The organism is Mesorhizobium sp. P2_B5, assembly GCF_056404775.1.
Map to the genome: position 1 here is coordinate 227,252 of NZ_JBFUDJ010000002.1, position 225,066 is coordinate 452,317.

213 protein-coding genes, 2 tRNA genes, 1 other RNA gene, 5 pseudogenes and 2 riboswitches (2 of these 223 only partly in view) are annotated in these 225,066 nt (G+C 62.1%); of the genes and pseudogenes, 92 read left to right on the top strand and 129 right to left on the bottom strand.

Annotation, left to right across the window (positions count from 1 at the left end; translation table 11 throughout):
* The 5 genes from AC1D1N_RS07615 to AC1D1N_RS07635 all read left to right on the top strand — a co-directional run.
* On the top strand, positions 1-265 hold the 3' end of the coding sequence (locus tag AC1D1N_RS07615; protein ID WP_477347614.1) for a sarcosine oxidase subunit beta. 995 nt of this gene lie to the left of the window's left edge; the window shows 265 of its 1,260 coding nt (coding positions 996-1,260); the start codon falls outside the window, past its left edge; the stop codon is at positions 263-265.
* Between the two features lie 10 nt (positions 266-275).
* Positions 276-572: a sarcosine oxidase subunit delta gene (locus AC1D1N_RS07620; protein WP_436260471.1), complete on the top strand. Its 297-nt coding sequence runs from the start codon at positions 276-278 to the stop codon at positions 570-572.
* Positions 569-3,565: a sarcosine oxidase subunit alpha gene (locus AC1D1N_RS07625; protein ID WP_477347616.1), complete on the top strand. Its 2,997-nt coding sequence runs from the start codon at positions 569-571 to the stop codon at positions 3,563-3,565. Before AC1D1N_RS07620 ends, AC1D1N_RS07625 begins: the two co-directional genes overlap by 4 nt.
* On the top strand, positions 3,558-4,160 hold the full coding sequence (locus AC1D1N_RS07630) for a sarcosine oxidase subunit gamma (protein ID WP_477347618.1): 603 nt from the start codon (positions 3,558-3,560) through the stop codon (positions 4,158-4,160). Before AC1D1N_RS07625 ends, AC1D1N_RS07630 begins: the two co-directional genes overlap by 8 nt.
* Before the next feature lie 158 nt (positions 4,161-4,318).
* Complete coding sequence (locus AC1D1N_RS07635) at positions 4,319-5,761, top strand: MFS transporter (protein WP_477347620.1); 1,443 nt, start codon at positions 4,319-4,321, stop codon at positions 5,759-5,761.
* A gap of 22 nt (positions 5,762-5,783) precedes the next feature.
* Here AC1D1N_RS07635 and AC1D1N_RS07640 read toward each other — a convergent pair whose 3' ends face one another.
* Together AC1D1N_RS07640 and AC1D1N_RS07645 are read right to left on the bottom strand one after the other, a co-directional pair.
* Positions 5,784-6,488: a nitroreductase gene (locus tag AC1D1N_RS07640; protein ID WP_112565214.1), complete on the bottom strand. Its 705-nt coding sequence runs from the start codon at positions 6,486-6,488 to the stop codon at positions 5,784-5,786.
* Positions 6,489-6,529: 41 nt separating this feature from the next.
* Positions 6,530-6,691, bottom strand: coding sequence for a hypothetical protein (locus tag AC1D1N_RS07645; protein ID WP_436260475.1), 162 nt, complete (start codon positions 6,689-6,691; stop codon positions 6,530-6,532).
* 80 nt (positions 6,692-6,771) lie between these two features.
* On the opposite strand from AC1D1N_RS07645, the gene AC1D1N_RS07650 reads away from it, so the two are divergent.
* The 5 genes from AC1D1N_RS07650 to AC1D1N_RS07670 are packed head-to-tail and all read left to right on the top strand — an operon-like array spanning position 6,772 to position 14,304.
* Positions 6,772-7,314 carry a helix-turn-helix domain-containing protein gene (locus AC1D1N_RS07650; RefSeq protein ID WP_477348825.1) on the top strand — a complete coding sequence of 181 codons (543 nt, stop codon included), beginning with the start codon at positions 6,772-6,774 and terminating at the stop codon, positions 7,312-7,314.
* Between the two features lie 15 nt (positions 7,315-7,329).
* Positions 7,330-9,783 carry a GcvT family protein gene (locus AC1D1N_RS07655; protein WP_477347622.1) on the top strand — a complete coding sequence of 818 codons (2,454 nt, stop codon included), beginning with the start codon at positions 7,330-7,332 and terminating at the stop codon, positions 9,781-9,783.
* The gene (locus tag AC1D1N_RS07660) at positions 9,780-10,679 is read left to right on the top strand and encodes a homocysteine S-methyltransferase family protein (RefSeq protein ID WP_477347624.1); all 900 of its coding nucleotides are present in this window, start codon (positions 9,780-9,782) and stop codon (positions 10,677-10,679) included. The genes AC1D1N_RS07655 and AC1D1N_RS07660 overlap by 4 nt, the downstream gene beginning before the upstream one ends.
* A complete protein-coding gene (locus AC1D1N_RS07665; RefSeq protein ID WP_477347626.1) occupies positions 10,679-11,860 on the top strand; it encodes a pyridoxal phosphate-dependent aminotransferase in 1,182 nt (393 codons plus the stop codon). Before AC1D1N_RS07660 ends, AC1D1N_RS07665 begins: the two co-directional genes overlap by 1 nt.
* Positions 11,857-14,304: a GcvT family protein gene (locus tag AC1D1N_RS07670; RefSeq protein ID WP_477347628.1), complete on the top strand. Its 2,448-nt coding sequence runs from the start codon at positions 11,857-11,859 to the stop codon at positions 14,302-14,304. The genes AC1D1N_RS07665 and AC1D1N_RS07670 overlap by 4 nt, the downstream gene beginning before the upstream one ends.
* 144 nt (positions 14,305-14,448) lie before the next feature.
* Here AC1D1N_RS07670 and AC1D1N_RS07675 read toward each other — a convergent pair whose 3' ends face one another.
* The 7 genes from AC1D1N_RS07675 to AC1D1N_RS07705 all read right to left on the bottom strand — a co-directional run bounded on the left by AC1D1N_RS07675 (position 14,449) and on the right by AC1D1N_RS07705 (position 21,457).
* The gene (locus tag AC1D1N_RS07675) at positions 14,449-15,036 is read right to left on the bottom strand and encodes an NAD(P)H-dependent oxidoreductase (protein ID WP_477347630.1); all 588 of its coding nucleotides are present in this window, start codon (positions 15,034-15,036) and stop codon (positions 14,449-14,451) included.
* The gene (locus tag AC1D1N_RS07680) at positions 15,036-15,617 is read right to left on the bottom strand and encodes an NAD(P)H-dependent oxidoreductase (RefSeq protein WP_477347632.1); all 582 of its coding nucleotides are present in this window, start codon (positions 15,615-15,617) and stop codon (positions 15,036-15,038) included. Before AC1D1N_RS07680 ends, AC1D1N_RS07675 begins: the two co-directional genes overlap by 1 nt.
* Before the next feature lie 226 nt (positions 15,618-15,843).
* Positions 15,844-17,247 (bottom strand): FAD-binding oxidoreductase, encoded by a 1,404-nt coding sequence (locus tag AC1D1N_RS07685; protein ID WP_477347634.1) that lies wholly within the window; start codon positions 17,245-17,247, stop codon positions 15,844-15,846.
* Positions 17,247-18,557: a cytosine deaminase gene (locus tag AC1D1N_RS07690; protein ID WP_477347636.1), complete on the bottom strand. Its 1,311-nt coding sequence runs from the start codon at positions 18,555-18,557 to the stop codon at positions 17,247-17,249. Before AC1D1N_RS07690 ends, AC1D1N_RS07685 begins: the two co-directional genes overlap by 1 nt.
* Before the next feature lie 229 nt (positions 18,558-18,786).
* A complete protein-coding gene (locus AC1D1N_RS07695; protein ID WP_436260483.1) occupies positions 18,787-19,638 on the bottom strand; it encodes an ABC transporter permease in 852 nt (283 codons plus the stop codon).
* Positions 19,625-20,434 (bottom strand): ABC transporter ATP-binding protein, encoded by an 810-nt coding sequence (locus AC1D1N_RS07700; RefSeq protein ID WP_477348827.1) that lies wholly within the window; start codon positions 20,432-20,434, stop codon positions 19,625-19,627. Before AC1D1N_RS07700 ends, AC1D1N_RS07695 begins: the two co-directional genes overlap by 14 nt.
* A gap of 18 nt (positions 20,435-20,452) precedes the next feature.
* Positions 20,453-21,457 (bottom strand): ABC transporter substrate-binding protein, encoded by a 1,005-nt coding sequence (locus AC1D1N_RS07705; protein WP_112565191.1) that lies wholly within the window; start codon positions 21,455-21,457, stop codon positions 20,453-20,455.
* Between the two features lie 253 nt (positions 21,458-21,710).
* Here AC1D1N_RS07705 and AC1D1N_RS07710 point away from each other — a divergent pair, with 253 nt between their 5' ends.
* Both AC1D1N_RS07710 and AC1D1N_RS07715 read left to right on the top strand, forming a co-directional pair.
* The gene (locus AC1D1N_RS07710) at positions 21,711-22,094 is read left to right on the top strand and encodes a RidA family protein (RefSeq protein ID WP_436260484.1); all 384 of its coding nucleotides are present in this window, start codon (positions 21,711-21,713) and stop codon (positions 22,092-22,094) included.
* A gap of 138 nt (positions 22,095-22,232) precedes the next feature.
* Entirely contained in the window at positions 22,233-23,036 is an 804-nt protein-coding gene (locus AC1D1N_RS07715) for a creatininase family protein (RefSeq protein ID WP_436260485.1), read from the top strand.
* A 3-nt stretch (positions 23,037-23,039) separates the two neighbouring features.
* On the opposite strand, the gene AC1D1N_RS07720 is transcribed toward AC1D1N_RS07715, so the two are convergent.
* Together AC1D1N_RS07720 and cobD are read right to left on the bottom strand one after the other, a co-directional pair.
* Complete coding sequence (locus tag AC1D1N_RS07720; protein ID WP_436260486.1) at positions 23,040-23,549, bottom strand: tyrosine phosphatase family protein; 510 nt, start codon at positions 23,547-23,549, stop codon at positions 23,040-23,042.
* Positions 23,546-24,601 carry a threonine-phosphate decarboxylase CobD gene (cobD, locus tag AC1D1N_RS07725; protein ID WP_477348829.1) on the bottom strand — a complete coding sequence of 352 codons (1,056 nt, stop codon included), beginning with the start codon at positions 24,599-24,601 and terminating at the stop codon, positions 23,546-23,548. Before cobD ends, AC1D1N_RS07720 begins: the two co-directional genes overlap by 4 nt.
* On the opposite strand from cobD, the gene cbiB reads away from it, so the two are divergent.
* Positions 24,600-25,577 carry an adenosylcobinamide-phosphate synthase CbiB gene (gene cbiB / locus AC1D1N_RS07730; protein ID WP_477347639.1) on the top strand — a complete coding sequence of 326 codons (978 nt, stop codon included), beginning with the start codon at positions 24,600-24,602 and terminating at the stop codon, positions 25,575-25,577. The two genes, cobD and cbiB, sit on opposite strands and share 2 nt — an antisense overlap.
* 162 nt (positions 25,578-25,739) lie before the next feature.
* Here cbiB and cobO read toward each other — a convergent pair whose 3' ends face one another.
* The 5 genes from cobO to AC1D1N_RS07755 form a co-directional block, all read right to left on the bottom strand.
* The gene (gene cobO, locus AC1D1N_RS07735; RefSeq protein WP_192257597.1) at positions 25,740-26,354 is read right to left on the bottom strand and encodes a cob(I)yrinic acid a,c-diamide adenosyltransferase; all 615 of its coding nucleotides are present in this window, start codon (positions 26,352-26,354) and stop codon (positions 25,740-25,742) included.
* Between the two features lies 1 nt (position 26,355).
* Complete coding sequence (gene cobU / locus AC1D1N_RS07740; protein WP_477347642.1) at positions 26,356-26,868, bottom strand: bifunctional adenosylcobinamide kinase/adenosylcobinamide-phosphate guanylyltransferase; 513 nt, start codon at positions 26,866-26,868, stop codon at positions 26,356-26,358.
* Positions 26,861-27,634, bottom strand: a complete 774-nt coding sequence (locus AC1D1N_RS07745; RefSeq protein ID WP_477347643.1) for a CbtA family protein — start codon at positions 27,632-27,634, stop codon at positions 26,861-26,863. Before AC1D1N_RS07745 ends, cobU begins: the two co-directional genes overlap by 8 nt.
* 15 nt (positions 27,635-27,649) lie before the next feature.
* Positions 27,650-27,829 carry a CbtB domain-containing protein gene (locus AC1D1N_RS07750; protein ID WP_112565177.1) on the bottom strand — a complete coding sequence of 60 codons (180 nt, stop codon included), beginning with the start codon at positions 27,827-27,829 and terminating at the stop codon, positions 27,650-27,652.
* A gap of 36 nt (positions 27,830-27,865) precedes the next feature.
* A riboswitch (cobalamin riboswitch) is annotated at positions 27,866-28,060 on the bottom strand.
* Positions 28,061-28,127: 67 nt separating this feature from the next.
* Positions 28,128-28,820: a gamma-glutamylcyclotransferase gene (locus AC1D1N_RS07755; RefSeq protein WP_477347645.1), complete on the bottom strand. Its 693-nt coding sequence runs from the start codon at positions 28,818-28,820 to the stop codon at positions 28,128-28,130.
* A 123-nt stretch (positions 28,821-28,943) separates the two neighbouring features.
* Here AC1D1N_RS07755 and AC1D1N_RS07760 point away from each other — a divergent pair, with 123 nt between their 5' ends.
* The gene (locus AC1D1N_RS07760; protein ID WP_477347647.1) at positions 28,944-30,107 is read left to right on the top strand and encodes an aromatic ring-hydroxylating oxygenase subunit alpha; all 1,164 of its coding nucleotides are present in this window, start codon (positions 28,944-28,946) and stop codon (positions 30,105-30,107) included.
* Here the strand turns inward: AC1D1N_RS07760 and AC1D1N_RS07765 are convergent, their stop codons facing one another.
* Positions 30,108-30,233 carry a hypothetical protein gene (locus AC1D1N_RS07765; protein WP_477347649.1) on the bottom strand — a complete coding sequence of 42 codons (126 nt, stop codon included), beginning with the start codon at positions 30,231-30,233 and terminating at the stop codon, positions 30,108-30,110.
* 148 nt (positions 30,234-30,381) lie between these two features.
* Here AC1D1N_RS07765 and AC1D1N_RS07770 point away from each other — a divergent pair, with 148 nt between their 5' ends.
* Both AC1D1N_RS07770 and AC1D1N_RS07775 read left to right on the top strand, forming a co-directional pair.
* Positions 30,382-31,383 carry an acetyltransferase domain-containing protein gene (locus AC1D1N_RS07770; protein WP_112565171.1) on the top strand — a complete coding sequence of 334 codons (1,002 nt, stop codon included), beginning with the start codon at positions 30,382-30,384 and terminating at the stop codon, positions 31,381-31,383.
* Complete coding sequence (locus AC1D1N_RS07775) at positions 31,380-31,874, top strand: methyltransferase family protein (RefSeq protein ID WP_112565169.1); 495 nt, start codon at positions 31,380-31,382, stop codon at positions 31,872-31,874. Before AC1D1N_RS07770 ends, AC1D1N_RS07775 begins: the two co-directional genes overlap by 4 nt.
* 285 nt (positions 31,875-32,159) lie before the next feature.
* Here AC1D1N_RS07775 and AC1D1N_RS07780 read toward each other — a convergent pair whose 3' ends face one another.
* Positions 32,160-32,546, bottom strand: coding sequence for a MerR family transcriptional regulator (locus AC1D1N_RS07780; protein ID WP_112565167.1), 387 nt, complete (start codon positions 32,544-32,546; stop codon positions 32,160-32,162).
* 143 nt (positions 32,547-32,689) lie between these two features.
* Positions 32,690-34,120 (bottom strand): magnesium transporter, encoded by a 1,431-nt coding sequence (gene mgtE, locus AC1D1N_RS07785; protein ID WP_112565165.1) that lies wholly within the window; start codon positions 34,118-34,120, stop codon positions 32,690-32,692.
* A gap of 438 nt (positions 34,121-34,558) precedes the next feature.
* Between mgtE and AC1D1N_RS07790 the strand changes: the two genes are divergently transcribed.
* The 6 genes and pseudogenes from AC1D1N_RS07790 to AC1D1N_RS07815 all read left to right on the top strand — a co-directional run.
* The gene (locus tag AC1D1N_RS07790) at positions 34,559-35,179 is read left to right on the top strand and encodes a LuxR C-terminal-related transcriptional regulator (RefSeq protein ID WP_477348831.1); all 621 of its coding nucleotides are present in this window, start codon (positions 34,559-34,561) and stop codon (positions 35,177-35,179) included.
* Between the two features lie 145 nt (positions 35,180-35,324).
* A complete protein-coding gene (locus AC1D1N_RS07795; protein WP_112565163.1) occupies positions 35,325-36,515 on the top strand; it encodes an aminotransferase class V-fold PLP-dependent enzyme in 1,191 nt (396 codons plus the stop codon).
* Positions 36,516-36,526: 11 nt separating this feature from the next.
* Complete coding sequence (locus tag AC1D1N_RS07800; RefSeq protein WP_477347652.1) at positions 36,527-37,492, top strand: HpcH/HpaI aldolase/citrate lyase family protein; 966 nt, start codon at positions 36,527-36,529, stop codon at positions 37,490-37,492.
* A 76-nt stretch (positions 37,493-37,568) separates the two neighbouring features.
* Positions 37,569-38,753, top strand: coding sequence for a malate--CoA ligase subunit beta (locus AC1D1N_RS07805; protein ID WP_112565159.1), 1,185 nt, complete (start codon positions 37,569-37,571; stop codon positions 38,751-38,753).
* 14 nt (positions 38,754-38,767) lie between these two features.
* Positions 38,768-39,667, top strand: coding sequence for a succinate--CoA ligase subunit alpha (sucD, locus tag AC1D1N_RS07810; protein WP_477347654.1), 900 nt, complete (start codon positions 38,768-38,770; stop codon positions 39,665-39,667).
* 86 nt (positions 39,668-39,753) lie between these two features.
* Positions 39,754-39,882: pseudogene (locus AC1D1N_RS07815) on the top strand (NAD(P)-dependent oxidoreductase); the annotation flags it as partial.
* 22 nt (positions 39,883-39,904) lie between these two features.
* Here the strand turns inward: AC1D1N_RS07815 and AC1D1N_RS07820 are convergent.
* On the bottom strand, positions 39,905-42,343 hold the full coding sequence (locus AC1D1N_RS07820; RefSeq protein ID WP_477347656.1) for a GcvT family protein: 2,439 nt from the start codon (positions 42,341-42,343) through the stop codon (positions 39,905-39,907).
* Between the two features lie 225 nt (positions 42,344-42,568).
* Complete coding sequence (locus AC1D1N_RS07825) at positions 42,569-43,501, bottom strand: TauD/TfdA dioxygenase family protein (RefSeq protein WP_477347658.1); 933 nt, start codon at positions 43,499-43,501, stop codon at positions 42,569-42,571.
* Between the two features lie 1,595 nt (positions 43,502-45,096).
* Here AC1D1N_RS07825 and AC1D1N_RS07830 point away from each other — a divergent pair.
* Entirely contained in the window at positions 45,097-45,504 is a 408-nt protein-coding gene (locus tag AC1D1N_RS07830; protein WP_477347660.1) for a hypothetical protein, read from the top strand.
* Between the two features lie 90 nt (positions 45,505-45,594).
* Positions 45,595-46,149: a hypothetical protein gene (locus tag AC1D1N_RS07835; protein WP_477347662.1), complete on the top strand. Its 555-nt coding sequence runs from the start codon at positions 45,595-45,597 to the stop codon at positions 46,147-46,149.
* A gap of 458 nt (positions 46,150-46,607) precedes the next feature.
* Here the strand turns inward: AC1D1N_RS07835 and AC1D1N_RS07840 are convergent, their stop codons facing one another.
* The 3 genes from AC1D1N_RS07840 to AC1D1N_RS07850 form a co-directional block, all read right to left on the bottom strand.
* A complete protein-coding gene (locus tag AC1D1N_RS07840; RefSeq protein WP_477347664.1) occupies positions 46,608-47,093 on the bottom strand; it encodes a hypothetical protein in 486 nt (161 codons plus the stop codon).
* A gap of 485 nt (positions 47,094-47,578) precedes the next feature.
* On the bottom strand, positions 47,579-48,379 hold the full coding sequence (locus AC1D1N_RS07845) for a class I SAM-dependent methyltransferase (RefSeq protein WP_477347665.1): 801 nt from the start codon (positions 48,377-48,379) through the stop codon (positions 47,579-47,581).
* A gap of 100 nt (positions 48,380-48,479) precedes the next feature.
* Positions 48,480-49,205, bottom strand: coding sequence for an SDR family NAD(P)-dependent oxidoreductase (locus AC1D1N_RS07850; protein ID WP_477305382.1), 726 nt, complete (start codon positions 49,203-49,205; stop codon positions 48,480-48,482).
* 222 nt (positions 49,206-49,427) lie between these two features.
* On the opposite strand from AC1D1N_RS07850, the gene AC1D1N_RS07855 reads away from it, so the two are divergent.
* Complete coding sequence (locus AC1D1N_RS07855; protein ID WP_477347666.1) at positions 49,428-50,108, top strand: recombinase family protein; 681 nt, start codon at positions 49,428-49,430, stop codon at positions 50,106-50,108.
* Positions 50,109-50,170: 62 nt separating this feature from the next.
* Here the strand turns inward: AC1D1N_RS07855 and AC1D1N_RS07860 are convergent, their stop codons facing one another.
* Positions 50,171-50,527, bottom strand: coding sequence for a hypothetical protein (locus tag AC1D1N_RS07860; protein WP_477347668.1), 357 nt, complete (start codon positions 50,525-50,527; stop codon positions 50,171-50,173).
* Positions 50,528-51,309: 782 nt separating this feature from the next.
* Here AC1D1N_RS07860 and AC1D1N_RS07865 point away from each other — a divergent pair.
* Together AC1D1N_RS07865 and AC1D1N_RS07870 are read left to right on the top strand one after the other, a co-directional pair.
* Positions 51,310-51,510, top strand: coding sequence for a hypothetical protein (locus tag AC1D1N_RS07865; protein ID WP_477347670.1), 201 nt, complete (start codon positions 51,310-51,312; stop codon positions 51,508-51,510).
* 688 nt (positions 51,511-52,198) lie between these two features.
* Entirely contained in the window at positions 52,199-53,158 is a 960-nt protein-coding gene (locus AC1D1N_RS07870) for an IS1595 family transposase (RefSeq protein ID WP_477347671.1), read from the top strand.
* 391 nt (positions 53,159-53,549) lie between these two features.
* Here AC1D1N_RS07870 and AC1D1N_RS07875 read toward each other — a convergent pair whose 3' ends face one another.
* A complete protein-coding gene (locus AC1D1N_RS07875; RefSeq protein WP_477347673.1) occupies positions 53,550-53,717 on the bottom strand; it encodes a hypothetical protein in 168 nt (55 codons plus the stop codon).
* Between AC1D1N_RS07875 and AC1D1N_RS07880 the strand changes: the two genes are divergently transcribed.
* Complete coding sequence (locus tag AC1D1N_RS07880) at positions 53,716-54,330, top strand: hypothetical protein (RefSeq protein WP_477347675.1); 615 nt, start codon at positions 53,716-53,718, stop codon at positions 54,328-54,330. The genes AC1D1N_RS07875 and AC1D1N_RS07880 overlap by 2 nt on opposite strands.
* A gap of 1,296 nt (positions 54,331-55,626) precedes the next feature.
* Here AC1D1N_RS07880 and AC1D1N_RS07885 read toward each other — a convergent pair.
* The 7 genes and pseudogenes from AC1D1N_RS07885 to AC1D1N_RS07915 all read right to left on the bottom strand — a co-directional run bounded on the left by AC1D1N_RS07885 (position 55,627) and on the right by AC1D1N_RS07915 (position 59,651).
* Positions 55,627-55,905, bottom strand: coding sequence for a hypothetical protein (locus AC1D1N_RS07885; RefSeq protein WP_477347677.1), 279 nt, complete (start codon positions 55,903-55,905; stop codon positions 55,627-55,629).
* Positions 55,902-56,122: pseudogene (locus tag AC1D1N_RS07890) on the bottom strand (DUF768 domain-containing protein). Before AC1D1N_RS07890 ends, AC1D1N_RS07885 begins: the two are co-directional and overlap by 4 nt.
* 217 nt (positions 56,123-56,339) lie before the next feature.
* A complete protein-coding gene (locus tag AC1D1N_RS07895) occupies positions 56,340-56,966 on the bottom strand; it encodes an MSMEG_1061 family FMN-dependent PPOX-type flavoprotein (protein ID WP_477347679.1) in 627 nt (208 codons plus the stop codon).
* 1,023 nt (positions 56,967-57,989) lie between these two features.
* A complete protein-coding gene (locus AC1D1N_RS07900; protein WP_477347681.1) occupies positions 57,990-58,184 on the bottom strand; it encodes a hypothetical protein in 195 nt (64 codons plus the stop codon).
* Between the two features lie 147 nt (positions 58,185-58,331).
* Positions 58,332-58,583: a hypothetical protein gene (locus AC1D1N_RS07905; protein ID WP_477347683.1), complete on the bottom strand. Its 252-nt coding sequence runs from the start codon at positions 58,581-58,583 to the stop codon at positions 58,332-58,334.
* 24 nt (positions 58,584-58,607) lie between these two features.
* Complete coding sequence (locus AC1D1N_RS07910) at positions 58,608-58,823, bottom strand: DUF768 domain-containing protein (RefSeq protein ID WP_477347685.1); 216 nt, start codon at positions 58,821-58,823, stop codon at positions 58,608-58,610.
* Positions 58,824-58,847: 24 nt separating this feature from the next.
* Entirely contained in the window at positions 58,848-59,651 is an 804-nt protein-coding gene (locus AC1D1N_RS07915) for an ATP-dependent DNA ligase (RefSeq protein ID WP_477348832.1), read from the bottom strand.
* A gap of 769 nt (positions 59,652-60,420) precedes the next feature.
* Between AC1D1N_RS07915 and AC1D1N_RS07920 the strand changes: the two genes are divergently transcribed.
* The 4 genes from AC1D1N_RS07920 (at position 60,421) to AC1D1N_RS07935 (ending at position 62,461) form a co-directional block, all read left to right on the top strand.
* Positions 60,421-60,669 carry a hypothetical protein gene (locus tag AC1D1N_RS07920; protein WP_477347687.1) on the top strand — a complete coding sequence of 83 codons (249 nt, stop codon included), beginning with the start codon at positions 60,421-60,423 and terminating at the stop codon, positions 60,667-60,669.
* A gap of 1 nt (position 60,670) precedes the next feature.
* Positions 60,671-60,922, top strand: a complete 252-nt coding sequence (locus AC1D1N_RS07925) for a hypothetical protein (RefSeq protein ID WP_477347689.1) — start codon at positions 60,671-60,673, stop codon at positions 60,920-60,922.
* A gap of 98 nt (positions 60,923-61,020) precedes the next feature.
* Positions 61,021-61,344, top strand: coding sequence for a helix-turn-helix domain-containing protein (locus tag AC1D1N_RS07930; protein ID WP_477347691.1), 324 nt, complete (start codon positions 61,021-61,023; stop codon positions 61,342-61,344).
* Positions 61,345-62,017: 673 nt separating this feature from the next.
* On the top strand, positions 62,018-62,461 hold the full coding sequence (locus tag AC1D1N_RS07935; RefSeq protein WP_477347693.1) for a Ros/MucR family transcriptional regulator: 444 nt from the start codon (positions 62,018-62,020) through the stop codon (positions 62,459-62,461).
* 500 nt (positions 62,462-62,961) lie between these two features.
* On the opposite strand, the gene AC1D1N_RS07940 is transcribed toward AC1D1N_RS07935, so the two are convergent.
* The 14 genes from AC1D1N_RS07940 to AC1D1N_RS08005 all read right to left on the bottom strand — a co-directional run bounded on the left by AC1D1N_RS07940 (position 62,962) and on the right by AC1D1N_RS08005 (position 77,742).
* Positions 62,962-63,459: an N-acetyltransferase family protein gene (locus AC1D1N_RS07940; RefSeq protein ID WP_477347695.1), complete on the bottom strand. Its 498-nt coding sequence runs from the start codon at positions 63,457-63,459 to the stop codon at positions 62,962-62,964.
* 72 nt (positions 63,460-63,531) lie between these two features.
* Positions 63,532-64,002: a GNAT family N-acetyltransferase gene (locus AC1D1N_RS07945; protein WP_477347697.1), complete on the bottom strand. Its 471-nt coding sequence runs from the start codon at positions 64,000-64,002 to the stop codon at positions 63,532-63,534.
* Between the two features lie 326 nt (positions 64,003-64,328).
* Positions 64,329-65,021: a class I SAM-dependent methyltransferase gene (locus AC1D1N_RS07950; RefSeq protein WP_477347699.1), complete on the bottom strand. Its 693-nt coding sequence runs from the start codon at positions 65,019-65,021 to the stop codon at positions 64,329-64,331.
* A 501-nt stretch (positions 65,022-65,522) separates the two neighbouring features.
* A complete protein-coding gene (locus AC1D1N_RS07955) occupies positions 65,523-66,545 on the bottom strand; it encodes an IS110 family RNA-guided transposase (protein WP_477345526.1) in 1,023 nt (340 codons plus the stop codon).
* 339 nt (positions 66,546-66,884) lie between these two features.
* Positions 66,885-67,964, bottom strand: a complete 1,080-nt coding sequence (locus AC1D1N_RS07960) for a Gfo/Idh/MocA family protein (RefSeq protein ID WP_477347701.1) — start codon at positions 67,962-67,964, stop codon at positions 66,885-66,887.
* A gap of 47 nt (positions 67,965-68,011) precedes the next feature.
* Positions 68,012-68,449: a DsrE family protein gene (locus AC1D1N_RS07965; RefSeq protein ID WP_477347703.1), complete on the bottom strand. Its 438-nt coding sequence runs from the start codon at positions 68,447-68,449 to the stop codon at positions 68,012-68,014.
* Between the two features lie 124 nt (positions 68,450-68,573).
* Entirely contained in the window at positions 68,574-69,539 is a 966-nt protein-coding gene (locus tag AC1D1N_RS07970) for an MBL fold metallo-hydrolase (RefSeq protein ID WP_477347705.1), read from the bottom strand.
* A gap of 95 nt (positions 69,540-69,634) precedes the next feature.
* Complete coding sequence (locus tag AC1D1N_RS07975) at positions 69,635-70,459, bottom strand: alpha/beta fold hydrolase (protein ID WP_477347707.1); 825 nt, start codon at positions 70,457-70,459, stop codon at positions 69,635-69,637.
* 247 nt (positions 70,460-70,706) lie between these two features.
* Positions 70,707-71,006: a tautomerase family protein gene (locus tag AC1D1N_RS07980; RefSeq protein WP_477347709.1), complete on the bottom strand. Its 300-nt coding sequence runs from the start codon at positions 71,004-71,006 to the stop codon at positions 70,707-70,709.
* 37 nt (positions 71,007-71,043) lie between these two features.
* Positions 71,044-72,021, bottom strand: coding sequence for a zinc-dependent alcohol dehydrogenase family protein (locus AC1D1N_RS07985; protein ID WP_477347711.1), 978 nt, complete (start codon positions 72,019-72,021; stop codon positions 71,044-71,046).
* A gap of 150 nt (positions 72,022-72,171) precedes the next feature.
* A complete protein-coding gene (locus AC1D1N_RS07990; RefSeq protein ID WP_477347713.1) occupies positions 72,172-75,039 on the bottom strand; it encodes an ATP-binding protein in 2,868 nt (955 codons plus the stop codon).
* 217 nt (positions 75,040-75,256) lie between these two features.
* Positions 75,257-76,225: an SDR family NAD(P)-dependent oxidoreductase gene (locus AC1D1N_RS07995; RefSeq protein WP_477347715.1), complete on the bottom strand. Its 969-nt coding sequence runs from the start codon at positions 76,223-76,225 to the stop codon at positions 75,257-75,259.
* A 340-nt stretch (positions 76,226-76,565) separates the two neighbouring features.
* Positions 76,566-77,015 (bottom strand): hypothetical protein, encoded by a 450-nt coding sequence (locus tag AC1D1N_RS08000; protein WP_477347717.1) that lies wholly within the window; start codon positions 77,013-77,015, stop codon positions 76,566-76,568.
* 160 nt (positions 77,016-77,175) lie between these two features.
* On the bottom strand, positions 77,176-77,742 hold the full coding sequence (locus AC1D1N_RS08005) for a recombinase family protein (RefSeq protein WP_477347719.1): 567 nt from the start codon (positions 77,740-77,742) through the stop codon (positions 77,176-77,178).
* Positions 77,743-78,549: 807 nt separating this feature from the next.
* Here AC1D1N_RS08005 and AC1D1N_RS08010 point away from each other — a divergent pair.
* The 8 genes from AC1D1N_RS08010 to AC1D1N_RS08045 all read left to right on the top strand — a co-directional run bounded on the left by AC1D1N_RS08010 (position 78,550) and on the right by AC1D1N_RS08045 (position 87,130).
* Positions 78,550-80,928 carry a PAS domain-containing sensor histidine kinase gene (locus AC1D1N_RS08010; protein ID WP_477347721.1) on the top strand — a complete coding sequence of 793 codons (2,379 nt, stop codon included), beginning with the start codon at positions 78,550-78,552 and terminating at the stop codon, positions 80,926-80,928.
* Positions 80,925-81,299 (top strand): response regulator transcription factor, encoded by a 375-nt coding sequence (locus AC1D1N_RS08015; protein ID WP_477347723.1) that lies wholly within the window; start codon positions 80,925-80,927, stop codon positions 81,297-81,299. The genes AC1D1N_RS08010 and AC1D1N_RS08015 overlap by 4 nt, the downstream gene beginning before the upstream one ends.
* Positions 81,300-81,542: 243 nt before the next feature.
* Entirely contained in the window at positions 81,543-82,169 is a 627-nt protein-coding gene (locus AC1D1N_RS08020) for a VOC family protein (protein ID WP_477347725.1), read from the top strand.
* 273 nt (positions 82,170-82,442) lie between these two features.
* Positions 82,443-83,768: an epoxide hydrolase family protein gene (locus AC1D1N_RS08025; protein WP_477347727.1), complete on the top strand. Its 1,326-nt coding sequence runs from the start codon at positions 82,443-82,445 to the stop codon at positions 83,766-83,768.
* Between the two features lie 70 nt (positions 83,769-83,838).
* Positions 83,839-84,249 (top strand): cupin domain-containing protein, encoded by a 411-nt coding sequence (locus tag AC1D1N_RS08030; protein ID WP_477347729.1) that lies wholly within the window; start codon positions 83,839-83,841, stop codon positions 84,247-84,249.
* Positions 84,250-84,289: 40 nt separating this feature from the next.
* A complete protein-coding gene (locus AC1D1N_RS08035; protein ID WP_477347731.1) occupies positions 84,290-85,405 on the top strand; it encodes a redoxin family protein in 1,116 nt (371 codons plus the stop codon).
* Between the two features lie 137 nt (positions 85,406-85,542).
* Positions 85,543-86,565, top strand: a complete 1,023-nt coding sequence (locus AC1D1N_RS08040; protein ID WP_477347733.1) for a nitrilase-related carbon-nitrogen hydrolase — start codon at positions 85,543-85,545, stop codon at positions 86,563-86,565.
* A gap of 298 nt (positions 86,566-86,863) precedes the next feature.
* A complete protein-coding gene (locus tag AC1D1N_RS08045) occupies positions 86,864-87,130 on the top strand; it encodes a DUF302 domain-containing protein (protein ID WP_477347735.1) in 267 nt (88 codons plus the stop codon).
* Between the two features lie 71 nt (positions 87,131-87,201).
* On the opposite strand, the gene AC1D1N_RS08050 is transcribed toward AC1D1N_RS08045, so the two are convergent.
* The gene (locus AC1D1N_RS08050; protein WP_477347737.1) at positions 87,202-88,257 is read right to left on the bottom strand and encodes an alpha/beta fold hydrolase; all 1,056 of its coding nucleotides are present in this window, start codon (positions 88,255-88,257) and stop codon (positions 87,202-87,204) included.
* A 524-nt stretch (positions 88,258-88,781) separates the two neighbouring features.
* On the opposite strand from AC1D1N_RS08050, the gene AC1D1N_RS08055 reads away from it, so the two are divergent.
* The 4 genes and pseudogenes from AC1D1N_RS08055 to AC1D1N_RS08070 all read left to right on the top strand — a co-directional run bounded on the left by AC1D1N_RS08055 (position 88,782) and on the right by AC1D1N_RS08070 (position 91,819).
* Positions 88,782-89,189, top strand: a complete 408-nt coding sequence (locus AC1D1N_RS08055; RefSeq protein WP_477347739.1) for a response regulator — start codon at positions 88,782-88,784, stop codon at positions 89,187-89,189.
* A 389-nt stretch (positions 89,190-89,578) separates the two neighbouring features.
* Positions 89,579-90,255: pseudogene (locus tag AC1D1N_RS08060) on the top strand (type 1 glutamine amidotransferase domain-containing protein).
* A 241-nt stretch (positions 90,256-90,496) separates the two neighbouring features.
* Positions 90,497-91,156 (top strand): response regulator transcription factor, encoded by a 660-nt coding sequence (locus AC1D1N_RS08065; RefSeq protein WP_477347741.1) that lies wholly within the window; start codon positions 90,497-90,499, stop codon positions 91,154-91,156.
* A gap of 408 nt (positions 91,157-91,564) precedes the next feature.
* Positions 91,565-91,819, top strand: coding sequence for a hypothetical protein (locus AC1D1N_RS08070; RefSeq protein ID WP_477347743.1), 255 nt, complete (start codon positions 91,565-91,567; stop codon positions 91,817-91,819).
* 19 nt (positions 91,820-91,838) lie between these two features.
* Here AC1D1N_RS08070 and AC1D1N_RS08075 read toward each other — a convergent pair whose 3' ends face one another.
* Both AC1D1N_RS08075 and AC1D1N_RS08080 read right to left on the bottom strand, forming a co-directional pair.
* Complete coding sequence (locus tag AC1D1N_RS08075; RefSeq protein ID WP_477347745.1) at positions 91,839-92,993, bottom strand: sugar ABC transporter substrate-binding protein; 1,155 nt, start codon at positions 92,991-92,993, stop codon at positions 91,839-91,841.
* A 92-nt stretch (positions 92,994-93,085) separates the two neighbouring features.
* Positions 93,086-94,441: a sensor histidine kinase gene (locus AC1D1N_RS08080; RefSeq protein ID WP_477347747.1), complete on the bottom strand. Its 1,356-nt coding sequence runs from the start codon at positions 94,439-94,441 to the stop codon at positions 93,086-93,088.
* A 561-nt stretch (positions 94,442-95,002) separates the two neighbouring features.
* On the opposite strand from AC1D1N_RS08080, the gene AC1D1N_RS08085 reads away from it, so the two are divergent.
* The gene (locus AC1D1N_RS08085) at positions 95,003-95,572 is read left to right on the top strand and encodes a recombinase family protein (protein ID WP_477347749.1); all 570 of its coding nucleotides are present in this window, start codon (positions 95,003-95,005) and stop codon (positions 95,570-95,572) included.
* 276 nt (positions 95,573-95,848) lie between these two features.
* Here AC1D1N_RS08085 and AC1D1N_RS08090 read toward each other — a convergent pair whose 3' ends face one another.
* Positions 95,849-97,171, bottom strand: coding sequence for an adenylate/guanylate cyclase domain-containing protein (locus AC1D1N_RS08090; RefSeq protein WP_477348834.1), 1,323 nt, complete (start codon positions 97,169-97,171; stop codon positions 95,849-95,851).
* 606 nt (positions 97,172-97,777) lie between these two features.
* On the opposite strand from AC1D1N_RS08090, the gene AC1D1N_RS08095 reads away from it, so the two are divergent.
* Positions 97,778-99,484: an adenylate/guanylate cyclase domain-containing protein gene (locus tag AC1D1N_RS08095; RefSeq protein WP_477347751.1), complete on the top strand. Its 1,707-nt coding sequence runs from the start codon at positions 97,778-97,780 to the stop codon at positions 99,482-99,484.
* 647 nt (positions 99,485-100,131) lie between these two features.
* A complete protein-coding gene (locus tag AC1D1N_RS08100) occupies positions 100,132-101,307 on the top strand; it encodes an MFS transporter (protein ID WP_477347753.1) in 1,176 nt (391 codons plus the stop codon).
* Positions 101,308-101,901: 594 nt separating this feature from the next.
* On the opposite strand, the gene AC1D1N_RS08105 is transcribed toward AC1D1N_RS08100, so the two are convergent.
* The 4 genes from AC1D1N_RS08105 to AC1D1N_RS08120 form a co-directional block, all read right to left on the bottom strand.
* The gene (locus AC1D1N_RS08105) at positions 101,902-102,390 is read right to left on the bottom strand and encodes a GNAT family N-acetyltransferase (RefSeq protein WP_477347756.1); all 489 of its coding nucleotides are present in this window, start codon (positions 102,388-102,390) and stop codon (positions 101,902-101,904) included.
* Positions 102,391-102,608: 218 nt separating this feature from the next.
* Positions 102,609-103,220, bottom strand: a complete 612-nt coding sequence (locus AC1D1N_RS08110; protein ID WP_477348836.1) for a DUF2062 domain-containing protein — start codon at positions 103,218-103,220, stop codon at positions 102,609-102,611.
* A gap of 1,438 nt (positions 103,221-104,658) precedes the next feature.
* The gene (locus AC1D1N_RS08115; RefSeq protein ID WP_477347758.1) at positions 104,659-104,901 is read right to left on the bottom strand and encodes a hypothetical protein; all 243 of its coding nucleotides are present in this window, start codon (positions 104,899-104,901) and stop codon (positions 104,659-104,661) included.
* 1,185 nt (positions 104,902-106,086) lie between these two features.
* A complete protein-coding gene (locus AC1D1N_RS08120; RefSeq protein WP_477347760.1) occupies positions 106,087-107,082 on the bottom strand; it encodes an NAD(P)H-dependent flavin oxidoreductase in 996 nt (331 codons plus the stop codon).
* Positions 107,083-108,503: 1,421 nt separating this feature from the next.
* On the opposite strand from AC1D1N_RS08120, the gene AC1D1N_RS08125 reads away from it, so the two are divergent.
* The 3 genes from AC1D1N_RS08125 to AC1D1N_RS08135 all read left to right on the top strand — a co-directional run bounded on the left by AC1D1N_RS08125 (position 108,504) and on the right by AC1D1N_RS08135 (position 111,012).
* Positions 108,504-108,695, top strand: a complete 192-nt coding sequence (locus AC1D1N_RS08125; protein ID WP_477347762.1) for a hypothetical protein — start codon at positions 108,504-108,506, stop codon at positions 108,693-108,695.
* A gap of 757 nt (positions 108,696-109,452) precedes the next feature.
* A complete protein-coding gene (locus tag AC1D1N_RS08130; RefSeq protein ID WP_477347764.1) occupies positions 109,453-109,683 on the top strand; it encodes a hypothetical protein in 231 nt (76 codons plus the stop codon).
* Positions 109,684-109,950: 267 nt separating this feature from the next.
* Positions 109,951-111,012, top strand: a complete 1,062-nt coding sequence (locus tag AC1D1N_RS08135; protein ID WP_477347766.1) for a tyrosine-type recombinase/integrase — start codon at positions 109,951-109,953, stop codon at positions 111,010-111,012.
* Between the two features lie 25 nt (positions 111,013-111,037).
* Here AC1D1N_RS08135 and AC1D1N_RS08140 read toward each other — a convergent pair.
* Positions 111,038-111,122, bottom strand: a tRNA-Leu gene (locus AC1D1N_RS08140).
* A gap of 337 nt (positions 111,123-111,459) precedes the next feature.
* Here AC1D1N_RS08140 and lipB point away from each other — a divergent pair.
* Positions 111,460-112,203: a lipoyl(octanoyl) transferase LipB gene (gene lipB, locus AC1D1N_RS08145; protein ID WP_352560147.1), complete on the top strand. Its 744-nt coding sequence runs from the start codon at positions 111,460-111,462 to the stop codon at positions 112,201-112,203.
* A gap of 18 nt (positions 112,204-112,221) precedes the next feature.
* On the opposite strand, the gene AC1D1N_RS08150 is transcribed toward lipB, so the two are convergent.
* From AC1D1N_RS08150 to mce, 6 genes are all read right to left on the bottom strand, one after another.
* On the bottom strand, positions 112,222-113,472 hold the full coding sequence (locus AC1D1N_RS08150) for a site-2 protease family protein (RefSeq protein ID WP_477347768.1): 1,251 nt from the start codon (positions 113,470-113,472) through the stop codon (positions 112,222-112,224).
* Positions 113,473-114,133: 661 nt separating this feature from the next.
* Positions 114,134-114,817, bottom strand: a complete 684-nt coding sequence (locus tag AC1D1N_RS08155) for an ABC transporter ATP-binding protein (RefSeq protein WP_112565145.1) — start codon at positions 114,815-114,817, stop codon at positions 114,134-114,136.
* Positions 114,814-116,130 carry a lipoprotein-releasing ABC transporter permease subunit gene (locus AC1D1N_RS08160; RefSeq protein WP_477347770.1) on the bottom strand — a complete coding sequence of 439 codons (1,317 nt, stop codon included), beginning with the start codon at positions 116,128-116,130 and terminating at the stop codon, positions 114,814-114,816. Before AC1D1N_RS08160 ends, AC1D1N_RS08155 begins: the two co-directional genes overlap by 4 nt.
* Positions 116,127-117,455, bottom strand: coding sequence for a proline--tRNA ligase (proS, locus tag AC1D1N_RS08165; RefSeq protein WP_477347772.1), 1,329 nt, complete (start codon positions 117,453-117,455; stop codon positions 116,127-116,129). Before proS ends, AC1D1N_RS08160 begins: the two co-directional genes overlap by 4 nt.
* Before the next feature lie 731 nt (positions 117,456-118,186).
* A complete protein-coding gene (locus tag AC1D1N_RS08170) occupies positions 118,187-118,471 on the bottom strand; it encodes a DUF1467 family protein (protein WP_477347774.1) in 285 nt (94 codons plus the stop codon).
* Complete coding sequence (mce, locus tag AC1D1N_RS08175; RefSeq protein WP_436260511.1) at positions 118,468-118,872, bottom strand: methylmalonyl-CoA epimerase; 405 nt, start codon at positions 118,870-118,872, stop codon at positions 118,468-118,470. The genes AC1D1N_RS08170 and mce overlap by 4 nt, the downstream gene beginning before the upstream one ends.
* Positions 118,873-119,005: 133 nt before the next feature.
* Between mce and AC1D1N_RS08180 the strand changes: the two genes are divergently transcribed.
* On the top strand, positions 119,006-119,848 hold the full coding sequence (locus tag AC1D1N_RS08180; protein ID WP_477347777.1) for an MBL fold metallo-hydrolase: 843 nt from the start codon (positions 119,006-119,008) through the stop codon (positions 119,846-119,848).
* A 21-nt stretch (positions 119,849-119,869) separates the two neighbouring features.
* On the opposite strand, the gene AC1D1N_RS08185 is transcribed toward AC1D1N_RS08180, so the two are convergent.
* From AC1D1N_RS08185 to AC1D1N_RS08270, 18 genes are all read right to left on the bottom strand, one after another.
* Positions 119,870-121,540 (bottom strand): ribonuclease J, encoded by a 1,671-nt coding sequence (locus tag AC1D1N_RS08185; RefSeq protein WP_352584105.1) that lies wholly within the window; start codon positions 121,538-121,540, stop codon positions 119,870-119,872.
* Positions 121,541-121,631: 91 nt separating this feature from the next.
* Positions 121,632-122,453: a biotin--[acetyl-CoA-carboxylase] ligase gene (locus tag AC1D1N_RS08190; protein WP_477347779.1), complete on the bottom strand. Its 822-nt coding sequence runs from the start codon at positions 122,451-122,453 to the stop codon at positions 121,632-121,634.
* Between the two features lie 5 nt (positions 122,454-122,458).
* Positions 122,459-123,895 (bottom strand): NADH-quinone oxidoreductase subunit NuoN, encoded by a 1,437-nt coding sequence (nuoN, locus tag AC1D1N_RS08195; protein ID WP_477347781.1) that lies wholly within the window; start codon positions 123,893-123,895, stop codon positions 122,459-122,461.
* Positions 123,896-123,913: 18 nt separating this feature from the next.
* Positions 123,914-125,419, bottom strand: coding sequence for an NADH-quinone oxidoreductase subunit M (locus tag AC1D1N_RS08200; RefSeq protein ID WP_112565126.1), 1,506 nt, complete (start codon positions 125,417-125,419; stop codon positions 123,914-123,916).
* Positions 125,419-127,392: an NADH-quinone oxidoreductase subunit L gene (nuoL, locus tag AC1D1N_RS08205; RefSeq protein WP_477347783.1), complete on the bottom strand. Its 1,974-nt coding sequence runs from the start codon at positions 127,390-127,392 to the stop codon at positions 125,419-125,421. Before nuoL ends, AC1D1N_RS08200 begins: the two co-directional genes overlap by 1 nt.
* A gap of 10 nt (positions 127,393-127,402) precedes the next feature.
* Positions 127,403-127,711, bottom strand: coding sequence for an NADH-quinone oxidoreductase subunit NuoK (gene nuoK, locus AC1D1N_RS08210; protein ID WP_023670810.1), 309 nt, complete (start codon positions 127,709-127,711; stop codon positions 127,403-127,405).
* Position 127,712: 1 nt separating this feature from the next.
* A complete protein-coding gene (locus tag AC1D1N_RS08215) occupies positions 127,713-128,333 on the bottom strand; it encodes an NADH-quinone oxidoreductase subunit J (RefSeq protein ID WP_352559278.1) in 621 nt (206 codons plus the stop codon).
* A 124-nt stretch (positions 128,334-128,457) separates the two neighbouring features.
* Positions 128,458-128,949, bottom strand: a complete 492-nt coding sequence (nuoI, locus tag AC1D1N_RS08220) for an NADH-quinone oxidoreductase subunit NuoI (RefSeq protein WP_181055889.1) — start codon at positions 128,947-128,949, stop codon at positions 128,458-128,460.
* Positions 128,949-129,992, bottom strand: coding sequence for an NADH-quinone oxidoreductase subunit NuoH (gene nuoH, locus AC1D1N_RS08225; RefSeq protein ID WP_352559276.1), 1,044 nt, complete (start codon positions 129,990-129,992; stop codon positions 128,949-128,951). The genes nuoI and nuoH overlap by 1 nt, the downstream gene beginning before the upstream one ends.
* A gap of 2 nt (positions 129,993-129,994) precedes the next feature.
* Positions 129,995-132,076 (bottom strand): NADH-quinone oxidoreductase subunit NuoG, encoded by a 2,082-nt coding sequence (nuoG, locus tag AC1D1N_RS08230; RefSeq protein ID WP_477347786.1) that lies wholly within the window; start codon positions 132,074-132,076, stop codon positions 129,995-129,997.
* Positions 132,076-132,357, bottom strand: coding sequence for a pentapeptide repeat-containing protein (locus AC1D1N_RS08235; RefSeq protein ID WP_477347788.1), 282 nt, complete (start codon positions 132,355-132,357; stop codon positions 132,076-132,078). The genes nuoG and AC1D1N_RS08235 overlap by 1 nt, the downstream gene beginning before the upstream one ends.
* Before the next feature lie 9 nt (positions 132,358-132,366).
* Positions 132,367-133,059, bottom strand: coding sequence for an NADH-ubiquinone dehydrogenase (locus tag AC1D1N_RS08240; protein ID WP_477347790.1), 693 nt, complete (start codon positions 133,057-133,059; stop codon positions 132,367-132,369).
* A 75-nt stretch (positions 133,060-133,134) separates the two neighbouring features.
* Complete coding sequence (gene nuoF, locus AC1D1N_RS08245) at positions 133,135-134,439, bottom strand: NADH-quinone oxidoreductase subunit NuoF (protein ID WP_477347792.1); 1,305 nt, start codon at positions 134,437-134,439, stop codon at positions 133,135-133,137.
* A 10-nt stretch (positions 134,440-134,449) separates the two neighbouring features.
* The gene (locus AC1D1N_RS08250; protein ID WP_477347794.1) at positions 134,450-135,736 is read right to left on the bottom strand and encodes an NADH-quinone oxidoreductase subunit E; all 1,287 of its coding nucleotides are present in this window, start codon (positions 135,734-135,736) and stop codon (positions 134,450-134,452) included.
* Entirely contained in the window at positions 135,737-136,927 is a 1,191-nt protein-coding gene (locus tag AC1D1N_RS08255) for an NADH-quinone oxidoreductase subunit D (protein ID WP_352559271.1), read from the bottom strand.
* A 9-nt stretch (positions 136,928-136,936) separates the two neighbouring features.
* Complete coding sequence (locus tag AC1D1N_RS08260; RefSeq protein ID WP_477347795.1) at positions 136,937-137,542, bottom strand: NADH-quinone oxidoreductase subunit C; 606 nt, start codon at positions 137,540-137,542, stop codon at positions 136,937-136,939.
* A gap of 4 nt (positions 137,543-137,546) precedes the next feature.
* Positions 137,547-138,128 (bottom strand): NuoB/complex I 20 kDa subunit family protein, encoded by a 582-nt coding sequence (locus tag AC1D1N_RS08265; RefSeq protein ID WP_023670824.1) that lies wholly within the window; start codon positions 138,126-138,128, stop codon positions 137,547-137,549.
* Positions 138,119-138,484, bottom strand: coding sequence for an NADH-quinone oxidoreductase subunit A (locus AC1D1N_RS08270; protein ID WP_477347797.1), 366 nt, complete (start codon positions 138,482-138,484; stop codon positions 138,119-138,121). The genes AC1D1N_RS08265 and AC1D1N_RS08270 overlap by 10 nt, the downstream gene beginning before the upstream one ends.
* Positions 138,485-138,818: 334 nt before the next feature.
* On the opposite strand from AC1D1N_RS08270, the gene AC1D1N_RS08275 reads away from it, so the two are divergent.
* From AC1D1N_RS08275 to AC1D1N_RS08310, 8 genes and pseudogenes are all read left to right on the top strand, one after another.
* Positions 138,819-140,018, top strand: a complete 1,200-nt coding sequence (locus AC1D1N_RS08275) for a winged helix-turn-helix domain-containing protein (RefSeq protein ID WP_477347799.1) — start codon at positions 138,819-138,821, stop codon at positions 140,016-140,018.
* 29 nt (positions 140,019-140,047) lie between these two features.
* A riboswitch (cobalamin riboswitch) is annotated at positions 140,048-140,250 on the top strand.
* A gap of 39 nt (positions 140,251-140,289) precedes the next feature.
* A complete protein-coding gene (locus AC1D1N_RS08280) occupies positions 140,290-140,715 on the top strand; it encodes a DUF1636 family protein (protein WP_192257660.1) in 426 nt (141 codons plus the stop codon).
* A 2-nt stretch (positions 140,716-140,717) separates the two neighbouring features.
* Entirely contained in the window at positions 140,718-141,770 is a 1,053-nt protein-coding gene (gene cobW, locus AC1D1N_RS08285) for a cobalamin biosynthesis protein CobW (RefSeq protein ID WP_477347801.1), read from the top strand.
* Between the two features lie 18 nt (positions 141,771-141,788).
* Complete coding sequence (gene cobN / locus AC1D1N_RS08290) at positions 141,789-145,391, top strand: cobaltochelatase subunit CobN (RefSeq protein WP_477347803.1); 3,603 nt, start codon at positions 141,789-141,791, stop codon at positions 145,389-145,391.
* Positions 145,388-146,740, top strand: a pseudogene (gene cobG / locus AC1D1N_RS08295) (precorrin-3B synthase); the annotation flags it as partial. The gene cobN and the pseudogene cobG, both read left to right, overlap by 4 nt.
* A 9-nt stretch (positions 146,741-146,749) precedes the next feature.
* Positions 146,750-147,382, top strand: coding sequence for a precorrin-8X methylmutase (locus tag AC1D1N_RS08300; protein ID WP_436262018.1), 633 nt, complete (start codon positions 146,750-146,752; stop codon positions 147,380-147,382).
* Positions 147,379-148,143, top strand: coding sequence for a precorrin-2 C(20)-methyltransferase (locus tag AC1D1N_RS08305; protein ID WP_477347805.1), 765 nt, complete (start codon positions 147,379-147,381; stop codon positions 148,141-148,143). The genes AC1D1N_RS08300 and AC1D1N_RS08305 overlap by 4 nt, the downstream gene beginning before the upstream one ends.
* On the top strand, positions 148,140-148,904 hold the full coding sequence (locus AC1D1N_RS08310; RefSeq protein ID WP_477347807.1) for a precorrin-3B C(17)-methyltransferase: 765 nt from the start codon (positions 148,140-148,142) through the stop codon (positions 148,902-148,904). Before AC1D1N_RS08305 ends, AC1D1N_RS08310 begins: the two co-directional genes overlap by 4 nt.
* Here AC1D1N_RS08310 and AC1D1N_RS08315 read toward each other — a convergent pair.
* Positions 148,868-149,626 carry a cobalt-precorrin-6A reductase gene (locus AC1D1N_RS08315; RefSeq protein WP_477347809.1) on the bottom strand — a complete coding sequence of 253 codons (759 nt, stop codon included), beginning with the start codon at positions 149,624-149,626 and terminating at the stop codon, positions 148,868-148,870. The two genes, AC1D1N_RS08310 and AC1D1N_RS08315, sit on opposite strands and share 37 nt — an antisense overlap.
* A gap of 155 nt (positions 149,627-149,781) precedes the next feature.
* On the opposite strand from AC1D1N_RS08315, the gene cbiE reads away from it, so the two are divergent.
* The 8 genes from cbiE to AC1D1N_RS08355 all read left to right on the top strand — a co-directional run bounded on the left by cbiE (position 149,782) and on the right by AC1D1N_RS08355 (position 156,702).
* Complete coding sequence (gene cbiE / locus AC1D1N_RS08320; protein WP_477347811.1) at positions 149,782-151,008, top strand: precorrin-6y C5,15-methyltransferase (decarboxylating) subunit CbiE; 1,227 nt, start codon at positions 149,782-149,784, stop codon at positions 151,006-151,008.
* On the top strand, positions 150,987-151,505 hold the full coding sequence (locus tag AC1D1N_RS08325; protein WP_477347813.1) for a cobalamin biosynthesis protein: 519 nt from the start codon (positions 150,987-150,989) through the stop codon (positions 151,503-151,505). The genes cbiE and AC1D1N_RS08325 overlap by 22 nt, the downstream gene beginning before the upstream one ends.
* Positions 151,502-152,266: a precorrin-4 C(11)-methyltransferase gene (cobM, locus tag AC1D1N_RS08330; RefSeq protein ID WP_477347815.1), complete on the top strand. Its 765-nt coding sequence runs from the start codon at positions 151,502-151,504 to the stop codon at positions 152,264-152,266. Before AC1D1N_RS08325 ends, cobM begins: the two co-directional genes overlap by 4 nt.
* Complete coding sequence (cobA, locus tag AC1D1N_RS08335) at positions 152,263-153,075, top strand: uroporphyrinogen-III C-methyltransferase (protein WP_477345093.1); 813 nt, start codon at positions 152,263-152,265, stop codon at positions 153,073-153,075. The genes cobM and cobA overlap by 4 nt, the downstream gene beginning before the upstream one ends.
* Complete coding sequence (locus AC1D1N_RS08340; RefSeq protein ID WP_477347817.1) at positions 153,072-154,385, top strand: cobyrinate a,c-diamide synthase; 1,314 nt, start codon at positions 153,072-153,074, stop codon at positions 154,383-154,385. The genes cobA and AC1D1N_RS08340 overlap by 4 nt, the downstream gene beginning before the upstream one ends.
* Complete coding sequence (gene cobS, locus AC1D1N_RS08345) at positions 154,382-155,149, top strand: adenosylcobinamide-GDP ribazoletransferase (protein WP_477347819.1); 768 nt, start codon at positions 154,382-154,384, stop codon at positions 155,147-155,149. Before AC1D1N_RS08340 ends, cobS begins: the two co-directional genes overlap by 4 nt.
* 24 nt (positions 155,150-155,173) lie before the next feature.
* On the top strand, positions 155,174-156,184 hold the full coding sequence (gene cobT / locus AC1D1N_RS08350) for a nicotinate-nucleotide--dimethylbenzimidazole phosphoribosyltransferase (RefSeq protein WP_477347821.1): 1,011 nt from the start codon (positions 155,174-155,176) through the stop codon (positions 156,182-156,184).
* Between the two features lie 245 nt (positions 156,185-156,429).
* Entirely contained in the window at positions 156,430-156,702 is a 273-nt protein-coding gene (locus AC1D1N_RS08355) for a hypothetical protein (RefSeq protein ID WP_436260533.1), read from the top strand.
* Between the two features lie 142 nt (positions 156,703-156,844).
* Here AC1D1N_RS08355 and AC1D1N_RS08360 read toward each other — a convergent pair whose 3' ends face one another.
* From AC1D1N_RS08360 to AC1D1N_RS08370, 3 genes are all read right to left on the bottom strand, one after another.
* Entirely contained in the window at positions 156,845-157,528 is a 684-nt protein-coding gene (locus AC1D1N_RS08360; protein WP_477347823.1) for an outer membrane protein, read from the bottom strand.
* 217 nt (positions 157,529-157,745) lie between these two features.
* Positions 157,746-157,821, bottom strand: a tRNA-Lys gene (locus AC1D1N_RS08365).
* Positions 157,822-157,928: 107 nt separating this feature from the next.
* Entirely contained in the window at positions 157,929-158,837 is a 909-nt protein-coding gene (locus tag AC1D1N_RS08370; RefSeq protein ID WP_436260535.1) for a PhzF family phenazine biosynthesis protein, read from the bottom strand.
* A gap of 112 nt (positions 158,838-158,949) precedes the next feature.
* Between AC1D1N_RS08370 and AC1D1N_RS08375 the strand changes: the two genes are divergently transcribed.
* The 4 genes from AC1D1N_RS08375 (at position 158,950) to AC1D1N_RS08390 (ending at position 162,509) form a co-directional block, all read left to right on the top strand.
* Positions 158,950-160,239 carry an efflux RND transporter periplasmic adaptor subunit gene (locus AC1D1N_RS08375; RefSeq protein ID WP_477347826.1) on the top strand — a complete coding sequence of 430 codons (1,290 nt, stop codon included), beginning with the start codon at positions 158,950-158,952 and terminating at the stop codon, positions 160,237-160,239.
* 4 nt (positions 160,240-160,243) lie between these two features.
* The gene (locus AC1D1N_RS08380) at positions 160,244-160,945 is read left to right on the top strand and encodes an ABC transporter ATP-binding protein (RefSeq protein WP_477347828.1); all 702 of its coding nucleotides are present in this window, start codon (positions 160,244-160,246) and stop codon (positions 160,943-160,945) included.
* A 2-nt stretch (positions 160,946-160,947) separates the two neighbouring features.
* On the top strand, positions 160,948-162,165 hold the full coding sequence (locus AC1D1N_RS08385; protein ID WP_112565069.1) for an ABC transporter permease: 1,218 nt from the start codon (positions 160,948-160,950) through the stop codon (positions 162,163-162,165).
* Between the two features lie 101 nt (positions 162,166-162,266).
* Positions 162,267-162,509 (top strand): hypothetical protein, encoded by a 243-nt coding sequence (locus tag AC1D1N_RS08390; RefSeq protein ID WP_477347830.1) that lies wholly within the window; start codon positions 162,267-162,269, stop codon positions 162,507-162,509.
* Positions 162,510-162,526: 17 nt separating this feature from the next.
* On the opposite strand, the gene AC1D1N_RS08395 is transcribed toward AC1D1N_RS08390, so the two are convergent.
* On the bottom strand, positions 162,527-163,003 hold the full coding sequence (locus AC1D1N_RS08395) for an Lrp/AsnC family transcriptional regulator (protein ID WP_477231440.1): 477 nt from the start codon (positions 163,001-163,003) through the stop codon (positions 162,527-162,529).
* A gap of 147 nt (positions 163,004-163,150) precedes the next feature.
* On the opposite strand from AC1D1N_RS08395, the gene AC1D1N_RS08400 reads away from it, so the two are divergent.
* Positions 163,151-164,254: a 1-aminocyclopropane-1-carboxylate deaminase gene (locus AC1D1N_RS08400; protein ID WP_477347832.1), complete on the top strand. Its 1,104-nt coding sequence runs from the start codon at positions 163,151-163,153 to the stop codon at positions 164,252-164,254.
* A 4-nt stretch (positions 164,255-164,258) separates the two neighbouring features.
* On the opposite strand, the gene AC1D1N_RS08405 is transcribed toward AC1D1N_RS08400, so the two are convergent.
* Together AC1D1N_RS08405 and AC1D1N_RS08410 are read right to left on the bottom strand one after the other, a co-directional pair.
* On the bottom strand, positions 164,259-164,984 hold the full coding sequence (locus AC1D1N_RS08405) for an NUDIX hydrolase (RefSeq protein WP_477347834.1): 726 nt from the start codon (positions 164,982-164,984) through the stop codon (positions 164,259-164,261).
* A gap of 14 nt (positions 164,985-164,998) precedes the next feature.
* The gene (locus tag AC1D1N_RS08410) at positions 164,999-166,111 is read right to left on the bottom strand and encodes an endonuclease/exonuclease/phosphatase family protein (protein ID WP_436260542.1); all 1,113 of its coding nucleotides are present in this window, start codon (positions 166,109-166,111) and stop codon (positions 164,999-165,001) included.
* 159 nt (positions 166,112-166,270) lie between these two features.
* Between AC1D1N_RS08410 and AC1D1N_RS08415 the strand changes: the two genes are divergently transcribed.
* Together AC1D1N_RS08415 and AC1D1N_RS08420 are read left to right on the top strand one after the other, a co-directional pair.
* On the top strand, positions 166,271-166,849 hold the full coding sequence (locus tag AC1D1N_RS08415) for a BA14K family protein (RefSeq protein ID WP_477347837.1): 579 nt from the start codon (positions 166,271-166,273) through the stop codon (positions 166,847-166,849).
* 171 nt (positions 166,850-167,020) lie between these two features.
* Positions 167,021-167,305 carry a PilZ domain-containing protein gene (locus AC1D1N_RS08420; RefSeq protein WP_112565056.1) on the top strand — a complete coding sequence of 95 codons (285 nt, stop codon included), beginning with the start codon at positions 167,021-167,023 and terminating at the stop codon, positions 167,303-167,305.
* Positions 167,306-167,387: 82 nt separating this feature from the next.
* Here the strand turns inward: AC1D1N_RS08420 and ilvC are convergent, their stop codons facing one another.
* Both ilvC and AC1D1N_RS08430 read right to left on the bottom strand, forming a co-directional pair.
* Positions 167,388-168,407: a ketol-acid reductoisomerase gene (ilvC, locus tag AC1D1N_RS08425; RefSeq protein ID WP_023757108.1), complete on the bottom strand. Its 1,020-nt coding sequence runs from the start codon at positions 168,405-168,407 to the stop codon at positions 167,388-167,390.
* Positions 168,408-168,426: 19 nt separating this feature from the next.
* Complete coding sequence (locus AC1D1N_RS08430; RefSeq protein WP_477348838.1) at positions 168,427-169,083, bottom strand: TetR/AcrR family transcriptional regulator; 657 nt, start codon at positions 169,081-169,083, stop codon at positions 168,427-168,429.
* A 155-nt stretch (positions 169,084-169,238) separates the two neighbouring features.
* Between AC1D1N_RS08430 and AC1D1N_RS08435 the strand changes: the two genes are divergently transcribed.
* The gene (locus AC1D1N_RS08435; RefSeq protein WP_477348840.1) at positions 169,239-169,670 is read left to right on the top strand and encodes an anthrone oxygenase family protein; all 432 of its coding nucleotides are present in this window, start codon (positions 169,239-169,241) and stop codon (positions 169,668-169,670) included.
* Positions 169,671-169,695: 25 nt separating this feature from the next.
* On the opposite strand, the gene AC1D1N_RS08440 is transcribed toward AC1D1N_RS08435, so the two are convergent.
* Positions 169,696-170,154 (bottom strand): MarR family winged helix-turn-helix transcriptional regulator, encoded by a 459-nt coding sequence (locus AC1D1N_RS08440; protein WP_477347839.1) that lies wholly within the window; start codon positions 170,152-170,154, stop codon positions 169,696-169,698.
* 99 nt (positions 170,155-170,253) lie between these two features.
* On the opposite strand from AC1D1N_RS08440, the gene AC1D1N_RS08445 reads away from it, so the two are divergent.
* Positions 170,254-170,559 carry a Rieske (2Fe-2S) protein gene (locus AC1D1N_RS08445; protein WP_477347841.1) on the top strand — a complete coding sequence of 102 codons (306 nt, stop codon included), beginning with the start codon at positions 170,254-170,256 and terminating at the stop codon, positions 170,557-170,559.
* A gap of 1 nt (position 170,560) precedes the next feature.
* Positions 170,561-171,301: a glutathione S-transferase family protein gene (locus AC1D1N_RS08450; protein ID WP_477347842.1), complete on the top strand. Its 741-nt coding sequence runs from the start codon at positions 170,561-170,563 to the stop codon at positions 171,299-171,301.
* Here the strand turns inward: AC1D1N_RS08450 and AC1D1N_RS08455 are convergent.
* Both AC1D1N_RS08455 and AC1D1N_RS08460 read right to left on the bottom strand, forming a co-directional pair.
* Positions 171,264-172,484: pseudogene (locus tag AC1D1N_RS08455) on the bottom strand (FAD-dependent oxidoreductase); the annotation flags it as partial. The gene AC1D1N_RS08450 and the pseudogene AC1D1N_RS08455 sit on opposite strands and share 38 nt — an antisense overlap.
* Before the next feature lie 75 nt (positions 172,485-172,559).
* Positions 172,560-172,967 (bottom strand): winged helix-turn-helix transcriptional regulator, encoded by a 408-nt coding sequence (locus tag AC1D1N_RS08460; RefSeq protein WP_436260547.1) that lies wholly within the window; start codon positions 172,965-172,967, stop codon positions 172,560-172,562.
* 136 nt (positions 172,968-173,103) lie between these two features.
* On the opposite strand from AC1D1N_RS08460, the gene AC1D1N_RS08465 reads away from it, so the two are divergent.
* Positions 173,104-173,997 carry an SDR family oxidoreductase gene (locus AC1D1N_RS08465; RefSeq protein ID WP_477347844.1) on the top strand — a complete coding sequence of 298 codons (894 nt, stop codon included), beginning with the start codon at positions 173,104-173,106 and terminating at the stop codon, positions 173,995-173,997.
* 56 nt (positions 173,998-174,053) lie between these two features.
* On the opposite strand, the gene AC1D1N_RS08470 is transcribed toward AC1D1N_RS08465, so the two are convergent.
* Together AC1D1N_RS08470 and AC1D1N_RS08475 are read right to left on the bottom strand one after the other, a co-directional pair.
* Positions 174,054-175,973 (bottom strand): potassium transporter Kup, encoded by a 1,920-nt coding sequence (locus AC1D1N_RS08470; RefSeq protein ID WP_477347846.1) that lies wholly within the window; start codon positions 175,971-175,973, stop codon positions 174,054-174,056.
* A 104-nt stretch (positions 175,974-176,077) separates the two neighbouring features.
* Entirely contained in the window at positions 176,078-176,818 is a 741-nt protein-coding gene (locus AC1D1N_RS08475) for a pyridoxine 5'-phosphate synthase (protein ID WP_477347848.1), read from the bottom strand.
* A 112-nt stretch (positions 176,819-176,930) separates the two neighbouring features.
* On the opposite strand from AC1D1N_RS08475, the gene AC1D1N_RS08480 reads away from it, so the two are divergent.
* The gene (locus AC1D1N_RS08480; protein WP_112565036.1) at positions 176,931-177,350 is read left to right on the top strand and encodes a SpoIIAA family protein; all 420 of its coding nucleotides are present in this window, start codon (positions 176,931-176,933) and stop codon (positions 177,348-177,350) included.
* Positions 177,351-177,356: 6 nt separating this feature from the next.
* Here AC1D1N_RS08480 and AC1D1N_RS08485 read toward each other — a convergent pair whose 3' ends face one another.
* From AC1D1N_RS08485 to tmpA, 13 genes are all read right to left on the bottom strand, one after another.
* The gene (locus AC1D1N_RS08485; protein WP_477347850.1) at positions 177,357-178,484 is read right to left on the bottom strand and encodes an ATP-dependent DNA helicase; all 1,128 of its coding nucleotides are present in this window, start codon (positions 178,482-178,484) and stop codon (positions 177,357-177,359) included.
* A 172-nt stretch (positions 178,485-178,656) separates the two neighbouring features.
* Positions 178,657-179,541: a translation factor GTPase family protein gene (locus AC1D1N_RS08490; protein ID WP_436260552.1), complete on the bottom strand. Its 885-nt coding sequence runs from the start codon at positions 179,539-179,541 to the stop codon at positions 178,657-178,659.
* A 119-nt stretch (positions 179,542-179,660) separates the two neighbouring features.
* Positions 179,661-180,005: a nitrile hydratase accessory protein gene (locus AC1D1N_RS08495; protein ID WP_477347852.1), complete on the bottom strand. Its 345-nt coding sequence runs from the start codon at positions 180,003-180,005 to the stop codon at positions 179,661-179,663.
* Complete coding sequence (gene nthB, locus AC1D1N_RS08500) at positions 179,992-180,651, bottom strand: nitrile hydratase subunit beta (RefSeq protein WP_477347854.1); 660 nt, start codon at positions 180,649-180,651, stop codon at positions 179,992-179,994. Before nthB ends, AC1D1N_RS08495 begins: the two co-directional genes overlap by 14 nt.
* Positions 180,648-181,253 (bottom strand): nitrile hydratase subunit alpha, encoded by a 606-nt coding sequence (nthA, locus tag AC1D1N_RS08505; RefSeq protein WP_477347856.1) that lies wholly within the window; start codon positions 181,251-181,253, stop codon positions 180,648-180,650. The genes nthB and nthA overlap by 4 nt, the downstream gene beginning before the upstream one ends.
* A gap of 64 nt (positions 181,254-181,317) precedes the next feature.
* Entirely contained in the window at positions 181,318-184,482 is a 3,165-nt protein-coding gene (locus AC1D1N_RS08510; RefSeq protein WP_477347858.1) for an efflux RND transporter permease subunit, read from the bottom strand.
* A complete protein-coding gene (locus AC1D1N_RS08515; protein WP_477347860.1) occupies positions 184,479-185,750 on the bottom strand; it encodes an efflux RND transporter periplasmic adaptor subunit in 1,272 nt (423 codons plus the stop codon). The genes AC1D1N_RS08510 and AC1D1N_RS08515 overlap by 4 nt, the downstream gene beginning before the upstream one ends.
* A 249-nt stretch (positions 185,751-185,999) precedes the next feature.
* Positions 186,000-186,596 (bottom strand): LysE family translocator, encoded by a 597-nt coding sequence (locus AC1D1N_RS08520; RefSeq protein ID WP_477347862.1) that lies wholly within the window; start codon positions 186,594-186,596, stop codon positions 186,000-186,002.
* Positions 186,597-186,925: 329 nt separating this feature from the next.
* The gene (gene ilvN, locus AC1D1N_RS08525) at positions 186,926-187,498 is read right to left on the bottom strand and encodes an acetolactate synthase small subunit (protein ID WP_379096145.1); all 573 of its coding nucleotides are present in this window, start codon (positions 187,496-187,498) and stop codon (positions 186,926-186,928) included.
* 139 nt (positions 187,499-187,637) lie between these two features.
* Complete coding sequence (locus tag AC1D1N_RS08530; RefSeq protein ID WP_477347864.1) at positions 187,638-189,419, bottom strand: acetolactate synthase 3 large subunit; 1,782 nt, start codon at positions 189,417-189,419, stop codon at positions 187,638-187,640.
* A 253-nt stretch (positions 189,420-189,672) separates the two neighbouring features.
* Complete coding sequence (locus AC1D1N_RS08535) at positions 189,673-190,830, bottom strand: PcfJ domain-containing protein (RefSeq protein ID WP_477347866.1); 1,158 nt, start codon at positions 190,828-190,830, stop codon at positions 189,673-189,675.
* 728 nt (positions 190,831-191,558) lie between these two features.
* A complete protein-coding gene (gene tmpB / locus AC1D1N_RS08540; RefSeq protein WP_477347868.1) occupies positions 191,559-192,143 on the bottom strand; it encodes a (R)-1-hydroxy-2-trimethylaminoethylphosphonate oxygenase in 585 nt (194 codons plus the stop codon).
* Positions 192,140-193,291, bottom strand: a complete 1,152-nt coding sequence (gene tmpA, locus AC1D1N_RS08545; protein WP_477347870.1) for a 2-trimethylaminoethylphosphonate dioxygenase — start codon at positions 193,289-193,291, stop codon at positions 192,140-192,142. Before tmpA ends, tmpB begins: the two co-directional genes overlap by 4 nt.
* A 120-nt stretch (positions 193,292-193,411) precedes the next feature.
* On the opposite strand from tmpA, the gene AC1D1N_RS08550 reads away from it, so the two are divergent.
* On the top strand, positions 193,412-194,302 hold the full coding sequence (locus AC1D1N_RS08550; protein WP_477347872.1) for a LysR family transcriptional regulator: 891 nt from the start codon (positions 193,412-193,414) through the stop codon (positions 194,300-194,302).
* Between the two features lie 139 nt (positions 194,303-194,441).
* Entirely contained in the window at positions 194,442-196,244 is a 1,803-nt protein-coding gene (locus AC1D1N_RS08555) for an NAD(P)-binding domain-containing protein (protein ID WP_477347874.1), read from the top strand.
* Here the strand turns inward: AC1D1N_RS08555 and AC1D1N_RS08560 are convergent.
* Genes AC1D1N_RS08560 through AC1D1N_RS08570 form a run of 3 tightly spaced genes read right to left on the bottom strand, consistent with a single transcriptional unit; the run spans position 196,241 to position 197,663 of the window.
* A complete protein-coding gene (locus AC1D1N_RS08560) occupies positions 196,241-196,768 on the bottom strand; it encodes a GNAT family N-acetyltransferase (RefSeq protein WP_477347876.1) in 528 nt (175 codons plus the stop codon). The two genes, AC1D1N_RS08555 and AC1D1N_RS08560, sit on opposite strands and share 4 nt — an antisense overlap.
* 15 nt (positions 196,769-196,783) lie before the next feature.
* Positions 196,784-197,092, bottom strand: coding sequence for a hypothetical protein (locus AC1D1N_RS08565; RefSeq protein WP_112560453.1), 309 nt, complete (start codon positions 197,090-197,092; stop codon positions 196,784-196,786).
* A 4-nt stretch (positions 197,093-197,096) separates the two neighbouring features.
* On the bottom strand, positions 197,097-197,663 hold the full coding sequence (locus tag AC1D1N_RS08570) for a helix-turn-helix domain-containing protein (protein WP_477347878.1): 567 nt from the start codon (positions 197,661-197,663) through the stop codon (positions 197,097-197,099).
* A 152-nt stretch (positions 197,664-197,815) separates the two neighbouring features.
* On the opposite strand from AC1D1N_RS08570, the gene AC1D1N_RS08575 reads away from it, so the two are divergent.
* A complete protein-coding gene (locus tag AC1D1N_RS08575) occupies positions 197,816-199,642 on the top strand; it encodes an ATP-binding protein (RefSeq protein WP_477347880.1) in 1,827 nt (608 codons plus the stop codon).
* 292 nt (positions 199,643-199,934) lie between these two features.
* Here the strand turns inward: AC1D1N_RS08575 and AC1D1N_RS08580 are convergent, their stop codons facing one another.
* Positions 199,935-200,726: a GGDEF domain-containing protein gene (locus AC1D1N_RS08580; protein WP_112560450.1), complete on the bottom strand. Its 792-nt coding sequence runs from the start codon at positions 200,724-200,726 to the stop codon at positions 199,935-199,937.
* 131 nt (positions 200,727-200,857) lie between these two features.
* Positions 200,858-201,826 carry a tRNA (adenosine(37)-N6)-dimethylallyltransferase MiaA gene (miaA, locus tag AC1D1N_RS08585; RefSeq protein WP_477347882.1) on the bottom strand — a complete coding sequence of 323 codons (969 nt, stop codon included), beginning with the start codon at positions 201,824-201,826 and terminating at the stop codon, positions 200,858-200,860.
* On the opposite strand from miaA, the gene serB reads away from it, so the two are divergent.
* Both serB and AC1D1N_RS08595 read left to right on the top strand, forming a co-directional pair.
* Complete coding sequence (gene serB, locus AC1D1N_RS08590) at positions 201,816-202,703, top strand: phosphoserine phosphatase SerB (RefSeq protein WP_477347884.1); 888 nt, start codon at positions 201,816-201,818, stop codon at positions 202,701-202,703. The two genes, miaA and serB, sit on opposite strands and share 11 nt — an antisense overlap.
* Positions 202,700-203,272 (top strand): GNAT family N-acetyltransferase, encoded by a 573-nt coding sequence (locus AC1D1N_RS08595; protein WP_477347886.1) that lies wholly within the window; start codon positions 202,700-202,702, stop codon positions 203,270-203,272. The genes serB and AC1D1N_RS08595 overlap by 4 nt, the downstream gene beginning before the upstream one ends.
* Before the next feature lie 46 nt (positions 203,273-203,318).
* On the opposite strand, the gene AC1D1N_RS08600 is transcribed toward AC1D1N_RS08595, so the two are convergent.
* The 7 genes from AC1D1N_RS08600 to AC1D1N_RS08630 all read right to left on the bottom strand — a co-directional run bounded on the left by AC1D1N_RS08600 (position 203,319) and on the right by AC1D1N_RS08630 (position 209,547).
* Complete coding sequence (locus AC1D1N_RS08600) at positions 203,319-204,836, bottom strand: DegQ family serine endoprotease (RefSeq protein ID WP_477347888.1); 1,518 nt, start codon at positions 204,834-204,836, stop codon at positions 203,319-203,321.
* Positions 204,837-204,979: 143 nt separating this feature from the next.
* A complete protein-coding gene (locus AC1D1N_RS08605) occupies positions 204,980-205,165 on the bottom strand; it encodes a DUF2065 domain-containing protein (RefSeq protein ID WP_112560446.1) in 186 nt (61 codons plus the stop codon).
* Positions 205,166-205,169: 4 nt separating this feature from the next.
* Complete coding sequence (hflC, locus tag AC1D1N_RS08610) at positions 205,170-206,114, bottom strand: protease modulator HflC (RefSeq protein WP_436260575.1); 945 nt, start codon at positions 206,112-206,114, stop codon at positions 205,170-205,172.
* The gene (hflK, locus tag AC1D1N_RS08615; RefSeq protein WP_142865338.1) at positions 206,114-207,232 is read right to left on the bottom strand and encodes an FtsH protease activity modulator HflK; all 1,119 of its coding nucleotides are present in this window, start codon (positions 207,230-207,232) and stop codon (positions 206,114-206,116) included. The genes hflC and hflK overlap by 1 nt, the downstream gene beginning before the upstream one ends.
* A gap of 157 nt (positions 207,233-207,389) precedes the next feature.
* Positions 207,390-208,001: a dimethylsulfonioproprionate lyase family protein gene (locus AC1D1N_RS08620; protein ID WP_477347890.1), complete on the bottom strand. Its 612-nt coding sequence runs from the start codon at positions 207,999-208,001 to the stop codon at positions 207,390-207,392.
* Entirely contained in the window at positions 207,998-208,528 is a 531-nt protein-coding gene (locus AC1D1N_RS08625) for a dihydrofolate reductase (RefSeq protein WP_477347892.1), read from the bottom strand. Before AC1D1N_RS08625 ends, AC1D1N_RS08620 begins: the two co-directional genes overlap by 4 nt.
* On the bottom strand, positions 208,528-209,547 hold the full coding sequence (locus AC1D1N_RS08630; RefSeq protein ID WP_477347894.1) for a DUF4424 domain-containing protein: 1,020 nt from the start codon (positions 209,545-209,547) through the stop codon (positions 208,528-208,530). The genes AC1D1N_RS08625 and AC1D1N_RS08630 overlap by 1 nt, the downstream gene beginning before the upstream one ends.
* A gap of 262 nt (positions 209,548-209,809) precedes the next feature.
* Here AC1D1N_RS08630 and cobF point away from each other — a divergent pair, with 262 nt between their 5' ends.
* On the top strand, positions 209,810-210,580 hold the full coding sequence (gene cobF, locus AC1D1N_RS08635; RefSeq protein WP_352583986.1) for a precorrin-6A synthase (deacetylating): 771 nt from the start codon (positions 209,810-209,812) through the stop codon (positions 210,578-210,580).
* Positions 210,581-210,622: 42 nt separating this feature from the next.
* On the opposite strand, the gene AC1D1N_RS08640 is transcribed toward cobF, so the two are convergent.
* The 4 genes from AC1D1N_RS08640 to modA all read right to left on the bottom strand — a co-directional run bounded on the left by AC1D1N_RS08640 (position 210,623) and on the right by modA (position 213,657).
* A complete protein-coding gene (locus tag AC1D1N_RS08640; RefSeq protein ID WP_203278662.1) occupies positions 210,623-210,964 on the bottom strand; it encodes a winged helix-turn-helix domain-containing protein in 342 nt (113 codons plus the stop codon).
* Between the two features lie 69 nt (positions 210,965-211,033).
* Positions 211,034-212,146 carry a molybdenum ABC transporter ATP-binding protein gene (modC, locus tag AC1D1N_RS08645; protein ID WP_477347897.1) on the bottom strand — a complete coding sequence of 371 codons (1,113 nt, stop codon included), beginning with the start codon at positions 212,144-212,146 and terminating at the stop codon, positions 211,034-211,036.
* Entirely contained in the window at positions 212,143-212,847 is a 705-nt protein-coding gene (gene modB, locus AC1D1N_RS08650; RefSeq protein WP_477347899.1) for a molybdate ABC transporter permease subunit, read from the bottom strand. The genes modC and modB overlap by 4 nt, the downstream gene beginning before the upstream one ends.
* Before the next feature lie 15 nt (positions 212,848-212,862).
* The gene (modA, locus tag AC1D1N_RS08655) at positions 212,863-213,657 is read right to left on the bottom strand and encodes a molybdate ABC transporter substrate-binding protein (RefSeq protein WP_477347900.1); all 795 of its coding nucleotides are present in this window, start codon (positions 213,655-213,657) and stop codon (positions 212,863-212,865) included.
* A 249-nt stretch (positions 213,658-213,906) separates the two neighbouring features.
* Between modA and AC1D1N_RS08660 the strand changes: the two genes are divergently transcribed.
* Complete coding sequence (locus AC1D1N_RS08660) at positions 213,907-214,056, top strand: hypothetical protein (RefSeq protein WP_436262020.1); 150 nt, start codon at positions 213,907-213,909, stop codon at positions 214,054-214,056.
* On the opposite strand, the gene AC1D1N_RS08665 is transcribed toward AC1D1N_RS08660, so the two are convergent.
* Both AC1D1N_RS08665 and AC1D1N_RS08670 read right to left on the bottom strand, forming a co-directional pair.
* Complete coding sequence (locus AC1D1N_RS08665) at positions 214,014-214,808, bottom strand: thymidylate synthase (protein ID WP_477347902.1); 795 nt, start codon at positions 214,806-214,808, stop codon at positions 214,014-214,016. The two genes, AC1D1N_RS08660 and AC1D1N_RS08665, sit on opposite strands and share 43 nt — an antisense overlap.
* Positions 214,809-215,148: 340 nt before the next feature.
* Positions 215,149-215,460, bottom strand: coding sequence for a DUF2853 family protein (locus tag AC1D1N_RS08670; protein ID WP_477347903.1), 312 nt, complete (start codon positions 215,458-215,460; stop codon positions 215,149-215,151).
* A gap of 166 nt (positions 215,461-215,626) precedes the next feature.
* Between AC1D1N_RS08670 and ssrA the strand changes: the two genes are divergently transcribed.
* Positions 215,627-215,986, top strand: a transfer-messenger RNA (tmRNA) gene (gene ssrA / locus AC1D1N_RS08675).
* A gap of 208 nt (positions 215,987-216,194) precedes the next feature.
* On the opposite strand, the gene AC1D1N_RS08680 is transcribed toward ssrA, so the two are convergent.
* The gene (locus tag AC1D1N_RS08680) at positions 216,195-217,400 is read right to left on the bottom strand and encodes a multidrug effflux MFS transporter (protein WP_477347905.1); all 1,206 of its coding nucleotides are present in this window, start codon (positions 217,398-217,400) and stop codon (positions 216,195-216,197) included.
* Between the two features lie 187 nt (positions 217,401-217,587).
* On the opposite strand from AC1D1N_RS08680, the gene AC1D1N_RS08685 reads away from it, so the two are divergent.
* From AC1D1N_RS08685 to AC1D1N_RS08700, 4 genes are all read left to right on the top strand, one after another.
* A complete protein-coding gene (locus AC1D1N_RS08685) occupies positions 217,588-218,271 on the top strand; it encodes a TetR/AcrR family transcriptional regulator (RefSeq protein ID WP_477347907.1) in 684 nt (227 codons plus the stop codon).
* Positions 218,272-218,403: 132 nt separating this feature from the next.
* Positions 218,404-218,949: an SspB family protein gene (locus tag AC1D1N_RS08690; protein ID WP_477347909.1), complete on the top strand. Its 546-nt coding sequence runs from the start codon at positions 218,404-218,406 to the stop codon at positions 218,947-218,949.
* Between the two features lie 13 nt (positions 218,950-218,962).
* Entirely contained in the window at positions 218,963-219,157 is a 195-nt protein-coding gene (locus AC1D1N_RS08695; RefSeq protein WP_477347911.1) for a DUF4169 family protein, read from the top strand.
* A 13-nt stretch (positions 219,158-219,170) separates the two neighbouring features.
* Positions 219,171-219,392 carry a ribbon-helix-helix domain-containing protein gene (locus tag AC1D1N_RS08700; RefSeq protein WP_112560429.1) on the top strand — a complete coding sequence of 74 codons (222 nt, stop codon included), beginning with the start codon at positions 219,171-219,173 and terminating at the stop codon, positions 219,390-219,392.
* 6 nt (positions 219,393-219,398) lie between these two features.
* On the opposite strand, the gene AC1D1N_RS08705 is transcribed toward AC1D1N_RS08700, so the two are convergent.
* From AC1D1N_RS08705 to AC1D1N_RS08715, 3 genes are all read right to left on the bottom strand, one after another.
* Positions 219,399-223,343 carry an AsmA family protein gene (locus AC1D1N_RS08705; RefSeq protein ID WP_477347913.1) on the bottom strand — a complete coding sequence of 1,315 codons (3,945 nt, stop codon included), beginning with the start codon at positions 223,341-223,343 and terminating at the stop codon, positions 219,399-219,401.
* A gap of 114 nt (positions 223,344-223,457) precedes the next feature.
* A complete protein-coding gene (locus tag AC1D1N_RS08710; protein WP_477347915.1) occupies positions 223,458-223,958 on the bottom strand; it encodes a hypothetical protein in 501 nt (166 codons plus the stop codon).
* 4 nt (positions 223,959-223,962) lie between these two features.
* A protein-coding gene (locus tag AC1D1N_RS08715; protein ID WP_477347917.1) for an FAD-binding oxidoreductase crosses the window boundary here: on the bottom strand, positions 223,963-225,066 show its 3' portion. It continues 315 nt past the right edge of the window; 1,104 of the gene's 1,419 nt are visible here — the last part of the coding sequence; its start codon lies beyond the right edge, outside the window; its stop codon occupies positions 223,963-223,965.

Here is a 225,066-nt window from a genome sequence, read left to right on the forward strand (position 1 = left end):
CATGCTGCGCTCCTGGGGGGGCGTCTGCGATATGTCGATGGACGGTTCGCCGATCATCACCACCGGGCCGCTGCCGGGCATGTATCTCAATTGCGGCTGGTGCTATGGCGGCTTCAAGGCGACGCCGGCCTCAGGCTGGTGCTTTGCATACACCATCGCCAAGGACGAGCCGCACGACTTCAACGCGCCCTTCACGCTCGACCGTTTTTATCGCGGCATGGTGATCGACGACAAGGGCCAGGGCGCAACGCCTCGGCTGCATTAGGGTTCAAAACATGCTTATCACCTGTCCCTATTGCGGCCCGCGCGACGTCATCGAGTTCACCTATCAGGGCGACGGCAACCGCGAGCGCCCGCAGCCCAACTCGCAGGATCTCGACGCCTGGAACGCCTATGTCTACGACCGACTGAACCCGGCCGGCGACCACAATGAGATCTGGCAGCACTCCGGCGGCTGCCGCACGCATCTGAGGGTTGTGCGCAACACGGTCACGCATGAGATTTCCAGCACCGGTTTCGCGCGCGGCGACCACAATGCCGCCGCCCGGCATAAGGCGGGGGGCAAGTCGTGAGCCCGCGTCGCATCGAAACCGGCGGCCGCATCGACCGGCTGCGCACCATCCGCTTCACCTTCGACGGCGTGCCCTACACCGGCCATGCCGGCGACACGCTGGCCTCGGCCTTGCTTGCCAACGGCGTTACGCTGTTCGGCCGCTCGTTCAAATACCACCGCCCGCGCGGCGTGCTGTCGGCCGGCGTCGAGGAGCCTAACGCGCTTGTGGCCGTGCTACGCGGCGAAGTCCGCGAGCCCAACATCGCCGCGACCATGGTCGAGATCTATGACGGGCTGGTGGCCGTCAGCCAGAACCGTTTCCCCTCGCTCGCCTGGGACGTCAACGCCATCAACCAGCTCGGCGGCAAGATCCTGGCCGCCGGCTTCTACTACAAGACCTTCATGGGTCCGGTCTTCGGCCCGCTCAAAGGCACCCGTTTCTGGATGTTCTGCGAGCATTTCATCCGCCGTGCCGCGGGTCTCGGCAAGGCCGGCATTGCCGCCGACACTTCGCGCTACGAGCGCATGAATGCGTTTTGCGATGTGCTGGTCGTCGGCTCCGGCCCGGCCGGCCTGTCGGCCGCAAAGACGGCCGCCGATCAGGGCGCGCGCGTCATCCTGGCCGAGCTTGAGCCGCGTTTCGGCGGCTCGGCCAACTGGTCGGGCGAGACCATCGACGGCGCGCCGGCCGCCGACTGGGCGGCGCGCACCGTCAGCCAACTCGAAGGCCACGACACGGTCCGCCTGCTGCCGCGCACCACGGTGTGGGGCTATTATGACGGCAACACGCTGGCCGCACTCGAGCGCGTCACCGATCACAAGGAAGTGCCTGGCAAGGGCGAACCGCGCCATCGCTACTGGGCCATCCGCGCCAAAACGGTGGTGCTGGCCACCGGCTCTTTTGAGCGGCCGCTGGTGTTTCCAGGCAATGACCGGCCGGGCGTTATGCTGGCGCATGCGGCCGAGCGCTATGCCAATGACTATGGCGTGCTGCCCGGCGACAGGATTGCGCTGTTCACCAACAATGACGGCGCCTATCGCTCGGCGCTGGCGCTGAAGAAGGCCGGCGCGGCCATTGTCGCCATCGTCGACGTGCGCCCCGAGCTTTCCTCTGAGATGCGAAGCCTGGCCACCGAGGCCGAGGCTGAAATCCTCTCCGGCCATGCCGTGGTCGCCACCGAGGGCGGCAAGGCGCTCTCCGGCCTCAAGGTGCAGCGCTTCGACATGAACTCCGGCTTGCTCAGCGGTGACGCCCGCAGCATCCACGCCGATTGCCTGCTGATGTCGGGCGGCTGGTCGCCGACGATCCATCTCGCCAGCCAGGCCGGCGCGAGGGCCGAATGGAACCCTGCCCGCCAGGCCTTCCTGCCGCCCAAGCCGACCCAACAGCGCTGGATCGGCGCGGGCGCTTTCAATGGCAGCTTTTCGACCGTCGAAGCCATCACTGAGGGCCGCGCCGCCGGCCTGTCCTCGGCAGGCGGCGCAAGCGCGCCGGCAGCCTTGCCTGATGTCGAAGCAGCCCCTGGGGATCCCAATCCGGCGCCGGTGTTCGAGATCAAGGCGAAAGGCAAAAGCTTTGTCGACTTCCAGCACGACGTCACCGCCGAAGACGTGCGGCTGGCGCATCGCGAAGGCTTTGTCTCGGTCGAGCACCTGAAGCGCTACACCACGCTCGGCATGGCGACCGACCAGGGCAAGAACTCCAATGTGCCCGGTCTCGCCATCATGGCCGAGGCGTTGGGCAAACCGATCCCCGAAGTCGGCACGACACGCTTCCGCCCGCCCTATTCGGCGGTGTCGATCGGCTCGCTCGCTGCCGAACGTTTCGGCGATCTGAAGCCCGAGCGGCTGACGCCGATGCATGACTGGCACCTCGCCAATGGCGCGACCATGTATTCGGCCGGCCTCTGGTTCCGGCCGATGATCTACGGCCTTGCCGGCGAGACGATCGAGCAGGCCTATGTTCGTGAAGCCAAGGCGACGCGCGAGAGCGCCGGCATCGTCGACGTCTCGACGCTGGGCAAGATCGCCGTGCAGGGACCGGATGCGGCGGAATTCCTCGACCGCGTCTACACCAACATGTTTTCCACGCTTGCCGTCGGCAAGGCCCGCTACGGGCTGATGCTGCGCGAAGACGGGCTCGCCTTCGACGACGGAACCACATGGCGGCTGGGCGAACAGGATTTCCTGATGACCACCACCACGGCCAATGCCGGCAAGGTGATGCAGCATCTGGAATATTTCCTCGACGTCATCTGGCCGGAGCTGAAGGTGCACGTCACCTCGGTGACCGACGAATGGGCAGGTGCCGCGATCGGTGGGCCGAAGGCTCGGGCCATCCTCGCCGCTTGCATCACCGGCACCGCCGTCGACAACACAGCCCTGCCCTTCATGGGCATTGTGCATGGACAGATTGCCGGCGTTCCGGTGATGATTTGCCGGCTGTCGTTCTCCGGCGAGATGGCCTTCGAGGTCTATTCCGGCGCAGGCTACGGCACACATGTCTGGGAAGCCTTGATCGAAGCCGGCAAGCCGTTCGGCCTGGTCACCTACGGGCTGGAGGCGCTGGGCACGATGCGTATCGAAAAGGGCCACGTCACCGGCGCCGAGATCGACGGCCGCACCACGGCGCGCGACCTGCATCTCGACTGGATGCTATCGAAGAAGAAGCCGTTCGTCGGCTCGGCGATGATGGACCGCGAAGGCCTGATCGCGCCCGACCGGCTGCAGCTGGTCGGCCTGGTCTCGCTCGACAACCTGCCGCTTAACGGCGGCGCCCACATCGTGGCGGAACTGGACGAGACCAATCCGCACGATTCGCTCGGTCACATCACCGCCTGCTGCTATTCGCCGGCACTCGGCAAGCATATCGCGCTGGCCCTGGTCGAGGGCGGCAAGGCGAGGCATGGGACCCGAGCGTTCGTCTCCGATCCGCTGCGCAAGCGTTTCGGGCCGGTCGAGATCGTCTCCAACCACTTCTACGACCCGGACGGGAGCCGCATGCATGGCTGAGCGCCAATCACCCGAACGCCTTTCGCCGCTCGAGCCGGTGTTCCATCCGGGTTCCCACGGCAATTTCGAACATGGCGTCGATGTCATCCTGACCGAGACCCGGCCGGGCTCGATCCTGCAGCTTGCCGCATGGCCGGGCGCGGAGAAGCAGCTGATCGATGCGATCCGCAAGGTCACCGGCCTCGCGCTGCCCGATGGCGCCGGCGGCGGCGTTGCCAGGGACGGCAAGGCCGTATTCGGCTTCGCGCCGGGAAAGTTCACGGTCGTTGACGAGGCCGAGGGCCTGGCATCGGCCTTTTCCAAGGCCGTCACCCCGGCCATCGGCACCGTCACCGACCTGTCGCATGGCCGCACCGCCATCCGCATCGCCGGGCCGAAGGCCGAATGGGTGCTGGCGAAATTCTTCGCCATTGACTTCGCTTTGGCCGCCTTCCCCATCGGCGCCGGTCGCTCGACCACCCATCACGATATCTTCGCCCAGATCCAGCGCACCGGCGCCGACCAGTTCGACATCTATGTCTTCCGCTCCTTCGCCCGTTCGTTCTGGAAGGCGCTTTGTCACGCCAGCGAGGAAGTCGGCTACGAGGTGCAGTAGGTGGCCGAATAGCCGTTCTGGCATCAAGGCCAGCCGGTTCTGCCGCTAGAGAATCCTGCCGCGTGCGCCCATGGTAGAAGATGTGACCGCCCAACCGGTCCAAGGGATCAAGAAATCCCGTCTCAGAGTCGGCATAGTCGTTTGGTTCGAACATCCCCATGACCGCAGAACTATCCGCCGGCGCCACGGATCGCGCCGATGTGTCGGCCAGAGCCTTGCTCCTGCTGCCGCTGACGGTCGCCTGCGGCGTGTTCATGACCAGCCTCGACCAGAATGTCGTGGTCACCGCGCTGCCCGGCATCAGCGAAAGCCTCGGCCGCCCGCCGAGCCAGCTTGGCCTGTTGATCACCGTCTATGTCGCCAGCCTGATCATCTCGATGCCGCTCGGCGGCTGGGCCGCCGACCGCTTCGGCCTGCGCAATGTCTACTGCTTCGCCTTGCTGGTGTTTGCGGCGTCATCGGCGCTCTGCGGGCTGTCCAACGACATCTGGACGCTGGTCGGCGCCCGCGCCCTGCAAGGGTTTGGCGGCGCCTTGATGGGCACGCTCGGCCAAGTCGTCATCCTGTCGACCTTCCCGCGCAGCTGTACGCTGAAGATCAACATGTATATTTCGCTCGCCGGCCAGTCCGGACCGCTTGTCGGGCCGCTCGTCGGCGGCGCGCTCACCACCTACATTTCCTGGCGCTGGATCTTCTTCATCAACGTGCCGTTCGCGCTGGCGGCAGCCATCCTTGCCGCCTCGCTGTTTCCGACGGTCACCAAACCGGTGCGCACGCCGTTTGATTTTCCAGGCTTCCTGCTGGTCGGCGGCGGCATGGTGCTGCTGGTCTTCGGCATGGACTCACTTGCCGCGAAAGATGCATCCGGCAGCATGATCGCGGCCGAGCTGGCGCTGGCGATCGTCATCCTGACGCTTGCCACCTTCTACTGCCTGCGTGCCCGCAACCCATTGCTTGACCTGAAACTCCTGCGCATCCGCACCTTCCGCATCTCCTTCCTCACCGGGGGCGGACTGGACACGATCGGCTTAAGCTCCGTGGTCTTCCTGCTGCCGCTGATGTTCCAGCTCGGCTTCGGCATGAGCGCGGTGCAGGCGGGATCGCTGACCTTCGTTGCCGCAATCGGATCGCTGATCATGCGTATCTTCATGCCGCGCCTGCTCAACCGCTTCGGCTTTCGCCGTGTGCTGGTCGTCAACACACCGATCGTTGCCGCCATGGTTGCCGGCTTCGCCTTGATAGAGGCCGCCACACCGGTCTGGATCGTGCTTGCCTATATCTTCGCCTTCGGTGTCCTGCGCTCGGCGCAGTGGGCGTCGACCGGCAACCTCGCCTATTCCGACATCGCCCCCGACCAGCTCGCCCGCTTCAGCGCGCTCTACTACATTCTCTGGCAGCTGGCGGTGGCGATCAGCGTCGGCCTGGCAGCCGCGCTGCTGTCATTCCTGGCCGGCGGCGGGCCTGCCGTGACCAACGATTTCCGCATCCTGTTCGTGGTCGAGGGCGTCATCACGCTGTGCGCGCTGATCGCCTATCTCAAGCTGACGCCGCAGGACGGCGCCCATGTCAGCGGTCACGGCGCGCAGATGACCGTGGAATAGAACCGGCGAGCTAAGACCCGCCCTATTCGCTGAACGTCACCCACTCTTCCAACGGCACGCGGTCGGTGCGGAAGTCGTTTTCGGGCTTGGACGTGTCCTCATGGCCGAGCGCCATGCCGCAGACGACGATCTCCTCGTCGGGAATGTTGAGCACCGGCCGGATCTGCCGGTGATAAGGCGCGAAGGCTGCCTGCGGGCAGGTGTGCAGCCCCCTGCCCCGCGCCGCCACCATGATGTTTTGCAGGAACATGCCGTAGTCGATCCACGAGCCCTGGTTCAGCCGCCGGTCGATGGTGAAGATCATGCCCACCGGCGCATCGAAGAAGACGAAGTTGCGGTCGTGCTGGGCGCGCATCTTGTCGACCTCGCGGCGACCGATGCCAAGCGCCCCGTAGAGCCCGAAACCGTTGGCGCGCCGGCGGGTCAGATAAGGTTCGAAGAACTGGGTGGGATAATAGCGATACTCGTCCCAATCGGCCTTTTCGGCGCGGATACCGGAGTTGAGGATGGCATCTGATATCTGCTGCTTGATCTCGCCCTTGACCACATAGACCCGCCATGGCTGCATGTTGGTGCCGGAAGGCGCGCGCGCGGCAACGGAGAGAATGGCGCGGATCGTCTCGTCATCGACCATGTCGGGCAGAAAGGCGCGCACCGAACGGCGCGACAGGATCGCCTCGTCGACAACAGCCGCGTCCTGCGTGATTTGGGCGTTTTTTTCCAGCATGGGCCGTCCCTTTGCGCATACCCGGAAAGCCGAAACGGCTTTCAGGGAACACATTGCGCAGATTCCAAACCTTGGTCGCCGATCCGGCGCCCCCACATCAGCCGTTCGTGGCCGAGCCTTTGCATGAACCGCCAAAATCGCGCAAGCAAATCTTGTGGCCCCATGAAAATCCCCTTGATTTTTTCACGGGCGTGGGCTCTCATGAAATTCACTCCGGAATTTTCACAAAGTGAGCGTTTTGTCCCCAGCTATCGCCAAAACATTGCAGGGATCTGACGAACGCCTGCTGGCGAGCGATATCCGTGCGCTGCGCAAGGCGCGTGGGCTGACGCTGGCCGAGATCGCGCTGAAGCTCGGCCGCTCCGTCGGCTGGGTCAGCCAGGTCGAGCGCGGCCTGTCGATCCCTTCGCTGGGCGACCTCCGGGCCTTCGCCGATTTGTTCGGCGTGCCGCTCAGCCTGTTCTTCAGCCATGATGTGCCGATCGAGAAGGAGCGCGGCGTTGTCGTTCGCGCCGGCAGCCGGCGCACGCTTGGCACAAGCGAAACTGGCCTGGTGGAGGAGCTTCTGTCGCCCGATCTCGGCGGTAGTTTCGAGATGGTGCGCTCGATCTTCGCGCCTGGCGCGGAGATGAAGAGCGAGCAGTTGCGGCCGACCGAGGAAGCCGGCTACATCGCCTCGGGTATTTTCGAGATCGAGCTCGCCGGCGTCTGGCATCGTCTCGGCGAAGGCGATTCCTTCCGCTTCGAACGCAAGCCGTACCGCTGGCGCAATCCCGGCACCGAGCCGGCCGTGGTTATCTGGGTGGTTTCACCGCCTGTCTATTGAACGAGGGTTTCTAATATGGCCGGTTTGCCGACCACGGCACGCGTGGTGATCATCGGAGGCGGTGTCGTCGGCACCTCCTCGCTCTACCACCTGTGCAAGGCGGGCTGGACCGACTGTGTACTGCTCGAAAAGAACGAGCTGACATCGGGTTCGACCTGGCATGCCGCCGGCAATGTGCCGACCTTCTCATCGTCATGGTCGCTGATGAACATGCAGCGTTATTCGACCGAGCTCTATCGCGGCCTCGCCGAAGCGGTCGACTATCCAATGAACTATCACGTCACCGGCTCGCTTCGCCTCGCCCATACAAGGGAGCGCATGCAGGAATTCCAGCGCGCCAAGGGCATGGGCCGCTACCAGGGCATGGACATCGACATTGTCGGCCCCGACGAGATCAAGCGCCGCTATCCCTTCATCGAGACGCATGATCTCAAAGGCGCGCTCTACGACCCGAGCGATGGCGACATCGACCCGGCGCAGCTGACGCAGGCGCTGGCCAAGGGCGCCCGCGACATGGGCGCGAAAATCATCCGCTTCTGCCCGGTGTCACGTGTGCGCCGCGAGAATGACGAATGGGTGGTTGTAACTCCACAAGGCGAGATCCGCTGCGAGATCGTCGTCAACGCCGCCGGTTACCGTGCCGCCGAAGTCGGCAAAATGTTTGGCCGCGACGTCCCGATGATGGTGATGAGCCACCAGTACATATTGTTCGAGGAAATCCCCGAACTCATGGCATGGTCGAAGGAACAGGGCAAGAAACTGCCGCTGCTGCGCGATGTCGACACCTCCTACTATCTGCGCCAGGAAAAGAACGGCATGAATCTCGGCCCCTATGAGCGCAATTGCCGCGCGCATTGGGCGACCCACAACGATCCGATGCCAGAGGATTTTTCCTTCCAGCTGTTCCCCGATGATCTCGACCGTCTCGAGCACTATCTGGCCGACGCCGTCGCCCGCGTGCCGATCCTCGGCACTGCCGGCCTCTCCAAGGTGATCAACGGGCCGATCCCCTATGCGCCGGACGGCAACCCGCTGATCGGTCCGATGCCCGGCGTCCCCAACGCCTTCGAGGCCTGCGTCTTCACTTTCGGCATCGCGCAAGGCGGCGGCGCCGGCAAGGTGCTGGCCGAATGGGTGACGCAGGGCCAGACCGAATGGGACATGTGGTCCTGCGATCCACGCCGCTTTACCAGCTTTGCCGCCGCGCCCGACTATAGCGTCGCCAAGGGCATGGAGATCTACGGCAACGAATACGCCATCCAGTTCCCGCGCCATGCCTGGCCCGCGGCGCGTGACCGCAAGCTGTCGCCGATCCACGATCGCATCAAGGCGCTCGGCGCTCAGTTCGACGCCTATAATGGCTGGGAGCGCGCCACCTGGTACGCGAAGGACAGCGACGACACGTCGGAAGAAGCGACGCTGACCTTCCGCCGCGAAGGGCCGTGGCACCACCGCGTGCGCGAGGAATGCCTGGCGGTGCGCGACGCCGCCGGCATTCTGGACCTGCCCGGCTTCTCGCGCTTCAACCTCGAAGGCCCTGGCGCAGCCGAATGGCTGGCGCTGCAGGTCACCGGCCTGGTGCCCAAGCCCGGCCGCATCGGCCTCGTCTATTTTGCCGACGAAAAGGGCCGCATCGTTACCGAGATGTCGGTGGTGCGCCATGGTGAAGAGCAGATGACGCTGATCACCGCGGCGGTAGCGCAGTGGCACGATTTCGAATGGCTGAAGTCGCGCATGCCGAAGGACGCAGCTTTCACCCTCACCGACAGGACCGAAGACTATTCGACGCAAATCCTCGCCGGTCCCAACGCGCGCAAGATTCTGGCCGAGGTCTGCTATGCGGATCTCTCGCTGCCATGGCTGACGCATCAGGAAACCACGATCGCCGGCCGCTGGACGAAGCTGGTTCGCGTGTCCTTCGCCGGCGAACTCGGCTGGGAAATCCACACCAAGGTGGAAGAAACCGCCGCCATCTTCGACGCCGTCTGGGCGGCGGGACAAAAGCACGGCTTGAAACCGTTCGGCATGTATGCGCTGGATTCGCTGCGTCTTGAAAAAGGCTACCGCACCTGGAAGGGCGACCTGTCGACCGACTACACGATCCTGCAGGGCGGGCTCGAACGCTTCGTCAAATGGGACAAGCCTGACTTCCGCGGCAAGGCCGCCCTGCAGAACGAAAAGCAGCAAGGCGTGAAGAAGCGCTTCGTCACGCTGGTCGTCGAAAACCCCGGCGATTGCGACGCGCCGTCGGTGTCGACGCTGTGGCATGACGGCAAGATCGTCGGCGAAACGACGTCGGGCGGCTGGGGTCACCGCATCGACAAGTCGATCGCGCTCGGCATGCTGCGCGCCGACCTGGCTGAACCCGAGACCGCCATCGAGATCGAAATCTTCGGCGACCGCTTCAAGGCGGTCGTGCAGAGGGACGAGCCGCTGTGGGATCCGAAGAACGAGAGGCTGCGGGCGTGAAGACTGTTATCCTCACCGATGGCGGTATGGGCCAGGAGTTGGTCCGCCGCAGCAAATCCGAACCGACGCCGCTGTGGTCGGCCAGGGTGCTGATCGACGAACCGGATCTGGTGCGCGACCTGCATGCGGAATTCATCCGTGCCGGCGCCCGCGTCATCACCATCAACACCTATTCGGCCACGCCGGAGCGGCTGGCGCGCGAGGGCGCGGAGGAACTGTTCAAGCCGCTGCAGAAGTGCGGCATCGAGCTTGCAAGGCAAGCTTGCGAGCAAGCCGGAGAGGCAACCATCGCCGGCTGCCTGTCGCCGCTGTTTGGCAGCTATGCGCCGGCACTGACCATTTCCTATCAGGACACACTCGACATCTACCGCCGCATCGTTGCCGAGCAGGCGGACGGCGTCGATCTCTTTCTGTGCGAAACCATGGCCTCCGCCGATGAAGCGCGCGCGGCCGTCACGGCAGCATCGGAAAGCGGCAAGCCGGTCTGGGTGTCATGGACGCTGGCCGACCACGGCACCCCGCGCCTGCGGAGCGGCGAAGCGATCGCCGCGGCCTCGCGTGCACTCGACGGCCTGCAGCTCGCGGCACGGCTAGTCAATTGCTGTCGGCCAGAAGCGATCGCCGCGGCACTGCCTGAGCTGATCGATCTCGGCGGCCCGGTCGGCGCCTATGCCAACGGCTTCACCTCTACAGAAGCGCTCAAGCACGGCGGCACCGTCGATGTGCTGCACGCCCGCCACGACCTTGGTCCGGATGCCTATGCCGACCAGGCGCTCGGCTGGGTCGAGGCCGGCGCGAGCATCGTCGGCGGATGCTGCGAAGTCGGCCCTGCCCACATCGCTGCCTTGCATGACCGGCTCGAACAGGCCGGTTACCAGATTTCGGGAGTTCAATGATGCCCAGACCGTCAAAGCGCATTTCCGGCATCGTGCCTTCGGGCAAGGATGGCTGGGAGGTCCACACCGAGGCCTGGGCCCGCAAGGAGGCCGGCCAGGACATCATCATGCTGTCGGTCGGCGACCATGATTTCGATACGCCGAGCCAGACGATCGAAGCCTGCGTGACGGCGGTTCGCGGCAGCAACCACCATTACACCCCGCTTCCCGGCGTTCCGCGCCTACGCAGAGCAATGGCGGCGGCCTCGACCGCTTGCACCGGCATCGAGACGAACCCTGACCAGGTGATTGCCACGCCGGGCGGCCAGGCAGCGCTTTATGCCGCGGTGCAGGCCGTGCTCGACCAGGGCGACCATGCCATCGTGGTCGCGCCCTATTACGCTACCTACCCCAACACGTTCAGCGCCGCCGGCGCCAGTTTCACCGTGGTCGAGACCCCGGCCGAGGACGGTTTCCAGCCGCGCGCCGACAGGATCCGCGCGGCACTCAAGCCGAACACTCGCGCCATATTGATCAACACGCCGAACAACCCGACCGGTGCTGTCTATTCGCGCGAGCGGCTGGAAGAACTGGCCGCAATCTGCCGCGAGCATGATCTCTGGCTTTTGTCGGACGAGGTCTACTGGACGCTGGGCGGCGGCGAGCACATCTCACCGCGCGGCCTGCCCGGCATGGCTGAGCGCACGCTGGTCATCAACTCGATGTCCAAGAGCCATGGCATGACCGGCTGGCGCATGGGCTGGCTGACCGGCCCGACTGAGATGATCACGCTGTTGACCAACCTCAATCTGGTGACGACCTACGGCCTGCCGGCCTTCATCTCGATCGCTTGTGCCGAGGCGCTGGAGAACCGTTACGGCGTCAAGGAAATCGCCGAGCGCTACGCGGCGCGCCGCACCGTTCTGCTCGACGCGGTGCGCGGCATGAACAATGTCACCGTGCACGGCTCCGAGGGCGGCATGTATGTCATGCTCGACATCTCGGCGGTCGAGCCCGACGACGAGAAATTCGCCTGGGCTTTGCTCGATGCCGAAAAGGTCGGCGTCATGCCGGGCTCCAGCTTCGGCAAGGCCGCCGCCGGCCATATCCGCATCAGCCTCTGCCAGCCGGAACCTGTGCTTCAGGAAGCCGCAAAACGCCTGCGCCGTTTTGCATCCAGCTATCGCCGCGAGGCCGCATGACCAAACCCATTCCCACCAAAGCCCGCGCCGTGATCATCGGCGGCGGCGTCTCCGGCTGTTCCGTCGCCTATCATCTGGCCAAGCTCGGCTGGACCGACATCGTGCTGCTCGAACGCAAACAGCTTACGTCGGGCACGACTTGGCACGCCGCCGGCCTGATCGGCCAGCTGCGCGGCTCGCAGAACATGACGCGGCTGGCGAAATATTCGGCCGACCTCTACGTCAAGCTGGAGGCCGAGACCGAAGTCGGCACCGGCATGCGCCAGGTCGGCTCGATCACCGTGGCGCTGACCGAGGAGCGCAAGCACGAAATCTATAGGCAGGCCTCGCTCGCCCGCGCCTTCGATGTCGATGTACGCGAGATTTCACCTAGGGAAGTCAAAGAGATGTATCCGCATCTCAACGTGTCAGACGTCGTCGGCGCGGTGCATCTGCCGCTCGACGGCCAGTGCGATCCCGCCAACATCGCCATGGCGCTGGCCAAGGGTGCGCGCCAGCGCGGCGCCACCATTGTCGAGAATGTGAAGGTCACCAAGGTCCACACCAAAGCCGGCCGCGTCACCGGCGTGTCGTGGGCCCAAGGCGAAGACCAGGGCACGATCGAGGCCGACATCGTCGTCAACTGTGCCGGCATGTGGGCGCGTGAACTCGGCGCCAAGAATGGCGTCACCATCCCGCTGCATGCCTGCGAGCATTTTTACCTGGTCACTGAACCGATCCCCGGCCTCGGCCGGCTGCCGGTGCTGCGCGTTCCGGACGAATGCGCCTACTACAAGGAAGATGCCGGCAAGATGATGCTCGGCGCCTTCGAGCCGGTGGCCAAACCCTGGGGCATGGACGGCATCCGCGAGGATTTCTGCTTCGACCAGTTGCCCGAGGACATGGAGCATTTCGAGCCGATACTCGAAATGGGCGTCAACCGCATGCCGATGCTGGCCACCGCCGGCATTCACACCTTCTTCAACGGGCCCGAAAGCTTTACCCCGGACGACCGCTACTATCTCGGCGAGGCGCCGGAGCTATCGGGCTACTGGATGGCGACCGGCTATAACTCGATCGGCATCGTCTCCTCCGGCGGCGCCGGCATGGCGCTGGCACAATGGATCAACGATGGCGAAGCGCCCTTCGACCTCTGGGAAGTCGACATCCGCCGCGCCCAGCCGTTCCAGAAGAACCGCCGCTATCTAAAGGAGCGTGTCTCCGAAACGCTCGGCCTGCTCTATGCCGACCATTTTCCTTACCGGCAGATGGCAACGTCCAGGAATGTCAGGCGCTCGCCGCTGCATGAGCATCTGAAGGCGCGCGGCGCGGTCTTCGGCGAGGTCGCCGGCTGGGAGCGCGCCAACTGGTTTGCCCGCGAAGGACAGGAACGCGGATACCGCTATTCCTGGAAACGGCAGAACTGGTTCGGCAACCAGCGCGAGGAGCATCTGGCGGTCCGCAACAAGGTCGGTCTGTTCGACATGACCTCGTTCGGCAAGATCCGCGTCGAGGGCCGCTATGCCTGCGCCTTCCTGCAAAGACTCTGCGCCAACGATATGGCCGTGGCGCCGGGCAAGATCGTCTACACCCAGATGCTCAACCAGCGCGGCGGCATCGAGAGCGATCTGACGGTGTCGCGCCTGTCGGAGACCGCCTACTTCCTCGTCGTGCCCGGCGCGACGCTGCAGCGGGATCTCGCTTGGCTGCGCCGGCATGTCGGCGAGGAATTCGTCGTCATCACCGATGTCACGGCCGCCGAGGCCGTGCTCTGCCTGATGGGTCCGGATGCGCGAAAGCTGATCCAGAAGGTCAGCCCCAACGATTTCTCCAATGAGAACAATCCGTTCGGCACGTTCCAGGAGATCGAGATCGGCATGGGCCTGGCCCGCGCGCACCGCGTCACCTATGTCGGCGAACTCGGCTGGGAGCTCTATGTCTCGACCGACCAGGCGGCCCATGTCTTCGAGGCGATCGACGAGGCCGGCGCGGATGTCGGCCTGAAACTCTGCGGCCTGCATACGCTGGATTCCTGCCGCATCGAAAAGGCCTTCCGCCATTTCGGCCACGACATCACCGACGAGGACAATGTGCTGGAGGCCGGCCTCGGCTTTGCAGTGAAGACGGCAAAAGGCGACTTCATCGGTCGCGACGCGGTGCTCGAGAAAAAGGAGGCCGGCCTGTCACGCCGGCTGGTCCAGTTCCGGCTGAAGGACCCTGAGCCCCTGCTCTTCCATAATGAGGCCATCCTGCGCGACGGCAAGATCGTCGGCCCGATCACCTCAGGCAATTACGGCCATTATCTTGGTGGCGCGATTGGGTTGGGTTATGTGCCAAGCAAGGGCGAGAGCGAGGCGGATGTGCTTTCCTCATCCTACGAGATCGAGATCGCCGGCGAGCGTTTTGCCGCGGAAGCCTCGCTGAAGCCGATGTATGATCCGAAGGCGGAACGGGTGAAGATATAGCGCTCTCTTCCTTCGCCCCGTTCACGGGGAGAAGGTGGCCCGAAGGGCCGGATGAGGGGCGGCGCCAAGGTCTGCAGAGTTCGCGCCGCCCCTCATCTGCCTGCCGGCATCTTCTCCCCGTAAACGGGGCGAAGAAGGCTAACCTCAAAACCGCTCCAGCTTCCCTCGGACCTTGACCAGAAACGCCGCCCGGCTTTTCGGCGTCGAGGCATCCATCAGATAGTGCGCCAGAAAGAACGTCCGGCAGCGGCGAGCGCACAGCGCCCGCATGCCGCGCAGCAAAGTCTTGCGGCCGGGCTGGCCGACGACAACGCTCCACCAGGTCGGCGCGCCGCAGGTGGTGATGACGCCGACCTTGGTGACATGCGTCATCAGCGACGTGATCCGCCCCTTGCCCGCCGGCAGCTTGAAGGCGACATCGGTCGCCCACACCCGATCGAGCCAGCCCTTCAGCATTGCCGGCAACCCGTACCACCAGGTCGGATAGATGAAGAGGATCGCATGCGCCCAGGCGAGATGCTCGAAATGCGGCTTCAGCGCCGGATCCTCCGGCGCGCGCTCATTGTAGGCGCGCCGCTCATCGCTGCCCATCACCGGGTCAAAGTTTTCCGCATAGAGGTCGAGCAGGCGCACATCCCAGCCCCGTGCCTTCAGCACGTCGACCGCTGTGTCGCGAATGGCGGCGCAAAAACTTTCGGGCACCGGATGGCAATAGACCACCAGCACACGCATCAGAATTCATCCATCCTGGCCGCGACCTTGGCGAGGAAGGCCGCCCGCGTATCATCGGTCGACAGGTTCATCGAATAATGCGCGAGGTAGGACACGGAGGCGCCGGGCTTGATCGTCGCCCGCAGCATCCGTTTGACCAGCCGGCGCGGCGGATCGCCCATCAGCATGGCGCGAAACCGGCCGCCGCCATAGGTGGTGACGGCCGCCAGTTTACGGATGTTGTGCAGCGATGGCTGCGCCTGGCCATCGACCATCTTGAACGACACTCCGGGCAGGAAGACGCGGTCGAAAAAGCCTTTCAGGATGGCCGGAAAGCCATAATTCCAGACGGGGTAGGACAGCACCAGCGCCTCGGCCTTAAGCAGACGCTCGACATAGGGTGCGGCCGGGTCCGCGGAGCTGCGCTGGTTGTGATAGTCCAGCCTCTCCGCGCGCGTCAGCCTGGGATCGAAATCCTCGGCATAGAGATCGCAGTCGTCGACCTCATGGCCGGCCGCCGTCAGCCGCTCGACGATCGTCCGGTGCATGCCGGCGTTGAAGCTGGTGTCCACCGGATGCGCATAGAGGACGAGGACTTTCATGGGAGAATCTCCCCCCTTGAGGGGGAGGTGTCGCCGAGGGCGACAGAGGGGGTCGCCGCGCGTGAAGCGCCAACTTTCTCTTTCTTCGAAAGGCCGAACCGCGTCGCGCCAGCCGAACCGACCCCTTCTGGCCTGCCGGCCATCTCCCCCTCAAGGGGGGAGATCCGACGTCGCCGCGGCTTTCGCCAATCGCCAATGGAGCCGGTGGACGGGCGCAAACCTCTCATCACACCGCCTTCTGCAGGCCCTTGAACAAAAAAGTCCGGCCCGAGCGATAGTCATAATCCGGATTTTCCCAGGCGATCATCTTGCCGGGGTTGAGCAGACCTTGCGGATCGGTCTCGCGCTTGAAGGCGAGCTGGATTTCGTCGGTCTGCTTCATGCCGCCTTCTTCCAGCGTGTAGCGATGCGGGTTGAAGATCGGGCAGCCATTCTCCTCATGCAGCCGGATGATCTCGTTAAGCCGCGCCTCTGTGGTGAATTTGACCAGCGGCAAGCCGAAGCAAGTGATGTTGCCGTCGAGCCGCACGAATTCGAGATGCGAGAAGACCTCGCCCGGAAACATCGCATCCATCTTCTCGACCAGCGCCAACTGGTTGGGAAACGGATAGAGCGACTGTAGGTAAGTGATCGCGGGATCGACGCGCAGTGCCCTGAGCGTGGTGTGGTTCCACGCCAGTTCGAAGCCCGGCGGCAGGCCTTTCTTCTCCTCGTCCGTCACTGTTGCCGCATTGAAGATGATTTCGCCGCCGGCGCGACGGGTGAACGCGAGGAAAGCGTCGAGCCCATGCCGGGCAACCATGACGACGCAGATGCTCTGCCCTTCCCTGAAAAACTTCTGGTGCCGCTTGAAATAGAGTTGGGGCACCGGGGCGGCGATCGGCGTGATCAGCTTCGTCAGAATGCCGTCCTGGCAGGCCAGCGCATTGCCGTAGCGGGCCGCCGGCATGAAAGCGTCGAAGCCGACGATCACGTCGATCCACTCATAGGCCGCCGTCAGCGGCATCTCGACTTCTGTGATTATACCATTGGTACCGTAGGCATGCGTGACCTTGTGCAAATCCTCGCCGGTGAGTTCGAGTGCCTTCGGCTCGGCCTCCATGGTGACGACCCGCAGGCGCAGCACATTGCCGAAATCGCGCAAGCCACCGAAATTGATCGAGCCGACACCGCCCGAGCCACCGGCGATGAAGCCGCCGATCGACGCCGTGTTGTAGGTCGATGGCGACAGCCGCAGTTCCTGCCCGGAATGCGCCCGCGTCGCTCTGTCGATGTCGGCCAGGATCGCGCCCGGTCCGGTCACCACACGCCCCGGCGCGATCGACTTGATCTCATTCATCTCGGCCAGATTGAGCACCACGCCGCCCGACAGCGGCATCGCCTGGCCGTAATTGCCGGTGCCGCTGCCGCGCGGCGTCACGGGAATGCCATGCCGGTGGCAGGCGGCGAGCACGCGGATCAGTTCGGCCTCGTTCTTCGGCGTCACGATCAGGTCGCCCGTGACATGGTCGAGCTGCTGTTTCAGCACCGGGCTGTACCAGTAGAAATCGCGGCTCTTCTGCTGGACGATGGCCGGATTGTCGTCGAGTTTTATCCCGTCGAGATCGCGTTTGAGCGCCGAAACATCCATTAGTCCACCATCAGTTCGTCGAGTTCGGCATAGTCGGGCAGCTGGCGTTCGATGGCCTTGCCGTCGCGCACGACGATGCGATCCGATTCGGGCCGCGACAGCAATTCCGTCCAGCTCCGTCCTTTGAAGATGATGAAGTCGGCGCTGCCGCCGGCAGCCAGCATGCCGAAGCCGTCGAGCCGCATCACCTTGGCCGGCGTCGTCGCCACCGCTTGCGGCCAATCGCCGACCGGATGGTCGAAATGCAGGATGCGCGTCGCCATGCGGTAGACCTCCAGCATGTCGAGATCGCCATAGGCATAGAACGGGTCGCGCGTGTTGTCGGAGGCGACGGCGACCGGAATGCCCCTCGCCTTCATCTCGTGCAGCAGTGTCACCCCGCGCCAGCGTGGCGTGGTCTGGTCGGCGCGCCGGTCCTGCAGATAGAGATTGCACATTGGCAGCGACACCACGGCCAGCCCGGCCTTGGCCACCTTGTCCAGCGTGTCCAGCACGTCGAGATCCGGCTGGCGTGCCAGCGAGCAGCAATGTCCCACCAGGATGTTACCCTCGAAGCCGTTCCAGAGGGCAGCCTCGGCGATCTTCTTCAGCGAGATCGCCGCGACGTCGTCCGTCTCGTCGGCGTGGAAATCGAGATCGAGCCCGTGCTTGATCGCCTCTGAAAACACCTTGTCGAGCAGTTCTTCGAGGTCCGGCACCATATAGGTGACGACGCCCAGCACGCCCTTGGCGGCAGCGACACGCTTGGCCAGCCTCTCGAACCATTCCTTGTCGCGCACGCCTTCGATGCCGAGCAGGCAGGCCGCCTGCAACTCGATGCGGCCACGCCATTTCTCCCGCATCGCCTCGAACACCGGCCAGGAGATTTCTTCCTGCGGCGGCACGCTGTCGAGATGCGTGCGCAGCGCCTTGGTGCCGTGCGCATAGGCTGAGCGCAGCGAGAAATCCATGCGCCGCGCCACATCCTCGGCATTCCAGCGTGCAGCGCGATCGGCGCCGGTGGCATTGAGTGCGCCCATGAAGGTGCCATCGGGATTGGGTTTTCGCGGCCAGATATGGCCCTTGTCGATATGGGTGTGGCAGTCGACGAAGCACGGCAGGATGATGCGGCCGGCAAGGTCGATGGCATCGGCCGGCGCTTTTGATTTCTTATGCGCGGCGACACTCGAGATATTGCCGTTAGCGACGGTGATGTCGGCCAATGCGAAACCGTCAGCATCGAAGGTGGCGGCAAGACCCGGCGTTAGTGACCGGTGAAGACGAACGTTGCCAAGTACAAACTGGCCGGAATCTGGAATCTGTGAGGTCACCGCTGCCCCTCATCCGCCTGCCGGCACCTTCTCCCCGTATAGTGACGGGGAGAAGGGGCTGTCGCGGCCGTCAGCGCTCGTTTTGCGAGGTTGACGATTGGCGAAACCATACGTGATGGCGTCTTTCTCCCCGTCTCTATACGGGGAGAAATGTCCGGCAGGACAATGAGGGGCAGCGCCAACGTTGGTACCGACGGCAGCCAACTTTTGTCCAAGGCGCAAAACATCATCACCGCTCCTGCTTCAGCGCGCTCTCGTGCCAGCGGCGCAGGATGAGATGCGACACCAGCGATAGCACCAGGAAGATCAATATGCCGGTGAGCGAAATCAGGATCAGCGCCGCAAACAACCGCGGCGCGTTGAGCCGGTAGCCGGCCTCGATGATGCGCGAGGCGAGCCCCGACGACTGCCCCTGCGCGCCGGCGACGAACTCGGCCACCACGGCGCCGATCAGCGACAGGCCGCCGGCGATCTTCAAGCCGCCGAGGAAATACGGCATCGCCGCCGGCAGCCTGAGATAGCGCAATTGCTGCCAGCGCGTCGCGCCGTTGAGCTTGAACATGTCGCGCAGATTGCGGTCGACGGAATTCAGGCCGAGCGTGGTGTTGGACAGGATCGGGAAGAAGGCGACGATCCAGGCACACAGCAACAGCTTCACCGTCTGGTTGTTCACGTAGATGTTGATCAGCGGAAAGATCGCCACGATCGGCGTCACCTGCAGCACGATGGCGAAGGGGAAGAACGACATCTCCACCCATTTCGATTGCGCGAACAGCACCGCCAGCCCGACGCCGCCGATGACGGCGAGAAGCAGGCTGAGGAAGGTGATCCGGAGCGTCACCAGCAGCGACGAGAACAGCAGCCCAGCATCGTCGTAAAGCGTCTGCAGCACGACGCCCGGACGCGGCAGGATGTATTTCGGGATCTCGTTCCAGACGCAGATGCGGTCCCAGAACCAGATCGCCAGAATCATGATTGCCAGCGGCAGCACCCACCGGCCGATCCGCTCCAGTCGCTCCTGGCGCACGCGGCCCGCCTCCTCCGGATCGAGGGTCAGCACGGGTTGCTCAATGGCCGTCATGGTGCGGTCCGGCTGATGTGTTGATGGCATTGACCAGGATGTCCGAGGCCTGACGGCAGAGCGCGGCGTAGTCGGGCGAGGTCCGAAACACCTCGTCGCGCGGATAGGCCGCATCGATTGCAAGCTCGGCATGGACGCGTCCCGGCCGCGCCGCCATGACGACGACGCGGTTGGACAAAAACACGCTCTCGAAGACGCTGTGGGTGACGAAGACGACGGTGAAGCGTTCGTCCTGCCACAGCTCCAGAAGATCATTGTTGAGCTTGAAGCGGGTGATCTCGTCGAGCGCGGCGAACGGCTCGTCCATCAAAAGGATGCGCGGCTTGGTCACCATGGCGCGCGCGATCGAGACGCGCATCTTCATGCCGCCGGAAAGCTCGCGCGGCACGGCATTCTCGAAACCGGTCAGATGCACGCGCGCCAGCATCTCGGTCACCGCAGGTGCTGCCTTGGCGCGTGAGATGCCTTTTAGCCGCAACGGCAGCCAGACATTGTCGAAGACATTGGCCCAAGGCAGCAGCGTCGGTTCCTGGAAGACGAAGCCGATATTGGCGCGGTCGATCGAGCCGCGCCAGCCGAGCACGCCAGAGGTCGGCGTCGACAGGCCGGCGATCAGACGCAAAGCCGTCGACTTGCCGCAGCCGGACGGCCCGAGCAGGCTGAGGAAATCGCCTTCGCGGATTGTCAGGTCGACGTCGCTCAGCGCCGTCACGCCGTTGGAAAATACCTTGCCGACGTGGCGCAGCGCCAAAAGCATCGGGCCTTCACCCGATGCCGCCATGGGCGCCTGCGCCATTGTCTCCAGTCTCACGATTTACTTCTTCAGCTCGAGCCCGACGCCCTTGTTGATGAAGGCCAGCGTATAGGCCTTCTTGATGTCGATGCCGGGCTGCGCGACCTTGGCCTTGACCATCTTGTCGTAGAAACTCTGAATGCGTGCGTCGGTCATGGCGCCGATGCCGAGCTTTTCCGTATCGCCGGAATCGACCACGCCGAATTTTTTGAGCTGCTCGATCGAGAAGGCGATCTGCTCATCCGTCATGTCAGGATTGTCCTTCTTGATCATGTCGTTGGCGGCCTTGTTGTCGCCGTAGAGGTAGTTGTACCAGCCCTTGGCCGAGCCATCGACGAAGCACTGCACCACCTCCGGCCGCTTGTCGATCGTATCCTGCATGACCTCGACGGTGGTCGCATAGGTCTCCCAGCCATAGTCGGCGAGCAGGAACTGGTTGGGCAGGAAGCCGCCCGCTTTCTGCACCGCGAACGGCTCAGAGGTGACATAGCCCTGCTGGATCGACTTCTTGTTGGCGATGAAGGGCGCCGGGTTGAAAGTGTAAGGCACGCGCTTGGCGGCATCGAAGCCGAGTTCGGTGACCATCCACTGGAAGAAGGTCTGCGCGCCCTCGTCACCCAGAATGTACTGGTCGGCGTTCTTCAGGTCTTCCCATTTGTCCAGCCCCTGCCCCGGTTGGGACATGATGACCTGCGGGTCCTTCTGGAAATCGGCCGCCACGACCCGCATCGGAATGCCTTGCTGGACGGCGTCGAAGGCCGACAGCAGATTGCCGCCCATATAGAAATCGAGCTTGCCGGCGAGCAGCAGCGGCCGGCCGCTGACCTGCGGGCCACCCTGCGAAATGGTGACATCGAGGCCGCAGGCGGCATAGGTGCCGTCGGCCACGGCCTGGTAGTAGCCGCCATGTTCTGGCTCGGCCAGCCAGTTGGTGCCGAAGGTGACCTTCTCGTTCGCCGCAGCCCCTAGCGTACTGGCTCCAAGCAGCGCGAGCGCGACCGCTGAAATCTTCTGTTTTCCGTACATCAACACCACCCTCTGTTGGCTCCGGAGCGTCACGCGCCGGGCTCGACACCATTGGTCCAAGAAGCAAGACACATGCCACCGCCCGGACCGCCTGCTTCACGCGGCAGCCATTGCCAAGACCGGACGGGTCATGCTGTGCGGGAGGCATCGTGCCTATTTTTTGGACGCCTGTCCACAATCGCCCCGGCAACATGCACTACATCTTGAGAGACTTGCTTACCGGCCCTAGGCTACCGCCAAACCGGAGATTGCCATGTTCAGATTCCTCGCCCCGAAGTCGATCAAGCCGCCTTTCGCGCGCTACAGCCACGGCGTCGAAGTGCCGGCGGGCAAGCGGCTGGTGCTGTGCTCGGGTCAGGTCGCTATAACGGCGGACGACCAGATTCCGGAGGATGCCGGCGGCCAGGCCGAACTCTGCTTTCAAAACATAGCGGCGATTCTGGCTGAAGCCGGGCTCGGGCTTGCCGACATTGTACGCATCAACGCCTACGTCACCGACCGCGCGCATCTGCGGCCCTATATGGATGTCCGCGATCGGCTGTTTGCCAGCCCGGCGCCGGCCTCGACACTGATGATCGTGTCGGGCTTCGCGCGGCCCGAATTCAAGGTCGAGGTCGAGGCGATCGCCGCTGGGTGAGGAGTGGTCCGCGAAGCGGATGGAAAGCCACAGAATTGGCTTTCCAAGCGACGAACGCCCGAAGCCATAGCGGAGGGCCGGGTCGACAATTTCGGGTTCCAGCCCTAAAGGCTGTCGCGTCCATTGAAGAGGCATGACATGACCGTTGCAAACAGACGCGTGTGGTGGGGCGATTACCGGACCACCGAATACGCTACGATCGACCCGGAGGCCACAATTGCCGTCCTGCCGGTGGCGGCGATCGAGCAGCACGGCCCGCATCTGCCTGTATCAACCGACACATCGATCATGAACGGCATGCTGGAGACGGTGATCGCCCGCCTGCCAGGCGATCTCGACATCCGCATTCTGCCCGTCCAGGCGGTCGGCAAATCGAACGAGCATCTGCATGCACCGGGCACGCTCACTTTGCCTGCGACGACCCTGGTCGATGCCTGGACCGAACTTGGCCTGTCCATCGCCCGTGCCGGGGTGAGAAAACTGATCGTCGTCAACTCGCATGGCGGCAATGAAGAGATCATGGGCATCGTCACGCGCGAGCTGCGCGTGCGTGAAAGGATGCTGGCGGTGAAGACCAGCTGGCAGCGCTTCGGCCGCCCGGCCGGCATGTACACCGAGCTGGAAGATCGCCACGGCATTCATGGTGGCGATGTCGAGACTTCACTAATGCTGCATTTCCGCCCGGAGCTGGTCGACATGGGCAAGGCCGACAATTTCGTCTCCAAGGTCGCCCGCGCCGAGACCGAATTTGCGCTGCTGCGCCACACCGGCACACACGCCTTCGCCTGGATCGCCAGCGACCTCAACCCCAACGGCGTCGTCGGCGACGCCTCGATCGCCACCGCGGAAAAAGGCCGGCTGACGGCGGAGCATCAGGCCGACGGTTTCGTCACCCTGTTGAAGGACGTGCGCAAGGCGAAGCTCGCCGACTGGTTGGCGTAAAGCTCAGCCGTCGATCTTGAAAACAAACGGCGTGCCCTCAAAAGCGTCGGCGCCACGTCCGATCGCTTCGATCGCTTCGATCATGCGGCCTTGGCGTGAGAGCAACATATCGGCTACCGCGATCAGCCGCGGATTGGGCGTCGCCGAGGGCGAAAGCTTCCGCAATGTCTGCGCCAGTTCCGCCTCGTCGCGCTTCGGCGCCAGCGCTGCAGCAATGATATAGGCCGAGGCGGTCGAGCGGCTGATGCCGGCGTAGCAGTGCACGACCATCGGCTTGGCGCGATCCCATTTGCGGGCAAAATCGAGCAGATTGCGCACATGGTCTTCACCCGGCATGGTCATGCCGTCCTGCGCCACCGCGATATCGTGCATGACCAGATGCAGGTGGTTTTCCCGCGCAATCGAGGCCGGCCGCATCACCTCGGTGCCGGCGGCAAGCAGCGACAGCACGCGCTCGGCGCCGCTTCTGGCCACCGTCTCCTCGAGCTTGGACAGCGAACAGACATGGATCATCGCGCGATCTCCCTGGCGCTATCGTCGCGCCGTGCGTCCCAGCCGGCAAGCGCCGATTCAAGCCGCTGCCATTCCTCCTGACGTCCAGGCAGTCCCGCGCGCAGCACGTGCGGGCGGTCGGAAAAATGCCGGAGCAGGATGCCGCACTCGCCAAGCGCCGAAAACAGACCGGGCGCATCGGCAAATCGCAGATAGCGAAACAGCGTCGTGCCGCCGGCGACGGGAATGCCAAACCGACCGAACAGCGCGTCGAGTCGCGCGGCATCCTCGGCCAGCCGGCGGCGCATGTCGGCCTGCCAGCCGCTGTCGGCAAGCGCCCTTATGCCATATTCGAGCGCTGGGCCGCCCACCGCCCAAGGTCCGAATTGCGTCTCCAGCCTTTCGACCGTCAGCGTTTCGGAAAGCGCAAAACCGAGCCGCAGGCCGGCAAGGCCAAAGAACTTGCCGAAGGAGCGCAGCACGACGATGCCGCCCTGCCCGACATCGCCGGCCAGGCTTTCCACGTGCGGGCCGACATCCATGAAGGCTTCGTCGACCACCAGCAGCCCGCCCTTGGCGCGCAACTCCCCGGCAAGCCGAAGCAGCCTTTCCCGCGAAACGACGCGTCCATCGGGATTGTTGGGATTGACGACAATGGCAAGGTCAGCTGCGGCAAGCGCCTCGACATCCTCGACCTCCGCCACGGCATGGCCGGCGATCGCAGCCGCCCTGGCATGCTCTGCATAGGTCGGCCCCAGCACCAACGCCCGGCCTGGGCTCACCAGCGAGGCGACGCGTGGCAACAGGATCTGCGTGCCCGGGGCTGCTGCAACATGCACCGCCGACGGCGCGCCATAGGCATCGGCGGCGACCTTAGTCAGCTCATGCAGACGCGCGGCTTCCGGCAATCGCGACAGAGCGGTGGCGGGCAGCTCGAAAAGCGGGTAGGAGTGCGGATTGATACCTGTCGAAAGATCGACGAAAGGCTGTGGCGCGTGGGGGAAGAGCGCGCTCGCCCGGCCAAGGGATCCACCGTGATCCACCGCAGCAATCGCTCCATCAGAAAGCTTCATGTCGGTCCTGATCGCTTTCCTGTCGCTGGCCATCGAACGCATCCTGGGCTACCCGGACTGGCTGTTCCGTGCCGTTGGCCATCCCGTCACCTGGTTCGGCAGGCTGATAGCCTTTCTCGACCTCCGGCTCAACCGCGACACTGATTCCGACGCGCAGCGTCGTCGCCGCGGCATGCAGGCGCTGCTGGTGATCGTGCTGGTGCCGGCGCTGATCGCCTTCGCCGTGCAAATCCTGCTCTGGCAGCTCTTTCCCGCCGGGATGATCATCACAGCGATCCTGGCCTCGTCGCTGCTGTCGCAAAAGAGCCTCACCGAACATGTCGAAGCTGTGGCCGACGCGCTGGACACCGGCGGGCTGGCGCTCGGCCGCATTGCGGTCGCCCGCATTGTCGGCCGCGATCCGGAAAAGCTCGACCACGCCGGCGTCAGCCGGGCCGCGATCGAAAGCCTGGCCGAGAATTTCTCCGATGGCATCGTCGCGCCCGCCTTCTGGACCGGTGTTTGCGGGCTGGCTGGCGGCGTCGCCTACAAGGTGGCCAACACCGCCGATTCGATGATCGGCCATCGCACGCCGCGCCACGAGGCCTTCGGCCGGGCAGCGGCACGCTTCGACGACTGGATCAACCTGCCGGCCTCCCGGCTGACGGCGCTGTTGATCGTCGCTGCCGCCTTTCTTGTCCGCGACGCCGACCCTCGCAACGCTTGGGAAGCTGTGCGCCGCGACGCCAAAAAGCACCGCTCGCCCAATGCCGGTTGGCCGGAGGCGGCGATGGCCGGCGCGCTCGGCCTGGCATTGGCGGGACCGCGCACCTACGGCGGCGTTGTCGTCGAGGATGCGTTCATGGGCGAAGGCGGCCGGCGCGAGGCCGAGAGCCTGGACATCAGGCGGGCGTTGAAACTCTACCAGGTCGCCGACTATCTGCTGATCGCGCTGTTCGGGTTGCTCTCGGCGGCGCTGATCGCGATGACGTTCTGAGAGCTTCACCCTCCCCTTCCTTCACCCTCCCCTTGGGGAGGGTCGGCGCGAAGCGCCGGGGTGGGGGACAGCGCCCTACGAGAACCCCCACCCCGATCCGCTTCGCGGATCGACCCTCCCCACAAGGGGGAGGGTAAGAAACCGCACAAGGTGGAAGGAACCCTAAAACTCGATCCCCTGCTGCGCTTTCACGCCCGCAGAAAAATGATGCTTGGTCACGACCATCTCGGTGACAAGATCCGCTGCCTCGACCAGCGCCGGCTTGGCGTTGCGGCCGGTGACGACGACATGCAGGCCTTCGCGCCGCGCCTTTAGGGCCGCCACGACCTTGTCTAGATCGAGATAATCGTAGCGCAGCGCAATGTTCAGTTCGTCCAGCACGACAAGGCTGATGGACGGATCGGCGATCAACTCCAGCGCCTTGGCCCAGGCGGCTTCGGCCGCCGCAATGTCGCGCTTCAAATCCTGCGTTTCCCAGGTGAAACCTTCGCCCATCGTGTGCCAGACGACGCGGTCGCCGAACGCCGCGAAGGCATCCTTTTCGCCGGTGTGCCATTTGCCCTTGATGAACTGCACGACGCCGACGCGCTTGCCATAGCCGAGCATGCGCAGCGCCAGGCCGAAGGCGGCCGTGGTCTTGCCCTTGCCGGGTCCGGTGTTGACGATCAAGAGGCCCTTCTCGACCGTCTTTTCCGCAACCTCGGCGTCCTGCACCGCCTTGCGCTTGGCCATCTTGGCGCGGTGGCGTTCCTCGTCCTTGGCGTCGATATCGGTCATCTCATTTCACCTTGAGCGGCAGCCCCGCCACCATCAGTAGCACCGTATCGGCAATTGCCGCGACCTGCTGGTTGAGCCGGCCGGCAGCGTCGCGGAACCGGCGTGCGAGCGCATTGTCGGGCACGATGCCTTGCCCGACTTCGTTCGAGACCACGAACCACGGCCCGCGCGGCCGTGACAGCACGTCGGTTAGCCGCCGGCATTCCGCCTCAAGATCATGATCGGCCAGCATATGATTGGTCAGCCACAGCGTCAGGCAATCGACGAGTACGGGCTGGTTGTCCGGCAAGGCCTTGAGCGCACCGGCAACATCAAGCGGCGCATCGATGGTTGCCCAGCCTTCGCCGCGCCGCGACCTGTGTTGCGCGATGCGCTCGCGCATCTCATCGTCATAGGCGTCAGCGGTGGCGATATAGACCCATGGCGGCGGTAGCGCCGTCGCCAAGGTTTCGGCATGCGCGCTCTTGCCGGAGCGCGCACCGCCGATGATGAAGGTCAAACTGCGATTAGGCAAAGCTGTCGCGCAGGCTGGTCGCCGTGCCGGTGAAGCGCCCTCGCACCAGGCCGACAACCGCGCCGAGCACCAGCCAGAACACCAGATTGGTCACCGTCACCGCCACCACGAACTGGTGATGCAGGCCTTCGGGGATCGGCGTCTCGAAGCTGTCCGGCTGCGGCGCGCCGACAATATGCGGCGCCACGATCAGGGCCACCGCCAGGATCGCCAGCGGCAGCGATTTGCGGAAGGCGATCAGGCCGAGACCGGCCGCGGTCGCCGCCACCGTTGCCCACCACCAGATCTGGCGCTGGGTGAGGTCGGCCGCCGGCATCGCCGGCAGTTCCGGCGGCAGGCCGAGGCCCGGGGCGAGCGTGAACGCGGCAAAACCGGCCAGACCCCAGAATACACCCTGGCGCCAGTTGCCGATGCCGCCGGCGAATTCGGAAACCGCGACCAGGACCAGCGCGAAACCGATGCCGGTGACGATATTGGCCAGAATGCTGAAGGTGAAGCGCTCGAAGCCGTCGGCCGGCGCCCAGCCTTCGTCCTCCGCCGGCGCGGCTGCCTCAGCCGGTGCTGCGCTGCTCATGGCATTGGTGTCCGTAACATTGGCGGCGGGCGCTGCGGCATGCTCATGTTCATGGCCGCCACCGGCCTGTTCGAAGACTTCCGCCTTCAGGATGAGCGGCACGGTGGCATAGGCCTGCATGCAGGCGAGGACGACGCCTGCCACGAGCCCGGCGATCGCCGCGACGAACACGACGTTGCGAAACAGATTCATGATGTCAGATCCTCGTCAGTGGCAGGGAAACGCCATCGAATGGCGATAGTCGTGCGCGGCATTGTGGACCGCATCGATATGCGAGAAACCGACAACGCCGATGACGAAAATGCCCAGAAACGCGCTAAGCACGAGCTGCATGAAGCGCGACTGCGAGGAGACGGAAGCGCCGAGGGAGACGGAAGCGGTATTCATATCTTGTCCTTTCGCCCTCCACCCGAGGGCATCGAAGTCAGTTCCCTGTCGCCGGCAGGTCTCCTGGCTCGCGGAATAACGCCCTTCCCCACCTTCCCGAAGAAAAATCCTCAGTGGCTTGGAGAGGACTACCGCACACAGTTGCGGGGGCAGCCGCGGCATTGGGCAACAACTCAGCCCTCACCGCATTCCCTCTTGGTCCCTAGCGGAACCGACGACATGCGCGACTATAGGCTGAAACAGCCGCATCCGGCAAACCAAATTCCGCCGGCCAACAGCGCGAATGCGCCATGCAGCGTTACGGGTTCAGGGCGGTGATCCGCTCGGCAACCAGCCGCTGCAGCCGCCAGAGATGGCGGTCGTGAATGCCGCGCCCCTCCAGATTCTTCACCGTGTTGTAGAGATAGTCGGCGCCCGACCCCCAGTGCCCGCAGGATGTGGCCAGCCGCTCGACGACCTTCGCCTCGTCGAGCGGGCCGGAATAGCTCAGCCCGTTGCGGTTGATGACGAAAGCTAGCGCCCTGAGCGGACCGGCCTCGCTTGCAAGCTTCAGCATGCGCGGCCGGTAGCTTGTCGGCTTCAGCGTGACTTCGCGCCGGAATAGCTTGCCCAGTTGCTCTCGCCGGTTGTCGTCGGTCAGCCGAAAGGCAACGCCTTTGCACTGGCCGCCGCTGTCGAGCGCCATCATCAGGCCGGGGCTTTCCTTGGTGCCCCGCCAGCGCGTCATGTTCATGCAAAAGGAACGGTGCCAGCCGCGCGCCAGCGCAACACGCTCCTCGACATAATCGATTTCCGGTTTCCAGATCAGCGAGCCATAGCCGAACAGCCACAGCGGTTCGCTGTCGGGGAGCTCGGCCTGCAACTCATCCAGCAGCGCGTCATAGTCGCTGTCATCGAGGTGCATCGCCTCCGGGTCAGGCCCGGCGTCGGCGATCTCGCGCCAGCAACGCGCGACCAGCTCCGGCGTAAGCGACATCTGTCGTGCGGCCACGTTCCGAATCCCCTCATGTCCATGACATGATTATGCGCCGCACCCGCAACCGGCAATGCGGCACCCTGATTGACAAACGATTTGCCGGGGTGTCGGCTGGCGTATCCCTAGAGGAAGCCAGCCATGCAACCCAATCCGAGCCAGCGCGACCCCTATAACGGCCTGACGAAGGCCGAGCCGACGCTGCCGTCCTCGGCCTATTGGGACGCCGACGCCTACCAGCGCGATCTCGACGCCATCTGGTACAAAAGCTGGCTGCTCGTCTGCCGCGAGGCCGACCTTGCCCAGCCTTTGGCGTTCAGGACTTTACGCGTCGGCACCCAGGAAATCGTCGTGCTGCGCGACGACACCGGCGAACTGCGCGCCTTTCACAACACCTGCCGGCATCGCGGCTCGCAGCTTTGCCAGGAGAGCGAGGGCCGGCTGAAGGCGCGGCTCATCACCTGCCCCTACCACGCCTGGTCCTATTCGCTGCGCGGCGATCTCGTGCGCGTTCCCTCGAAATCGCTGCCCGACGGTTTCGACAAGGCCGATCATCCGCTTTATCGGGTGGCGCTCTCGGTGTGGCGCGGCTTTGTCTTCATCAACCTTGCTGAAAGCGTCGACGGTACGGCTGCGTCATCCTTCGATCCGGCTTCCGGCAACCTCGGCAACTGGCCGCTGGAAACGCTGGTATCAGGCCATGTCCTGCGCAAGGTGATGAATTGCAACTGGAAGATCTTTTGGGAGAACTTCAACGAGTGCCTGCACTGCCCTGGCGTCCACAAGGACCTGTCGCGGCTGGTGCCGATCTACGGCCGCGGCCTGATGAGCCGGCACGACGACCCCGACTGGGTTCGCCATGCCGACAATGACGCGCCGGAGTTTTCCGGCGGCTTGCGCGCCGGCGCCGAGACCTGGTCGCGCGACGGCCACGTCCATGGCCCGGTCTTCTCCGGCTTGACGCCGGCCGAGCGCGCGGCCGGCCAGACCTATGCCACCAACCTGCCCTCGATGTTCATCGTTGGCCATGTCGATTATGTCAGGACCGTGCGGCTGACGCCGCTCGGTCCCGAACAGACCGAGCTCACCGCCGAATGGCTGTTCGCGCCCGAGGCGCTGGCTCAGACCGACATCGACAATGTCGTCGCCTTCGGCACCCAGGTGCTGGAAGAGGATGCCGCGATCTGCGAGGTCAACCAGAAAGGCCTGCGCTCGATGCGTCACCATGCCGGCGTGCTGATGCCGGAGGAATACGACCTGCATCGCTTCCACAACTGGGTGCGCGAACGCCACGCGACATCCTGATCAAGGCGATTTCGGCAGATAGGGACACGTGACAAAGCCGCAGGCCGCGGCCAGCAGGCCGAGCGTGACGAAAACCGAGCCCAGGCCGAAAAACGCCAGCACCACCGAATAGACCAGGGGCGGCAAAAAGCGAATTCGGCCAAAGCCTTTCCGGCTCTGGCCTAAAGCGCCGCCTCATGTAGCCGCGACGCCAGCGATGCCAGCGCGCACGGCCTTCTTTTGTCCGGTGCAACCGTGATAGTCGTCTTCAGGGGCTGAATCAGATTACGAGACCATGAGCATCCAAACGCCGATCGCACCTGTTCCGGATCAACCGAAGCGCATCGTCGCCATCGACGTCATGCGCGGCATCGCGCTGATCGCCATGGCCAGCTACCACTTCACCTGGGATCTCGAGAATTTCCACTACACCGATCCCGGCCTCACCGCCGTCGGCTGGTGGAAGATCTATGCGCGCTGCATCGCCTCGACCTTCCTGTTCCTGGTCGGTGTCAGCCTGTTTCTCGCCCATGGCAGGCAGATCCGCTGGACCGGCTTTTGGAAACGCTTTGCCATGGTCGCCGTGGCGGCGGCTGCCATATCGGCGGTCACCTATTTCTTGACGCCGGACAGCTTCATCTTCTTCGGCATCCTGCACGAGATCACGCTTGCCAGCCTGCTCGGCCTTCTGTTCCTGCGGCTGCCGGCGCTGCTGACGCTGGTCGTGGCGGCGGTAGTGATCGCAGCGCCCCTCTATCTCAGATCCGAAGCCTTCGATCATCCGGCGCTGTGGTGGGTCGGCCTGTCGGCGGTCAACCCGCGCTCCAACGACTATGTTCCGCTGTTTCCCTGGTTCGGCGCCGTGCTTGTGGGCATCGCGGCGGCAAAACTAGCCTCCACCACCGGCCTGCTAGCGCGGCTGGCGACGCTGACGCCGGGAAGCTGGGCGAAGCCATTCACCTTCATCGGCCGCCACAGCCTGGCGTTCTACCTGATCCACCAGCCGCTGCTGTTCGGCTGTGTCTGGCTGTTCTCGCAAATCTCGCCGGCGCCGGTCGAGACCCGGGAAGTGGTCTTCCTCAAGGAATGCCAGGTATCCTGCGAACAGCAGCGCGACACGGAGTTCTGTGCCAGCTATTGTGTGTGCATGCTGGACACGCTGCAAGGCGAGGCAGCATTCGACCGGCTCTACAATGGCGACCAGACTCCGGAGTTCAAGGCGCATCTCGCTGAACTCGCCGGCATCTGCACCGCCAAGACGGAGGAGAGCCCGATGACGCAGGGAGGGCAACAATGACCGACAAGCTGCCGGCAAAAGCTGGGCCATCGAAAGCCGGGCTGATTCCCTGGCCGCCGCTGATCTACTGCGCCGCCATCGCCATCAGCATTGTGCTTGGCCTCTTCTATCCCCTGCCCTGGATCGGCGACCTCCTCGGCGACCTCCTGTTCGCGGCCGGCTTTGTGGTGCTGTTTGCCGTCGCCGCCCTCTGGTTCACCGCCATCCGCGCCATGATGCGCGCCAGGACCACGATGAATCCCAATGGCGTGCCGGAGCATCTGGTGACGTCAGGCCCGTTCGGCGTCACCCGCAACCCGATGTATCTCGCCAACACGCTGATGCTCATCGGCGTCGCCTTCGTTTCAGGGATCGTATGGTTCCTGCCGCTGGCCCTGATCGCAGCCTTCGCCACCCAAAAGGTCGCGATCGAGAGCGAGGAAAAAGTGCTGGCGGCCAAATTCGGCAAGAAATACCGCGATTACGCCAAGCGGGTTCGGCGCTGGATCTGAGGCGGAGCGGCTCGCGGACCAAAGGCGATCGCTCGAGTTCGGATTGATAATTCAGCGAACGTTAGCGCTGCCCTTCATTGTCCTGCCGGACATTTCTCCCCGTATAGTGACGGGGAGAAAGGGCCCTTTGGTTGAAGGTTTCGCCAATTGTCTGCGTTGCAGAAAAGCGCCGGCGCCTCGTTCAGCCCCTTCTCCCCGTCACTATACGGGGAGAAGGTCCCGGCAGGGGGATGAGGGGCAGCACCGACCTTCGGAAGTTTGAACCAATAGCCTGCGCAGCGACCCTCAGGTATTAACCCCGAGCTCCACCAACCGCTCGACACACGACTCCTCCGCCTGGTCGAGTTCCGCCAGCGTCTCCTCAAGGTCGCGCCGCTTCTGGCGCAAATCCTCGCGCTTTTCCTCGATGCGCTTGATCATCAGGTTGAGTTGACCGACCTCGCCGGGCGGCTCCTTGTACATCTGGATGATTTCGCGGATCTCGTTGATCGAGAAGCCGAGCCGTTTTCCGCGCATGATCTGGCGGATCAGATGCCGGTCCGAGGGGCGAAACAGCCTTGTGCGGCCGCGCCGCACCGGTTGCACCAGCCCCTCATCCTCGTAAAAGCGCAGCGTGCGCGTCGACACATCGAATTCGCGCGTCAGCTCGGTAATCGTATAATATTCCCGCATTCTTGCTCCCGAGCCGGAACGTGAGCGACCGCCTGCCAAGCGACGCACCCCACTCGTCCCGATCAACCATGTCCCATGCCGGACTCGGCATGAAACCCCGGTGCGAACCTCGCACGGCATTTACGTAAAAGTCAATTGAGCGCCTATGCGCCTCCCGCACCCAGATGAAGCCACCAAGTGGCGAGGCTGAGGAAAGCGAGGAAGCCGATGACGTCGGTAATCATCGTCGTGAAGATCGATGACGAAATCGCCGGATCGGCGCCAAGCTTGTCGAGGAACAGCGGGATCAGGATACCGCCGAGTGCCGCGGCCAGCATGTTGAGGATCATCGCAGCGGCGATGACTAGGCCAAGATCGGGATTGTGGAACCAAAGGCCGGCGACCAGCCCGAGAATCGTCGCGATGATCCCGCCGTTGAGCAGGCCGACCATGACCTCGCGGCGAATGACGCGGCCAGCATTGTAGATATCGAGGTCGCGTGTGGCCAGTGCGCGCACGGTGACCGTCATCGTCTGTGTGCCAGCATTGCCGCCCAGTGAGGCGACGATCGGCATCAGCGCGGCAAGGGCCACCATTTCCTCGATCGTCGCACCGAACATTGAGATCACCGAGGCCGACAGGAAAGCTGTGCCGAGATTGACCAGCAGCCAGGGCACGCGCGAGCGCGATGTCGCCGCGACCGTGTCGGACAGCTCTTCGTCGCCGACGCCGCCCATGCGCAGCAGATCTTCCTCGGCCTCCTGCTGGATGACGTCGACGACGTCGTCGATGGTCAGCACGCCGACCAGCCGCTCATTCTCGTCGACGACGGCGGCGGATAACAGGTCGTACTGTTCGAATTCCCGCGCCGCCTCTTCCTGGTCCATGGTGGCCGGAATGGCATGCCTTGTCTCGTGCATCACCTCCCCGACCTTGGTCGCGCGCTTGGTGCGCAGGATCTGGTCGAGGTCGATGGCGCCGAGCAGCTTGAAGCTCGGATCGATGACGAAGATCTGGCTGAAGCGCTCGGGCAGGTTCTTGTCTTCGCGCATGTAGTCGATGGTCTGGCCAATGGTCCAGAACGGCGGCACCGCGACGAACTCGGTCTGCATGCGGCGCCCGGCCGTCTCTTCGGGATAGTCGAGCGAACGCCGCAGCCTGATCCGTTCGGTGAACGGCAGTTGCGACAGGATCTCGTCCTGGTCTTCCTTCTCGAGGTCTTCGAGAATGTAGACCGCGTCGTCGGAATCGAGGTCCTGCATGCCCTGGGCAATTTGCTCATTGGGCATATTGTCGACGATATCGCGGCGGATCGCCTCGTCGACCTCGGTCAGCGCCGAAAAGTCGAAATCGGCGCCAAGCAGTTCGACCAAAGCGCGGCGCTGTTCGGGATGCAGCGCTTCGAGCAGGTCGCCGAGTTCGGACTGGTGCAGGTCGTCGACTTCGCGCTTCAGCGTCAGCGTGTCGCGATCGGCAATGGCAGCACCGATCTGGGCCAGGAACGACGACAGCACGGCGCCGTCCTCGCCATAGATGTCGGCGTGGGCATCGTCAGCGGCTTTGGCGCCGGTCGTTTGTTCGTCCTGGCTTTCCACCAGCGCCTCCCGCCATCATCCCTTGGGAAAAGGTGTCCGTCAGGTCTAGACCATGATCTTGAAAACTGGAAACCGGTTTTGGGTCCGGCGCTCAAACAAAAGTAGATAGGGCCGCAACACGATTCGACAACGCAGGCTGTCGCTCTAACGCACGGGAATTTCAAGCGAAATGCCCGCTTGGCCGTCGGCGCCGGTTTGCGCCGATGCGATGGTGTCACCAGGCGCAAAGCCGGTGGATTTCATCAAAACAGGATGCGTTCCGGCTTAAGGCAGCGCGACAGCGCATGTCGCTGGGGAAAGAGCACCCCCGCACGGTTGGGGCAGAATTGTCATGATGCAGGTCCAGGCAATGGCCGGACCCGCCCAGGCCACAACCAGAACAGCCGGAAGCCCTTGAAGACCAGGTCACAGACAGTGAAGGCAATCGAGGAACGGCGCGTGCGCGTGGTCGTCGCCGAACGCAATCCGCTCGTGATATCGGCGCTGCGCGAAATGCTGGACTGCGACGGGCGGTTCGAGCTCCTGGCCTGCGTGCAAAGCGGCAGGCATTTCCTCGAGCTGGCAGCGGAAGGCGAATTCGACGTCGCCGTCATCGGCTGGAAGCTCGCCGACATGGACGGCGCCGATGTGCTGGCCGAGATTCACAGCCGCAAGCTCGGCGTGCGCATCGCAGTGTTCTCCAACGACCATGACATCGGCATTCTGAAGCAGTGCGTGCGGCTCGGTGCCCAGGGTTACTGCTTCCAGTTCGACGATCCGTCGATCATCTTCGAGACTATCCTGGCGGTCGCGCATGGCCGCATGTGCATCCCCTATATCGACATCAACAAGGTCAACGACACGCCCTTGTCGCAGCTCACCGTGCGCGAGCGCGAGCTGCTGGCGGTGCTGTCCGACGGCTGGACCAATTTGCAGATCGCAACGCGGACGGGGATTTCCGAGAACACGGTGAAATACCACCTCAAGAATCTCTACGACAAGCTCGACGTCCGCAACCGGGCGATGGCCGTCGCACTTTATGCGCGCGAGAGGCGTACCCAGAAGCAGCCTTTCGGGTAGGCAAGCGACAGGCCGCGGGTAGGTCAACCGGGTAGGCCGCCCCCACCCGCACGCGGCAAGATGTTACCCGGCAAGGTGTTGTTGCCTTTAGCCGCCGAAACGAAACTCCCATCACCGCTTTGCTGGATCAGGAGGAGTTCGCGACATGGCCGGTTTCACCCATCTTTTCATTCCCGGACCGACCAACATTCCCGAACAGGTCCGGCAGGCGATGAACCTGCCGATGGAGGATATGCGCGCCGCATCCTTCCCCGATCTCACCTTGCCGCTGTTCGAAGACATCAAGAAGGTGTTCAAGAACGAGACCGGCCGCGTCTTCATCTACCCCTCCTCCGGCACCGGCGCCTGGGAAGCGGCGATGACCAATGTGCTCAGCCCCGGCGACCGCGTGCTGATGTCGCGCTTCGGCCAGTTCTCGCATCTGTGGGTCGACATGGCCGAGCGCCTCGGTTTCGAGGTCGACGTGATCGACTGCGAATGGGGCACAGGCGTGCCGCTAGAACTCTATGCCGAGCGGCTGAAGGCCGACAAGGCGCACCGCATCAAGGCTATCTTCTGCACCCAGAACGAGACGGCGACCGGCGTCACCAGCGACGTCGCCGGCTGCCGCGCCGTGCTCGACGACGCCAACCACCCTGCTTTGCTCTTCGTCGACGGCGTTTCGTCGATCGGCTCGATCGACTTCCGCCAGGAAGAATGGGGCGTCGACTGCGCCGTCAGCGGCTCGCAGAAGGGTTTCATGCTGCCCGCCGGCCTCGGCTTCCTCTCGGTCAGCAAGAAGGCGCTAGCGGCTTCGAGGAGCGCCACCCACCGGCGCTGCTTTTTCTCCTTCGAGGACATGATCCGCGCCAACGATGCCGGCTATTTTCCTTATACGCCGGCTACACAGCTGCTGCGCGGCCTGCGCGCCTCGCTCGACCTGATCGCCGAGGAAGGGCTGGAGAACATCTTCGCCCGTCACCATCGCCTCGCCGAAGGCGTGCGCAAGGCGGTCGATGCCTGGGGCCTGAAACTCTGCGCCAAGGCGCCGAAATGGCACTCCGATACGGTCAGCGCCATCCTGGTTCCCGAAGGCATCGACAGCGGCGATGTGGTCAAGCGGGCCTACCAGAAGTACCAGACGTCACTTGGTGGCGGCCTCAACAAGGTGATGGGCAAGGTCTTCCGCATCGGCCATCTCGGCTGGCTGAACGAAGTGATGGTGCTCTCCTCGCTGTCGGCAGCCGAAATGGCGCTGCTGGACTGCGGCGTCAGGCTGGCGCCCGGCTCCGGTGTCGGCGCCGCCATCCAGCATTTCCGCACCTCGGCCGCCGTGCCGGTCGCCGAAGCCGCCTGAGGGAGCGCACAATGAGCCACACCATCAACCATCTGAAGAAGCTCCGGCTGCAGCGCAGCGAGCTGGCGGTTCCCGGCTCCAGCCCGGAGATGATCGACAAGGCGGCCAACAGCGCCGCCGACTTCATCTTCCTCGACATCGAGGACGCGGTCGCGCCGCCCGACAAGGAGCGCGCCCGCAAGAACATCATCCAGGCGCTGAACGACATCGACTGGCGCGCCAAGGGCAAGACCGTCTCGGTGCGCATCAACGGCCTCGACACCCACTACATGTATCGCGACGTGGTCGACGTCATGGAACAGGCCGGCGACCGGCTGGACACGATTTTGGTGCCGAAGGTCGGCGTGCCGGCTGATCTGTACACGGTCGAGGCCATGGTCAACCAGATCGAGATGGCCAAGGGTTTCAAGACCCGTGTCGGCCTCGAGGCGCTGATCGAGACAGCGCTCGGCATGGCCAATGTCGAGGCGATTGCCGCGACGCCCGGCCGGCTGGAAGCCATGCATTTCGGTGTCGCCGACTATGCGGCGAGCTGCAAGGCGCGCACCGTCAACATTGGCGGGCTGAACCCCGACTACCCCGGCGACCAGTGGCACTTCGCTTTGTCGCGCATGACCGTCGCCTGCCGCGCCTACGGCTTGCGCGCCATTGACGGGCCGTTCGGCGACTTCTCCGATCCGGAAGGCTACATCGCCGGCGCCAGGCGCGCCGCCGCTCTCGGCATCGAAGGCAAATGGGCGATCCACCCCTCGCAGATCGCGCTTGCCAACGACGTCTTCTCGCCACCGGAAAAAGAGGTCACCCGCGCCAGGCGCATCCTCGAAGTGCTGAAGGAGGCGGAGGCGCAGGGCAAGGGAGCAGCAGCCCTCGACGGCAAGATGATCGACGCCGCGTCGGAGCGCATGGCCAGGAACGTATTGGTGGTCAACGAGGCCATCGAACGCGCTGGCCAGGCGCACGTCGCCGCCGCGCAATAGAGCAATTCCAGGAAAAGTGTGAGCGGTTTTCCGTCCGGAATTGCGGAAAAACAAAGCGAAATACCGGGAGGACAAAATGGACATCCACGAATATCAAGCCAAGGAACTGCTGGCACGGCACGGCGTGCATGTGCCGCGCGGCGGGCTGGCCTACAGCCCCGAGCAGGCGACGTACCGGGCGCGCGAGATCGGCGGCAGCAAATGGGTCTTGAAGGCGCAGGTGCATTCCGGTGCCCGCGGCAAGGCCGGCGGCATAAAGCTCTGCGCCAATGACGAGGAGATCTCCAACGCCGCCGAAGCCATGCTCGGCCGCAAGCTGGTGACCCAGCAGACCGGCCCGCGCGGCAAGCTGATTTCACGCCTCTACCTCGAGGAAGCCGTCGATATCGCGCAGGAGCTCTATGTCGGCTTCGTCCTCGACCGCAAGGAAGAGCGCGTCATGATCGTGGCCTCGGCCGCCGGCGGCATGGAGATCGAGGACATCGTCGAAAAGGCGCCCAATTCCATCCTGCGCACATCGGTCGATCCCGGCGTCGGCATGCAGCGTTTTCAGGCGCGCGAAATCGCCTTCGGGCTCGGCCTCGACCACAATCTGATCGGCAAGGCGACTGAAACCATCTTCAGTTGCTACCAGGTGTTCCGCGACTACGACGCCTCGATGCTGGAGATCAATCCGCTGGTGGTGACCCGCGACGGCAATCTGATCGCGCTCGACGCAAAAATGTCGTTCGACGAGAACGCGCTGTTCCGCCGGCCGGAAATCTCCGAGCTGCGCGACAAGAGCCAGGAAGACCCGCGCGAAACCTTCGCCAGCGACCGCGGCCTCTCCTATGTCGGCCTCGACGGCAATATAGGCTGCATCATCAACGGCGCCGGCCTCGCCATGGCGACCATGGACATGATCAAGATTGCCGGCGGCGAGCCGGCCAACTTCCTCGACATCGGCGGCGGCGCCTCGCCCGAGCGGGTGGCGAAATCCTTCCGCGCCGTGCTCGGCGACAAGAATGTCGAGACCATACTGGTCAACATCTTTGCCGGCATCAACCGCTGCGACTGGGTCGCCGAAGGCGTCATCAAGGCGATACGCGAGGTCGGCGTCAACGTGCCGTTGGTCGTGCGGCTCTCCGGTACCAAGGCCGAGGAAGGACGCCGCATCCTGGCCGATTCCGGCGAGGCGGTGATCGTCGCCGACACGCTGGCCGAAGCAGCCGAAAAAGCCGTCGCCGCCTGGCGCGCGGCCACCAAGAAAAAAGCAGCCTGAGGGAGGTCGAGAAAATGGCAATTCTGCTCAACCGCAGCACCCGCGTGATCGCGCAAGGGTTTACCGGCAAGATCGGCAGCTTCCACGCCGACGACATGAAACGCTACGGCACCAAGCTGGTCGGCGGCGTCACACCCGGCAAGGGCGGCCAGAAGCATCTCGGCCTGCCGGTCTTCAACACGGTCAAAGGCGCGGTGCGCGAGACCCGCGCCGAGGCCAGCATCGTCTTCGTGCCGCCGCCCTTTGCCGCCGATTCGATCATGGAAGCGGCGGACGCTGGCATTAAACTCTGCGTCTGCATCACCGACGGCATCCCCTCGCAGGACATGATGCAGGTCAAGCGCTACATGCTGCGCTACCGCTACGAAGACCGCATGCGGCTCATCGGCCCGAACTGCGCCGGCGTCATCACGCCGGGACAGGCGCTGATGGGCATCATGCCTGGCAGCATCTATCTGCCGGGCCGCGTCGGCATTGTCGGCCGCTCCGGCACGCTGGGCTACGAGGCGGCGTCGCAGATGAAGTCGCTTGGCATCGGCGTGTCGACCAGCGTTGGCATCGGCGGCGATCCGATCAACGGCTCCTCCTTCAAGGACATGCTGAAGCTGTTCGAACAGGATGACGAGACCGACGCTGTTGTCATGATCGGCGAGATCGGCGGGCCGCAGGAAGCCGAAGCCGCGATCTGGGCGCGCGACAACATGCGCAAGCCGCTGATTGCCTACATCGCCGGCCTTTCCGCTCCGAAAGGCCGCCGCATGGGCCACGCCGGCGCCATCATCTCGGCCTTCGGCGAGTCGGCGCAGGAAAAGGTGGAGATCCTGAAAGACGCAGGCGTCGTCATCGTGCCGACGCCCTCCTCCTTCGGCGAGGTGGTGGCCGACACGCTGTCGCGGATGAAGAAGGCAGCTTGACACTCGGCCGGGCTAACCCCGCACAGAGCAATGTGAAATCGGGGCTGGCGCCAAGCATCGCCAGCCCCCTCGATCGGTAGGATATCCAGTTGCGAGCCGGAGCATGGCGCGGCTGGTCGCCGACGCACATGGCCGGCGCGAAAGTGTCGGGCAAAACCCTTGGCATTGTCGGCACGGGCCGTATCGGCAAGGCAACCGCCAGGCGCGCGCAGTTTCAGACGGCAGGCGGCCTGAACCTCACATACGCCCGCGCGCGCCTTCCGGGTCATAGGGAGAGTCGGCGATCACCCTTGCCGGGCGCCGCTCGCCGAGAATTGAAACCTCCAGCGCTGTCCCGGGCGTGCCTAGCTCGAGCGGCAGCAGCGCCAATGCTATGTCGTGGCCAAACGTGTAGGAGTAACCCGCCGACGTGACGCGGCCGACAAGGCTGCCGTCGCGATAGACGCCCTCATAGGCAAAGGCGCTCGCCCCATCCGTGTCGATGGACAGCGTCACGATCCGGCGTGCCGGGCCCTGCTTTTGCTTCGCGGCCAGAGCGGCGCGGCCAATGAAGTCTCCCTTGTCGAGCCTCACGAAGCGGTCGAGGCCGCTCTCCCAGGCCGACAGTTCGAGGTTCATGTCGCGGTACATGGCGCGGAAAGACTTGTCGAGACGCAGCGATTCCAGCGCCTGCAGCCCGACCAGCCTGAGCCCGTGCGCCTCACCTGATGCCAGAAGCGCGTCCAGCAAATGCCGCTGATAGCAGAGCGGATGATAGAGCTCACAGCCGAGCTCGCCCGAATAGTTGACGCGCATCAGCCGCACGTCGCTGGCCAGAGCCACGGTCGCCGACTGCACGCTGAACCAGGGGAAAGCCTCGTTCGACAGATCGATCTCCGTCAGCGGCTGCAGAACGTCGCGCGCCTTGGGCCCGACCACGGTGAAGCTGCCGCGATCGTTGGTGACGTTGCGCAATTGCACGCTGCCGTCCTTCGGCAGCAGCCGGTTGAGGTCGTCGTAGTTCCAGCGTTCGGCGCGCGGCGTCGAGACGAGGTAGAACAGGTCGCTCCGTAGCCGCGCCACGACATACTCGGCCTGCACACCACCGGCCGGCGTGAGGTGATGGGCGAGCGCGATGCGACCGAGGCGCGGCAAGCGATTGGCGAGGATCCCGTCGAGCCAGCGCTCGGCACCCGGGCCGCCGACCTCGAACTTCGTCATCGGCGTCATTTCGACCAGGCCGACGGCTTGCCGGACAGCCTGGACCTCCTCGCCGACATAGGTGCCCTTGGCGGTCCAGCGCCAGCTGTATGAATTGCGTGCCTCGACGCCCGAAGGTGCGAACCAGCTTGGCATTTCCCAGCCGTTCAGCACATCCCACACAGCACCGAGCTGACTCAGGCGCTCGTAGGACGGAGCTGTTTTCTGCGGTCGTGCCGCCGGCATGTCCTGGCCCGGATAGTGCTGTGTTGCATGGGTGCCCCAGGCTTCCCGCACCTTCTCCCTAGTCCAGTTCTTGTTGGCATGGTCGCCAAAGCGCCGCGGATCCAGTTCCGCCGTGTCGATGCTGTTGCCGCCTTCGACAATCCGCTCGGAAAGGTAATGGCCGATCGTTCCGCCCCACAGGATGCCGCCCGGCACGCCTTCGGCGAGCCAGACATTCTGGAGTCCCCAGGCCGGCCCCATCAACGGCAGCTCATCGGCCGTCATCTGGAACGGTCCGCGTACATTTCGCGTGATGCCGGCGCGTCCGAGCGCGGGCACCAATTCCGTCGCCCGTTCCCAGTTCCAGGAGACGGCGTCGAAATCCTCATCGAGCAGGTCGGCGCCGAACCATTCCGGCACGCCGTTTTCCGCGAACAGCTTGAGCTGTTCGGTGCGCTCGTAGGGGCCGAACAGCAGCCCGTCCCCTTCTTCACGCAGGTAGCCCTCGTAACCCTCGTCCCTCAGGATCGGCATTTCCGGAAGGCCCTGCCGCTTGCGCTCCACGACTTCGGGCACCGCGTCGGTGATCCAGTACTGGTGCACGATCGGAATTGCCGGAATGTCGAGGCCCAGCATGGCGCCTGTCTGGCGTGCATAATTGCCGGTGGCGAGGATTACGTGTTCGCAGACCATGTCGCCGCGGGTGGTTCTGACCTTCCACTCGCCGCCCGGCATCCGCTCGAAGCCCGTCACTTCGGTGCCAAGATGGATCTTCGCGCCGAGGTCGCGTGCACCCTTGGCCATGGCCTGGGTCACGTCAGCGGGCGCGATGTGGCCGTCATCGGGATGATAGAGCGCGCCGAGCATGCCGCTATTGTTGAGCAGCGGCCAGATTTCCCGCGCCTCGGCGGGGGATACGATCCGCGCCCTTATGCCCTGAACTTCGGCGACATCGATATAGCTGCGGTACTCGTCGAGCCTGTCGCGCGTGTTGGCGATGCGCAGCTGGCCGCATTTGTGCCAGCCGACCTTCTGACCGGTCTCGGCTTCGAGGCCCTCATAGATCTCAATGGATTTGGCGATCATCCGGCCGATGTTGAGACTGCGGGCGTAGGAGGGTATCAGCCCCGCTGCATGCCATGTCGAGCCGGCAGTGAGCTGCGTCCGCTCGAGCAACGCGACATCGCTCCAGCCGCGCTTCGCCAAGCCGTAAAGAATACCTGCGCCGACACAGCCGCCACCGACGACCACCGCACGAAAATTACCCAACATGCCCGATGTCCCTGGATGAAGTTGTCATGGGCACTATAGGTAAGCGCGACACCGTCGGTCACGCCATTTGCGACGCCGACGTGGCGGTTGGTATCCTTCCTTCGGTGGGTGGTGGCCGAGACACTGTCGTGGATGAAGAAGGCCGCCTGAACGGCGGCCCTCGAGTTCAACCGCGCCTCAGGCGGCCCAGACGTCAAGCAGCCCAGGCTTTAGGCAGCCCAGGTTTTAGGCAGCCTTGTCGGTCGCGGGCTTCGCAACCTTGGTGCGGGTGGCGCTGCGGCGGCCGTCGACGCTGACCGGAACGTCGCCGTCGACCGTGGCGCGACGCACGACCCGGTGTTGATCGCCATAGTCGTTGACTGCGTAATGCTGGGTGGCCCGGTTATCCCAGATCGCCACATCGCCGGCTTTCCAGCGCCAGCGGACGGTGTTCTCCGGCGCGGTGACATAGGACTGGAACACCTCGTAGAGCCGCGCTGAATCGCTTTTGGAAAGACCGACCAGCCTTTGCACGAAATTGCCGAGCAGCAACGTGCGTTCGCCTGTTTCGGGATGGACGCGGACAACGGGATGCTCGGTCTCATAGACCGTCGAGGTGAAAACCTCCTCAAAATGCTTCTTTTCCGCGGCGCTCGCACGCGGCCGCACGGCGGCATAGTCGTAGGCGTTGCTGTGAACTGCCCAGAGATTGTCCGCGAGCAACTTCAGGGGTGCGGGCAGGTCCTGGTAGGCCGCGGCGGTGTTCGACCAGATGGTGTCGCCGCCGGCCGGCGGTATGACGACGCCGCGAAGAACGGAGAATTTCGGATAGGCGTCAACGAAGGTGACGTCGGTGTGCCACTGATCGGCGCGACCGCCGCCACGGCTCGAATCGAGCTCGAGAATGGACGCCGTTCCCTTGATGGGACCTTGGGTCGGATGGGGAACAAGGTCGCCGAGACGATGCGCGAAGCGCTCCTGCTCGGCATCGTCGAGATGCGCCTGATCGCGGAAAAACACCACCTTGTGCCGCAGAAGGATCTGGTTGATAGCCGCCACCGTCTGCTGCGGCAGATCGCCGGAAAGCCGTATGTTCCTGATCTCAGCGCCGACACGTCCGGTAAGCGGGACTATATCGGCTTCCGGAATGGTCTGCTCTACGGGTGCAAGTTTGGGCATGGAAAACCTCTATCCTCTGGAGCCGCGGGCTGCTGGCAAATGCTCCACCGTCACCGGCCGCAATGCGATCGGCGGAGCAACTCCCGTCAAGGGAGCTGTCTTGCTTGCTTACGAAAGCGCTGATCGCGACTCAGGAGGCGAAGGCCGCCAGGACTTTGCGAGCAGTACCGAGACCCCATTCAAAACGTAATTCTACAAATTCCATAGAAAAAGTGTTTCAAAGTTCGGTGACTCGGGGAAAAATGACTTCTGCGCAAGCTCGTTCTCCGAGCTGGCGGCGGCATGGAGCACGCAGGCAATGGCGTATCCAGACTGTGCCGAGTTTGCTGGGGAGGACGATGGGGAAGCGTCCCAACAAGGCAGGAAGCCGTTTCCGGGCAAATGAGCTGCGCTGATGGGCGATGCATCCACCATCGGGACCTAGGAGCGCGCGGCGGCTGCCGCAAGCAGCAGGACGTCGCAACCTGATCTTATTAGGATTTAGGCGATTCCGATCGCTATGGATCGGGATATTGGTGCGGTCGAGAATAGTGCCAGTCCCTTATGGCACAACCACTTAGGCGCCCGCACCTGACAAAAAGCCCATCACAATCATTACGGAATTCCTTTCCGCGCCCGCACCCTAGTCGGTGAAATTAGGTTTGCATAGAGGCTCCTTTTCCACGTCCCCGAGCAATCCCAAGCGCGGCGCACAGCGTCGTCGGTCACTGGAGCTTGTTTCTTAGCTGTGGCCGATGCAGGCGTCGCTCAACCACTCCCTGGCCGGAAGGCCGGTCACGTCAACACCCTCTAGGGGTGGACAGGCGGCAAGGTTCGGTGATGTCGCCAGGATGGGAAACCGCACTAGTTGTTCTTTGTTTCGAACTGGGGATCCGCCCGACCGCCCTGACTCGAACCATCGTCCGCATCTCGTCATAGCCAGCAACCAGTTGAGTGATCACGCCTCTCAATTTTTCAGGTAGGGTATATGGAGGCCCCGCTCGGGTTTCCACCCCCTACAGAAAATCCAGCGTTTACAATGGCTCCGGCGTTTCTTGTGGGTAATTTCTAGTGCTGCAAGCCAAACCCTCGTGTAACGTGATTTCACTCTTTGTTCCCCTGATAGTAGACGACGATACGAGGCATTCTGAGCACTGCCTTGTATCGTCGGCGACGGTCAATCTCATCAGCTCGACATCTCTCACTTCGGATGAGTTCTTCGCGCGACCAGCTTGACGTGAGAGCTCTTCATACGGGTGGGGTCGCAGGTCCAATCGTGCACCCCCCCAAATTCCATATTAAAATCAGTTATCTACTAACATTTTGCTAGACGCCGACGACAGACTTTTTTTCGTATTGCCACCATCTCGCCACAGGATCGACAATTGTTTTCGGCTTTGGCGTCGCGAGATCGGGCCTGTCTTCGCCCTTTCACGGCGGTAATCGGCGCGAATTCGCGGCCGCCGTGGCAGAGATTGGGAAGGACGCCACGCTTGATCAGATGTACCTCGCGGGAATTCGAAATGCGAACGCCCTCTTTCCCGCTGGAGCGCACGAGAGGTATTGTTCCGATGCTTGAGCGCTATGGGGCGAATAAGAGCCTTGGGAGGGGGATCATGGGCTGGCACAAACCAATAGTCGCAATGTTGACGTCCTTCCTTTGGACAATGCCCGCTCCGGCCGGCCAGTCATTCTCATGCTCATTCGGCGAACCGGCCTGCCTGGATTACGGCGCCGTCGTCTGCAAGAGCGGAGCCCAATGCGTAGCTAGGGATTCGGTCTGCTTTGACTCCTACACCTGCGATTACGAGGGGTTCGCATGCAAGTCGAAGCTCGATGATGCCGTCGAGGCTTATGATACGCAAAGGGGCAACTACAACGAGCTCGTCGACAAATTTAATTCGCTCAATTCCAGCTACGAAGAGGCTCGCACGGACCTTGAGGCAGCACAGTCAAAGGCGCGGCGAGTTGCCGACTGTGTTTCAAGCGCCACCACAGTAGACGACGCGAAGGGCTGCTTCTAGGCGATCGTCCCGCAGCGCCTTGCCGTACACCGCCAATTGCCGTGCTAAATGTTTCCTGCAATTGTCGAGGTCTCGGCAAAAGGGGCGACAATGGGCGAATACGCAGACTTGCTCAATCTTGCAGTCGCAGCTGTTGCATTGATCGTCTCGGTGGTGGCCTTAGGTTTTTCCATCTTCTTTTGGTATCGTCAGTTTCGACCGATCGTGACGGCAATGGTTGAAACGCACCACGGCGGCAACGAGGGCATCGCGTACAACCTGGTCATCCTTAACTCCGGATCAATTCCAGCAAAGAATATCAAGCTCGTCATTAGTGATCGGACAGCGCTGGAGGCGGCGTTCGGCGCTGGAGCCAACGAAGAGAACAAGGGCCAGTGGTTGGCTTGTTTCGAGCCTTCCAGCGTGATCCGTCTCCTCCAGAACGGTGCTCGGACGTCATGCTCCTTCGGTACAACCCATAGAGATCCGCGCCAGAGCTTTTGGGTGGCGCAGGCCGAGTTTCCGATTCAGATCGAATATGAAGGTTGGTTCGGAGAAAAATATCAAAGAGACCGGCCAAACGTCTTGCAGATCGCCGATTCTGACAGTTTTACCGGCGGAATGTGGGGACCAGTTAAAACACTTGCAGTAAGCCGGCGGAGCTAAATGAAAAAGCCCGCCACCGTGAGGCAGCGGGCTAAGGTGTGTTGTCCTTGCGCAGCTCCCTCTCATTTGGCTGTTGAACATGGCCGAAATGGAAGATACGCAAGCTGGTCATTAGGGGGATTCGTATGCAGTCGTGGTACAATGAAATGACCGATAAGCAGCGGATGCTTGTTTGGGTCGTTTCCGGCGTTTCGATCCTTGTTTATGGGATCGGCATTTTGCTATGCGCCGGCTTGCTCTATCTACACTACGGTCAGGAACGCCGTTAAAGAGGCTCCGGAAGGCAAAGCTCCCTGGGCCTATCTTTTCGCTTTGCGGAATGACTATAGGCCCTGCCCGCCGATATGATGCCGGGGCCGTTATAGTCGCAGTGATGGAACTCTCGCTTGTCGTCGCCTTCCCGATGGTCGGCGGGTTCGTTCGGGCCGCAGCCTCGCCCATGGCCTGACCAGCCGAGATCAGGCTCGCTCTCGGGATGGTTCCATGTTGACCTTCCCGGCGAGGCGCTGATCAACGTGCTCTGTCCGGCCGAGTTCGTACTCGTCATCGTCCCGGCCGTCGTGCGGCTCGTCCAGCACGTCGCCGCCATGCTGGTATTTCGGCTTCGCGCTCGTCGTGGCCTGGAGCGGTGGCGCGGGAACCCGCCCACTCGGTCTGCCGCCCCTCGAGACCGTCAACTTGCCGCTGCGGCCCCATGGGCTTTCCCGTGACGTGGGATGGCGTTCGCACGCACCCATGGTCGGCTCGCCCTCGCCGCCTGGCTCGTAGTCGCTGTTGTCCTGCTCCAGATCATCAAGGCACAGAAGCGACGGTTCATCGTCGGAAGTGTCTTCGAGGTCGCAATCCGCCTCCATGAGGTCGAGCCCCGTTGTCAGGCTCATGGCGCGGCCCAGGTGGTCGTTCAGGCGCCTCTGCACAGACTGGCGCCATGCGCGCGGATCCATACCCCTAGACACACCTAGACACCCCAAGGGGTTTCAGAGTGGCGGTGGGCGTGTTCATGACTGCCTCACTACCAAGACAAACCCGGCCCATGATCGATCTAGACGCGATACTCTGCGCCGCCGTGGATCAATGACATTGCAGTTGCGATAAAGGCGGCGTCGCGCTCTCGATCCGCAGCGCATGATGTTCCGGTTTCGGGCCGCAGGCACCGGTCTTGAAATTCGGTTGCTGGCATCCCTACCCTTCCCGGTTGATACCGTCAAATCCTTGTCTATCAACGTGTTGCGTCGCTTGGACTGCCCATTGTGCTCGGCTGTCCCGTCTCATACCGTAGCGTTGCGTTGCAAAAAGCGTAGCAGCCAGTTCACGTGGCGTTCTTTGGAGTTGCCGGCAGCTTTGCGGCGCGATTTCCAGTTTTTTGTTTGAGAACAGTGAGGCCGATTGACCAGGATCTGCACACGCTTAGAGAATGAAAAGCTAGGCCTTACCCGACGGTCCCGCGGCAAGCCCATGCGACCGAAACGAACGAACGGGGACCATCGGGGCGACCTGCTTCGTAAGCATCACGAACGGCAGCGTCTGCTTTGGCTCGCATCGCCGGATCCAGACCCGCTGCATACTTTCCAAGTGGCCCCTCTCCCGATGTGATCGGACCCCAATAGTCATCGAACGAAGAATAATCCATCCGGATCAAAAGCTGGGTTTCCTCCACATCGTGAAGTCCCTGGCTAATGAAGCTTTGCTTCATTTCACTCGGCTGCATCATGGGTTGGAAGCAGTACCGGCTTCGGAGTGCTCGCGCGTTCTCATCGACAACCGCGAGCGTGTCCAACATCATCCGCATAACCGGCATGCCGCCCAGATGGTCCCACACCGCGGCGGCGACGACGCCCCCTGGCCGGACCACCCGCCGCATCTCTCCGATCGCGCGACCTGCTTCGGGAACGAAATGCAAAACAAGCAGCGCTAGAGCTCGATCGAAGTATGCGTCGGGAAACGATAGCGATGTCGCATCGCCCTGCTGGATGTGGATCCGCGGGTCTGTGTTGAGCCGGTTAGCCTCTTCCACGAAAACCGGCGAGAAATCTATCGCTGCAACTTCGCGCACATTTGCCGCTTTCGGCAGCGCGAACGTCAGACTGCCCGTGCCACATCCAACGTCCAGAATCCGTTCACCGTCGGACAATCCGGCAAAATTGATGAACAGAGGTGCCAGCTGTTTGCTCCACCGGCCCATCAGCTGCTCATAGCCAGCGGCTTTTCCGACATTGAAGGTGGACGTCACGGAAGCCTCCATGCGTGTTTGATGGGTCTTGCCACACAAAGATTACTGGACGGGCACACCCTTGTCCCAATGGATTACCTTCGGCCGACACATTCTCCACTCAATAGCGGGCTCGCCCACCCGACATGTCGAAAACGGCACCAGTATTGAAATCGCTAGCATCAGAGCACAGCCAGGCCACCATGTGGGCAACCTCCTCCACTCTGCCGAGGCGCTTCATAGGGCTGTCGCCGATCATGGTTTCCACTGCGGTTGCTCCGAGGTTTCGGATCATGTCGGTGTCGATCGGGCCTGGAGCGACGCAGTTAACGCGTATGTTGGCGTCCGCAACTTCTCGACTGAGAGCTTTCGTGAAGACGACGATGCCTGCGCTTGATGCCGAATAAGCCGCAAGGTTGGCTAGACCCTCCTTGCCCGCTAGCGATCCCATATTGACGATGCGCCCGCCGCCCCAACGGCGCATATGTGGCAACACCAGTTGCGTTACCTGCATGGTGCCGACCAGGTTGGTTTCGATAATGCTTCGCCAGTCTGCGAGTTCATGATCATCGAACGGGTGAAGCGTCCCGAGATAACCCGCATTGTTGACCAAAATATCGATACGCGCGCCGCGACCAACTATTTCGCTGATTGCTCGGTTAACCTGATCACGCTTTGTGATGTCGAGCTGTGTTGATACTGCGCCCTTTAGTTCACTCGAGTTTCGATCCCACACGTGCACTGTCGCACCAGAGGACTGGAGTCGCTCTGCAATTGCTTTGCCAATGCTTTTGGCCCCGCCGGTTACGACGGCTGTCTTTCCAGTTAGGTCATAGGAAACGGGCACGACACACGCTCCATAGAATGGTCTTTTGCTACGACGAGCAATGATAGCAGGGCGGCGGGATAACAAACACTCCTCCTTTGGCACCTCCAGAGACCCGCGCGGCCACAAGCCAGGAGATCGCGGATAATGCAGCCGCATCAGAGCGTTAGCTTGCGTATTTGACCGGAGTGAGCACACTGCAAACGGTGGTTTGCAGTTTGAACACCCACCGGGGATTGAATCATGGAGAGCGCCGTTGCCTACTATCGCGTCTCAACCCAGAGGCAGGGTCGATCAGGCCTCGGCATCGACGCTCAACGAGCAGCCGTCACCCGCTTCGCCGAAACCGAAGGCATCGCGATCTTCCACGAGTTCACTGAGGTCGAGACAGGCAAGGGCTCCTATCCCCTGAACCGACGTCCACAGCTGGCAGCCGCCCTCCCTAAGGCGCGCCAGGCAAAATGTCCGGTCATTGTTGCCAAGCTTGACCGGCTTTCGCGTGACGTCGCCTTCATTGCCGGACTTATGGTTCAGCGCGTTCCGTTTATCGTCGCCGAACTCGGAGCTGATGCCGACCCTTTCATGCTGCACCTCTATGCGGCATTGGCCGAGAAGGAACGCCGTCTCATCTCGGAGCGCACCAAAGCCGCCCTCGCCTCTCGCAAGATGACCGGCAGGAAACTCGGCAATCCAACCAATTCCGCACAGGCGGCCGCCAAGGGGCGACAGATCTCGGTGGAGGCTGCCGATCGTTTCGCCGAAACCGTCCTTCCGGTTATCGAATCCATCCGTCGCTGCCGCATTACCAGCCTGCGCGGGGTGGCAACTGCCTTGAATAACCGAGGCGTTCGAACAGCCCGCGGCGGACAGTGGCAGGTCTCGAATGTGCGAAACATTCTGGCGCGCTCTGTAGATGAGCTTTGATAAGCGGGAAAAATGAAGCCAGAGCGGGGTGCTCCTTCCCAGGTGGCTTCCAGCCGAAGGTATTAGGCGCTCTTCCTAACCTTGACCACCTCAACACCAAGCCGAAAAGCCTGCCCGTCAGCATAGGAGCGAGCGTAGCTTTCAGCTGTAAAGGCAACGGTTTTGGTGACGCCATTGAAGGTGACGCGAACCGACCACGTATTGCCTGCGACAATTTCAACGGCATGCTGTCCGTGCGGAGCCACGCTAATCCCCAAAGCTGACGTTGAGGAAGCATCCATAGCGTCGCAAAATTGATTTGCATACGAATAATCCGACGTCCGGTTGTTGAATTGCCGACTTGTGGCGATGGGGACGACGTACGTGTGGCAATTGCGCGTACGGCTCAGGCTACCATCCACCAAGTGGTTGCCTTCCATCCGCCGTCAGCCAAGGCGCGCCATGGTTTCTGCTGTCCATTATGCAACGCCTCTGATTGGTGGCTTGCTGCTGCTCGCCTCCAAGGACAAGCGGCCAACGGTACAGGTCAGGATCAGTGAAGACGCTCCTCGGCATACCAACGGCCCCATTTTAGAGAACACATGCCCGCAGTGCGCTGAACATGTGAGGGTCGACGCCAAGATCTGCCGGTTCTGCCGGCATGCATTTTGACAGCCATGGTAAGCAGGCTGCTCTTGCTCTGGTGGTACGTCGTGCTCGCATTCGCTGCGATCGCAAATCCACTCGTCGCGATTTTTCAGCTATATCAGGGCAACTTGGTCGGAGGAGCATATTTTGGGGCCTTTACCGCCGCGTCATGGCTGGTGGCGCGCAATGCGCTTCGCGACGTACGATTCAAAAGGGGTAGCTAGCAGATGCTAATTCCATACCTTTCAATTGCCACGAGCTTAGTTGCGGCTGGACTAGGCATCAGAGCAGCCACAATTCCGATCAGGGACAGCACCGACGACATGATGCTCGATATCGGCCGACAGGGAAAATGGGCTAGTGGCAGCTGCTGCCGCTGGCGTGTCAGTCGTGTTGCAAGCATTAGATCGGCTTTGGCAGTAACACATGGGCTACCTTGGGAAACCACTGAGAGGAAAGAAGAAGGACAGCAAGAGGCCGGTGGCAAAGAACAAAGCCGGTGGCAGCTTAACTCGCTAGCGGGACCGCGCTAAGAAGGGTCCCAAGCCGCCATCGCCGGGCAAGACCGTCTATCTTGTCGGCCCAGGTAGCGTCCGATTTGTATCTGGCGGAGCACCGGGTTCTAAGCGATGAACAGTCAGCGATACCGATCTATATCGCCGCCATCACCGCTGCGATGCTCGCCAGCGCCGCTTGGCGCTATCGGCAGCGCGACATGCTTGGCATGGCCGCATGCCTCCTGATAGCCGGCATGGGTGCCTACCTAATGCGCTGACAAAAAGCCCGCTGCCGGCGGGCAGCGGGCCTTGTACACAGGATGGCCGGTAAGCCAGAGGGGTTACAAGGCGCCGGCCAGCCTAACAAACGGCGATTGGCCGCTATTAGTTCCGCCCTCGCATCGAATGGTTATTTCCGTACAAACTTCCTCGCATCTTTAAGCCCGCGCCTCTCTCTTGCGGACAAGAAGCGCGGGCCGATCGGAGGCCGATCTTCAGCAAGCGATGGAGGGCACCACCTGCCGCACCACCACCTTTAGAGGCGGCTAATGTTACGTCAAGCCGGCGGTTCATCACTTCGCCTGAAGGTCGGTTTCCAATCGCGATTGCGAGCCCTGTTAATGCCCTCATAGTCAGGAATGCAGGTGAAGAACACGGGTCGTCGATCCCGGCCGGCGGCCTTGCAATTCGAGCATCCGAAAAGCCCGACAAGATCCCAATGCATGGAACCATGATCCGGCCCGAGCCGGGCAATCAATGCCTGGATGTCCAGCATGGTCGACTTGCAGCATACAGGATGCCCGCAATTGACATAGACGCTTTCGCGGGCTGCGAAGGTATCGGCGAGTGTCTTTTGAGGCATGGCGATCTCCGTTGAAGGGGTCGCCGCAACGAGGACTATATTCCTAATTATATACTTGACGTACCATCTGTATTTTGCGATAACAAATCCAAGGAGTTATCGCAATGTTCGACCTGACCAACGCCATTTACCACGACGCCGACAAGGCTCGCGAACATTTGGAAGCTATCCATTGGCCGCACGGTCCGTATTGCCCGCACTGCGGCAATGCTCGCCCAGAACGCATCACCAAGCTGGCTGGCAAATCTACCCGTCCCGGCGTCTACAAATGCAATGAATGCCGCCAGCCCTTTTCTGTAACGGTTGGCACTGTATTCGAGCGTTCCAAGATCGGCCTGCACAAGTGGGTGTTGGCTTCGCATCTCTATGCCTCGTCAAAGAAAGGCATGAGCGCGCATCAGCTGCACCGTATGCTTGGCGTCACCTACAAGACAGCTTGGTTCATGGCGCACCGCATTCGCGAAGCCATGAAAGAGGACGTGAAGTCGTCCGGCCCGCTTGGTGGTGAAGGCAAGATCGTGGAAGCCGACGAAACCTATTTCGGCCCGAAGGATAGGGTTGTGAAGCGCACCATTCGCGGCAAGCCGTCCAACTCGTCCAAGCCTTCTATCGTGGCGCTGGTCGAGCGCGGCGGCTCTGTCCGTTCCTTCCACGTCGAGCGCGCGACCAAAGCGTCTGTGCGCGACGTGCTGGTCCGCAACGCCGACCGCAAATCGACGCTCATGACCGACGAGTCCAACTTCTACACGTTCACCGGCGAAGAATTCGCAAGCCACGCGACTGTGAAGCACACTGGCGGCGAATACGTTCGCTATGAGGCAGACCGCATCGTCCACACGAACACGATCGAAAACGTGTTCTCAGTCTTCAAGCGCGGCATGGTTGGTGTTTACCAGCATTGCGGCGAAGCTCACTTGCACCGCTACCTTGCCGAGTTCGACTTCCGCTACAATCGCCGCGCCGCTCTGAAAGTCTCAGATGCAGAACGCGCCGAAGACTTGCTCCGCATGGCTCGCGACAAGCGCCTTACCTATCGGCGGATTGGTGAAGCCAGTCACGCCTAAGCAAAAGGCTCGAAAATTCCTTCACCTACGAAATAAACGCCGACTCGACTCCAAGAAATGAGTCGGCATACCATCCGAATCACTATGACCCCTTTGAGGCCCTGCTCGCCAAGCAGCCTCCCCTTGCGGGACAAGTCATAGCCCATTCTTGGACTGGACCGCAGCCGCGTCAGGCCAAGTGGGTCCAATCTCCGAGAGGCAAATGGGGCGTACCTAAAGCGGCACGTGACGCGGACGGTGCACCGATGCTGCCATGAAGGGCGGGATACCCCTTCTATGGACCGGATGGTTTCAACCTTACGGGGTTGTACCGGTACTCCCCGATAGGAGCCTCCCAATGCGGAAGCAAATATCGGTAATATGGGAAGTGAAGGTGAACGTTGCGCTCTGCCTATTCGGCATCGCGGCCATTCTCTCGATCTTCTTTTAAAACAGGGGGGCGTCCAGAGCGATCTGGACGCTCTTCCTTTTGGTGTGGCTTCGGCGGCGTCTTGAGCAACCGGCGCAAAACCTCGTCGCCCTTTTCCTGGTCTTTGTCTTTTGGATCTTCCATCGTCATGCCTAATCCCTGGGAACTGCCGCTCCCTCTCATTGCTGACACCGACGACACACGGCTTTTTGAGTGGCTAGGCCGCGCAATCAACGAATGGGAGCGGGTCGAATTTTCACTATCCACACTCTACAGCTTCTTCGTCGGTGACACGACTTTAGGGTCCGTAAGAGGGTATGGCGAGGGTAGAATTTACCGCGAACGAGCGGACATCCTAAAGCGCGCCGCTGAGAAATGGTTTGTCCAGAACTCGCACCAAGAGTTCGAAGGTGAATTCGACCGTCTTATGACGGCAGTCACCGGCTTTTCCGACCGCCGTAATGAGTTCGCGCACGGCATAGTCGTGGAAGTCAGTAGGTTCACTTTTTGGCGAGGCCGCCTACCTCTAGCAAGCCCGTCTAGTCGCTGGTTCCTGATCATTCCGCCTGTACAGGTTGCGAGAAAGCAGGACGACAATGGGATGCCGGCATACGGTTTTTCGAGTTACGAACTTCTAATCCTGACCGAGCGCCTCGGCGATATGCTGGTCGAACTCCACGATTTCAACTCGCGTCTCTGGCCGGATGATTGGCCGCCAGATGCAACGCGAAAAGCACTTGGCATACCATCTCGCGAGACGTGAACGGCGCGATATCATAATCGCGTTCCAACACTTTCGCCCCTTCCATAATATCGCGCGCAGTCAGTCCTTCGGGGACCCAAACACCGCGCCCTTGGTACGTTTCGATAGTGCCGGCCTGTCCGGCTTTTTGTAGCGAATCGGTCATTGGTACGTCAAGTATATAATTAGGACTATATTCCTCGCACCGATGGTTGATGGCAAGAGGCTGGAACCGAATCCCACAACTCGGCTTGCTCTATCGCATCAGGCCCAAGCAGCGACCGAATAACCCGATTGACGGAGGTTCCTATTGGCAAACAGAAGCGAAACCAGGCGGATGCAGCTAGACCGTCTCGCCTCATCGATACCGAAGCATGAGTTCGAGTTTCTGATGAAGATTGGCAAAATGACACGGCCGGAAGCGTTGGCGTTGATCGAAAAGCACGATGGCGACCGAACCTATATTTATGCCGATCTGGCGCGCAAGAATGCAGAGCTGTGAATCTGTTGAGGCGATCGAGATGATCACCGGCACGAGGGCGCCGTTCATCCAGCCGAACATGACAGAGCCAGCGCAGCCCCGGCTGGATAGCGACTAGAGTCAAAGGTGCACGGACCAGTCGGACGCGTTCAGAAGCCAGACGGTAAATATGAACACGATCAGCACTGCCAGCGTGGTCAGAAGGATGATCTTTTCAGCCCTACTCATGGGCGGTAGGTAGTCAGAGAGCGCATAGGCCGCAATTCACATGGCCGTGTGTTCGCCTACGGCTGAGTGCCGCATAGAGCCGGCTCGACGGCCAAAGCATCCACCAGCAAGTCAACGGGCGTGTCTAGGTCCATTACGGCCCGGTATATCGCCACGGTCGCCGCTGCTAGGTGATCTTCTGGAGTGCCGTTGTCATTGGCGAGGTCGAGCGTCGCTGGCACGTTCATATGACGACTATGCGCCTTGTGGGCGGTTAGCGCTACAGCCGCTTTGAAGGCAACCGGCGTTGCTACGCTTCAGAGCAGAAGGTGAATTGCCAATAGCTCGATGATCAGCAAAATCGCGCACACGGCGCCTCCGAGGGTATAACCTCGCCAATAATGGCGGGCATCGTCATCGGTTTGGAATGTTTCCACCCAGAGCCCGTCAGGGGCGACACCAAGGCAAATGGGGATGGGCATCGTGGCGGGCACGATTGTACGAGGCGCTAAAGAATCTCGGCCCAACATGCGCGCGGCCCTTTTCGACCGACCGCACATTAGCCCTCGCTAACTAAATGCGAAAGCCCTCATCGAAAACGCCGCCCGGACTGTCGCACAACATCGCAGTCAAAAGCGGAAACGGAACAATCCGGCCGGGGCACGATGCCAACCTCCAAGCGGATTGCGAGTTCTCAACCCATCGTGTCGACGCCGCAACGCCGCTGACACCACCTCGAAGACGCTTTCGACCTCGCCAGCAATTTCGTCGGCGCCGATGCCAGCCTTGTCGGCCGCAGTCATCAATTGGTCTGCCAAGTCGCTGGCGGCGATCGGATCTCCCCGCGCCACAATAGGCAGTTGCTCGGCCACCCATTTGTCGAGAAACTTCAGACCCCGCGCGCTCATTCGGGTAAGCCAGGGTCAAAGTGAACTACCGCATCGACAAGCGTTCGATATAGGCTGTCAACTTCTTCGTCGATCTCTTCGCGCTTGATCCCTAGGGCCTTGCGTCGGCAAACAGCTTGTGTGTGAGTTCACTTATTGAGACGGCATCGGCCTTAGCCGTCTCAGGAAGGTTGTTGGCGATCAATCGATCGAGGAAATTGATGCCGCGTGTGCTCATTCAAACCACCAAAACGCCAGTAGCGTGCAAAAGGCCGCGACCAGCGCGGCAGCCACTAACAACACACCTTTGCTGACCCCTCGTCGTGGCTCAGGCTCGGGAACCAGTTTGTTTCGGTTCGGCTGTTCGTCCATGGAAAACAAATTTGCGGCGGCAGATTAGGTTCCTCTACTAGGCGCTGCTTGATCTTGCGCCAGGCAGTGACCCGCTTGCGCGGTCAATACAACCTGTCAGTTTCGTTGGCCGCAGTCATCCTTTCAAGGTTCGACAGTTTATCAGGTAACTCTCCATGATCCTTGAGGGCCTGTGCATAGGTCGGCAACCCTTCGACGGACCCCCAACGGTCGGGCTCCCACATACGGGAACGGATCATAGACTTGCCGCAATGGAAAAAGGCCTCTCGCACCCGAACTAACAGGGCGAGGTTCGGAAGTTTGCCGTTAACTGCCATGCGCTCAAGCAGCTCGGGGTCTCTTACCAGTTGCGCTGTGCCGCTAACGCGAACAACCTCCCGACGAATAGGCACGATGAACAGGATGCCGATGCTTGGGTTCTCCAACACATTGAGAAAGGTGTCCCCACGGTTATTGCCGATGCGATCGGGTATTGCCAGCGTATGGTCGTCGAGTACCTTGACGAAGCCCGGCGGGTCGCCCTTAGGCGAAGTGTCGATCGCGCCGGACGCATTGATGCTCGCGATAACTATGAACGGGCATCGTTCGATCCAAGCGCGGCAATGCGGGTCAATATGATCGATGATCTTGGCAACCTGACTGGGGTAGTCCTCCCCCAGGATCGCCTTCACTTCTGCGGCTGTCGTGATCGGAAACTTCGGTTGATACATTCGTAGCTTCACCTCCCGCTTCATCCAGTGTAGCACAATCAGCGACCAAGCATTGCCCCTCGTTTGCGGAGCGCTAAACTTGCCCTGGCGGGTCCCGTAAACCGCAGTGGCCGGCGCGGTTTTACTGTTATCTCACCGGACAATATCGCGTAGGCCATTTTCAGCTCTCCTCTCGGAAATCCTGCACCGAGGCGTGCCGCAGCTTCGGCTCGCCGTATCCGATTGAATACGCGCTGACAGGTCGCCAAATCGTCTGGGCGTAGGCGTAGCAACTCTGCCTCCCTCAAAATGGGCGAGAGGGCAGTCTAGTCTCCCAATCGGCGATGCCCCCTCACGAGCGCCGACGAAGATAGAATACGCGCTATTGGGCGATTATCGAGTCAATTCCAGGGTAGCGTTTCGCGACGCCGGTCGCTGTCATACGCCACCGATGCATGCCGCGCCTTCTGACGCTCTATTGCCAGCTTCGCCAAGTTCCTTTCATGGATCGGCCTGAGCCGAGTCAATCCAGTCGCGCCAATGGGTAGGCTGAACATGAACACGCACTCCGGTTATCGCGTGCTTCCACCCCTCGACCGTTCTTTCGCACGGGAATACGAGCGATTGCATACCCTCCTTGTCCAGAACCGCGAGTTCCAGACTGCGGAAGAATGGCGCGCTGAGGATCGACTGCCACATCGAGCCACTATCCGCCCAAGGTCATGAGCCGGATTTGATTTTCGTCAATTTTTGTCCACCAAGGGGCGGGCTAAGCGTCGTTTGGTGCCGTCATCCTCGCATACCGGCTTTCGAGCTTCGGCCGTGAAGCGCCAGCGGGACCATTCCGTGTTACGCGCGTTTGGCCATACGGAAAGGACCCCATCAAAATGGTTGACGAGCAAAGAAAGCCATCGGCGACAGATGGTGCTGCTCGCCGTCTTGTCAGCGAAACCGGAATTACCTACGCACAGGCCAGCGAGCTAATCGCCTTCCTTGGACCGTACAATTGGTCGTCGCTCGTTAGAGAAGCCCGCATTCTGGCCCCTACTTCCGTGTGATCCATTCCAGCAATTCAGGATCGATGTCATCGATGTCGCTGCCTGTAAAGTCGCGGATCAAGAGCGCGGCGTGTTCTCGCCACCGGTCTTTGGGGATGTTCTCTTCGATGACGGATTTTCTGAAGGCGCTGCGAACAATATCGCAGTCGAGAGATGAGACCGTAACAACCCGCTTGTCCATGGTGCAACCTCCCATCCAAGGGCGGGAAACAAAATGGTGACGGGCGATTCATATTCCCTTTGATCAAGGTTTCAATGGAATTCTAATGTACGGGTTTTACGATCTCGTGAGCGCTCGTCCGCCTGTAGGTTTGCGCGGGCTTTTCCGTCATTGGCTTGCCTTCCCATAGGCGTTCGGCGTGGTGTCAGGGGAGTAGATCAGCCCAACCTTCTTGCTGCCACACTTGGCGCACTTCAGCTTAGGAATCAGGTCATCCGCCATTGCCGGCGCATCCGGGCCGAGCTTTGCCTTCAGGGTTTCGAGGTCGATAGGCTGGTTGTGGAAGCACAGGCTGGCGTGGCAGTACGCGTGCAGCTTCATCTTCTCGTCAATGAGACCTTGGATCGTCCACTTTGCCATGGCGTGGATATAGCGCCGCTGCGGTCAGTCCGCCACGCCGGCATCACGGTGTAAGATTGCGTTGAGGAGTGCCTCGTAAGCGCTGCCGGTGTCTTCCTCGATCTCGACGCTGCTGATGCCGATCGCTCTTGCATCTTCGAATAGCTTTTGGGCCAGTTCGGCAGCTGAGATGACGTCGGCCGTTGCGGGAACGTTGGCGCCAATCCATTTGTACAAAAAATCTGTGCCGCGTGTGCTCATGGCCTCATAATTTCGATCGGCAGGTTAGGTTCCGTCATCGACAACAATGCCCTTCACCGATGCATGCCGCAGTTTTGCCTCGCCCCGCAAATGCTTGACCCTGGCCTTGATACCGGGCTTCAACCACTCGACTCCGGTCATCGCCTTGGGAAAACCCTCCGGCGCCTCCCGCGCGGCCTGCACCCTTTTCCATAGCCGTTCGCGGACATCATTTGGCAACGTGATGAACGCCGACCCTGCATACTTGCCGCCTTGCCCCATCAAGGCCATGGCGGGCTTGCCCGGCTCACGCTTGACGCCAAGCAGGTCGAGTTCGCTGAATTCGTAGCATTTGATTTTCAGCCAGGCGTCGGACTCGCCGCTCCTGTAGTGCGCACCGCGGCGCTTCGACACCATGCCTTCGAGGCCCAGCTTCTCAACGCCTTGGAAGAATGCAGCGCCGCCGCCGTCAACATGCTCGCTGAATTGGATGATACCGTCTGCCGGCTTGACCAGATCCCAAAGCATCGCCCGCCGCTCAACGATCGGCAGCGGCCGAAGGTCTTTGCCGTCGAGATGCAGGAGATCGAAAGCCACAAATGCCAGCCGTTCGGCATTCCATGCCATTGCCGACCGCAGCTCACGGAAGTCCGGAGCGCCGTTTGGTGTCGGTGCAATGACCTCGCCATCAATGATTGCGGATCGTGCCCCAAGCGCCTCAGCGGCCGTCACGATCGGCCAATAGCGCGACGTCCAGTCAATCCCCGTCTTCGTATAAGCCCGCGCGCCGTCCCAATCGATGATGACCTGGGTCCGGTACCCGTCGTACTTGATTTCGTGGAATCCAATCGTCGCTTTCGGGCGGCGTCTCGACCAGGCGCGGCAATTGCGGCGGGACGAATTTCAGCCTTCCAGGGCTGGGACTTCTACGCATGCACACACACTCCGGCGACGGGATTCAATTAGCGCGTGCTTAATTAGTTCCGGGACATTTTAACGAATCATTGACTGCCCTCGCCCAAAGTAAGCGGCGCGGTCAATTCACCCTGAGGCTGCAGGCGGCTCCGGCAACCCCAACCCAAGCCTGTCGGAGCCGCTCCCACACTTCCGCTTGAACTCTCACTGGGCAGACAGGGCCATGCGTCGCCTATTTTGTTCGAAAAGATCAAGCTTGGCCGGATAGCCCAGCCTGATCCTGGCGTCACATTGGTCGCAGTTGAAGTTCGAGATCACCTTGAACCACGAGCCCTTCTTCACCATTACATGGGAACAGTTTGGGCACTCAAACTCCAGGTACTCGTCCCTCAACTCGTCTGAAATAGGCACTCGACACTCCCTCCCCGTCACGCCGACGTGAATGATAGCGAACGTTGCGACTCCGCAAATGTTCCGCGATCCGACGTGAGGCGGATTGGAGTCCGACTTTGGTCCATTCGGCAGAAAAAAAGGTCCGTTGAAGGATGAAGTTACGGAACGCTTGGCTAACAGCTGAATTGTCTGGCGACCGTCGATCAAAGTCCCTTCATCGCCGGTCTTTGGTTCCGCCGCCTTCCGATCACCACGAGGGCGGCGGATCATTTTTCCAATAGTTCCGCTCCGCGCCCAGGGAGGATTGAAAATGATGAATGACGTCGAAATTTCGCCAGCCCTCGATACCCGATTGGCCTCGCTCAGGGCTAGGATGCGCGATGCGCGCATCACAGAGGCAGACATCAAGACCTTTCAGAAGGTCGCAGCCATCATGGGTGGAGAGAGCGGCCGCATTGACGGCGATGACCTAATTGCAGCTTCTTTCGTCCTCGACGACAAGGCCGATCACCCCTTAAATTCTCCATGCATGCGCGTGGATGGGACTCGCGGGGCTTAAGGTGAAGGTTTTCGATAGACTTGAAGCGCTACTCGATGCGGGCGAACCACAGGCAGCGTTAGCAGAGGCACGCACCCTGCTGCTTGAAATTGAGCGGCGGTCAAACGCGGTCTCGAGTGCCATCGACGATTTCTTGATCGACTTGATGACCCTTGCATTCGTCACCGAAGCCTTTGGCAGTCACCTCGCGGAGGCGGCTGGCAGACTCGCTCGGCGAAGGCTCTCCAAAGTCAGGCTGCTGACTAAGACCTGACGTGCGGGCTTAATTAATGGTGGCTCCATAGCTGTCTCTTATATAAGCGAGATGGAACATTCGCTGTCAGCCGCTGTTCTCTGCCAGGAGGAACGGTCATGGCCGACGACATTACGAACCACGGCGTCAGCCAGCGGAACGGCAGAGGCGAAAGCGCTTCGATCTTGGTGATGACACCAGAGCAGTCGCGGGCGGCACGGGCGTTATTGAAGTGGTCTCAGGTTAGGCTCGCTGCCAAGTGCGGTTTGAGCGAAGGGACAATTCGCGACTTTGAAAACGGGCGGAGGATTCCGCGTCCCACGAAGCTCGCCGCCGTACTTCATGCGTTTGAGGTGGCTGGTGTAGTATTCACCGCCGCAGGACCGTCACGAACTAACCTCTCTGAGGGCGAGTCGGGCGTGATCGGCTCCAATGAGATGTAGCGCTACGCGCTAAGCTGGATCCAAGAAAATCAGGGCGAGTTAAAGCAGCCCCGCCAGCGCGCGCCAAGTTCCTTTCATGGATCGGCCTGAGCCGAGTCAATCCAGTCGCGCCAATGGGTAGGCTGAACATGAACACGCACTCCGGTAATCGCGTGCTTCCACCCCTCGACCGTTCTTTCGCACGGGAATACGAGCGATTGCATACCTTCCTTGTCCAGAACCGCGAGTTCCAGACTGCGGAAGAATGGCGCGCTGAGGATCGACTGCCACATCGAGCTACTATTCCCCTAACGTCGTGCGCCGGAATTGATTTTCGTCAATTTTTGTCCACCAAAGGGGGCGGGCTAAGCCGCTCGCTTCTCGCCTTCGCTCCCTTTGGCCAGCGCCATGCACTGCGAGGCCATGGACCGCGACAGGCTTCTCCACCCATAGCCCGAAATGACCATGCGGCAGGGATGCCAAGCAATTCCCCGCGGCCACCTGTCGATCGACCAGAAGATGGCGATCGGCCGGCAACGGATTCGCCAAAGGAGCGACATTGCTCGGCGACATCAGCGCCAGATAGGCCTTCTGCACTTCAGCCTGAAGCCCAGGGTCGTACTGAGATGTCCGGCGTGTTGTTGCGTGAATAAAGCCGGCCTATTAGACAGGTTTGCTCAACAGGGACCATTACATGACCGACGAACACGACCACGGCGCCGAACTAGTCGAACTGACGGCCGACATCATCGCGGCATTCGTCAGCAATAATCCAGTGCCGATTGCCGGGCTTCCTGATCTAATTGCTTCGGTCCATTCATCGCTTTCCAGCCTGGCCAGCGGCAAGATTGCGCCGCCGGCTGAGACAAAAACTCCCGCGGTGAATCCGAAAAAATCAGTGTTTCCTGATTACATCGTAAGCTTGGAAGACGGTCGCAAGTTCAAGTCGATGAGGCGCCACCTCGGCCTACTTGGCATGACTCCGGACGATTACCGCACCAAATGGAACCTGCCTCGCGATTACCCCATGGTCGCGCCGAACTATGCGGCCACGCGGTCGGCGCTGGCAAAAGCGTCCGGCTTAGGCCGCAAGGCTGCACCCTCTAATGCGGTACCTGCGAAGCGAAAGGCAAAATAGACAACGCCGGTAAAAAAGGGCTCGCCGTCCCATTCGCGAGACGGCGAGCCTCCCCGTGCCCTGACCCCAACCACTGCTATGCAATTTCTGTGCCATTGAATGTGCGCCATCGGGGACAACATGACGCCACGTCAAATCAGCTATGGCTTGAGTTGCGGCGGACCTCTATCCCGCCTTGGCCGGCGCCATTTAGGCTTCTCCCAGCCTTTAGTGCCGGCCACTTCTGTTACACTCAGATCGTTGAAACCCATTGCAAGCCCGGCCGCTCGCCTTCGGTCCGTCGCATCCGCGGCACGGAAGCGCTCCAATGGAGCGGAAGACCTATTAACGGCGACGAACTGCGCGAGCGCGATCCTGCCTAACGAAACTCGGAAACCACTTATTCATATCTTCTAATATACGTTGACGCCGTCGCAGGCCTGTCTTGAGTAGTGCGACACTCTCTCCCACAACGGAAAGCCCGGAGCTCACCCCGCCGCCGGGCTTTTCTTGTTTGGCCTCTAGGCGCGTGGTAGCAGTTTCCGCATGATGAACGATGCATGGCCTTCTGCGCCGTGCGAGGCTGCCCTGCGATCGACTACTTCAAAACCATGCTTGCGGTAAAAGGCCATCGCGCGGTCGTTTCCCTCGAGTACTTCGAGGGCAATGCTGCGGATTCCCGATTGGGCGGCAATGACAGCGTGCAAAATATCAGAAGCTAGCCCAGTGCCATACTCGCTTTGATCGATGTGGAGCCGGCCAAGGATGACGTCGCCAGGTTCGTCCGTCTCGGTCATCGCATAGCCAGCGATCGAGCCGTCTGGCCGTTCTGCCACGAACGACATTTTGTTGCCGTCCGTCAGTTCCGAAGCGATCCGCTGGGGCGAGTGATATTCATCCGAAATCCGGGCCGTAGCTTCCGCGCCGATGATTGGCGAGTAAGTCCTGCGCCAAGACTCGCCCATGAGCCGCGATACCAACGGCACGTCCTGTACAGTCATGGCTCTGATTTGCGGCATAGGCAACCTCCCGGCCGGACCACTTATAGCGTAGCGTCAGCTACTGGCTGTGAGTGCGAGCCCACCGATCATTCACAATGCCTTCCTCATCCGCAACAGCGGCACGCCCGCTCCGCCTCTGTTGTCTACGACTTCTTCAACCGCCTCAAAGCCGCAGGCCCGATAGAGCGGTTCGCCGGCCATCGTTGCCATAAGCTCGACACTTGTGAAGCCCTCCCCGCGAGCGGCGTCCTCGCACAGCGCGAGAATTAGACGACCCACGCCTCGGCGGATGAAGCTGGGATGCGTATACATGGCACGCACACGCGCAGCGTCTTTCCTCGGGTCAAGCAGCGCTGCATCGCGCCCGGGTGAACGGTCGCCGCCGTAGAGGGTTGCGCGCCGACTCCATCCGCCGCACCCGGCCAAGACGCCATTTTGCTCCACAATGAAATATGTCCCATCATCAATGAGTTGCGTATCGAGCCCCATGATTGCTCGGCTCGAAGCGATCTGCTCCGCTGTGAGGAACGGCTTCTGAAGCTCGCCGATGGCCGCATTCATCAGTATAACCAGCGCCGGCATATCGGCACGTGTCGCCAACCGATGGTCTAGGCTGATCCTCGGCATTCTTCGGCAAGTCCCAGTGCAAACCGCTTTTGAAGTTAGCACACCATCGTCACAATGCTGGGAAAAACCTAAGGCATGGCCAGGGTCGATGCCCTTCGCCGCCGCCTGATGCCCACTATGAGTCCGCACCTTTTGACGGGATGCGACAGGCGACGGGGGCGCCGCGCCGGGGGAACTTGTGGTTCGGTATGATTGTGCCGAACTATTTTGATAATATCTGGGGACTTTCATCCCTGTGATTGTTTGCGCGCTGTCGAAATTTAGTGACCGAACCGGTAGACGCGTGCGAGTCTGTTCGGCACTATCATCAATTGATCCGCAGTTCGGAAACCGGCATCGCGCCCCATGCCAATCCAGTTTGCGGCCGTTTCGGCATAATCCGATGCGCGGCAGTGGCTCTCGAAGGCGGCGAACTCCTCGTCCGAGACCATCTCCCAATCTGGCCTTACCTGATGAAATCGCGCCAGCCAACCTTCGCGATCCTCGCCTTCAAGAAGCGTCGGCTCCCAGATCATGAAAAGACCGCCTGGTGACAGCAGGTCGCGGATTTTGCGCATAAGGGTGCCCTTATCCCGCGCAAGAAGATGGTGCAGTGACTGACCAATCCATACAACGTCAACCGGCCCATCCCAGCGATCGATGGCCGCCACAAAATCTTCGCACCGCAGTTCGACCGGACAGGCGAGTGGAGCAAGCGCTTCCTTCGCAACATCAAGCGACTGCTGGGATATGTCGACGCCGATGTAGCTGGTGACCTTGCTGCCGGCCAGTGCGGCTGCTGAACCAGTGGCCGTGCCGCAGGCCAGATCGGCAAAGACGAAGCCGTCGAGGTTCTCCTCAAGCAGCACACGGCGCAAAGTCCCATAGACTTCCCTGTGGGCCATATAGTTCGCTGAGACAACTTTTTGGTATGTGGCAAGGCCATCCGCGAATAATTTCTGATCGGACTTCATGGTCCCTCCTCACGACGATCATTGGGAATTGGCTCCCACGTAATGATATTAGCGACAGCTTAGGGCTGTCCGCCATTTTGCCCTGCGCCGTCATTCCCTGTCGAGGGACAATATCCCTTCGATCGCATGGATAGGGTCGAACTTGGTCGTAGCTTGACAACAGCCGGGTGAGAGAATGGCTGTCGCATGTCGACAGTGACGGCGGCATGAGGCGCATTGCGGTCCGGCAGCATAGGGGCCGTGTATGGACGGCTCTCCGTTGGCAAGGGGTTCTTTGAGCTTTTGCCGTTGCTGGTTGGTGCGGCCATGTATCCGACCTATAGGTGCGGCCTTTCATGTGCCGCTGGCCATAATTCGCGTGTCAGGTCCCGATCGGAAGCTCGCACTCGAAGTGCACGGCCCCAGTGGGTTTTCCCGATCCGTCGGTATCAACCGGCTTTGTGCAGTTAGCTCCTGCCCGCCCTTCCCAACCTCGTTGGCGATCGTTCGCCTGGTCTCGTTTTACGCGACGACCGGCTCCCTGTAGCGCTCGCCACTGGTCATCAATGCCCAGACCATCCGGGCGGTCTTGTTCGCTAGTGCAACCGCTGCAACCTTTGTTGTTCGCCGGGTCATCAGCTGTACAAGCCATGGCCGCCTGGTCCCGTTCCGCTCGGCATAGCGGATGACCGCCATGGCGCCGACCACGAGCATCTGGCGCAGGTAGCGATTGCCGGCCTTGGAGATGCTGCCGAGCTTCTCCTTGCCTCCGCTGGAGTTCTGCTTGGGCACCAGCCCGATCCAGGCCGACAGGCAGCGGCCCGACTTGAATGCATGTGCATCGGCGATCGTGGCGACGAAAGCACTCGCCAGCAGCGGACCGACGCCCGGTATCTCCATCAACCGGCGACCAAGCTCGGTCTCACGCGCACTAGCTCGAACCCGGCGATCGTTCTCCAGGATCTGTTCCTTCACGACGCTGAGCTGGGCCTCAAGCATGCGAAGGCACAGCCGTGCATCGGCCGGCACCCTCTGATCGGTCTCATCATTGATGACGACAAGCAGTTGCTCGATCCCATTCCGCCCGATCGGCGCCACGACCCCGAACTCGGACAGATGCGCCCGCAAGGCGTTCGATATCTGCGTGCGCTGGCGGTTGAGCATCAATCGGACCCGGTGCAGCATCATCACGCTCTGCTGCGCCGGCGACTTCACCGGCACGAAGCGCATGGTCGGCCGGCTCACTGCCTCGCAGATGGCCTCCGCATCGGCCGCATCGTTCTTCTGCCGCTTCAAATAGGGCTTCACGTACTGTGCCGGCAGCAGACGCACATCATGGCCTCGTGCGATTAGCTCGCGAGCCCAATAATGCGACGAACTGCACGCCTCGATCCCGACAAGGCATCGCTGCAAACTCTCGAAGAATGCCAGCACACGCCCACGGGTCAGCTTCCTGCGAACTGCAACCTCGCCAGCCGCATCCACGCCGTGGACTTGAAACACGGACTTGGCAATATCCAGACCGATCGTCGTAACGTTCTTCATCATAGCGCTCCTCCAGCTCTAATCCCGCGATCATACCGCAGGAAGGGAGGAGAGCCGTCCACCGCATCAGAAGCTGACCGTCCGCGATCAGGCCGAAATTATCTGGAAGCGGCCATTCCGCTGGCGACCCAATTTTGGTCGTACAGGGTGTGATAACACCGCCGAAATACATACAGACCTCCAAGACCCCCTATCCAACTGCTTCGACTGGCATCCAGACAGCCTTCAAGCCGGTCGCGCGGAACCAGACAAAGCTCGTCCGAGGACTGAGGTCTTGTTATCTCGAACCGGTAGAACTCAGATCCGCCGGGCGCACACATCACCAGCGCTTGCGTCGTCTCAGACATCGCGCGCGACTCCCCCGCTTTGCTCGATCGCGTCGATTAGACGATGCAGTGTGACGGCGTCTCCAAACGTCGGCCCCTTACGCGTGCCGGAAGTCATGTCGGAAGCGAAGAAATCGTAGAGGTTTCTGACGTTGCCCGTCAGGACGTTTTCGCCGGCGTCCGGTGCGGGGATATGATGAAGGGACTCGCCTGCTTGTGCCCCCATAAGCTTGAATCCCCCAAGGCCCACGTAGCTGACAGGACTCGTCAGCAACAGGTCACCCCTGCTACCGTTGACCTCCACACGGAAATTGGTAGCTCGCGACAGTCCGCCGCGGAAATGGCTTGTCACCAGGCCGCCTGACGTGAGCTTCCCACTGAAGGCGATCTGGTCGGCAACGTCGAGCGGAACGATTTCCTGGCTCTCCGTCATCCTAATCGTGGTGCGACGATTGACCAGTGTCCCCGACACGCTGTGGAAGTTGTCGTCCAATGCGAACAGTAAGGCGTCGATAGTATGGGCAAACGGCACGTGCAGCATGCTTGCGCCCTTCGACGGGTCCAAGGTATATCGAAAGGCCTCTTCCAGTTCTTCCCCCCAAGTGATCCCCGAGCCGATTATCGAGGACGAGAGCACTTCGCCAAGATAGCCCTGCCTGATGAGCTCACGCATGTGCCGGACCGTCGGATTCGCGCGGGTCTGAAGGCCGATCATTGTGGAGACGCGTTTGTCGACGGCGAGCGAGTTCATCGTTTCCGCATCACGCAAGTTCATTGCGAGTGGCCATTCGGAGAACACGGACTTTCCCGCTTCAAGCGCCGCAGTTACCAGTTGAAAGTGTTCCGGTACCCTCACCGTAACGACCACCAGATCGATATCAGGGTGGTTCACAAGCTCTTCCGTTGACGAGACCGCGTACTTGAAACCGAATTTCTCGGCTGACGCCTGCGCAGTTTCGATCCGGTGATGGCTCACGACAGAAAGGTTGAACTGCGGCAAATCTCTCAGCGCAGGCACATGGGCGGTCGAGGCCCAGCCGCGGTCGGGATGCACGCCGATGATGCCAACTCTGATCGGTGCATGGGTCGGCATGGCGGTCTCCTTTGCTCCCAATGAGATTCGATTGGGTGAACCGACCGTCACTCTGTGATCTTGACGAAGCCGTTCTGCACGAGCTGGATCGTGCGTGCCATGGCGTCGAGATTGATCTTGATGCGGGGGAGAAGATCGGCGTTTCCCCAGCCGTTAACCTTCGCGGTCGCACCGCAAAGTTCGACCTTGACGCCCTTGTCGATGAGGTCGGCAACCAGCTTCTTGTAGGGGTTGCCGGTGGCAATGTTGCGCGACGCATTATAGGCTGCGTCACTGAGCGTGACGTGACCCGCATTGGTGTGGAAGACCACGATCACGTCCGATGTCGCCTTCCAGTTCGCGATGTCCGTGGTGATCAGTTGAAGATGGAACAGCGCGGCTGGCAGGTCGCCTTCGAACTGAAGACCCCCGATGCTGTGAACAGACTTCACTTCCTTTAGTTCGACCGGGATATCGATGAAAAGAGCACTTTTTGCTTCCAACATGGCTGTCTCCTAGGGTTCGGAATTCCGTAAGGTTCAGTTCGGGGGACGCCCCTAAGGGCGTCCCGACGGCGTGTGCGTTGGGAGGAAGCGCCAGAAGAAATCGGAAGATAGACGAAGGCTCGTACTAGACGCCCTCGTAGACCAGCCGCGTGAAGAAGCTTGGATCGATGACGAAATTCCCCCACTTGCCATCGAACGACGCTGTGGGCTTGGCGGCGACTGTCTCGTCTCTCGATCGCCCTTGGTGCTTGAGCGCCGCGACCTTCTCGCGCACGGCGACAAGCATGTCGCGGAATTCCTGAAGCTCCGCGCGATTGCTCACGGGGTTTCCGTGGCCTGGGATGATGATCGTGTCGTTGGTCGACGCGGCCAGATTCGCATCCGAAGCCGCGATCATCCCGTCAATGCCGCCGCCCGTCGAATAGTCGATGAAGGGATAGATACCGTTCCAGTAGGTGTCGCCGACATGGAGGACGTCCGCCTCGCCGAACATGACCGAGATGTCGCCGTCGGTGTGCGCCGGGCCATAATATTTCATGGCTACCGACTGGCCGTTCAGCTTGAGCGAATGCTCCTTTGAGAAGACGTGCTTAGGAACCCCACTCTGCTCCATCGGCAGGAAATTGTAGTCCCAGTCCTCGACCCGTTGAACCTGCGAAAGGTACTTGCGAGTGTTCTCGTGTGCGATGATCTTGGCGCCGCCGGAACCGACCCAGGGGTTGCCGTCCGCGTGATCGAAATGCCAGTGGGTGTTGATCAGATGGGTCACGGGCTCGGGGGACAAGGCCGCGAGCGCCTTCGTCATCTGGGGGCGCGACACGCTGATGCCCGCGTCAACCATGACGAGGCCGTCCTTGCCGCCCAAGACCGCGACATTGCCGCCAGAGCCTTCGAGGATGGTGATGTTATTCCTCAGCTTGTGAGTGGCAATGTCTGCCTTGGCGGCGCTGTCCTTAATGAGGCTCACCAGCCCGCGCGCCTCGGCATAGGCCGCGCGTGGGCTCATCCAACCACCGGTCGCCGCGAAGGTGACAGCGCCTATGCAGCAAAGGCAAAATCCACGCCGGGAAAGCATGTGTTCGGTCTTCATGACATACCTTTCCGCAGCCAGCCTTAGGTGGGCCGACAGCTTTTGAATTGACTTGAGGAGATCGCGGGGGCAGGCCTTTTGACGTGCCCGTGCGGTTACGCCTTGATAAAGGCGAGCAGGTCCGCGTTGATCACATCGGCATGCGTGGTGAACATTCCATGCGGGTAGCCATCGTAAACCTTGAGTTTTCCGTTCTTGAGCAGCTTGACGGAGAGTTCGGCAGAGTCGGCGATGGGCACGACCTGGTCGTCGCTTCCGTGCATTATCAGGACCGGAACGTCGATGATCTGCAGGTCCTCGGTGAAATCGGTTTCCGAGAACACCTTGATGCATTCGTAGTGCGCGTTCGCTCCGCCCATCATGCCTTGGCGCCACCAGTTGCGGATAGTGCCTTCGGCGATAACGGCGCCTGGGCGGTTGAAACCGTAGAACGGTCCGCTGGCGATATCGAGATAGAGTTGCGCTCGGTTTGCCGCCAAGGCGGCGCGGTAGCCGTCGAAGACCTCGATCGGGAGTCCTCCAGGGTTCGTGGCCGACTTGACCATCACGGGAGGTATCGCAGAGATGAGCACCGCTTTGGCCACCCTGCCCTTACCGTGCCGGGCGACGTATCTGGTGACCTCGCCGCCGCCGGTCGAATGGCCAATATGGATCGCATCGCGAAGGTCGAGGGCCTCGGCGAGCGCGGCGACGTCGGCCGCGTAAGTATCCATGTCATTGCCGTCGGAGGTCTGGCTTGAGCGACCATGTCCCCTCCGGTCGTGAGCAATGACCCGGAAGCCTTTGCCAAGAAAGAATAGCATCTGGTTGTCCCAATCGTCGCCGCTCAGCGGCCACCCGTGGTGGAACACGATCGGCTGACCTGTTCCCCAGTCCTTGTAGAAGATCTGCGCGCCATCTTTCACCTTGATGCTGTTCATAATCTCACTCCCATCTTCAATGGTTGGATTGATTGAGTTCGCAGACGCCATGGCCGCCAAAGGCAGCGTCGTGGCGAGAGCCACGGCTCCGGTCCCGATAAGGATTTGCCGTCTTGTCGCCGCGGGCATTGTCGTGGATGTACTCGTATCCATTGCTCTTCCCTTTGCGGGCTGGACACGGCTTCAAAAAGGCTCGGGACGTATGCTGTCCAGATGCTCTCGTTTCGGCCGTGTAGAGATTGAAAGGTCAGCCGAGAACTGGCGCTGCCGCGGCCCACTCTTTCCGGGTGGTAGGCGTGCCGTCGATCATCTCGACGACCCCTTTGGATTTCGAAAGCGTCGTCATCAACGACTTGGGTCCTTCAAACGGCCTGCCGCCGATGTGCCAGCCGTCGGTATGGAGTTCCTCAATAAGGACCCATACCACCTCGCGGAAAGCCTCCGATCCCTCGAACTTTACCATGACGTCGGTCAGGGCCTTCGCCATGGCATGTTTCTCTTCCGGCGTGAACACGCCGTCGACCAGTTTCACATTTACGAATGGCATGACGCGCTTCCTTTGATTAGAGCTTGAAGGGGTCGCTTCAGTCGGTGACGTCGATCACGATCTTGCCTTTGGCAGTTCGGTTTTCGATTTCGGCATACGCTTCCGCTATGGTTTCGAAACTGAAGCGGCGGGGATCGACGAGAGGTGTGATCTTTCCGGCTTCCGCGAGCCGCTTCGCCTCTCGCAGGATTTGTCCGTGATGGGCGCGGCCTTCCCCGGTCAGGATCGGCAGGAGCGTGAAGACGCCAGAGTAGCTTGCGGCTCGGAACGAAAGTGGACCTAGCGAATGGGTGCCCCATCCCAGGCAGCTGACGACATGGCCGAAGCGGGCCACAGCGTTGAACGCGGCGTCGATACCGGCTCCGCCCACAGTGTCGTAGACGATATCGAAGCCACGCCCGCCCGTATGGTCTTTGACGTATTCGTCGACCGTCGTGTGGCGGTCGATTGCGGTGGCACATAGCTCTTCGATCTCGCGTTGCTTGCCAGCCTTGTCTACGGCGAAGACCTCGGCTCCGAAAGCGCGTGCGATCTGGATTGCAATGTGGCCGACGCCGCCGGCACCGAGTACCAACACCCTCTGCCGGGCCTGGACCTGGGCGCGATCCACCAGACCTTCCCAAGCGGTGATGAACACCAACGGTAGTGCCGCCGCTTCGCGCATGGTCATGTTGGCAGGCTTGGGGCCAAGCAAATCAGCGTCAACGGTGACGAAAGTCGCGAGCGAGCCCTGGAGACCGCCTACGCCGCCCGTCATGCCGAAGACCTCGTCTTGCGACTTGAACGCGGTCACCCCGGGGCCGACAGCCTCAACAATTCCGGCCACGTCCATACCGAGAATAGCGGGCAGTGGATGCCGCGCATGCGGAGCTTGGCCGCTTTTGATCTTGAGATCGAGCGGGTTGACGCTGCTCGCCCTGACGCGGACAAGGACCTCGCCCGCCGCGGGCGTTGGGCAGTCCATGCTGGTGCGGACAAAGTCGGAGTTCGTCTCGTTGAGGACGAGGGTCTCCATTTTTCTCGGGATAGTCATCTGTCTGCCTCGCTCCGGTGTCGACGGCTATCCGGCGACAAACAGAGGATGGCAGAGCTGTGTGATTTCAGGCCAGTGAATCGTCGTGAAATCTTGTGACGAGAGCACTGACGCGCGGAACGCGCTGGAAGATTAGGAGATCTCGGTCAAAAGATCCTTTGCCGCCACCATGTCCGCGGTATCAAAGCCTTCAGTGAACCGATCGTAGACCGCAGCTAATCGTGTACGCGCCCGATCGGTCTCTCCCCGATCACGCGCCAACTTCGTCAAACTCATGGTCGTCCGAAGCTCCCAGGACAAGGCGTCCTGCCGACCCGCTACATCGAGCGAATGGAGATAGCATTGTTGTACGGACTTGAGGTCGTCGCCGCCGCGCCAAAGGATATCCCCTTTCAGGCGATAGAGTTCTGCGACGCACCAAAGCTCCTCCTTCTCCTCGCTCGCGCTGATCGCCGCCTCCACCAGCGACCGCGCTTCGGCGTGCTGTCCCAGAGAAGACAGGCCCTCGGCCAGAAAGCCGAGAAATCTGACGGTATAAAGGTTGAAAAGTTTCACCTGACGGAGTTCAGCCAGCCCGTTTCGGAGAAGGGGAACGCCTCTCTCAGGAACCCCTCGCTGGATCAAAAGCGCCGCCTTCCAGCACTGACCGAACACCTCCCATGGTTCGAGCGCGTTCGTTTTTGCCAAATCGAGTAGCTCGGTGATAGCTGAGTCTGCCGCCGGTAGGTCGCCAACATGAACAAGGACCGGACAGGACCAGCGAGCCAAGGCCTCACACAACGATATCGCGTGGCCCGATTCCCGCGCGGCGGCGACGGCGGCATGGACCGCTTTGACGGCTTGATCAGGAAGGCCTTGCATCCAAAGGAGCTGGGCGGGTTGAATTCGTGCCGAAATCGACTGTCCGAACCTGAAGCGAACCGAGTTCACGGAGGCAGCTTCAGCAGATACATCGTGGGCCAACATCAAATTGGCGTGACGGCGGGCACCACGGAAGTCACCCATGCAAAATAGGGTCATACTGAGCATCCGGTCACCGATGAACCGATCGAGTCCGCTTTGGGCCAGCGCCATGAACCGTTCGGCGTTTCCCAGCGACGCCCTGTACTCACCCATGCCCACTTGTGCGACCCACAAGCCCCAAAGAGCCTCCGCTTGAGCGTCGACGTCGGCCAGCTCCTCAGATATCTCCAGCGCCTTGGCGAAAGCGGCCGGAGCTTGTGGCGCGAAGCCGATTTTGAATGCTTGAGAGAGCCCCAGCGCTCTGTAGAGCTGCATGATCTGACGAGCGTACTCGTTTCTTCGCTTTCCCGGACCGATGCCTGTCAGCGCGCGCTGGACGCAGGTCAGGCATTCGTCGACCAGAGAAAGCTGGTACCACATCGGAATGGAGGCGACGGTAACCGCTAGTCCGACTTCTAGATCGCCATGATCCGAGTACGCCCAGTCCAGAGCGAATCGTATGTTGTTGATGTGGGAACCATATCTCGACAGCCACTCTTCGCTCGACAGGGTTTCCACCTCCTCCTGCGAATGTCGGAGGACATCGCACAGATAGGTTGCAAGTTGCCGAATGACGGCGTCGAACTCCCCTTCCTCCCGAACTTTTTCCAAAACGAAAGCCCGCGTTGTGTCGAGCAGACGGTATCGGGCGGCCTTGCGCTGAGTATCGACGGCTACCAGGGATTTGGCGACGAGGTTAGCAAGATAACCTGGCACGTCGCGGTCGGGGGAGATCACATCCGTTGCAATGGCAACAGCAGCGTCCCGTCCGAAGTCGCCTGCGAAGATGGCGAGTCGACGCAGGACCTTCCGCTCCTCTTTTGAAAGCGCTCCGTAGCTCCAGTCGATCATTGCAGCCAAGGTCTGATGGCGAGGTAGAGCGGTGCGCCGCCCCCCGGTCAGCAACCGCAGACGATCGTTGAGAAGTTCGGCGATTCCGCGCGTGCCAAATGCCTCCACCCGCGCTGCGGCAAGCTCTATCGCAAGGGCGATTCCATCAAGCTGGCGGCATATCTGTGTGACCACGGGCGCTTCATCGTCGTCGAACGTATACCCGCTTGCAGACGAGGTCGCCCGCTCAACGAACAAACGGATAGCGGGAAACTCCAGCGCGTGGGCAGCAGTCAGACCAGCCGCCGACGGCGGTGTATCGAGAGGGGGGAGCCTGTAGACGCTTTCACCCTCCACTCGCAAGGCTTCGCGGCTGGTGGCAAGGATGGTGATCTCCGGCACTTCGCGGAGCAAGGCCTCCGCCAGACGGGCGGCGGCTTCGAGAACGAGCTCGCAACTGTCGAACACGAGCAACAACCGTTTGCCGCGAAGGTGCCCGATGAGGCTCGCGGTTGGATCACCCGATGTCTCGGGAAGGCGAAGCTGTGACGCCAGGACTGAGGGGACGATTTGGGAGTTCGTTATGGGAGCAAGGTCGACGAAGCAATGGCCATGCTCATGCGATGACAACAATTGTTCTGCCACGCGAAGGCCGACGGTTGTCTTCCCTATCCCACCTGGGCCGACAATGGTGACCAGCCGGAATCTCAGAAACCGCCCTTCTACGGTCTTGATGGCTTCTTCTCGTCCGATAGGTTGCGTCAGCTGTTTTGGGAGGTTGTTCGGGGCCGTTGTCTTCTCGGGCTCGTGCTCAACATGAGAGCGGGTGAGAGGAGCAATAAACCGATATCCTCTTGATGGAACGGCGACGATGTATCGCTGAGCGGCTTGATCCTCGCCGAGCACCCTGCGGAGCGATGCGATCTGCGCTCGCAGGTTCGACTCCTCCACTCTGGCGTTGGGCCAGGCTCGCGCGGTCAATTGATCCTTAGTTACCAGTTCACCCGGTCGTTCAGTCAACGTGATGAGGAGATCGAGCGCTCTGGATCCGATCGTGACAGGATCATTGTTTTTGAGCAGAAGATGTCGCCCCGGATAAAGCAGGAATGAATCAAAGGCGAGCGCCAAGTCTGCCGCAGGTGCCTTCGGGGAAGCTTCCTCTTGCATACTTATCCTTCCCAGGTAACGGAGCGTTGTCAGCCGGAGTATAGATTGATGCAGCGAAGGAGATCGAGTCTCCCGAGTCAGGTTTCTGCCAACCGTGCGATCGACTGACCTTTGAAGTAATAGACGATCTCCAATTAGTCAGGCGTCCATTCATTCGCCGGGCTTGACGCCTGACTGCCTTTTCGCGCGGACCTGCCCCAAAGGGTTAAGCGGTGCCTTAGTTTCTTGCGATGTCCAACCCAGTCAACCTTGCGCTCACGCGCCACAACCTCTCAGCCATCTCGGGGTCGATCGCATACGGGCGCACTCCAAATCCCTCACTGGGCTCTATGCGTGCGACATCACAATTTTCGCAATAAACGCCGCCTATCGAGGCCAACACAGGAGCGGTGGCGGTCCAGATTGTCGTGGCCGCGCCTTGTTCCACCGTTTTCAAATCCCTTGCGGGATCGACTATGGGCGACCCATCTGAAGCTACAGCACCGACCGCGTCGAATTCGGACCGAGTCAGATGACGTATGCCGGGCGTCATTATCATTCCGGGGTGCACCGAGAAAGCGCTGACCCCGTGACGGCGTCCACGCGTGTCGAGCGCAACCGCGAAAAGCGCGTTCGCAGTTTTTGATTGGCCATAGGCGGTCCATTTATTATAGGGACGCCGTACAAAATCTAGATCGTCGAGATTGACATCGGACAGCTGATGGGCTCGGGACGAAAGAACAACCACACGAGATTTTCCCGCCGCAAGTAAAGCTGGCCACAGTAGCGCCGTCAGCCGAAAGTGTCCGAGGTAGTTTGTGGCGAAGTTACCCTCGCGACCTTCTCCGTCGCGAAACAGCGGCCTCGCCATCACGCCCGCATTTAAGACCAGAAGGTCAAGCCGGCTGTGTCGCTCAAGAAAGTCCGCGGCGAAGGTTTTGATAGAGATTTGATTGATTAGGTTTATAGGCCACACCTCCACCCCGCCAATTCCCATCAAGGCGGCGTGGGCGGCTATAGGGTCAATCGCGGGTACGCTGATGCTAGCGCCGCATGCTGCAAGCACTCTGACAGTCTCCAAGCCCAGCCCGGAAGAACCACCTGTTACCAATGCAACCTGCCCGGTAAGGTCCACGCCCCGAGCCACTTCCTCCGCCGTCACCGCAGGCCCAAACGGGGTACAGAGCGGAGTCTGCCATTCGCGCATTTTGTTCCCCAGCTTCCCGTAAGAATGCTCGGCACACAAACCCACTAGTAGTTTTCTTAGGATCTGTCGTCAAAGCACGCTAGGGGCCTTCCGACATCCTCTGGTTCGTTATCCGACCGTCGCTGCCACTCCAGAACTGCCAACAGCGGTCACCGCACTGGCCGATTAATTGCTTCTCAGTTTTGATCGCGCCGGTCAGGAAATCGAGCAGACAAGAAGCGGATACGTCCGCTTTCAGAAACAGCTCAAGCCTGATTGACCGTCCGAAATGCGGCGCAAAGCAGCCACGGAACCTCTTCCAGCACGGGGCGGGCCGAAAGCAAACATTTGAAACGGTGCTCTACTCGTCCTTTAGGCTACGACCAATAAATCCGACAACGGAGAGTGAACCCGCGGGTCTTGGCGGATCCCAGTTCGCCCCGACTTCCTCCGCCAAGGTGCGCATCGACCCTGCCCATCCCGCAAGCTCGGCTGTCCATTCAGGCGTCATGCGGCTGTCGAATGCCCATCCCTCGAACACGTCTGCCAGGTATTTCATGTGGCGATACCCGATCTCCTTGCGCAGGCCCTCCGACCAGCGTTGCTCTGCAGCTTGATCGAATATGCGCACGAGCCCTTCAGCCGAGGGCTTTGAATGTTTCCTGCGCTCCTCCATAGCGTTCAACGCGAGCAGGTTATGCGCCGAGCGACGAAGGCGGTCTCTTTGCTCAGGCGAGACCTTGCCAGCCTCCGCTCGAATTTCGTGTGCCTTGGCCAGTCTGATTCTTTGTTCAGGAGTGAAGCGAGACATCGATGAAGCTTTCGTGGTTAAACGGACTCCCACGCCCCAACTTTAGAGCTTTCTGGCCATCAGCATCCCGAGACCGTCCGACACCGACCATGCCAAGACGCCAAACGCAGCGCCATACCACGGCCTCCGAAGTATCAGCGACACACCTGCAGACCGCGGACTACCTGAGGCCAGCAGCCGTAAGCGCTCGGTAGACTGACCCCCGACCGATGCCGAGGGACGCGGCGATCTCTGATACGGACTTCTTTTGCTGGTACAAGACGACTGCTTCACCGGCTTTTGCTCGTGCCGTAGGCTTCCGCCCTTTGTATTTCTTGTCTGCCTTTGCCTTCGCGATGCCTTCCTTCTGTCGCTCTTTCATCAGACCCCGCTCGAACTCTGCGAAAGCGGCAAACATGTTCAGCATCAGCCGACCGTATGCTCCGGTCGTGTCCAGCACCTCCTTGCCGAACTGTAAGACCTTCAGACCTACACCACGTCCATGCAGGCCATCGACAATGTCACCTAGGGTCCGCGTATTACGCGCCAATCGATCAATCTTGGTGACCACCAGCGTATCGCCCTTGCGCATGAACTTGAGCGTACGATCGAGCTCCTGCCGATCCCCAAGGGCTGAGACCTGCTCCGAAAAGACTTCCTCGCAACCGGCGGCTTTGAGGTCACGTATCTGGGCCTCAAGTCCCGCGATCTGCTCTTCTGTTGACGTTCGTGCGTAGCCGACCTGCATCCTGCTCTCCAATGTCCAATAGCCTCTAAGCTTTTGAGTCAGATGTGGCCAAAAGTCAATGGGAACCTTATTGGACGCCGCTTGGGATTGCTGCAGGCACGTGTGTCAATGGATCGTATGATCGCGCAAGGCGTCCGCCTACGACGCCGTACCGGCAAGACGAGCGGCGGGTTTCGGGATCATCGTAGGATTGCACTGAACGACGGCATTTGAGGCTGTGCATCCATGACTTCTTTGGGGCCGGTAACAGACTGTCAGCTTTTGGGCTGAAGTCGTAAATAAGCGGACGTTCGCTGTGTACGCAGTAATCCTCGCTGGATGTCGGCGACGTTTGCGAAGCCAACTGCTCCGAAAGGCTGATGAGCAACGAACCTGTTAGGCCGGTAGCAAGAAAAAGTCTTTTGCCTGGCGTCAGTTCACCCGGCTCTATCGCTTCAAGCGCTGCAGAATATTGTTCGGCTGAGCTTCAGGCGCGCCACTGGCGCTGCAATGGAATCTCCAGCTGACCGTGACGAGGACGTCGCGCACCGCAAACAAAAGAATTCTGTCATCGACGCGTAAACCAAGTGTCTGCATATTGACTTTGATGGCGAAGGCCCCGGCAGCTTCCCTTTTTACCAATGGCGTCCGAAAACGCTATCGCCAAACGGCGCCTAGCCCATTGGACGATGGTGTCGCCGGTACCTTGGCATGGTCGGCGCTCCTTCAGCAGAGACTCCCGCACTGCTGACTGACACCATGGCACCATAGACGCTGAGGTTCAGTCGACGCATATTCGTCCGCACGCGAAATCGCGAAAGGGACGAGATGGAGATCGATCGGCGCCGCGTTTTGGATGCACTGCCGGCCATGATCTGGATCGCGCTTCCGGATGGGCGGGCCGATTTTGTCAATCAACGCTGGGCTGCCTATACCGGGCTCGACCTGGAGCAAGCCCGTGCCTCGGGGTGGCAGGCAGCAATCAACCCTGAGGATCTGCCGCATTTGCTGGAACGCTGGCGGTCCATCCTGGCGTCGGGCCAACCGGGTGAAATGCAAGCGCGTCTGCGGAGCGCTACCGGAGGATACCAATATTTCGCAATCAACTGCAGCCCGGTCTTCGACGATGTGGGCTGCATTGTCGAGTGGTTCGCCATCAACACGGAGATCGAGCACATAAAACGCGCAGAAGACTCTCTGCGGCAGCGTGAGAAAAAATTGGCGGCGACCGAGCAGGAATTTCGGCAGAAGGTGCTCCAGCAAAGCGAACAAGATTTTCAGCAGATTCTCGGGGCGGTACCTGCCTTGGCATGGGCTGCCAAACCTGACGGTGCCGTGGAGTTCCTAAATCGGGACTTTCTCGATTATCTCGGCATGACAGGTGAGGAAGCGCAAGGCTGGGGTTGGACCGCATCAGTCCATCCAGACGACATAGCCGGCTTAACTTCGACCTTGCAGGCTATTCTGGCTTCTGGGAAGCCCGGAGAGGCCGAAGCGAGATTGCGCCGGGGTGATGGGCAATATCGATGGTTCTTGACCCAGGCTCATCCGCATCACGGCGATACCGGCAATGTCGTTAAGTGGTACGGCACCATTATCGACATCGAGGAACGCAAGCGAGCCAACGAGAGCCTCAGAGACAAGGGGCGCAATCTTGGCCTCATCGTCAATACCATTCCCGTGATGGTGTGGTCGGCACGGCCTGATGGCTCCGCTGAATTTTTCAACCAGCATTATCTCCACTATGTCGGCCTCTCTATGGGTTCCAAGGACTGGGAACCCACTACTGAGTTGTCGGAGTATTGGGATCTGACTGCGTCGATCCACCCAGACGATGCTGTCAGCCTTGATGCCACCTTGCAGGCTATATTTGCGTCCGGGCAGCCAGGCGAAGCTGAAGCGCGCCTCCGCCGCTATGACGGCGAATACCGATGGTTTCTGTTCCGCGCAAACCCGCTTCGTGATGAAACGGGAAACATCGTCAGATGGTATGGCACAAACACCGATATCCATGATCTCAAGCGAACAGAAGATGCTCTGAAGCGCAGCGAGGCATTCCTTTCGGAAGGCCAGTATCTTGCCCGCATGGGAAATTTGTCATGGGAGGTCACGAGAGGCAAGATTGTCTGGTCTGAACCGCTTTATCGCCTCTTCGAGTTTGAGCCCGGTACGCCTGTGACGCTCGAAAGGATCGCCAGCCGCGTTCATCCTGAAGACATGCCCCTGCTGGCCGACATGGTCGAGCGCGCGCAACGCAGTGAAAGTGACTTTGAATACCAGCACCGGATAGTTTTGCCCGACCAGTCCATCAAACACCTCCACCTAATCGCGCATTTGGCTCGCAATCAGGCCGGCCAGACCGAGTATATCGGCGCGGTTCTCGACATCACACAGCGACGGCGGTCTGAGGAAACACTGGAGAAGGTCAGGTCGGAACTTTCACACGCAACTCGGATCATGAGCCTGGGTGCCCTGACCGCATCTATCGCGCATGAAGTAAACCAGCCGCTCTCCGGCATTGTCACCAATGCCGGGACCTGCCTGCGGATGCTGGCGGCCGATCCGCCGAACGTCGATGGAGCGCGCGAAACTGCCCGGCGCACCATCCGGGACGGCAATCGTGCGGCGGACGTGATCGCGCGGCTTCGCTCTCTGTTCGGGAAAAAGTCTGCAACTATCGAACCGGTCGATCTCAACGAGGCCGCATTCGAGGTCATCGCATTGTTTTCAGGGGAGCTGCGACGCAACCGAGTGCTGCTTCGTACCCAGCTCTCAGACGGGCTTCCCTTCGTGGGCGGCGACCGTGTCCAATTGCAGCAGGTCATCATGAACCTGCTGCGCAACGCCGCTGATGCAACGATTGCGGTCGACGATCGTCCAAGACTTGTCGTGCTCGGAACCGAACCTGGCGAGGACGGCTATATCCGGCTCTTCGTTCGGGACGCCGGTGTCGGACTCGATTCGCACGAGTCAGAGCGGCTTTTCGAAGCCTTCTACACCACCAAAGCCGATGGCATGGGAATAGGGCTTTCCGTCAGTCGTTCGATCATCGAAAGCCATGGCGGTCGTCTTTGGGCAGAGGCAAATGACGGTCCTGGAGCGACGTTCTCCTTTTCGATTCACGAATATGTAAGGCCGGACATACAAGTGCACCCTTCCGCAGTTGCGACGCCGGCCCATGCCACAATCAACAGAGGTTTTTCATGAACCTCCCTCACCCTCTCGTATCGATCGTCGATGACGACGAGTCTGTACGAGAGTCCTTGCCCGATTTGCTGCGAGAATTCGGTTTCCGTGCCGAGGCATTCCCTTCGGCCGAGCAGTTTCTGAGGTCAGGCGTGGTCAATGAGACCGACTGTCTGCTTCTTGACGTGTACATGCCTGGTATGACGGGGCCTGATCTTGAGCGAGAGCTGGCGCGCAGAGGTCAGTCCATCCCAATCGTGTTCATTACGGCACCAAGAGATGAAACGGTTCGACCGAACCTCCTTAAGAATGGATCGGCACGATGCCTGTTCAAGCCGTTTAGCGACACAGCACTGCAGAAGGCACTCGACCGAGCCCTCGAGGCTGATTAAGCGCGGCGGACTTGGCGGCGTCCGACCAAAAGAAATCGGCGTGCCAGCCCCGCCACTGTCGTCCATGCGCGAAACCGCTGGCCCGATGATCACGGCCGTCACCGAAAGCATTGCGATTTTCACCTGGTAATCCGAAGGTATTGCCGACACCTTCGTGCAATTGTTTTCCGCCCGATGTCGGCCAAAATTTGGTCCGGGCATCTGAACTGTCACGGATGCAGCCACGCAACAAAGGAGATCAAGATGAACGTCATCCTGGCGAGCGGCGAAGCCGCGACCAAAATCCCGAAAGCGCGAGGGGTCGACATGAAGCTTGAGGTGGCCGTCATCCCGGTTGCCGATATCGATCGCGCCAAAAGCTTTTACAGCGACTTGGGTTGGCGTGTGGATGCTGACTTTGTCCGGGGTGACGGCTCTCGGGCCGTTCAGCTCACACCTCCAGGCTCGCCGTCTTCAATACACCTCGGTGAAAAGCCGGTGCTTTTTCTGGTCGTATCCGACATCGAGGCTGCTCGCGCCGAGCTCGCCGGACATGGGGTCGAGATCACCGATGTTTTCCATCGAGGCAACACGGGCCCGATCGATGGCCCGGCTCCGAACCGGGCAAGCTACGGTTCGCTCGCGTCGTTCAGCGATCCCGACGGCAACCGGTGGCTACTCCAGGAGGTCACCACTCGACTGCCAGGGCGCGTCGATACGAATGTGACAAGCTTCACGTCGCCGGCCGAGCTTGCGGCTGCCATGCATCGTGCGGCAGTCGCGCATGGCGAGCACGAGAAGCGAAATGGCGGCGAGCGCGACGAGAACTGGCCCGCCTGGTACAGCGAATACATAGTCGCCGAGCAAGCAGGCAAACCGCTCCCACTATGAGCACCGGCGTGGACGTCGGCGGCCCAAGGTTGCTACCGACGTCCTGTTCTGCGCGACGTTGCCGGTGCTGAAGGCCGTGGACGCAGCGGTCGCGGTCTCTAGATTTTCCGCTGGCCATCGCACAAGGCCAGCGTCCCCGATGCCGGTCGGCGGCCTTGCCGGTTCCCTCCTCCACCGCGCGAGATGATCTCGATCGGCATCGGTTCTCTTTTCGCTCACAGCACGTTCTCGACGGCCTTTCCAGGAAACATAACGACACCAGAGGAATGGACAATGGACAAGAGACAAGCTTCAGAAGGTATCAACCAGGATCGGCGTCGACTTCTAGCCGCAGTCACGACGGGCGTCGTGGCTGCTGGTGCGGCAATCCTTCTGCCATCGCCGCTGCGTGCTGCGGCGTCCAACGACGCCATCCATCCCTTCCACATTCATGTCCCAGAAGAGGAACTGGTCGATCTTCGCCGGCGACTCGCTGCCACGCGGTGGCCCGATAAGGAGACCGTGACCGACCAGTCGCAGGGTGCTCAGTTGGCCAAGCTGCGGAGATTGGTCCACTACTGGGGCACCGACTACGACTGGCGCAAGGTCGAGACGACGCTGAATGCATTGCCGCAGTTCATCACCAGTATCGATGGAACCGATATTCACTTCATTCATGTGCGTTCGCGTCACAAGAATGCGCTTCCCCTGATCGTCTCGCACGGCTGGCCTGGATCCATAATCGAGCAGCTCAAGATCATCGGTCCACTCACGGATCCGACTGCGCATGGAGGCCGCGCCGACGAAGCGTTCGACCTCGTCATCCCCTCATTGCCGGGTTTTGGCTTCTCGGGCAGACCGACCGGTATCGGGTGGGACCCCAACCATATCGCGCGAGCATGGGCGGAGCTGATGAAACGGCTCGGCTACGCAAACTACGTCGCCCAGGGCGGCGATTGGGGCAGTGCTATCTGCAACGCGATGGCGCACCAGGCGGCACCGGGATTGCGCGGCATCCACATCAACCTCCCTGCAACGGTGCCGCCGGAAGCTGCCGCGGCCATCGCCGGGGCGCCGTTGCCCGCTGGCGTTTCGGGAGAGGAACGCGCGGTCATCGAAACGCTCATGATGTCGGGAAAGAACGGCAACCTGGCGTATTTCACGATGATGTCGGCGCGGCCTCAGACAGTGGGCTACGGCACGACGGATTCTCCAGCCGGCCTCGCGGCGTGGATACTCGTGCATCCTGGCTTCGCGCACTGGTCCTACGGCGCTGATCCTAGTAACTCGCCGACGAAAGACGACGTTCTGGACAACATCACGCTCTACTGGCTGACCAATACCGCAGCCTCGTCCGCGCGGTTGTATTGGGAGAACCCCGCCCATGGGAGCATAATCTTCGCGGCCGCGCAAAAGACGTCCGAGATATCTCTACCGGTCGCCATCACCGTGTTTCCCGAGGACGTCTACAAGCCGCCAAAGACATGGGCGCGCCGTGCCTACCCCAACCTGACCTATTTCCACCAGGTCGACCGGGGCGGACACTTTGCAGCGTGGGAGCAGCCAGAGCTGTTCAGCGCCGAGCTCCGCGCGGCATTCCGCGCCTTCCGGCAGGCCTGACTATCTCGCCACACCTCACCCGGCCAAACATGCGGCCGGATCACCCATCACAAATCTGTAGGAGGCCGGCATGAAGGCAAGGCAGATTGATGCGATCATATTGATCGCCGGAAGCGGTATCGTATTCAACCCAAGCTGGGCGCAACAGACGGAACAGATGCCAGGGATAAAGCGTACGGATCTGCAGAAACATGATCTCAGCATCCCGGGCCAGGAGGCCGTCCAGACACGCGTGGACTTCGCGCCCGGAGCGGCTTTTCCCATGCACAGGCATCCCGGTGAAGAGATCGTCTATGTCCTCGAAGGATCGATAGAATACGAGGTCGAGGGCCAACCGCCGCAAATCATCAATGCCGGCGGCGTGCTGTTTGTACCCGCCATGGTGCCCCATGCTGCGAAGAATGTCGGCACGGTCAACGCGGCTGAAGTCGGAACCTATGTCGTCGAGAAAGGCAAGCCGCTCGTCGAATTGGTGAAGTGAGATTCGGAGGTCACCGTCAGACCACGGAAGGAGTTTCCGCATGAAGACGAACCAATTGTTGGCCTCGTTCCTGTTCATCACCGTGATCGGCCTGCCGAACGGCAGCTTTGGAGCAGAAGCCAAGGAGCTATCGATGACATACAAAGGATCGCAAGGTTCATACGTCCATGCCTCGATTCTCGGCTGGCTTGCCGGCCAATCGGAGTTGTCGTCTATTGACCGAGCCAACGAGTGGCTCAATTCGGCGCCACTGACGCCAGAAGCGCTTCGCGGGAAAGTCGTCCTTGTCAGTTTCTGGACCTACACCTGCATCAACTGGATGCGCGTGCAGCCCTACCTTCGCGCCTGGGCGGAAAAGTACAAGGGCCAAGGCCTGGTCGTGATAGGCGTCCACTCGCCGGAATTCCGATTTGAGAAGAACATCGATAACGTCCGCCGCGAGGTGAAAGCGCTTGGCGTCGACTATCCTGTCGCCGTTGACAGCGAGGGAGCGATCTGGAGCGGGTTCAACAACAATTATTGGCCGGCGTTTTATTTCATCGATGCGCAGGGAAGGGTCCGCGATCAACATTTCGGCGAGGGTTCTTACGAACAGTCCGAGACGATCATTCAGCGGTTGCTGGTAGAGGCCGGAGCCAAGGGCGTAACCAGCGATCTGGTGTCGGTTGATGCACAGGGCCTCGAAGCGGCTGCCGACAAAGCCAATCTGAAATCTCCGGAGAACTATGTCGGCTACAAACGTACCCAAGGCTTTGCGTCCCTGGGCGGCGCAATTCGCAACAAGCCGCATCTCTATGAAGCGCCGGCACAGTTGCACCTGAACGAATGGGCGCTGTCGGGCGACTGGACAATGGGAAGCGACGGCGTCTCGGTAAAAAAGGCCGATGGCCGCATCACTTATAGATTCCACGCCCGCGATCTTCATCTTGTCATGGGGCCGGCATCGCCAGGAACGTCCGTGAAATTCCGCGTCCTGATCGATGGTAAGCCACCAGGCGGATCTCACGGACTGGACGTTGACGAACAGGGCAACGGCACAGTGAGCGAACAACGTCTGTTCCAGTTGATCCGGCAACAAGGGCCAATCGTAGATCGCCAATTCCAGATCGAATTTCTGACCCCTGGCGTCGAGGTTTTCTGCTTCACGTTTGGCTGATTCAGAGAGACCGAGCTGCTCGCCCCGGTCGCGACGTCGTTGATCGAGCCGAGCAGAACGAGCCCTGCTCGAATGCTGCTGCGCGGCAGCTTCGAATTTGTCTTCAACTCCTCAATGCTATCAGGAAAGGGAATATTGTGAGCACCACTGTCAAAGCCGCTGCCGTGCAGATCAGCCCAGTGCTGTACAGCCGGGATGGCACGATCGAAAAGGTCGTCAGGAAGATCCGCGAGTTAGGCGAACAGGGCGTTCAGTTCGCTACCTTCCCTGAGACGATCGTGCCCTACTACCCGTATTTTTCGTTTATCCAGGCGCCTGTGCAGAACATCACGGGATCCGAGCAGCAGAAACTGCTCGATCAGGCCGTGACAGTGCCGTCTCCGGCCGTCGATGCCATCGCCGAAGCTGCTCGGGCGGCAGGGATCGTCGTCTCGATCGGCGTCAACGAACGCGACGGTGGAAGCGTCTACAACACACAACTTCTGTTCGATGCCGACGGCAAATTGATCCAGCGACGCCGCAAGATTTCGCCGACCTATCATGAGCGCATGATCTGGGGCCAGGGCGACGGCTCGGGGTTGCGCGCCGTCGACAGCGCCGTCGGCCGTATCGGACAGCTTGCTTGCTGGGAGCATTACAACCCGTTGGCACGCTATGCGATGATGGCGGATGGCGAGCAGATTCACTCGGCGATGTATCCAGGTTCCATTTTCGGCGAGCTGTTTTCCGAGCAAACGCAAGTCAACATCCGGCAGCATGCGTTAGAGTCGGCTTGCTTCGTGGTCTGCGCTACCGCCTGGCTCGATGCTGATCAGCATGCCCAGATCGTCAAGGACACCGGGGGCAGCATCGGTGCGATCTCTGGCGGCTGTTTCACGGCAATCGTGGCACCTGACGGAAGTCTGCTCGCAGAACCAATCCGATCAGGCGAAGGAGCGGTTATCGCGGATCTCGACTTCATGCTGATCGACAAGCGGAAGCGGCTGATGGATTCGCGCGGCCATTACAGCAGGCCGGAGCTGTTCAGCCTACTGATCGATCGCACGACCACCGCCCACGTTCATCAGCGCGCTTCCCATCATGTGCCGGACGCTGAGCAAATGTTGAGGTCTGTAGAGGACGACGATCAAAGACGTCTGCTGAAGCCGGCTGCCGAGTGATCGCGCAATTGTCACGGACAAGCGCGCGCACGGCAGCAATGGAATATTCCCTTCCGGAGAGCAACTTGCCCCAAGCGACCTCGCAAACTCTCACTTCACAGATGATCGTGGTTGAGCATGTGCAGATCTCGTCAAACAGATCGTTCGAAGAGGTGCGAGAGAAACTGGAGAGCATGCTGCCGACGCTCGACCCAGGCATCATTGCAGCGCTGCGCAGCGGTGATCAGAAATACGTCACGGACTACGAAGAGAATGGACCAAAGTTGTCGATTTCGACTGCCGCGACCACGGCGCGTTGTTGCAGATCGAAGGCCGAAAACGCAATGCCGTGCAGTATGAGATCGGCAATCCCGTTACCGCTTCCAAGATGACCCGTCACAAGGTTTCCGCTGCCCTCTACGCGCCACTGCGCGTGGTTCTGCTCGAGGACGAACGGGGCGGGAGCGTTTTTGAATATGACAGGCCATCAACCTTGTTTGGCCAGTATGGCGACAAGCGCGTGACCGACGTCGGGCGTTATCTCGATGCCACCCTCAATGCTGTTTTACGCAAGGCTGCCGAATAGAACCAGTCGCCGGGTTAGGCGCTGGCCGTCCAGCCCATCTGACTATCGGTTCCACATTCTCCGACGCGGTATCAACTGCTCGCGACATCCATGATTGCCTGGGCGAAAGCCTCAGGGGCTTCTTGCGGCAAGTTGTGCCCAATCCCGCCACCGACGACGCGGTGTGAATATTTGTTCGAGAACATTTTGGCGTAGGCGCTTGCCTCGGGATGGGGAGCCCCATTGGCGTCTCCTTCGAGGGTGATCGTCGGCACATCGATGAGGGGTGCCTGGGCAAGCCGCTTCTCGAATTCGTCATACTGCGGCTCACCCTCGCAGAGGCCGAGCCGCCAGCGGTAATTGTGCATCACTATGTCAACATGATCCGGATTGTCGAACGCATTTGCGCTGCGTTCAAAGATGGCGTCGTCAAAGCGCCATTTCGGCGATGCCGTCTGCCAGATCAGCCTGGCGAACTCGCGCGTGTTCTTCTCGTAGCCGGCGCGACCCCGTTCGGTGGCGAAGTAAAATTGATACCACCACTGCAACTCGGCCTTCGGCGGTAGCGGCTGCTTGCCCAGTTGCTGGTTTCCGATCAGGTAGCCGCTCACCGACACCATGGCCTTGCAACGCTCCGGCCACAGCGCAGCAACAATGTTTGCCGTGCGGGCGCCCCAGTCGCAGCCTCCGAACGTGGCACTTTCAATCTTCAAAGCATCCATCAGGGCGATGACGTCGACGGCGAACGCCGATTGTTGACCATTGCGCTCCGCCTTCTCAGAGAGCAAGCGGGTCGTGCCGTAGCCCCGCTGATAAGGAACGATCACTCGATGTCCCTTCGCTGCCAGCAACGGAGCGACATCGGCATAGGTGTGGATGTCGTATGGCCAGCCATGAAGCAGAACGACGGGCGCGCCATCGGCCGGTCCGAGTCCGGCATATCCAACATTCAGTTGCCCAGCGTCGATCTGGCTTAGCGGGCCGAACGATTTCGGCGAAGCCGGCTTGGCCTTCGCTGTCTCGCCGGACGCCGCATTCGCTTGCGTGTCTTGGCCAAGCTCCAAGGCGGCGAGTGTGATTGCGGCGAGGCCGATGAGACTGCGGCGAGGGTGGTTGATTGTCTCGGAAGGGTCCATCCAGGTCATCATCAAACTCATCCTTTAATTGCAGCACGAAGGGCAGCGCGGTTCAGCGCCATGACGTCGAGGTTCTTCTCCAAAGGGTCAGCGCGACGCCCACGAACAGCTCCCACGGCGCCGGCGTTCCGCGGGACGATCCGTGGACCAACCGAGCAGCGCCGGCAGCAGACGAAGCAGCTAGAAAGAACTCGATCATGACGCCTTCAAATCCGCCCCATCCATTCAGGATGTGGAGGACACATTGTCCGACCTGAGCCGCAAATCCATTACACCAAGGTGTCGCCAATACCTTCGGATTGGCGGCCTTGTTGTTCGCGCATCGTGCGATGGACACTTCAGCGCGTGCAAAAGAGAAAACCGACACCAAGGCACAATAGGAATCTAGCGACAACCGATGAACAATGACTGTAAGCGGACGCAGGCGGAAAATAGTAAGAAAATAGTAACAAGTGAAAATGGCAATAAGTGAAAAGCACGCGTGATGGACGCGGGGAGCAACCGCTCCGTCCGAAAGAAAGTGCAGCGAACAATTCATGAAACTTACCAGTAGACTCGTGGCCATCGTCGACGACGACGAATCTGTGCGTGAGTCCCTCCCCGACCTGCTCAAGGAGTTGGGATTTAGCGTGGCGGTATTCGGTTCCTCCCACGAATTTTTGGCTAGTAATATTTTGCAAGATGCCAGGCTGTTAATTCTCGACGTCACGATGCCCGGCCTGACTGGTCCCGATTTGTATCGCGAACTGAAGCGCCGAGGTGTCCCAACTCCGGTAATTTTCATTACTGGGCAAAAAGATGAAGCGTTGCGGTCGCGGCTTATGGACGATGGCGCGGTAGCGTGCCTGTTCAAGCCGTTTAGCGACGCGTCCTTGCAGGACGCGCTCCGTTTGGCGGTGCGCGGGCTGGATCAGCCGGATGATTGTCAAAGCCCACGGCAATAAGGTGGATCAGTTTGCCACAAACTCAGATCGCCAGGACTCTTAGGCATACTTCGCTCGTCGGGTTGCCTTCAAGGCAACGTTCCGGACCCTACGGATGGCCTGAGCTCTACAAAATCGAACCACTCCAAAAGTATAGACGACACCATCGTACAATCGATTTGTTCGCATCTTACCTCCATATCTCCGACCTCCAAGCGAACTGGATCGTTGGTGGCAATTAGGGTCATTGCTTTGGGCAGCGACAAAAAGGTTGTGGTTATTATGGGCGGAAGTGGAAACCGAAAATTGGGATGGGCGGCATGCCCACGCTCGAACGGCGAAAAATGGAAGCTCTCATGAACCAGCCGCCAAGCGGCGAGTAGCCCTAAACAGCAAAATGGAGATTATCGATGAACATCCTGATGGTTTTGACTTCGCACGACAGGCTCGGGGATACGGGCAAGCCGACCGGGTTTTGGCTGGAGGAGTTCACAGCACCCTACTATGTGTTCAAGGACGCCGGCGCGGAGGTCACGTTGGCGTCGCCCAAGGGCGGCCATCCCCCGATTGATCCCAAGAGCGACGATCCGGGCAGCCAGACTGAGGCGATGACCCGTTTCAAAAATGATCGCGCAGCTCAGGCGCTCCTGGCGAACACCGAAATGCTTCGCGATATGAAGGCCGGCGGCTTCGATGCAGTCTTTTATCCTGGTGGTCATGGTCCCATGTGGGATTTGGTCGACGACAGGAACTCGATCGCGCTGATCGAGGATTTCTACAACGCAGGCAAGCCTGTCGCAGCCGTCTGCCACGCGCCGGCGGTGCTGCTCAAAGTAACCCATCAGGGGCAGCCGATCGTCAGGGGCAAGCGCGTCACCGGCTTTACCAACACCGAGGAAGAAGCCGTCCAGCTGACGAACGTCGTGCCGTTCCTTCTCGAAGACGAATTAAAGCGCCTGGGCTGCCGTTATGAGAAAAAAACGATTGGGCCGATTTCACGGTTGTCGACGGTCGCCTGATCACTGGCCAGAACCCCTCATCGTCCGGCTCTGCCGCGGTTGATTTGCTTGGAGTTCTGCAGCTTTAGATAGCGTTCGCAACAGCTTTTGCCTCCCAAGCTCCGCGATGGGTGTGTTGCCAACATTGACGTTTGGCCGCAGATGCATGATCTTCAGCTCGCAATCGTGTGATAGGCCTCGCAGAGGACCCGGCGGTAAAGAGAGCTGCCTATCAATCCACTAGACCGCCGCGCAGGGCGCGCTCGGTTTAGCGCCTCACGAGCTTGAACGTCTCATCCTGTCGTCGTCACCTGGAGGGGTAGTTTTTCGATGGTTACGGGTTTTTCAACAGGCCAGGGCAGCGGCCTGGCGGCATCTGTCCCGACGCCTGTCGTGTTCGTCGTGGATGATGACATTTCCGTCCGTGAATCTCTTGAACTACTCATACGCTCCGCAGGCTGGCTGCCACAGCTGTTCGACTCGGCGGAGCGGTTCCTGTCTCATGCTCGTCCGTCGGTTCCAAACTGCATGATTCTGGACGTCAATCTTCCAGATCTCAATGGGCTCGATTTGCAAGAGTTGATCGCTGTCGAGCGCACCGACATGCCAATCATATTCATAACCGGCTACGGTGATGTGCCGATGACCGTCAAGGCGATGAAGGCTGGTGCCGTCGAGTTTCTGACCAAACCATTCAGCGATGACGTGGTAATACCGGCTATCGAAACGGCGCTCGAACGAAGCAAGGCCATACTTGTTCGCGACGCAGAGATGCGCTTGCTCAAGGACCGACACGCATCTCTCAGCCGACGCGAGCGGGAAGTCATGGCATTGGTCGCGTCCGGCCTGCTGAACAAGCAGGTCGGCTTCGAGCTGGGCATTAGCGAGATCACCGTCAAGGCGCACCGCGGTCAAGTGATGCGAAAGATGGAAGCCCGCTCGCTGCCCGATCTGCTCAGCATGGCCGCGAAACTCGGCCTGTCGCAGTAGGACCTTTAAAAGAAGTACAAGCCGACGGCGTCCGTGCGGTTTTTGCGCAGGGGTCAACGATTCTGCATGACCAACTGACAAAGCAAGCTCGTGAGCTGGGCAGTCGAGGTTGTGCGATTTGACATTTGGATCATCGTGGTCGAAAATGAACCCCCCTTTGAGCGCCAACTCCATCGATAGCGCCAAAAGCATCAGTTCAACACCGACTTGTTCGCGTTCGCTCGGATCTGCAAGCTCTCTGAATTCTGGGCCTGGAAAGCTCTGTGTTTTTCGAAGAATCGCCTTTGCGGCTTCCCCTATCCGAATGGCCGTCGATAGCCGTGCACTCATTCGAGGTCCATTGGATTGATGTAGACTGGCTCAGGAACCCAAGCCGAGACCTTGCAAGAATTTATGGCTTGGAGCCAAGTGCCGCGGATTTACTATATCATTCGGACGAACTCGCTGGGCTATGTCAACTCGTCTGAACTCAATGCGGGCGTCGGGCTGCTGCGCAGTCCGTCCGCTTTCAGGAATTCCTTTAAAGTGGATGTACGGCTGGAACGAGGCGCAGAGCTGCTCTTCGCAGCGCGGGGCGGCCTTGATTCGCCGCAAACGCGTTTCGACGTTGGCCCTCATGTCGAAATTGATGCCCGGATCCGGCTCAAGAACAATGGACATTGAAAAACAGCGCACGATGCCGCTACTTCTGCTCTGACGACCAAGGGAAATTTATATATCGGTCGCGGCTGTCATAACAGATGTTTCCATACATCTTGAGGTACGCATCACGGCGCGGCGCGTCGGCATACACCGAGGCTGGGTCCAGCAGATCGGCCTCGTACTGCGTGAGGTTGGCACTTGTGAGGGCGATAGGGAGGATGTCCATCGCCTGCGGAATGCTTTTTCCCTCGAGCCAGTCGGCCGCAAACTGCCCCATGGCATAGCCGAAAACGGGTGAGGACAAGGCGATACTCGCCTTGTAAGGACTGTCTCCTTTTCTGATTTCTGCGACGGCTGCCGGCTCGCCATCAATGCCGCCGAGAAACTGGTCAGGCCGGTCTTTGCCTGCCGCGCGCAACGCATCCAGCGCGCCCAGCACGACCGCATCCGCACCGAGCACGACGTCGACATCCGGGTTGGCGAGTAGGATGGTTTTCATGGTGGCGGCGCCCCCCTCCTCGGTAACCGGCTTGGGTGCGATGTCGGCTACGATGGTCACGCCAGGCATCGCATTGAGGCCATCGCGCATTGCGGCGAACCGGGGCGCCAGAAACTCCATCGAGTCCTGGGTCAGCAGCACGACCTTAGCCTTCCCGCCCAGCCTGGTGTTGATATGCTCGATAGCCGCGTCGGTCAGCACCTTGCCCGTCCGATATTGTGGCGCATTGAGCAGCAGGGTTGCCGGTGGAGGCACGATCGTGCCGACAAACGCACCCGACCAGATGGCGTGCTGAAGAGCCGGACTGAAAGCCACTGGATCCGAAGAGGTGGCAACCATGGCACCAACCTTCGCCGCGACGAAAGACTGCACCTCGGCTATCGCCTTGCCGACATCGTTTTCCGCCAGAACTCTTCGATACTCCAGGTCGCGATTTTTTGCGGCCATCGACATACCATGGTCGACCCCCTCCAGAAAATCGCGATCGTTTTCCTGCACGTAGGCCAACACTTTTGTGAGACCAACCGGAGCGCTGCAGGACGGCGCAAGGGGATCGAAGGCGGGGAAGACCGTCCGCTGCGTTATGCCCTGCGCGCCTTCCTGGGCACTCGCGACGGTGAGCCCGCCCATCGCGGAAATTGAAAGCAACGCTATCCTGATCAGCCGTCGACCGACAATCTTCTTGCGATCAAACATTTTTGTCTCCCGTCGACGTAACCTTCTGGCTGTGAACACGCCAACGCTGGTGATGCCGATGCAGTCATTTCACCTTGCGGCGGGCCGGTCTACTATTCAGCAGTAGCGCGGCGGGGTTTTGTCGAAAACACTAAATGGGCGGCCGTCCCAGGTTGCAGATTCCGGTAGTCGAGTTTGGCGCCGAGGCTGATGCACATGGCATTGATGATTCTGCTGCCAACGCCGGTCCCTTTTGCCGGCGCGCCGTCGGCCTTACCGACACCATCGTCTTCGACCACCAACTCCGCCTTTTCATCTGGCAGTTTGCCGAGCCGGACGCGAATTTCTCCGACACCATCCGGATAGGCATACTTGAACGCGTTGGTGACCAGTTCGGTAACCACAACGCCGAGGTTGATGCTGGTGTCCGTTTCGAGGTCGATTGGCTCGACGATGTAAGACAGACTGACACCGTGAACCTGGCTGCGCATCGACGTACGCAGATGATCGAGCAGCCCGGTCAGATATTCGTCCAGGTCGACTGAGCGAACGTCGGACGAGCCATACAACCGCCTGTGCACCAGCGAGATCGCAAAGATTCGATCCTGGGTTTCGGCGAGCGCATCTTTGGACGCGCTATCGCCGACAGCCTTCGCCTGCAGTTTCACGAGAGACGAGACGAGAGCCAGGCTGTTGGCAACCCGATGATTGACCTCTGACAAAAGTACCTCGGCCCGATCGCGCGCCTTCGCGAGGTCTTCGGTGCGGGTGGCGACACGTTGCTCCAGCTTGTTATTGAGCGCATTCACCTCGTCGCGGGTATCACGAAGCTCTCTGGTGTAGCGAGCGGCACCATAGGCAGCTGCGCCAACCACGGCGACGATGACAAATCCGCCAATTGCCGAAACAAGGCGCAGCCATCCGCTGTTGGCACGTTGTTCAGCTACATCGGACGTAAGCCGGTCATCGGCTTGTACAATGATCCCCGAAAAGAAAACATTGGCTTCGTCGGTCAAAGCCTTGCCCCTGTTCGTGCGGAATATGGCCAGTATCTCGGCGTCGCGTTGATCCCGTTTGAGAGCGATCGTCTGGTCCAGCTCATCAAACTTGGTGGCCAAGATTGCTGATAGCGTTTCCAGTGTGGATCCTGAATTGGGATATGATGTCAGCAAGGTCTGCAGCGCTTGCAGGTGGCGCTGCGCCTGTGCCTTCGCGGTTTGATAGGGACCCAGATATATCTCGTTCCCGGTGATGACAAAGCCGCGCTCACTTGCCTCCGCCGTCTGCATTGCATTTCTCAACTCAACAGCAGCGACTCGAGTGTCGCGAGCTTCAATCACATTGTCAAAATAGGATTGAGCCCTCTGACCCAGCCAGAAGTTGGTGGCGACAATGGCCATAAGCGCCGCAAACCCTATCAGAAGGGACGCGGACGTGAATCGGACGAGGTTGCGGTTGAAGAATTGCATCGGGGCATCCCTGCCCGATTTTGAGCGCGCGCGCCATCATGTAGCGATAGCTAATTTGACTTCATTTCACCAGACATCGCCGTGCGCATGATCGTAAGCGCCAATTGCAGCCGCGAACGTTTCACAAGCAATGAACTGGGCGTGTGAGTTCTCCGAGAAAACGTCACGTTGATAACGTGTTGCGCTACTGAGCCTTTGATTTGCGTCAAACCGAGTGGCGGGACTGGATCTATCGCGCACTCGTGGCAGGATTGAACATGCAGTTCCACTTTCCTTTTCATGCGGCGAAAAAGGTGCAGCCTTGCCTGCTTGCTCGGAGGGTTTTGGATACGCTTGGGATCTACTCAACGACCGAGATGAGGCAAAGCTGGCGTTCAAAGGGTCCAAAGGTAATCAGAACGCCCTTAGCCGATAAGCGACGTCCCCATGTCCAGCAATCGACCGTTTTCTGGCCATATCGCTTCTGCGAGATATCAGGCCAAATCACATGGCCATTTTTGTGCGGAAAATATGTCTGCATTTCTATTGTATGGAAAACGATATCTCGTTAGAATACCGGACATGTTGATAGGTTACGCTCGAGTCTCAACTCTTGATCAGAATCTGGACCTGCAACGCGACGCGTTGACCAAGGCCGGCTGCACCAAAATCTTCGAGGAAAAGAAGTCAGGGCGAACTGGCACTAAGCGTCCGGAGTTTGACGCTGCCCTCTCCTATCTTCGGCCTGATGATGTCCTCGTGGTCTGGAAACTCGATCGACTTGGCCGCTCCTTAGTAGAGATGATGCGAACGATTGATAACTTGCGTCGCGATGGCATCAAGTTCCAAAGCCTGACCGAACACTTCGATAGTGAGACAGCGCACGGCCGATTTGCGCTGCAGATCCACGCAGCGGTCGCGGAGTACTTTTTGGACCTCAATCGCGAGCGGACGATGGAAGGGCTCAAAGCGGCTCTAGCCCGCGGTCGGAACGGCGGTCGCCCGAAAAAGCTCAGCGAAGCCGATATCCAGGTGGGTAGCGATTTATTGAAGGCCGGCAACTTGTCAGTTGCGGAGATCGCCAAAAGACTAGGCGTCGCGCGGACGACCTTCTATTCGCAATTCCCTGCTGCTCGATCACGTTCGCAATGACGATCGAATAATATCGCTTCGGTCCTGACGGTTGGTAAGCGACACAGTCCTTGGGCGACAGGAACATTGTCAAATTCGCCGGACCGCATTGAGGCGCGAAACGGCCATGGCTTCTTTGGGGCCGGAAGCCGTCAGTCCGCTTTTGCGGGCGAAGCGCGACAAGCTGCCATCAGAATCTTATAGCCCAGCCTTTCACTTTTCCCTTGCCTCTGACTTCGATAGCACCGCTAGTCTCGAAGACTAATTGGTCCTTGAGCTGTCCGTAGACGGGGCGCGTCACCAGCCTGGCCGCAGCGTAGGAGAGGGCTTTGCGGCGTTACGGTCGTCGTTCCCGTTATCACGCACGGCCCCTGCCCCACGGATTGATGCTTCGACACGTTGGCCAAGCAGCCACCACGTGTGCATGGATCCTTTACCACGCACCTCAACTGTACCGCGCTCCTCAAAGGCGAAACGCTCACCAAGCAGTTCGCGCGTTGTTGGCGCCACCTGGATCTTCCCCGGCTCCCCGGTCGATTCCATGCGCGAGGCGGTATTCACCGCATCGCCCCACACATCGTAGAAAAACTTACGGGAGCCAACGACACCCGCCACCACCGGACCGGAGGCGATGCCGATGCGCACCGGCACCGCGCGGCCCTTCGGATCAGTGAGCCCTGCAAGGGCATCTCGAATGTCGAGCGCAAGCACGGCCAGTCGCTCTGCGTGGTCAGATAGCGGCTCAGGCACGCCGCTGACCACCATATAGGCATCGCCTGTGGTCTTGATCTTTTCGAGCCCGTGTCGTTCGACCAGGCCATCGAGGCGCCTGTAGACGCCATTGAGAAACGCCACCAACTCCTCCGGAATCGTATCGCTGGCGCGCGCGGTGAACCCGGCCATATCGGCGAACAGAATAGACGCAGCCGGATAGGCGTCGGCGATCGTAGTCTCCGGCTGCTCCTTCAGGCGCTTGGCTACCTTCGGCGGGAGTATGTTGGCCAGCAGTCCCTCCGAACGCTGGTACTCGCGCTCCGCTGTCGCCTCGGCCCGTGCGACTTGCCGGAATGCATAGAACATCACGGTAGATAGCAGCACTGTGTTGATGATAGCGCTGGTGACGAAACTGCCCCAAAACTGTACTTCGGGCGAGACGAGCCCGGTGTTTTCCGGCGTGACGACTCTCAGGAGTATGATGAGGCCAGCCGCAATCGCGCCGGCAAGGGCGGCTAGCAAAACATGCTCGGTGCCAATCAATAACATGAAGAGAGCCGCCGCGGTCAGATAGAACATGTAACCGCCGCCACCGGTGCCGATCTGGTAGGCAGACCGGAAGATGGCCCAGTAGCCGAACGCAGTGAAGACCAGAGGCGCAGCCAGGGGGCTGAATCGGTGCAGCAGGGGGAGCGCAGCGAATCCTACCGCAATGCCTGCGTTTGTCAGCCCGCGCGTGAACATCCCGGGCGCCGGGTCGAGCATCCGCAGGATCGCAAAATATCCCGCCTGCGCTGCACAAATCCACGCCGCGATGTTCATGGCCCGCAGCCGGCGCGCGACCTTCTCCGGATAGCCGTCTGTGCCGAACCTTATGTTCGGAAGATATCGCAAATAAACCCCCACTAACGGGCCATCAGGATCAGGCCGACCAATCCGGGTGTCAAGCTGGGCACGGGGAACGCACCCAGCACGCTGGATCTGAAGTCTGCTCTCATGCGAGAAGCCGTTTGTAGACACCGCCGAAATCCCGCGCAAAGCCACGTCGTCTTTGGGCCGGAGGCGGTCTGGCAGCTTATGAAGACCGCGAAGCGAATAGGGGACGTTCAAAACCGATAGGGCTAAGGTCCTGGATTGACCCTAGCCGTCTGAAAACGCGGTCCGCTCGCTTGAGAGATAGAATGTCTTTCAACGACCTCGCCATGTCGCAAGAAATTCTATGCAGCTCTCACGCGAATGCCGTTCCACACGACCAAGACCCATTCCGGTCATCGCCTCGTTCCACCTGAAGGTTGCGAAAAGGGTACGAATCCGGACTCACACAAAACGCGCATCGTCTCAGCGCTTAAGAGTATGGCGATCTCCTCGAGACCTTCGCATGGCGCGTTTCCCGATGCGGCCGACTTCGCAATGCGCTATACTCTCAGACCGCCTCGGCCGCGACGGTACTGGCTGCTGGGTGCTACAGACGATTGGTCGCTCCCTGATGGAGTTTCGCCTATGAAGCGCAGAATGGCCGCCCTGATGGTCGGCGATATCGTCGGCTATTCCGGGTTGATGGAGCGCGCCGAGGAGCAGACGGCGGATCGTTTGGCGAGTTGCCAAGCCCTCATTTCGGAAAAGGTCGATCTGCTCGACGGCCGGGTTTTCAAGACGACGGGTGACGGGGCCCTCGCCGAATTTCCGAGCGCCGTAAACGCCGTGCGAAGTGCATTCGAGATTCGCAGTGCGCTTGCCGGCGCGCAAGAGCCCAACACCGAACCTTTCAGGATGCGGTTCGGTCTCCATATCGCGGATGTCGTGGTGCAGGGCGATGATCTGGTCGGTGACGGCGTCAACCTCGCGGCGCGCATACAGGCGGCAGCCGAACCAGACTCGATCTATGTGAGCGGTGCGCTCTTCGATCATGTCCGCCGCAATTCTGCGTTCATATTCGACGATATCGGCGAGCGGGCATTCAAGAACATCACGGAACTCGTGCACCTCTATCGGGTCCGTGGGGAGATCGGAGCGCATCGGCTGCAGTCGGCGCCGACGCAACTGCTCATCACGAAGGACCGGCGGCCGTCATCGGTTGCGGTGCTCCCCTTCCGCGTTTCAGGCGAGAACGAGGACCAACGCTATCTTGCCGAAGGACTCACCGAAGAGCTTATTGTCGAACTGGGACGATTTCGGCGTCTTTCGGTCAGCTCGCGGAGTGCGAGCTTCTCGATTGGGGACTCCCACCCCGATCCGCTGAGGGTGGGTGAGGTTCTTGGCGTTCGATATGTGCTCGAAGGACAGGTGCGGAAGATCGGCGAGCGGGTCTCGGTCAGCCTCACGCTGTCGGAAACCGACCAGGGGACGGTAGTTTGGAGCACCAAAATCCAGCGATCGTTTGAGGAAATCCTTGCCCTGGTTGACGAGACCGCCGCGAGGATCGCTGCAACCGTGTCCGGACGGATGGAGGAAGCGGCCATGGTGGCGGCACGGCGAAAGCTGCCCGAAAACATGACCGCCTTCGACTGCCTTCTGCGCGGGCTTGATCATCATCGCCTCGCCGGCGTCACCGACGACAATGCACGCCAGTCCGTCGGCTGGCTTACAAAGGCAATCGACGCCGACCCAAACTACTCAGCCGCCTATGCCTGGAGGGTCTGCGCAGCGTCATGGTTGCCGGACTTCGACTACGAGCAAGGTCGAAGGGACATTCACCGCGCGCTCGAGCTTGATCCCTGCGATGCAGAGGCAAACCGGATTATGGGCGTGTTCGAACTCATGAATGGCAACTTCGACGAGGCCTTGGCACACGGCCGCAAGGCGATGGAGCTGAATCCGACGGATGCCTACATCAAGGCAAGATGCGCGGCTGTGTATAATTTCGTGGGCGAAGGAGAGCATTCATTGTCTCTGCTCGATGAAGCCGAAATACTCGACCCATTTCTTCCTGTGTGGTGCGTCGAGGAACGGGGCGTGGCCCTCTATGCGCTGGGCCGCTATGCCGAGGCTATTGAATCCCTTGGTAGGCTCACGTTTCAGACCACTCGATCGCGCCTCTATCGGGCGGCTGCGCTGGTGGCCCTCAATCGAGCAGACGAAGCCAGTCGAATGGTCAGGGAAGCTGTCGGCGGCAAGCCAGATCTCAGGGCCTCCGCCTTCACCAGTCGCGAATATTACCGCGATCCCGAGAAGTCTAATGAGCTTGGCCGCTTGCTAAGGGAAGCTGGTTTGCCGTCATAAGGTCGCTGGAGACCGTGTGCCGAAAAAGACAACCCGTTCGACACACACTGTCCAAGTCCGCAATGACTTGACTCCGGTCGTTTGCGATTCGCCATCGGCGATGTCTGCATTTAGGCAGTGGCAAAGGCGCATTCCAGTCCGGCGGCTTTGGGGCCGGGAGCGGATCGGCAGCTCACTGGTCGTTACCGAACTCGCTACTCGTCCCTCCAAAACCGTTTCTCTGCAAGCCGGACGTTGCACCGGCGGACGGTTGTTGCGGGCAAGCGCCAGGGAGCACCCCGACCGGTTCTGGGCTTGCGCGGCGGCGGCACCTTCGAATACACGCTGCATCCGCTCGGCCCGACGCCTCTGGTGGGCTCGGGCGCTGCACGGGGCAATGTGGTTTACGACAAATTCGGCGAGCGACAGCATCTTCCACGCGGGCGACGCCATTGCTGGAAAGCGCAGTTCATGCGCGGGGGCGCGCGACCTCTGGAATGCGGGCAGACCCTTCTCAACCGGCGGCGTCTATGCGAACAATCATCCATGATGAGGGTGACGAGGGCGTGCTTGATGCCTATCACGCGATATGCGCCTCGCCGCCATGAAGAAGCTTTCCGACTGAACCAGAATATCAGCGCGGATAATTCGACAACCCTGGGGGAACCGTGCGCAGTCGCTGGACGATCCTTGCTGTCTTGTTTGTCGCCCGCGCCGCAATGGCGTTTCAGTTTCAAAGCGTTGGCGCCGTTGCGCCTCTTATCAGCGATGGCGTAGGTGCGAGCCTGGCCGACATCGGCATTCTGATCGGCCTCTATCTTGCGCCGGGAGTCGCATTAGCCTTGCCTGGCGCGACCATCGGCCAGCGCTATGGCGACAAGGCGACCGTTCTCGCCGGGCTCTTGATGATGCTATCGGGTGAGCTGGTGATGATGGCTTCGACGTCCTGGAGCTTGCAGGTCGGCGGCCGACTAATCGCCGGTATAGGCGGTGTCCTCCTGAACGTTCTGATGACCAAGATGGTCGCCGACTGGTTTGCCGGCCGCGAAATCGCTACCGCCATGGCCATCTACATCAACTCGTGGCCAGCGGGCATCGCCAGCGCTCTCATGCTATTGCCGGCAATCGGGACGACGTACGGTATGACCGGCGTGGGCATTGCCGTTTTGGTCATGATTGTCGCCGGCTTCGTCCTCATCGCGTTCGTCTATCGCGCGCCGGAGGGATCGCCTGCCCGTGGTATTGAACGCCGCGGCATTTCGGCCGGGATCACCTTCGCGCTCATCACCGCCGGCCTGATCTGGTGCCTCTACAATGTCGCTTTCGCAATGGTCTTCAGCTTCGGTCCCTCGATGCTTGTCGAGCGCGGTTGGTCCAGTTCGGCGGCGGGCTCGGCGATCAGCGTCGTGCTTTGGCTGGCTGCACTTTCGGTCCCCCTGGGTGGCTTGCTGGCTGATCGCAGCAAGCGCGGGGGCGCGGTCCTAACCGCGGGCTGTGCCGGCTTTGCGGTGCTGGTCCTCCTTTTGTCCCGAAGCGGATCGGTGCTGCCCCTCGCGATTGCCATGGGGATCGTGTGCGGGTTGCCTGCCGGCGCGATCATGAGCCTGCCCGCGCGCGTGCTTGATCAAGGGACGCGATCTGTCGGAATGGGGGTGTTCTACACCGTCTATTACGTCGGCATGCTGGCCGCACCGGCGATCGGCGGAAAGCTTGCCGTTTGGGCCGGCACCGCGACGGCCGCGCTTAACTTCGGCGTTGCCGCCCTGCTCATCTGCCCTCTGCTTCTCTGGTCGTTCCACCGGATCAGCCGCCTGCAGAAGCCCATGGTGGCTCCATCCAGGTGAGGCGCTAGCCGCTGATGATATCGCGACATTCAGATTGCCTCAGTTCGCGGTACGACGGATTCTATCCACTACTCTGGCAGTCCAGCAGCACGTGGCGGATCATAGCGCAGACGCGCATGTGACGCCACCGCGAGAGCAGCTAGACTGAAACTCGGCCATCGATCGCCGCGCTTCCGTTCCTCAATCTCAGCGATGACGCTACCCAAGGCCATTTCGCCGACGGGATTGTTGCAGACATTATCACTGGGCTGTCTAGAATTAGAGCTGTTGGTAATCGCCTGAAATTCGAGCTTCGCCTACAAAGGCAGTGCCGTGATTTTCATCAGATCGGACGCGAGCTTGGAGTGTGCGTTACGTATTGGAAGGAGGCGTGCGTAAGAGCCGTAGGCTGTTGCGGAGAGCCGAATTTCCGGAAATCCGAAATAGCGCGATCGCGACGGAAGCACCCGGCAAGCCTGGATGCTTATGATCTATATCTACATGCCTCCCACATACGGCATCGCAAATGCCGGCGGATGCTCGTGTCGCCATGCCATACTTGGAACGAGCGCTCCGCATAGACCCTGACTATGCAGCTGCGTTTGGTGCGGCGTTCTAGCCGCGCTCCATCGCCACTTTGTGCGCGGCATATTCAGGGAACTCGGCCTCGGCCCACGCACTCAGCGGCTTCACCAGAATAAGGGCATCATCGGCATAGCCGTTGATGCTGTAGAATTTGTGTGTGCGCTCCTTGCCGAGAACCATCGAGATGCGGGTGATATCGCAGCCCACACGCGCTGCTTCCTTCTCGATCCATGCCATCATTTTGGCGCCAATCCCAGCACTGCGCATCTGGGCGTCCACAACCACATGGTCAGCCTCAGCCCACTTTCCCGCCCATAGCTGTACCCCAATCCAAAAACCCGACATGCCGACCATCCTTTCATCGAGGAATGCGGCGATGCAGCGATAATTGCCCTGCGCGATCATTGCGGTCAGCCTCTCGCGAAACAAGCCCTCCGACATGGACCCGGTTTGCTGATAGAGCGGATAGATGGTCGCGATCTCTTCGATGCCCACAAGTTCGCGAATGACGATGTCCATGCAAAGCCCTCCTCTTGCACCCCAAGGTCATGCCTACTTCACGCCTGGCTATACCCTGAGTTATGGCACTGATCATGGGCCGGACCGGCTTAGCTGGCAGCGCATACATCGACCTAGGCGGGGTCACGTTCGCAACCGTGCAGCAGCAGGAGCGTGACGAGTACGAGCCGGAGTCAGAGCGGCTGCGTCCAAGTCCAACCGAAAAAAGGCCGCGCGTTTCAGCCGCCAGAACGGCGATGTCGAGCCGGCAGAGGGGGTGATAACGTGATGTCTTCCTGCTGATGGATCGCCTTTTCGGCCAGTCGCTTGCGCCTCTGTTCGCGGAAGGCTGTCATGCCATAGCGGGTGATGCCATAGAACAACAGGCCAAAAATCAGCCCGAGGGGCACCGCGCCGAACAGCATGGGCTTTAAGACCGGTGCCCACAATTGCGATATTGAAAGGGTTCGCAACATCTCACTCAGATGGATTGGCCGTTCGTGACTTTGCATGTGGCCGTGCAACATGATTTTGCCGGTCTCCCAAGACGCTCCCACAACAAACGGTAGGAACAGCGGATTGCCAAAGACAAAAGTTCCTAACCCTGCCGCCACCATGTTTCCTGCGATCAGCCAGCATACAATCGCGGCAATGACGAAATGGGACCCTAATGGAAAGAACGACGCGAAAATGCCAGCCGCCACCCCGGCCGCGACGGCGTGTGGAGTGGCGTTCAGCCGCAGAATGCGCTTTGAAAAGTATTGAAATGATCGCGAGAACGAACTGCGCGGCCACATATAAGTGCGCAAGCGCTCGAAGAGACCATCAGGATTTCGGCGTCTAAAGAGCACGCTCTTGCCCACTTCAGACGCCGGTCGGTTAAACGGATTGACCTCGCCTCTGAAAAAACGCAGCCTGTGCTGCTTTGTTCCGGATCTGCCGATCAGCCCGGAGACCAATAGAAAGCAAAGTGCGGTTAGGCGGGCAACGGCCGGAAAACTTCAATATCCTGGCGGAGCGCCGAGATGCTATCGGGAAGGTGCCGCTCGTATTCGAGATTGTGCCCCCAAGGCATGGCTGATGGGGGGGGGGCCGCTGACCTCTACCGTCTATGTCGGACGTGACCTGGCCGCAGCCTCGTCGGAAATTCAAACTCCACGACTGAACTTTGAAGAGGCGACCAGGGCCTCTTAGCAGTTCCAGACTCCGTCGCTCAATCTGGGCTGGGAGGACCGATCACTCCGGAGCCGCGCCGGCCCATGAGCAAACAGGGATCTCAGCCCCGGCACTGTGCGCTCATCAGGACAGTGAAAGTAAGACTTGCCAAATTCGAATTGGTGAGTTAAACAGAGCCCGCTCTGTTTAACAAACAGGCCTCTATCGCTTCCAAATGCACAGGAAGGGACAGAGATTATTAAAGATAATCGTTTTAAGATTATCTCCATATTTATAAAACCACTATCAGTTAATCTAAGATCTATTTCTTTTGAATATCGCCCCTGTTCCTTGGCTCGTTGTCAATGCGAGCCAGAACGCCCCTCCGCTCCGGATGCTTCTGGCTCGCTTGGAGGTATCTCCTTGGGCTCCAGAGCGGCGGCATCTTCCCGCACTGGGAAGATGATATTTTCTGGAGAATGGGGAGTCTCCATTGGCTTCATCCCCTGGCTCCCCCGACATGTGACACACATTTCTGCTCACCGAGGAATCGGTGGCCCGATCGCCAAAGGTAGCCGCTCCCTGCTACGCACACCTGTCCTTGGCCTCCACAAGGCTCGAACCATGGGGAGCTTATCCTGTCGGTTCAAGAACGGAGAAGCTTCCGAACGAACTGCATCAATGGCTTCGGGCGTGAGAGCACCCAGTTGTAAGTACCTCCGTCCCCTGCCGTGTAGACTGCACCGAACTCGCACCTCTCCGTCACGAAGATGGACAAGGACAGCAGCCCCGCCGAACTCGATGTCGACGCGGTGACTCGCTACAGGATGGCCGGTTCGAGATCGACACCGCGGCGGATTTTGCGAGCGCCCGGCATTTCATCGCGGCTCCATAGGCATCGAGCATTTTTTCGAGCATGCGCCCTTGCCAACCCCCCTGCTTCCAAGTTAAAGAGCTTGCTCTTTACCACCGCCACCCGGCCTACCTCTGCATCTTCCCCCTGCTATTTTCTTAGAAAGAAAATTAGAAAGAGAGAGATACGGACGGGCGAAGCTATAGGTGGTGACTCACCCTTGAGACTGGGAACTCAAGCCCATTAATGAGATAGTCATTACCGCAGTGATTTGAAAATCATTACACGATAATCAACTGCCATTTTTTGGCTCTTATCTTCAAAATATTATCTTGATTATTGGGACTGATTTCCTTGGCTCCATATAGCCGGATTATGTCGCGCATTATTAACATAATATTATGTTTGTTTTCTTTGGTTCCATTATCTCCAATATGCGTAGCCAGGATGCCCCTCACCGCATTTCCTGCGGTGCTCGCTGCGCTGCGCTCCTCGGGATGCTCCCGGGGCACCTGGCTACGCATAGAGCTCTTTCACCTGGTTCGGGGAAGAAGGTTCTTCCCACTGGCTCAGAGAGCGAGAGGCTTCACTGGACGAACCTAGATCGAGCCCCCGACGGGACTGCGGTGCGGAAGCTTCTCTCCATGGCTCCAAAAACGGGAGCCTTTCCCTCGCATTAATCGCAGTACGAGATTTGTGATAGCTGGGTTCGACCCCATATCACACCAGGGTTCCACCCCCTGGTTCAAGCTACCCCCCCCGGGTGTGCCTCGTCACACAATCACACCCTCCCCCCGTCTTCTTTCTGGTTCCAGGGATCGGGTCTTCTCCATGGTTCAGGCGCTTCGCGCCTTCGGGATCTTGGATCAAGATGACATAAACCGATGGAGCACGATCATGGCTACAGTTCTGGTGTTCGTCGTTTGCGTCGAGCCATCTTTTGGGCGAGACCGTAAACCGCTACGACAAACCAACACCGCGGCAATCCCTGCTGCGGATTTGAGCCACACTCTAAAGGGTAGATAGTCCCTTCGACCACCTCAAAATCCGAGCGATAGTCTTCGTAGAGCAGTTTGCCACCACCTGAAAGTGGCCGGACTTGATCAGGTTAGTCGACCCGGTGCTATCTATCGGCTGTGGATAGTGCATGGCTGGTATCAGCTGAGCCAACGGGAAGTGTTCTCATCCAAGCATCTTGGCAGGCTGTTAATACCCATGGCCCATTAAGAAGCAGTAGCTGTCGGCATGAGGACCTGAATCAAGGGTTCAGTCAGAAGCACGGGTCACGAAGTTCTCGCACACGTTGATGCCTTCAGCACTTTGCGTCAGGCCTCGAGCGAATGTCCGAGCGATCTAACGTATGTTCTATCCTTTGTTCCTTGGTTCCTTGGTTTGGGTCCATGGTCTCCATGGTTCGCGCCTTGGAGGAACATCGGCCCCGTTGACGCCTTCCTTGTAGCACACACCTGAGCCATCGCGGTCTCGAACAGGTCACCTAAGCCCGCTCCATCTGGTTCGGCACGTCAAACCTGTTATCAGAATCACCGCGGTTATATCCCGGGTTCCGCCTCCTCGCTCAAATAGTCTCGGCACGGTCAACAACTGCGATCAGATCAAAGCCGCAATGACCTCTTGTCGGCCTCACAGGTACCGTAGGGTCCGGACCCATAAGTCTGCGATTGAGATCGGCGGTACTTCCCACGTGAGCTTTAGAAAGATGGATCGTTCCCAAGCCGTGCGAGTATTGCCCGCGCCTCGTCGCTAATTTCGCGGACAATCTCGGCGGCGGACTGGACGTGGCGGACGAGGCTGACGCCTTGGCCCGACCACAGGGCAAGGGCATCAATATCGCCCTCGTCACCCGATCCCGGCGTGTGAGATTGGTATGAAACCACATCCCCATGTGGCGACTTTGCAACGACCGCGCCTTCGTTGGGACGCCCACCCGCCGGCGGGCATCCGGCCGCCTCCCAAGCTTCAATCGTCTTGTTGCGGAGGCTACGGTGCGGAGCGTCGGGCCAGCCGACGCTGAAAACAGTCCCGTATTCTGTGTCCGTCTCCTTGGCTGTGAGGATGCGGTCGAGATAGCGCGGATGGATTGGAGCTTCGATGCTCGCCAGAAAGCGGGTACCGACCCAGGCGCCCGCGGCACCAAGTGCCATCGCCGCGGCTAGACCGCGTCCATCCGCAATGCCACCGGCGGCAAGAACGGGGACCGGCGCGACCTGGTCAACAACTGCCGGAACCAACGCCATTGTGGCAACTCTACCGTAAACGTGGCCACCGGCCTCCCAGCCTTGCGCGACGATTGCGTCCGCGCCATCCTCGGCTGATATCCAAGCCTGTTCGGCGCTTCCTGCCGTATGCAGGACTTTTGCCCCGCCACGATGCGCCGCAGCCGTCAGCGAGCCTGCCTGGCCCCAGAAAAATGAGACTACCGGCACGCCTTCTTCCAAGCAGATCGCGAGGCGCTCCTCCTGCGGATAAGTCAACACGAGATTGACGCCGAATGGTCGCGCGGTCAGGGCCTTGGTGGCCCGAATTTCTGCGCGTACCGCTTCGGGCGGACTCCAGCCGAGGGCGAGCATCCCGAGACCGCCTGCATTGCTAACCGCGGCCGCGAATTGCGGAGACGAAGCTCCACCCATTGCCGCCTGGACAATCGGGATCTCTATGCCGACGAGAGTAGTGAAAGCGTTGGGCATTGCGATCCCCCTGAGTCCACCATCCCGTCGCGGCCTTTGCCCGATCTAGGGATCGTGGTCAAAAGGGGGTACGGAATCAACGGGATTTCGTTGGAATCTGCTTCGTGATTCACGGTCTCCAAAGGGAGACCACACCGCACAAGCCGCCCAAACTGTGGTCAGCCAGAAATAATCGCGATTCGACCTTGGTTCGCGAGGCTTTCGAGGTCGAGAGACAGTCGAACCAACTCGGCTACGCTCACTGCCGATACTTTTGGCTGGGTACCTTCAAATTCTCAGCCGAACTGTAATCCAGCCGGAATATCCATTCCCCTAAACCCCTCCTAAAGGCTATGGGATCCGCCCTGGCGTCTCTCGTATGGTGAGCCAGGTCGACTTTTTCTTAGACGCTCCATCCGAAGAACGGCCGGTTGCCTGTTGCAATCCTGGTCGAGGCCTTCTTCCACGCGATCGAGAACCGACACGATGCTCCGGTTGGAAACTGCGGCCTGTTGAGCAGTTGAAATGCCATTGCTTTTTTTGGCTTGGGATCCCTCAAGCGCAAATCAGCAACAATCACCTAAACAATCGGAGTCTACGCTGTGAGAATCGTCGCACGTTCCCAATTCATCGAACCTGGTTCCAGGGTCAGTTGGCCGCGGATCACGTTGTGGTACTTGCTTCCCAGCAGGCAACCGGCCGAACGCTTGGCGGTCGACAACGCGGGTGTCGAAAGTTCCCAAAACCGATCGGCTTGGCCATCCTTTGACCCAATGAATCGCCCAAGGAGTGGGCGGTCGGCTCTCCGACCGGGCAACGATGAAGCAAGCGCTCGACAAGTCCGATGCCGCATGAGGATCTCGATCCGAGACTACAGCCGCTCACTGAAGCGGACCAACACTCTGCGGCACAAGCTTGCGCCACGTCCCCCAACAGCAGGGAGTCAACGGATACGGTCAGGCACAGGCACTGCATTGCCTTTTCTGCATCCGAAGAAGTGACCGCATCGAGGGTGGAAAAGTTGAACTCTATCCAACTTTCTAAATGGTGTTGCGAACTTTTCCGACGAAGTCGGCGAAAGGGCGTCTAAAAGGTAATGAGCATGCGTCCGAGTGGTGGCACGGGTTCCTAGCCCCGATGATTGAAGGCATCTAACCGACCCTTGCGCTCATGCCATTGTAGGTTGGGAACGTACCTTGCAACCATGCCTATATTTCCTGGCAAGGCGGCATCTTACACTGTGCAGCCCGGACGCGATCGGCTTGCCGTCGGCATCCCTTTGTGACGACGGCCTCCACGGCAGGCTTCGTTCGAGCCTCACCTGCCTATCTTCAAGACATCCATCATCTTCCCCCGTGGATAAACAGGGCGCGTCCCAACCACGTGGCAACAAGCAGAACCTTGGTGCCGCCGAATACCCAATCCAATCTGTGAGAGCCTCCATGCTGATCAATCTTGAACATCTGACCGTCCGCAAGAATTCCGACGGGACCCTTCGCTACTATTTCCGGCGCCGCGGCCAACCCTTGAAGCGCATCTATGGCGAGCCGCTGTCCGACCACTTCATGGACCAGTACCGCGCTTGCTTGGAGTGGGTGGCGCCAGACGCAAACTCAGAAAATAGTTGCAATTAGGTCTGCCTGGATGGAGCCGTCGGCACCAATTCCACGACCATAGCTGGCGGACGGCACTAGCGGCGCCAGTTGCGTCGTTGCCAAGCTCACAGCTCCACCCGGCAACCGCGTCCCTCTTCCATTAACTCCGATGGAGCCGGCATATGTCTTCCACAGCGCCACGCCGAAGCGTGAGTGGGAGTGAAGGCGGGCGAGGCCCCCTACCTCGTCCGCCTTCGAAGTGAACACGTGAACTAGCCTCAGCAAGGCTAGGGCCCCGCCTCGGCATTGCGGCAGGCAGGGATCGACAAATTGCGTCGACCCAAGCGAGGTTAATCGAGCCCAGAGGCCGAACGATCCGCTCGACATCGCAGCAACTTCTATTATCCCGATTATCAAGTCAATTATTTTAGATAATCTTCCGATTAATCCAAATAATACCCCACAATAGAATGTGGGACACCAGCGAAGTTAAATCTTGATTGTCATGTTTGCCACGAATACAGATTCATAAGCCAACAGCTACAACTGACACGCAGGATCAGACCCAAGTACGAGTAAGGAGCACTTTGGTTCAGAATGCCAAGGGCGATGTCCGCGTAAGCCTGCAGTATGCGCTAAGCCCAACAGAGACAACACAAAAAGATACTACAGAGGACTCCATGAGCTACATCCAAACCAGTATGACCCTGCCTACGACGAGACCTACCTGGTCGACACCATCACCTATGCCATCGCCAGGACCGACACCGGTTTCAGCGTCTGGAACAGGGGCTGCATGATCGGCGAGTTTCCTGACATCTCTCAGGCGCGCGAGAACATCCACCGTCAGGCCCGCCTGCGTTGGGTCCCGGAGTGGAATGCTGCCGTGACAAGGGTGGAAGAGTTGGAGGCGATTCTCACGCGCCTCGGCGACGATCCGTTTCGCCTGGGCCGCTTCGAAGTTATCTGCGATCTACACCAAGCCACCGCCAAGCTGCACACCACCAACAGCAACCAAGCCCACTAAGCAGCCTCCGGCTGCAACTCACCGATCGACCTGCCGCCGAGGTTGTCCTCCGCATCTGGGCCGACTATTTGGATGAACGAAGATGACACGTTCCCTCGCTATCTCGCAGCGGCAAGCCCGGACTTTGATCCGGGCAGCAGAAGCAGAGAAAGCCATCGTTGAGGTCCAGGTCGGAAATACGACCTACCGCCTCATTCCGAAATGCCACGCCCCCGAGCCGACAGTGACTCTTGACGAACCGAAAGATTTCCGTCTTTGAGCGAGCACATGCCCCGCAAGCTGCCTCCCTTCGTGACACGCGAACGAAGCCGCCACGGAACGCTCGTGTTTTATTTCAGGAAGGGCAAGGGCCCCCGGACTCGTCTGCCCCTGCTTGGCTCGCCTGAGTTCGAGATCGAATATCAGGCAGCCCTGGCCGGCTCACCACCACCCAGGAAGACCGTAACCGGGGTCGGGAGCCTCAAGTGGCTCATCGATCGCTACCGGGACGGCAGCACCTACAGGGGCCTTTCCGAGGCCACCAAGAAGCAGCGTGACAATATCTTCAAGGGCATCGTCGAAAAGGCGGGTGATGCGCCCTACAAGGCCGTCACCCGCAAAAAGATCGTCGACGGCAGGGAAGACCGGGCGGGTACCCCAGCTCAGGCCAGAAACTTCCTGGACGCCATGCGCGGTCTGTTCCGCTGGGCACTGGAGGCGGAGCTCGTCTCTATGGACCCGACCGCCGGCGTAAAGAACCCGCTTCGACCCAAGGGCGAAGGCTTCGCAGCCTGGACGGAAGATGAGGTCATTGCCTATGAGGCGAAATGGCCGGCTGGAACCAAGGAGCGAGTATGGCTCCATGTGTTACTCTATACCGGGCTCCGCCGAGGCGACGCGGTCGTCATTGGTAAGCAGCATGTCCGTAATGGCATTGCCTCCCTCCGGACCGAGAAGACGGGGACTGAAGTCCACATTCGCATTTTGCCGGCTCTGGCTGAGACCCTCGCTATTGGGCCAACCGGGGACTTGGCGTTCATCGTCGGCGAGAACGGCAAGCCACTCACGAAGGAAAGCTTCGGCAATTATTTCCGGGCGGCCTGCAATGCCGCCGGCGTGAAGAAGTCGGCACATGGCGTTCGCAAGATAGGGGCGACCAGGGCGGCTGAGGCCGGCTCCACGATGCGTGAACTTGAGGCATTGTTCGGCTGGACAGGCGGAACAATGGCTTCACTCTACACCAAATCAGCCGATCGGAAGCGTCTCGCTGCGGCCGCTTCGGAAAAGATCGAGAACGCCCAACGCCCGCACCTACATAGTCCGGTGCGGGGTAAAGAGGATATTTTCTAATGATCTCAATAGCCAAAAAATTCGATGGTGCGGTCGAGAAGACTCGAACTTCCACGGGTTGCCCCACAGCGACCTCAACGCTGCGCGTCTACCAATTCCGCCACGACCGCCCGTGGTAGGAGCCGGAACGAACCGGCTCGCGGCGTGTAGCAAATCGTTTCCGGCGAAACAAGGGCGCGGCGCGCAATAATCGCCGGGAATTGGCATAACGGCCTCTACAGCGCCGCGCGTCCTGTTGGACGCGCAAAGGACGCTGTAGCACTTTGATTTGGCGCATGATCCTTTCCGAAGATCGTTTCCGATCTTCGGGGTCATGCGCGAAGGCCGAAATGCGGGGCGAACTGGACGTTTCAGCTGGATACCGCCATATGAAGGGCAAATGCATTCCGCCCCAGAGCGCAAGGCGGTTTCGGAAGCCGGCGTGCATTAAGCGAAAAACGAAAAGCCATGACAGAACGCAGCCAGATCGCCACGTCGTTCCTGCCCTTGCCCGGCTCAGCACCGGTCGAATGGCGCATCGAGCCCGGCCTGACCGGCTACACCGATGCGCTTGCCCTGATGGAAGCACGTGCCGAGGCGATCCGCACCGGTGCTGCCGCCGAGTTGGTCTGGCTGGTCGAGCACCCGCCGCTTTACACCGCCGGCACCAGCGCCCGCATCGAAGACCTGATCGACCCCGATCGTTTCCCGGTCTTCGCGGCCGGACGCGGCGGCGAATACACCTATCATGGGCCGGGCCAGCGGGTCGCCTACGTCATGCTCGACCTGAAGCGCCGGCGCGAGGACGTGCGCGCCTTCGTCGCCGCGCTCGAACAATGGATCATCGGCACGCTTGCCGCCTTCAACGTGCGCGGCGAACGCCGCGAGGACCGCGTCGGCGTCTGGGTGGTGCGGCCCGATCGTCCCTCCCTGCCCGACGGCTCGCCGGCCGAGGACAAGATCGCGGCCATCGGCATCCGGCTACGGCGCTGGGTGAGCTTTCATGGCATTGCCGTCAATGTCGAGCCGGATCTCGGCCATTTCAGCGGCATCGTGCCCTGCGGCGTGCCGGACCACGGCGTCACCAGCCTTGTCGATCTCGGCCTGCCCGTGACCATGGCCGATTTCGACCTGGCGCTGAAATCCGCCTTCGAGGATGTTTTTGGGGCAGCCGAGGCTATTTCTGCCGAACCGGCGCGCAAGGCCGGCTGAAACCGCTCGATCAAACGCTCAGAGAAGCTTTGCCGAGGCCCACAGCAGGCCGTAACCATGAATGGCGAAGACGGCCAATAGCGCGCCAGCCATGGCGAAACGGTCGAGGGTGCGGATCGGCTTCAGTTCGTGGCGCGGCTTTACCCCGCTGCCCACGGTCAGCAGGCTGAGGATGGCAAAGACCGCGCCTGCCACCAGCAGAAAGCCTTGGGAAAAACCAGCGAACCAGCCCACCGCCAGCAAAGCCGAAAGCAAAGAGAACGAAGCCAGCGCCAGCGCGATCGGGCCTGGGCAAATCTGACGCAGCACCTGGCCGCCGTCGAATTTCCACACCGGCACCAGATTGGCGATGTTGAACAGCGCGGCAAAGCCGGTGAGCGTCGCCAGAAGGGCGGCGGCCAGCCGATGCCCCTCGCTAGACGCGAGCCCGCTGGCAACGATCAGCAGCGGCACCAGGAAAGCGGAAAAGCCGGCGCCCATCAGCGCCACGAAGGCGACCTCGAAGCGGCTGTCATAGGGCCGCCCGCCAATAGCGATGCCGCCGAGCAGCGGGATGAAGATCATCCGCGCCTTGCGATGCCCGGTGAGCCGGAAAGCCGCCATATGGCCGAGCTCGTGCAGGGCGACCACCGAGGTCAGGATCGCGGCCAGCGCAAAGCCACCGGGATTGAGCCCGAAGAACGGCCATAGAATGAAGGTCGACAGAATGGCGAAGCCGACCTGGCTCAGCGGATGCTCGAACCAGCCGCCTTTGCGATACTGCCCGGTCTTTGCCCAATGCTGCAGCTTGCCAAGCTCGCGGCGCATGGCGAAGTAGCGGAACACCAGGAAGGCAACACCGCGATAGCGGTCGGTCTGGCTGAGCGTCACGCGCGTGGCAGCACCTTCCGAGACGAGTTCGGTGGTCTCGTAAAAATCCTTCCAGAACGAAGCGTCGAGCGCGGTATCCTCGATGACGCGCATCGAAAACCGACAGCCCTCGACGACGTCCTCGAAGCGCGACCTGCGCTCGATCGGCTGGCCGTCGCGGCCTTCCCAGGACATCATGATGCGGGTCGTACCCTGCCCGTCCATCGGCTCTGCCGACAGGATCTCGCCTGACCAGCCGGCATCGCTGCCGAGCGGCCACAGCGCCTGCCAGAGGCGCTGCCGGTCCATGGCAACCACGCGGCTGAGCCTCACCGTGCGCAAACCGAGCGGCGCGGTCATCAAAAGGAAAATCAGTCCGAGATTGCCGGCCACGAGAAGGGCCGTGATGATCGGCGACACTTGGGTATTTGCTCCCTGTCTTGGTGGAGCACCCTAGCGTCATGGCGGCAAGAAAGGCTTAACGGCACAACGCTCTCCTGCCCGCCTCAAAACACTGCGGCGAACCGCAGATCATCACATGGCGCCGATCCAGACCGCCATGGAAACGAGAAACGCACTCATGCACACCAACGAAACGACGTCCTGAACAAGATCGCTCATAACTCTCTCCTGTTGTTGCTATGTTCGTATTTTGTTCTAATTTTGTTCGAATGTCAACGATCGGAAAGCGGCATGCCGACGAATCCTGACAGCCGGTTTGGGCAGGGTTAAGAAAGCGTTGATGAGGTGACGTTGCCGATCGGAAGGCGAAAGATATCCACTGCTTCAGGCGGCGAATTGTTGGCGAACGTCGGCGCCGCCCCTCACCTGCCTGCCGGCATCCTCTCCCCGTATAGTGACGGGGAGAGGGGTCGCTCTCATCGACGATTTCGCCAATCGCCGGCGTTTGCAAGATTGAGCGCCGAGGGCGCGGCAGGCCAGTTTCTCCCCGTCACTATACGGGGAGAAATGTCCGGCAGGACAATGAGGGGCGGCGCTGCCTTCGGCAATCTTGCTTGCTCTGAAGGACCTCGCCAAGGAGGCGATCATCCGCAGGCCTCCTGAGCCATTGCCGTGCCTACTAAAGCGGCACCACCTTACCCTCGTGCAACGTCACCCGCCGATCCATGCGCGAGGCGAGCTCGTGATTGTGGGTGGCGATCAGCGCGGCAAGGCCGGACTGCCTGACCAGCGCGCCCAGCGCCTCGAAGACATAGGAGGCGGTGACGGGGTCGAGATTGCCGGTCGGCTCGTCGGCCAAAAGCAGCAATGGCGCATTGGCGACGGCACGGGCAATGGCGACGCGCTGCTGCTCGCCGCCCGACAATTCGGACGGTCGGTGCGACGCGCGCTTGCCGATCTGCATGTAGTCGAGCAGCTGTGCCGCGCGCTCCGACGCCTCCTTGCGCGAGAGCCCCTTGATCAGCTGCGGCATCATGATGTTTTCGAGTGCCGAAAATTCCGGCAGCAAATGGTGAAACTGATAGACGAAGCCGACATCGTTGCGGCGGATCGCGGTGCGCTCGTCATCGGAGAGCCGCCCGCAGGCGCGGCCGGCCAGAATGACGTCGCCGGCATCGGGGCGCTCGAGCAGGCCCGCAGTGTGCAAGAGCGTCGACTTGCCGGTGCCCGATGGCGCCACCAGCGCCACCATCTCGCCGCGCTTCAGCGAAAAGTCGGCGCCGTTCAAAATGGTGAGCTTGCGCGGCCCCTGGACATAGTGCCGCTCGACGCTCTTCAGCTCGATAATGATCTCGGACTTCATTCGTATCTCAAGGCCTCGACCGGATCGAGACGGGCGGCCCGCCACGCCGGAAACACGGTGGCCAGGAAGGACAGGCCGAGCGCCATCAGGATGACGTAGGTGGTCTCGCGCGGGTCCATCTTTGCCGGCAGCTGGCTGAGGAAATAGAGCTCCGGATTGAACAGCACCTTGCCGGTCATCCAGGAGAAGAACTGGCGGATGGATTCGATGTTGGTGCAGATGAGCACCCCGAGCAGCACGCCGGCGAGCGTGCCGGTGACGCCGATCGCAGCGCCCGTCATCAGGAAGATGCGCAGGATGGCGGCGCGCGAGGCGCCCATCGTGCGCAGGATGGCGATGTCGTGGCCCTTGTCCTTCACCAGCATGATCAGGCCGGAGATGATGTTGAGCGCCGCCACCAGCACGATCAGCGTCAGGATCATGAACATGACGTTGCGCTCGACCTGAAGTGCTGAAAAGAACGTCTCGTTGCGCTGGCGCCAGTCGACCATGTCGATCGGCCGCTGCGCTGCCGCATCGACCAGCGGTTTCAGCGCGTCCACATCGTCGGGATTGTCGACATAGATCTCGATCGTCTGCGCCCTGCCGTCCATGTTGAAATAGAGCTGCGCTTCGGAAAACGGCATGTAGACGATGGAGCTGTCATACTCCGACATGCCGACCTCGAAGATCGCCGCCACCTTGTAGCCCTTCATCCGCGGCGTCGTGCCCATCGGCGTCACGTCGCCGTCCGGCGAGATCAGCGTGATGGTGTCGCCAAGCACGAGGCCGAGATTCTCGGCCATGCGCTTGCCGATGGCGACGCCCTCGCCCGAGTCGAAATCGGCGAGCGAACCCTGCTTGACGTTGTTGGCGACGATGGCGATCTTGCCGAGGTCTTCGGCGCGTATGCCGCGCACCAGCGCGCCCATGCCGCCGCCGACATTGCCTTGCGCCAGCACCTGGCCGTCGATCAGCGGAATGGCGTATTTGACGCCGGCCACGCCGTTGATGCGGGCGGCAACCTGCGCGTAGTCCTCAAGAGGCGAATCCAGCGGCTGCACGATCAGATGACCGTTGACGCCGAGGATGCGGGTCAGAAGCTCAGCCCGGAATCCGTTCATCACCGCCATGACGACGATCAGCGTGGCGACACCGAGCATGATCCCGAGGAAGGAGATCGAGGCGATGACCGAGATCACCGTCTCCTTGCGGCGCGACCTCAGATAGCGCCAGGCGACCATGCGTTCGAACATGGAGAACGGGCCAGCGACCGGAGATTTGGCGATCGGCGACTTGGCGACCGAAGGCTTCGTTGCCGCGGCTTCGCTCATGCGGTTGCACCGAAGCGTTTCTTGGCCTCCGCGACCGGCAGCGTCTCGCGCTCGCCGGTCCGGCGGTTCTTGATCTCGATCTCGCCGGCGGCAACGCCGCGCGGTCCGACGATCACCTGCCAGGGCAGGCCGATCAGATCGGCGGTGGCGAACTTGCCGCCCGGACGCTGGTCGGTGTCGTCATAGAGCACGTCCTTGCCGGCGCCGGTGAAGGCGGCATAAAGCTCGCCGCAGACGCGGTCGCAGTCGGCGTCGCCCACCTTCATGTTGATCAGGCCGATGTCGAACGGCGTCACCGCCTCCGGCCAGATGATGCCGTTGTCGTCATGGCTGGCCTCGATGATCGCCGCCACCAGGCGCGATGGGCCGATGCCGTAGGAGCCGCCGGAGACGAAATGATCCTTGCCGTCGGGCCCGGTCACCTTGGCGCCCATCGGCTTCGAATATTTGTCTCCGAAATGGAAGATGTGGCCGACCTCGATGCCGCGCGCCGAGACCCGGTCCGCTTCGCCGAGCTTGTCCCAGGCCGCCTCGTCATGCATCTCGTCGGTGGCGGCATAGGGCGTCGTCCATGTCTTGACGATGTCGGCGATCTCGCCGTCATTGGCAAAGTCGGTGTTTTCGCCGGGCACCTGAAGCGACAGATATTCGCGGTCGCAGTAGACCTGGCTCTCGCCGGTGTCGGCCAGGATGATGAATTCATGGCTGAGGTCGCCGCCGATCGGCCCCGTGTCGGCCCGCATCGGGATCGCCTGCAGCCCCATGCGCGTGAACGTCCTGAGATAGGACACGAACATCCTGTTGTAGGCTGCCTTGGCGCCCTCGAAATCGAGGTCGAAGGAATAGGCGTCCTTCATCAGGAATTCGCGTGAGCGCATGACGCCGAAGCGCGGCCGCACCTCGTCGCGGAACTTCCACTGGATGTGGTAGAGGTTGAGCGGCAAATCCTTGTAGGACTTGACGTAGGCGCGCACGATCTCGGTGACCACTTCCTCATTGGTCGGACCGTAGAGCATGTCGCGGTCCTGCCGGTCCTTGATGCGCAGCATCTCCTTGCCGTAGTCGTCATAGCGGCCGCTTTCGCGCCACAGGTCGGCCGACTGGATGGTCGGCATCAGGATTTCCAGTGCGCCTGCGCGGTTCTGTTCCTCGCGGATGATGCGGCAGACCTTGTCCAGCACCAGCTTGCCCAGCGGCAGCCAGGAAAAGCTGCCCTGCCCCTGCTGGCGGATCATGCCGGCGCGCAGCATCATCCGGTGCGAGACGATCTCGGCCTCACGCGGATTTTCTTTCAGGATGGGCAGGAAAAACTGCGACAAACGCATGGACAGGTCCGTGAGAGAGGAGGCTGCGCCGGAATCGGCGCGGCTGGCTTGCTTGCCCCGGCTTCATAGCTATTTCGTGACGGAATGGAAACCCGACCGGCCGCATCGGCCCGAAATCGCAAAAATCGATTCTTCTTCCAAAGATCTTCGAACCGAAAACGATAATTGCTCAGGTGCAAAGTGATGGCTTGGCTGCAAAGTGCTGACACACGCTTTGCGCGTCTGAGCGACGCAGCACACCTGGCCACATTAATGCGGCAGCGCCGGTGTTGTTCGTTTCGCAAGCAAAGCCTGCCGCACTATTGTGCACTGCAGCACAGATTGCCCGTTTGCGGGCAAAATTCTGCGTGACAATTTCATCGGGGTTAGGCTAGTGTGCCCCGATAACCGAGAGGGTAGAGAAAAATCTGCTCTCCTACGCGGTCAAAGTCTTGGGAGGATGCGATCTAGGCGCGGTTACCCGCTGCCGCCGGAAACCGGAAAACAGATCGGAACGCGTTTAAATTGCAAGGCCTTGTGCCTTGCATTTTTTTTGCGCAATCATCTGGTTAGATCGACCTGTTACCAAATCACGTGAGCTTGCCTCGGCCCGGTGCCAGGTCGTGATTCTATTGCGGCTGGGCCATGCCTGGGCGCGGGTGGCGCATCGCAGGCGGGCCAGACAAAACTGGAGTTTGGTGCTCCGAAAACAGGCACAAACACCCTACCCGATCTTTCGGCGGGAAAAGGTTTTAGTTAGCCGGTGTCTGGCTGGCTTCGGGGATGATGTGCGGGACTTCGTCGAGGCTGTAACCCAACCCATGCGTCAGGCCGTAGAAAATGCCCATGACGACAGCCGTGACGATGGTGGTGCGGATCACGGCGCGCAGCATATGCGGCCCGCGCGGGGCGCTGGCAACCGTGCCCAGCGTCACGTCGTGATCGTCATCCTGCGTATGCACGCTGAACGGCAGCACCAGGAACAGCATCAGCCACCATGTGATGAAGAACAGCGCGGCAAACGAAATCCAGCTCATGCCTGCTCCAGTTCTACCAGCGTGCCGAAGAAATCCTTGGGGTGCAGGAACAGCACCGGTTTGCCGTGGGCGCCGGTTTTGGGATTGCCGTCGCCCAGCACGCGGGCGCCGCTCGCCTTGAGATGATCGCGCGCGGCAAGAATATCGTCGACCTCATAGCAGACATGATGCATGCCGCCCGAGGGGTTCTTCGCCAGGAAAGCCGCGATCGGCGAGCCCTCGCCCAGCGGCTCCAGCAGTTCGATCTTGGTGTTGCCGACATCGACGAACACCACCGTCACGCCGTGCTCCGGCAGCGGCTGCGGCGCGGTGACCTTCGCGCCAAGCGTATCGCGGTAGGCGGTGATCGCCGCGGCCAGATCCGGCACGGCAAGCGCGACATGGTTCAGGCGTCCCAGCATGAAACCTCCAGCTTCGATGCTGGCGTCTTACGTCAAATCGGCCGACATCAATAGTCTTTGCCGAGGCGCGCAAGGTCGCACTTGGGTGAACCGCCGCCCTGTTCCAATCGATGTCTGCGAAGTACAAACGGCAATGCCCGATATCCGCTCCCGCGTTTTCAGCTTCGATCTCGGCTCGTTCAAGGTCGCCGCCCTGCTCGACGCCGTCGATCTCCGCGACAATCTGGCGGCTGCCTTCGCCCCCGGGCAACCGCCGGGCGCGGTGCGGGAACTCGCCATCTCGAACTTCATCGATCCCAACCGCTACGAGCATTGCTTCATCCCGACGCTCGTCGACACCGGCGCCGAAAAGATCCTGTTCGACACCGGGTTCGGCGACGCCGACAGTTCGCTGCTGCAATGCCTGCAAGACCTTGGGCTCGAACCCGCCGACATCGATTTGGTGGTCATCACGCATGGCCACCCCGACCACATCGGGGGCCTCGTCCACAACGGCGAAGCCGTCTTCAGCCGGGCGCGCTACGTGTTCGGTGCGGCAGAATTCGTCTTCTGGACCGAGGCCGATAGGGTGCGCGAAGCCAGGCTGAGCAATCGCGACCTGTTCCTGCGTGTCTGCGCCGGCCTTGCCGACCGCGCGACATTCGTAGCGCCCGGAGACGAGGTCGTGCCCGGCATCACCGCCATCGACGCCGCCGGCCATTCGCCGGGACTGCTGGCGTTCCACGTCGAAAGCGACGGACAGCAATTGCTCGTCTGGTCGGACGCCTTCCTCCACTCTGTCGTGTCGATCCAGCGCCCTGACTGGCATGCCGACCTCGACGACAAGAAAGAACAGGCCGTCGAGACCCGCAAGCGCCTGCTGAAAATGGCCGCCGACCACCGGCTGCTTGTCGCCGGCTATCATATGCCGTTTCCGGGTCTCGGGCACATCGAGCAGGTGGACGGGACGTTTCGCTGGCGCCCCGCCACCAGCTGAACTCCACCGGATGGCGTCGCCCTAGCGGGTGACAAACACCGTCACCAGCGGCTTCTTGCCCCAGGCCTCGTTGGCGGCGCCGCGCACGGCGCGCCGCACCGCTTCCTGCACCAGATCGAGGTCTTTACGGCGCTGGCGCGGGATAGAGTCCACCGCGCCGACGGCCGCGTCGAGCATCAGATCTTCCATGTTCTCGCCGCGGGCATCCGCTTCAGCGACGCCGATGGCGACCAGGTCGGGATCGCCGGCCAGCTCATATTTGTCGTCGAGCACGACATTGACCGCGACATGGCCGGCGAACGACAGCTTGCGCCGGTCGCGTATGCCCATCGCCTGGTCGGTGCCGATCAGCCTGCCATCCTTGTAGATGCGGCCGAACGGCACCTGGTCGATGATGGTTGCCGGACCGGGAGCGAGCCGCAGCATGTCGCCGTCGCGCACCTGCGCCACCTGGCCGATACCGGAGGTCGACATCAGCGACCCCTGCGCCACCAGATGCGCGGCTTCGCCATGCACGGGAACGCCGATTTGCGGCCGCACCCACTCATACATCTTGCGCAATTCGCTACGGCGCGGATGGCCGGAGACATGCACCAGCGCGTCGCCGTCCTCGATGATCTTGATGCCGAGGTCGATCAGGCGGTTCTTGATCTCGAGGATCGCCTTCTCATTGCCGGGAATGGTGCGCGAGGAAAACACCACGGTGTCGCCTGCCGTCAGAGACACCGATTTCATCTCTTCGCGCGAGAGTTTGGCCAGTGCAGCCAGCGGCTCGCCCTGGCTGCCGGTGCAGATGATGACCAGGTTTTCGCGCGGGATGAAACCGAAATCCTCCTCGGCGATGAATTCCGGCAACCCGTCCATGTAGCCGAGTTCACCGGCGACATCGATGACGCGCTTCAGCGAGCGTCCCAGCACCAGGCACTGCCGGCCCGCATCGCGCGCCGCCTTGGCGATCGAGACGATGCGCCCGACATTGGAGGAGAAGGTGGTGACCGCCACGCGGCCGACGGCACTCTGGATGACGCCCCTGAGGCCCTCGCCAACCGCCACTTCCGACGGCGATTCGCCTTCCCTGAGCGCGTTGGTCGAATCGCAGACCAGCGCCAGCACGCCCTTGTCTCCGTAGGCGCGGAAGCGCGCCTCGTCGGTTTTGGGACCGATCGTCGGCTCCGGATCGATCTTCCAGTCGCCGGTATGGATGACCGTGCCGGCCGGCGAGGTAATCGCCAGCGACATCGGCTCGGGGATCGAATGCGCCACCGGAATGGCCTCGATCTCGAACGGACCGACGGTGAACTTTTCGCCTGCCCGGTAGATCGTCACCGGGATCTTCGGCGCGCCCTGTTCGCCCTGGCGCTTGGCGTCCAGCAGGCCGGCGCTGAACGGCGTCATCCACACCGGTGCCTTCAGCTTTGGCCAGGTGTCGAGCAGCGCGCCATAATGGTCTTCATGCGCGTGGGTGATGATGATGCCGCGCAGATTGGCGAGGTTCTCCTCGATAAAGCGCGTATCGGGCAGGATCAGGTCGACGCCTGGATGCGCCGCGTCGGGAAAGGTGACGCCGACATCGACGACGATCCATTCGCGCGCACTGGGCGGGCCGTAGCCGTAAAGGGCGAAGTTCATGCCGATCTCGCCGACGCCGCCGAGCGGCACGAAGACGAGTTCGGCGTTTTGCGCTTTCGCCATCAATTTTCCCTTCCCGGCCCTTGCGGCCAGCCCCTTAAGCAATTCCAGGAAAAGTGTGTAACGGTTTTCCCACAGGACTTGCGCACAACAATCAGACTCTTGCCGACGCGACCGCGCCGAAATGCACGTCGCCGGCGGCTACCGTCACAACCGACCCCTCGTCATCGCGGATCACGAAACGGCAGTCCGCGTCAATGGTCTCGAAGGTACCGCGCACCACATTCCCGTCAATCCTGACAGCAACCTCGCCGCCAAGCCCCGCTGCGCGCGCCAGCCAGCGCCGCCGGATGGCATCGAGCCCGCGTCCTTCATCCCACAGCCGCGCATTGTCGGTCCAGGCATCGGACAGCGCCAAAAACAGCGTTTCGGCATCGCATGTCGCGCCAAGCGCCTGAAGCGATGTCGCCGGATACGGCATATCAGTGGGATGCGCCACCACATTGACGCCGATGCCGACCGCCACCGCGAAGCGGCCGCCGTCGAGAATGGCCGATTCCAGCAGGATGCCGGCAAGCTTGGCGCCGGAGGCCAGCACATCGTTCGGCCATTTCAACTCGAAACGGTTCTTGCCGTCGCTTCCGCCGTCGAGGCCGATAGCGATCCTGCCCTTCGGCACGACGGCATCGAGTGCGTCCGCCAGCGACAGGCCGGCGACGAAACCGAGTGTCGCCGCTAGACGCAACTCACCGCCGGTGATGACGAGCAAAGTCGCGGCCAGATTGCCTTCGGGCGATACCCAGGCTCGACCCCGCCGGCCGCGCCCGCTTTCCTGCTTTTTGGAAACGACCCACAATTTGCCGGGGTCGCCTGCCCTTGCATGGTCCAGCGCCACCGTGTTGGTGGAACCGATACTGTCATGGGCCTCGAGCCGGAACCCTTCCGTCTCAGAGGTTGGAGCCAGCCGAAATGCCATCCCGCTCAGAAAAATGTCTTGGCGGCGGCTTCGGCGTAGGTCGCGATCGGACCGCCGATCAGCACATAGAACAGCACGAAAGCGCCGGAGACGCCGAGCACGAGGCGCAGTTCACTGGCCATCGGCACGAAGCCGCCCGCCGGTTCGTCGAACCACATGATCTTGATGATGCGCAGATAGTAATAGGCGCCCACGACCGAAGCCAGCACGCCGATGATCGCCAGCGCGTAAAGATTGGCGTTGATGGCGGCGAGGAAGACGTACCACTTCCCCCAGAAGCCGGCGAGCGGCGGGATGCCGGCCAGCGAGAACATCAATATGGTCAGGATCGTCGCCATGATCGGGTTGGTCGACGAGAGACCGGCGAGATCGCTGATCTGCTCGACATTGCCCTCCTTGCGCCGCATGGCGAGGATGAAGGCGAAGGTGCCGAGCGTCATCACCAGATAGATCAGCATGTAGATGGCGACGCCGCGCACACCGGCCTCGCTGTTGGCCGCAAGACCGACCAGCGCATAGCCCATATGGCCGATCGAGGAGTACGCCATCAGTCTCTTGATGTTGGTCTGGCCGATGGCGGCAAAGGCGCCGAGCGCCATCGAGGCGATCGAGATGAAGACGACGATCTGCTGCCAGTCGGAAGCGATCGGCTTGAAGGCGCCCATGGTGACGCGCACGATCAGCGCCATTGCCGCCATCTTGGGGGCTGCCGCCAGGAAGGCGGTGACCGGCGTCGGTGCGCCCTCATAAACATCCGGCGTCCACATATGGAACGGCACCGCCGAGATCTTGAAGGCGAGGCCGGCCAGCACGAAGACCAGGCCGACGACGAGGCCAAGCTGGCGTTCGCCGCTGCCAAGTGCGGAGGCAATTTCCTGGAAGCCGACATTGCCGGTGTAGCCGTAGACCAGGCTGATGCCATAGAGCAGCATGCCCGACGACAGCGCGCCGAGCACGAAGTACTTCAGGCCGGCCTCGGTCGAGCGCAGATTGTCGCGGTTGATCGCCGCCAGCACGTAGATCGCCAGCGATTGCAGTTCGAGGCCGAGATAGAGCCCGATCATGCCGTTGGCCGAGATCATCAGCATCATGCCGAGCGTGCAGAGCAGGATCAGCACCGGGTATTCGAACTTGTCGAAATGCTCCTGCTTGGCAAAGCGCATCGACATCACCAGCGTCACTGCCGAACCGACGAGCGACAGCACCTTCATGAAGCGGGAAAAGGGATCCTGGATGAAGGCGTTGCCATAGGCTGCGCCCTGCCCCGTGGAAAAGACCAGCCATATGCCGGCGATCACCAGCACGGCGACGGCAAGGCCGGTCACCATGTTGACGGCGTTGGCACGCGAATAGGCGCCGACCATCAACAGCGCCAGCGCGCCGATGGCAAGGATCAGCTCCGGCGTCGAGAGCGAAAGGCTGGAGTAAAGGTCCGGCGTCATGGTTCGCAAAACCTCTGGTCAGTTCGCCGCCGCGGTCTGCGCGGCGCCGATGGATGCTGTGACATTGGTGACGAGCGCCTTGACCGACTGGGCCGTGGCATCGAAGACGGGGGCGGGATAGACGCCGAAGAAGATGACCAGCACGACCAGCGGGTAGATGATCGCCTTCTCGCGCGTCGAGAGGTCAAGCAGGCCCTTCAGGCTTTCCTTGGTCAGCGCGCCGAAGATCACCCGGCGGTAGAGCCAGAGCGCATAGGCCGCCGACAGGATGACGCCGGTGGCGGCGAAGAACGCCACCCAGGTGTTGACCTTGAACACGCCGAGCATGGTCAGGAACTCGCCGACGAAGCCTGACGTGCCGGGCAGGCCGACATTGGCCATGGTGAAGACCATGAACACGGTGGCGTATTTCGGCATGTTGTTGACCAGGCCGCCATAGGCGTCGATCTCGCGTGTGTGCATGCGGTCGTAGATGACGCCGACGCACAGGAACAGCGCGCCGGACACCAGGCCGTGCGACAGCATCTGGAAGATCGCGCCCTGCACGCCTTCCTGGTTCATGGCGAAGATGCCCATGGTGACGAAGCCCATATGGGCGACCGAGGAATAGGCGATCAGCTTCTTCATGTCCTCCTGCATCAGCGCCACCAGCGAGGTGTAGATGATGGCGACGACCGACAGCGTGAACACCAGTGGCGCAAACATCTCCGACGCCAGCGGGAACATCGGCAGCGAGAAGCGCAGGAACCCGTATCCGCCCATTTTGAGCAGGATGGCGGCCAGGATCACCGAGCCCGCCGTCGGCGCCTCGACGTGCGCGTCAGGCAGCCAGGTGTGCACCGGCCACATCGGCATCTTCACGGCGAAAGAAGCGAAGAAGGCGAGCCATAGCCATGTCTGCATGCTGGCCGGGAAATTGTGGGTCAAAAGCGTCGGGATATCGGTGGTGCCGGACTGGAAGAACATCGCCATGATGGCGAGCAGCATCAGCACCGAGCCGGCCAGCGTATAGAGGAAGAACTTGAACGAGGCATAGACGCGCCGCTTGCCGCCCCAGACGCCGATGATGATGAACATCGGGATCAGGCCGGCCTCGAAGAAGACGTAGAACAGCACGATGTCGAGCGCGCAGAACACGCCGATCATCAGCGTTTCCAGGAGCAGGAAGGCGATCATGTAGGCCTTGACGCGCTTGTCGATCGCCTCCCACGACGCCAGGATGCAAAGCGGCATCAGGAACGTCGTCAGGATGACGAACAGCATCGAAATGCCGTCGACGCCCATATGGTAGGAGATGCCGGAATCCAGCCAGGCGTATTTCTCGACGAACTGGAAGCCGGCCTGCGAATTGTCGAAGCCGGTCCAGATGAACAGCGAGATGATGAAGGTGGCCGCCGTCGTTGTGAAGGCGATGGCGCGGATGTTGCGGCGTGCGTTTTCGCTGTCGTCCCGGATGAACAGGATCAGCAGCACACCAACCAGCGGCAGGAAGGTGACCAGCGAGAGGATTGGCCAGGCGGTCATCAGAGCATCATCCAGGTGACGAGTGCGGCCACGCCGATCAGCATGGCGAAGGCATAGTGATAGAGGTAGCCGGTCTGCAGCTTGACGACGCGGTTGGTGACGTCGACGACGCGCGCCGAAACGCCGTCCGGCCCGAGCCCGTCAATGATGGTGCCGTCGCCGGTCTTCCACAGGAACCTGCCCAGCGCCTTGGCCGGCCGCACGAACAGGACGTCGTAGAGCTCGTCGAAATACCACTTGTTGAGCAGGAAGGCATAGAGCAGGCGATGGTTGGCGGCGACACTCCGGGCCAGTTCCGGCGAGCGTATGTAGAACTTCCAGGCGACGGCAAAGCCGATGACCATGGCGACGAACGGTGCCAGCTCGACCCACAGCGGCAATTCGTGGATATCGTGCAGGATGTGGTTGTCCGGCAGCGTGAACAGCGACGCCTTCCAGAACTCGGTATAGCCCTCGCCGATGAAGGCGCCATGGAAGATGATGCCGGCAAACAGCGCGCCCGCGGCCAGGATGAACAGCGGCACCAGCATCACCGGCGGCGATTCATGGACGTGGTGCATGACGTCGTGGCTCGCCCGCGGCTCGCCGTGGAAGGTCATGAAGATCAGCCGCCAGGAGTAGAACGAGGTGAAGCAGGCGGCGATGACCAGCAGGATGAAGGCGAGGCCGGCGACCGAATTGTGCCCGGCAAAGGCAGCCTCGATGATGGCGTCCTTGGAGAAGAAGCCGGCGGTGCCGATGACGGTCACCGGAATGCCGACGCCGGTCAGCGCCAGCGTGCCGATCACCATCATCCAGTAGGTCTTCGGAATGAGCTTCCGCAGGCCACCCATCTTGCGCATGTCCTGCTCGTCGGAGACGGCATGGATGACCGAGCCCGAACCGAGGAACAGCAGCGCCTTGAAGAAGGCGTGCGTGAACAGATGGAAGATGGCGGCGCCATAGGCGCCGACGCCGAGCGCCACGAACATGTAGCCGAGCTGCGAGCAGGTCGAATAGGCGATGACGCGCTTGATGTCGTTCTGCACCAGGCCGACGGTCGCCGCGAAGAAGGCGGTGAAGGCGCCGATGAAGGTGACCACCGTCAGCGCCGAATGCGACAGCTCGAACAGCGGCGACAGGCGCGCCAGCATGAACACGCCGGCCGTGACCATGGTGGCGGCATGGATGAGGGCGGAGACCGGCGTCGGGCCTTCCATGGCGTCCGGCAGCCAGGTGTGCAGCGGCACCTGCGCCGACTTGCCCATGGCGCCCATGAACAGCAGCAGGCAGACAATGGTCATGGCCGAGTGCTTGTCGAGCGCATAGCCAAGGAAGGTGAGAACGGCAGCACCGTGCTCAGCGCCTTCGGTCGGAATGAACGTCGCGGCATTGGCGAAGATGGTGCCGAGATTGACCGAGCCGAACAGCACGAAGACGCCGAAAATGCCCAGCGCGAAGCCGAAATCGCCGACGCGGTTGACGACGAAGGCCTTGATGGCCGCGGCATTGGCCGACGGCTTCTTGTACCAGAAGCCAATCAGCAGGTAGGAAGCGAGACCGACGCCCTCCCAGCCGAAGAACATCTGCACGAGATTGTCGGCCGTCACCAGCATCAGCATGGCGAAGGTGAACAGCGACAGATAGGCAAAGAAGCGCGGCCGGTTCGGGTCGTGGTGCATGTAGCCGATCGAATAGATGTGAACCAGCGCGGACACGGTGTTGACCACCACCAGCATGACCACCGTCAGCGTGTCGATCCTGAGCGCCCAGGAGGCGTCGAGACCACCGGACTGGATCCAGCGCAGCATCGGCACGGTGAACACCTCGCCCTCGCCGAAGCCGACGGAGAAGAAGGCGAGCCAGGACAGCACGGCCGAAATCACCAGGAAGCCAGAGGTGATGTATTCCGATGCCTTGGCGCCGAGCGAATTGCCGAACAGGCCGACAATCAGGAAGCCCAGCAGCGGAAGGAAGACGATCGCTTGATACATAACTGCCTCGTCAACCCTTCATCTGGTTCACGTCTTCGACCGCGATCGAGCCGCGGTTGCGGAAGAAGACGACAAGAATGGCAAGACCGATGGCCGCTTCAGCGGCCGCGACCGTCAGCACGAACAGCGCAAACACCTGTCCGACGAGATCGCCGAGTGCGGCCGAGAAGGCGACGAAATTGATGTTGACGGCCAAAAGGATCAACTCGATCGACATCAGGATGACGATGATGTTGCGGCGGTTCAGGAAGATGCCGAACACGCCGAGCGTGAACAGGATCGCCGATACGGTGAGGTAATGTGCGATGCCGACGACCATCTCAGAGCCCCTCGCCCGACTTGACCTTGCGGATTTCCATGCCCGTCGCCGGCGTGCGGCCAACCTGGGCTGCGATCGACTGCCGCTTGACCCCTTCCTTGTGGCGCAGCGTCAAGACGATCGCGCCGATCATGGCGACCAGCAGGATGAGGCCCGAAATCTGGAAGTAGTAGAGGTAGTCGGTATAGAGGATGTCGCCGAGGGCGGCGGTGTTGGTCCGCGCGGCGAGGTCCGGGATCGGCTTTGAGACCGTCGACGCCAGCTGCGGCGCGAATGTGTAACCGCCAAGCACCACGATCAGCTCCGCCGCCAGGATCAGCCCGACCATCGCGCCGATCGGCGCATATTGCAGAGCGCCCTCCTTCATCTCGGCGAAGTCGACATCGAGCATCATGACGACGAACAGGAACAGCACCATCACGGCGCCGACATAGACGACGAGCAGGATCATCGCCAGGAACTCGGCGCCGGTCAGCATGAACAGGCCGGCAGCGTTGAAGAAGGTCAGGATCAGGAACAGCACGGAATGCACAGGGTTACGCGCCGAAATGACCATGAAGGCCGACGCCACCGCGACAAAGGCGAAGAGGTAGAAAAAGGCCGCCTCTAGTCCACTCAGCATTGGGGATCCCCCGGGTTCCTGTCCGAAACAGGACGCTCGTCCTGTTCGATGTTTGCGACCGCCTCCGGCCGGCAAGTTGCGTTGTCCTTAGACGAGGCCCCTCGCCCCGTCCATGCGTCAAATGTCAGCGGTAGGGCGAGTCCAGCGAGATGTTACGCGCCAGTTCGCGCTCCCACCGGTCGCCATTCGCCAGCAGCCTGTCCTTGTCGTAGTAAAGCTCCTCGCGCGTCTCCGTCGCGAATTCGAAATTCGGGCCCTCTACGATGGCGTCGACCGGGCAGGCTTCCTGGCAGAAGCCGCAATAGATGCACTTCACCATGTCGATGTCGTAGCGCACGGTACGGCGCGTGCCGTCATTGCGGCGCGGGCCGGCCTCGATGGTGATCGCCTGCGCCGGGCAGATCGCTTCGCACAGCTTGCAGGCGATGCAGCGTTCCTCGCCATTGGGATACCGGCGCAGCGCATGCTCGCCCCGGAAGCGCGGGCTGACCGGCCCCTTCTCGTGCGGATAGTTGATCGTCTCCTTCGGCGCGAAGAACTGGCGCATCGACAGGAAGAAGGCGCTGACGAAATCCTGCAGCAGCAGCGATTTTGCGGCTTGGCCAAGAGCGGACATCACGCAAACCCCGTGATCTTGAGAAAGGCAGCGACGATTACCACCATCGCCAGCGAGATCGGCAGGAAGACTTTCCAGCCCAGGCGCATCAGCTGGTCGTAGCGGTAGCGCGGCACGAAGGCCTTCACCATGGAGAACATGAAGAACATCAGGCAGATCTTGAGCACGAACCAGATCACGCCGGGCACCCAGGTGAAGGGCGCGAAGTCGAAGGGAGGCAGCCAGCCGCCGAGGAACAGGATGGTGGCCAGCGCGCACATCAGCACCACGGCGACATATTCGCCGAGGAAGAACAGCAGGAACGGCGTCGAGGAGTATTCGACCATATGGCCGGCGACCAGTTCCGACTCGGCTTCCACCAGATCGAAGGGCGGGCGGTTCGTCTCGGCCAGCGCCGAGATGAAAAAGATGACGAACATCGGGAACAGCGCCAGCCAGTGCCAGTCGAGGAAGCTGTTGGGCAGGCCAAGCTTGGTACCCAGCCCGTCCTGCTGCGACATCACGATGTCGGACAGGTTGAGCGAGCCGACGCAAAGCAGCACGGTGACGATGACGAAGCCGATCGAGACTTCGTAGGACACCATCTGCGCCGCCGAGCGCAGCGCACCGAGGAACGGGTATTTCGAGTTCGATGCCCAGCCGCCCATGATCACGCCATAGACCTCGAGCGAGGAGATGGCGAAGACGTAGAGGATGCCGACATTGACGTTGGCGATCGCCCAGCCGGCGTTGACCGGAATGACTGCCCAGGCCGAGATAGCCAGCACCGCAGACACCAGCGGCGCCAGCAGGAACACGCCCTTGTTGGCGCCCGACGGGATGACCGGCTCCTTGAAGACGAACTTCAACAGATCGGCGAAAGCCTGCAGCGTGCCCCATGGGCCGACGACGTTCGGGCCGCGGCGCAGTTGCACCGCCGCCCAGATCTTGCGGTCGGCGTAAAGCAGGTAGGCGACCCCGATCAGCAAAACGACGATCAGCACGACCGACTTCAAGAGGATGATCAGCGTCGGCAGCACGTAGAAGGAGAAGAAAGTGTCCATGTCTACTCTGCCGCCTGCCTGAAGCCGTTTTTCGCCAGCGCCGAGCACTCAGCCATTACGGCCGACGCCCGCGCGATCGGGTTGGTCAGATAGAAGTCCGTGACCGGCGAGGTGAAAGTGCCCTTGTTCAGCCGCCCGCCGAGCTTCGCCACCTTGGCGATGTCGTCGGCGTTACCGGCCTCGACATGATCGATGCGGGCGAGATGCGGGTATTCGCCATAGAGCTTGGCGCGCAGCTGCTGCAGCGAATCGAACGGCAGCTTCTTGCCGAGCACATCCGACAGTGCCCTGAGAATCGCCCAGTCCTCGCGCGCATCGCCCGGCGCGAAGCCGGCGCGGTTGGTCTGCTGCACGCGTCCCTCGGTGTTAACATAGGTGCCCGACTTTTCGGTGTAGGCAGCGCCCGGCAGGATGACGTTGGCGCGGTGCGCGCCGGCGTCGCCATGGGTGCCGATATAGACGACGAATGCGCCGCCGGTGTTGCCCATATCGATCTCGTCGGCGCCGAGCAGGAACAGCACGTCGCTGTCGCCGAGCATGCCGGCGACATTCTTGCCGCCCTCGCCCGGCACGAAGCCGACATCGAGGCCGCCGACGCGGGCGGCCGCATTGTGCAGCACGGCAAAGCCGTTCCAGTCGGCGCGGGCAGCGTTGACGGCAGCGGCGAGCTTCGCCGCCTGGCCGAGCACGGCCGCGCCATCGGCGCGCGACAGTGCGCCCTGGCCGACAATGATTAGCGGATGCGTCGCCTTCTTCAGCACCTGGAAGAACTTGCCGTTGCCGTCGGCCAAATCCTTCAGCGATTCCGGGCCGGCGCCGAGCTGTTCGTAATCGTAGCGTGTGTCGCCAACCTCGCCGATGACGCCGACCGGCAAATTGCCGATGCGCCAGCGCTTGCGAATGCGGGCGTTGAGCACCGACGCCTCGAAGCGCGGATTGGCGCCGATGATCAGCACCGCATCGGCCTGCTCGATGCCCTCGATGGTCGGATTGAAGATGTAGCTGGCGCGGCCAAGCGCCGGATCGAGTGCGGCGCCATCCTGGCGGCAGTCGATGTTCTTCGAGCCCAGCGCAGCCATAAGCTGCTTCAGTGCGTAGATTTCCTCAACCGCCGCGAGATCGCCGGCAATGGCGCCGATCTTCTCCGGCGCAGCCTTCGACACCGCATCCTTGATCGCCGCGAAGGCCTCGGCCCAGCTGGCGGGAGCAAGCTTGCCGTCCTTGCGCACATAGGGGCGGTCGAGGCGCTGCGTGCGCAGCCCATCCCAGATGAAGCGGGTCTTGTCGGAAATCCACTCCTCGTTCACCGCTTCGTTGACGCGCGGCAGGATGCGCATCACTTCGCGGCCGCGGCTATCAACGCGGATAGCCGAGCCGACGGCGTCCATGACGTCGATGGATTCGGTCTTGGTCAGCTCCCACGGCCGCGCCTGGAAGGCGAAAGGCTTCGAGGTCAGCGCGCCGACCGGGCAGAGATCGATGACATTGCCCTGCAACTCCGAGGTCATCGCGCTTTCGAGATAGGTGGTGATCTCGGCGTCCTCGCCGCGGCCGATCAGGCCGAGCTCGGAAATGCCGGCGACTTCCGTGGTGAAGCGGACGCAACGCGTGCAGTGGATGCAGCGGTTCATCACCGTCTTGACCAGCGGGCCGATATACTTGTCTTCGACCGCGCGCTTGTTCTCGTGATAGCGCGAGGAATCGACGCCGAAGGCCATTGCCTGGTCCTGCAGGTCGCACTCGCCGCCCTGGTCGCAGATCGGGCAATCCAGCGGATGGTTGATCAGCAGGAACTCCATCACGCCTTCCCGCGCCTTCTTGACCATCGGCGTGTTGGTGAAGATTTCCGGCGGCTCGCCGTTCGGGCCGGGGCGCAGGTCGCGCACACCCATGGCGCAGGAAGCCTGCGGCTTGGGCGGCCCGCCCTTCACCTCGATCAGGCACATACGGCAATTGCCGGCGATCGACAGACGCTCATGGAAGCAGAAGCGAGGCACTTCCGCGCCGGCGTCCTCGGCCGCCTGCAGCAGCGTATAGTGGTCGGGTACAGTGATCTCTTTCCCGTCGACCTTGAGCTTTGCCATCAATTGCCCCCGGCGGTCTGCGCCGTCTCATATGCCTGAAACAGATCGCTCAACCTGATGCCATTGATCATCATGCCGGCGAGTTCAGCGTTTTCTATCTTCAAATTGCTCATATTCACATTGCTGAAAAACGCGTTCGAGAGGTCCGCGTCTTCCACCAGGGCCGCCGACAGGTTGACGTTGCGAAACTGCATGTTCGACAGGTTCACATCGTCAAATCTGGAGTTGCTGACGATGGCATTGCGCACATCGAGAACTTCGCTCCTGTCGTGGACATCCATACCTGCCCCCTACCTCTTCGCCTTGGCGGCGAGCGTCAGCGCCGCCGCCTGGCGGGTCCACTCGTCGCGGCCGACGCGGCCTTTGAGCGACAGGTAATCCTCGACCCAGGCAATCTCTTCCGGTGTCCATGCGGCGATCTGGGCAAAGGTCCAGATGCCGAGGCCGTTCAGCACCTTTTCCAGCTTCGGCCCGACGCCCGCTATCGCCTTGAGATCAGACGGCTTGGACGGACGCGCTATCGTCTTGGGCTGCCTGAAATCCTCCGGCATCAATCCGGTCGTGGCGTCTTCGGCGACCGGGTCCGCCTTCTCCGGCTCGGCATCGACGGTGCGGGCGGCAATATCGGTCACGTCCTGGGCGAAGGTCTGCGCCTCGGCGATCAGGGTTTTGGTCGCCGCGCGCGCCTTGGTGGCGGGGGCGGTCTCCGAATAACGCTCGGCGCGCTGCTCGAAATCGTCGATGATCGGCTGGAAAATCCGCTGCGATGTCTCGACAGCACCCGACCATGCGCCAAGCCACACGCCAAAGGCATGGTTGGCGAGGCCGAAGCCAAGCGCCGACATGGCGGCAGCACCGGCGACAGGATGCGCGAGAAGGTTGACGGCGCTGGCCATCTCCTTCGGCATCATCCTGGTCAAATCCTGGTTCATCTTCTCAAGCTGGTCCAAATTGGGCATCAAAGGGTTCGAATACGGCGCCATAGAAATCTCCTGGTCGTTTCTTCGTCTGCCCGCCCCGCATGTTTCAGTCCCGGGCTTCACGCCCGTATTTCAAATCTATTCCGCCGCCACCATCACCGGCTCGGCCCGGTGCGCGTTGCGCGAAAACTCGTCGATACGCCGCTCCACCTCGCCGCGGAAATGCCGCATCAGCCCCTGGATCGGCCATGCCGCCGCGTCGCCTAGCGCGCAGATCGTATGGCCTTCCACCTGCTTGGTGACGTCGAGCAGCATGTCGATCTCGCGCTTTTGCGCCTCGCCGCGCACCAGCCGTTCCATCACCCGCCACATCCAGCCCGTGCCTTCGCGGCACGGCGTGCACTGGCCGCAGCTCTCATGCTTGTAGAAATAGGACAGCCTGGCGATCGCCTTCACGATATCGGTCGACTTGTCCATGACGATGACAGCCGCCGTGCCGAGGCCCGATTTCAGGTCGCGCAGCGCGTCGAAATCCATCGGCGCATCGATGATCTGCTCTGCCGGCACCAGCGGCACCGAAGCGCCACCCGGAATGACCGCAAGCAGATTGTCCCAGCCGCCGCGAATGCCGCCGCAATGCGTCTCGATCAGCTCGCGGAACGGGATCGACATCGCCTCTTCGACGGTGCACGGATTGTTGACGTGACCGGAGATGCAAAACAGCTTGGTGCCGACATTGTTGGGCCGGCCGAAGGACGAGAACCAGGCCGCACCACGGCGCAGAATGGTCGGGGCCACCGCGATCGACTCGACATTGTTCACGGTTGTCGGACAACCGTACAAGCCGACATTGGCCGGGAATGGCGGCTTCAGCCGCGGCTGGCCTTTTTTGCCTTCGAGGCTTTCCAGAAGCGCGGTTTCCTCGCCGCAGATATAGGCGCCGGCGCCGTGATGCATGTAGATGTCGAAATCGTAGCCGGACGTGTTTTTCTTGCCGATCAGCTTGGCCTCATAGGCCTCGTCGATGGCGCGCTGCAGCGCCTCGCGCTCCCTGACGAACTCGCCGCGCACATAGATGTAGGCGGCGACCGCGCCCATGGCGAAGCCGGCAATGAACGAGCCCTCGACCAGCGTGTGCGGATCGTTGCGCAATATGTCGCGGTCCTTGCACGTGCCGGGCTCGGATTCGTCGGCATTAACAACGAGATAGCTCGGCCTTCCGTCGCTCTGCTTGGGCATGAACGACCATTTCAGCCCGGTCGGGAAGCCGGCGCCGCCACGGCCGCGCAGGCCCGACGCCTTCATTTCGTTGACGATCCAGTCGCGCCCCTTGGCGATGATGCCGGGCGTGTTGTCCCAAGCACCGCGCGCCATGGCGCCGGCCAGCGACTTGTCGAAGAGGCCGTAGATGTTGTTGAAGATGCGGTCTTGATCCTGAAGCATGTTTCGTCCCTCAGACCGGCTTCTTGCCGAAGACGCGGATGTATTCGGCGACGCCGCCCTTGGCGAGCGCCTTGGCTTGGCCGACCCAGTCGTCGCGGTCGATGCGGCCACTGAAGGCGAGATAGCCGTCCATCCAGTCGCGCTCGGCCTTCTTCCACGAAGCGACCTGCGCGAAGGTGAAGATGCCCAGAGTGTGCAGGATGCCCTCGATCTTCGGGCCGACGCCCGAGATCAGCTTGAGATCGTCGACCGCGACCGGCCTGTCGATGCCGGCCGGACGGTTCTTGTCTTTGAGCGACGGTTTTGCCGGCCTGGCAGCTGGAATCTTGACTTCCGGCGCTTTGAAGGCAGTCGCCGGCTCGGCTTTGTTCCTGGAGCCGCTACGCTGTTTCGAGACCTCCTCGACTTCCGGCGCAGCCAGGTTGGCATTGGCAGCTGAATGCAGCGGCGCGGCAACGCTCGCTGCTTTTTCCACCTCGGGCGCGACCTTGACCGGCGATGGCGACTTCAGAGCCGGACTGGTCTCTGGAGCATCGGTCTTTGGCTTGCCGGCCTTGGACGGAGCAACCGGCGCTGCGGCAGGCGCCTGCGAAACCGTAGCGGCCGGCGCAACCGCGGCTGGCGCCGTTCTTGCAGCTTTGGTCGCCGCCTTGGCTTCCTTGTCGCGCGTCGCCTTGAGGATCGCCTTTTCGCTCTTCAGCGTCGTCAGACCGGGAGCCGGCTCCGAGCCGGTTCGACCGTTCTGCGGTCCCGTCGGAACCGAGGCGCCCTTGCCCGCATCGTAGAGATCGATGATTTCGGCCAGCCGTTCCGGCGTCAGATCCTCGAACGTGTCCTTGAAGACCATGACCATCGGCGCGTTGACGCAGGCGCCCAGGCACTCGACCTCCTCCCACGACAGCGTGCCCTTGTCGTTGGTGTGGAACTGGTCGTGGTGGATCTTCGAGCGGCACACGTCCATCAGCGCTTCCGAGCCGCGCAACATGCAGGGGGTGGTGCCGCAGACCTGAATATGCGCGCGTGTGCCGACCGGATTGAGCTGATACTGCGTGTAGAAGGTCGCAACCTCAAGCCCACGGATGCGCGGCATGCCGAGCATGTCGGAAATAGTCTCGATCGCCGCCTTGGTGACCCAGCCTTCCTGTTCCTGCGCGATCATCAGCAAGGGAATGATCGCCGACTGCTCGCGACCCTTCGGATATTTCTTGATCCATTGCTTGGCCGCTGCCGCATTCGCCCGGTTGAAGGCGAAGGACGCTGGCTGGACGCTGGCTTCTGCGAGACGGCGGACTGACATTTAGCGATCGACCTCACCAAACACGATGTCGAGGGAGCCGAGAACGGCGGTGACGTCGGCCAACATGTGGCCGCGGCAAAGGAAGTCCATGGCTTGCAGATGCGCGAAGCCCGGCGCGCGCAGCTTGCAGCGGTACGGCTTGTTGGTACCGTCGGAGACGAGATAGACGCCGAACTCGCCCTTCGGCGCTTCGACAGCCGCATAAACCTCGCCGGCCGGCACGCGATAGCCCTCGGTGTAGAGCTTGAAATGATGGATCAGCGCTTCCATCGAGCGCTTCATCGCCTGGCGCTTGGGCGGCACCACCTTGCCGTCGAGGTTCGATACCGGGCCGGTGCTTTCCTTGCCGAGCAACAGATCGACGCACTGGCGCATGATTTTCGCCGACTGGCGCATTTCTTCCATGCGCACCAGGTAACGGTCGTAGCAGTCGCCGTTCTTGCCGATCGGGATGTCGAAATCCATCTCGGAATAGCATTCATAGGGCTGCGACTTGCGCAGATCCCAGGCAGCGCCCGAACCGCGCACCATGACGCCGGAAAAACCCCAGGCCCAGGCATCGGCCAGCGACACGGTGCCGATATCGACATTGCGCTGCTTGAAGATGCGGTTGCCGGTGAGCAGTCTGTCGAGATCGTCGAGCGACTTCAGGAACGGATCGATCCACTTGCCGATGTCCTCGACCAGCTTCGCCGGCAGGTCCTGGTGCACGCCGCCGGGGCGGAAATAGGCGGCATGCATGCGCGAGCCGGAAGCCCGCTCATAAAACACCATCAGCTTTTCGCGTTCGACGAAGCCCCACAGCGGCGGCGTCAGCGCGCCGATGTCGAGCGCCTGTGTCGTCACATTGAGGATGTGCGACATGATGCGGCCGATCTCGCAATAAAGCACGCGGATGAGCTGCCCGCGCTTCGGCACTTCGATACCGAGCAGCCGCTCGGCGGCAAGCGCGAAGGCATGTTCCTGGTTCATCGGCGCGCAATAGTCGAGCCGGTCGAGATAAGGCACCGCCTGCAGATAGGTCTTGTGCTCGATCAGCTTTTCGGTGCCGCGATGCAGCAGGCCGATATGCGGATCGACGCGATCCACGACCTCACCGTCCAACTCAAGCACCAACCTCAAAACACCATGCGCCGCAGGGTGTTGAGGTCCAAAGTTAATGTTAAAATTGCGGACGGAGGTTTCGGCCATTCTGGCGCCTCAATTCGTCTTGGCTTTTTCGTCCCCGGGCAGCACGTAGTCGGTGCCCTCCCACGGGGAAAGAAAATCGAAATTGCGGAATTCCTGCTTCAATTCCACCGGCTCGTAGATCACGCGCTTGGCCTCGTCGTCGTAGCGGACTTCGACGAAACCGGTCAGCGGGAAATCCTTGCGCAGCGGGTGACCCTCGAAGCCGTAATCCGTGAGGATGCGGCGCAGATCCGGATGGCCGGAGAACAGGACGCCATAGAGATCGTAGGTCTCGCGCTCATACCAGTCGGCGCCGGGATAGACTGATGTCAGCGACGGCACCAGCGTCTCTTCGTCGGCCTGGACCTTGATGCGGATGCGCAAATTCTGCTTCGGAGACAACAGATGATAGACGACATCGAAGCGCTTGATCCGTGACGGATAGTCGGCGCCGCAGACATCGATGATCGAGATGAACTGGCAGCGTGGATCGTCGCGCAGGAAGGTCGCCACGTCGATCAGGTCGCCGGGCTCGACCGAGATCGTCAGTTCGCCATAGGCGAACACCGCATCGGTGACGCGACCCGGCAGCTTTTCGCCGAGATAGGTCGACAGTTCGCTAAGGGATGCGGCCATGGATTTACCGTTCGATCGTGCCGGTGCGGCGAATCTTCTTCTGCAAGAGAAGAATGCCGTAGAGCAGCGCTTCGGCGCTCGGCGGGCAGCCAGGGACATAGATGTCGACCGGCACGATGCGGTCGCAGCCGCGCACCACCGAATAGGAATAGTGGTAGTAGCCGCCGCCGTTGGCGCAGGAGCCCATCGAGATGACGTAGCGCGGCTCCGGCATCTGGTCGTAGACCTTGCGCAAAGCCGGGGCCATCTTGTTGGTCAGCGTTCCCGCCACGATCATGATGTCGGATTGGCGCGGCGAGGCGCGCGGCGCAACACCGAAGCGCTCCGAATCGTAGCGCGGCATCGAGGTGTGGATCATCTCGACAGCGCAGCAGGCCAGACCGAAGGTCATGAACATCAGCGAGCCGCTGCGCGCCCAGGTGATCAGCGCCTCGGTCGAGGTGACCAGAAACCCCTTGTCGGCGAGTTCATTGTTGATCTCGAGGAAGAACGGGTCGTCAGAACCGACCGGACGTCCGGTATTGGGGTCGATCAGGCCCTTGGGCTTCGGCGCGACGAGCGTACCGGAACTGTCGTTCAATCCCATTCCAGCGCTCCTTTTTTCCATTCATAGGCGAAGCCGATGGTCAGCACCGCCAAAAACACCATCATCGACCAGAAACCGAGCATGCCGATCTTCGAGAACGACACCGCCCACGGGAACAGGAAGGCCACTTCCAGGTCGAAGATGATGAACAGGATCGACACCAGGTAGAAGCGGATGTCGAATTTCATGCGGGCATCGTCGAAAGAGTTGAAGCCGCACTCATAGGCGGAAAGCTTTTCCGGGTCGGGACTGCGGTAGGCCACCAGGAACGGCGCTATGATAAGCGCCAGGCCGACGACCGCCGCCATGGCGATGAAGAGGACGATGGGCAGGTACGAACTGAGCAGTGCGTTCATGCTGCGGCTTTCCGTTGGCGGCCAATCCACTTTGATTACAGCAACCAACCCTAATGCGGAAGCGTGACAGTTTAACCGCTGAACCGTTTTAGGTGCCTATGCTGCAACGCGGCGAGGGTTAGCGCAGGGCTTTCGGCGAAGCAAGTCAAACCTTGTTCAAAACGCAGTGCTGGACGGCAGGTCGGGAAAAACTGGTCCGATCCGCTCCTGTTTGATTTCCTTCACCTTTTACTCCACTTTTGTCTCCTGACATGTCTCCCGCCATTTGCCTGCTAGCATGGTCGGAATCACCGGCAAAAAATGCGCGAACAGGGACCAGGGCAAAGGCATCTTGATGAAGGACAAAATATCGCTCGCCATGGCCAGGCGGATCGCACTGGCCGCGCAGGGTTTTGCCGACCCCCGGCCGGGCGGCACACCCGACCGCCGCCACCTCGCCCGGGTGCTCTCGCGCACCGGCCTGCTGCAGATCGATTCCGTCAGCGCCGTGGTGCGCGCCCACTATATGCCGCTCTATTCGCGCCTTGGCCCCTACCCGCTGGCTTTGCTCGACAATGCCGCGGTCACCCGCAAGCGCACGGTGTTCGAATATTGGGCGCATGAGGCCTCGTTCCTGCCGGTCGAGACCTGGCCGCTGATGCGCTGGCGCATGCAGCGTGCCGAGAGCGGCGACGAAATGTATCTCGGTCTCGCCAAATGGGGCCGCGAGCACGCCGCCTATATCGAGGAGATCTACCGCGCGGTCGCCGAGCGCGGTCCGATCGCCGCTTCGGCGCTCGAAGGCCAGAAGGGCTCGGGCGGCTGGTGGGGCTGGAGCCATGCCAAGCATGCTTTCGAGTGGCTGTTCTGGGCCGGCCGTATCACCACGGCCCACCGTCGCGGCTTCGAGCGCTTCTACGACCTCCCCGAGCGCGTGCTGCCGCAGGCGATCCTCGATCTGCCGGTGCCGGCCGCCAAGGACGCGCACCGCGAGTTGCTGCGCATTTCCGCCCGCGCCCACGGCATCGCGACATCTGGCGATTTGCGCGACTATTTCCGCCTGTCGCCGGCCGACATGAAGGGCCGGCTGGAAGAGTTGGTCGAGACGGGCGAGCTGTTGCCGGTGCGCGTCGAAGGCTGGGACAAGCCGGCTTACCTCCACAAGGACGCCCGCCTGCCGCGAAAAATCGAAGCCCGTGCCTTGCTGGCGCCGTTCGACCCCGTCGTCTTCGAGCGTTCGCGCAGCGAGCGTCTGTTCGATTTCCGCTACCGCATCGAGATCTACACGCCTGCCGACAAGCGGCAATACGGCTATTACGTCCTGCCCTTCCTGCTCGGCGACCGGATCGTGGGGCGCGTCGACCTCAAAGCCGACCGTCCCGCCAGCGTGCTGCGCGTCCACGCGGCTTATGCCGAACCCAAAGCGCCACCTGAGACCGCCGCACAACTCTTCGAGGAATTGAAGCAGATGCAGGGCTGGCTTGGCCTCGAGCGCATCGAAGTGACGCCGGCCGGCGATTTGGGACAGCCTTTGGCCGACATTGCCATGTCGTAGCCGTGCGTTGACAGTGCTGCCCGCAAAAGCCTAAATCCGCTGCAGACGGTCCCCTGCCCGCAACGGCTGGGGCCAAGAGGGAATGCGGTGCGGGACAAAATCCCAAATCCGCGGCTGTCCCCGCAACTGTAAGCGACGAGCCAAGGCCGAAAGCCACTGGGTAACACCGGGAAGGCGGCTACCAAGGCGATGACCCGCGAGCCAGGAGACCTGCCGTCTGCGACAGAAGAATCCGATCGCCTGGCGGGTTTCCGGGCAAGGAGCCCGGTTTTTGGACCAGAACAGCAGTTTTTCGGCTGGCACAGCGGATATTTCGCCCGCCGATGGCGACGCCTTGGTCGGCGTCACCGTCATCGTCTGCGCCTCCTGCCGCGACGAGACCGGCTCAGACGCCCATCCCCGCGCCGGCGAATTGCTGGCTGAGGACACGCGCCGCGCCGCTGCCGGCGACATCCGTGTCCGCACCGTCGAATGCCTCGGCAATTGCAAGCGTCGGCTCAGCGCTGCGATCCTGCGCGACAGCTGCTGGAGCTATGTCTTCGGCGACCTGACCGCGACCAGCGGCGCCGATCTCGTCACCGGCGCCAAGCTCTTCGCCACCTCGACGGACGGCCTCATCCCCTGGCGCGGCCGGCCCGATAGCCTCAAGCGCGGCCTCGTTGCCCGCATCCCACCCCTCGACATGTTGAAGGACTGACCATGAACGCTCCAAATCCGGCCGGCAATCTCTCCCGTGTTCCCTGCACCGTCGTCACCGGCTTTCTCGGCGCCGGCAAGACGACGCTGGTCCGCCATCTCCTGGAAAATGCCGGCGGCAAGCGCATTGCCATCATCGTCAACGAGTTCGGCGACATCGGCATCGACGGCGAGATACTCAAGGGATGTGGCATCGACACCTGCCCCGAGGAAAACATCGTTGAGCTGGCCAATGGCTGCATCTGCTGCACTGTCGCCGACGATTTCGTGCCGGCCCTCGACCGGATCCTGGCGCTGACGCCGAAGGTCGACCACATCCTGATCGAGACCTCGGGCCTGGCGCTGCCCAAGCCGCTGGTCCAGGCGTTCCAGTGGCCGAGCGTGAAAGGCCGGGTGACCGTCGATGGCGTCATCGCCGTGGTCGACGGCCCGGCGCTGGCCGAAGGCCGTGTCGCCAACGACATGGACGCCCTGCAGGCGCAGCGGGTCAAGGACGAAACGCTCGACCATGACGACCCGGTCGAAGAGGTGTTCGAGGACCAGATCGCCTGCGCCGACCTGATCATCCTGTCGAAGAGTGATCTGATGGATTCAGCCGGTTCGGCCCGCGCCAACGCCATCATCGGCGAACACTCTGCCCGCGCTGTAAAAATCGTGGCGACCGCGCATGGCAAGGTCGATCCCTCGATCCTGCTGGGCCTCGGCCTCGCCGTCGAGGACGATATCGAGAACCGCAAGTCGCACCATGACGGCGCTTTCGACCACGAGCACGACGACTTCGACACCTTCATCGTCGACATTCCCTCGATCGCCAATCCGGACGAACTGGCAAAGCGCGTCACCACCATTGCCGAAGAAGAGAATGTGCTGCGCGTGAAAGGCTTCGTCGATGTCGGCGGCAAGCCGATGCGGCTTTTGCTGCAGGCCGTCGGCCCGCGCGTCAACCATTACTATGACCGCGCCTGGACGGCCGAGGACGACCGCCGCTCGCGCCTCGTCGTCATTGGCCTCAAGGGGCTGAACCGCCCGGCGATCGAGCGTATACTCGCCGGCTGATCTCAGGCACGAGCCGCGATGCACATCCTCACCACCACATCCGCCTCGCTCGACGATCTCGCCGAGCCGGTCGATCTCCGGCAGACGCCGGCGGATGTCGTGGCGCTGTCCTTCACCGACAGCGATCTGGCCGGGCTGGCGGCCGCATGGAAGGCTGATGCCGGCCGCCTGCCCTCGATGCGATTGGCGGCGCTCCGCGATCTGCGCCACCCCATGTCCGTCGACCTCTGGGTCGACAGCGTCGCCCGCCACGCCAAGATGATTTTGGTGCGCATCCTCGGCGGCTACGACTGGTGGCGCTACGGCTGCGACCAGCTTGCAGCAATCGCCCGTGAGCGGGGCATCAAACTCGCCCTGCTGCCCGGCGAAGGCCACGACGAGGACCTGCGCCTGATCGAAGCCTCGACGCTGCCGCGTGAGGAACTGGACGCCTTGCTTGGTTATTTCCGCGAGGGCGGCCCGGAGAATATGAGCGCACTGATGCGCAGGCTGGCAGGGCTGGCCGGGTCGGATGTGGCGGCGGCCGAGCCGGTCGCGGTGCCGAAAGCCGGGTTTTATGAGCCGGGGCGTGGAGTTGTCGACGTTGGCGATCCTTCACACCCCCCTCTGTCCTGCCGGACATCTCCCCCGCAAGGGGGGAGATCAACCGTCACCAAAGCCGGCCCCTCTTCTGCGCCGTTGGACAAGAATCTGTCTGGACCATCCAAGATTGGCGAAATCGCCGATGACAGCGCAATCTCCCCCCTTGCGGGGGAGATGTCCGGCAGGACAGAGGGGGGTGGGCGGGAACGCGACGCCGACAATCCCCCCGCACCCATCATCCCCATCCTCTTCTACCGCTCGATGCTGCTGGCTGCCGATGTCGCGCCCATCGACGCGCTTTTTGATGCACTCCGCCAGCGCGGCATCACCCCGGTCCCGATCTTCGTCTCCAGCCTGAAAGACGCCACCTCCCTCGCCTTCGTCGAAACCACGCTTGCCTCGCTCAAACCCGCCGCCATCATCACAGCCACCGCCTTCGCTTCCGGTGCCGAGCCCGGCGTGGAAACCCTGTTCGACCGCGCCGGCGTGCCGGTCTTCCAGGTCATCGTCGCCACCACTCGCCGCGACGTCTGGGACAAGAACCAGCGCGGTCTGGCGCCCGCCGACCTTGCCATGCATGTCGTGCTGCCCGAACTCGACGGCCGCATCCTTGCCGGCGCGATTTCCTTCAAGGGCGAAAGCGAGACCGACCCCGCACTCGGCCACCGCGCCTTCGCCAACCGGCCGGAACCGGATCGCGTGGCGCAGGTGGCGGATAGGGTAGCGGCGTTTATTCGCCTGCAGGAGACGGCTCGCGCGGCGCGCAAGCTGGCGATATTGATTCCCGACTATCCGAGCGCCCCCGGCCGCACCGGCTACGCTGTCGGCCTCGACGTGCCATCCAGCGTGCTGGCGATGCTGCATGACCTGAGGGAACAGGGCTACGCCGTTGAAGCGATTCCGCAATCGCCGCGCGCGTTGCTGGATTTGCTGGAGGCGGGCGGGCAAGGGCTGAAGCTGGAGGACTATGTCTCGCTCTCGACAGGGTTACCGACAGCGGCAATGGCTGCGGTGGAGGATGCTTGGGGCAAGGCAGACGGGACAGGTTTGCGCGAGGCGCCCCCAGAGGGGGGAGTGACAGAACGCCAACCTTCACTATCAAGCAAAAAGCACTTCCCCTTCCGCGCCGCCACCTTCGGCAACATCACAGTCGCACTGGCCCCCGATCGTGGCCGCTCGGCCGACCGCCGCGCCGATTACCACGACCCGACGCTCCCTCCACGTCACGATCTGATCGCCTTCGGCCTGTGGCTGCGCAAATCGCTCGGCATCCATGCTCTCATCCATGTCGGCGCGCACGGCACGCTGGAATGGCTGCCCGGCAAGACGGTCGCGCTGTCGCTAGCCTGCTTTCCCGAGGTCGTCACCGGCCCGCTGCCGGTCATCTATCCCTTCATCGTCTCCAATCCAGGCGAAGCCGCGCAGGCCAAGCGGCGCATCGCTGCCGTCACCCTTGGCCATTTGCCGCCGCCGCTGGCCGGCGCGGGACTGGACGAAGAACAGCACAGACTCGAGCGGCTGGTCGACGAATACGCCCAGGCCGACGGCCTCGACCGCCGCCGCCGCGACCGCCTCGCAAAACTGATCGTCGACACCGCGCGAAAGACCGGCCTTGCCTCCGAAGCCGGCGTCGCCAAAACCGACGCGCCCGACGAGGCGCTGCGTCGCATCGACGCCTGGCTCTGCGATCTCAAGGATTTCGCCATCAAGGACGGTCTGCATATCTACGGCCGGGCACCCGACGACGAACCAGATGCCATGCGCCTGCAAAGCGTTGCTGCCGAGAAGTCTGCGCTGCTGGCCGCGCTCGACGGCCGTCACGTCAAGGCCGGTCCGGCCGGCGCGCCGGCGCGTGGCCGCTCCGATGTGCTGCCCACTGGCCGCAACCTGTTCACCTCCGACCCGCGCACCATGCCGACGCCGACCGCCTATGATCTGGGCCGAGCGGCAGCGGAAGAAGTGGTGCGCGGCTACATGCAATCGCATGGCGACTGGCCGCGCTCGCTGGTCATCGATCTCTGGGGCTCGGCGTCGCTGCGAACCGGCGGCGAGGAAATCGCGCAGGGCCTGGCGCTGATGGGCTGTCGTCCGCAATGGGATTCTGCAACAGGCCGCATCACCGGCATCGAGGTGCTGCCTCCGGCCACGCTCGGCCGCCCGCGCGTCGATGTCACCTGGCGCATATCAGGCCTGTTCCGCGACATGTTCCCGACCCAGATCGCGCTGGTCGACGCTGCCGCCAACGCCGTTGCCGCGCGCGACGAGGACGATTCGGAAAATCCGCTCGCCGCCAAAACCCGCGCCGACGGCAAGCTCAGCCCGCGCATCTTCGGCACCTCGCCCGGCACCTATGGCGCCGGCATCGAGGACCTGTTGTCGAGCGGCGACTGGGGCATGCGCGAAGAAATCGGCCGCGCCTATCTCGATGCCACATCGCATGCCTATGGCGGCGCCGAGGGCGAAGGCATCGCCTCCCCCGGCGCTTTCGAAACCCGCATCGCCGAGGCCGATCTTCTCGTCCACACCGGCGACGACCCCGGCCGCGACATTCTCGAAGGTTCGGCCGATGTCGCCTTCATCGGCGGCTTTTCGGCCGCGCTTGCGGCGCTGGGCAGGAATGCCGACGTGATCGTGCTCGACACGACGGATCCGCAGAAACCTAAACCGCGTTCGGTGAGCGAAGCCGTATCGCGCGTGGTGCGAGCACGAGCGGTCAACGCGCGGTTTATATCGGGCCAGATGCGCCACGGCCCGCGCGGCGCTTCCGAATTCGCCGAGACCGTCGACCGCCTCATCGGCTTTGCCGAAACCACACACGCCATTTCGGGCGCGCTGATCGAGGCCGTGCATGACGCTTATGTCGGCGATCCCGACGTGCGCGCCTTCATCCTGCGCGAAAACCCCGCTGCCGCCAAAGTCATCGCCGAACGCTTCCTGTCGGCGCGCAGACGTGGCCTCTGGCATCCCTTGCGCAATTCCGTCGACGACGATCTTGCCGCGCTGATCGCCGAGGCCGAAGCGCTCGGGGTAGCGGCATGAACGCCTCCTCAAGGCGTGGCGCCTGTCCGGCTTTGTCGGCGCCGATGCAGACCGGCGACGGCCTGCTGGTCAGGCTCAACCCCGTTGCTGGAGGCCCATCTGCCAGAGGTTTGTCGCCGAAGCTGTTGATCGGACTCTGCGAATCCACCCTGCGGCACGGCAACGGCATCATGGAGGTGACGGCGCGCGGCAGCCTGCAGATCCGCGGGCTGACGGCGGAAAGCGCAGCCCTGCTGGCGGCGGAGGTGGATGCGCTGGGCATTGCGGTGCGCATCGGCGTGCCGGTCGAGACCGGGCCGCTGGCGGGCATCGATCCACAGGAGGTTACCGATCCACGGGCGCTGGCTGAGCGGATCAGGATGGCGGTTGAGGATGCCGGGCTGACGCCGAGGCTCGGGCCGAAGGTGTCGGTGGTCGTGGATGGCGGCGGGAAACTGATGATGGATGCGGTGACGGCTGATGTGCGGCTGAAGGCGGTGCGGGCCGGCGATGGCGTCGTGTGGGCTGTGTCGGTTGGCGGCGACGGTCGAAACGCGAAGGTATTGGCGAAGGTCGATGCGGATGTCGCGAGAGATATCGCCGTCGCTGCACTGAGGATGGTCGCCGAAAAAGGCCGTGAGGCGCACGCTCGGGATTTATCGCAAAGACAGTTGGCCTCTCTTGCAGCTTGGCACTCCGTCACACCCCCCTCTGTCCTGCCGGACATCTCCCCCGCAAGGGGGGAGATCAGCAGTCCCATCGGTCTTTTCCCCATAACCGACGACGCCACCGCGCTCGGCATCGGCCTGCCTTTCGGCAGCATGCCGGCCCAAAACCTTAGTGACCTCGCCAGCCAAGCCTCGAGCCTCGGCGCCACCGAAATTCGCCTCGCCCCCGGCCGTGCCTTGCTCTTCCTCGGCCAACCACCAGTCGTAAACCACCTCCTCCAAACCACCGCCGCCGCCCTCAGTTTCGTCACCTCCGCCGCCGACCCCCGCACCCGCATCGCCGCCTGCCCCGGCACCCCTGCCTGCGCCTCCGGCCAGATCGCCACGCGCGATATCGCCGAAACCATCGCCGCCGAAAACGCCGATATCCTCGACTTCACCCTGCACATTTCCGGTTGTGCCAAGGGCTGCGCACACCCCGGCCCGGCGGCGCTAACATTAGTCGGCGGCGAAAACGGAGCCGGACTTGTCGTGAACGCGACGGCAAAGGCCCTTCCTGCGGGCTACAGGCCGGGCTATGACGCCGCGCGCGGCATCAGTCACGTCGCAGCAGCGATCCGCAGCGCACGATTTCAGGGCGAAACCGCCGCCGCTTGTCTGACAAGGCTCGGGCCGGCGGCAATCGCCGAAGCCTACCGACAGGAAATGAGCATGGCCGCCTACGACTACATCCATGACGGCAACGCGATCTACGAGCGCTCCTTCGCCATCATCCGCGCCGAGGCCGACCTGTCGCGCTTTTCCGAAGCCGAGGCCGATGTCGCCATCCGCATGATCCATGCCTGCGGCCAGGTCGAAGCATCAAGTCATTTTGTTTTCTCACCTGACTTCGTCGCGGCCGCCCGTGCCGCCTTGGCGGCCGGCGCGCCGATCTTCTGCGATGCGGAAATGGTCTCGCATGGCGTCACCCGCGCACGACTGCCCGCCGGCAACGAGGTGATCTGCACGCTGCGCGACCCGCGCACGCACGACATTGCCAAAGACATCGGCAACACCCGCTCGGCCGCCGCGATCGACCTGTGGGGCGAACGCATGGCCGGTTCGGTTGTGGCCATCGGCAACGCGCCGACGGCGCTGTTCTATCTCCTGGAAAAACTGCGCGACGGCGCGCCGAAGCCGGCGGCCATCATCGGCATGCCGGTCGGCTTTGTCGGCGCGGCCGAATCCAAGGATGCATTGGCCGAGAATTCTTATGGCGTGCCCTACGCCATCGTTCGCGGCCGTCTCGGCGGCAGCGCGATGACCGCTGCCGCCCTCAATTCGCTGGCGAGGCCCGGCCTGTGAACGCGCTTCCCAAAGGCCGCCTTGTCGGCATCGGCACCGGTCCCGGCGACCCCGAACTGCTGACGCTGAAAGCCGCGCGCGTCCTGGCCGAAGCCGATATCGTCGCCTATTTCGCCAAGCGCGGCAACAACAGCAATGCCCGCGCCATCGTCGAGGCGCGCTTCCGCCCGGACATGCTCGAACTGCCGCTGCTCTACCCCGTCACCACCGAAATCGATAAGGACGACGACGACTACCGCTCGCAGATCACCGATTTCTACGAGCAGTCGGCCGAAAAGGTAGCCGAACACCTCGAGGCCGGCAGGATGGTGGCGGTGCTGTCGGAAGGTGATCCGCTGTTCTACGGCTCCTACATGCATCTGCATGTGCGCCTCGCCCATCGCTTCCCGACCGAGGTCATCCCCGGCGTTACCGCCATGTCCGGATGCTGGTCGCAGACCGGTGTGCCGATCGTCCAGGGCGACGATGTGCTGACGGTTTTGCCCGGAACGATGAGCGAGTTCGAACTCACTCGCCGGCTGGCCGACACCGACGCCGCTGTTATCATGAAGGTCGGCCGCAACCTGCCCAAGATCAGGCGGGCGCTGGAGGCGACAGGCAAATTGACCCGCGCTGTCTATGTCGAGCGCGGCACCATGGCCGGCAGCGTCTCGATGCGGCTAGCCGACAAGCCGGACGACAAGGCACCCTACTTCGCCATCGTGCTGGTCGCCGGCTGGTCCGGCCGGCCTGGTGCTATGGGACTGGGTGCCAAGCCATGAGCGGCCGTCTCACCGTTATTGGCCTCGGACCCGGCAATGCCGATCAGGTCACGCCGGAAGCCAGCCGCGCCGTGGCGGAAGCAAAATTCTTCTATGGCTACAAGCCTTACCTCGACCGGCTCGACTTGCGCCCTGACCAGACCCGCGTCGCCTCCGACAATCGCGAGGAACTCGCCCGCTCCAAGGACGCGCTGGTCAAGGCTGCCGAGGGCCATGATGTCGCTGTCGTCTCCGGCGGCGATCCTGGCGTGTTTGCCATGGCGGCGGCCGTCTGCGAGGCGATCGAGGCCGGCCCGGCCGAATGGCACGCGGTCGATGTCGCAGTCGTGCCTGGCGTCACCGCCATGCTGGCGGTCGCGGCCCGCATCGGCGCGCCGCTCGGTCATGATTTCTGCGCCATCTCGCTGTCCGACAATCTGAAGCCGTGGGAGCTGATCGAGCTGCGCCTTTTGGCGGCGGCCGGCGCCGGCTTCGTCATCGCGCTCTACAATCCGATCAGCAAAGCGCGCCCGTGGCAGCTCGGCCGCGCCTTCGAATGCCTGACCGCCATCCTGCCCGGCACCACGCCGGTGATCTTCGGCCGCGCAGCCGGCCGGCCGGATGAGCGCATCGAGGTGTTTTTGCTGGCCGACGTTGAGGCCGAAAAGGCCGATATGGCGACCTGCATCATCATCGGCTCGCCTGAAACAAGGATCATCAAGCGCGGCGACAAGCCGGCGCTGGTCTATACGCCGCGCTCCGCGACAGGGTCGAGCAAATGATCGACCAGCGCGGCGAGTTCATAGGTGGTCTCGGCGCAGCGCACGTCCGGCAGGGCGGGCCTGCGCACCATGACCACCTCGATGCCGAGTGCCCGCGCCGCCGCGATCTTGCCATAGGTCGCCTCGCCGCCGCTGTTCTTGGAGACGACAACATCGATGCGATTCTCCTCGAGCAGCGCGCGTTCCTCCGCTTCGCGGAACGGCCCGCGCGCCAGCAGGTAAGCGGCGTCCGGCACCGCCAGTTTCGGCTCGACCGGATCGACGCTGCGGATGAGATAGTGGTGCTGGGGCGCAGCCTCGAAAGTCGCGACCTCTTGTCGGCCGAGTGCCAGGAAGGCACGGCGCGGCGCCTCTCCAAGCGCATGCACGGCATCGCCCACCGTATCCACCAGCGTCCAGCGGTCGCCTTCGACAGGCTCCCAGCCGGGACGGCGCAGTGCCAGGATCGGCACGCCGGTCAGGCGCGCGGCTTGCGCCGCATTGGCGGAAATCCGCGCCGCATAGGGATGCGTGGCATCGATCAGCAGGTCGGTTCGCGTTTCCTCGAGATAGGCGGCCAGCCCATCAGCGCCGCCAAATCCGCCGCTGCGCACCGGCACACCTTGCGCGACCGGGCTTTCGGTGCGGCCGGCGAGCGACAGGGTGACGAGGAAATCCGCCGCCAGTTTTCCGGCCAATTGGCGCGCTTCTGTTGTGCCGCCGAGGATCAGAACTTTCTTCATGGGCACCATATTGAACCGCGTCGGCGCTGCCCCTCACCCTTACCCTCTCCCCGTGAAGAACGGAGAGAGGGAGGCGTCAGCGTCGGAGCTTCCCCCTTCTCCCCGTCACTATACGGGGAGAAGGTGCCGGCAGGCGGATGAGGGGCGGCGCCGACATGTCAAAAAATCAGCCAACACCAAAATGGCTCACCATCGTCGGCATCGGCGAGGACGGTTTAGCGGGTCTCGGCGACGAGGCCAAGCGGCTGATCGCCGAAGCGGAAATCGTCTTCGGCGGCAAGCGGCATCTGGCGCTGGTGACTTCGCTTGCCAAGGGCGAGCAACGCCCGTGGCCGGTCCCTTTCGATGCCGGCATGGCCGATGTGCTGGCGCTGGCCGGCCGGCGCGTCTGCGTGCTCGCTTCCGGCGACCCGTTCTTCCATGGTGTCGGCGCTACTCTTGCCCGCAAGGTCGAGCCACAGGAGATGCATGTCATCCCTGCACCCTCGGCCATTTCGCTGGCCGCCGCGAGGCTTGGCTGGGCGCTGCAGGATATCGAAACCATCTCGCTGCATGGAAGGCCGCTCGACCTGATCCGGCCGTTGCTGCAGCCGAATGCGCGCATCCTGGCGCTGACATCGGATGGCGATGCACCGGCGGCAATCGCGCGCCTGCTCACCGAGCTCGATTTCGGCCCTTCGCGGCTGACGGTCCTGGAGGCGCTGGGCGGACCGAACGAGAAGCAGCGTTCCGCTCGAGCCGACGCTTTCGATCTTGGAGATATCAATCCGCTCAACGTGCTGGCGCTCGAACTTGAATCGACACCGGAAGCCCGCATCCTGCCGCTAACCATTGGCCGCGCGGATCATCTGTTCGAGCATGACGGCCAGATCACCAAGCACGATATCCGCGCCATCACGCTTGCGGCGCTGGCCCCAAGGCGCGGCGAACTGCTGTGGGACATCGGCGCCGGTTCAGGCTCCATCGGCATCGAATGGATGCTGGCGCATCCCTCGATGCGCGCCATCGCCATCGAGACCAACAGCGAGCGCGCGGCCCGCATCGCCCGCAACGCCGCACATTGCGGCGTACCTGGCCTTGTCATGGTGGAAGGCAAAGCACCCAAGGCGCTGGCCGGGCTGGCCACGCCGGACGCGATCTTCATCGGTGGCGGCGGCAGTGTTTCAGGTGTTTTGAACGCAGCCATCAGGGCGCTGCGTTCCGGCGGTCGTCTGGTCGCAAATGCTGTCACTCTGGAGATGGAAACTCTGCTCCTCGCCCAGCATACCAAGCGCGGCGGCGACCTCACCCGCATCGCCATCTCCCGCGCTTCCCCTGTTGGCTCGATGCAGGCCTGGCGGCCGGCCATGCCGGTCACCCAATGGAGCTGGGTGAAACCATGATGGTCGCGGGTGTCGGCAGCCGCAAGGGCGTGAGCGTTGAAGAGGTGCTGGCAGCGATCGAGACCGCCCTAGAAGCACATGGGCTGGCAATGACGGCGCTGTCGGCACTGGCGACGACCGAATTCAAGCGCAACGAAGAGGCCATTTTCGCTGCAGGCCGTGAGCTCAACCTCCCAGTGATAGTAGTGGATGTTGCGGGCACCGAACCGTCGTTCCCCCTCACCCAGCCTCCGCTTCGCTCGGCTGACCTCTCCCCGGGGGGAGAGGAGATTACCGGCGTCGACGCCAGCCTCTTCTCCCCAGCGGGGAGAAGGTGGCCCGAAGGGCCGGATGAGGGGGCCGCCTCGCGCAACCTCTCGCAAGAACTCGCCGGCACGCCATCCGTCTCCGAAGCCTCCGCCCTTGCCGTTGCCGGCGCCGGAGCAAAACTGCTCGGGCCGCGCACCGTGGTCGGCCCGGTCACCTGCGCCATCGCCATCAACGGAGATGCGCCATGACCGTCCATTTCATCGGCGCCGGTCCGGGCGCTGCCGACCTGATCACGCTGCGGGGCGCCAAGCTGCTGGCAAGCTGCCCGGTCTGCCTGCATGCCGGCTCGATCGTCGCCCCCGAATTGCTGCAGCACTGCGCGCCCGGGACAAAACTGATCGACACGGCACCGATGTCGCTCGACGAGATCGAGGCTGAATATGTGGCTGCCCATCAGGCCGGCCACGATGTCGCCCGCCTGCATTCCGGCGATCTCTCGGTGTGGAGCGCGGTGGCCGAGCAGATCCGCCGGCTGGAAAAGCACGGTATCCCTTACACGCTGACACCGGGCGTTCCCTCCTTCGCCGCCGCTGCCGCAGCCCTTCGCCGCGAACTGACCATTCCTGAGGTGGCGCAAAGCCTGGTGCTGACCCGCGTCTCCGGCCGCGCCTCGAAAATGCCGCCGGGCGAAACGCTGGCCGGCTTCGGCCGCACGGGTGCCACGCTCGCCATTCATCTGGCCATCCACGCCATCGACCGCGTCGTCGCCGAATTGACGCCGCACTATGGCGGCGATTGCCCGGTGGCGATCATCTTTCGCGCCTCCTGGCCGGACGAGCGCGTGCTGACCGGCACGCTGGCCACCATCGAGGCGCTGCTCGCCGCCGATCCGATGGAGCGCACGGCGATCATCTTCGTCGGCTCTTCGCTGGCGGCGGAAGGTTTTGGCGAGAGTTCATTGTACGACGCCCATTACCAGCGGCGTTTTCGCGGACGGGATGGACTGTGAGCGGCAAGACCAAAAGCGAAAACACCACGCTCGAAAAGGCGCTGTCGCGGCTCAACTTCAAGCCGCGTGCGCTTGAACCCGGCCATGTCTGGCTGGCCGGCGCCGGTCCTGGCGATCCAGGCTGCCTGACGCTGGAAGTGCTGGCGGCTTTGGCCGATGCCGATGCGCTGGTCTATGACGCGCTGGTCTCCCCCGATGTTGTCGCCGTCGCGGACAAGGCCGAGCTGTTCTTTGCGGGAAAACGCGGCGGCAAGCCGTCGATGAAGCAGGATGACATCACCGCTCTGCTGGTGCGGCTGGCTCGCGACGGCCGCCGCGTCGTCAGACTGAAAGGCGGCGACCCCTACATTTTCGGCCGTGGTGGCGAAGAGGCACTGGCGCTGGCGCGGGAAGATATCCCGTTTCGCGTCCTGCCCGGCCTGACATCGGGGCTGAGCGCGCTGGCCGCCACCGGCATCCCGGCCACCATGCGCGGCATCAACAAGGCGGTGATCCTGGCGACCGGGCACGCCGCCGGCACCGATGACGATCTCGACTGGGCAGCGATCGCCCGCACCGGCCAGCCGGTGGTCATCTATATGGGCATGGCCAATCTGCCCATCATCGCCGCGTCCCTGCTCGAAGGCGGGCTGGCGCCATCGACGCCGGCGGCGGTCATCGTTTCGGCGACGACGCCGCAGGAGCGAACCGTCGTCGCCACGCTCGCCACCATCGCCGAGGCTGCCGCCGCTGCCGGGCTCGCCTCGCCGGCGCTCATTGTCGTCGGCGGCATTGTCGCCATGCGCGCGGCACTGGCGGGCGACGCATGACCCGCGCCATCATCATCGGCGCGCCGCGCTCCGGCTCCGGCAAGACCAGCGTCACCATCGGCATTTTGCGCGCGCTCGCCCGGCGCGGTCTGAAAGTGCGCGGCGCCAAATCCGGCCCCGACTATATCGATCCCGGTTTCCACACGGCGGCGACCGGGCTTTCCGGCGTCAATCTCGACAGCTGGGCGATGTCGCCCGACCTGCTCAATGCACTGGCCGGCAACGCCACAGCGGATGCCGATTTCATCTTCCTCGAAAGCGCCATGGGCCTGTTCGACGGCATCCCCGCCGGGCAAGGCCGCACCGGCTCGGCCGCCGATCTGGCGCGGCTCTACCACCTGCCGGTCCTTTTGGTGCTCGATGTCTCCGGCCAATCGACCACGGCGGCCGCCGTCGCCAAGGGTTTTGCCACCTATGACCCAGACGTGCGCATGGCCGGCGTCGTGCTCAACCGTCTCGGCAGCGAGCGCCACCGAAAGCTGTGCAGCGAGGCTATCGAAGCGCTCGGCCTGCCGGTCGTCGGCAGCATCTTGCGCGATCCCTCGCTCAATCTGCCGGAGCGCCATCTCGGCCTCGTCCAGGCCGGCGAATATGCCGACCTGATGGCGCATCTCGACCGCTTGGCAGATATGGTCGAGAAATCCCTCGACCTCGACGCCATCATGGCGCTGGCAGCACCCTTTTCGCCGGCGCCGGGCAGTTTCGAAAATGCCTTGCCGCCGCCCGGCCAGCGCATTGCGCTCGCCGAAGACGCCGCATTCACCTTCCTCTATCCGCATGTCGCAGCCTATTGGCGCAAGGCCGGTGCGGAGATCGTGCCGTTCTCGCCGCTCGCCGACGAAGCACCGGCTGCGGATTGCGATGTCTGCTGGCTGCCTGGCGGCTATCCCGAGCTGCACGCCGGCCGTCTTGCGGCGGCAATGAATTTCAGCGCGGGCATGGCGCGTTTCGCCGAGACAAAGCCCATTCATGGCGAGTGCGGCGGCTTCATGGTGCTGGGCGAAGCACTGGAGGATGCGGCCGGCGAGACACACGCCATGCTCGGCCTGCTCGGCCATTCCACCAGCTTCGCCAAGCGCAAGATGAACCTCGGCTACCGCGAAGCGCGGCTGCGCGCCGCCTGTCCGCTGGGCGCGCAAGGCGCGCTGATCCGCGGCCACGAATTCCATTATGCGCAGATGATTGCGACCGGCAATGACGAGCCGCTGGCCGATCTCGCCGACGGCCAGGGCAATCCGCTCGGCGCCTCCGGCTATCGGCGCGGCCATGTCAGCGGCACCTTCTTCCATGCCATTGCGAGGGGTGCATGACCGTCGTTCCCTCGCCCCGGCAGGCGCTTGACGACATCGCGCTTAACCTCGTCTTCCTCACCCGGCTGCCGCTGCCGATCTTCGACTTTCGCGACCGCAGCCTTGCCGATGCGATCTGGGCTGCACCTGTCGCCGGCCTCGCCGTGGCAGTGGTTGGCGCCGTCGTCTACGCCATTGGGATAAAACTCGGCCTGGCCGCCGGTCCGGCGGCCGCCCTTGTCCTTGCGGCAACGCTGCTCGCCACCGGCTGCCTGCATGAGGACGGGCTGTCGGATGTCGCCGACGGCTTTGGCGGCGGCAAGACGCGCGATAAAAAACTGGAGATCATGCGCGACAGCCGAATCGGCGCCTATGGCGCTTCGGCGCTTGGCCTGTCGCTGCTCATCCGCTGGAGCGCGCTGTCGCAACTCGCCAATCCGACAAGCGTTCTCTTCGCCCTGATCGCCGCCCATGCCGCTTCGCGCGGCCTGCTCGGCGCCTTCATGCACCTGTCGCCGCCGGCGCGCAGCGACGGCCTGTCCGCAGGCGCTGGCACCGTGTCGGCGCAAACCGCTGTTCTCGGCGCAGTGCTCGGCGCCGCAGCACTGCTGACGCTGGGGCTGGGAGGTGCGTTTGCCGCGCTGATCCTGCTGGCGCTCGTGTTCAGCGCCTTGCGCGCGCTCTGCCTCAACCAGATTGGCGGCCAAACCGGCGACACGATCGGCGCCCTGCAGCAGCTCGGCGAGATCATAGTGCTGCTGGTCGCTTCCGTTTCCCTCACCTGAATCACTTCCGGAGATTGCTTCCCCATGCCCTTCAAATCATTCGATGAACTGCGCGCCGCTTGCCTTGACCTGCCTGCCGGCAACGACACGGCTGCCAATGCCGTCTCCCGCCGCCAGGACACGCTGACCAAGCCACAAGGCAGCCTAGGCCGGCTGGAGACCATCGCCGCCTGGCTGGCCCGCTGGCAGGGCCGCGACATGCCGAAGCTCGACCGTGTGAAGGTCTTCGTCTTCGCCGGCAATCACGGTGTCACAGCGCAAGGCGTGTCGGCCTTCCCCTCGGAAGTGACCGTACAGATGGTGGCGAATTTCGCCGGCGGCGGTGCTGCCATTAACCAGCTTGCCCGCATCGCCGGTGCGGAACTCGATGTCATCCCGCTCGACCTCGACCACCCGACCGGCGACTTCACTGCAGTGCCGGCAATGGACGAAAAGGCGTTTCTTGCCGCCGTCTCCGCCGGTCATGACGCGGTGACGAAAGACCTCGACCTCGTCTGCTTCGGCGAAATGGGCATCGGCAACACCACGCCGGCGGCCGCGATTTCCGCCGGCCTGTTCGGCGGCGGAGCGGAAAAATGGACCGGGCGCGGCACCGGCGTCGACGATGCCGGGCTGAAACGCAAGGTCACGGCCATCGAAGCCGGCCTCAAGCGCCATGCCGACGCGCTGTCCGATCCGCTGAAGATCGCCGCCGCCCTTGGCGGCCGCGAACTTGCCGCCATCTTCGGCGCCACGCTTTCCGCGCGCCGCAACAACGTCCCGGTGCTGCTCGACGGCTTCGTCTGCACGGCCGCAGCGGCACCTTTGGCGCGGCTGCACCCAAGCGGCCTCGCCCACACCATCGCCGCCCATGTCTCGGCCGAATCCGGTCACCGCCGCCTGCTCGAAGCGCTCGGCCTGCCGCCGCTGCTCGACCTCGGCATGCGGCTCGGCGAAGGCTCCGGCGCCTGCCTCGCCGTCAACATCGTGCGCTCGGCGCTGGAATGTCATGTGAGGATGGCTAGCTTTGCTGAGGCCGGTGTATCTGAGAAGTAGCTAGGGCGATTTGACGGGAGCGCGCCGGCCCGAACCTTCACTGACAATCGTCGGGCCGGTCGCTCGCACTGGTGGCTCGAACGGCACGGCCGCTGAAAGATTCCCGACCTTGGGAACATCGCCCCGCTGCTTCTGTGGCGGGCTCTTTTTACTGGCACTATTCGCCGTCGTTGCCGACAAAATGTGATTGACGTAACGTTGACTAGGCGCAATCATTACGGATTGTGCAGGGTGAGGGCGTTTCAATGAAACTCGTTGTCTTTGGCGTAGCAATAGTATTGGCCGCCACCGGAGCAGCTGTTGCGAAAGAGAAGAAAAAGGTGGCCACCGCTCAGGCTACAACCTCGTGTTCTGCAGCTCATAAGAAGGCTGGCAGCAAGCCGACCGCGAAACCGGATTGCAAATCGACAGGCACCGTTGTTGCGCGACCGTCAAATAAGGCCGCAAACTTCCTGGATCATTATAATCCGCGCTTAGGGTATGACACCAGTCCGTGGTTTCAAACTGGCTTTAATTGATGGCGGCTTCGGCTTCCGGGCCATTCTTTATCCAGCGCGGCCTTCCCTCCTTCGTAAGCTTGCCTTCCGGGCCAAATAGCGCACCGGCTTACCGGCTGCCGAGCCTTTAAAGTCTAATTGGAGGGTCTGGTGCAGTTCGAAATCAGAACTTGTAGCTAAGTCCAACGCGAACATCGTTGGTGGTCAGATCAAGCCTGACTTGTTCTGTCGGGAAGTTGAACGGCGGCGACTGCGATTTGCGGCCATAGTCGGCATAGCGGTATTCGACGCGCGCAATCAAATTGTCGGTCACGGCATATTCAAGTCCCGCGCCTGCCGTCCAGCCAACCATGGTCTCGCTGTTCTCGAGTGCCCCATTCTCTGTGCCGGAGTAACGACCGATAGCAACACCGCCAGTTACAAATGGCAGGAGACGATCGAATGCGTAGCCCGCGCGCAGACGCGCCGACCCGAACCATTCTAAATCACCGCTTGCGACCACACCGGGAAAAACAGCAAACGTATTGTCACCCTTTACGTCGGCGAAATTGGCATCCGCTTCAACGCCGACGACATAGTTGCCATTGAATTGGTAGTTATAGCCAACATATGCACCACCAAAGCCGCCTTTGGGATCGAGGGAGGTGCTGATGAAGGGGGGGCCGGCCGGAGACCCGGCTCCGTCGTAAGTTGAATTTCCCCAAGCGTACCCGGCCTCTGCACCCACATAGAGACCGGTCCAGGTATAAGCCGCAGGCTCGGTCGGCAGCGGGGAAAGGTCCGCCGCCAATGCGGGGGTGGCAATCGCCAACGAGGCAAGAAGGGCAAACTTGAGTGCGCGCATCATGCATTCCTCGGGGGTGGAGAGGCGAACAACGATGACCCGTTTGTATCTGATCCCATGGAAAGCGATGTAACGTTTCTGCCACAATTGAGATTTGTTTGATCAGCGGCCAGATCGCTATGAAGGTCAAGTTCAAGGCAAACCGGGGCGTGTCGAGGCGTGTCGAGGCGCGTCAACGCGTCCCGCATTCCAAGGTCTTCCACCAACTTTTCGAAAAATTTGGTGGGTGCGCACAGGATTGAACTGTGGACCCGCTGATTAAGAGTCAGCTGCTCTACCAACTGAGCTACGCACCCACTCGACCGGTCAAAACCGGCGTTGGCGGGCATATAGCCGCCGATACCGGTCCTGTCCAGCCCTGCCGGAATCATTTCCCGACAAATAGCTGAACTGCCGCAGGCGGTCAGACGAACAGTCTGCCTTCCGCCACCTTGATGGCGTGGCCGCCAATGCGCGCCGACGCCAATTTTCCGCCTTCGACAGTGAGTTCGAGGCGGATGCGCGACGGTCGGCCCATCTCCAGCCCCTGCTCGATCCACAGCTGCGAAATGCCGTCGGTGGGGGTGTCGAAATGCATGATTGCGCCGGCAAAGGCCGCTGCCGCCGACCCGGTCGCTGGATCCTCGTAGGACGGCGTGCCCGGCACGATCATGCGGACGTGGAAGGCGCTGTCATGGTTTACCGTCTGGCGGCAGTAGACGTACGGGCTGGCGAAAGCCCATTCGCTCTTGCGCGGCGCCAGTTCCGACCATGCCTGGTTGTCGAGCTTGACGCGGGCTGCCGCCTCCAGATTGGCGACCGGGATGGTGACGTAAGGCACGCCGGCCGACCAGAACGACACCAGGTGATTCTCGAAGCCGATCTCATGCGGCGCGAGGCCAAGGGCCGCACCAATCGCGTGCGGATCGGCTTCGAGCTTCAACGGTTCCGGCAGCTTCGCCAGATCGAACTCGGCAAAGGTGGCGCCATCGTGCCGGCTGACGGCGCAGCGCACCGGGCCGATATTCTCCTCCAGCACGAAGATGCCGGCGTCGCCCTCGCCTGCCAGTTCGGCCAGCGCAATCGCCGCTCCGACAGTCGGGTGGCCGGCAAACGGCATTTCATAGTCGGGCGTGAAAATGCGGATGCGGTTGCGATGCTTGGGATTGTCCGGCGACAGCACGAAGACCGATTCGGACAGGTTGAACTCGCGCGCAATGGCCTGCATGGCTGCCGTATCCAGCCCCTTGCTGTCCAACACGACAGCCAGCGGATTGCCGGCCAGCCGTTCGGTCGTAAACACATCGTAAAGCAAGTAATTGCGCGTCTGCATCTTGGAAAACCTTCCGCCTCAATCCGAACATGGCCGAAATTTAATTTGATATTCGAACCAGTAAGCCTGATCTGTGCACCTATAGGGACATTACGCTTCATAGGGGTCCGGCGTGGACCAGCTTGTCAATCTGCCAAAGACGGAATCGGATTCCCCCATCGAGGCGGCGCTCGGACTTGACCGCAACGGCGTGCGCAAGAAGCGCCGCCGCGGCTGGCTTTACGCGCTGCTGGCGCTGATCGCCATTGCCGGTGGTCTCGTCGGCTACCAATGGTATGCCGGCTCTCCCGCCAAGATCGACTACACCACCACGCTGGCCACGATTGCCGACCTCACCGTTGCAGTGTCGGCGACCGGCACGCTGCAGCCCCTCACCCAGGTCGACATTTCGAGCGAACTGTCCGGCATCATACGCTCCGTCTCGGCCGAGGAGAACCAGCAGGTCAAGAAGGGCGACGTGCTGGCGACGCTCGACACGGTGAAACTCGAGGTCCAGATCGAACGCGCCGAGGCTTCGGCCAAGGCCGCCGCCGCCAAAGTCGAGGACGCCACGGTCACGCTGGCCGAGAACGAGAAAGCGCTGGTGCGCGCCGCCGAACTGACCAAACGCGGCATGGCGACCGATCAGTCGCTTGAGGCCGCAACCGCCACGCGCGACCGCTCCAAGGCAGCACTCGATAGTGCAAAGGCCAATCTCGCCATCGCCCAGGCCGACCTCAAGGCGCAGCAGACAGACCTTGCCAAGAGCACGATCTACGCACCGATCGACGGCATCGTGCTGACGCGCTCGGTCGACCCCGGCCAGACGGTCGCCTCCTCGCTGCAGGCGCCGGTGCTGTTCATCATCGCCGCCGATTTGCGCAACATGGAGCTGGTGGCGGCGGTCGACGAGGCCGATATCGGCGCGGTCAGGCCCGGCCAGCATGCGCGCTTCACCGTCGACGCCTTTCCGGAGCGGCCGTTCGATGCCGAGATCCGCGACATCTCCTACGCCTCGGTCACCACCGACGGCGTCGTCACCTACAATGCGCGGCTCAAGGTAAACAACAACGAGTTGTTGCTGCGACCCGGCATGACCGCCACCGTTTCGGTCGTCACCAAACAGGCCAAGGGCGTGCTCACCGTGCCGTCCACCGCCTTCCGCTACCGCCCGGCGCAGCAGGCCGCGCGCGCTTGGAGCCTCAGCGACCTGTTTACGGGCCGCATGGGCCGTCCCGGCGGCAATCGCCGCCAGCAGGTGGCGGCACCCACCGACGGCTCACGCACACTCTATGTGCTGGAGAACGGCCGGCCGCATCCTGTCAACGTCAAGATCGGCTCCACCGACGGTGAACTCACAGAGATCACCTCCGGCCTCGACGAAGGCGCTCAGGTGATCACCGCCTCGCAGCTGCGGAGCTGACGCCGTGGACGCGGCCCTCATCGGCTTCGATACGGTCTGGAAAAGCTATGGCCAGGGCGAAGCCAAGGTGCATGCGCTGGCCGGCGTCGACCTCACTATTAAGCGCGGCGAATTCGTCGCCATCATGGGCCCGTCGGGCTCGGGCAAATCGACGGCGCTGAACATCATCGGCTGCCTCGACACGCCGACCGCCGGCACCTATTCCTTCATGGGCATCGATGCGGGCCGGCTCGACCGCAACCGCCGCGCGCTTCTGCGCAATCTCTATGTCGGCTTCGTCTTCCAGGGCTACAATCTGTTGCCGCGCACCACGGCGGCGGAAAATGTCGAGCTGCCGCTGATCTATCGCGGCGCGCCGGCCCGCGAGCGCCGCGAGCTTGCCATGCAGGCGCTGGCCGAGGTCGGGCTTGTCGGGCGCGAGCACCATACGCCGGCCGAGCTCTCCGGCGGCCAGCAGCAGCGTGTGGCGATCGCGCGCGCCATCGTCACCAGGCCGACGCTGCTCGTCGCCGACGAGCCGACCGGCAATCTCGACACCGCCCGCACGCACGAGATCATGGAGCTGTTGACGCGGCTGAACCGCGAGCTCGGCCTGACCATCGCCATGGTCACCCACGAGGCCGACGTCGCCGAATATGCCGAGCGCACCATCCGCTTCCTCGACGGTCACGTCGCTTCCGATTCCTCGAAACTGGAAGTGGCCTGACCATGATCTGGGAAACCGTCCGCCTGTCGCTGCGCTCCATCCGCCGCAATGTGCTGCGCTCGTTCCTGACGCTGCTCGGCATTGTCATCGGCGTTGCCGCCGTCATCGCCATGCTGACCATCGGCTCCGGCACCACGGCCAAGGTCAAGTCCGACATTGCCAAGCTCGGCTCGAACCTGCTCGTCGTCCGCTCTGGCCGCCCTGCAGGCACTGGCGGACCGGGAGGGCTCGACCAGGCGATGCGGCCGCTGGCCGACAAGGATGTTGCCGCCCTTGTCGCGCATCTGACCGGGGCACGCGCCATTTCGCCGGCCTCACAAAAGCAGGTGCGCGTCATCTTCGGCACCGAGAGCCTGACCTCGGGCGTCACCGGCACCGACAGCGCCTATCTCGACGCCCGCGACTGGAAGCTCGTTTCAGGCCGGCCGTTCAGCGATTCCGAAACACGCTCGGGCACCGGCGTCTGCCTGATCGGCGAGACCGTGCGCCAGCAATTCTTCGGCGCCGGCGAGCCTGAAGGCGAGATCATCCGCGTCAACCGCACCTCGTGCAAGATCATCGGCCTGCTCGAACCCAAGGGCTATACCGGCTTTGGCCAGGACCAGGACAATGTCGTCTTGATGCCGCTTGCCGCCTATCAGCGGCGCATCGCCGGCAACCGCGACATCGACAACATCTATGTCGCCGCCGACGACCGCACGCCGACTACCGAATTGCAGCCGCGCGTCGAGGACATTTTGCGCGACACCCGCCGCATCACGCCCGACCGCGAAGACGATTTCTCGATCCGCGACATGACTCAGATCGCAGACGCCATGGCCAGCGCCACCACCACCATGACCGGCATGCTCGGCGCCGTGGCCGGCGTCAGCCTGCTTGTCGGCGGCATCGGCATCATGAACATCATGCTGGTCTCGGTCACCGAACGCACGCGCGAGATCGGCATCCGGCTCGCCATCGGCGCGCATGAAAAACATATCCTCATCCAGTTCCTGGTCGAGGCGACGGTGCTGTCGCTGCTCGGCGGCATCATTGGCATCCTGATCGGCCTGGCGTTGGCCGGCCTCGCATCGGCGGCGCTGACCATACCGTTCGCGCCGAGCCCGGCGGTCATCCTGCTTGCCGTCGGGTTTTCGGCGCTGATCGGCATGGTGTTCGGCTTCTTCCCGGCGCTGCGCGGCGCCAGGCTCGACCCGATCGACGCACTGCGGCACGAATAATTTGCTATCCACAACTTGGGTGCTTGCCGACGCTGGCAACGCTGTCATCGTCCGTCTGCGATGCTAGTCTGGGCAATGCATCTCTGGTCGAGGAATGGGCAATGAGCAAGAAAGCACGGCTGATCCTGGCGATGATAATCATCGAAGGCGCCCTTGCCGGCATCTGGTGGTATCTCGCCAGCTACGGCGCGGCCAATCCTGATCGCGTCACAGCCGATTTCCAGGGCGTCGTCGGCCAGACGATGGGCACGGCGATGGGTGGGTTGCTTGGGCTCGGCCTCATCCTGTTTGTCGTCGCCGCTCGCAACGACCGCAAGGCGGCGCAGCAAAAGGCGCGACACTGACCTACGCTTGCAGCCTGTCAGAACGGCAGTCGCGCATTCTCCTTGACCTCCTTCATGACGAAGAAGGTCCTTGTTTGCCGAACGCCCGGCAACGCAATCAGCTTCTGCCCATGCAGCTTGTTGAAATCCGCCATGTCGCGGACCCTGATCTTCAGGAGATAGTCGAAGTCGCCGGCGACGAGATTGCAATCCAGCACCTCCTTGAGCTCGAGCACGGCCTCTTCGAACGCGGCGAAGCTTTCCGGTGTCGAGCGGTCGAGCACGACACCGACCATGACCAGCGCGCCGAGGCCGACCGCGACCGGCGCGATCTCCGCCCTCACCCCGGTGATGTATCCCTCTTCGAACAGGCGTTGCGTGCGCCGATGGCAGGTGGCGGCGCTGACATTGACACGGGTCGCCAGCTCCGCATTCGTCAGCCGTCCCTCGGCCTGAAGGGCGCGCAGGATTTTCACGTCGATGCGGTCAAGAGCTTGTGTGGAAGATTCTTCCATTTTGATAGACCTCTGTGGACGATATAAGCAATCATATCGCCCGTTTGTGAATCCTGCAAAAATTCTCGGCGCAAGTTTGAGAGCACATTTCGCACGAGATCGCCTATCCTCTGCCTATCGAAACCGACCGCTGGCGGAGACTAATCGGTGTCACTTCTGGCAAAATTCGAACGCTATCCCCTAACCTTCGGCGCGACGCCGATCGAGCATCTGCCGCGGCTGAGCGCGGCGCTGGGCGGGAAAGTACAGGTCTACGCCAAGCGCGACGATTGCAACTCCGGGCTCGCCATGGGCGGCAACAAGTTGCGCAAGCTCGAATACATCGTTCCGGATGCCATAGCCTCGGGCGCCGACACGCTGGTATCGATCGGTGGCGTCCAGTCGAACCATACCCGCATGGTCGCCGCAACGGCCGCCAAGATCGGCATGAAGTGCGTGGTGATCCAGGAAAAATGGGTGCCGCACTATGACGCCGTCTACGACCGGGTCGGCAACATTCTGCTGACGCGACTGATGGGCGCCGACAGCCGGCTTGTCGATGACGGTTTCGACATCGGCATCCGCAAGAGCTGGGAGGACGCCATCCAGTCGGTGAAGGATGCCGGCGGCAAGCCCTATCCGATTCCGGCCGGCGCCTCGGTGCACAAATTCGGCGGGCTCGGCTATGTCGGCTTCGCCGAAGAGGTGGCGCGCCAGGAAGCCGAGCTCGGATTCAAATTCGACTACATCGTCGTGTGCGTGGTGACCGGGTCGACGCAGGCCGGCATGATCGTCGGTTTCGCCGCGCAAGGTCGCGCCGACCGGGTGATCGGCATCGACGCCTCCGGAACGCTCGACCAGACCCGCGCGCAGGTCCGCCGAATCGTCGATGACACCGCTGCCCTCGTCGGGCTCGGCCGCACGGTCCGCGACGACGAAATCATCATCAACCCCGACTATGCATACCCCGCCTATGGCGTTCCTTCGGATGAGACCAACGATGCGATCCGGCTGGCGGCCCGCACCGAGGCGATGATCACCGATCCGGTCTATGAGGGAAAATCGATGCAGGGCCTGATCGACCTGACCCGCAAAGGCTTCTTCCCCGAGGGGTCAAAAATTCTCTACGCGCATCTCGGCGGCGCGCCGGCGATCAACGGTTACAGCTATTACTACAAGGACGACGGCGCCCCGACCCGGCCGCTGAAGGCAGCGAGTTTCGAACCTCGGGAAGTCACTGCGCCGGAGACGCTGCCGCCGCTGTTTCCCTGACAGATCAGGGGTCCTCGCCGCTGCGGGCAAAATGCCACTCGACCAGCGGCTTCATATGCGGCGCCAGTCCCTCCGGCAGGTCGGCGGCATGGCGGATGATCACCGGTCCCTCAATCTCCGGTTCGGCCTCGGTGGCGACGAAGGCGCTGATGCGCCGCGCAATCTCATCCGCCGGCTCCTCGACGTGGTAGCGGCGGAAGAGAACCGTGCCGGTCGAAGTCGACAGCGCGTGGTAGCGTTTGCCCCGCGCGGCGCCTGTCAGGTCAAGCCCGGTTTCCTCGCGCACCTCGCGGATCATGTTGAAATCGACATCGACGCGGCCGTCGCGAAAATCGATCGGCTCGAACGAGCCGGCGGCGAAATAGACGCGACCGGCCATGACCGTGTGCGAGCCCATGCGGATCGCCACCAGCGCATTGTCGCCGGCGACCAGCATGGCATGGCCATAGGCGTGCTCGGCGCCGGTCCCTTGCCGGTTCTTGCGCCACAGCATGAAGGTCGAGTACTTCACCGCGTGGCAGCGCCCGGCGAGACGGTTGTCGCGCCAGGCGAGTGCTGACAAAAGCACCACGGTGCCGTCGAACAGCGCGGGTTTGGCTTCGGTCTCGAGCCGCCAGTTCTCAGTGATGGCCTGCGCGTTGTCGCGCTCGAACGGATGCTGGCCGGGGTCGAGCCGAACGTCGATCTCATCGACCGGCAGGATGACATTGCGCGGCAGGTCGAAACTCACGCTCAGGCCCCCACTCAGGCCATATCCAAAGTGATCGCCACCGGACAATGGTCCGAGGCCTTCGGCCGGTCCCAGCCGGCGCGCGGAAAACGCTCCACCGCCTGGCCGGCCGGAAATATGGTGCGCCAGGGCTGGCCGTTGCGGATGATGTCGGGAACGGCCGTCGCATTCTTCGCCGCCAGCCCCTTGGACAGCAGGATGTAGTCGAGCTGGCACAGATGCCGCTCCTGCGGCCCGCGCGTGTGGTAGAAACTCCAGCGGTCCATCTCCGGACGGCGCTCGACGACATTCTCGCAAAAGCCGCCGGCGGTCAGCACATTGAGGCAGGACTGGCTCTCGTCTATCACCTGGAAGCGGTAGCCATCGAAGGCGTCGCCCTCGATCTTCACCCGCTGCCGGTAGTCGTTCATGTCGCCGCAGATCGCCCAGCGCTTGTCAGCTGCATGGTCCTTGCTGAAGCGCTCCTCGATGATGCGGCGCACTGCCTGCGCCTCGGCGAGGCGCAGCGGCATCGTCGCTTCGCGCCCGTCGAGCCCGTTGCGTGGCGAGCCCATCGATTTGAAATGCACGAGATAGAGCGTCAACGGCACGCCGCCGACCTTGACGTCGACCTCCAGGCAATCGCGCCGGAAGATGCGCTCATTGGCCTGATACCCGAGTTCGGCCAGCTCCGGCGTGAACAGGCCGAACTGCTCGAAGGTGGCATAGGCATAGCTGGTCATGCGCACGAATTCGATCGGCTGTCCCTGCGCGGTCTCGTTACGCATCATCACGGCAACGTCGATCCCGCGCGAGTCATTGCCGGCGGTGGTGTATTTCTGCCGGTAGCCCTCACCCACCATCTTGAAGAGATAGCCGTATTCGAAGGCCTTCAGCGCCTCGATATTGTCGACCTCCTGCATGCAGATGATGTCCGCGCGCGTGGCAGCGATGGCGAGCGCCGTCAGCTGGCGCGTGTCGTCGGACTGTGCAATCGCACGCGCCTGCTCCAGCATCTTGTATTCGGCCTCGCTTTGGATGTCGAAAAGCGCCAGCGTACGGTCTTCGTTGAGCTGATTGCGGTAGCCGGAGAAATCGAACCTGTTCATCAGGTTTTCGACATTGAAGGTGGCGAGGCGCAGCGACATGGCCGTGACCTTTGCCCGCAAGCGGTGTCGAAAACAAGGGCCTCGCCCTTGCTCGCCAGGGAACCTTTCCGTTCATCCTCCGTTCAGATGCAAAGGTCCATCAATAGGCCACTTCCTGGGGTCTTCCGGGCGTGGGGCCTGTATCTCTTGGAGAGTGCAATGAACTCGCTCTTTTCTTCCACCGTCAAATCCGGGCTGATAGCGCTCGGTCTCGTCTCGGGTCTCACGGCGCCGTCCGCCGCCGGCCCGATCCCGCAGCCAAACCTGTCGGTGCCGACAAGCACTGCTGCCCCGACGATCACGCCGGTCCGCGACGAATGGGCGGGCGGCAATGACCGCCGCTCCTTCAACGATTGGCAGTGGCGCCGCCATGACGGCCGTCGCTTTGCCCGGTCAGGCAACTGGAACAACGACAACTGGAATGGCGGCGACAATTGGCGCTGGCGTCATCATCGCCACCGTCACGGCCGCGATTTCGATACCGGCGCCGCCGCAGTTCTCGGCCTCGGCCTGGGTCTCGGACTCGGCAGCATCTACAATAACGGCTATTATAACAACGGCTACTACAATAACGGCTACTACGTGCAGCCGGCGCCCCGCCGCTACTATCGCACGCAGCGCCTTTCCAGCGCCCATGTCCAGTGGTGCTACGACCGCTACCGGTCTTACCGGGCCTGGGATAACACGTTCCAGCCCTACAATGGCCCGCGCCAGCAATGCTGGTCGCCCTATAGCTGAACTATAAGCGACAATGCATGACGGCGCCGCCCATCGCGGCGCCGTTTTCGTTCTGGGGGGGAGCGCTGGATGTCTTGCCGCTAACCACCTGTTTATCGGCTCGGTCTATCCATGATACCGTGCCCCCCATCTGACGATCGCGCCCAGTCTGGTCGCGAAGGACAAGCCGTCATGGCCGACAACGAGTTGAGAAACAAACACCGGCAGCGCGTGCTGAAAGGCGCGACGATCCTGCTCGGCCTCACCAATTCCGAGGTCAAGTGCACGGTGCGCAACATGCATGCCGGCGGCGCCGAGCTGAAAGTGCCGATCGACGCGCGCGTGCCGGACGAATTTCTGCTCTATGTGCCGATCGACGGCATCGGCTACAAGGCCGTCGTGCGCTGGCGCCGCGACGACCGCATCGGCGTCGAGTTCACCGGCACCGCGCCGAAGCCGCACTGGCACTATGGCTGATATCTGTACCAGCTGACCGAAGCCAGCATGAAAAAGCCGGCGGATCGCTCCGCCGGCTTCGTCGCAATCCTAAAATTGCGGATTAGTTCTTGGCCTTGTCGACGAGCTTGTTCTTCGAAATCCACGGCATCATGGCGCGCAGCTTGGCGCCGACTTCCTCGATCTGGTGGCTGTCATTCATGCGGCGGATGCCCTTGAACCGAGACATGCCGGCGCGGTATTCCTGCATCCACTCCGAGGTGAATTTTCCCGTCTGGATGTCCTTCAGCACGCGCTTCATCTCGGCCTTGGTCTCGGCAGTGATGATGCGCGGACCCGAGACATATTCACCCCATTCGGCTGTGTTCGAGATCGAGTAGTTCATGTTGGCGATACCGCCTTCGTAGATCAGGTCGACGATCAGCTTGACCTCGTGCAGACACTCGAAATAGGCCATTTCCGGCGCATAACCGGCTTCCACCAGCGTTTCGAAACCGGCGCGGATCAGTTCGACCAGGCCGCCGCACAGAACCACCTGCTCGCCGAACAGATCGGTCTCGCATTCCTCGCGGAAATTGGTCTCGATGATGCCCGAACGGCCGCCGCCGACGCCGCAGGCGTAGGACAGAGCGAGATCGAGCGCATTGCCCGACGCGTCCTGGTTGACGGCGACCAGGCATGGCACGCCGCCGCCCTTCTGGTACTCGCCGCGCACCGTGTGGCCGGGGCCCTTCGGCGCGATCATGACGACGTCGACGGTCGATTTCGGCTCGATCAGGCCGAAATGCACGTTGAGGCCGTGCGCGAAGGCGATCGCTGCGCCGTCGCGGATGTTTGGCGCGATTTCGTTCTTGTAGATGTCGGCCTGCAATTCGTCGGGCGTCGCCATCATCATCAGGTCGGCCCATTTGGCGGCGTCCGCCACGCTCATCACCTTGAGCCCGTCGGCCTCGACCTTCTTGGCGGTCGCGGAACCGGCCTTGAGGCCGATGGCGATCTCCTTGGCGCCGGAATCCTTGAGGTTGAGCGCATGCGCCCGGCCCTGGCTGCCATAGCCGATGATGGCGACTTTCTTGCCCTTGATCAGGTTGAGATCGGCGTCGCGATCGTAATAGACACGCATTTTGGTCTTCCTTCCCGTTTTATAGATCAGTGGCCCTACGGCCGGTTTTTGCTCCGAAAAGAGCGAGAAACTGTTGCGTTGCCCGGACGGCATCGCCGCCAATCGCCGCTTCAGTCAATTCCAGCCGATCGCCGAGCAGGAGGCGGATCTGCACATCGCGGGCGACCAGCCCGAAAAAGCTGCGGAATGCCGTTTCGGCATCCGTAAAATCGAGCAGCCCGGCCTGTTTGCCGGCAAGCAGCACCGGCTTCAGCCGCCTGGCCAGCGCAAAGCGGCCATTCTCCAGCACGATGGCGCCGAGATCGTCCTTGCCGGATCCGGCATGGCCGACTGCCACTCGGTTCAAGGCAATCGACGTGTCGCTCGAAATCACCTTCAGCCAGTCCGCGGCAAAGCCTTCAAGGCTTGCCGTCAGCGAGGCAAAATCGAGCCTCTCGCCGTCGACCGGCACCACGCGCACCTTCGAGGCCTGCCACTGCACCGTCGCCGTCAACAGGCCGTCGCGGTCGCCGAACCATTTGTAGAGCGTTTCCTTGGAGCAGCTGGCGCGGCGCGCAACTGCGGTCATCGTCAGATTGTCGCCCTCCTCGACCAGCAGGCGCAAGGCCGCGTCCAGAACGGCCTTCTGCCGCTCCGTCAGCGTCGCGCTGGTGTCGATGTCGGCGCTTGCCTGCAACACGGTCGTTCCTCGGCGGCAGGCAAGCCGACAATTGCAGCAAGCCGTACCGTACGTTACGGTTCACCGCTCTATGCCGTATTGCACTCAGCCTTGCAAGCCCTATTTCTGTCTCAACGGTTCGCCGCTGGACCGTTTGCTGGGGGAAGAAGATGCTGGTCGGATTGCTCGCCTTGACGGTAGCCGCCGTGTTCTCCGGCGCCGCCATCTATGTCAGCGTCGCAGAGCAGCCGGCGCGGCTTGGCCTCGATGACAAGGCGTTGCTCAAGGAATGGCAGCCTTCTTACAAGCGCGGCGCGGCCATGCAGGCCTCGATTGCCATTGTTGCCTGCCTTCTTGGCTTGATCGCCTGGTGGCAGACCGGTGGCTTCGTCTTTCTGCTCGGCGCAATTCTGATCATCCTGCCCTGGCCGTGGACGCTGATGATCATGATGCCACCCAACAAGCTGCTGGAGGCGATGGACGCGAGCGCCGACAATCCGCAAGCCAGAGCCCTGATCGTCAAATGGAGCACTCTGCACCTGGTGCGCGCCGGACTGGGCGTGCTGGCGACACTGGCCTTTCTCTGGGGCAGCCATCTGGCCTGACATCGGCCGGATCTTGTCGGACGGATCAATCCGCAACCGGCGGCAAGCGCAGACGGCCGAGCAACGCCGACACCGCGCTCAACTCGTCCGCAGAGAGTTTGTCGCCGACCAGTTCGGCGATCGAGCGTCCGTAGACGGCCCACATCCGCCGCCGGGTCTCGCGACCCTTGGCCGAAATGCGGATGGTCTGACCGCGGCCGTCATCGGCGACCTTCAGTTTTTCGACCAGTCCGTCGGTTTCGAGCCGCACCAGCAGCCGCGAGATGTTGTACTGCGCAAACAGAGTGCGCTCTGTCAGCTGGAACGGCCGCAGCCCGCCCTCGCCCGCCTCGGCAAGCTCGTGCAGCACGTCATACCAGTCCAGCGGCGGCAAGCCGCTATCCTTCAAGGCTTCCTCGGCCTGCTCGATGAGCTGGCGCGAAACCCGCATCAGGCGCGCCCAGGCCTTGATGGCGTCGGGCGATGGCGTGGCTGTTTTGGTCATAGGGGCGATCCTAGGCGATAGATGCAATTGCATCAAGCTTGACGATTAATGCATCTGCATCTATATACATGCAACCGCATCAATCACCCGAGGAATCCCATGAGACACGAAATCTGCAAAGTCGCCGACGTCCCGCAGACGGGCAGCCTGATCGCGCCGTTCTTCGGCCGCGAGGTCCATGTCTGGCGCAGCGGCGAGCGCATCCGCGCTGCCGCCAATGTCTGTCTGCATTTCGGCGGGCCGCTCGACTGCAAGGATGGCCGGCTGGTCTGCCAATGGCATGGCGCCGCCTTCGACATGGCATCAGGCGACCGGCTCGAAGGCCCGGCGCCAAAAGCGTCCCGCTTGCTGTTCCTGTCGACGCGCGTCGAGGACGGCGCATTGAACTATGTCTGGGGTGAGTGACATGCCAGAGAAGAATGAAATGACTGGCAAGCTCACTCTCGTCAGCCATCATCTGTGCCCCTATGTCCAGCGCGCCGCGATCTCGCTGACCGAGAAGCGCGTGCCGTTCGAGCGCGTCACCATCGACCTCGCCGACAAGCCGGACTGGTTCAAAGCGATCTCGCCTTTGGGCAAGGTGCCGTTGCTCATCGTGCGGGCAAATGGCAAGGAAACGGTGATCTTCGAATCCGCCGTCATCCTCGAATTCCTGGAGGAGACGCAAGGCAATCCCCTCCACCCGGCCGACGCTTACGCCCGCGCCCGGCACCGTGCCTGGATCGAGTTCGGTTCGGCGACGCTGAACGCCATCGGCCGCTTCTACTCGGCGTCGACAGAGGCAGCCTTCCTGGCCGAGTCCAGCGCGTTGTCGGCGATGTTCGATCGTCTGGAGAACGAATTGGCCGACCAGGCCGGACCGTGGTTCAACGGCGAGCGCTTTAGCCTCGTCGATGCCGTCTATGGCCCGGTCTTCCGCTATTTTGACGCCTTTGACCGGATCGGCGGTTTCGGCATGCTGGACGGCAAGCCGCTGGTTCAGGCCTGGCGCAAGGCGTTGAGCGAACGCGCCTCGGTCAAGGGCGCGGTGGCGCCAGACTATCCGCAACGCCTGCGTCAATTCCTGCGGGCGAGAAATTCGTTTCTCTCGACCCTGATCCAGCCGGATGATCTCGCCAGTGCACCTCCTTTAGCCCGATCCGCCTGAACGGATCGATCAGCGTTCCCGCCACCATCGAGGCAAGCACGCCTGGCACTGGCGGGATTTTCGCGATGGTCGCCACCAGCCTGTCGCGGAAGAAGGGCAGCATGGTGCCGTCCGACTGGTAGAACGGCGTCAGCGCCAGCGACAGCAACTGGAAGATCCGGACATGCCATCGCCGCGCCTTGGCATAGGTCTCCAGCGCTGCCTCCACACTGTCCGCTTGTGCCAAGGCATGGCTGAGTGCTGCCGCATCGAGCAGCGCCATGTTCGCCCCTTGCCCGAGCTGCGGGCTGGTCGAATGCGCGGCGTCGCCGATCACTGCCAGACACCGTCCCGCCGGCAGCCTCATAGTGTGATGGCCGTAGCGGGCGAGCGACAGCTGGTCGAACCTGTCGATCTGGCTGGTGAACGCTTCGCACGCCGGCCATAGCGAGATCAGCCTCGCCTTCCAGGCGTCGAGGCCCGCGGCCCGGACCTGTTCGACATCCGCCGGCTTCAGGCTCCAGAAGAACGCCGCCATTCTTTCGGCACCCGGCTGCGGCCTGCCGATCGGCAGCACGCCGATCATCACGCTCGCCTTGTCGTAGCGCTGCAGCAGCGCGTTCTCGTCAAACCCGTCGCGCCAGCCGAGCGATGCCCAGAACGCGCCATAGGCAAGCGGCCGGGGCTCGGCCGGATCGTTGAGGCTCTGGCGCAGTTTCGAGCGCGAGCCGCTGGCGTCGACAACAAGGTCGAACGGCCCCGCCCTGCGGCCAGTGTCGAAGACCAGGCTCGCCCGCTCGCCGACCACCAGCGTCTCGATCTCGACGCCGGTTTCGATGGCGATGCCCTGGCGCTGTGCGGCGTGGAACAATACGTTGAACAGCGCCGCCCGGTGCACCGCCAGCCCGAAGCGACCGCCGGGCTGCGCATCGTAGCGGACGGCGAGCACGGTGCGGCCAGTGGTGGCATCCGCGCCATGCAAACGCTCGATGCGGCTGCCCAGCGCCAATATGTCGTCGAGCAGGCCGAGATCGGCGAGCACGCTCAAGCCGGTCGGTTGCAGGATCAGGCCGGAGCCGACCGGCTTCGGCTCCTCGAAACGTTCGAAGATGGTGACGTTATGCCCGGCGTGCTTGAGATAGAGCGCTGTGGCCAGCCCTGCCGGGCCGGCGCCGGCAATCGCGATGTCGAGAGATTTTTCCATTGCCCGCCCAACCAATGGCCGGACAATCCTTCAGCGACCCTGCCAAATCAAGCCATTGCGGCATGCGCCAAAAATTCAACCACCGGCGTCGAAGGCAGCACGTGCCTTGCGCACTGCATCGTGGTTGAGCTCGGCCCACAAGATCAATTGATGAAAGGCGCCGAACATCGAGCGCCCGAGATCGGTCAGGCTGTATTCAACGCCCGGTGGCTTGGTCGGGAACACCTCACGATGCACGTAGCCATCGCGCTGCAAATCATGCAGCGTCTGGGTCAGCATGCGCTGCGAAATGTCGGGCACAAGGCGCCGCAACTCGCCGAAGCGATAGGGTTGTTCAGCCAATGCCATCATCAGCAGCGATCTCCATTTGCCGCTGACGCCCTGGATGACATCACGAACCGGACAATTGGCAATATTGCCGCCGTCGCTGATCGCTTTGTAGATCTCCATCTTCGATTTCAGATTGATGACCTTGCCGTCCATGGCTGGTTCCCTGCGCGTGCCTACCTCCCAAAAAACTGCCTTCTTTACGGCACCGGGTCAATTCCTATTTTAGTGCTGGTCTCTTTTTGAGACCACCAGAGCACCCGCCACCTCGGCGCAAAATCAGGATCTCCCGATGACCGAAACCCTTCTCGTCACCGGCGCCTCCGGCCAGCTTGGCCGCGGCGTCATCCGCTATCTCCTGGACACTCATAAAATTCCACCGGCGCGGATCATCGCCACCACGCGTAATCCCGAAAGCCTGGCTGATCTGGCGGCGAGCGGCGTTGTCGTCAGGGCCGCCGACTTCAACGACGCGGCCTCGCTGGAATCCGCATTCAAGGGCGCCGACAAGGTGCTGATCATTTCGACGGGCGATCTCGATCTCAAAAGCGGCAGGCGCCTGAAGCAGCACGAAAATGCCGTCGCCGCGGCCAAAAACGCCAGCGTTTCGCACTTGTTCTACACCTCGATGCCCAATCCGGAGCCGGTATCGCCGGTCCTGTTTGCCGATGACCACTACAGCACCGAGCAGGCCATCAAGGGGAGCGGGATTCCCTATACGATCTTCCGCAACGGCTGGTACCAGGAGAACCTGTTCCTGGCACTGCCGCACGCGATCGCCTCGGGACGCTGGTATACGTCCGCCGGCGAAGGCCGCATCGCCCACGGCGCACGCGACGACATGGCAGCAGCGATCGCCGCCGGCCTTGCTTCCGGCTCGACCGACAGCATGACCTACACCTTGACCGGCCCGCATGCCTACACCACGGCCGAGATTGCCGCGCTGGTAAGCGAGGTTACCGGCAAGCCGCTGGAAGTCATCCAGGTTCCGGATGAGGCGCTGAGCGAAGGTGTAAAGGCAGCCGGCGTTCCCGAGGATTTCGCTGACGTCGTCGTGTTCTTCGACGTCAACACGCGCTCCGGTCGCATCGCCATGGTGACCGACGCGATCGAGACGCTGTCCGGCCGCAAGCCGCAAACGTTGAAGCAGTTTCTCGAAGCGAACAAGGCCGCACTGGCTGGCTAGAACGACGCCGTAGCGCAAAACGTCAAAGGCCGTACCTTCGGGCACGGCCTTTTCTGTCAGATCGCCACCTGCGTGCCGATCTCGACCACGCGCCCCGTGGGGATCTGGAAATACTCCGTCGCGTCGGCCGCCGTGCGGGCCAGCCCGATGAACAGCTTGTCCTGCCACACCGGCATGCCGGAATTGGGCGATGCCTTGAGCGAGCGCCGCGACAGGAAGAACGACGTCGTCATGATATCGAACTTCCAGCCCTGCTTGCGGCAGATCGCCAGCGCGCGCGGAATGTTGGGCTGCTCCATATAGCCGAAGGTCAGCGTCACCCGCATGAACAGATCGTTGACCGCCTCCATCTTGACGCGCTCGCTGTCGGGCACCAGCGGCTGCGGCGCCGTCACCACCGAGAGGATGACGTTCTGCTCGTGCAGCACCTTGTAGTGCTTCAGGCTGTGCATCAGCGCGGTCGGCGCGCTTTGCGGATCGCTGGTCAGGAAGACCGCGGTGCCGGACACCAGCTGCGGCTTCTTCTTCAGCAGATTGCCGGCGAGGAAATCGAGCGGAATTTCGTTGCGGCGGGTTTTGTCGAACAAGTAGCGGCTGCCGCGCACCCAGGTCCACATCGCCATGATGATGGCGAAAGCCACCGCCAGCGACGCCCAACCACCTTCGAACACTTTGACGATGTTGGAGGCAAAGAAGCCGATGTCGATGAACGCGAACACCGCCGTCATCGCCACCGCCACCCACAGGCGCCATTTCCAGATGCGCGTCATGACGACGAAGAGCAGCACCGTCGTCACCAGCATGTTGCCGGTGACCGAGATGCCGTAGGCGGAGGCCAGCTTGCTCGATTCGCCGAAGCCGACAACCAAGAGCATCACCACCAGCGCCAGCAACAAATTGACGCGCGGCATGTAGATCTGGCCGGACTGCCGTTCCGACGTATGCAGGATTTCGAGGCGCGGCAGCATGTTGAGCTGCACAGCCTGCCGGGTCAGCGAGAAGGCGCCGGAGATGACCGCCTGGCTGGCAATCACCGTCGCGGCGGTTGCCAATACCACCATCGGGATCAGCGTCCAACCTTCGTTCATCTCGAAGAACGGGTGGCCGACCACGCCGTTCTTGGCCAGCACGAAAGCGCCCTGCCCGGCATAGTTGAGCAGCAGGCAGGGAAACACCACCGCCAGCCACGCCAGCACGATGGGCTTGCGGCCGAAATGGCCAAGATCTGCGTAAAGCGCCTCGGCGCCGGTGACGGCGAGGAAGATGGCGCCGATGGTGACGAAGGCGACGTCGGGCGAATTGATCAGGAAGGCGACGATGTAGTGCGGGCTGACCGCCCACAGGATTTCCGGATCGGCGATGATGTGATTCAGGCCGGAAAGGCCGATGGCCAGGAACCAGACCGCGGTGATCGGTCCGAAGATCAGCGCCACGCCGCCGGTTCCAAAGCGCTGCACCGAAAACAGGATCGCCAGGATGACCAGCGTCAGCGGCACGACATAGGGCTGGAAGGCCGGGGTGACGACATTCATGCCTTCGACGGCCGACAGCACCGAGATCGCCGGCGTGATGACGGCGTCGCCGAAGAACAGCGACGCGCCGACAATGCCGATGGCCAGGATCAGCGCCGAACGCGTCGGGAAACTGCCGCGTGCCAGCGCCATCAGCGACAGCACGCCACCCTCGCCGCGGTTGTCGGCCCTCAGCACGAACATGATGTATTTGATGGTGACGATGATCGTCAGCGACCAGATGATCAGCGACAACACACCCAGAATATCGCCGCGGTCCGCAACTTCGCCGCCGGACGACGCCACAAGCGCCTCGCGGAACGCGTAGATCGGGCTGGTGCCGATGTCGCCATAGACCACGCCGAGCGCGCCCAGCATCAGCACCTTGGTGCTATGCTGTTCGATTTCGGGATGGCTCGATTGTTCGACGGGTTCTGCCTCACTACCAGTATTGGTAAGGGCCATGGACGACACTCCGATAAGCGCGCGGTGCTCTACGCTTGCTGCGATGCAATATCAAGAGCCCCTCACGTAATGGCTGATATGCGGTAATGCCAGCCATCTGCCCTTTACCATCCGCATGCCCTAAGGAACCGCCCCACCGTACCGGCCATGCCATACTCCAACGCATCGGCTGTCAACCCATGTCCAATAGACACTTCGGCCAATGCCGGAATGCGCTTTGCCAATGCCGGCAGATTGTTCACCACCAGATCGTGCCCGGCATTGACCTGGAGCCCGGCCGCGAGCGCGGCATCCGCGGTTTTTCCCAATCTTTCCAGTTCCTTCTGCGCCTTGGCGGAATCGGAATGGCAGCTGCCGTAAGGCCCGGTATAGAGCTCGATGCGGTCGGCGCCGGTGTCGCGCGCGGCATTGACGCCAGCGGGATCCGGATCCGAAAACAGCGACACCCGAAAGCCGCCCTTCTTCAGGCGCTTGACGATCGGGTTGAGGAACGCGGCCTCGGCGGCAAAGTTCCAGCCATGGTCTGAGGTCGCCTGCGCCGGATCGTCGGGCACCAGTGTCACCTGCTCCGGCTGGTGCTTTTCCACAAGCGCCAGAAAATCTTCCGTAGGGTAGCCCTCGATGTTGAACTCCGCCTTGGGAAACTCGTCGTCGATCAGCGCACGGATCTCAGGCAAGTCGGAATGCCTGGTGTGGCGCTCGTCCGGCCGCGGATGCACCGTCAGCCCGTGCGCGCCGGCGGCAAGGGCCAGACGGCCGAGCCCGGTGACGCTCGGCCATGGCAGGTCGCGGCGGTTGCGCAGCATGGCGATGGCGTTGAGATTGACGGAAAGTTTTGCGGGCATGGCGTGAGGTCCGGCTGTTTGTGCAGCGCATCTATACTGCCTTTGACGGGAACAGACAGGGGGTTTCGGGTGTTCCAGTCATGACATCTGCTCGCAGAGGGAGGCCCAGCCAATGAATTTTCTCCAATCCGTGCCGGCGATCCGCCGTATCGAAACCGACCGTGAGGATCTTTTCGCCATCGACGTTGTCGGCCATGTCTCGGCGGCAGACGGTGAAAATCTTTTTGGATTGCTGGAGGCCGCCTACGCGCTTCACCCGCGAATCGACGTGTTGATGCGGCTGGTCGATCACGAGGGCGTCGACTGGGCGGATGTCGCCGACGAGACGCTGAAACAGGGCACGGTGCACGCCCTGGAGCATGTCGCTCGCTGCGCGACGATCGGCGAGCCGAACTGGATAGCGGATGCGCAGAGCTTCCTCCCCGCTGCATCTCCCATCGAGTTCAGGCATTTCAAGGTCGAGGATGAAGCGGACGCCTGGCAATGGCTTGGCGCGACGCCACTCAGCCCTGCTACGCCAGCTGCTACCTGACGCCAGCTATCTAACGATGGTCAGCCGCTCGGCGGCGCGGGTGATGGCGGTGTAGAGCCAGCGCTGGCGGGTTTCCTTGAAGGCCCAGCTCTCGTCGAACAGCACGACGTCGTTCCACTGCGAACCCTGCGCCTTGTGCACGGTCAGCGCGTAGCCGTAGTCGAAATCGTCAAAGCGCTTCTTCTGCTGCCAGGGGATATCGGCGTCCGGATCCTCGAACGCCGACTTGAGCAGCTTGATCTTGGCGACGCCGCGGTCGGGATCGTCCTCTTCGGGCGAGACCAGCAGGTTGATGCCGGGCTTCACCGTTTCGCGCGACGAGGTCATCACCTTCCACAGCGAACCGTTGAGCAAGCCCTTGGCGGGGTCGTTGCGCAGGCAGACCAGCTTGTCGCCGGCTTGCGGATAATCGGCATTGAAACCCTTCAGCTCGCGCAGGCGCTGATTGTAGCGGCGCCGCGTGCGGTTGGTGCCGACCAGCACCTGGTCCGCCTTCAGCACCAGCTCCTGGGTGACGTCCTCCTTGCCGATCACCTGCGCGGTCCCGTAGTCGCCACGCATGAACTCGCGACCCTCACGCACGTCGAGCGCCAGCTGGATGATCGGGTTGTCGCGCGCCTGGCGGTGGATTTCGGTCAACAGCACATCCGGCTCGTGTTCGGTGAAGAAGCCGCCGCCCGAGATCGGCGGCAACTGCGCCGGATCGCCAAGCACCAGGATCGGCGTGCCGAAGCTCATCAGGTCGCGGCCGAGCTGCTCGTCGACCATCGAGCACTCGTCGATGACGACGAGCTTGGCGCGCGAAATCGGGCTTTGCCGGTTGAGCGAGAAGGTCGGCGACATCGAGGTCTTGCCGGTCACCTCGTCGGCAACCGATTCCTCGCCTTTCGGCCGGTAGATCAGCGAATGGATGGTACGGGCATTGACCGCCCCTTTGGAGCGCAGCACTTGCGCAGCCTTGCCGGTGAAGGCGGCGAACTGCACCTGCCCGTCGACATGCTCGGCAAAATAGCGCGCCAGCGTGGTCTTGCCGGTGCCGGCATAGCCGAACAGCCGGAAGATCTGCGGCCTGCCCTCCTTGAGCCAGCGCCCGACCGCTTTCAAGGCCTCATCCTGTTGGGGAGAAAATTCCATCAGTGCGACAGACCGGATTCGCAAGCGAAAGACAAGATTGGCCGTCATATCGACGGTTGTCGGTGACAAAGCGGCCATCTTCGATAGCCCAGGCTATCAGTCGGAATTAGGAACGTAAAGAGAACAAACTATCCCGCGCCGGTTTGAAAATTCAGCTGCGGATGACGCGCAATCAGACATAGGCACCTACCGGGGGTGGCAGGTCGCGGGTCGCGGGAGGAACAGGAGCATATCCGGCATAGTTGACGCTCACCCGTGCCTGCCCTTTGGAATACGATCGGAGCGCATCCTCCAACTTGAACATATTGGCGAGTGGCACCGTCGCGTTGACGATGACGCCCATGCTGCTGGTTTCTTGATTCTCGATCTTGCCGCGGCGGCCTTTCAGATCGCCGACGATGTCTCGGGCATAATCCTGCGGCGTCACTACCTCAACCTTCATGATCGGCTCGAGCTGTTGCACGCCGAGCCTTGGGGCGGCTTCCTTGAAGCAGGCGCGGCTGGCGATCTCGAAAGCGGAAGCCGAAGAGTCGGTTTGGTGATAGGCACCGTCAACCAGCGTCGCCTTCATCCCGATTATCGGGAAGCCGGCAAAGGGACCCGAGCGCAGCATGGTGCGCAGCCCCGTTTCGACCCCGGCAACATACTCGTCAGGAACGGCACCGTCGGGAACCCTCGACGTAAACACGAAGTCTGGGTCGTGCCCGTTTGGCTCAAACAGGATTTTGACACGGGCGAACTGTCTCTGGCCGGCGAACTGCTTATTATGCGTGTAGTCCTGCTCGCGGGCGTAGGTGATCGTCTCGCGATAGGCCATTTGTGGCGCGCCGAAATTCAAGGCGATCTCTTGAAGCAGGCGGTAGGCGATGACGTCCAGGTGATGCTCGTCCCTGCCGTAGATAATCGTCTGTCCAGATTCCTCGTCCCGTGTGACGCGGAGGTCTTGGTCCTCATCGGCAAGCCTCGAGAGAGCAATGCGCAGCTTCTCCTCATCGGCCTTCTTCTTCGGCTCGATCGCGATTTGCAGCAAAGGCCATGGCGCGCCGGATATTTTCATCACGGTTGCATGGTCGCAGGCAGCCTCAATATTTGCAACCGAGCGCCAATACGAAACCCGAACTGGGGTAACGGAAATATAAACTGACCCCCTTGGGTCCGGAAGCACATAGCCTGCCGTCAGGGCCCGGGATCGTTCTCCAACAGGATCGGCTTGCCGTGCGGTGTGGCGTGCGCGGCGCGTTCCCAGGCGGCGGCTAGCGTGTCGACATCGCTTTTTCCGGCGACGCCCTTGGCCGCAAGCAGCTTTTCCAGCGCCGCCAGCCAGTGCTCGTAATAGTCATGACCGTCGCTTGCGGCGCCCGGCTTCTTCACTTCGGCTGATAAGGCATCTGCCCATTCGCTCCAGGAAAACAGGCCCTTGTCGTGCAGCGCAACGGTCAGCGCAAAAGCTTCCGCCTGCCACGGCTCGGCGAAGACCGGCTCGTCGAAACCTCTAGGCAATGCGCCTTCAGGCCGGCTCAAGATAGCTCTCCCAGGCATCGATCGAGACGCTGAGCGTCGGATCGGCGCCCTCGCCCCAGATTTCGGCCCCGTCGAACACCACCGTATAGACCCATTGCGGGTTTTCGCCCTTGCCATGCGCGTTGCTGTCGGGGAAGACAAAACCGTCGCGCACAGCCTCGATCACGCCCTGCTTGTCGCGCGCATACCGCGGCAGGCGCGTATGGCCGGTGGGATTGAAATTCTTCGTCCGCACGGCCTGCCCTGCCTTGAACCGCGCCGGTGTCGCAACCGGCCGGTCGCAAGGTCCGCCCTTGGCCAGCACAGCCGGGACGTTTTCTGCCTTCAGCACCCTTTTGGGTGTTGCTGCCGGATCGACAGCCCGGCCCTCGGCCAGATCGCGCTCACTGATAAAGCCGTGGCGCTTGAGCAGGACCTCCAGCGCCCTGATCCAGATCTGGTAGTAGCTCGACGAATAGTAGACGGCCGGATGCAACGATTCTCGCGCATGCCTGCTTTCGTCGATGTTCCAGGCGCCCATGGCGCCGGCCGTCAGCGTCACGCCGAGCGCTCGCCTCTCCCAATCGGCATGGAAATACGGTTCGTCCTTCTCCGGCGCGACCGGCCCGAAGCCCATCTGCCCGCCGAGATCCTGCGGCCCGTTCATGCCGGCTCCTTCGCCAGCGCTGTGCCGATCATCGCATCGCGGCTGACCAGTTCGGCTAGCTGTTCCTCGTTCCAGCCGTCGGTGTTTTCAGGCCGCATCGGCACCACGAGATAGCGCAGCTCAGCGGTCGAATCCCAGACGCGGATCTTTTTCTCCGCCGGCAAGGTCAGGCCGAATTCCTCCAGCACGCCGCGCGGATCGATCACCGCCCGCGAGCGATAGGGCGGCGCCTTGTACCAGACCGGCGGCAGGCCAAGCACCGACCACGGATAGCAGGAGCACAGCGTGCAGACGACGAGGTTATGCGTCTCCTCCGTGTTGAACACGGCCTGCATGTGTTCGCCCTGCCGGCCGGTGTAACTCAGCGAGGCGATCGCCTCCGTCGCATCGCGCTTCAGCAAGTCGGCATAGGCCGGGTCGCTCCAGGCTTTCGCGACCACCCTGGCGCCATTACGCGGCCCGATCTTGGTCTCATAGGTGTCGACGATGACATCGATCGCCGCCGGATCGATCAGGCCTTTTTCAGTGAGGATGGTTTCCAGCGCGCGCACCCGCGCCGCAAATGGGTCGAGCTCGTTGTCGTGGTCATGATCGTGGGACATGACCGCAGATTAGGATTGCCGGAACGACTCGGCAAGCATGACAGCTTGGGCCACGGGCCGCTGCCTATTCGGCGGCGGCCTTTTGCGGTTCGACAAGCCGGTCCTCGGGACCAAACAGCGAGCCCTGCTCGCCGCTCTCGACAGCATGCAGCGCCGGCCGGCTCTTTTTCGAGGAGAAGAAGCTCATCAGCCAGCCGGAGAAATTCTCGAAATAGACGTAGATCACCGGTGTGACGAACAACGTCAGCGCCTGCGAAGCGAGCAGACCGCCGACAACGGCGACGCCGAGCGGCTGCCGCAGTTCCGCACTGGCGCCGGTGCCGAGCGCGATCGGGAACGTGCCCATCAATGCTGCCAGCGTCGTCATCATGATCGGCCTGAACCGCATCAGGCACGCCTTGTGGATGGAGTCCTTCGCCGACATGCCGTCTCGTCGCAGTTCCAGCGCGACGTCGACCATCATGATGCCGTTCTTCTTGACGATGCCGATCAGCATCAGGATGCCGATCACCGCGATGACGGACAGGTCCATGCCGGCAAAGCGCAGCGCCACCACTGCACCGAGCACCGCCGAAGGCAGGCCGGTCAAGATGGTCAGCGGATGGATGAAGCTCTCATAGAGGATGCCGAGCACGATATAGATGGTCAGGATGGCGCCACCGATCAGCAGGCCCTGGTTGGCCAGCGAATCCTGGAAGGTCTTGGCGGTGCCGGCAAAGCTCGTCGAGATCTCCTTCGGCATGCCGATCTGGTCTTTGAGCTGGCCGATGCGGGTCACCGTGTCGCCGAGCGATACGCCCTGCGGCAGATTGTAGGAGATCGTCACCGCCGGAAGCTGGCCGAGCTGGTTGACGGTCAGGGCGCCGGCCGTGCGGTCGACGCGGGCAAAAGCGCCGAGCGGCACCAGGCTGCCGCTCGCCGTCCTCATCTGGATGGCGAGCATGCGCTCCGGCGACCATTCGATGTTGGGATCGAGCTCGGTGATGACTTCATAGCTGTCGGCCGAACCGAAAATTGTCGAAACCTGGTCGGTGCCGAATCCGCCATAGAGGGCGGAGCGCAGCGTGTCGGTGTCGATGCCCAGCTGGGCGGCCTTGTCGCGGTCGACCACCAGCGATGCCTGCAGGGCATTGTTCTGCAGGTCGCTGGTGACGTCGGTGAAATTCGCATGGTCGGCCGCCATCGCGTCATTCAGCTTCTGCGCCCAGATGTCGGTCTGGCCGGTATCCAGGCCTTGCACGACCAGCTGGTAGGCGCTGGCCGATGACCGCGAACCAAGCCGCAGGTTCTGCACCGGCTGCATGTAGGTTTCGATACCCGCCACGCCGGCCAGTTGCCGCCTTAGATCCGCAAGCACCTTCTCGATATCGGGGCGCTGGTCCTTGCCCTTGAGCTGAACGAAAAGCTGCCCCTGGTTGAGCGCATTGCTGCCGCTGCCCGCCGACCACGCCACATGATCGACATAGGGCGAATGCGAAAAGACACTGGCCACCTGCCCCTGCAGCTTCGACATGGCGTCGAACGAGATGTCCTGGCGCGCGATTGTCGTCACCGATATCTGGCCGATATCCTCCTGCGGGAAGAAGCCCTTCGGCGACACCTCGATCAGCCAGACCGAGCCTGCCGCGGTTCCGATGAAGACGAGGAACACCAGGAAAGTGTGACGCAGGCAGAAGGTGAGAAGCCGGTCATAGCCGCGTGTGATGAAGTCCTGCTTGTGGCCAGGGCCATGCTTGTCGCGATCGGCTTTCGTCACCGACAGCAGCCGCGAGCACAGCATCGGCGTCAGCGTCAGCGACACGAACATCGACGCCAGGATGGCGACCGTCACCACCACGGCGAATTCGTTGAAGATGCGGCCGATGACACCACCCATCAAAAGCACCGGGATGAACACCGCCACCAGCGAGATCGAGATCGAGATGATGGTGAAGCCGATCTCGCGTGCGCCTTTCAGCGATGCGTCAAAGGCCGACAGCCCATCCTCCTCCATGTGGCGGAAGATGTTCTCCAGCATGACGATGGCATCGTCGACGACGAGGCCGACGGCAAGCGTCAGGCCCATCAGCGATATGTTGTCGATGGAAAAGCCGAACAGGAACATCGCGCCGAGCGTGGCGATCAGCGAGATCGGCACCGCCACGGCCGGGATGATGGTTGCCGTCACCCGGCGCAGGAAGACGAAGATCACCATCACCACCAGCGCGATGGTCAGAAGCAGCGTGAACTGCACATCGTCGACGGCCTGGCGGATCGAGGTCGAACGGTCGTTGAGCAGCTTGATCTGGGCGGCGGCCGGCATCTGGTCCTGGAAGGACGGCAGCATCGCCTTGACCTTGTCGACGACGTCGACCGTGTTGGCGTCGGGCTGGCGCTGCACGGCCATGATGATCGCGCGCGTACCGTCGTACCAGCTCGCCGTCGTCGTGGTCTGCACCGAATCGACGACGCGGGTCACTTCGCCCAGCCGCACCGGGTGACCATCCTTGGTTGCGATGATCAGGTTGGAGAAGCCTGCGGCGTTGGTGAGTTGCGTGTTGGCGGTGATGGTCAGCTGCTGCTTGTCGTTCTGCAAGACGCCGAGCGGCGTGTTGCTGTTGGCCGACGCGATCGCCGTCTGCAGCTGGTCGATCGAAATGCCGCGCGCGGCAAGCGCGGTCGGATCGATCTGGATGCGCACGGCGTATTTTTGCTGGCCGTAGATGGAAACCTGCGCGACGCCGTCGATGGTCGACAGCGACGGCGAGATGACGTTCTCGGCGAATGCATCGAGATCGGTCAACGGAACCGTATCGCTGACCAGCGACATCAAGAGGATCGGCGCGTCGGCCGGATTGACCTTGCGGTAGCTCGGCGGCGAGGTCATCTCCGGCGGCAGCGATTTCTGTGTACGGGCGATCGCCGCTTGCACGTCGGCGGCGGCCGCGTCGATGTCGCGGTTGAGCACGAACTGGATGGCGATCGAGGTCTGGCCGAGCGAGTTGGTGGTCGAGATCGAATCGATGCCGGCGATCGTCGCGAACTGCTTGATCAACGGCGTCGCCACCGAGGTCGCCATGGTTTCGGGCGAAGCGCCGGGCAGCGACGCCGAGACGTTGACGACCGGAAATTCAGCACTTGGCAGTGCCGCCACGGGCAGGAATTTATAGGCAAACAGCCCGCCCAGCACGAGGGCGAACGACATCAGCAGTGTGGCGACGGGCCTGCGTATGCAGAATTCGGAAATCATGGCTGTGTCCCGCCCGCCTTGTCGGCTTGCGCGACCTTTGGCGCGGCCTGATCCCCGCCAGCCGCCTTGCCCTCATGCACGGCGGCGCGGTCCTTCAGCCTGGTCTGGCCCTCGACGACCACCTTCTCGCCCGACTTGACGCCCTCGCTGATGGCGCTGTTTTCGCCTTCGGTCAGCGCCACCTGCACCGGCCGCATCTCGACCGTGTTGTCCGGCTTGACCACATAGACGAAGGGGCCCTTCTGGCTGGGCTGGACCGCGACCGTCGGAACCGAGGTCATCTGCGGCATGATGCCGGCGTCAAGGATGACGTTCACATACTGTCCGGGCCATAGCGACAGATCGGCATTGGGTATGCTTGCCCGCGTCGCAATGGTTCCGGAGGCGGTGTCGACACTGGAATCGACGAAGTCGAGTGTGCCCTTGCCGATCGGCGTCGGGTCGCCGTCCTTGGTCAGCGTGACCGCGCCCTGCTGCGGGTTGGCCAGCGCCTTGTGCAGCAGCGCCAGATTGCTTTCCGGCAGGTTGAAGTTGACCTGCAGGGGATCGATCTGGGTGATCGTTACCAGCGGCGTCGCCGTGGTGCTGTTGCCGTTGCTGACGGTGACGAGGTCGCCAACCGAGACATTGACGGCGCCCAGCCGGCCCGAGATCGGCGCCGTGATCGTTGCGTAGCTCAGCTGGACGGTATCGGCATCGATCGTCGCCTTGTCGGCGTCAATGGTTGCGGCCGCCGCCTTTTGCGCGGCCAGCGCCTGATCGTAGGTCTGCTGCGTGCCGGCCTGCTTGGCGACCAGGTCCTTGGCGCGCTGCAGATCGGCCTGAGCGCTGACCAGCATCGCCTGGTCCTTGACCAGCGTTGCCTGGTCCTTGGCCAGTTGCGCCTTCAGCGACCGGTCGTCGAGCGAGAACAGCAGATCGCCGGTCTTCACCATCTGCCCGTCCCTGACGTCGATCGACACGATCTGGCTGGACACGCGCGCATTGATGTTGACCACGGCCGGCGAGGATACGAAGCCGATGGCATAGCGGCGGATCGGGAAATCGGCCGTTGTCGCGGTGGCCGAAACGATCGAGGCCGAACGGGCGGCGCCGGCGCCGGATTTGCCCGCAGCCTTGTCAGCCGAAGTCTTGTCCGCCGCCGCTGTCTGCTTGGCGCCCGGCAGCATCTGCTGCAAACTGCTCATCGCCGCCGGCGAAAAATAGACCCACGCCGCTGCGACACAGGCCGCCGCCACTACCACCGCCAGAACGACTTTCCCGCGCATCGACTACAAGCCCTATGATCCGACACGCCGAACCCGGTGGTCTCATTCTACCGCAAATCACGGCGCCTTGCCGCGATTTTGCGGAAATAGATAGGACACGCCTTTGTCGGAAAAGGGCCAAAACGCGGCATTACGAAGATTTAATGTGCACTGCACAATGAATGGGCAGCCGGCTCAGGAGTCGGAAAGCCAGCCAGGATGTGGTTGAGATTCAGGTCCGGCGAGCCTTACCTGAACATCAAGCACATCCTATTTCAGCATCGGCCAAAGGGTCGCTGCGAGCAGCACGCCCATGGCGATGTTGAACCATTTCAGCCGCACCGGATCGGACAGGAAACCGCGCAGCGCGGTGCCGAAACCCGCCCATATCGACACGCTTGGCAAATTGACCAGCGAGAAGGCAAAAGCGATCAACACCACCGACAGGAATGGATGGTCGGCGTTGGTGTAGACGGCCATGGCCGTGATCGCCATCACCCAGGCCTTGGGATTGACCCACTGGAAGGCGGCGGCATCGATAAAGCGCATCGGCTTGGCCTCCACCTCGCCCTTGGCGCTGAGGGAGCGCGACATGGCGATCTTCCAGGCGAGGTAGAGAAGATAGGCGGCGCCGGCGATCTTGAGTGCCGTGTGCAGCGCCGGAAACGCCGTCAGCACCGCGCCGAGGCCGAAACCGACGGCCAGCAACAGCACGCAAAAGCCGATGCTGATGCCCAGCATATGCGGGATTGTCCGGACGATGCCGAAATTGACGCCCGACGCCAAAAGCATGAGGTTGTTCGGCCCCGGCGTGATCGAGGTCACGAAGGCATAGACCAAAAGGGCAAGGAAGGCGTCGAGGGTCATGACGGCTCACAAAGGTCAGCAATGCTGACTTAAATCGACCGGGCGTCGGACGCAACTCCATTCGATTGGTCCAATGCGCCTGACGCGACCCGACGACTGATATCCCCGGCGCGCCTGATCGGATGAGTTCGAGAGATCAGTCTCAACAGCGATACTTCAGTGCCCAAAGAAGCCACCAAAGAGGAGGATGTTTAGAGCGTAGTACAAGACCCAGTTCCAAAATTTCTCTGGATCATCCGCAAAGGCGACCCATTCACGGGTTCGTCCGACTAGGACTGTCATCGTCACCCAAGCATGGGCAATGCAGAACTTGAACTTCGTATGAATGCCTACATCCCCTGCGGGCCGCGGTTCAGCGCCGCCACGCCGGTGCGGCAGATTTCGACCAGGCCGAGCGGCTTCATGATGGCGATGAACTGGTCGATCTTGGTGCCCTTGCCGGTGATCTCGAAGATGAAGTGCTCGGTGTTGGCGTCGATGACCGAGGCGCGGAAGGCATCCGCGAGACGCAGCGCCTCGACACGGGCCTCGCCGGTGCCGGCGACCTTGACCAGCGCAAGTTCCCGCTCCAGCGGCCGCTCCTGGCCGAACTCGTGCGAGCGCACGGTGAGATCGACGACGCGGTGCACCGGCACGATGCGCTCGAGCTGATGCTTGATCTGCTCCAGCACATGCGGCGTGCCGCGCGTCACGATGGTGATGCGCGACAGATGCTTCTCGTGCTCGGTCTCGGAGACGGTCAGGCTTTCGATGTTGTAGCCGCGGCCGGAGAAAAGGCCGATGACCCGGGCAAGCACGCCCGGCTCATTGTCGACCAGCACAGAGAGCGTGTGGTTCTCCGGCTTTTCCGTTTCCTTGGCGATGAAATAGGCCGAACCGGTCGGTTGAAGCTGTGCGTTCATGACGTGAATCTCGATTTCAGACTTTTGAGCTAATTCTCTGTTTGCGCACGGCTTCTTTCGACAAGCCCTGCCTCGGCTTGTGTTATCGATGGGGCATGATGTCGCCCGAAAACCGCTTCACACTTTTCGGCATCATGCCCTAGACCAGTTCCCTGCCCTTGGCGTCGATGGCGTTGGCCACCGCTTCGTCGGTCGCCTCGTCCGGCAGGAGCATTTCATTATGCGCCTTGCCCGACGGGATCATCGGGAAGCAGTTGGCGAGGTTCGCCACGCGGCAGTCGAACAGCACCGGCTTCTTGACCGAGATCATCTCCTTGATCGCATCGTCGAGCTCGTCCGGCTTCTCGCAGCGAATGCCATGGCCGCCATAGGCGTCGGCCAGCTTGACGAAGTCCGGCATCGCCTCGGTGTAGGAATGCGACAGACGGTTGCCGTGCAGCAGCTGCTGCCACTGGCGCACCATGCCCATATACTGGTTGTTGAGGATGAAGATCTTGATCGGCGCATTGTGCTGCACCGCAGCGCTCATCTCCTGCATCGTCATCTGCACCGAGGCGTCGCCGGCAATGTCGATGACCAGTGCATCGGGATGCGCGATCTGCACGCCGAGTGCTGCCGGCAGGCCATAGCCCATCGTGCCAAGGCCACCGGATGTCATCCAGCGGTTCGGCTTCTCGAAATGATAGTGCTGCGCCGCCCACATCTGGTGCTGGCCGACCTCGGTGGTGATGTAGGTGTCCATGTCCTTGGTCAGCGCGTAGAGCCGCTGGATAGCGTATTGCGGCATGATCACGTCGTTGTTCATCTTGTAGGCGAGTGAATCGCGCGCGCGCCATTTGGCGATCTGCTCCCACCAGGGATAGAGCGCCTTCTTGTCGGCCTTGGCGCTTGCCCGCCACAGCCGCACCATGTCTTCCAGCACGCGGCCGACATCACCGATGATCGGCACGTCGGTGTGGACGTTCTTGTTGATCGACGACGGATCGATGTCGATGTGGACCTTCTTCGAGTTCGGCGAGAACGCGGTCAGCCGTCCGGTGATACGGTCGTCGAAACGTGCGCCGATGCAGATCATCACGTCGCAATCATGCATCGCCATGTTGGCTTCATAGGTGCCGTGCATGCCCAGCATGCCCATCCAGTTCTTGCCCGATGCCGGATAGGCGCCGAGCCCCATCAGCGTCGAGGTGATGGGGAAACCGGTGAGATCGACCAGTTCGCGCAGCAGATGGCTGGCTTCCGGGCCGGAATTGATGACGCCGCCGCCCGAATAGATGATCGGCTTCTTCGCGCCGGCCATCAATTCGACGGCTGCCTTGATCTTTTCCAGGTCGCCCTGGACCTTCGGCTGATAGCTGGTGCGCGGCGCCGTCTGCGGCGGCACGTAGATACCCTTGGCGAACTGCACGTCCTTCGGGATATCAACCACCACCGGGCCGGGACGGCCCGTCGTGGCGACATGAAAAGCCTCGTGGATGGTGGCGGCGAGTTCGTTGACATCCTTCACCAGCCAGTTGTGCTTGGTGCAGGGGCGCGTGATGCCGACCGTGTCGCACTCCTGGAAGGCGTCTGAGCCGATCAGCGAGGTCGGCACCTGTCCGGTCAGGCAGACCAGAGGTATCGAATCCATCAGCGCGTCCTGCAGCGGCGTCACCGCATTGGTGGCGCCCGGCCCCGACGTCACCAGAAGCACACCGGCCTTGCCGGTCGAGCGCGCATAGCCTTCAGCGGCATGACCGGCGCCCTGCTCGTGGCGGACCAGAATGTGCTCGACCTCGTCCTGCTGGAAGATTTCGTCGTAGATCGGAAGCACCGCGCCGCCGGGATAACCGAAGACATGCTTGACGCCATTGTCCTTCAGCGCCTGCACCACCATTTCGGCGCCAGTCATTTCACGCCGCTCACTCTGTCCGTTGCTCATCGGTCCTGTCCCGTACTGTCCGCCATTGGGCGATTGCTGGTCGTTTAGTCGTGTTTCGGGCAATAAAAAAGGCCCCCGAGGGAGCCTGTGTGTTGCGCATGGGAGGTTTTCGCCCGGCGGTTACACCGCCTTGCCCACGCGCTTTCCTACGAGAATGAGTGCCTTTTTCATCGTCGCGGACAATAGAATTGGTTTTGCGCGGATGTCAACGGGCAATCCGCGCGGCCTTTTGGGCCGCGCGGATTCACTTTTATCAGGCACCAAGCGTCACGGCCTTCGCCTTGGCCCAGCGCTCGAGGATCCTGCGCTCTTCCGGCGTTGCCAGACGATTGCCGAAACCGCGCACCTGCACCGCGCGATGCTGCTGGTCGAGCTCGATCGTCAGCAGCCGATCGGTCTTGCCCAGTGCCTTGCGCCGCAGCGTCCAGATCGAGGCGTAGCCGGCAATGCATTTGGCGGCATACATCGAGACGCAGTGATGCATAGCCCGGCTCTCGGCAACGAGATCCTCGGCCGTCTTCAGCTGGCGGATGGAGAACCACTCGCCGTACACTTTCGCCTCCTTGGGCTGGGGACGCCACTCCCAGTCCTGCAGGCGCGAGCCGGGCCAGGCGTTGGTCTGCGCCGGTGCGCCGGCAGCCGGCCTGGCCCGAGCTTCTGCCCGCCGGCGCATCGCCTCGATGCGCTCGATCGCGGCAAGGTCGCGGTGCCAGTCCACCATCTGCCGGCGCAACGAGCCAAGCGTACGGCCTTTCAGGCTATAAGCTCGGTCGCGCCGGTGCCTGGCGCCGAGGAAATCGCAGAGATCGTCGATCTCCTCCTTCGACGCCGGATGCTCGCAGAAGAAGCGCGCCACTTCGCGCCAGAAAGCGAGATCGCTGCGCGGCGTGCGCGCGATCTTGGTGCGCGCAAGCCGTGCCGCCAGCCCGATATCGCCAGTGTAGGACCGCACGATCGCGAACCAGAACGCCTCCTCGAAGCCGAACTCGCCGGATACGTTTAGGAAGCAATGCACCTCCTTGCGCGACAGCCACGCACTGGCGCCCGCCTTGTAGAGCGAGTTGCCACCCGCAGCCGCGATGTACCAGGCCTTGCGCAGCTTGATCTCGTTGGCATCGAGCCCCGAACTGTCGAGCCAGATGGCTTCGAGCGCGGCAGGAACAGGGTAGATCGCGTAGAGGTGACGCGCCGCGGCCAGCCGCAGACGCGCAGGGTCGCGCGTCTTCAGCTTCGGTCGCCACAACTTGCCATCGCGGACCGCCATGCCGAAGCCGCGGTGTGCTTCCTCGATCGCCCGCTCGAAATCCGGAGCGGGACGCGGCGCGGCGGAAACCCGCTGCAGCGATGCCTGATATGCTTCAATGCGTTGGCGCTCGGCATCCTGCCTGAGCTGTATCATGGACCTGGCCATGGCCGTTCTTCCCGATTGGAACCCTGTCAGCCGCGCGCAATTCCAGCGCCGGCACGGAATGTGTCGATCTGGATTGCCGTGACATGGACAGGTCTCCTCTTGGGGATAACGGGTTACGAATGGGCGGCGTCACTACGCCTGCGGGGTTCTCGACGCAAGAGCCATTCCTTTAATGTTTACAATGACCTAGGAGGCCGTTGCAAAGATGCATCTCGAGGTTGTGGGCAGCCGTCATCATCGGCGAAAGCTGCCAGCTCCAACCGTTTTGCCACGACTTCGCCAGGGCATTTGATGCATGTCGATGTGGAGCGCCTTCGGCCGGTAACCGCTGCCGCACCTCGCGGCACGGCTCTCAGATCGTCAGGAAATGGATAGGCCGAAAAGGCGCTCAGCCTGCCTGCCGCCAGCGGAGGCGCGAAATGCGTGAACGTGATCTCATCGTCGCCTCCTTCAAAAGCGTTGCGGTAAGGGTGCGGCAAGATGAAAAGGGTGCCGCTGATTGGGCGCGGCTAATACATCGGAACGGGTGCAACGGCAAGACGGTGAACGGGCGCCACGTCGGGGGAGCCAGAGCCAGTCGGCAGCGGCAAGACTGGCAGACTCGCCGCTGATACCGACCGGCGATGAGGCAGTCGCGGCAGGGCCGTCGCTCCTAGGCTTTAGGCCGGTAGGCCAACGCACTTTCGCCGTCGAAGCGGAAACACATGGCTGTGCTCCCGGCCCGCTGATCAGGTGCGATTGGCGAAGTCGCGGACGACCCGCTGCAGCAGCGGCACGTAGTCGCGAAACGTCCGCGTCTTCATGTTGGCCACCTTGCCGGCCTCGTCCCAGATGCGGACTCGCACCGCTTCCTCGTGAAACGGGTTCTTGCGGAACTCGGCCACCTCTTGCGGGTTCATCGGCCCGCCCTGCAGCGACAGCGTGTGGACCGAGGCCTGCGACAGTCTGCCGAAATAGGTCGGGTCAGTGGCGCAGAGATAGCGCTTGGCGGCGACATGCAGCCGGACGCATTCGACGATGACAGTCGGAAAGAACGGCGCCAGCACCTCGCCGCCGGCTTCATCATGGTGCTTGTCCTCGACATCGTCGGGCGAATAGGTGCCGAACTCGCTGGTATAGTGGCCGATGTCATGCAGCAGCGCCGCCGCCACCAGCACATCCGGCGCGCCGTCCTTTTCGGCAAACCAGGCGCCCTGCAACATGTGCTCCGACATGGTGACGGGCTCGCCGAGATAGGATTCCGCACCCCGGCGCTCAAAAATGTCGGCGATGAATTCGACGATGTTGTCCGCGTTCAGATCCTGGCCGCTCATTCCGCGGCCTCCTTGAAGCCGTGTTCGATTGCCGCCAGCGTCGACAACAGGCCGTCCTTGTCGGCGTAGCAGCCCTGCAGCCAGCGCTTGCCGGTCCCGGAGAACGCCTTGCGGGCATGCATGACGCGGGTGTTGTCGACGATGAAGGCCTGCCCCGCCTCGAGCTTGAAGGTCACTTCGAAGGACGGATCCTCGATCAGTTCGGCGAACCGGCGATAGGCGGCGTAGTAGGCTTCCATGTCGGCGAAGGGCACATCGACGGTCGGCGCCAGCGAACGGTTGTTGAAGCGGATGGCGATGAGTTCGCCGTCCGGCCCAAGCTCGATCATCGGCCGCTTGGCCTGCAATCGCACGCCCGACGAGCCGGCAAATTCGAAGCGCGCCGGATATGAACTCAACAGACGAAAACCTTCGGGGTTCTCGGCCTGCAAGGCGGCCGCGACGGCAAACCCGTCGACGACGCTGGATTCGCCGCCTTCAACCGTATTCTCGATGCAGGACAGGATTTGCAGCGTCGGCACCGGATCGCGATAGGGATTGTCGGTGTGCGCCTGAAGGCCGAGATTGGTGTAGGCCAGATTGGTCGGATTGACCTCGGCGCGCACTTCGAACCAACGGCCGTAATTGGTTTCCCTGATATAGCCGAACAGATCGGAGACTTTGCACAGTGCCCCGGATTCGGCCGGCAGGTCATCCATCACCGCGAAGCCATAGGTCTTCACCGCCGACAACCATTGCCTGAGCACCGCGCGGTCACGGCTGGCAGCGACGTAGCCCGCGCGCGGCAACGAGTTCTGCATCGAGGCCTTGATCCATCGCACCGTGCCCTCGCCTGTCCAGCCGGGATGGCGGGCGGCATCGCGATCATAGGCGTTGGCGCTCAGCCACGCCGCTGGAAAGCTGACGGTTTTCTGCTCGGGCACGAAGCTGATTTCGAGCGCATCGCCCTTGATCGCCGCAGTGCCGATCCGCGTTTGCGCCGGAATGTCGAGAATGGTGATCCGCCGCTGGCCGTTGCCGGCGCTGCGCGTCTTGTCGTCCAGCGCATTGTCGCGCAGCCACATGGCGTGAAAGCGGGTGCGCGTCCCATCCTTCCAGCCAAGGTCTATTGTTTTGCCTTCGTCGCCGATCAGCGCGTGGGTGAGCATGAAATCCGTTCCTGTCCGCTTTCGCCCCGCAGCGAGGTCCGCAGGGTTCCGATTGCATGGTGAAGGCGCAGCAGGCATAATTCAAATTATCATTTTGCGGCCAAAGACCATAAACCACTTATGCCTCAATCAACCCTGCCCTTGCCGCCACTCGATTGGCTGCGCAGTTTCGAGGCCGCCGCGCGGCTGTCGAATTTCACCGCCGCCGCGGCCGAACTCGGATTGACCCAGGCGGCCGTCAGCCAGCACATCCGCTCACTCGAAGAGCGGCTGAAGCATCCCCTGTTCATCCGCCTGGCGCGCGGCGTGGACTTGACGCCGCAGGCCGCTGCCTACCTGCCGCATTTGCAATCGGCCTTCGCCGTGATTGCCAACAGCACGCGCGAGCTGTTCGAACCGAGGACCATCCAGAGCGTGACGATCCGCTCGCCGATCTCCTTTGCCGTGCTGATGATCGCGCCGAAGTTGGCGCAAATGGCGAGCGACCTGCCCTTCGTCCAACTGCAGATCGAGACCATCCACACCCCGGCCGACTATGGCGAGCGCTCTGGCGGGCTCGACATCCGCTTCGGCACCGGCTCCGGTTCCTTCCCCGGACGGCAGGCCGACCGCCTGACCCGCGAAGCCTTGACGCCGATGGCGGCGCCCGACCTCGCCAGGATCCCCGATTGGACGGCATTGCCGCGACTTACGGTCGTCGGCGCGCGCGAAATGTGGGGCGAATGGTTCGCCGCCGCGCGCATGAAGCCCGCCATAGCGCCGGCGCACAAATTCGACAGTTTCGTCGCCGCGCTCGAGGCGGCGAAGCACGGCGCCGGCATGGTGCTCGGCTCACGCCCACTGGCTGATGCGGCGCTGCGCGACGGATCGCTCGTGGCCCTGTCCGATTTTGCCCTGTCGGGCGGCGCCGGCCACTATCTGACCGCCCCTTCCGGCGCCCATCTCAGCCCAGCCGAGGAAGCGGTCCGCTGCTGGTTCGCAACGGTCTTCGGCGCCCCGATTTCCCGATAAGTCCCTGAATACGCGCCAAACTATTGGACGACGTGACGCGGCGCATGATTTGCCACGATACTGCGCAAAGCCGGACGTCAAGCTTCGGCAGGGTTCCGCTCGCTACAGGCGGCCAGGAAAAATCGCGGAGGAAAATTCAATGCTCGACAAGGCCCCCAATAAGAAGCTTTCCGACCTGCTCGATACATTCGGCGCAGCACTCAGCGCCGGCGATATCGACAAGGCCGTCGCCTGCTTTCAGGAGGATTGTTACTGGCGCGATCTCGTCACCTTCACCTGGAACATCAAGACGATGGAGGGCCGCGATCAGGTGCGCGACATGCTGGTCAGCCAGTTGGCGAAGACCAAACCGTCGAACTGGGCGATCGCCAAGGGCGAGGACGCGAGCGAAAGCGACGGCGTGCTGGACGGCTGGATCAGCTTCGAGACAGCGGTGGCGCGCGGCTTCGGCCATATCAGGCTGAAGGACGGCAAGATCTGGACGCTGCTCACCACCATGGTCGAGCTCAAGGGCCATGAGGAACCGGCCGGCTTCGACCGCCCGCTCGGCGCCAAGCACGGCCATGGCAAGAACCGGCCGACCTGGAAGGAGGAGCGCGAGAAGGAAGCCGCCGAACTCGGCTTCAAGACGCAGCCCTACACGCTGATCATCGGCGGCGGCCAGGGCGGCATCGCGCTCGGCGCGCGGCTGCGGCAGCTCGGCGTGCCGACCATCATCGTCGAGAAGAACGAGCGCGCCGGCGACAGCTGGCGCAGGCGCTACAAGTCGCTCTGCCTGCACGACCCCGTCTGGTACGACCATCTGCCCTATATCGATTTTCCCAGGAACTGGCCGGTCTTCGCGCCCAAGGACAAGATTGGCGACTGGCTGGAAATGTACGCCAAGGTGATGGAGCTGAACTACTGGTCCTCGAGCGAGGCCAAGAGCGCTGTCTATGACGACAAGAAGAAGGAATGGACGGTTGTCGTGCGCCGCGACGGCAAGGACATCACGCTGAAGCCGAAGCAACTGGTGCTGGCCACGGGCCAGTCCGGCAAGGCCAACATGCCGAACTTCAAGGGCATGGAAAGCTTCAAGGGCGACCAGCATCACTCCTCGAAACATCCCGGCCCCGACGCCTATGTCGGCAAGAAGGCCGTCATCATCGGTTCGAACAACTCCGCCCACGATATCGCGGCCGCCCTTTGGGAGGCCGGCGCCGACGTCACCATGGTGCAGCGCTCGACCACGCATATCGTCAAGTCGGACACGCTGATGGAGATCGGGCTGGGCTCGCTCTATTCGGAAAAGGCGGTCGAGAGCGGCATGACCACCGCCAAGGCCGACCTTGTCTTCGCCTCCCTGCCCTACAAGATCCTGCACGAATTCCAGATCCCGGCCTATGCGGAGATGAAGAAGCGCGACGCCAGCTTCTACAAAGGCCTGGAGAAAGCCGGCTTCATGCTCGACTGGGGCGACGACGGCTCCGGCCTGTTCATGAAGTATCTGAGGCGCGGCTCGGGCTACTACATCGATGTCGGCGCTTCCGACCTGATCATCGACGGCTCGATCAAATTGAAGAGCGGCGTCGAGGTGAAGGAGGTCAAGGCGCACTCGGTGCTGCTCAGCGACGGATCCGAATTGCCGGCCGATCTCATTGTCTACGCCACCGGCTACGGCTCGATGAATGGCTGGGCGGCCGATTTGATCTCACGGGAGGTCGCAGACAAGGTCGGCAAATGCTGGGGCCTTGGCTCCAACACCACCAAGGATCCCGGTCCCTGGGAAGGCGAATTGCGCAACATGTGGAAGCCGACGCAGCAGGAGGCGTTGTGGTTCCATGGCGGCAACCTGCATCAGTCACGCCACTATTCGCAGTTCCTGTCGCTGCAGCTGAAGGCGCGCATGGAAGGCATTGCAACGCCGGTCTACGGACTGCAGCAGGTTCACCACAAGGGTTAGGCGGACTGGCCGATCCGCTTCCAGTAGATGAGCGTGCCGGTCAGGCCACCATGCGGCTTCAGGGCAAAGTCCGGTATTTCGCCGGTGAGCGTGAAGCCAAGTTTTTCGTAGAGGCCCGAAGCGCCCTCTTCCGTCGCGGTGTCCAGCACCAGCAGCGTGCGGCCTTTCTCGGCGGCGAGGGTTTCCGCGGCGCTCATCAGCCGGCTCGCTACGCCCTTGCCGCGATGTGCGAGCCGGGTCATCAATTTGGCTATCTCGGCGCGGTGCGGCTGGTTGACCGGAAAGTCGAGCAGCAAGGTCACGGTGCCGAGGAGAGCATCGCCGGCCCAGGCGCCGAGCACCACCCTTTCACCTCTCTCCGCAGCCGTCAGCGACTGGTCCCAGAAGCCTTCCGCCGCCTGCCGGGACAAGGGATGCATGAAGCTGACCGAGCCGCCGGCCGCGACCGTCTCGATCAGAGTGTCGACCAGCGCGGCTAGCGTTGCGGCGTCACGGGTCAGGACCTTGATTTCGATGGAACTCATACGCGATGTCCCTTGCTAATCCAGACGCGCGACGCGGCGCCGTTTTCGTCCTGCCTTGATCGCGGCGATGCGATCGGCATCTTTCGGCTGCAGGTGCAGCCCGCGTTCGAGGATTTCGAGCGTGTATTCCTCGTAGGTCAGGCCGAGCCGTTCGGCCTTCTCCATGCGCATCAGCATGACGTCACGGCTCGGCGCCTTCCACGCCTTGGCGTGCGCTGCTTGCCAGGCGAGGAAGATGTATGGATCGCCCTTGCCCCATGGCGGGCCCTTGTAGTCGTCGAGCGGCGGTCCGCCATTATCGGAGCGCTTGGGACGTCTTGCCACGACCTCAGCCCCTGACCAGCGCGACCAGATAGTCGGCGGGCTGCGGCCCGACGGCGTGGAACGTGCAGTCCGACGGCGCGCCGAGCGCCAGGCAGTCGCCGGGCTCGAGACTGTGCACGACATCGCCCTCGGTAAACTCAAGCCGCCCGGAGATCAGCCACATCTGCTGCTTGATGAAGGCGTAGGACGCTGCCGGAAAGCTTACCTTGGCGCCGGCCGGCAGCTGCACCCGGATCAGTTCGAGCGGCATGTCGGAGACCGGCGACAGATGCCGCCGGACGTAACCGGTGCCGGGATCTCGCCACACCGGCTGCTCGCTTTCGCGCAGCAGGCCGCCGCCTTGCTGCTCGGCGCGCGCAATCAGCGTCGACAGCGTCATGCCGAAGGCGGCGGCGATGCGCACCAAGAGCGCCGCGGTCGGGCTGGTCATGCCCCGCTCGATTGTGCTGAGCATGGCTTTGGAGACGCCGGAGCGGCCCGCCAGCTCTGCCAGCGACCAGTTGCGCAAGGTTCTTTCGGCGTGGATTCTTTTGCCGATCGTGGCGGATACATCATTCGCTATATCAGTCATTCGTCCAATATATCGAAATTCCTGCACTGAGGAAGAGGCCGGTCGGTTGAATTTTCGCTAACGGGTTAACGCCTGCTACACCATCCCGCATCACGCCACCTTAACCCCATTTGTGTAGGGTCAACGCTCCACGGAAATGGGGATAGGACTGTATGTTTGTCGAGCGCGAAGCCTCCGTCGGCGAACCGACCTCGCAGGAGCGCCGCCGCGCCGAGCAGAACGACAAGCGCATTCTGGGCAATGTCGTGCAGTGCGACGGCGCCCGCGCCACAATCAGCGCCTACGCCGACGACATCGAAGGGGCGGTCACCGGCCTGTGGACGGTCGGCAAGATGATCTCCATCAACCTCGGGACATCGCGCACGGTTGGCCTGGTCTATGAGATCGGCAAGTCGGATCGCGCCTGGAGCAATGAGGGGCAGAACCCGATCGAGGTGAACATCGAGTTGATCGGCGAGGTGCGCGACGGCGCCGAACCCGGCGACCGCCCGATTTTCGACCGCGGCATCACCACCTATCCGCATATCGGCGCCATTGCCCACCGCATCCGCAGCCGCGACCTGCAGGCGGTCTATGACCTCGCCGGGCGTCATTCGATCACCATCGGCACGCTGTCGCAGGACGAGGCGATCGACGCCAACATTGCCATCGACGACACGCTGGCGCGCCACTTCGCCATTGTCGGCACGACAGGCGTCGGCAAATCCACGGCGGTCTCGCTGCTCTTGCGCAAGTCGATCGCCGCCCGGCCCGATTTGCGCATCCTCATCCTCGATCCTCACAATGAATTCGCCGCGTCGCTGCCGGAATTCTGCGTCAAGGTGGACTCCAAGACGCTCGATTTGCCGTTCTGGATGTTCAGGCTGGAGGAATTCGCCGAGGTGCTGTTTCGCGGCCGAGAGGTCGTGCCGGAAGAGGTCGATGTGCTGCGTGACCTGATCCCCGCCGCCAAGAATCTCTACCGCAACCCGAATTCCGGCTCCTATGTGCGGCGCGGCAGCGATGCGCTGACCGCCGACACGCCGGTGCCCTACCGCATGGTCGATCTCATCAAGCAGATCGACGAGCGCATGGGCCTCCTGGAAAGCAAGAACGACCGCCCGACGCTGAAATCGCTGAAGACGCGCATCGAGTCGGCCGCATCCGACCCGCGCTATCGCTTCATGTTCAATTCGCGACTGATCGAGGACACGATCCACGAGACGATCGGCAACATTTTCCGGGTGCCGCATCATGGCCGCCCGGTGACCTGCTTCGAGATGGCCGGCATGCCGTCCGAAGTGGTCAACTCCGTCTGTTCGGTGCTGGCGCGCCTCGCCTTCGACCTCGCTCTGTGGAGCGAAGGCCGGCTGAAACTTTTGCTGCTGTGCGAGGAAGCGCATCGCTACATGCCGGCCGATCCGCGGCTCGGCTTCGCGCCGACAAGGCATGCATTATCGCGCATCGCCAAGGAAGGCCGCAAATATGGCTGCTATCTCGGCGTCGTCACCCAGCGTCCGGGCGAACTTGATCCGACCATCCTGTCGCAATGCTCGACCTTCTTTGCCATGCGCCTGGCCAACGAGCAGGACCAGGCAATCATCCGCTCGGCGATCGCCGATTCCTCCGCCTCGACGCTGGCCTTCCTGTCTTCCATGGGTCAGCGCGAAGCCATCGCCTTCGGTGAAGGCGTAGCGACGACCATGCGGCTGAAATTCGAAAAGCTCGCGCAGGAGCTGATCCCCGGCACAGCCAAGCGCGACGATCTGGAGTCGGATGTCGACGGCGATGTCGATCTCGCCGCGATCGTCGAGCGGCTGCGCAACGTGCCGAAGCCTCAGCAGCAGATGGCCTTCGCCGAGGTCGTGGATACCGGCCGCCAGGCCGGCGATCCAGATTACCGCAAGCCGCCAGCGCCGCGCGTCCAGCCAGACGACGATTTCGACATGCGCTACGGCCTGAAGCCCGCCACCTTCGGCATGCGCTCGCAAAGCGATTAGTCCTAAATCAGATTCTCTGGAAGGCCGCGCAACCGACCGCCAAGCCGCATCGAACGAGATTGCGGCTTCGTCGACCCGCTTGGGTAAATCCCGAAAGGGAATTCATCAGGCCGGATTGAATGACGTGGCTTTCGAGAAGCCGGAGCGCAGCGGACATTTAGTCCGTGAGCACCGGCCTACGCCGGCCGTAGCCATAACTGCCGCACCACCTCATGAGCGCTTCGGCCGGCGAAGGCCGGAAGTCGAGAAAGCCGCGTCAGGCAACCGGCCTCTTGAATTCTTCTTCGGGATTTTAGGCGCAGACGCGGTTGCGGCCCTGCCTCTTCGCCTCATAGAGCTGGCGGTCGGCGCGGCGGTAAAATTCCTCGGCCGTTTCCTTCCGGTCCCACACAGCAAGTCCGACGCTGGTGGTGATCTTGAGGCGGACATTGCCCGACAGCACCGACATGTTGGCAATCGCCTTGCGGATGCGTTCAGCGAATTTCCCCAGCAACTCCGCATCCATGTTGGGCGTGACCACGGCAAACTCCTCGCCGCCGAGCCGCGCCACCACGTCGTGATAGCGAGTCATACCTTTGAGGCAATTGGCGACTGCCCTCAGCACTTCGTCGCCGACATCGTGGCCATGCGTGTCATTGACCTGCTTGAAATGGTCGAGGTCGAGGATCATCAGCCCGACGGGCTTTTCGATGCGGCGGAATTCCTCGAGATATTCCTTCAGCGCATCGTCGAAATAGCGCCGGTTCTGCATGCCGGTGAGACCATCGGTCAGCGCCGCATGCTGCAACGTTTCCGAACGGGCGCTGAGCGACACCGTCATCGCCCGCAGCTTGCCCTCTTCCGTCGCCTGTCTGCGGATCAGCGGGTAGATGAAGAACACACCGAAGAACAGCGCCGTCGCCAGAAGCACACCGGTGATGAACAGCAGCCTGTTGAGGTAGACGATCCTCTCGATGCGGGACGCCGTATCCATGTCGGCGGCGATGCCCTGCAAAAGACCATAGGCATGAAGTGTCACCAGGCCTGCAGCGAGGATCACGAAAATAAAGACGAAAAATGCGGATTCCGCCTTGTGGAAACGCATCTGCTCCCCGTTGGAAAAGTACCTGCCTGATTTATGGCATGACGGCGCCTTACGGACAGTTAACCCAGACAACCGGAACGGGAATATTCATTCCGGATCCTGTTTCTGTAATTGCATTAGCAGCGGGAAAATCAAATCGCTGTGTTCGGGTCGTCGCCGGGCTGCAATCTTAGCCATTCCGGCCCCAGCTGATGGCGAAACCACGTCGTTTGCCGCTTGGCATATTGCCGCGTCGCGGCCTTGCAGCGCTCGATGGCCTCAGGGAAGCTGATGTTATCAGCCATCGCGGCCGAGAGTTCGCGAACGCCGATTGCCTTCATCGCCGGCAAATCAGGATCGAGGCCAAGCGCCACAAGGCGTTTGACTTCATCGACAGCGCCAAGATCGAGCATACGGTCGAACCGGCTCTCAATCCGCTCGACAAGGGCCGCGCGGTCCGGTTCGATGACGAAGAAACGCGCGCTGGCGCGGTCGATCAGCGGCCGGCCACGCGCCGCTTGCCATTCGAGAATGGAGCGGCCGGAGGCGTCAAGCACCTCCAGCGCCCGCACGATACGCTGGCCGTCGGTCGGCTTCAGCTGCATGGCAACCGCCGAATCCTCGTGCATCAGGAGTCGATGCAGCTTGGCCGCGCCTTGCTCCTTCAACTCGTAGCGCCAGCGGTCGCGCACCTGCTGCGGAATGTCCGGCATCTCCGAAATGCCCTCGGCAAGGGCGCGAAAATAAAGCCCGGTGCCGCCGACGAAAATCACCGGTCGCTCAAAGGGAGGGCCATCGTGCCGCCGGGCAAGCGTACCGTCATCGATCAGCTTCATCACGTCGCGCAGCCAGGCACCGGTGGAATAGGCGGTGGAGGGATGCACGTGGCCGTAGAGAAAGTGCGGCGCGCGGCCAAGTTCGGCCGCGTTCGGCCGCGCCGTCAGCACATCGAGCACCGAATAGCCCTGCATGGAATCGGTGTTGACGATGACACCGCCCTTGCGCTCGGCGAGATCGAGCGCAAGGGCCGACTTGCCGCTCGCGGTCGGCCCGGCTATCAGGATCGCGTTCTTCACGCGGCCCTCGCCCGCCTGCCCGCTGGAATTTTCGATGCCGCTCATCGCCACGCTTGTGTCCCACCCCGTCCGCCGCACCGTATCAGCCTCGCTTGCGAATATGGCCTCACGCTCGGTCGGCGCAAGCGCTGTTCGCTGGCTGGGTGAAGGCGTTGCGTGCGATCTGGTGTTGGCCGAAGGGGCTGAAACCACTGAGACGATTGCCGCCTTGCGCGCTGCGCTCGCCTCCGAGCCTGTCGACGTGATCGTCCAGCAGGCCGACACGCGCCGCAAGACAATACTGCTCGCCGACATGGATTCGACCATGATCGACCAGGAATGCATCGACGAACTGGCCGACGAGATCGGCGTCAAAGATCGCGTTGCCGCCATCACGGCGCGCTCGATGAATGGCGAGATCGCCTTCGAGCCCGCCTTACGGGAACGCGTGGCACTGCTGAAAGGCCTCGATACCGCCGTTGTCGACCGCATCATCGCCAACCGCCTGACACTGGCGTCGGGCGGTCGCGCTCTGGTGCAGACGATGCGAGCCAATGGCGCCTGGACGGCACTCGTCTCCGGTGGCTTTGACGTGTTCACCAGCCGCATCGCGGACATGCTCGGCTTCCAGGAAAACCGCGCCAACCGCCTGATCGAGGAAAACGGGCGCTTTGCCGGCCTGGTCGCCGAGCCGATCCTCGGCCGCGCCGCCAAGGCCGATGCGCTGAACGAGATCTCGGCCCGCCTGGGCCTGACGCCGGCCGACGCCATTGCCGTCGGCGACGGCGCCAACGATCTCGACATGATCCGGCTTGCCGGCACCGGTGTTGCGCTCCACGCCAAACCCACCGTCGCCGCCGAAGCCAAAGTCCGCATCGACCATGGCGATCTCACCGCGCTTCTTTATGTGCAGGGCTACCGGCAGGAGGAATTCGTCGTATGAAACCGATGCGCACTGAACGCCTGATCCTGCGCAACTGGGAAGAACGCGACCGCGAGCTCTTCCATCGCATCAATTCGGACGAGCGGGTGATGGAGTTCTTCCCGTTCCGCCGCGACCGTGCCGAGACGGACGCCAAGATGGACGAATTTCGGGGCTGGATCGCCGAGGACGGCTTTGGTTTTGCCGCCGCCGAGATTGCCGCGACGGGCGAATGCATTGGCTTTGTCGGCCTCTTGGAGACCGATCACGTGCCGTCCATGCCTTCCGATACGATCGAGATCGGCTGGCGGCTGGCGCCGGAATTCTGGGGCAAGGGCTATGTCACCGAGGCCTCCGAAGCCTGGCTCGCCTTTGGCTTCGAAACGCTTGACCGCGACGAAATCGTCTCCTTCGCCGTCGCGGCCAACCGCCGCTCGACGGCCGTCATGGAGCGTCTTGGCATGAGCCCTGATCCGGTTCGCGATTTCGACCACCCGTCCATCCCTGACAGCCACCCGCATCTCAAGCGGCATGTCCTCCACACCCTATCGCGCAAGGACTGGCAGGCACGAAAAAGGGCGGCTCGCTAGCCGCCCTTTTCATTTCGAAATCAGATCGTTGCAGGCCTGACCGGACTCAATCCATCCGGATCGTGACAAACCGCAACTCGCCGGTCTTGGACGCCAGCATCAAGAGCGCATTCTTGCGCCCCTGTTCCTTCAGCGCGCCGATCCGGTCCATGACGTCCTTCGGGGTCGCGACCGATTCCTGAGCGATCTCGGTGATCACCTCGCCGGCCTGGATACCGCGCTCGGCCGCAGCCGAATCCTTGGTGACGTCGGTGATGACGACGCCCGAGACATCGGCCGCGATGCCGAACTTGGTCCGCGTCTCGTCATTGAGTTCGCCGACGGTCATGCCAAGCACCGAAGCCGTCGACACCGCCGGCGCCTTGTCGCCACCCTTGTCCTCGTCGGTCGTGCCGTCTTCGCCGCTGGCGAGCTTCTCGCCGTCCTCGAGCCGGCCGAGCGTCACCTTCACCGTCTGCTCGACGCCCTTGCGCACGATGATCACGTCGACCGCCTTGCCGACCGGGCTTTCCGCCACGACGCGCGGCAGGTCGCGCATTTCATGAATGTCCTTGCCGTCGAACTTGATGATGACGTCGCCGGCGAGAATTGTTCCGTTGTCGACCGGTCCGCCCTTGATGACGCCGGCAACCAGCGCGCCCTTGGCGGTCGCCATGCCGAGGCTTTCGGCGATGTCGTCGGTCACCGGCTGGATGCGCACGCCGAGCCAGCCGCGGCGGGTTTCGCCGAACTGGCGCAACTGGTCGACGACGCCCGAGGCGATCTGCGAGGGGATGGAGAAGCCGATGCCGATCGAACCGCCCGACGGCGAGATGATCGCGGTATTGATGCCGATGACTTCACCCACGCTGTTGAACAACGGTCCGCCGGAATTGCCGCGGTTGATGGCGGCGTCGGTCTGGATGAAGTCGTCATAGGGGCCGGAATTGATGTCGCGGTTGCGGGCCGAGACGATGCCGACCGTCACCGTGCCGCCGAGGCCGAACGGATTGCCGATCGCCATCACCCAGTCGCCGACGCGCATCTTGTTGGAATCGCCGAACTTCACCGCCGTCAGCTTGTGGCCCTTCGGGTCGACCTTGAGCACCGCGACGTCGGTCTTGGTGTCGGTGCCGACCAGCGTCGCCTTCAGCGTCACGCCATCGGAGAAATTCACCTCGATGTCGTCGGCATCGGCAATCACGTGATTATTGGTCACGACAATGCCCTGCTCGGCATCGACGACGAAGCCGGAGCCCAGCGACTGCACCTTTTGCGAGCCGCCATCCTTGTCGCCGCCACGGTTCTTGAAGAAATCGTCGAAGAAATCCTGGAACGGCGAGCCCTCCGGCAGTTGCGGCATCGGCACCGCGCCCGGACCTTCCGTGCCCTTCACGGTCTGCGAGGTCGAGATGTTGACCACCGCGCCGAGCAGGCCTTCGGCGAGATCGGCGACCGAAGCCGGTCCGTCCGCAGCCACCGTCGGCGTCACGAAAGCCGGAACGGCAAGCGCGCCAACCATAAGTGCCGCAGCACCTGCGATGAACGTCCGCCGCGCGGCGCGCAGAAGGGTGTTGGATGTCATCGAGAGCCTCCCGGAATTGCTGAAAAGAAAAAGCGCTTCGGCAAAACGCCGCGTCGCGTCATGTTGGCAAGAAATACGGCACGTTTGCGGCTATGGCCACATCGGGAGGATAAATCCTCCGTTACACCTGATATCAGCGTTCCTCAGCCACGCACCAGCCAGACAATGCCGACACCGATGGCGATGGCCGCCAGCCCGACGATGCGCAGCGCATTTTCAGGCATCGACAGCACTTCGCCGGCAAGGCGTTTGGCAAGGCCGGGGAAACCGCCATAGACCAGGCCCTCGACGACGAGGACCAGGCCTATGGCCGCAAGAAAATCCTGCACCGCCCTACTGGGCGGGTGCAGGTTGCGCTGCCGGCGCGGCAGGTGCCGCCGGGGCCGCAGGCTTCGCGTCCGTGCCATCCGGATTGCGGAAGAAGCGGAAGAACTCCGAGTTCGGCGACAGCACCATCGTCGTTCCGGAGTTGTCCAGCGCCGTGCCGTAGGCATTCATCGACCGGTAGAAGTCGAAGAAGGCCGGATCGCGTTTGTAGGCATCGGCGAAGGTCGCGCTGCGCTGGGCCTCGCCCTCACCGCGCAGGATTTCCGATTCCTTGCGCGCTTCGGCGACGATTTCCACCACCTCGCGGTCGGCGCGTGCCGTGATGCGCTGCGCGGCCTCTTTGCCGCGCGCTCTCAGCCTTTCGGCCTCCGCCAGACGTTCGGCCTTCATGCGGTCGAAGGTCTGCTGCGAAACCTCAGCCGTCAGGTCGGTCCGGCGGATGCGCACATCCTCGATCTGCAGGCCGAGCGACGTCGCGTCCGGCCGAAGCTGATCGCGCACTTCGCGCATCATCACGGCCCGCTCTTCCGAGAGCGCCGCTTCGAAGTCGCGCAGACCGTAGACACGGCGCAACGCTGCGTCGAGACGCGTCCTCAGTCGGGCTTCGGCCAGTGCGATCTGACCGGACACGGCGGAGCGGAACACGCGCGGATCCGAGATGCGGTAAGCGATGAAAGCGTCAACCTCGTAGAACTTGCCGCCCGAAACCTGGACGCGGATATTGTCGAGATCGAAGCGCAGCACCCTGTTTTCGATCAATTGCACGCTGTCGGCATCGAAGAAGGCGAAAGGCGCCTTGAAATAGATGCCGGGCTCATTCTTGACATCGACGATCTCACCGAACCGCAGCACGAGCGCCTGCTGGCGCGCGTTGACCACGAAGACCGAGGAGTAGATCAGGAATAGAAGCACGGCCGCGATGACGGCGAGGATGGGAAGACGATTGGCCATCACTGGGTTCCTCCGGTCGTGGCGCCAAGGGGCGCCGGCGCCTTCGGCTGCAGTGCCGGCAGCGGCAAATAGGGGACGACCCCTTGCCCATTGCCCTGTTCGACGATGACCTTGCTGGAGTCTTTCAGGACCTTCTCCATCGTTTCCAGATAAAGGCGCTTGCGCGTCACATCGGGGGCCTTGGCATATTCGTCATAGACCGAGATGAAGCGCTGCGCCTCGCCTTCGGCCTCCTGCACGACACGGTTCTTGTAGGCCGCCGCATCTTCGCGGACCTGTGCCGCCTCGCCGCGCGCCTGGCCGAGCTTCTGGTTGGAATACTGGTTGGCTTGCTCGACGAACTTGTCCTCGTCCTGTTCGGCGCGCTGCACTTCGTCGAACGCGTCCGCCACTTCACGCGGCGGCGCCGCGTCCTCGATCGAAACCGCGTTGACGTTCAGGCCGGCCTTGTAGCCGTCCAGCGTCGTCTGGATGATTTCGCGCACCGATGCGGCGATGCCTTGGCGATCGTCGCGGAAAATGTCCTGGGCGGGTCGCCGGCCGACTGCTTCACGCATGGCGCTTTCAGCGACCTGCTGCAGCATGCCTTCGGGATCGGAGACGTCGAACAGATAGGCCCTTGGATCGGAGACCTGGTAGGCCACCGAGAACTGGACGTTGACGATATTCTGGTCGCCGGTCAGCATCAGCCCGGAAGTGTTGCCGCTCGTCGCGCCCCCACCACCGATATCGACGAGCTGCTCGGCGATGTTGGCCGTCTCGACGGTTTCAACGGGCCACCAATGGAAATGCAGACCCGGCTGCGACAATTCCGGCTTCGGCTTGCCGAAGCGCAACTCGACCGCAACCTCGTCCGGCTGCACGGTATAGACCGCCTTGAACGCCCACAGCACGATCAGCGCCGCCGCGATCAGCGCAAAGACGGCCGGGCTGGCGCCGCCGCCACCGGGCAGCGCGCGCCGCAGCCGGTCCTGGCCGCGGCGGATGATGTCCTCGAGATCGGGAGGTGACCCTTGCGGGCCGCCAGGCCCCTTTGGTCCCTGCCCCCAGGGTCCCTGATTGCCGCCGCCGCCGCCCCATGGGCCGCCGCCGCCACCGCTCTTGTCGTTCCAGGGCATGAAAGTCCTTTCGCTTGGAATTCCCTCAGCGCCGGCCTTGCGGCGCAAAATCCAGTTGTTCTTCTATAGGGACGCCGCGATGCGCTTTCAACGCGATCCGACACTGCACCGTCCGATTTGGGCCGCTGCAAGCAGCAAATTCCAATAAGTTGCTCTATCAATGCGGCGTATTGTCGAGGGGCAGGCACCAAATGGCAAAAAGCGGCTTGGCATCCGCGCGCATGGCATGAACGATGTCAGGTGGATTGTAGACGACCCCGCCGACCCCGGGTTCATGCCACGCCTCGGCTTTTTGCCGCCACTCACCCTGCGACAGGACCAGGTAAAGCTCTTCCGGCGGATGCCGATGATCTGGATATGTCGTGTGCGGCGCCATGACCGACACTCCGATCTCGATTTGACCGCTCGGGACGAAACCGCCCGGGCCGACAATGAAGGAATCGGCGTAATTCTCGGCCAGCACCGCCGACTTGCGACGCTCGCTTTGATTGTTCCAGCTGAGATGCGGCTCGATCTCGCGCAGCGCGGCGGCGAGCTTGCCGAGATTGCCGCCGATCGTTTCAAGCTCGGCAAAGCATGCCGGAAGGTGGCGACAAGCCGGCTGGCGCTGGGGTCGCTCACCGCTTGCCCGCGGCGCCTCAAGCGCGGTGTTGCCGAAGATCCGCTGGTGCGCAGCTTCACGCGCGGGTTCATTTCCCATACGCGAGCGTATCTCCGCGCTCAGTAAATCCATGAAGGCACCGAGCGGCTGATGCTTGTTATCCGTCATAAGGACACCTGTGTCATTGGTCGGCTGCGCTCGTAAACCGTGTAGCGCGTCGCGTGGCTGTCCTTTTCACCCGCCGGAAAATCCTCCGAACGCACAATTCGCCAGCTGCCCGGATCGATGTCAGGGAAATGCGCATCACCGTCGACCTTGGCCAGCACATGAGTGACATGCAGGCGGTCGGCAAGCGGCAGCGCCTGCGCATAGATCTCGCCGCCGCCGATGACACAGATTTCGTCGACACCGCTCATGCAACGCCCACGCACCGTGGCCAGCTGGATTGCGGCTTCCAGCGAATTTGCAGTTTCAACGCCCTCGGCGCGCCAGGCCTTGTCGCGGGTCACCACAATGTTCAATCTGCCCGGCAGCGGCCGGCCGATGCCCTCATAGGTCTTACGGCCCATGATGACGGGCTTGCCCATAGTGTCGGCCTTGAACCGCTTGAGATCGGTGGACAGCCGCCACGGAAGGCCGCCGTCGCGCCCGATCACGCCGTTCTCGGCGATGGCGACATAGATCGCGACGTCCATCAGTTGGCTTCCCCGGCGCCGTCATCCGACGGCTCCAAAAGCAATATGTCGATGTCGCGCTCGGGATAGAAATCCTGCGCCGTCGTCTCGAAGGTCGTCGGCCCGACCTTTTTTACATTGTCGCCGCAGAACGAGATCAGCGCTTTCGGATTGCCCTTGTCGACGGTCAACTTGAACTTGCCGATGCTGCCGTTCGCCCAGTTTCCACCGGTGGTCAGGATATAGGCGATGCGTTTCTCGTAAAATTTGGGATAACCGTCCGGATCGTCCTTGGCCGCCTTGCTCAGCGCATTCTCGAAATTGTTGTCCATGCAGTAGCGGGTCTTGTAGGCAGCATACTGGCTACCCTGGAACTTGCCGTCATAGAAGAAACTGACCGATGACGTCCCGCCGACGCTGGGCTTGTAGCGGTGCGAGACATGGACATCCTTGTTGGCCGGAAATGTCGAGCGCCACCAATAGGTCGAGCGCAACTGCCACCACGGTGTATAGACCTTGTTCGCCTCAGTACCGTCGCTGCCCGTATCCTCGATGATGATGCCGCGGTTCTCCCAATCCTCGGCGACCGCTTTCGGCAGCTTCGCCAGGGCCGCCTTGGCCGCATCGCCGAATGGATTGAACGGCACGTTCTGCGCCTTCAGATCGGCGCCGATATCGATGCCGACAGCGAACACTTTCTGCTCGAGCTGCGGCTTTACCGGCGCGCCATCGATCGTCACCTCGAAGCCGAGGAAATTGTCGCTCTGGTTTTCCGGGATGGCCGGCATTTCCTCCGGATCACCTTCGATGTCGGGCAACGGGAAGGCGACGATGGCATTTACATCCTTGTCGGTGTTGTTGTGGAAAACATAGTCGACCGTCACCTTTTCCGGCGAGATGGTGAGATTCTCGCTTTGCATCGCCACCGCATCGCTGCGCGACAGGATCAGGCCACCGGTGCCGAGTTCGGCGGTCGAATCATTGGCCAGTGCGGGCGTGGCTGAAAGCGCCAGCGCTACAGTCAGAACATATCGCAACATCGAAGCCCCTCGCCAGGAATGCCCGAGACCCTAGAGCATGATGCCGAAAAGTGTGAAGCGGTTTTCGGACGACATCATGCTCTATCCATTAAATTAGAGGCGGATTCAGACTTCAGGTCGGACAGACCTGAAGTCATCCGGCTCTACCGTTTCAATGTGGCGTTTCAAACGCCCTTCCGTCTCCCAGCAGGACGTCACAGTGTCTGGACACGCCAATCGGCGGTCTGGACTAACAGGTTTCGATCGGGCAGGAGTTCGCGTCATGCGCAAGCTTCTTGTCATCGGCATCGGCGCCGGCAATCCCGATCATATGACCGTGCAGGCGATTGATGGCCTGAACCGGGCGGACGTCCTGTTTATTCCCGACAAGGGCGCGAAAAAGAACGATCTTGCCGAACTGCGCCGGCATATCTGCGACCGTTTCGTCAAAAACCCGAAATCACGCCGCGTCGAATTCGACGTGCCGGTGCGCGCCGAGCCGGCGCCGTCCTACCGCTCGACCGTCGACGACTGGCACGAGGCAATCGCCGAAATCTACGAAGGCCTGATCCGCGACGAGCTTGCCGAGAACGGCTGCGGCGCTTTCCTGATCTGGGGCGACCCTTCTCTCTACGACAGCGCGCTGCGTATCCTCGAGCGGGTGCGGCTCAGAGGCAATGTCGGGTTCGAGTTGGAGGTCATTCCCGGAATCACTGCCGTCCAGGCGCTCGCCGCCAGCCACAAGATGGCGCTGAACCGTATCGGCGACCCCGTGCTGATCACCACCGGCCGCCGCCTGACCGAGCAAGGCATGCCGCAAAATGCCGGCAGTGCGGTGGTCATGCTCGACGGCAAATGCGCCTTCAACACGCTGGCCGACAAGGATCTGATCATCCATTGGGGCGCCTATCTCGGCACACCCGACGAAATCACTCTCTCCGGCCGCCTAGGTGATGTCGGCGAGGAGATTGAGAAAATCCGTGAACAAGCCCGCCGGAAGAAGGGCTGGATCATGGACACCTATCTGCTGCGCAAGGCAGGAGAAGACGATTAAGCCTACTGCCCTACTGCCCTACTGCCCTACTGCCCTACTGCCCTATCCAGCATCAATCTCCGCCTGCAACGCCGCCATATGCGTGGCCGCCGCTGCGGCCGCCGCCCGCTCGATGGCTCGGAAGCGGCTGACCACCGCCAGGCCGACCGAGGTCAGCTGCGCGCCGCCGCCCTTGCGGCCGCCGGTCTGCGCTGCGACCAGCGGCTTGCCGAACACGCGGTTCATGTCCTCGACCAGATCCCAGGCGTGCTTGTAGGACATCTCCATGCCGCGCGCCGCGGCCGAGATCGAGCCGAAGGTGGCGATCTGCTCCAAAAGCTCGATCTTGCCCGGACCGATGCGCCCGTCCGGATCGAGATTTATCCGCAAGCTCAGCGACGGCATGTCGTGTCCTCCACGGTCACATTAGCCTCTCTCGACCCACAGCGCTATTCCAAAACGATATAGCGGCTATCAGCCATCCGCTTCGGCCGGCAGCCCGGCGCCGGTATTGGCCCTGTCGAAGCTCACCGTCTTGACCACCGCGAACACCTTGCTCCCCAACTGGAGGCTCAGCGCGTGTCGCGACTGCTCGGTGATGCGGGCAAGCACGGTTGCGCCGTTGCAGTCGATGCCAACCTCGACCGTTGGCCCCTCACCTGGACTTACCGCGACGATGATGCCCGGCAGGATGTTGAGCGCGCTGAGGCCCGTCGGCTGTTCTGTGGCGACCATCACGTCGCGGGCGCGGATGCGAATGCGCACCGGCGCACCGACCGATATAGCCAGCCGTGGCACGCGGATTTCGCCCGCCGCCGAACCGAGCACGCTCATGCCGAACGCCTCGTCGTGGCGCAGCACTTTGGTGTCCAGCACCGCGCCGCCCTCGCCGCGCTCTTCCGCCGGCAACAAATCGAGCCGTTGCATGATCGCGCCGGTCGGGCCTGAGGCAGCGACCTTGCCTTGCGCCATCACCACCACGTCGCTCGCCAGCCGCGCCACCTCGGCGACGGAGTGGCTGACATAGACGATCGGCAGCTTGGTCTCGTCGCGCAGCCGCTCGATATAGGGCAGGATTTCAGCCTTGCGCGCATCGTCGAGCGAGGCCAGCGGCTCGTCCATCAACAGCAGCTTCGGGCTGGCCAGCAGCGCCCGGCCGATCGCTACCCGCTGCTTCTCGCCGCCGGAAAGCTTTGCCGGCCGCCGATCAAGCAGGTGGCCGATGCCAAGCAGGTCGACCACAGCGTCCATATTGGCATAGCGCTCCGCCGCCGGCGTAAACCAGCGGCCATAGCGCAAATTGCCGACCACGCTCATATGCGGGAACAGCCGCGCATCCTGGAACACCATGCCGATGCGGCGCTTGTGCTTCGGCACGAAAATGCCGGCGCTGGTGTCGACGAGCACCCGGCCATCGACGGCGATGCGACCCTTACCCGGCCGGATCAGCCCGGCGATCATGTTGATCAGCGTCGTCTTGCCGGAGCCCGAGGGCCCGAACAGCGCCGTCAGCCGCCCGGCACTTTCGAAGCGCGCGTCGATGGCGAACTCGCCGAGACGATGGCTGATGTCGACAAGGACGCTCATTCGATGTCCATCCGCCGGCCAACGCGCCGCGCCAGCACTTCCGAGGCGACCAGGGCCGCCATCGAAATGACGATGGAGATCAGCGTCAGCCGCAGCGCCCCGTCATCGCCGCCCGGCACTTGCGTAAAAGTGTAGATCGCCGAAGGCAGCGTCTGCGTCTCGTTGGGAATGTTGGAGACGAAGGTGATGGTGGCGCCGAACTCGCCCATCGCCTTGGCGAAGGACAGGATCGAGCCGGCGATCAGCCCGGGCAGGATCAGCGGCAGCGTGATCGTGGCGAACACAAATAGCGGATTCGCGCCGAGCGTGCCTGCGGCGGCTTCCATCTTGCGGTCGACGGCCTCGATCGACAGCCGGATCGCCCGCACCATCAGGGGGAAGCCCATGATGCCGCAGGCGAGAGCCGCGCCCGTCCAGCGAAACGAGAAGACGATGCCGAAATGCTCAGCCAGGAATGCACCGGCCGGCCCGCGACGACCGAAGGTGAGCAGCAAGAGATAGCCGGTCACCACTGGCGGCAGGATCAGCGGCAGATGCACCACGCCGTTGAGCAGCGTCTTGCCCCAGAATTTTCCGCGGGCAAGCAAGAGCGCAATCGCGATGCCCGGTGGCAGGCTGAATAGCATCGCCACCGCCGCCACCTTGATCGACAGCCGGACCGCATTCCATTCGTCGGGAGTGAGGTCCAGCAGCCAGTTCATGCGTCAGGCGCTACCTTAATTGCTCGGCGTGAGCACGGTGAAACCTTGATCCCTAAACAGCTCCGCCGCCTTGGCGGACTGCAGGCACTTCAGGAAGGCCGGCGTATCCTTGTCCTTTGAATCAGCGATCTGGGCAACCGGATAGATGATCGGCGGATGCGAATCCTCCGGGAAGGTGCCGACCACCTTGACGCCCTTGTCGGCATGCGCATCGGTCGCATAGACGATGCCGAGCGGTGCTTCACCCATCGAAACCAGCTTCAATGCGGCGCGCACATTCTCGGCCTGCGCCACCTTGCCTTCCACCGACGACCAGACGCCAAGCGATTCAAGTGCCGCCTTGCCGTATTTGCCGGCCGGCACCGCCTTGAAGTCGCCCATGGCGAGCTTGCCGTCGCCGACCAGTTTGGCGAGGTCAAAGCCCTTCTCGATCTTGGTTTCAACCATCGAATCCTTCGGCGCCACCAGCACGATCTGGTTGCCGAGCAGCTTCACCTCGGTGTCCGGCTTGGTCAGTTTCTTGTCGGAAAGATATTTCATCCAGTCGAGATCGGCCGAGATGAAGACATCGGCCGGCGCCCCGCCCTCAATCTGCTTGGCCAGTGCGGAGCTCGCGGCGTAGGAGACAGTCGCGGCCTCGCCGACATCGGCTTCGCAGACCTTGTTCACCGCATCGAGCCCGTCCTTGAGGCTGGCCGCGGCAAACACGATCACCTTGCCTTCCGCATGCGCGGCCGGTACCGCGGCCATCAGCGCCGCGGCAAAACCGCCAACGGCGATTCCCCTCAATCCGAAACCTTTGCGCGTCATCGAAACTCTCCCTGGGTTTGAAATCCGTCCAGCTCGGCGCCTGCCGATCGATATATCCGGATGAATATAACAAGGGAAGGCCGCCAGCCGTCGAAAGCGTCTATTCGGCATCGATTGTTATGACGGGAACAGAACCTGGCAAAGGAAGTCCCATGAAAATCAGCGCACGCAACATCCTCAAGTGAACGGTCACCGAGATCGTCTAGGCATGTCCGCATCGACGTCGGCGGCTCGGTCGTCACCGCTTCGATCACCAACGAGGCCGTCGCCGATCTCAAGCTCGAAAAGGGCAAGCAGGCCTATGCCGTGATCAAGGCACGGATGTCATGGTCGGTATCGACTGAAGGAACGGCGGATCAGACCGCGATCGGCGCCTTGATCGTGGCGTCAGCAAAATAGTTCTCCAGCCGGAAATCCTCGAAGCGGAAGGCGAACAGGTCCTTCACCTCCGGGTTGATCCACAGCGTCGGCAGCGCCTTGGGCGTGCGCCGCAATTGCTCGCGCGCCTGCTCGAAATGGTTGGAATAGAGATGCGCGTCGCCCAGCGTGTGGACGAAATCGCCAGGTTTCAGCCCGGTGACCTGCGCCACCATCAGGGTCAGCAGCGCATAGGAGGCGATGTTGAAGGGCACGCCGAGAAAAATGTCGGCCGAGCGCTGGTAGAGCTGGCAGGAGAGCTTGCCTTCCGACACGTAGAACTGGAACAGGCAATGGCAAGGCGGCAAGGCCATGGCCTCGACCTCGGCCGGATTCCACGCTGAAACGATCAGCCGGCGCGAATTCGGATTCTTGCGTATCTCCTTGAGAAGATTGGCAATCTGGTCGATCGATCCGCCATGGCCATCCGGCCAGGAGCGCCATTGTTTGCCATAGACCGGGCCGAGATCGCCATTCTCGTCGGCCCACTCGTCCCAGATCGAAACGCCGTGGTCCTTGAGGTATTTGATGTTGGTGTCGCCGGCCAGGAACCACAGGAGTTCATGGATGATCGACTTCAAATGCAGCTTCTTGGTCGTGGTGACGGGAAAGCCGCGCGCTAGGTCGAAGCGCATCTGGTAGCCGAACACCCCACGCGTGCCGGTGCCGGTGCGGTCGCCGCGATCGGCGCCATTGTCCAGGACATGCTGCAAAAGGTCGAGATATTGGCGCATCGGCTTCGCCTCGATTCGGGGTTTAGCAATGATAGCCGACTGGCGGGCGGGCGAACATATCAAAAGGGACCAGAACGCGGCTTGCTCCCATCACTCTTTCAACGGGTGGCGCTGCCCCTCACCTGCCTGCCGGCATCCTCTCCCCGTATAGTGACGGGGAGAGGGGCGCTGTCGCCGATGGTTTCGCCAATCACAAGCGTTCACGAAAGAGTGCCAAGACTGCGGTCAGCCCTTTCTCCCCGTCACTATACGGGGAGAAATGCCCGGCAGGGCAATGAGGGGCGGCGCTGACGTCCAGTGAGGAGCAAATCAAACGCGCTCTGCCTGTCAGAGATAATCTCTACAAAGAACCCAGCTTGCCCAGATCCCTGGCGACGAGATAGTAAAAGGTCACGCGGCTCTTGGTGTTGTCGGCAGCCATCGCCTTGCAGGTCTTTTCGATGGACGCATCCGCCTTGGTGCCGTCGGCGACGCCGAGCTTCTTGGCGACCCAGTTGGTCTTCACGCGCTCGAGTTCCTTGGGGTCGGTGCAGGATACCAGCGAGGAATCGCGGTTCCTGAGCGCAATGCCCAGATGCTTGACGATCTTTTCGACCGCATCGGCGCTGGCGCCGGCGTCGTATTTCTTCACATCCGCAAGATAGTCGGCCATCAGACTTCCCCTCGTCGGCGCCACGGATCCGGTCGATGAGGGCTGTGGCGCGCTACGCAACCTGTGCGCTAGGTCGATACTCCTCACCGGCGCAAAGCTTCGGTTGAGACCGTGTCCAAGTCAACCCTCGGCGTCACAGTTTGGCTCTGGGAAGAAGCGCTATTGCGGCCTTTCATTTCGTGCGACGACCCCCTATATTCGTTTTGTCGGCTTGACCGACTATGGCGATAAATGGGCGATGAAATAAGCCGTTCGGACCCGGGGGCGGTACCCGGCGCCTCCACCAAAAGCCGCTTTGACGACGAAGCGGTTTTTGCTGGGGGCGAAATAGGATCGACGAAGGTGTAAAGATCGTACTTTTGCCCGGCATTGTACCACCGTCATCGGGCTAAACTTATAGTTGCCAACGACAACTATGCGGAAGCTCGTCTCGCTGCTTAATGCAGTGCGAACGCTTCAAATCAAGCCCTAGAGGTTCGCACTTCTAGGCGGGGTTCGGAGGTACCTGGCAACAGAAACCTCCACTTCTCCCTCCCTAGACATGCGCCCAAGCGCAGCCGCCTAACGTACCTACCATTCGCTGGTCGGCGTCTACGACGAATTGGGATATGAGTAGCTCGACCTGCCGCGGGCGCCGGTCGAAACACGGCCCGAGTTCGCGCTGACTGAGGCCGGATTATCCCAGACATGAAAAAGGCCGGGCTGATCCGGCCTTTTCATTGAGTGTCGTCTGTTTACTCCGCCGGTGCTTCCACCGCTTCGCGCGTGCGGCCGAGCGTCAGCTTGGCCAGCGTGAAGGAGATCACGGCGCACAGCGTAATGCCGGCCACCATCGGCAGCGGCGTGCCGTCGAAGAAGATGCCGGCGACCCCCATGGCCAGCGCGCCGATGGCAAAGTGCAGCGTGCCCATCAGCGCCGAGGCCGTGCCGGCGATCTCGCCATGCTCTTCCATGGCCAGCACCGACGTGGTCGGGATGACGAGGCCGAGGAAGCCGTAGCCGACGAACAGCAGCGCCGCCATCACATCGAGCCGGTCAACGCCGGTCGCCATGACAGCGAACAACACCACCATGGTCGTGGCGTAACCGGTCACCGCAACCCAGACGACGCGCTTCAGCCCAAACCGTTCCGACAGCATCCCGGTCAGCTGCGACATACCGATGAAAGCCACCGCATTGATCGAGAAGAACACGCTGTAGACCGAAGGCGACAGCCCGTAATGGTCGATCAGGATGAAGGACGAGCTCGATAGGTAAACGAAGAAGCTGGCAATGCCGAAGCCGGCGATCGCCACCAGGCCGAGGAAATTGCGGTCACCCATCAGGAAGCGATAGCCGGCAAGTGCGGTTCCGAAGGACGACCCGACGCGTTCTTCCGCCGGCCGCGTCTCCTTGAGCGAGGTCGCCAAAAGAATGGTCGCCAGCAGGGCCGCGCCCGTCACCGTCCAGAACACGGCGCGCCAACCAAAGTTCTCGATGATCTGGCTGCCGGTCAGCGGCGCCAGGATCGGCGACACCGAAAACACCAGCATCAGCAAGGACATCAGCTTGGCGGCTTCAGTGCCGGTGTGCAGGTCGCGCACGATGGCGCGCGGCACCGCCATGCCGGCGCTGGCGCCGAGGCCTTGCAGGAAGCGAAAGGCGATCAGCCATTCGATGGTCGGCGCCATTGCCGAACCGATGCCGCCGACCATGAACAGCGCCAAGCCGCCATAGAGCGGCAGCTTGCGGCCAACCATGTCGGAGATCGGCCCGACGACGATCTGGCCAAAGCCCATCGACAGGAAGAAAATCAGCAGGCTCATCTGCACGGCGGCGGTGCCGGCATGCAAATCCTCGCCGATCGAAGGCAGCGCGGGCAGATACATGTCGATGGCGAAAGGGCCGATGGCGGACAACAAGCCGAGCACGACCGCGATGCGGAGGAATTTGGGACTCATGATAAAGGCTTCTTTCGAATCTGGTTGCCGCCGGCAAGCGACGTCTAACCCCAGGACGTTCCATCCCGTGGAAATCCGACATCCCGGGGCGAATTCATTCGTCCCCTTGGGGTAGATTTCCGTTTTCCTATGTCCACAAATTTAGACAGTCTTGTCTAATTCGTCAATCACCTCTATATATATTTTTATGAAGCCTGCCGTTTCTCCTGACATTTTCCCGCCACGCGGCCACGAGGCCAAGCGTATGTCGATCATCGATGCGGCGGCCTCGGTCTTTTGCCGCGAAGGCTTTGCCGGCGCCAATATCGACCTGATCGCGGCGGAGGCCGGTGTCTCGCGCCAGACCATTTACAATCACCACCGCGACAAGGAAAAGCTTTTCATGGCCGTGGTGCGCGACCTGACCGAGCGCTGCAATGCCGGCATCTTCGTCACCTTCGCCAGCTTCCCCGACCAGCCCAAGGATCTCGAAGTCGATTTGATCGGCTTCGCCGTGCGCATGAACCAGAATTGCATCTGCAATCGCGACGGACGCTTCCTACGCAAGCTGATCCAGACCGAAGGCGAGCGCTATCCCGAACTGTTCGCCGAATGGCGCGACCAGGGTCCGGGGCGGACCTGGCCCGCACTTGCCGCCCGTTTCGCCCGCCTCGCCCATGCCGGCCACCTCGCGGTCGACGACCCCGACGTCGCCGCGCGCCAGTTCCTGGCGCTGGCCAACGCCGAACTGCAGACCACCTTCATGCTTGGCGGCATGCCGTCGGAAGATGAAGTGCTGCAATCCGCCACTCACGGCGTACGCACCTTCCTTCGCGCCTTCGGCAAGCGCCGATCAGCGGCAGCGGTGGAAAAGCAGTTGGCCAGCGCCTGAACGAATCAAATCCAGCGATCAAATCGTCATTGATGGGCCTCGCTTCGGCGCACCAGCGATCTATATCCGGTTTACGCCGCCCTCAAGCTTGATTACAGCTATGCGGACGATTCAACGGAACCCGACCAGAACATGGCCGACGACCACATCCGCTACGACATTCTGGCCCAGGAGGCATTGCGCGGCGTCATGCGCAAGGTGCTGGCCGAAGTCGCGCGCACCGGCCTTCCCGGCAATCATCATTTCTTCATCACTTTTTTGACCGGCGCGCCGGGCGTGCGCGTGTCGTCCAGGCTGCGCGAGCGCTATCCCGAACAGATGACCATCGTCATCCAGTTCCAGTATTGGGACCTCAAGGTGACCGACACCGGCTTCGAGGTCGGCCTGTCCTTCTCCGACGTTCCGGAGAAACTCGAAATCCCGTTCTCGGCCGTGCGCGGCTTCTACGATCCGTCGGTCAATTTCGAACTCGAATTCGACGTCAAGACCGACATTCCCTCGGAAGACGAAGCGCCGGCCCAGCCGGCCCCAGAGCCCTTGGCCATCGTCTCCGAGAAAAAACCAAAGGCCGAGAAGAAGGCGGCTGCGACCGAAGCCGAGAAGAAGCCCGCTGTGGCAGAGGCGGCCGCCGGCAAGGGCGCCGACGTCGTGTCGCTCGACGCCTTCCGCAAGAAGTAGCGGACAGCGCGACATGGGCGAAATCGTCAACCTTCGCCAGGTCCGCAAGCAGAAGGCACGCGCCGAAAAGGAAAAGCTCGCCGGCGAGAATCGCTCTCTGCACGGCCGTTCCAAAGCCGAAAAAGCCCGCGACCGGCTGACATCGGACAAAGCCGAAAAATTCGTTGCCGGCCATCGACGCGAACGCCCTGAAGATCAAGGCGATTGATGGACAGCCTGAGGTGAGCCCGGTCGAAAAACGCTCCGTGACGATCCGCGGCCACCGCACCAGCTATTCGCTCGAAAAACCTTTTTACGACGATCTCGTCGCCATCGCCGCGGCGCGCAAGCTGACGCTCGCCGCGCTGGTCGCCGAAATCGACGAGACAAGGCCGCGCGACGCCAATTTGTCCTCGGCGCTCCGGCTGCATGTGCTGGACTGGGCGAAGCGCGGGATGCGCTGAACTGGGCTAATTGCCCAGCGACTTCAGCAGATTGTCGACCGAGAATGGATTTGTCTTCTTGGGCTTCGGTGGCGCCGGGGCAGAACCGTCATTGACGCCGGGCAGTGAGCGGTCGACCTTCGGCGCCTGCTCCTGAGCCTTGCGTTCGGCCTCCAGCCTGGCCTTTTCCTGCGAAGCAATCCGCATTGCTTGCTCAGCCTTCTTCCGTTCGGCTTCGGCCTTGGCGGCGTCTTCGGCTGCCTGCCGCTCGGCCTGCACCTTCGCTTCGGCGTCTGCCTTGGCCTTGGCGTCGGCTTCCGCCTGCGCTTTCGCATCGGCATCGGCCTTTGCTTCCGCATCCGCCTTGGCCTTGGCATCCGCTTCGGCCTGCGCTTTTGCGTCGGCTTCAGCTTTCGCCCTGGCGTCGGCCTCGGCTTTCAGCCGGGCCGCTTCTTCCTGCTTGCGCAATTCTTCAGCCGCGTTGTCACGTTCGGTCTGTAGCGCAGCGTAATAGCGCACTTCGCGCCGCAGCCGCTGCTTCTCGAGCAGTGCAGCCTGCATCGCCTCGACCCGCTGCTGCTCTTTTTCCAGCGCGCGCTGCGTCAAAAACTGCGCCAGCGGCTCGCTGTCGAACAGCTTCTTCATCGCGCCGAACGGCCCGTCGACGCTGAAATTGACCGAGGGATCCGACCCGACCAGCGCCTGGTCGCCAGGCTTGTAGGTGATCGTACCCCTGGCGGCAACGGTGCTGGTGTTCAGGTCCGCCGTGATGTCGGCGGACAATGCCGCGCCAGCGTTTTCCAGCTTGACCGGCGGCGCCCTGAGCGTACCGCCGGCAACCGTAAAGGCGATGTCGGTATCACCGGCGGCAAAATTGCCGTCGCCGGCAATGTCAGGCGCAAAGCCCGCGGTCTTGGCCACGTCGATGTCGCGCCCGATCGTATCGGCCTTGGCGATCAAGGCGCCGAAGGCATCGGGATTGACACCGGCAATGGTCAGGCCTTTCAGCGCCGCCGTGCCGGAGCCGGAGAGTGCGGCAATCATCGCGTCGACCGATTTGCCGCTGGTTGACAGGCCAGTCGAGAAATCGCCACTGCCGCTCAGGCCAGCATTGGGCAGCACAGTCGTGAGATCAGCGCCGGCAAGCCTCATCTGACCGGAGAACAGCCCATTGCCGTCAGTGTTCTTCAATTCGAACAGACCGGTGAGTGCGCCGCCGAGCAGCTTTGCCTTCAGGTCCGAAACGCGGATGCCTTCCTGGTCGAGTTTTAGCGACAGCGAAGCGTCATACGCTGTCGCCAGCGGTCCGACGGCAAGTGTGGCTGTCGTTAAATCCAGGTCGGCGGTGAACGGCAGGCTGGACTTCTGGCTGAACGGCGCCGTCGGCCAGTTGCCGTTGCTGGCGATGAAGGATTGGTCGCCGAACAGCGCCACCGCCATCGGGTCGAGGTCGAGTTCGTCGAGCGCCAGCGCACCGGCAAGGTGCGGCAGTCCCTGCTTCACGTCGAGATTGATGTCACCGGACACCGCCGCTTCGTTGATGGACCCGCTGAGGCTGCTCAACACCAGAAGGCCACTGCCGAAATCGGCATCCGCGCTGAGCGAGGTCGATGTGCCGGTGCCCATGCCCGGCAGGCCGACGCCGGTGGTCATCAGCCAGGGCTCGATATCGGAGGCATCGAGGCCGATCTTGCCCTTGACGGTGGCGCCTTGTGGGCTTTCGGCGACGGTGCCGTCGAACGTCGCCTTGAAATCATCGGCGGCGAGGTTGAAGCTGGTCGCCAGACCGCCGCCAAGCGTGCCTTTCGCCGAGATGTCGGTACTTGCCTGGCCGAGCATACCGAGCGGCAGCGCCGGCATTCCGTAGAGCGCCAGCAGCGCGGTGGCGTCTGGGTTTTTGGCATTGAAGGTCAGCGTCACCGGCGCGTCGAGCAGCCGGCCGACAGCACCCTTGCCCGACAGCGACGCCGAAAAGGCCGAACCACCGGCCTTGCCTTGCCCGCTCACCGCCAGCCCTGTCGTGCCGTCACCATTATCGGCGGCACTTGCCACCAGATCGACGCGCGCGTCCTGGAACAGCTCGGGATAGGCAGAAGTGCGGCTTGCCAGCCCCTTCAGCACATCATTGTTGGGATAGTGTTGCGCCGCGATGTCGATCAGCGGCTTCAGATCGACGGCGACCACCGAGGCGTCGAGCTTGCCGGTCGGGCTGGCCGGGAAATCCTTGATCCGGCCGGTGGCGCTGATCGACGCGCCGGCAAGGCCGCCAATCGACAGCCGGTCGATTTCGAGCAGCCCGTCGCGCAGCCTGAGCGCGGTATCGACCGTGTCGGCGGTCAGCCCGCCGGCACTGACCGGCCCAGCCTTGATCTGGAAATCGAGGTCGCGGTCGGAAAAGCGGTTGGCGCCCTTGTCGCTGACGAAGATCGAGGCGAACGCCGTCAGCCCGTCGACATCGAGCTCGCCGCCCGTGAGCCGCATCAGCACTGACGGCTTTGCGTCGTCGGGCTGGCTGGAATCGATGCGGCCGGAAAACTTTGCCTTGCCGAGGATCAGTTCGAGATCGCTGAACGCCTGTCGCCTCTCCGACAGGTCGACCTTGGCCTTGAAGCCGGCGGCCGGCAGGCGGCGGATCGCCTCGTCGACATCCTTCGACAGCCAGGCGGCAAAGCCGGAAGGCTGCGCCACCGCCAGAAGCATGGAACCGGTGAAGCCGAAATGGTCTTGCACGCTAAGCATGCCGCTGGCTTCCAGCGTGGTGCGCCCGGGCAAGGTCGCAGCCATCGACTTCACCGACCAGCCACCCTCGACCGGCTCGGCCGAGAGATGCACGTCGCGCACCGTGGTGTCGCCGGCCACCACCGCAGGCAGCTTGACCTCGACGGTGCCGGGAATGGTCGGCTTCGGCAGGTCGAGCAGCGCCCGCTCGATCCCGGCAATGCGCTGGTCCAGTGTCAGGCCGGCGCCCTTTTCAGCGCCCACCGCCTCATCCAGTTGCACCTGTGCGCCATTGGCCTCGATGGCAAAGTTCGGCTTCAGCCCGAGATCGACCGAAGCCTTGCCGTCGGCGGTATAGGGATTGTCGAGCGGCCCGGTCTCGAAACGGAATTCGTCGACGCCGAGTTTCTGGTGGTCGAGCGAGAACTTGCCGTTCAGCCGAAACCCCGGATCGGGCTTGCCGGCGCTGACCTTGACGCTCTCGCCATCGGTGCCGCGCAGCGCAGCTGAATTCTTGTCGTTACCGGAAATCTTGAACTGGCCGGAGTAGACGGCGGCCCCGTTGACGATGCCGGCATTGCCGTCGGTTTCGACGACCAGCGGATAGGCATCCGGATCGACCTTGAGCCTCAGCCGCAACTGGCCATTGCCCTCGGCCTTCCCCGTCGAGGCGACAACTGTCGAGCGCAGGCCGTCGAGCCGCAACGTCCCGTCCATGCGCCACGGCCCTGCCAGCGACTTGGCAGAGATAGTCGAATTGATCTGAGAAATCAGATGGCTGCGACCGCCGGCGGCATGGCGGAGCGCAATCTCTCCCTCCGTCACCGTCAGCTTCTCGATCGAGATCTGGTTGACGTCGAAAGGCGAGGACGGCCGCATCGCCCAGTCGACCGTGCCGTCATCGGCAATGTCGATCGTCGCCTTGGGGTGTACGAGCCGCATGTCGAAGATCAGCACTTCGCCGCGCAGGAAGGGCGCCAGTTCCGCATCCATCGAAAACGTCTCGACGGTCATTGCCGGCTGGCCGCCGGGGCCGCCGGCGACCGTGACGTTGGAGAACGTCACCGAGGGGAACGGCAACAGCCTTGCCGTGGCGTCGCCCTGCACCGTCACCTTGCGGCCGAGAATGGCGCTCGCCTCGCGTTCGAACTCGGCGCGGTAGCCGGTCCAGTCGATAAAATACGGCACCACCAGCGCCGCAAGCAGCACCAGCACGAACAAGCCACCGAAGATTACGAACAGGCGTGCGAGCATCAGCTCCGAACGGGTTGATTGAAAGCCAACCGCACTCTACCCGCATCAGCGTGTCGATAAAGAGGCAATTCATCTGGCAGACACTTTGCGGTTGGCCCATCTCGGTGCGCCCGATCACCGAAATCCGGCCGCCTCCATCAGCGTCGGCAGGACCGCCCCCTGATGAAGGCTGACCGAAAAGCTCCTTGCAATGAATTCCAGCGTCGAATCCTGGAACGTCAGGATGAAATGCCGGTAAGCGGAAAACAGTTCCGGCGTGTGGGACGAGTGAACCCGATTTGCCTTTTCCAGGGACGCGATCCAGGACGAATTGAGGACTTCGAACGCGGAATAAGGCTGCAACCCCAGCCTATAGAGACGGTGCCCGCTGATGGCTTCGTCGTTCGGCGGGCCGAATTGAAATGCCAGATAAGGGTCTGCCGTCAGGATTGCGATCGACTGGCTTTCTGTCGCGGGCGAAACCGAGCGCGGATTGGTGCCGTCGAATGACGGATCTGGTCTGTGGGCAATGTAGGCAACGAACAGCCTACCTTCATCGGCAAAGACATGAGGCGAAGGCGCGCCGGCGGACGACGGCGGCACGTCGATCAGCAGCAGGGTCTCGCTTGTGGCCATTCCACTATTTCCCCACCCCCGGCAGTATCTTGCCCGGGTTCATGATATCTTGCGGATCGAGCGCTTTTTTGATCGAACGCATGATATCGACGCCATGGCCGAGCTCATGGCGCAGGAAGCCGATCTTGCCCTGGCCGATGCCGTGTTCGCCGGTGCAGGTGCCGTCCATGGCGATCGCCCGCATGTTGAGCCGCGAGACGAATTTCTCCGCCAGCGCGATCTCCTTGGGGTCGTTGACATCCATCAGCACCAGCACGTGGAAATTGCCGTCGCCGGCATGCCCGACGATCGGCGCTACCAAGCCCATCTCGGCAATGTCGGCCTCGGTTTCGGCAACGCATTCGGCCAGCCGCGAGATCGGCACGCAGACATCGGTCGACAGCCCCTTGGTGCCGGGCCGCAAGGTCAGCGATGCCCAATAGGCGTCGTGCCTGGCCTTCCACAATTTCGTCCGTTCCTCGGCGACGCTGGTCCACAGAAACGGCCCGCCGCCATTGTCTTCGGCGATGGCACCAAAAGTTTCGGCCTGCTCGGCAACACCGGCATCGCTGCCGTGGAATTCGACGAACAGGCACGGGCTCTCGGGATAATCGAGCTTGGAATAATTCTTCATCGCTCGCATCTGCAGCGCATTGACCAGTTCGATGCGCGCCACCGGGATGCCCATCTGGATCGTCGCGATGACCGCGTTGCAGGCCGCCTCGAGGCTCGGAAATGGGCACACCCCGCCGGAGATCGCCTGCGGAATGCCTTGCAGCTTCAAGGTCAGCGACGTGATGATGCCGAGCGTGCCTTCCGAGCCGACCAAAAGCCGCGTCAGGTCGTAGCCGGCAGAGCTCTTCTTCGCCCGCTTGCCGGTGGTCACCGTCTCGCCATCGGCCATCACGGCTGTCAGCGACAAGACATTCTCGCGCATGGTGCCGTAACGCACCGCATTGGTGCCCGAGGCCCGTGTCGCCGCCATGCCACCCAGCGAAGCATTGGCGCCGGGATCGATCGGAAAGAACAGGCCGGTGTCGCGCAGATGACGATTGAGGTCCTCGCGCGTCACGCCGGGCTCGACCGAGCAGTCGAGATCCTGCGGGTTGACCGCCAGGATGCGGTTCAT

What these genes read in the sequence shown, in the direction of transcription:
- AC1D1N_RS08490 (WP_436260552.1), bottom strand. Translation starts at nt 179,541, where the DNA reads ATGAAAATATCCGGCGCGCCATGGCCTTTGCTGCAAATCGCGATCGAG.
- AC1D1N_RS08095 (WP_477347751.1), top strand. Translation starts at nt 97,778, where the DNA reads ATGGCCGCCCTGATGGTCGGCGATATCGTCGGCTATTCCGGGTTGATG.
- AC1D1N_RS08630 (WP_477347894.1), bottom strand. Translation starts at nt 209,547, where the DNA reads ATGTTGCGATATGTTCTGACTGTAGCGCTGGCGCTTTCAGCCACGCCC.
- AC1D1N_RS07710 (WP_436260484.1), top strand. Translation starts at nt 21,711, where the DNA reads ATGTTCAGATTCCTCGCCCCGAAGTCGATCAAGCCGCCTTTCGCGCGC.
- AC1D1N_RS07895 (WP_477347679.1), bottom strand. Translation starts at nt 56,966, where the DNA reads ATGTATCAACCGAAGTTTCCGATCACGACAGCCGCAGAAGTGAAGGCG.
- AC1D1N_RS07940 (WP_477347695.1), bottom strand. Translation starts at nt 63,459, where the DNA reads ATGCCGCAAATCAGAGCCATGACTGTACAGGACGTGCCGTTGGTATCG.
- AC1D1N_RS08690 (WP_477347909.1), top strand. Translation starts at nt 218,404, where the DNA reads ATGGCCGACGACCACATCCGCTACGACATTCTGGCCCAGGAGGCATTG.
- AC1D1N_RS07930 (WP_477347691.1), top strand. Translation starts at nt 61,021, where the DNA reads ATGGCCGACGACATTACGAACCACGGCGTCAGCCAGCGGAACGGCAGA.
- tmpA (WP_477347870.1), bottom strand. Translation starts at nt 193,291, where the DNA reads ATGCTCACCCACGCGCTGATCGGCGACGAAGGCAAAACAATAGACCTT.
- AC1D1N_RS08185 (WP_352584105.1), bottom strand. Translation starts at nt 121,540, where the DNA reads ATGGCGAAAGCGCAAAACGCCGAACTCGTCTTCGTGCCGCTCGGCGGC.
- AC1D1N_RS07775 (WP_112565169.1), top strand. Translation starts at nt 31,380, where the DNA reads ATGACCGACAAGCTGCCGGCAAAAGCTGGGCCATCGAAAGCCGGGCTG.
- cobS (WP_477347819.1), top strand. Translation starts at nt 154,382, where the DNA reads ATGACCGTCGTTCCCTCGCCCCGGCAGGCGCTTGACGACATCGCGCTT.
- AC1D1N_RS07665 (WP_477347626.1), top strand. Translation starts at nt 10,679, where the DNA reads ATGCCCAGACCGTCAAAGCGCATTTCCGGCATCGTGCCTTCGGGCAAG.
- AC1D1N_RS08420 (WP_112565056.1), top strand. Translation starts at nt 167,021, where the DNA reads ATGGCCGACAACGAGTTGAGAAACAAACACCGGCAGCGCGTGCTGAAA.
- AC1D1N_RS07900 (WP_477347681.1), bottom strand. Translation starts at nt 58,184, where the DNA reads ATGGACAAGCGGGTTGTTACGGTCTCATCTCTCGACTGCGATATTGTT.
- AC1D1N_RS07880 (WP_477347675.1), top strand. Translation starts at nt 53,716, where the DNA reads ATGCCTAATCCCTGGGAACTGCCGCTCCCTCTCATTGCTGACACCGAC.
- AC1D1N_RS08050 (WP_477347737.1), bottom strand. Translation starts at nt 88,257, where the DNA reads ATGATGACCTGGATGGACCCTTCCGAGACAATCAACCACCCTCGCCGC.
- AC1D1N_RS08385 (WP_112565069.1), top strand. Translation starts at nt 160,948, where the DNA reads ATGATCTGGGAAACCGTCCGCCTGTCGCTGCGCTCCATCCGCCGCAAT.
- AC1D1N_RS08530 (WP_477347864.1), bottom strand. Translation starts at nt 189,419, where the DNA reads ATGAGCAACGGACAGAGTGAGCGGCGTGAAATGACTGGCGCCGAAATG.
- nuoF (WP_477347792.1), bottom strand. Translation starts at nt 134,439, where the DNA reads ATGCTTCAGGATCAAGACCGCATCTTCAACAACATCTACGGCCTCTTC.
- modC (WP_477347897.1), bottom strand. Translation starts at nt 212,146, where the DNA reads ATGAGCGTCCTTGTCGACATCAGCCATCGTCTCGGCGAGTTCGCCATC.
- AC1D1N_RS08055 (WP_477347739.1), top strand. Translation starts at nt 88,782, where the DNA reads ATGAAACTTACCAGTAGACTCGTGGCCATCGTCGACGACGACGAATCT.
- mce (WP_436260511.1), bottom strand. Translation starts at nt 118,872, where the DNA reads ATGCTGGGACGCCTGAACCATGTCGCGCTTGCCGTGCCGGATCTGGCC.
- nuoG (WP_477347786.1), bottom strand. Translation starts at nt 132,076, where the DNA reads ATGGCAAAGCTCAAGGTCGACGGGAAAGAGATCACTGTACCCGACCAC.
- cbiE (WP_477347811.1), top strand. Translation starts at nt 149,782, where the DNA reads ATGTCAAAAAATCAGCCAACACCAAAATGGCTCACCATCGTCGGCATC.
- AC1D1N_RS08625 (WP_477347892.1), bottom strand. Translation starts at nt 208,528, where the DNA reads ATGGACGTCGCGATCTATGTCGCCATCGCCGAGAACGGCGTGATCGGG.
- AC1D1N_RS08395 (WP_477231440.1), bottom strand. Translation starts at nt 163,003, where the DNA reads ATGGAAGAATCTTCCACACAAGCTCTTGACCGCATCGACGTGAAAATC.
- nuoL (WP_477347783.1), bottom strand. Translation starts at nt 127,392, where the DNA reads ATGTATCAAGCGATCGTCTTCCTTCCGCTGCTGGGCTTCCTGATTGTC.
- AC1D1N_RS08270 (WP_477347797.1), bottom strand. Translation starts at nt 138,484, where the DNA reads ATGAACGCACTGCTCAGTTCGTACCTGCCCATCGTCCTCTTCATCGCC.
- AC1D1N_RS08550 (WP_477347872.1), top strand. Translation starts at nt 193,412, where the DNA reads ATGCCTCAATCAACCCTGCCCTTGCCGCCACTCGATTGGCTGCGCAGT.
- AC1D1N_RS08685 (WP_477347907.1), top strand. Translation starts at nt 217,588, where the DNA reads ATGAAGCCTGCCGTTTCTCCTGACATTTTCCCGCCACGCGGCCACGAG.
- AC1D1N_RS08325 (WP_477347813.1), top strand. Translation starts at nt 150,987, where the DNA reads ATGGAGCTGGGTGAAACCATGATGGTCGCGGGTGTCGGCAGCCGCAAG.
- AC1D1N_RS08410 (WP_436260542.1), bottom strand. Translation starts at nt 166,111, where the DNA reads ATGTCGCTGCGCCTCGCCACCTTCAATGTCGAAAACCTGATGAACAGG.
- AC1D1N_RS08030 (WP_477347729.1), top strand. Translation starts at nt 83,839, where the DNA reads ATGAAGGCAAGGCAGATTGATGCGATCATATTGATCGCCGGAAGCGGT.
- AC1D1N_RS08710 (WP_477347915.1), bottom strand. Translation starts at nt 223,958, where the DNA reads ATGGCCACAAGCGAGACCCTGCTGCTGATCGACGTGCCGCCGTCGTCC.
- AC1D1N_RS07670 (WP_477347628.1), top strand. Translation starts at nt 11,857, where the DNA reads ATGACCAAACCCATTCCCACCAAAGCCCGCGCCGTGATCATCGGCGGC.
- AC1D1N_RS08580 (WP_112560450.1), bottom strand. Translation starts at nt 200,726, where the DNA reads ATGCGTTTCCACAAGGCGGAATCCGCATTTTTCGTCTTTATTTTCGTG.
- AC1D1N_RS07655 (WP_477347622.1), top strand. Translation starts at nt 7,330, where the DNA reads ATGGCCGGTTTGCCGACCACGGCACGCGTGGTGATCATCGGAGGCGGT.
- AC1D1N_RS07885 (WP_477347677.1), bottom strand. Translation starts at nt 55,905, where the DNA reads ATGAGCGCGCGGGGTCTGAAGTTTCTCGACAAATGGGTGGCCGAGCAA.
- AC1D1N_RS07715 (WP_436260485.1), top strand. Translation starts at nt 22,233, where the DNA reads ATGACCGTTGCAAACAGACGCGTGTGGTGGGGCGATTACCGGACCACC.
- AC1D1N_RS08015 (WP_477347723.1), top strand. Translation starts at nt 80,925, where the DNA reads ATGAACCTCCCTCACCCTCTCGTATCGATCGTCGATGACGACGAGTCT.
- AC1D1N_RS07905 (WP_477347683.1), bottom strand. Translation starts at nt 58,583, where the DNA reads ATGGCAAAGTGGACGATCCAAGGTCTCATTGACGAGAAGATGAAGCTG.
- AC1D1N_RS08485 (WP_477347850.1), bottom strand. Translation starts at nt 178,484, where the DNA reads ATGGAATTTTCTCCCCAACAGGATGAGGCCTTGAAAGCGGTCGGGCGC.
- AC1D1N_RS08120 (WP_477347760.1), bottom strand. Translation starts at nt 107,082, where the DNA reads ATGCCCAACGCTTTCACTACTCTCGTCGGCATAGAGATCCCGATTGTC.
- AC1D1N_RS07800 (WP_477347652.1), top strand. Translation starts at nt 36,527, where the DNA reads ATGAGCCACACCATCAACCATCTGAAGAAGCTCCGGCTGCAGCGCAGC.
- AC1D1N_RS08355 (WP_436260533.1), top strand. Translation starts at nt 156,430, where the DNA reads ATGAAACTCGTTGTCTTTGGCGTAGCAATAGTATTGGCCGCCACCGGA.
- AC1D1N_RS07675 (WP_477347630.1), bottom strand. Translation starts at nt 15,036, where the DNA reads ATGCGTGTGCTGGTGGTCTATTGCCATCCGGTGCCCGAAAGTTTTTGC.
- sucD (WP_477347654.1), top strand. Translation starts at nt 38,768, where the DNA reads ATGGCAATTCTGCTCAACCGCAGCACCCGCGTGATCGCGCAAGGGTTT.
- AC1D1N_RS08570 (WP_477347878.1), bottom strand. Translation starts at nt 197,663, where the DNA reads ATGACTGATATAGCGAATGATGTATCCGCCACGATCGGCAAAAGAATC.
- AC1D1N_RS08520 (WP_477347862.1), bottom strand. Translation starts at nt 186,596, where the DNA reads ATGACCCTCGACGCCTTCCTTGCCCTTTTGGTCTATGCCTTCGTGACC.
- AC1D1N_RS08315 (WP_477347809.1), bottom strand. Translation starts at nt 149,626, where the DNA reads ATGAAGAAAGTTCTGATCCTCGGCGGCACAACAGAAGCGCGCCAATTG.
- AC1D1N_RS08275 (WP_477347799.1), top strand. Translation starts at nt 138,819, where the DNA reads ATGAAGGACAAAATATCGCTCGCCATGGCCAGGCGGATCGCACTGGCC.
- cobF (WP_352583986.1), top strand. Translation starts at nt 209,810, where the DNA reads ATGCGCAAGCTTCTTGTCATCGGCATCGGCGCCGGCAATCCCGATCAT.
- AC1D1N_RS08370 (WP_436260535.1), bottom strand. Translation starts at nt 158,837, where the DNA reads ATGCAGACGCGCAATTACTTGCTTTACGATGTGTTTACGACCGAACGG.
- AC1D1N_RS08595 (WP_477347886.1), top strand. Translation starts at nt 202,700, where the DNA reads ATGAAACCGATGCGCACTGAACGCCTGATCCTGCGCAACTGGGAAGAA.
- AC1D1N_RS08160 (WP_477347770.1), bottom strand. Translation starts at nt 116,130, where the DNA reads ATGAGCGAAGCCGCGGCAACGAAGCCTTCGGTCGCCAAGTCGCCGATC.
- AC1D1N_RS08010 (WP_477347721.1), top strand. Translation starts at nt 78,550, where the DNA reads ATGGAGATCGATCGGCGCCGCGTTTTGGATGCACTGCCGGCCATGATC.
- AC1D1N_RS07635 (WP_477347620.1), top strand. Translation starts at nt 4,319, where the DNA reads ATGACCGCAGAACTATCCGCCGGCGCCACGGATCGCGCCGATGTGTCG.
- AC1D1N_RS08465 (WP_477347844.1), top strand. Translation starts at nt 173,104, where the DNA reads ATGACCGAAACCCTTCTCGTCACCGGCGCCTCCGGCCAGCTTGGCCGC.
- AC1D1N_RS08470 (WP_477347846.1), bottom strand. Translation starts at nt 175,973, where the DNA reads ATGGCCCTTACCAATACTGGTAGTGAGGCAGAACCCGTCGAACAATCG.
- cobT (WP_477347821.1), top strand. Translation starts at nt 155,174, where the DNA reads ATGCCCTTCAAATCATTCGATGAACTGCGCGCCGCTTGCCTTGACCTG.
- cobD (WP_477348829.1), bottom strand. Translation starts at nt 24,601, where the DNA reads ATGAAGCTTTCTGATGGAGCGATTGCTGCGGTGGATCACGGTGGATCC.
- AC1D1N_RS07945 (WP_477347697.1), bottom strand. Translation starts at nt 64,002, where the DNA reads ATGAATGCGGCCATCGGCGAGCTTCAGAAGCCGTTCCTCACAGCGGAG.
- miaA (WP_477347882.1), bottom strand. Translation starts at nt 201,826, where the DNA reads ATGAGCGGCATCGAAAATTCCAGCGGGCAGGCGGGCGAGGGCCGCGTG.
- AC1D1N_RS07820 (WP_477347656.1), bottom strand. Translation starts at nt 42,343, where the DNA reads ATGTTGGGTAATTTTCGTGCGGTGGTCGTCGGTGGCGGCTGTGTCGGC.
- AC1D1N_RS07705 (WP_112565191.1), bottom strand. Translation starts at nt 21,457, where the DNA reads ATGTACGGAAAACAGAAGATTTCAGCGGTCGCGCTCGCGCTGCTTGGA.
- AC1D1N_RS07960 (WP_477347701.1), bottom strand. Translation starts at nt 67,964, where the DNA reads ATGCCGACCCATGCACCGATCAGAGTTGGCATCATCGGCGTGCATCCC.
- AC1D1N_RS08135 (WP_477347766.1), top strand. Translation starts at nt 109,951, where the DNA reads ATGCCCCGCAAGCTGCCTCCCTTCGTGACACGCGAACGAAGCCGCCAC.
- AC1D1N_RS07640 (WP_112565214.1), bottom strand. Translation starts at nt 6,488, where the DNA reads ATGCTGGAAAAAAACGCCCAAATCACGCAGGACGCGGCTGTTGTCGAC.
- AC1D1N_RS08555 (WP_477347874.1), top strand. Translation starts at nt 194,442, where the DNA reads ATGCTCGACAAGGCCCCCAATAAGAAGCTTTCCGACCTGCTCGATACA.
- AC1D1N_RS08080 (WP_477347747.1), bottom strand. Translation starts at nt 94,441, where the DNA reads ATGCAATTCTTCAACCGCAACCTCGTCCGATTCACGTCCGCGTCCCTT.
- cobM (WP_477347815.1), top strand. Translation starts at nt 151,502, where the DNA reads ATGACCGTCCATTTCATCGGCGCCGGTCCGGGCGCTGCCGACCTGATC.
- AC1D1N_RS07965 (WP_477347703.1), bottom strand. Translation starts at nt 68,449, where the DNA reads ATGTTGGAAGCAAAAAGTGCTCTTTTCATCGATATCCCGGTCGAACTA.
- AC1D1N_RS07780 (WP_112565167.1), bottom strand. Translation starts at nt 32,546, where the DNA reads ATGCGGGAATATTATACGATTACCGAGCTGACGCGCGAATTCGATGTG.
- AC1D1N_RS07685 (WP_477347634.1), bottom strand. Translation starts at nt 17,247, where the DNA reads ATGGATGTTTCGGCGCTCAAACGCGATCTCGACGGGATAAAACTCGAC.
- AC1D1N_RS07700 (WP_477348827.1), bottom strand. Translation starts at nt 20,434, where the DNA reads ATGGCGCAGGCGCCCATGGCGGCATCGGGTGAAGGCCCGATGCTTTTG.
- AC1D1N_RS08250 (WP_477347794.1), bottom strand. Translation starts at nt 135,736, where the DNA reads ATGTCAGTCCGCCGTCTCGCAGAAGCCAGCGTCCAGCCAGCGTCCTTC.
- AC1D1N_RS08000 (WP_477347717.1), bottom strand. Translation starts at nt 77,015, where the DNA reads ATGTCTCGCTTCACTCCTGAACAAAGAATCAGACTGGCCAAGGCACAC.
- AC1D1N_RS07995 (WP_477347715.1), bottom strand. Translation starts at nt 76,225, where the DNA reads ATGCGCGAATGGCAGACTCCGCTCTGTACCCCGTTTGGGCCTGCGGTG.
- nuoK (WP_023670810.1), bottom strand. Translation starts at nt 127,711, where the DNA reads ATGGTCGTCGGCATCGCACATTACCTCACCGTATCGGCGATCCTGTTC.
- AC1D1N_RS07870 (WP_477347671.1), top strand. Translation starts at nt 52,199, where the DNA reads ATGTTCGACCTGACCAACGCCATTTACCACGACGCCGACAAGGCTCGC.
- AC1D1N_RS08680 (WP_477347905.1), bottom strand. Translation starts at nt 217,400, where the DNA reads ATGAGTCCCAAATTCCTCCGCATCGCGGTCGTGCTCGGCTTGTTGTCC.
- AC1D1N_RS08665 (WP_477347902.1), bottom strand. Translation starts at nt 214,808, where the DNA reads ATGCGCCAATATCTCGACCTTTTGCAGCATGTCCTGGACAATGGCGCC.
- AC1D1N_RS07935 (WP_477347693.1), top strand. Translation starts at nt 62,018, where the DNA reads ATGACCGACGAACACGACCACGGCGCCGAACTAGTCGAACTGACGGCC.
- AC1D1N_RS08235 (WP_477347788.1), bottom strand. Translation starts at nt 132,357, where the DNA reads ATGGATGTCCACGACAGGAGCGAAGTTCTCGATGTGCGCAATGCCATC.
- AC1D1N_RS07860 (WP_477347668.1), bottom strand. Translation starts at nt 50,527, where the DNA reads ATGGAAGGCAACCACTTGGTGGATGGTAGCCTGAGCCGTACGCGCAAT.
- AC1D1N_RS08480 (WP_112565036.1), top strand. Translation starts at nt 176,931, where the DNA reads ATGAATTTTCTCCAATCCGTGCCGGCGATCCGCCGTATCGAAACCGAC.
- AC1D1N_RS08515 (WP_477347860.1), bottom strand. Translation starts at nt 185,750, where the DNA reads ATGCGCGGGAAAGTCGTTCTGGCGGTGGTAGTGGCGGCGGCCTGTGTC.
- AC1D1N_RS07855 (WP_477347666.1), top strand. Translation starts at nt 49,428, where the DNA reads ATGGAGAGCGCCGTTGCCTACTATCGCGTCTCAACCCAGAGGCAGGGT.
- modB (WP_477347899.1), bottom strand. Translation starts at nt 212,847, where the DNA reads ATGAACTGGCTGCTGGACCTCACTCCCGACGAATGGAATGCGGTCCGG.
- AC1D1N_RS08180 (WP_477347777.1), top strand. Translation starts at nt 119,006, where the DNA reads ATGCCCGATATCCGCTCCCGCGTTTTCAGCTTCGATCTCGGCTCGTTC.
- AC1D1N_RS08310 (WP_477347807.1), top strand. Translation starts at nt 148,140, where the DNA reads ATGAGCGGCCGTCTCACCGTTATTGGCCTCGGACCCGGCAATGCCGAT.
- AC1D1N_RS07760 (WP_477347647.1), top strand. Translation starts at nt 28,944, where the DNA reads ATGCAACCCAATCCGAGCCAGCGCGACCCCTATAACGGCCTGACGAAG.
- proS (WP_477347772.1), bottom strand. Translation starts at nt 117,455, where the DNA reads ATGCGTTTGTCGCAGTTTTTCCTGCCCATCCTGAAAGAAAATCCGCGT.
- AC1D1N_RS08035 (WP_477347731.1), top strand. Translation starts at nt 84,290, where the DNA reads ATGAAGACGAACCAATTGTTGGCCTCGTTCCTGTTCATCACCGTGATC.
- AC1D1N_RS07970 (WP_477347705.1), bottom strand. Translation starts at nt 69,539, where the DNA reads ATGAAGACCGAACACATGCTTTCCCGGCGTGGATTTTGCCTTTGCTGC.
- nthB (WP_477347854.1), bottom strand. Translation starts at nt 180,651, where the DNA reads ATGAACGGGCCGCAGGATCTCGGCGGGCAGATGGGCTTCGGGCCGGTC.
- AC1D1N_RS08190 (WP_477347779.1), bottom strand. Translation starts at nt 122,453, where the DNA reads ATGGCATTTCGGCTGGCTCCAACCTCTGAGACGGAAGGGTTCCGGCTC.
- AC1D1N_RS07835 (WP_477347662.1), top strand. Translation starts at nt 45,595, where the DNA reads ATGGGCGAATACGCAGACTTGCTCAATCTTGCAGTCGCAGCTGTTGCA.
- lipB (WP_352560147.1), top strand. Translation starts at nt 111,460, where the DNA reads ATGACAGAACGCAGCCAGATCGCCACGTCGTTCCTGCCCTTGCCCGGC.
- AC1D1N_RS07795 (WP_112565163.1), top strand. Translation starts at nt 35,325, where the DNA reads ATGGCCGGTTTCACCCATCTTTTCATTCCCGGACCGACCAACATTCCC.
- AC1D1N_RS08695 (WP_477347911.1), top strand. Translation starts at nt 218,963, where the DNA reads ATGGGCGAAATCGTCAACCTTCGCCAGGTCCGCAAGCAGAAGGCACGC.
- AC1D1N_RS08155 (WP_112565145.1), bottom strand. Translation starts at nt 114,817, where the DNA reads ATGAAGTCCGAGATCATTATCGAGCTGAAGAGCGTCGAGCGGCACTAT.
- AC1D1N_RS07630 (WP_477347618.1), top strand. Translation starts at nt 3,558, where the DNA reads ATGGCTGAGCGCCAATCACCCGAACGCCTTTCGCCGCTCGAGCCGGTG.
- AC1D1N_RS08085 (WP_477347749.1), top strand. Translation starts at nt 95,003, where the DNA reads ATGTTGATAGGTTACGCTCGAGTCTCAACTCTTGATCAGAATCTGGAC.
- cobN (WP_477347803.1), top strand. Translation starts at nt 141,789, where the DNA reads ATGCACATCCTCACCACCACATCCGCCTCGCTCGACGATCTCGCCGAG.
- AC1D1N_RS08475 (WP_477347848.1), bottom strand. Translation starts at nt 176,818, where the DNA reads ATGCCCGCAAAACTTTCCGTCAATCTCAACGCCATCGCCATGCTGCGC.
- AC1D1N_RS08265 (WP_023670824.1), bottom strand. Translation starts at nt 138,128, where the DNA reads ATGGGATTGAACGACAGTTCCGGTACGCTCGTCGCGCCGAAGCCCAAG.
- AC1D1N_RS08560 (WP_477347876.1), bottom strand. Translation starts at nt 196,768, where the DNA reads ATGAGTTCCATCGAAATCAAGGTCCTGACCCGTGACGCCGCAACGCTA.
- AC1D1N_RS08005 (WP_477347719.1), bottom strand. Translation starts at nt 77,742, where the DNA reads ATGCAGGTCGGCTACGCACGAACGTCAACAGAAGAGCAGATCGCGGGA.
- AC1D1N_RS08130 (WP_477347764.1), top strand. Translation starts at nt 109,453, where the DNA reads ATGATCGGCGAGTTTCCTGACATCTCTCAGGCGCGCGAGAACATCCAC.
- AC1D1N_RS08450 (WP_477347842.1), top strand. Translation starts at nt 170,561, where the DNA reads ATGCCAGAGAAGAATGAAATGACTGGCAAGCTCACTCTCGTCAGCCAT.
- AC1D1N_RS08115 (WP_477347758.1), bottom strand. Translation starts at nt 104,901, where the DNA reads ATGCGTAGCCAGGTGCCCCGGGAGCATCCCGAGGAGCGCAGCGCAGCG.
- AC1D1N_RS07805 (WP_112565159.1), top strand. Translation starts at nt 37,569, where the DNA reads ATGGACATCCACGAATATCAAGCCAAGGAACTGCTGGCACGGCACGGC.
- AC1D1N_RS07875 (WP_477347673.1), bottom strand. Translation starts at nt 53,717, where the DNA reads ATGACGATGGAAGATCCAAAAGACAAAGACCAGGAAAAGGGCGACGAG.
- serB (WP_477347884.1), top strand. Translation starts at nt 201,816, where the DNA reads ATGCCGCTCATCGCCACGCTTGTGTCCCACCCCGTCCGCCGCACCGTA.
- cobW (WP_477347801.1), top strand. Translation starts at nt 140,718, where the DNA reads ATGAACGCTCCAAATCCGGCCGGCAATCTCTCCCGTGTTCCCTGCACC.
- AC1D1N_RS07830 (WP_477347660.1), top strand. Translation starts at nt 45,097, where the DNA reads ATGGGCTGGCACAAACCAATAGTCGCAATGTTGACGTCCTTCCTTTGG.
- AC1D1N_RS07985 (WP_477347711.1), bottom strand. Translation starts at nt 72,021, where the DNA reads ATGGAGACCCTCGTCCTCAACGAGACGAACTCCGACTTTGTCCGCACC.
- AC1D1N_RS08460 (WP_436260547.1), bottom strand. Translation starts at nt 172,967, where the DNA reads ATGGACGGCAAGGTCATCAATCTGAAATCGAAGATGGAGATCTACAAA.
- AC1D1N_RS07680 (WP_477347632.1), bottom strand. Translation starts at nt 15,617, where the DNA reads ATGAAAGTCCTCGTCCTCTATGCGCATCCGGTGGACACCAGCTTCAAC.
- AC1D1N_RS07975 (WP_477347707.1), bottom strand. Translation starts at nt 70,459, where the DNA reads ATGAACAGCATCAAGGTGAAAGATGGCGCGCAGATCTTCTACAAGGAC.
- AC1D1N_RS08105 (WP_477347756.1), bottom strand. Translation starts at nt 102,390, where the DNA reads ATGGACATCGTCATTCGCGAACTTGTGGGCATCGAAGAGATCGCGACC.
- AC1D1N_RS08240 (WP_477347790.1), bottom strand. Translation starts at nt 133,059, where the DNA reads ATGGCGCCGTATTCGAACCCTTTGATGCCCAATTTGGACCAGCTTGAG.
- AC1D1N_RS07620 (WP_436260471.1), top strand. Translation starts at nt 276, where the DNA reads ATGCTTATCACCTGTCCCTATTGCGGCCCGCGCGACGTCATCGAGTTC.
- ilvC (WP_023757108.1), bottom strand. Translation starts at nt 168,407, where the DNA reads ATGCGTGTCTATTACGATCGCGACGCCGATCTCAACCTGATCAAGGGC.
- AC1D1N_RS07980 (WP_477347709.1), bottom strand. Translation starts at nt 71,006, where the DNA reads ATGCCATTCGTAAATGTGAAACTGGTCGACGGCGTGTTCACGCCGGAA.
- tmpB (WP_477347868.1), bottom strand. Translation starts at nt 192,143, where the DNA reads ATGAGCGGCCAGGATCTGAACGCGGACAACATCGTCGAATTCATCGCC.
- cbiB (WP_477347639.1), top strand. Translation starts at nt 24,600, where the DNA reads ATGTCGGTCCTGATCGCTTTCCTGTCGCTGGCCATCGAACGCATCCTG.
- AC1D1N_RS08390 (WP_477347830.1), top strand. Translation starts at nt 162,267, where the DNA reads ATGAGCAAGAAAGCACGGCTGATCCTGGCGATGATAATCATCGAAGGC.
- AC1D1N_RS08535 (WP_477347866.1), bottom strand. Translation starts at nt 190,830, where the DNA reads ATGGCCAGGTCCATGATACAGCTCAGGCAGGATGCCGAGCGCCAACGC.
- AC1D1N_RS08670 (WP_477347903.1), bottom strand. Translation starts at nt 215,460, where the DNA reads ATGGCCGACTATCTTGCGGATGTGAAGAAATACGACGCCGGCGCCAGC.
- AC1D1N_RS08260 (WP_477347795.1), bottom strand. Translation starts at nt 137,542, where the DNA reads ATGGCCGCATCCCTTAGCGAACTGTCGACCTATCTCGGCGAAAAGCTG.
- AC1D1N_RS08255 (WP_352559271.1), bottom strand. Translation starts at nt 136,927, where the DNA reads ATGGCCGAAACCTCCGTCCGCAATTTTAACATTAACTTTGGACCTCAA.
- AC1D1N_RS08575 (WP_477347880.1), top strand. Translation starts at nt 197,816, where the DNA reads ATGTTTGTCGAGCGCGAAGCCTCCGTCGGCGAACCGACCTCGCAGGAG.
- nthA (WP_477347856.1), bottom strand. Translation starts at nt 181,253, where the DNA reads ATGTCCCACGATCATGACCACGACAACGAGCTCGACCCATTTGCGGCG.
- AC1D1N_RS08125 (WP_477347762.1), top strand. Translation starts at nt 108,504, where the DNA reads ATGCTGATCAATCTTGAACATCTGACCGTCCGCAAGAATTCCGACGGG.
- AC1D1N_RS07825 (WP_477347658.1), bottom strand. Translation starts at nt 43,501, where the DNA reads ATGCCCAAACTTGCACCCGTAGAGCAGACCATTCCGGAAGCCGATATA.
- AC1D1N_RS08340 (WP_477347817.1), top strand. Translation starts at nt 153,072, where the DNA reads ATGACCCGCGCCATCATCATCGGCGCGCCGCGCTCCGGCTCCGGCAAG.
- AC1D1N_RS08020 (WP_477347725.1), top strand. Translation starts at nt 81,543, where the DNA reads ATGAACGTCATCCTGGCGAGCGGCGAAGCCGCGACCAAAATCCCGAAA.
- ilvN (WP_379096145.1), bottom strand. Translation starts at nt 187,498, where the DNA reads ATGAACGCACAGCTTCAACCGACCGGTTCGGCCTATTTCATCGCCAAG.
- AC1D1N_RS07750 (WP_112565177.1), bottom strand. Translation starts at nt 27,829, where the DNA reads ATGAATACCGCTTCCGTCTCCCTCGGCGCTTCCGTCTCCTCGCAGTCG.
- nuoN (WP_477347781.1), bottom strand. Translation starts at nt 123,895, where the DNA reads ATGACGCCGGACCTTTACTCCAGCCTTTCGCTCTCGACGCCGGAGCTG.
- AC1D1N_RS08200 (WP_112565126.1), bottom strand. Translation starts at nt 125,419, where the DNA reads ATGACCGCCTGGCCAATCCTCTCGCTGGTCACCTTCCTGCCGCTGGTT.
- AC1D1N_RS07840 (WP_477347664.1), bottom strand. Translation starts at nt 47,093, where the DNA reads ATGGATCCGCGCGCATGGCGCCAGTCTGTGCAGAGGCGCCTGAACGAC.
- AC1D1N_RS08025 (WP_477347727.1), top strand. Translation starts at nt 82,443, where the DNA reads ATGGACAAGAGACAAGCTTCAGAAGGTATCAACCAGGATCGGCGTCGA.
- AC1D1N_RS07720 (WP_436260486.1), bottom strand. Translation starts at nt 23,549, where the DNA reads ATGATCCATGTCTGTTCGCTGTCCAAGCTCGAGGAGACGGTGGCCAGA.
- AC1D1N_RS08300 (WP_436262018.1), top strand. Translation starts at nt 146,750, where the DNA reads ATGGCCGCCTACGACTACATCCATGACGGCAACGCGATCTACGAGCGC.
- AC1D1N_RS08075 (WP_477347745.1), bottom strand. Translation starts at nt 92,993, where the DNA reads ATGTTTGATCGCAAGAAGATTGTCGGTCGACGGCTGATCAGGATAGCG.
- nuoH (WP_352559276.1), bottom strand. Translation starts at nt 129,992, where the DNA reads ATGGACACTTTCTTCTCCTTCTACGTGCTGCCGACGCTGATCATCCTC.
- cobO (WP_192257597.1), bottom strand. Translation starts at nt 26,354, where the DNA reads ATGACCGATATCGACGCCAAGGACGAGGAACGCCACCGCGCCAAGATG.
- nuoI (WP_181055889.1), bottom strand. Translation starts at nt 128,949, where the DNA reads ATGTCCGCTCTTGGCCAAGCCGCAAAATCGCTGCTGCTGCAGGATTTC.
- AC1D1N_RS08445 (WP_477347841.1), top strand. Translation starts at nt 170,254, where the DNA reads ATGAGACACGAAATCTGCAAAGTCGCCGACGTCCCGCAGACGGGCAGC.
- AC1D1N_RS08360 (WP_477347823.1), bottom strand. Translation starts at nt 157,528, where the DNA reads ATGATGCGCGCACTCAAGTTTGCCCTTCTTGCCTCGTTGGCGATTGCC.
- hflK (WP_142865338.1), bottom strand. Translation starts at nt 207,232, where the DNA reads ATGCCCTGGAACGACAAGAGCGGTGGCGGCGGCGGCCCATGGGGCGGC.
- AC1D1N_RS08440 (WP_477347839.1), bottom strand. Translation starts at nt 170,154, where the DNA reads ATGACCAAAACAGCCACGCCATCGCCCGACGCCATCAAGGCCTGGGCG.
- AC1D1N_RS08215 (WP_352559278.1), bottom strand. Translation starts at nt 128,333, where the DNA reads ATGCTGAGTGGACTAGAGGCGGCCTTTTTCTACCTCTTCGCCTTTGTC.
- AC1D1N_RS08170 (WP_477347774.1), bottom strand. Translation starts at nt 118,471, where the DNA reads ATGAGCTGGATTTCGTTTGCCGCGCTGTTCTTCATCACATGGTGGCTG.
- AC1D1N_RS07950 (WP_477347699.1), bottom strand. Translation starts at nt 65,021, where the DNA reads ATGAAGTCCGATCAGAAATTATTCGCGGATGGCCTTGCCACATACCAA.
- AC1D1N_RS07770 (WP_112565171.1), top strand. Translation starts at nt 30,382, where the DNA reads ATGAGCATCCAAACGCCGATCGCACCTGTTCCGGATCAACCGAAGCGC.
- modA (WP_477347900.1), bottom strand. Translation starts at nt 213,657, where the DNA reads ATGACGCGCAAAGGTTTCGGATTGAGGGGAATCGCCGTTGGCGGTTTT.
- AC1D1N_RS08640 (WP_203278662.1), bottom strand. Translation starts at nt 210,964, where the DNA reads ATGCCGTCGCTGAGCTTGCGGATAAATCTCGATCCGGACGGGCGCATC.
- AC1D1N_RS07920 (WP_477347687.1), top strand. Translation starts at nt 60,421, where the DNA reads ATGATGAATGACGTCGAAATTTCGCCAGCCCTCGATACCCGATTGGCC.
- AC1D1N_RS07910 (WP_477347685.1), bottom strand. Translation starts at nt 58,823, where the DNA reads ATGAGCACACGCGGCACAGATTTTTTGTACAAATGGATTGGCGCCAAC.
- hflC (WP_436260575.1), bottom strand. Translation starts at nt 206,114, where the DNA reads ATGGCCAATCGTCTTCCCATCCTCGCCGTCATCGCGGCCGTGCTTCTA.
- AC1D1N_RS08510 (WP_477347858.1), bottom strand. Translation starts at nt 184,482, where the DNA reads ATGATTTCCGAATTCTGCATACGCAGGCCCGTCGCCACACTGCTGATG.
- AC1D1N_RS07645 (WP_436260475.1), bottom strand. Translation starts at nt 6,691, where the DNA reads ATGAGAGCCCACGCCCGTGAAAAAATCAAGGGGATTTTCATGGGGCCA.
- AC1D1N_RS08065 (WP_477347741.1), top strand. Translation starts at nt 90,497, where the DNA reads ATGGTTACGGGTTTTTCAACAGGCCAGGGCAGCGGCCTGGCGGCATCT.
- AC1D1N_RS07695 (WP_436260483.1), bottom strand. Translation starts at nt 19,638, where the DNA reads ATGACGGCCATTGAGCAACCCGTGCTGACCCTCGATCCGGAGGAGGCG.
- AC1D1N_RS07955 (WP_477345526.1), bottom strand. Translation starts at nt 66,545, where the DNA reads ATGAAGAACGTTACGACGATCGGTCTGGATATTGCCAAGTCCGTGTTT.
- AC1D1N_RS08415 (WP_477347837.1), top strand. Translation starts at nt 166,271, where the DNA reads ATGAACTCGCTCTTTTCTTCCACCGTCAAATCCGGGCTGATAGCGCTC.
- AC1D1N_RS08600 (WP_477347888.1), bottom strand. Translation starts at nt 204,836, where the DNA reads ATGACATCCAACACCCTTCTGCGCGCCGCGCGGCGGACGTTCATCGCA.
- AC1D1N_RS08705 (WP_477347913.1), bottom strand. Translation starts at nt 223,343, where the DNA reads ATGCTCGCACGCCTGTTCGTAATCTTCGGTGGCTTGTTCGTGCTGGTG.
- AC1D1N_RS08620 (WP_477347890.1), bottom strand. Translation starts at nt 208,001, where the DNA reads ATGACGGATAACAAGCATCAGCCGCTCGGTGCCTTCATGGATTTACTG.
- AC1D1N_RS07990 (WP_477347713.1), bottom strand. Translation starts at nt 75,039, where the DNA reads ATGCAAGAGGAAGCTTCCCCGAAGGCACCTGCGGCAGACTTGGCGCTC.
- AC1D1N_RS07745 (WP_477347643.1), bottom strand. Translation starts at nt 27,634, where the DNA reads ATGAATCTGTTTCGCAACGTCGTGTTCGTCGCGGCGATCGCCGGGCTC.